The organism is Acinetobacter pecorum, from assembly GCF_014837015.1.
In the GTDB taxonomy this organism is placed as follows: domain Bacteria; phylum Pseudomonadota; class Gammaproteobacteria; order Pseudomonadales; family Moraxellaceae; genus Acinetobacter; species Acinetobacter pecorum.
The window spans coordinates 33,379-200,478 of the sequence record NZ_JACSPT010000003.1 but is presented as its reverse complement, the minus strand read 5'-3'; the positions used below and the strand labels follow the sequence as shown (position 1 = coordinate 200,478).

The 167,100-nt window shown below is 43.6% G+C and carries 151 protein-coding genes, 12 tRNA genes and 3 pseudogenes; 96 read left to right on the top strand and 70 right to left on the bottom strand.

The window, feature by feature from the left end:
• Positions 1-94 precede the first annotated feature (94 nt).
• Complete coding sequence (locus H9629_RS04015; protein ID WP_191730574.1) at positions 95-862, bottom strand: hydroxymethylpyrimidine/phosphomethylpyrimidine kinase; 768 nt, start codon at positions 860-862, stop codon at positions 95-97.
• Between the two features lie 98 nt (positions 863-960).
• Here H9629_RS04015 and H9629_RS04010 point away from each other — a divergent pair, with 98 nt between their 5' ends.
• Positions 961-1,608, top strand: a complete 648-nt coding sequence (locus tag H9629_RS04010; protein ID WP_191730571.1) for an HAD family hydrolase — start codon at positions 961-963, stop codon at positions 1,606-1,608.
• 164 nt (positions 1,609-1,772) lie between these two features.
• On the opposite strand, the gene H9629_RS04005 is transcribed toward H9629_RS04010, so the two are convergent.
• Both H9629_RS04005 and H9629_RS04000 read right to left on the bottom strand, forming a co-directional pair.
• The gene (locus H9629_RS04005; RefSeq protein WP_191730573.1) at positions 1,773-2,228 is read right to left on the bottom strand and encodes a hypothetical protein; all 456 of its coding nucleotides are present in this window, start codon (positions 2,226-2,228) and stop codon (positions 1,773-1,775) included.
• An 84-nt stretch (positions 2,229-2,312) separates the two neighbouring features.
• Entirely contained in the window at positions 2,313-2,921 is a 609-nt protein-coding gene (locus tag H9629_RS04000) for a DUF805 domain-containing protein (RefSeq protein ID WP_064097111.1), read from the bottom strand.
• A gap of 485 nt (positions 2,922-3,406) precedes the next feature.
• On the opposite strand from H9629_RS04000, the gene H9629_RS03995 reads away from it, so the two are divergent.
• From H9629_RS03995 to H9629_RS03980, 4 genes are all read left to right on the top strand, one after another.
• Positions 3,407-4,651: a carbohydrate porin gene (locus tag H9629_RS03995; RefSeq protein ID WP_064097112.1), complete on the top strand. Its 1,245-nt coding sequence runs from the start codon at positions 3,407-3,409 to the stop codon at positions 4,649-4,651.
• Positions 4,652-4,820: 169 nt separating this feature from the next.
• Positions 4,821-7,223 (top strand): glucose/quinate/shikimate family membrane-bound PQQ-dependent dehydrogenase, encoded by a 2,403-nt coding sequence (locus tag H9629_RS03990; RefSeq protein ID WP_064097113.1) that lies wholly within the window; start codon positions 4,821-4,823, stop codon positions 7,221-7,223.
• Between the two features lie 320 nt (positions 7,224-7,543).
• On the top strand, positions 7,544-9,658 hold the full coding sequence (locus tag H9629_RS03985; RefSeq protein ID WP_064097114.1) for a TonB-dependent receptor: 2,115 nt from the start codon (positions 7,544-7,546) through the stop codon (positions 9,656-9,658).
• A gap of 291 nt (positions 9,659-9,949) precedes the next feature.
• Positions 9,950-10,540: a DUF4142 domain-containing protein gene (locus H9629_RS03980; RefSeq protein ID WP_064097115.1), complete on the top strand. Its 591-nt coding sequence runs from the start codon at positions 9,950-9,952 to the stop codon at positions 10,538-10,540.
• A gap of 147 nt (positions 10,541-10,687) precedes the next feature.
• Here the strand turns inward: H9629_RS03980 and arsH are convergent, their stop codons facing one another.
• From arsH to H9629_RS03965, 3 genes are read right to left on the bottom strand one after another with little or no spacing between them, the layout of a single operon-like run.
• Positions 10,688-11,392 carry an arsenical resistance protein ArsH gene (gene arsH / locus H9629_RS03975; protein ID WP_064097116.1) on the bottom strand — a complete coding sequence of 235 codons (705 nt, stop codon included), beginning with the start codon at positions 11,390-11,392 and terminating at the stop codon, positions 10,688-10,690.
• A 4-nt stretch (positions 11,393-11,396) separates the two neighbouring features.
• Positions 11,397-12,437 (bottom strand): ACR3 family arsenite efflux transporter, encoded by a 1,041-nt coding sequence (arsB, locus tag H9629_RS03970; RefSeq protein ID WP_064097117.1) that lies wholly within the window; start codon positions 12,435-12,437, stop codon positions 11,397-11,399.
• A 10-nt stretch (positions 12,438-12,447) separates the two neighbouring features.
• A complete protein-coding gene (locus H9629_RS03965; protein WP_064097118.1) occupies positions 12,448-12,765 on the bottom strand; it encodes a metalloregulator ArsR/SmtB family transcription factor in 318 nt (105 codons plus the stop codon).
• Between the two features lie 83 nt (positions 12,766-12,848).
• Between H9629_RS03965 and arsC the strand changes: the two genes are divergently transcribed.
• Positions 12,849-13,277 (top strand): arsenate reductase (glutaredoxin), encoded by a 429-nt coding sequence (gene arsC / locus H9629_RS03960; RefSeq protein WP_064102510.1) that lies wholly within the window; start codon positions 12,849-12,851, stop codon positions 13,275-13,277.
• A gap of 108 nt (positions 13,278-13,385) precedes the next feature.
• Here arsC and H9629_RS03955 read toward each other — a convergent pair whose 3' ends face one another.
• The 4 genes from H9629_RS03955 to H9629_RS03945 all read right to left on the bottom strand — a co-directional run bounded on the left by H9629_RS03955 (position 13,386) and on the right by H9629_RS03945 (position 19,155).
• Positions 13,386-14,525, bottom strand: a complete 1,140-nt coding sequence (locus H9629_RS03955) for a Shedu immune nuclease family protein (protein ID WP_081408815.1) — start codon at positions 14,523-14,525, stop codon at positions 13,386-13,388.
• 110 nt (positions 14,526-14,635) lie between these two features.
• Entirely contained in the window at positions 14,636-15,919 is a 1,284-nt protein-coding gene (locus H9629_RS03950) for a ribonucleotide-diphosphate reductase subunit beta (protein ID WP_064096468.1), read from the bottom strand.
• A 140-nt stretch (positions 15,920-16,059) separates the two neighbouring features.
• Positions 16,060-16,188 carry a hypothetical protein gene (locus tag H9629_RS15455; protein ID WP_004645881.1) on the bottom strand — a complete coding sequence of 43 codons (129 nt, stop codon included), beginning with the start codon at positions 16,186-16,188 and terminating at the stop codon, positions 16,060-16,062.
• Between the two features lie 129 nt (positions 16,189-16,317).
• Positions 16,318-19,155, bottom strand: coding sequence for a ribonucleoside-diphosphate reductase subunit alpha (locus tag H9629_RS03945; protein WP_064096467.1), 2,838 nt, complete (start codon positions 19,153-19,155; stop codon positions 16,318-16,320).
• 567 nt (positions 19,156-19,722) lie between these two features.
• Here H9629_RS03945 and bfmR point away from each other — a divergent pair.
• Both bfmR and bfmS read left to right on the top strand, forming a co-directional pair.
• Positions 19,723-20,439 (top strand): response regulator transcription factor BfmR, encoded by a 717-nt coding sequence (gene bfmR, locus H9629_RS03940; protein ID WP_004280782.1) that lies wholly within the window; start codon positions 19,723-19,725, stop codon positions 20,437-20,439.
• Positions 20,440-20,481: 42 nt separating this feature from the next.
• Complete coding sequence (bfmS, locus tag H9629_RS03935; protein ID WP_064096466.1) at positions 20,482-22,155, top strand: sensor histidine kinase BfmS; 1,674 nt, start codon at positions 20,482-20,484, stop codon at positions 22,153-22,155.
• Positions 22,156-22,221: 66 nt separating this feature from the next.
• Here bfmS and H9629_RS03930 read toward each other — a convergent pair whose 3' ends face one another.
• On the bottom strand, positions 22,222-22,578 hold the full coding sequence (locus tag H9629_RS03930) for a hypothetical protein (protein ID WP_064096465.1): 357 nt from the start codon (positions 22,576-22,578) through the stop codon (positions 22,222-22,224).
• 571 nt (positions 22,579-23,149) lie between these two features.
• Between H9629_RS03930 and H9629_RS03925 the strand changes: the two genes are divergently transcribed.
• From H9629_RS03925 to H9629_RS03845, 17 genes are all read left to right on the top strand, one after another.
• On the top strand, positions 23,150-23,695 hold the full coding sequence (locus H9629_RS03925) for an NADH-quinone oxidoreductase subunit A (protein WP_191730570.1): 546 nt from the start codon (positions 23,150-23,152) through the stop codon (positions 23,693-23,695).
• Positions 23,696-23,701: 6 nt separating this feature from the next.
• Complete coding sequence (locus H9629_RS03920) at positions 23,702-24,382, top strand: NuoB/complex I 20 kDa subunit family protein (protein ID WP_064096463.1); 681 nt, start codon at positions 23,702-23,704, stop codon at positions 24,380-24,382.
• A 91-nt stretch (positions 24,383-24,473) separates the two neighbouring features.
• Positions 24,474-26,261 (top strand): NADH-quinone oxidoreductase subunit C/D, encoded by a 1,788-nt coding sequence (gene nuoC / locus H9629_RS03915; protein ID WP_064096462.1) that lies wholly within the window; start codon positions 24,474-24,476, stop codon positions 26,259-26,261.
• Between the two features lie 14 nt (positions 26,262-26,275).
• A complete protein-coding gene (gene nuoE, locus H9629_RS03910) occupies positions 26,276-26,785 on the top strand; it encodes an NADH-quinone oxidoreductase subunit NuoE (RefSeq protein WP_004280775.1) in 510 nt (169 codons plus the stop codon).
• Positions 26,782-28,113 (top strand): NADH-quinone oxidoreductase subunit NuoF, encoded by a 1,332-nt coding sequence (nuoF, locus tag H9629_RS03905; protein WP_191730569.1) that lies wholly within the window; start codon positions 26,782-26,784, stop codon positions 28,111-28,113. Before nuoE ends, nuoF begins: the two co-directional genes overlap by 4 nt.
• Positions 28,114-28,124: 11 nt before the next feature.
• Positions 28,125-30,803 (top strand): NADH-quinone oxidoreductase subunit NuoG, encoded by a 2,679-nt coding sequence (gene nuoG, locus H9629_RS03900; protein WP_191730568.1) that lies wholly within the window; start codon positions 28,125-28,127, stop codon positions 30,801-30,803.
• Positions 30,804-30,806: 3 nt separating this feature from the next.
• Positions 30,807-31,814: an NADH-quinone oxidoreductase subunit NuoH gene (nuoH, locus tag H9629_RS03895; protein WP_064096459.1), complete on the top strand. Its 1,008-nt coding sequence runs from the start codon at positions 30,807-30,809 to the stop codon at positions 31,812-31,814.
• Between the two features lie 16 nt (positions 31,815-31,830).
• Positions 31,831-32,373 carry an NADH-quinone oxidoreductase subunit NuoI gene (nuoI, locus tag H9629_RS03890; protein WP_064096458.1) on the top strand — a complete coding sequence of 181 codons (543 nt, stop codon included), beginning with the start codon at positions 31,831-31,833 and terminating at the stop codon, positions 32,371-32,373.
• Entirely contained in the window at positions 32,373-32,891 is a 519-nt protein-coding gene (gene nuoJ, locus H9629_RS03885; RefSeq protein ID WP_191730572.1) for an NADH-quinone oxidoreductase subunit J, read from the top strand. The genes nuoI and nuoJ overlap by 1 nt, the downstream gene beginning before the upstream one ends.
• The gene (nuoK, locus tag H9629_RS03880; protein ID WP_004280769.1) at positions 32,891-33,199 is read left to right on the top strand and encodes an NADH-quinone oxidoreductase subunit NuoK; all 309 of its coding nucleotides are present in this window, start codon (positions 32,891-32,893) and stop codon (positions 33,197-33,199) included. The genes nuoJ and nuoK overlap by 1 nt, the downstream gene beginning before the upstream one ends.
• Complete coding sequence (gene nuoL, locus H9629_RS03875) at positions 33,196-35,091, top strand: NADH-quinone oxidoreductase subunit L (RefSeq protein ID WP_064096456.1); 1,896 nt, start codon at positions 33,196-33,198, stop codon at positions 35,089-35,091. Before nuoK ends, nuoL begins: the two co-directional genes overlap by 4 nt.
• 1 nt (position 35,092) lies before the next feature.
• Positions 35,093-36,706, top strand: coding sequence for an NADH-quinone oxidoreductase subunit M (gene nuoM / locus H9629_RS03870; protein WP_064102495.1), 1,614 nt, complete (start codon positions 35,093-35,095; stop codon positions 36,704-36,706).
• Between the two features lie 3 nt (positions 36,707-36,709).
• Positions 36,710-38,254 (top strand): NADH-quinone oxidoreductase subunit NuoN, encoded by a 1,545-nt coding sequence (gene nuoN / locus H9629_RS03865; protein WP_191730567.1) that lies wholly within the window; start codon positions 36,710-36,712, stop codon positions 38,252-38,254.
• A gap of 124 nt (positions 38,255-38,378) precedes the next feature.
• Positions 38,379-39,014, top strand: coding sequence for a uracil phosphoribosyltransferase (gene upp, locus H9629_RS03860; RefSeq protein ID WP_064096453.1), 636 nt, complete (start codon positions 38,379-38,381; stop codon positions 39,012-39,014).
• 84 nt (positions 39,015-39,098) lie between these two features.
• Positions 39,099-39,392: a cold-shock protein gene (locus tag H9629_RS03855; RefSeq protein WP_064096452.1), complete on the top strand. Its 294-nt coding sequence runs from the start codon at positions 39,099-39,101 to the stop codon at positions 39,390-39,392.
• A 202-nt stretch (positions 39,393-39,594) separates the two neighbouring features.
• A complete protein-coding gene (locus H9629_RS03850) occupies positions 39,595-39,954 on the top strand; it encodes a hypothetical protein (RefSeq protein WP_191730566.1) in 360 nt (119 codons plus the stop codon).
• Between the two features lie 170 nt (positions 39,955-40,124).
• Positions 40,125-40,847: a cold shock domain-containing protein gene (locus H9629_RS03845; protein ID WP_191730565.1), complete on the top strand. Its 723-nt coding sequence runs from the start codon at positions 40,125-40,127 to the stop codon at positions 40,845-40,847.
• 42 nt (positions 40,848-40,889) lie between these two features.
• Here H9629_RS03845 and gigC read toward each other — a convergent pair whose 3' ends face one another.
• Positions 40,890-41,768 carry a LysR family transcriptional regulator GigC gene (gigC, locus tag H9629_RS03840; protein ID WP_064096449.1) on the bottom strand — a complete coding sequence of 293 codons (879 nt, stop codon included), beginning with the start codon at positions 41,766-41,768 and terminating at the stop codon, positions 40,890-40,892.
• Positions 41,769-41,853: 85 nt separating this feature from the next.
• On the opposite strand from gigC, the gene H9629_RS03835 reads away from it, so the two are divergent.
• Positions 41,854-42,615 carry a ferredoxin--NADP reductase gene (locus tag H9629_RS03835; protein ID WP_064096448.1) on the top strand — a complete coding sequence of 254 codons (762 nt, stop codon included), beginning with the start codon at positions 41,854-41,856 and terminating at the stop codon, positions 42,613-42,615.
• Positions 42,616-42,686: 71 nt separating this feature from the next.
• On the opposite strand, the gene H9629_RS03830 is transcribed toward H9629_RS03835, so the two are convergent.
• From H9629_RS03830 to H9629_RS03810, 5 genes are all read right to left on the bottom strand, one after another.
• Positions 42,687-43,412 carry an amino acid ABC transporter ATP-binding protein gene (locus H9629_RS03830; protein WP_171254964.1) on the bottom strand — a complete coding sequence of 242 codons (726 nt, stop codon included), beginning with the start codon at positions 43,410-43,412 and terminating at the stop codon, positions 42,687-42,689.
• Between the two features lie 14 nt (positions 43,413-43,426).
• The gene (locus H9629_RS03825; RefSeq protein ID WP_064096446.1) at positions 43,427-44,110 is read right to left on the bottom strand and encodes an ABC transporter permease subunit; all 684 of its coding nucleotides are present in this window, start codon (positions 44,108-44,110) and stop codon (positions 43,427-43,429) included.
• Positions 44,110-44,853 (bottom strand): amino acid ABC transporter permease, encoded by a 744-nt coding sequence (locus H9629_RS03820; protein ID WP_064096445.1) that lies wholly within the window; start codon positions 44,851-44,853, stop codon positions 44,110-44,112. Before H9629_RS03820 ends, H9629_RS03825 begins: the two co-directional genes overlap by 1 nt.
• A 62-nt stretch (positions 44,854-44,915) precedes the next feature.
• Positions 44,916-45,848 carry a transporter substrate-binding domain-containing protein gene (locus H9629_RS03815; protein ID WP_064102492.1) on the bottom strand — a complete coding sequence of 311 codons (933 nt, stop codon included), beginning with the start codon at positions 45,846-45,848 and terminating at the stop codon, positions 44,916-44,918.
• A 277-nt stretch (positions 45,849-46,125) separates the two neighbouring features.
• Positions 46,126-46,548 carry a hypothetical protein gene (locus H9629_RS03810; protein WP_064096443.1) on the bottom strand — a complete coding sequence of 141 codons (423 nt, stop codon included), beginning with the start codon at positions 46,546-46,548 and terminating at the stop codon, positions 46,126-46,128.
• 149 nt (positions 46,549-46,697) lie between these two features.
• On the opposite strand from H9629_RS03810, the gene eat reads away from it, so the two are divergent.
• The 7 genes from eat (at position 46,698) to H9629_RS03775 (ending at position 53,409) form a co-directional block, all read left to right on the top strand.
• Complete coding sequence (gene eat, locus H9629_RS03805) at positions 46,698-48,140, top strand: ethanolamine permease (protein WP_191730564.1); 1,443 nt, start codon at positions 46,698-46,700, stop codon at positions 48,138-48,140.
• 25 nt (positions 48,141-48,165) lie between these two features.
• On the top strand, positions 48,166-49,551 hold the full coding sequence (locus H9629_RS03800) for an ethanolamine ammonia-lyase subunit EutB (RefSeq protein ID WP_064096441.1): 1,386 nt from the start codon (positions 48,166-48,168) through the stop codon (positions 49,549-49,551).
• Positions 49,552-49,560: 9 nt separating this feature from the next.
• Entirely contained in the window at positions 49,561-50,376 is an 816-nt protein-coding gene (gene eutC / locus H9629_RS03795) for an ethanolamine ammonia-lyase subunit EutC (protein WP_064096440.1), read from the top strand.
• Positions 50,377-50,515: 139 nt separating this feature from the next.
• Positions 50,516-50,842 (top strand): hypothetical protein, encoded by a 327-nt coding sequence (locus tag H9629_RS03790; RefSeq protein WP_064096439.1) that lies wholly within the window; start codon positions 50,516-50,518, stop codon positions 50,840-50,842.
• 201 nt (positions 50,843-51,043) lie between these two features.
• Positions 51,044-52,891, top strand: a complete 1,848-nt coding sequence (locus tag H9629_RS03785) for a mechanosensitive ion channel (RefSeq protein WP_191730563.1) — start codon at positions 51,044-51,046, stop codon at positions 52,889-52,891.
• A 68-nt stretch (positions 52,892-52,959) separates the two neighbouring features.
• On the top strand, positions 52,960-53,127 hold the full coding sequence (locus H9629_RS03780) for a hypothetical protein (RefSeq protein WP_171255301.1): 168 nt from the start codon (positions 52,960-52,962) through the stop codon (positions 53,125-53,127).
• Between the two features lie 129 nt (positions 53,128-53,256).
• On the top strand, positions 53,257-53,409 hold the full coding sequence (locus H9629_RS03775) for a hypothetical protein (protein ID WP_171254956.1): 153 nt from the start codon (positions 53,257-53,259) through the stop codon (positions 53,407-53,409).
• 29 nt (positions 53,410-53,438) lie between these two features.
• Here the strand turns inward: H9629_RS03775 and H9629_RS03770 are convergent, their stop codons facing one another.
• A complete protein-coding gene (locus H9629_RS03770) occupies positions 53,439-54,638 on the bottom strand; it encodes a BaiN/RdsA family NAD(P)/FAD-dependent oxidoreductase (protein ID WP_064096437.1) in 1,200 nt (399 codons plus the stop codon).
• Between the two features lie 193 nt (positions 54,639-54,831).
• Between H9629_RS03770 and H9629_RS03765 the strand changes: the two genes are divergently transcribed.
• Positions 54,832-55,155, top strand: coding sequence for a DUF4870 family protein (locus H9629_RS03765; RefSeq protein WP_191730562.1), 324 nt, complete (start codon positions 54,832-54,834; stop codon positions 55,153-55,155).
• Here H9629_RS03765 and H9629_RS03760 read toward each other — a convergent pair.
• Positions 55,146-56,027 (bottom strand): 1-aminocyclopropane-1-carboxylate deaminase/D-cysteine desulfhydrase, encoded by an 882-nt coding sequence (locus tag H9629_RS03760; RefSeq protein WP_191730561.1) that lies wholly within the window; start codon positions 56,025-56,027, stop codon positions 55,146-55,148. The genes H9629_RS03765 and H9629_RS03760 overlap by 10 nt on opposite strands.
• Before the next feature lie 184 nt (positions 56,028-56,211).
• Here H9629_RS03760 and H9629_RS03755 point away from each other — a divergent pair, with 184 nt between their 5' ends.
• Positions 56,212-56,394 (top strand): NF038215 family lipoprotein, encoded by a 183-nt coding sequence (locus H9629_RS03755; protein WP_064096434.1) that lies wholly within the window; start codon positions 56,212-56,214, stop codon positions 56,392-56,394.
• Between the two features lie 102 nt (positions 56,395-56,496).
• The gene (locus H9629_RS03750) at positions 56,497-57,120 is read left to right on the top strand and encodes a LysE family translocator (protein ID WP_064096433.1); all 624 of its coding nucleotides are present in this window, start codon (positions 56,497-56,499) and stop codon (positions 57,118-57,120) included.
• Between the two features lie 70 nt (positions 57,121-57,190).
• Here the strand turns inward: H9629_RS03750 and H9629_RS03745 are convergent, their stop codons facing one another.
• Positions 57,191-58,378, bottom strand: a complete 1,188-nt coding sequence (locus H9629_RS03745; RefSeq protein ID WP_191730560.1) for an ammonium transporter — start codon at positions 58,376-58,378, stop codon at positions 57,191-57,193.
• 357 nt (positions 58,379-58,735) lie between these two features.
• Complete coding sequence (locus H9629_RS03740) at positions 58,736-59,716, bottom strand: MBL fold metallo-hydrolase (protein ID WP_191730559.1); 981 nt, start codon at positions 59,714-59,716, stop codon at positions 58,736-58,738.
• A 267-nt stretch (positions 59,717-59,983) separates the two neighbouring features.
• Here H9629_RS03740 and H9629_RS15570 point away from each other — a divergent pair, with 267 nt between their 5' ends.
• Entirely contained in the window at positions 59,984-60,100 is a 117-nt protein-coding gene (locus H9629_RS15570; protein WP_404793566.1) for a hypothetical protein, read from the top strand.
• Between the two features lie 65 nt (positions 60,101-60,165).
• On the opposite strand, the pseudogene H9629_RS15325 reads toward H9629_RS15570, so the two are convergent.
• Positions 60,166-60,347, bottom strand: a pseudogene (locus tag H9629_RS15325) (MBL fold metallo-hydrolase); the annotation flags it as partial.
• A gap of 96 nt (positions 60,348-60,443) precedes the next feature.
• On the opposite strand from H9629_RS15325, the gene H9629_RS03735 reads away from it, so the two are divergent.
• A complete protein-coding gene (locus tag H9629_RS03735) occupies positions 60,444-61,409 on the top strand; it encodes a hypothetical protein (RefSeq protein ID WP_144724013.1) in 966 nt (321 codons plus the stop codon).
• Positions 61,410-61,622: 213 nt separating this feature from the next.
• On the opposite strand, the gene H9629_RS03730 is transcribed toward H9629_RS03735, so the two are convergent.
• Together H9629_RS03730 and metG are read right to left on the bottom strand one after the other, a co-directional pair.
• Entirely contained in the window at positions 61,623-61,979 is a 357-nt protein-coding gene (locus tag H9629_RS03730; protein ID WP_074383447.1) for a hypothetical protein, read from the bottom strand.
• A 140-nt stretch (positions 61,980-62,119) separates the two neighbouring features.
• Positions 62,120-64,177, bottom strand: a complete 2,058-nt coding sequence (gene metG, locus H9629_RS03725) for a methionine--tRNA ligase (protein ID WP_191730558.1) — start codon at positions 64,175-64,177, stop codon at positions 62,120-62,122.
• Positions 64,178-64,360: 183 nt separating this feature from the next.
• On the opposite strand from metG, the gene H9629_RS03720 reads away from it, so the two are divergent.
• The 3 genes from H9629_RS03720 (at position 64,361) to apbC (ending at position 67,899) form a co-directional block, all read left to right on the top strand.
• Positions 64,361-65,164: a hypothetical protein gene (locus tag H9629_RS03720; protein WP_064096426.1), complete on the top strand. Its 804-nt coding sequence runs from the start codon at positions 64,361-64,363 to the stop codon at positions 65,162-65,164.
• A gap of 386 nt (positions 65,165-65,550) precedes the next feature.
• Positions 65,551-66,339: a putative sodium/potassium/calcium exchanger gene (locus tag H9629_RS03715; protein ID WP_064096425.1), complete on the top strand. Its 789-nt coding sequence runs from the start codon at positions 65,551-65,553 to the stop codon at positions 66,337-66,339.
• A gap of 294 nt (positions 66,340-66,633) precedes the next feature.
• Complete coding sequence (gene apbC, locus H9629_RS03710; RefSeq protein WP_191730557.1) at positions 66,634-67,899, top strand: iron-sulfur cluster carrier protein ApbC; 1,266 nt, start codon at positions 66,634-66,636, stop codon at positions 67,897-67,899.
• Between the two features lie 39 nt (positions 67,900-67,938).
• Here apbC and H9629_RS03705 read toward each other — a convergent pair whose 3' ends face one another.
• Genes H9629_RS03705 through H9629_RS03695 form a run of 3 tightly spaced genes read right to left on the bottom strand, consistent with a single transcriptional unit; the run spans position 67,939 to position 71,440 of the window.
• Positions 67,939-69,954 (bottom strand): TRAP transporter permease, encoded by a 2,016-nt coding sequence (locus H9629_RS03705; protein ID WP_064102479.1) that lies wholly within the window; start codon positions 69,952-69,954, stop codon positions 67,939-67,941.
• Positions 69,951-70,436, bottom strand: coding sequence for a DUF1850 domain-containing protein (locus H9629_RS03700; protein ID WP_064102478.1), 486 nt, complete (start codon positions 70,434-70,436; stop codon positions 69,951-69,953). Before H9629_RS03700 ends, H9629_RS03705 begins: the two co-directional genes overlap by 4 nt.
• Positions 70,436-71,440 carry a TAXI family TRAP transporter solute-binding subunit gene (locus H9629_RS03695; protein WP_064102477.1) on the bottom strand — a complete coding sequence of 335 codons (1,005 nt, stop codon included), beginning with the start codon at positions 71,438-71,440 and terminating at the stop codon, positions 70,436-70,438. Before H9629_RS03695 ends, H9629_RS03700 begins: the two co-directional genes overlap by 1 nt.
• Positions 71,441-72,072: 632 nt before the next feature.
• On the opposite strand from H9629_RS03695, the gene H9629_RS03690 reads away from it, so the two are divergent.
• The 6 genes from H9629_RS03690 to H9629_RS03665 all read left to right on the top strand — a co-directional run bounded on the left by H9629_RS03690 (position 72,073) and on the right by H9629_RS03665 (position 80,039).
• Entirely contained in the window at positions 72,073-72,666 is a 594-nt protein-coding gene (locus H9629_RS03690; RefSeq protein ID WP_064096423.1) for a LysE family translocator, read from the top strand.
• Between the two features lie 123 nt (positions 72,667-72,789).
• Positions 72,790-73,359 (top strand): dCTP deaminase, encoded by a 570-nt coding sequence (dcd, locus tag H9629_RS03685; protein WP_191730556.1) that lies wholly within the window; start codon positions 72,790-72,792, stop codon positions 73,357-73,359.
• Between the two features lie 207 nt (positions 73,360-73,566).
• A complete protein-coding gene (locus H9629_RS03680; protein ID WP_191730555.1) occupies positions 73,567-75,669 on the top strand; it encodes an ATP synthase subunit B family protein in 2,103 nt (700 codons plus the stop codon).
• An 11-nt stretch (positions 75,670-75,680) separates the two neighbouring features.
• Positions 75,681-76,403 (top strand): hypothetical protein, encoded by a 723-nt coding sequence (locus H9629_RS03675; protein WP_144724008.1) that lies wholly within the window; start codon positions 75,681-75,683, stop codon positions 76,401-76,403.
• A 33-nt stretch (positions 76,404-76,436) separates the two neighbouring features.
• Positions 76,437-78,722: a hypothetical protein gene (locus H9629_RS03670; RefSeq protein WP_191730554.1), complete on the top strand. Its 2,286-nt coding sequence runs from the start codon at positions 76,437-76,439 to the stop codon at positions 78,720-78,722.
• Between the two features lie 21 nt (positions 78,723-78,743).
• Positions 78,744-80,039, top strand: coding sequence for a hypothetical protein (locus tag H9629_RS03665; RefSeq protein ID WP_144724007.1), 1,296 nt, complete (start codon positions 78,744-78,746; stop codon positions 80,037-80,039).
• A 58-nt stretch (positions 80,040-80,097) separates the two neighbouring features.
• On the opposite strand, the gene H9629_RS03660 is transcribed toward H9629_RS03665, so the two are convergent.
• The 4 genes from H9629_RS03660 to H9629_RS03645 all read right to left on the bottom strand — a co-directional run bounded on the left by H9629_RS03660 (position 80,098) and on the right by H9629_RS03645 (position 86,871).
• On the bottom strand, positions 80,098-81,816 hold the full coding sequence (locus H9629_RS03660) for a proline--tRNA ligase (protein ID WP_064102473.1): 1,719 nt from the start codon (positions 81,814-81,816) through the stop codon (positions 80,098-80,100).
• 96 nt (positions 81,817-81,912) lie between these two features.
• Positions 81,913-85,020: an efflux RND transporter permease subunit gene (locus H9629_RS03655; protein WP_144724005.1), complete on the bottom strand. Its 3,108-nt coding sequence runs from the start codon at positions 85,018-85,020 to the stop codon at positions 81,913-81,915.
• A gap of 24 nt (positions 85,021-85,044) precedes the next feature.
• Positions 85,045-86,172, bottom strand: a complete 1,128-nt coding sequence (locus H9629_RS03650; protein WP_064102471.1) for an efflux RND transporter periplasmic adaptor subunit — start codon at positions 86,170-86,172, stop codon at positions 85,045-85,047.
• Positions 86,173-86,223: 51 nt separating this feature from the next.
• On the bottom strand, positions 86,224-86,871 hold the full coding sequence (locus H9629_RS03645; protein WP_064096415.1) for a hypothetical protein: 648 nt from the start codon (positions 86,869-86,871) through the stop codon (positions 86,224-86,226).
• A gap of 286 nt (positions 86,872-87,157) precedes the next feature.
• On the opposite strand from H9629_RS03645, the gene pilG reads away from it, so the two are divergent.
• The 6 genes from pilG to H9629_RS03615 all read left to right on the top strand — a co-directional run bounded on the left by pilG (position 87,158) and on the right by H9629_RS03615 (position 95,685).
• On the top strand, positions 87,158-87,541 hold the full coding sequence (gene pilG / locus H9629_RS03640; RefSeq protein ID WP_064096414.1) for a twitching motility response regulator PilG: 384 nt from the start codon (positions 87,158-87,160) through the stop codon (positions 87,539-87,541).
• Positions 87,542-87,568: 27 nt separating this feature from the next.
• The gene (locus H9629_RS03635; RefSeq protein WP_064096413.1) at positions 87,569-87,937 is read left to right on the top strand and encodes a response regulator; all 369 of its coding nucleotides are present in this window, start codon (positions 87,569-87,571) and stop codon (positions 87,935-87,937) included.
• Positions 87,938-87,942: 5 nt separating this feature from the next.
• On the top strand, positions 87,943-88,479 hold the full coding sequence (locus tag H9629_RS03630; protein ID WP_064096412.1) for a chemotaxis protein CheW: 537 nt from the start codon (positions 87,943-87,945) through the stop codon (positions 88,477-88,479).
• Positions 88,480-88,525: 46 nt separating this feature from the next.
• Positions 88,526-90,598, top strand: a complete 2,073-nt coding sequence (locus H9629_RS03625) for a methyl-accepting chemotaxis protein (protein ID WP_064096411.1) — start codon at positions 88,526-88,528, stop codon at positions 90,596-90,598.
• A 167-nt stretch (positions 90,599-90,765) separates the two neighbouring features.
• Complete coding sequence (locus H9629_RS03620; protein WP_191730553.1) at positions 90,766-95,223, top strand: hybrid sensor histidine kinase/response regulator; 4,458 nt, start codon at positions 90,766-90,768, stop codon at positions 95,221-95,223.
• Between the two features lie 3 nt (positions 95,224-95,226).
• Entirely contained in the window at positions 95,227-95,685 is a 459-nt protein-coding gene (locus tag H9629_RS03615; RefSeq protein WP_064096409.1) for a hypothetical protein, read from the top strand.
• A gap of 63 nt (positions 95,686-95,748) precedes the next feature.
• Here H9629_RS03615 and dapE read toward each other — a convergent pair whose 3' ends face one another.
• From dapE to H9629_RS03600, 3 genes are all read right to left on the bottom strand, one after another.
• Complete coding sequence (dapE, locus tag H9629_RS03610) at positions 95,749-96,885, bottom strand: succinyl-diaminopimelate desuccinylase (protein WP_064102467.1); 1,137 nt, start codon at positions 96,883-96,885, stop codon at positions 95,749-95,751.
• A gap of 122 nt (positions 96,886-97,007) precedes the next feature.
• The gene (locus tag H9629_RS03605; RefSeq protein WP_064096407.1) at positions 97,008-97,157 is read right to left on the bottom strand and encodes an entericidin A/B family lipoprotein; all 150 of its coding nucleotides are present in this window, start codon (positions 97,155-97,157) and stop codon (positions 97,008-97,010) included.
• A gap of 115 nt (positions 97,158-97,272) precedes the next feature.
• Complete coding sequence (locus tag H9629_RS03600) at positions 97,273-98,148, bottom strand: DUF1853 family protein (RefSeq protein WP_191730552.1); 876 nt, start codon at positions 98,146-98,148, stop codon at positions 97,273-97,275.
• Positions 98,149-98,235: 87 nt separating this feature from the next.
• Between H9629_RS03600 and H9629_RS03595 the strand changes: the two are divergent.
• From H9629_RS03595 to H9629_RS03545, 11 genes and pseudogenes are all read left to right on the top strand, one after another.
• Positions 98,236-98,589, top strand: a pseudogene (locus H9629_RS03595) (YbaN family protein); the annotation flags it as partial.
• A gap of 140 nt (positions 98,590-98,729) precedes the next feature.
• Positions 98,730-99,263: a cell wall-recycling L,D-carboxypeptidase ElsL gene (elsL, locus tag H9629_RS03590; RefSeq protein WP_064096404.1), complete on the top strand. Its 534-nt coding sequence runs from the start codon at positions 98,730-98,732 to the stop codon at positions 99,261-99,263.
• A 494-nt stretch (positions 99,264-99,757) separates the two neighbouring features.
• Positions 99,758-99,833 (top strand) — tRNA-Val (locus tag H9629_RS03585).
• Between the two features lie 28 nt (positions 99,834-99,861).
• A tRNA-Asp gene (locus H9629_RS03580) sits at positions 99,862-99,938 on the top strand.
• A gap of 48 nt (positions 99,939-99,986) precedes the next feature.
• Positions 99,987-100,063: transfer RNA gene (locus H9629_RS03575), tRNA-Asp, on the top strand.
• A gap of 21 nt (positions 100,064-100,084) precedes the next feature.
• Positions 100,085-100,160, top strand: a tRNA-Val gene (locus tag H9629_RS03570).
• Positions 100,161-100,172: 12 nt separating this feature from the next.
• A tRNA-Asp gene (locus H9629_RS03565) sits at positions 100,173-100,249 on the top strand.
• Positions 100,250-100,318: 69 nt separating this feature from the next.
• Positions 100,319-100,394 (top strand) — tRNA-Val (locus H9629_RS03560).
• A 12-nt stretch (positions 100,395-100,406) separates the two neighbouring features.
• Positions 100,407-100,483 (top strand) — tRNA-Asp (locus H9629_RS03555).
• A gap of 106 nt (positions 100,484-100,589) precedes the next feature.
• Positions 100,590-100,665 (top strand) — tRNA-Val (locus H9629_RS03550).
• A 72-nt stretch (positions 100,666-100,737) separates the two neighbouring features.
• Positions 100,738-101,199, top strand: a complete 462-nt coding sequence (locus H9629_RS03545; protein ID WP_064096403.1) for a DUF2750 domain-containing protein — start codon at positions 100,738-100,740, stop codon at positions 101,197-101,199.
• A 24-nt stretch (positions 101,200-101,223) separates the two neighbouring features.
• Here the strand turns inward: H9629_RS03545 and H9629_RS03540 are convergent, their stop codons facing one another.
• From H9629_RS03540 to yccS, 4 genes are all read right to left on the bottom strand, one after another.
• Entirely contained in the window at positions 101,224-102,018 is a 795-nt protein-coding gene (locus tag H9629_RS03540; RefSeq protein WP_064096402.1) for a YdcF family protein, read from the bottom strand.
• Between the two features lie 100 nt (positions 102,019-102,118).
• Entirely contained in the window at positions 102,119-104,755 is a 2,637-nt protein-coding gene (locus H9629_RS03535) for a PepSY domain-containing protein (protein ID WP_191730551.1), read from the bottom strand.
• Positions 104,756-104,925: 170 nt separating this feature from the next.
• Entirely contained in the window at positions 104,926-105,486 is a 561-nt protein-coding gene (locus H9629_RS03530; protein ID WP_064096401.1) for a YcxB family protein, read from the bottom strand.
• Between the two features lie 85 nt (positions 105,487-105,571).
• The gene (gene yccS / locus H9629_RS03525; protein WP_191730550.1) at positions 105,572-107,746 is read right to left on the bottom strand and encodes a YccS family putative transporter; all 2,175 of its coding nucleotides are present in this window, start codon (positions 107,744-107,746) and stop codon (positions 105,572-105,574) included.
• A 138-nt stretch (positions 107,747-107,884) separates the two neighbouring features.
• Between yccS and H9629_RS03520 the strand changes: the two genes are divergently transcribed.
• Positions 107,885-109,102: a multidrug effflux MFS transporter gene (locus H9629_RS03520; RefSeq protein ID WP_191730549.1), complete on the top strand. Its 1,218-nt coding sequence runs from the start codon at positions 107,885-107,887 to the stop codon at positions 109,100-109,102.
• Between the two features lie 77 nt (positions 109,103-109,179).
• Here H9629_RS03520 and H9629_RS03515 read toward each other — a convergent pair whose 3' ends face one another.
• Complete coding sequence (locus H9629_RS03515; protein WP_064096398.1) at positions 109,180-109,887, bottom strand: nitroreductase; 708 nt, start codon at positions 109,885-109,887, stop codon at positions 109,180-109,182.
• 899 nt (positions 109,888-110,786) lie between these two features.
• Between H9629_RS03515 and gltS the strand changes: the two genes are divergently transcribed.
• Complete coding sequence (gltS, locus tag H9629_RS03510; RefSeq protein WP_191730548.1) at positions 110,787-112,025, top strand: sodium/glutamate symporter; 1,239 nt, start codon at positions 110,787-110,789, stop codon at positions 112,023-112,025.
• A gap of 45 nt (positions 112,026-112,070) precedes the next feature.
• Positions 112,071-113,546: an alanine/glycine:cation symporter family protein gene (locus H9629_RS03505; protein WP_191730547.1), complete on the top strand. Its 1,476-nt coding sequence runs from the start codon at positions 112,071-112,073 to the stop codon at positions 113,544-113,546.
• Positions 113,547-113,600: 54 nt separating this feature from the next.
• On the opposite strand, the pseudogene chrA reads toward H9629_RS03505, so the two are convergent.
• Positions 113,601-114,808 (bottom strand): annotated as a pseudogene (gene chrA, locus H9629_RS03500) (chromate efflux transporter).
• Between the two features lie 124 nt (positions 114,809-114,932).
• Here chrA and H9629_RS03495 point away from each other — a divergent pair.
• From H9629_RS03495 to H9629_RS03465, 7 genes are all read left to right on the top strand, one after another.
• Entirely contained in the window at positions 114,933-115,937 is a 1,005-nt protein-coding gene (locus H9629_RS03495; protein WP_064102459.1) for a patatin-like phospholipase family protein, read from the top strand.
• Between the two features lie 348 nt (positions 115,938-116,285).
• The gene (locus H9629_RS03490; protein ID WP_171254955.1) at positions 116,286-116,462 is read left to right on the top strand and encodes a hypothetical protein; all 177 of its coding nucleotides are present in this window, start codon (positions 116,286-116,288) and stop codon (positions 116,460-116,462) included.
• A gap of 285 nt (positions 116,463-116,747) precedes the next feature.
• Positions 116,748-117,269, top strand: coding sequence for an acyl-CoA thioesterase (locus H9629_RS03485; RefSeq protein WP_064096393.1), 522 nt, complete (start codon positions 116,748-116,750; stop codon positions 117,267-117,269).
• A 448-nt stretch (positions 117,270-117,717) separates the two neighbouring features.
• On the top strand, positions 117,718-118,281 hold the full coding sequence (locus tag H9629_RS03480; RefSeq protein WP_064102458.1) for a TetR/AcrR family transcriptional regulator: 564 nt from the start codon (positions 117,718-117,720) through the stop codon (positions 118,279-118,281).
• Positions 118,282-118,312: 31 nt separating this feature from the next.
• Positions 118,313-119,509: an MFS transporter gene (locus H9629_RS03475; RefSeq protein WP_064102457.1), complete on the top strand. Its 1,197-nt coding sequence runs from the start codon at positions 118,313-118,315 to the stop codon at positions 119,507-119,509.
• A 4-nt stretch (positions 119,510-119,513) separates the two neighbouring features.
• A complete protein-coding gene (gene hcaR, locus H9629_RS03470; protein ID WP_064096390.1) occupies positions 119,514-120,407 on the top strand; it encodes a DNA-binding transcriptional regulator HcaR in 894 nt (297 codons plus the stop codon).
• Between the two features lie 222 nt (positions 120,408-120,629).
• Positions 120,630-121,244, top strand: a complete 615-nt coding sequence (locus H9629_RS03465) for a glutathione S-transferase family protein (protein ID WP_064102548.1) — start codon at positions 120,630-120,632, stop codon at positions 121,242-121,244.
• A 194-nt stretch (positions 121,245-121,438) separates the two neighbouring features.
• Here the strand turns inward: H9629_RS03465 and H9629_RS03460 are convergent, their stop codons facing one another.
• Both H9629_RS03460 and H9629_RS03455 read right to left on the bottom strand, forming a co-directional pair.
• Positions 121,439-123,043 carry a bifunctional 3-(3-hydroxy-phenyl)propionate/3-hydroxycinnamic acid hydroxylase gene (locus H9629_RS03460; protein WP_064102456.1) on the bottom strand — a complete coding sequence of 535 codons (1,605 nt, stop codon included), beginning with the start codon at positions 123,041-123,043 and terminating at the stop codon, positions 121,439-121,441.
• A gap of 347 nt (positions 123,044-123,390) precedes the next feature.
• On the bottom strand, positions 123,391-123,636 hold the full coding sequence (locus tag H9629_RS03455; protein WP_064102455.1) for a hypothetical protein: 246 nt from the start codon (positions 123,634-123,636) through the stop codon (positions 123,391-123,393).
• A 389-nt stretch (positions 123,637-124,025) separates the two neighbouring features.
• Here H9629_RS03455 and H9629_RS03450 point away from each other — a divergent pair, with 389 nt between their 5' ends.
• The 5 genes from H9629_RS03450 to H9629_RS03430 all read left to right on the top strand — a co-directional run bounded on the left by H9629_RS03450 (position 124,026) and on the right by H9629_RS03430 (position 128,843).
• Entirely contained in the window at positions 124,026-125,033 is a 1,008-nt protein-coding gene (locus H9629_RS03450) for a CobW family GTP-binding protein (protein WP_064102454.1), read from the top strand.
• 101 nt (positions 125,034-125,134) lie between these two features.
• Positions 125,135-125,665 (top strand): YaeQ family protein, encoded by a 531-nt coding sequence (locus H9629_RS03445; protein WP_191730546.1) that lies wholly within the window; start codon positions 125,135-125,137, stop codon positions 125,663-125,665.
• Positions 125,666-125,752: 87 nt separating this feature from the next.
• Positions 125,753-126,376 (top strand): MgtC/SapB family protein, encoded by a 624-nt coding sequence (locus tag H9629_RS03440; protein ID WP_064096385.1) that lies wholly within the window; start codon positions 125,753-125,755, stop codon positions 126,374-126,376.
• Positions 126,377-126,461: 85 nt separating this feature from the next.
• The gene (locus tag H9629_RS03435) at positions 126,462-126,800 is read left to right on the top strand and encodes an FKBP-type peptidyl-prolyl cis-trans isomerase (RefSeq protein WP_004280661.1); all 339 of its coding nucleotides are present in this window, start codon (positions 126,462-126,464) and stop codon (positions 126,798-126,800) included.
• Between the two features lie 231 nt (positions 126,801-127,031).
• Positions 127,032-128,843 (top strand): sensor domain-containing diguanylate cyclase, encoded by a 1,812-nt coding sequence (locus H9629_RS03430; RefSeq protein ID WP_064096477.1) that lies wholly within the window; start codon positions 127,032-127,034, stop codon positions 128,841-128,843.
• Here H9629_RS03430 and H9629_RS03425 read toward each other — a convergent pair.
• On the bottom strand, positions 128,840-129,307 hold the full coding sequence (locus H9629_RS03425; protein WP_171254963.1) for a GNAT family N-acetyltransferase: 468 nt from the start codon (positions 129,305-129,307) through the stop codon (positions 128,840-128,842). The two genes, H9629_RS03430 and H9629_RS03425, sit on opposite strands and share 4 nt — an antisense overlap.
• 382 nt (positions 129,308-129,689) lie before the next feature.
• Between H9629_RS03425 and H9629_RS03420 the strand changes: the two genes are divergently transcribed.
• The 3 genes from H9629_RS03420 (at position 129,690) to H9629_RS03410 (ending at position 131,345) form a co-directional block, all read left to right on the top strand.
• Positions 129,690-130,175, top strand: coding sequence for a hypothetical protein (locus H9629_RS03420; RefSeq protein ID WP_064096383.1), 486 nt, complete (start codon positions 129,690-129,692; stop codon positions 130,173-130,175).
• A gap of 246 nt (positions 130,176-130,421) precedes the next feature.
• The gene (locus tag H9629_RS03415) at positions 130,422-130,697 is read left to right on the top strand and encodes a hypothetical protein (RefSeq protein WP_064102453.1); all 276 of its coding nucleotides are present in this window, start codon (positions 130,422-130,424) and stop codon (positions 130,695-130,697) included.
• 150 nt (positions 130,698-130,847) lie between these two features.
• Complete coding sequence (locus H9629_RS03410) at positions 130,848-131,345, top strand: DUF2505 family protein (RefSeq protein ID WP_064102452.1); 498 nt, start codon at positions 130,848-130,850, stop codon at positions 131,343-131,345.
• Between the two features lie 114 nt (positions 131,346-131,459).
• Here H9629_RS03410 and H9629_RS03405 read toward each other — a convergent pair whose 3' ends face one another.
• The 9 genes from H9629_RS03405 to sdsA form a co-directional block, all read right to left on the bottom strand.
• On the bottom strand, positions 131,460-132,134 hold the full coding sequence (locus tag H9629_RS03405) for a DUF1345 domain-containing protein (RefSeq protein WP_064102451.1): 675 nt from the start codon (positions 132,132-132,134) through the stop codon (positions 131,460-131,462).
• A 218-nt stretch (positions 132,135-132,352) separates the two neighbouring features.
• Positions 132,353-132,793, bottom strand: a complete 441-nt coding sequence (locus tag H9629_RS03400; RefSeq protein WP_064102450.1) for a YbjQ family protein — start codon at positions 132,791-132,793, stop codon at positions 132,353-132,355.
• Between the two features lie 3 nt (positions 132,794-132,796).
• A complete protein-coding gene (locus H9629_RS03395; protein WP_064096378.1) occupies positions 132,797-133,153 on the bottom strand; it encodes a YbjQ family protein in 357 nt (118 codons plus the stop codon).
• A 107-nt stretch (positions 133,154-133,260) separates the two neighbouring features.
• Positions 133,261-134,733 carry a multidrug efflux RND transporter AdeIJK outer membrane channel subunit AdeK gene (adeK, locus tag H9629_RS03390; protein WP_064096377.1) on the bottom strand — a complete coding sequence of 491 codons (1,473 nt, stop codon included), beginning with the start codon at positions 134,731-134,733 and terminating at the stop codon, positions 133,261-133,263.
• A complete protein-coding gene (locus tag H9629_RS03385; RefSeq protein ID WP_064096376.1) occupies positions 134,733-137,909 on the bottom strand; it encodes an efflux RND transporter permease subunit in 3,177 nt (1,058 codons plus the stop codon). Before H9629_RS03385 ends, adeK begins: the two co-directional genes overlap by 1 nt.
• Positions 137,910-137,922: 13 nt before the next feature.
• Positions 137,923-139,185 carry an efflux RND transporter periplasmic adaptor subunit gene (locus H9629_RS03380; RefSeq protein ID WP_064096375.1) on the bottom strand — a complete coding sequence of 421 codons (1,263 nt, stop codon included), beginning with the start codon at positions 139,183-139,185 and terminating at the stop codon, positions 137,923-137,925.
• 37 nt (positions 139,186-139,222) lie between these two features.
• A complete protein-coding gene (locus H9629_RS03375; protein ID WP_081406363.1) occupies positions 139,223-139,825 on the bottom strand; it encodes a phosphatase PAP2 family protein in 603 nt (200 codons plus the stop codon).
• 158 nt (positions 139,826-139,983) lie between these two features.
• The gene (locus tag H9629_RS03370) at positions 139,984-142,026 is read right to left on the bottom strand and encodes a site-specific recombinase (RefSeq protein ID WP_064102448.1); all 2,043 of its coding nucleotides are present in this window, start codon (positions 142,024-142,026) and stop codon (positions 139,984-139,986) included.
• A 15-nt stretch (positions 142,027-142,041) separates the two neighbouring features.
• Positions 142,042-143,019: an All-trans-nonaprenyl-diphosphate synthase gene (gene sdsA / locus H9629_RS03365; RefSeq protein ID WP_064096372.1), complete on the bottom strand. Its 978-nt coding sequence runs from the start codon at positions 143,017-143,019 to the stop codon at positions 142,042-142,044.
• 444 nt (positions 143,020-143,463) lie between these two features.
• On the opposite strand from sdsA, the gene rplU reads away from it, so the two are divergent.
• From rplU to H9629_RS03325, 8 genes are all read left to right on the top strand, one after another.
• Positions 143,464-143,775, top strand: coding sequence for a 50S ribosomal protein L21 (rplU, locus tag H9629_RS03360; protein WP_004651211.1), 312 nt, complete (start codon positions 143,464-143,466; stop codon positions 143,773-143,775).
• A gap of 19 nt (positions 143,776-143,794) precedes the next feature.
• Positions 143,795-144,049: a 50S ribosomal protein L27 gene (gene rpmA, locus H9629_RS03355; RefSeq protein ID WP_004280639.1), complete on the top strand. Its 255-nt coding sequence runs from the start codon at positions 143,795-143,797 to the stop codon at positions 144,047-144,049.
• Positions 144,050-144,296: 247 nt separating this feature from the next.
• Positions 144,297-144,992 carry an outer membrane lipoprotein chaperone LolA gene (lolA, locus tag H9629_RS03350; RefSeq protein WP_064102447.1) on the top strand — a complete coding sequence of 232 codons (696 nt, stop codon included), beginning with the start codon at positions 144,297-144,299 and terminating at the stop codon, positions 144,990-144,992.
• Positions 144,993-145,158: 166 nt separating this feature from the next.
• The gene (locus H9629_RS03345) at positions 145,159-145,917 is read left to right on the top strand and encodes an RsiV family protein (RefSeq protein ID WP_064096370.1); all 759 of its coding nucleotides are present in this window, start codon (positions 145,159-145,161) and stop codon (positions 145,915-145,917) included.
• A 100-nt stretch (positions 145,918-146,017) separates the two neighbouring features.
• Entirely contained in the window at positions 146,018-147,289 is a 1,272-nt protein-coding gene (serS, locus tag H9629_RS03340; RefSeq protein ID WP_064096369.1) for a serine--tRNA ligase, read from the top strand.
• Between the two features lie 75 nt (positions 147,290-147,364).
• Positions 147,365-148,738, top strand: coding sequence for a siroheme synthase CysG (gene cysG, locus H9629_RS03335; RefSeq protein ID WP_144724351.1), 1,374 nt, complete (start codon positions 147,365-147,367; stop codon positions 148,736-148,738).
• Between the two features lie 31 nt (positions 148,739-148,769).
• Positions 148,770-149,246, top strand: coding sequence for a tRNA (cytidine(34)-2'-O)-methyltransferase (locus tag H9629_RS03330; RefSeq protein WP_064096367.1), 477 nt, complete (start codon positions 148,770-148,772; stop codon positions 149,244-149,246).
• Between the two features lie 88 nt (positions 149,247-149,334).
• Positions 149,335-149,814 (top strand): hypothetical protein, encoded by a 480-nt coding sequence (locus tag H9629_RS03325; protein ID WP_064096366.1) that lies wholly within the window; start codon positions 149,335-149,337, stop codon positions 149,812-149,814.
• Between the two features lie 69 nt (positions 149,815-149,883).
• Here the strand turns inward: H9629_RS03325 and H9629_RS03320 are convergent, their stop codons facing one another.
• The 6 genes from H9629_RS03320 to rpoD all read right to left on the bottom strand — a co-directional run bounded on the left by H9629_RS03320 (position 149,884) and on the right by rpoD (position 156,455).
• Positions 149,884-151,272 (bottom strand): APC family permease, encoded by a 1,389-nt coding sequence (locus H9629_RS03320; protein WP_064096365.1) that lies wholly within the window; start codon positions 151,270-151,272, stop codon positions 149,884-149,886.
• A gap of 264 nt (positions 151,273-151,536) precedes the next feature.
• Positions 151,537-152,721 (bottom strand): iron-containing alcohol dehydrogenase, encoded by a 1,185-nt coding sequence (locus H9629_RS03315; protein ID WP_064096364.1) that lies wholly within the window; start codon positions 152,719-152,721, stop codon positions 151,537-151,539.
• Between the two features lies 1 nt (position 152,722).
• The gene (locus H9629_RS03310; protein WP_064102445.1) at positions 152,723-153,256 is read right to left on the bottom strand and encodes a hypothetical protein; all 534 of its coding nucleotides are present in this window, start codon (positions 153,254-153,256) and stop codon (positions 152,723-152,725) included.
• A 74-nt stretch (positions 153,257-153,330) separates the two neighbouring features.
• Positions 153,331-153,990, bottom strand: a complete 660-nt coding sequence (lipB, locus tag H9629_RS03305) for a lipoyl(octanoyl) transferase LipB (protein ID WP_064096362.1) — start codon at positions 153,988-153,990, stop codon at positions 153,331-153,333.
• Positions 153,991-154,139: 149 nt separating this feature from the next.
• Positions 154,140-154,427, bottom strand: a complete 288-nt coding sequence (locus H9629_RS03300) for a YbeD family protein (RefSeq protein ID WP_064096361.1) — start codon at positions 154,425-154,427, stop codon at positions 154,140-154,142.
• Between the two features lie 114 nt (positions 154,428-154,541).
• Positions 154,542-156,455 carry an RNA polymerase sigma factor RpoD gene (gene rpoD, locus H9629_RS03295; RefSeq protein WP_264753795.1) on the bottom strand — a complete coding sequence of 638 codons (1,914 nt, stop codon included), beginning with the start codon at positions 156,453-156,455 and terminating at the stop codon, positions 154,542-154,544.
• 374 nt (positions 156,456-156,829) lie between these two features.
• Here rpoD and H9629_RS03290 point away from each other — a divergent pair, with 374 nt between their 5' ends.
• A complete protein-coding gene (locus H9629_RS03290) occupies positions 156,830-157,036 on the top strand; it encodes a PA3496 family putative envelope integrity protein (protein ID WP_064096359.1) in 207 nt (68 codons plus the stop codon).
• Positions 157,037-157,107: 71 nt separating this feature from the next.
• Positions 157,108-157,632, top strand: a complete 525-nt coding sequence (locus tag H9629_RS03285) for a YecA/YgfB family protein (protein WP_064096358.1) — start codon at positions 157,108-157,110, stop codon at positions 157,630-157,632.
• Positions 157,633-157,695: 63 nt separating this feature from the next.
• Here the strand turns inward: H9629_RS03285 and H9629_RS03280 are convergent, their stop codons facing one another.
• The 4 genes from H9629_RS03280 to trhO all read right to left on the bottom strand — a co-directional run bounded on the left by H9629_RS03280 (position 157,696) and on the right by trhO (position 160,280).
• On the bottom strand, positions 157,696-158,127 hold the full coding sequence (locus tag H9629_RS03280) for an ABZJ_00895 family protein (RefSeq protein ID WP_064096357.1): 432 nt from the start codon (positions 158,125-158,127) through the stop codon (positions 157,696-157,698).
• 29 nt (positions 158,128-158,156) lie between these two features.
• Positions 158,157-158,774 carry a DedA family protein gene (locus H9629_RS03275; RefSeq protein WP_064102442.1) on the bottom strand — a complete coding sequence of 206 codons (618 nt, stop codon included), beginning with the start codon at positions 158,772-158,774 and terminating at the stop codon, positions 158,157-158,159.
• A gap of 87 nt (positions 158,775-158,861) precedes the next feature.
• Positions 158,862-159,140: an FUSC family protein gene (locus tag H9629_RS03270; protein ID WP_191730545.1), complete on the bottom strand. Its 279-nt coding sequence runs from the start codon at positions 159,138-159,140 to the stop codon at positions 158,862-158,864.
• A 207-nt stretch (positions 159,141-159,347) separates the two neighbouring features.
• The gene (trhO, locus tag H9629_RS03265; protein WP_191730544.1) at positions 159,348-160,280 is read right to left on the bottom strand and encodes an oxygen-dependent tRNA uridine(34) hydroxylase TrhO; all 933 of its coding nucleotides are present in this window, start codon (positions 160,278-160,280) and stop codon (positions 159,348-159,350) included.
• 188 nt (positions 160,281-160,468) lie between these two features.
• Between trhO and H9629_RS03260 the strand changes: the two genes are divergently transcribed.
• From H9629_RS03260 to H9629_RS03245, 4 genes are all read left to right on the top strand, one after another.
• Positions 160,469-160,954, top strand: coding sequence for a DUF1289 domain-containing protein (locus H9629_RS03260; protein WP_064102547.1), 486 nt, complete (start codon positions 160,469-160,471; stop codon positions 160,952-160,954).
• Positions 160,955-160,999: 45 nt separating this feature from the next.
• Positions 161,000-161,611: a LysE family translocator gene (locus H9629_RS03255; protein ID WP_064102439.1), complete on the top strand. Its 612-nt coding sequence runs from the start codon at positions 161,000-161,002 to the stop codon at positions 161,609-161,611.
• A 113-nt stretch (positions 161,612-161,724) separates the two neighbouring features.
• A complete protein-coding gene (locus H9629_RS03250; protein ID WP_191730543.1) occupies positions 161,725-163,518 on the top strand; it encodes a DUF2157 domain-containing protein in 1,794 nt (597 codons plus the stop codon).
• Positions 163,515-164,081, top strand: a complete 567-nt coding sequence (locus H9629_RS03245) for a GDYXXLXY domain-containing protein (RefSeq protein ID WP_191730542.1) — start codon at positions 163,515-163,517, stop codon at positions 164,079-164,081. Before H9629_RS03250 ends, H9629_RS03245 begins: the two co-directional genes overlap by 4 nt.
• 68 nt (positions 164,082-164,149) lie before the next feature.
• Here H9629_RS03245 and panD read toward each other — a convergent pair whose 3' ends face one another.
• From panD to H9629_RS03205, 8 genes are all read right to left on the bottom strand, one after another.
• Positions 164,150-164,530, bottom strand: coding sequence for an aspartate 1-decarboxylase (panD, locus tag H9629_RS03240; RefSeq protein WP_008307603.1), 381 nt, complete (start codon positions 164,528-164,530; stop codon positions 164,150-164,152).
• 144 nt (positions 164,531-164,674) lie between these two features.
• Positions 164,675-165,256 (bottom strand): aminoacyl-tRNA hydrolase, encoded by a 582-nt coding sequence (gene pth / locus H9629_RS03235; RefSeq protein ID WP_064096351.1) that lies wholly within the window; start codon positions 165,254-165,256, stop codon positions 164,675-164,677.
• 19 nt (positions 165,257-165,275) lie between these two features.
• Positions 165,276-165,572: a 50S ribosomal protein L25 gene (gene rplY / locus H9629_RS03230; protein WP_004645781.1), complete on the bottom strand. Its 297-nt coding sequence runs from the start codon at positions 165,570-165,572 to the stop codon at positions 165,276-165,278.
• A 98-nt stretch (positions 165,573-165,670) separates the two neighbouring features.
• Entirely contained in the window at positions 165,671-166,624 is a 954-nt protein-coding gene (locus H9629_RS03225) for a ribose-phosphate pyrophosphokinase (protein ID WP_064096350.1), read from the bottom strand.
• 36 nt (positions 166,625-166,660) lie between these two features.
• A tRNA-Gln gene (locus H9629_RS03220) sits at positions 166,661-166,735 on the bottom strand.
• A 92-nt stretch (positions 166,736-166,827) separates the two neighbouring features.
• Positions 166,828-166,902, bottom strand: a tRNA-Gln gene (locus H9629_RS03215).
• A 19-nt stretch (positions 166,903-166,921) separates the two neighbouring features.
• Positions 166,922-166,996 (bottom strand) — tRNA-Gln (locus H9629_RS03210).
• A gap of 26 nt (positions 166,997-167,022) precedes the next feature.
• Positions 167,023-167,097 (bottom strand) — tRNA-Gln (locus H9629_RS03205).
• Between the last annotated feature and the right edge of the window lie 3 nt (positions 167,098-167,100).

Here is a 167,100-nt window from a genome sequence, read left to right as displayed (position 1 = left end):
GTCGGAAGCAAAATGCTAGCTCATCTTGCTTCTTTCCAATAATTTAATCTCTGTTGCACTTCATTTGAGAATCTAAGTTTTAAAACATGTGATTTTAAAAACGCTTTGGAATTCTCTGGCCATTTGGAACAGGAATCTCAGCATTTTTTAATACCCCAAATAGCCAGGTTTCAGCATGCTGTACTGCAGTTTTTAACTGATCACCCATGGCCAGACGTCCGGCTATGAAACTGGCCAGTGAACAGCCTGAACCATGATATTCACCTGGCAAACGGGGACAACGGGTTTCGTTAATCAACTCACCTGCAATATACAGGCTGTTCTGAATATAATCAGGCGTATCTTCATGGCCACCTTTGACCAAAACCGCCTTTGCACCCATTTCAAATAATTTTTGAGTGGCCAGTTTGAGGTCTTGTTCACCGGTCAAGGCACGCAGTTCAACTGTATTTGGCGTTAGGATGGTGGCCAATGGAATAAGCTGGGTAAATGCTTTGACTAACGTTGCCTGATTGCCCAGTGAACCACCACTATTGGCGACCAAAACCGGATCCAGCACATACAGATAATCTGGATGTGCAGTCAGAAATTCGGCCAGAGCCGCGATATTGTCTGTAGTGCCTAACATGCCGGATTTTACGCAACGAATGGGCAAGTCATTTACCACCGCATTGGCCTGTGCCAATAGCAATTCTCTGGAAGTGGCTTCGAAACCAAAAACCTGCTGTGAATTTTGAATGGTGAGGGCTGTGCAGGCAATTGCCGCATGTGCACCACTTTGACCAATGGCTTCAATATCTGCTTGAAGGCCGGCTCCACCTGAAGGGTCTAAACCGGAAAAGCAAAGTACGGTAGGGCGCAAAATGATGTCCTTCATTCACTAAAATTGCATTAGTATAGGCAAATTTGAATGAACTCTCGATATTAATTTATATCGGTGCCGATGAGAGGGGATAGGCGGTGATTAAGAATATTTTAATTGATCTGGATGGAACATTAACTGACCCGAAAGTGGGGATTACGACGTCTGCGCGCTATGGTCTGGAAAAGATTGGTTATCCGATTAGCGATGAGATCAATATTGACTGGATTATTGGCCCACCCTTAAAAGCCTCGCTAGCCAAAATCTTAAACGTTGAAGCCGATCATGTTCTGGCCGAGCAGGCTCTGATGGCTTATCGGGAGCGCTTTGCAGTGAAGGGTCTTTATGAAAATCATGTTTTTGAGGGTGTAGCAGAAACCCTGGCAGAACTGAAGCGCCGGGGCTATCGCTTGTTTGTCGCTACGGCAAAACCGACAGTGTATGCTAAACAAATTCTGGAGCATTTTGATCTGGCCCAGTATTTTACAGAAATTTATGGCAGTGAGCTGAATGGCGAACGAACCAATAAAGCTGAACTGATTCAATATATTCTGGAGCAGCAACAGCTGCAGGCCGATCAATGTGTGATGGTCGGGGATCGTGAATATGATATTTTTGGCGCACGTCATAATGGCATTGACTCCATTGCCGTGAATTATGGTTATGGCAGTCAGGATGAGTTAGCACTGGCACAGCCTAAATATAAAATAGATAGTTTTAATCAGTTATTAGATTATTTTAAATGAAATTTCTTGTTTGCTTAATTGATTTGAACTGATTTTTAGAGATGCTGGGATCTATCAGCGGGTGAATCTATAGAGATCAGTATATCTAGAAGATAAGCTCTTTTATTAAACGCTGACCCGATTAAAATCTCGCTCTCTGCGGGATTTTAATCTTGGACGAATACTTAAAGCGTCAAAAACCAGGTTGATGCCAGCACCACCATAATAATGATCACCAGCAAAATTTTGATGATCGTCATTCGATGTTGGGGTGGAAGTTTGGCTTTGGTCAGTGCATTTCCTGCGTGGTCGAACAGGATGACATTTTGCACACTACTTTCATAACCGAGTTCGAGCAAAGCGCGCTTTTCAACTTCAGTTAAACCATCTTCCGGCAAATCCATGATTTGCAGCAATGCTATAGGACTGAATAGCCTTTTCATGACCGGTGAGGGTAACAGCTGTTTTAGGGTCACTGCGGCTGCATCAAAGTCGGCAATAATACTCCGGGGATGGTCATAAGGTACATCCGGTAGGCGTGTATGTGTGATCGTGCCATCTATATCCATTAGCTGCATTTTGTCTTTATAAATTTGCACCCATACAGCATCTGGAAATTTTACTAATTGTTGTTGCAGCATTGGTAAGGTCTGATTTTGTTGATATTTACCCACTAAATAAGCGATAAACGTCTATAGCATCAAGACGGGATTTGTAAGGTTCGGTTATTTGGCAGGAGGACCATATTCATTGTTTTGTGGTCTGGTTTCAGTTGCCCACCACCAGATCAATACAAGAACACCAATCACGGTAAGCATCAGTAATTGCCACCAACCAGAGCGTCCAATATCATGTAAACGACGCGCGCCAACTGCCAGACTCGGGACCAGAAGTGCCAGATTAAGCAGGCTATTTACTATGGGTTCAGTGCCTAAAACTGTATCTATGACCTCAGCAATAATGCCTAAAATTACACAAAACAGCATAAAAAACCAAAATTCTTTACGGCGTGCCCGGCCAGAAAAATTTGCATAGTTGGTCAGACATTTTACAAACCAGTCAATGCTGCTGTAGTTTTCCTCGGCCTGATCCAGATTGGAATATTTACCGAGCTCACTGGAAATTTTTTCCCCGAGATAAATGGAATTGCCCAGAGCCAGATAAACATCAGAGGCTTCACCCGCGCTGTTTACGATAAAATCGACCCGATCTCCGCGTGATGGCGGACGTTCTGCACGCCAGTCTGCACCATTAAAAGTATAGTGCTGGTTATCATCCCCCGAGATCACCCCGGTATTGTTTTGGATAGAAAAATTAAGGATTGAGCCTTTCATGCTGGTTCTCGTCTATCAAGCTGGATTATTGTTTTAACGCGAGGTGATTTCTTATCAGAATAACTTTAGCATAACCTGATTTTTAAAAATTCATAGTGAAATGGCAGCAGTTTTCTCATATATTCAGAAGTGTTATAGCCTCAGTACTTCGATCTTCAATTCAGGAAAAATGGAGATACCGGATTATTAAGAATAAAGAAGGTAAAACAGTAATCCAGTTGATTTATTTGTGAAGCTTTTATCTGAAATTCAAGCTCAATTTACTCTGTAAATATCAACTTTTATATTTAGGATATGGTTTTATGTCTTAATATATAACATCATAATAAACAGTTAGTTATGGTTTTTGTGTTTACAAAAAATATATAATAATACTAATAATAACAACATTTTATTCATATTTTTAATTTATTAGTAACAATTTTTAAAACCCAACAGGCATACAATAAGAAACTTCATATTTTGTGATGAGGGTATCACATTTAATGTATATCTCCCCATTATCCAAAGCCATTTACCTTTGCTGTGCTTCTCTACTCTTGACCACTACAGTTACGCATGCCGAGACCGCTTTCAGTACAGAAAGCCTATGGATGTTTGGTGACTGGAACGGAAAACGTACCCAGTTGCAACAACAAGGTTATGATTTAAATTTTGGTTATACCGGTGAAATGGCAAGCTTGATTGATGCCCAGAGATCTTCAAGCCATAGAACTGAATATGCAGACCAGTTTGTTTTTGGGACTCATCTGGATCTGGCTAAAATTGCAGGCTGGCAAGATACCGAAGCGCAAATTACTGTCACCCAGCGTAATGGTCATTCACTTTCTCAAAGCTCTGCTGCTTTAAATGACCATTTGAGTTCAGTGCAAGAGGTCTGGGGCCGTGGTCAAACCTGGCGTTTGACTGATTTATGGATCAAGAAACAATTCCTGGAACAAAAACTGGATGTGAAAGTCGGACGCTTCGGCGAAGGTGAAGACTTCAATAGTTTTGACTGCGATTTCCAGAACCTGGCACTGTGTGGCTCGCAAGTCGGGAACTGGGTTGGTGATCAGTGGTATAATTGGCCGGTAAGCCAATGGGCAGCACGGGTCAAATACAACATTAGCCCTGAACTTTATGCCCAGGTGGGTGCTTATGAATACAACCCTGAAAATGCCAATCATCGTGGTAAAGGATTTAACCTGAGCACGGATGGTTCAAAAGGGGCAATGCTTCCTGCAGAAGTGGTCTGGACACCGAAAGTGGGCGTACAAAAATTGCCGGGTGAATACCGCGCCGGTTATTACTACAGCACAGCGGAGGCTGAAGTCATTTCCAATCCAGATCAAACCGATCATCACCATGGGGGCTGGGTGGTAGCCAAGCAGCAATTTACTGCACATGACGGAGATACTTCGCGTGGTTTGACCGGCTTTTTGAATGCAACAGTGCATGATTCCAAAACCAATAGTGTCACCGATATGCAAAATATCGGGTTGGTTTATAAGGGTGCAATGGATTCACGTCCTCAAGATGAAATCGCATTTGGTATTGCAAGGATCAATATGAATGACGATGTCATTGGTAACCATCATCAAGAAGTCGATGCAGAAATTTACTATGGTTTGCATGCCACTCCCTGGCTCACCATTCGCCCGAATGTGCAATATGTTCGTCACGTCGGTGCATATAAAGATGGTGAAAATGTCTGGGTAGGTGGAATCAAGTTCAATACATCATTCTAAAAACAGTTTTTAGTTGTAAATACACTATTGAATCTCTAAATCTTTTATTGCTTTGATGAGTAATGCCTGCTTAAGACATTGATGTATTTCTAACTAAGAATTTAACAATAAGGGTGCTTATGCCAGTCTGGTACATGAGCTTTCAAAAAAACTTTTATAGGCGTTCAATATGAATACTTCATCTTCAGGTTCGGTATTGAGAACGATTCTAGCAGTCATTGCCGCTGTTTTCGGTGTAGGACTGCTGATTGGAGGGATTTATCTTGCAGTGCTGGGTGGGTCTTGGTACTACATCATTGCAGGTATACTCTTTATTGCAACCGCAGTGCTGTTATATCGACGAAAGAGCGCTGCACTCCTGGTTTATGCCGTATTCGTTTTGGCAACGGTGGTGTGGGGGCTGTGGGAAGTCGGTTCAGATTTCTTTGCACTTGCGCCGCGTTTGGATATTTTAGGTCTGTTTGGTCTGGCTCTGCTGATTCCGGCGGTAACACGCGGTTTTGATCAAAGCAAAGGTGCGAAAATTGCCCTAGGCAGTTCACTGGCCATTACCATCGCTGTCATGATTTATTCTGTATTTAATGACCCGCAAGAAATTCGCGGTGAATTAAAATCCAAGCAGCCTGCTGCCCACCAGCCAATCCCCGGTGTGGCAGATGAAGACTGGCCTGCTTATGGCCGTACCCAGTCCGGTTTACGTTATTCACCCTTAAAGCAGATTAATACTGAAAATGTCAAAGATTTGCAGGTGGCTTGGGAATATCACACGGGCGAATTCAAGACTGAAAATGACTCGGGCGAAACCACCAATCAGGTTACTCCAATCAAGGTGGGTGACAACATGTACATCTGTACCACTCACCAGAAATTGACTGCGCTTGATCCGGCAACTGGTAAGGCGAAATGGACCTATGATCCAAAACTAAAAGCTGATCATACCTATCAGCATTTAACCTGCCGTGGTGTATCTTATTATGATGTCAACAATACGGCTGGTTTTGAAACTAGTCTCGCTTCGAAAAAAAGCAGCTCTGCTGAATGTCCACAAAAAGTCATTTTACCGGTCAATGATGGGCGTCTGGTTGCGGTAAATGCAACCACCGGTAAAGTCTGCTCTGACTTTGGTAAAAATGGTGAAGTTGATCTGCAAAAAGATATGCCATTCCCATATCCGGGCGGTTATATTCCAACCTCACCGCCTGTAGTAACCGGCACCACCATTATTATTGCGGGTTCAACCACAGATAACTATTCAACTGAAGAACCGTCAGGTGTGATCCGTGGTTATGATGTCAATACCGGTGAACTGCTTTGGGTATTTGATACAGGTGCTGAGGATCCGAATTTAATTCCTGCACCGGGTCAGAAATTTGTACATAACTCTCCAAATGCTTGGGCACCTTTGGCCTATGATGCAGAGCTGGATATCGTCTACGTGCCAACGGGTGTCGGTACCCCGGATATTTACGGTGGTCACCGTACCGAGTTAGACGAGCGTTATGCCAACTCGATGCTGGCCTTGAATGCGACGACCGGTAAGCTGGTATGGAACTTCCAGACTACCCATCACGATTTGTGGGATATGGACGTACCTTCACAGCCGACATTGACCGAGATCAAAGACAAAAACGGGAATATGATTCCGGCTATTTATGTCTTGACCAAAACCGGGAATGCTTTTGTGCTGGATCGTCGTAATGGTAAAGCCATTGTACCGATTACCGAAAAACCGGTACCACAATCTGTGAAGCGTGGCCCTCAGACCAAAGGCGAGTTCTATTCTAAAACTCAACCGTTCTCTGATTTTAATCTGGCGCCACAAGAGAAATTGACCGATAAACAGATGTGGGGTGCGACCATGTTCGACCAGTTGGTCTGCCGTGTTGCGTTCCACAAACTGAATTACGATGGCATTTATACCCCACCTTCTGAAAATGGGACGCTGGTCTTCCCGGGTAACCTGGGTGTGTTTGAATGGGGTGGTATGTCGGTGAATCCGGACCGTCAAATTGCACTGACCAATCCGATTGGCTTGCCATTTGTATCAAAACTGATTCCTCAAGATCCGAACCGTCCTAAGACGGCTAAAGGTGCAGGCACAGAAGCCGGCGTTCAACCGATGTATGGCGTGCCTTATGGCGTTGAAATCAGTGCGTTCCTGTCTCCGTTTGGGCTGCCGTGTAAACAGCCATCATGGGGCTTTGTTGCAGGTGTGGATTTAAATACTCATGAAGTGGCCTGGAAACGCCGCATCGGTACCATTCGTGACAGTATGCCGGGCATCCCATTGCCACCATTCAAAATGGGTGTGCCGATGCTGGGTGGACCTATTTCAACTGCGGGTAACGTAATGTTTGTGGGTGGAACTCAAGATAACTATATCCGTGCCATTAATGTGAACAACGGTGATGAGTTGTGGAAAGGCCGTCTACCTGCAGGTGGTCAGGCTACACCAATGACTTATGAAGCCAATGGCAAGCAGTATGTGGTCATTATGGCGGGTGGTCATGGTTCCTTTGGTACCAAAATGGGCGACTCTCTGGTGGCTTATGCCTTGCCAGACAATAAGTAACTGACTCTCTGTTGTTGTATGGAAAAGCCTGATTCGTCAGGCTTTCCCATCAGTTTTTTTATAAACCTTTAGAATATTAAAGAAAATCATGTGGGCTGCACGATATTGAATGAAGTAAACAAAGATTTTGATAAATTGCTTTGATAGGTGACTTCTATTGACCACGCAGCTTAAAACTAAAATTTCTACTTGTAATCTGATCAAGCAAACTCGATCTACTGATCATTGAAGATCAAACCGGCTTATAGAATTAATCATGTGATGTGCTTCGGCAGCTTATGAGTTTTCTAAGTCATAGAGATAACTGGAACCTACAAAATATGCAGCATCAATTTCGACATCTCCCTGTAAAAACCACATTATCCTGTTTAATCGCCTGTATGAGCCAGACGCTGTATGCTGAAAATACTGCTACAGAAGTGCAAAAACTTGCGCCTATTATTGTGCAGGCGACCCGAACTGACCGGGAGAAGTTGAGCACGCCTGCATCGGTTTATTATCTGGAGCAGGCACAACCAGAGAACAGCCTGAATGTGAACCTTTCGGAAACATTAAAAGGTGTTCCAGGACTGCAGTTAAATAACCGTGAAAACTATGCTCAGGACCTGCAAATTTCGATGCGTGGCTTTGGTGCGCGCTCCAGTTTTGGTGTACGGGGTGTACGTTTATATGTGGATGGAATCCCTGCAACAATGCCGGATGGACAGGGACAAACCTCGAATATTGATTTGAACAGTCTGGACCATATTGAAGTATTGGGTGGTGGATTTTCATCACTGTATGGCAACTCTTCCGGGGGAACGATTTTAACCACCACGCGAGAGGGGCAAGGTACCGACTCGATTGAACTGGGTCATTCTGCCGGCAGTCAAAATAAAGGGCAGACCAAGCTAGTTTTGCAAGGCGGTTCAGAAAATGCCAATGAGCCGAGCTATATGATCAGTTCGTCCTATTTTGATACCGACGGTTTCCGGGATCATAGCGGCGCGCATAAAGTCCTGAGCAATGCCAAGCTGACTTGGGACCTGGAGGACGGCTCTAAAATTAACTGGATTAATAATTACGTTAAAATTGCTGCGGATGATCCCGGTGGGTTGACTCGCGAACAGTGGCAAGCCAATCCTAAACAGGTCGCTACGAATGTCCTTTTATATAATGCGCGTAAAGAAATCGAACAGCTACAAACCGGGATGACTTGGAATAAACCGATTAATGATCAGCATGAACTCTACGGGATGGCCTATTGGGGACAGCGTGCAGTTACCCAATATCAGTCAATTCCGCGTACAGCACAAAGTGGAGTCAATCATGCCGGTGGCGTAATTGATTTTGACCGTCATTTCTACGGTGCTGACCTGCGCTGGACAGCTAAAGATATTTTGCCAAATGCTAATCTGATTGCCGGTATCGCCGTGGATACCATGACCGAAGACCGTAAAGGCTATCAAAACTTTTCAGGCAATACCTTGGGTGTAAAAGGTGAACTTCGCCGGGATGAAGACAATCGCTTGTGGAATCTTGATCCATATCTGCAAGCATCCTATGCATTCTTGCCAGACTGGACGCTGGATGCCGGCTTGCGTTATAGCAATGTGCATTTTAAGTCTGAAGATAAATTCCTTTCCAATGGCGATAATTCAGGCAAAACCGATTATCAAAAATTATTGCCATCTTTAGCATTAAGCTGGAAAATCTTACCTGAGCTGATGGCCTATGCCAGTTATGCCCAAGGCTTTGAAACCCCAACATTTACCGAAATGTCTTATCCTGCAAATACTGCTGAAAACCGCAGCTTAAGTTTAAAAGCAGCGGAAAGCGAAACCTATGAAGTCGGTTTGAAATCTGCCAGTGAGTGGGGAGATGTCACCGTAGCAGCCTTCCAGACCAGGACGAAGAATGACATTGTTTCTGCAGGGAGTGACAATGGTCGCTCTACTTTCCGTAATGCCGATAAAACTTTAAGAGAAGGTGTGGAACTCTCCTGGAACAAAAACCTGTGGCGCGATCTGACTGCACAAGCCAGCTATAGCTATATTGATGCCACTTTTGATGCAGATATTCCTGCTATAGGTACTGTTCCTGCCATTACAGACGGGAACTATATTCCAGGGATTGCCAAAAATCAGGCATTTTTAAGTCTGGGCTGGAAACCAGATAATGGTCTACACATTGGACTCGATATTCGTTATAGCGACAAGATTTATGTGAATGATTTAAATTCTGATACTGCACCAAGCTACACGGTCGCTGGCGCCAATGTGGGTTATCAATGGAAAATGCCGGATTGGTCAGTGAATACTTTTGCACGGGTCGATAACCTGTTTGATAAAGATTATTCTGGTTCGGTGATTGTCAATGAAAGCAATAGCCGTTTCTTTGAGCCGGCAGAAGGGCGGAACTGGAGCGCTGGTCTGAGTGTGACAAAAGAATTTTAATTCAGATGGTTCACTGTTCCTAAATTAAAAATAAAAAGGTCCCGTTATATCAGCGGGATTTTTTTAAATCTTGCTCACCACTAGTGCTTGTCATACTTATATGCAAGCGTCCAATAACGTAGTTTTTTGCAAATATCAAATAAATGAACTAATCACCAACAGTCTTTGCCTAACTTAATAAACACTTTATATTTTGCTTAAAAAAACAACTCAAACCTTATACTGTTTTTCAGGTAATTCACCTACTTTATAAAGGCAAATTTAATCGATAAAACGTTAAAGGGTGCCATTATGAAAGCTATTCAAATGAAGAAGATGATGAACTGTGTTGCGGTCAGTGGTGCATTAATCTTTGCTGCAGGCCAGACGATGGCAATGAACCAGCAAGCTACGCACGCTGGGAAGCAGCATTCTGCAGTATCGAGTGACAGTCGTGTAAATTTGACTGAAGGTCAGGTGATCAAGGTATTAAGCACAGCCAATAATGGTGAGATTAAGCAGGCTAAAACCGCATTGCCAAAACTGAAAACGCAAGAAGCCCGTAATTATGCACAAATGATGATTACTGATCATACAGCCAATGAGAAAAAAGCTCAGGCCCTGGCAAATCGTTTAAATCTGAAGCCACAAACAAGCAGTATCAGTACATCATTGCAAAATGACAGCGACAAGATGGTGACTATGCTGAGTCGATCAGCTACTCCGGATAAAGACTATATGACCAGTCAGGTAGAAGTTCATCGTAAAGTAGTGACCATGCTAGACAAGCAGTTGATTCCGAATGCTAAAAATGCAGAATTAAAAAATATGCTGACCCAAACCCGTACTGCGGTCGCTGCGCATCTGAAAAAGGCTGAACAGATCGTTGCCAAGATGAAATAACTTAAAACTCATCCTTTGATTGGGAAATCTGGCATTGATCATGCCAGACTTTTCCCTTAATTGTGCTTTATAAAAAATCCCGCTTTTTAAGCGGGATTTTTTAATATAGAGGTTTTTAAAAGATGAATCGAAAGAATCTGGAAAATACTAGATTGTCTGCTGATTTACCCGCTTTGATAATTCTTCGGCACTTTCCATCCGTTCAGAATATCGATCGGTGAGATAAGCAGACTGACCGCGGGTGAGTAGAGTGAACTTGTAGAGTTCCTCCATCACATCCACAATGCGGTTGTAATAAGGTGATGGTTTCATGCGACCATCTTCTTCAAATTCAAGGAAAGCTTTCGGTACAGAAGACTGATTTGGAATCGTGATCATCCGCATCCAGCGTCCTAAAACACGCAACTGATTCACTGCATTAAAGGATTGCGAACCACCACAAACCTGCATCACGGCCAGCGTCTTGCCTTGAGTCGCACGAATTGCACCGGCTGCCAGAGGAATCCAGTCAATTTGGGCTTTTAGAATCGAACTCATCGAACCATGACGTTCCGGTGAACACCAGACCATGCCTTCTGACCAGGCCAAAAGTTCATGCAGTTCTTTTACCTTAAGGTGGCTCGTATCTGCATCCTCAGGTAAGGGTAATCCTTTGGGATGGAAGATTCTGACTTCGGCGCCAAAATATTCCAGTATCCGGCCCGCTTCCTGAACAGCGAGCCGGCTGTAGGACCGTTCACGGTTTGAACCATACAGCAGCAAAATCCGGGGTGGATGATCCAGTGCTTTGGCCTGAACTTTGTCCAGCGTCGGTGTTTCTAGCAGATTCAAATTGATATTCGGGAGATCCATCGGGTTATGCCTCTTTAAACACTTTTTTTCTTAGCCATAATGAAACGCTGACCAGCGCAATCAGAACCGGAACTTCAACCAGAGGGCCAATCACGGTGGTGAATGCCACAGGGGACGCGAGACCAAAAGTGGCAATCGCAACCGCCAGCGCCAGTTCAAAATTATTACCGGCAGCGGTAAAAGAAATGGCCGCAGTTTTAGGATAATCATTGCCCATCCACTTGCTCATAAAGAAGCTGATAAAGAACATCACAATGAAATAAATGGTCAGGGGAATAGCAATTCTGAGTACATCCAGTGGCAGGCTGACCACATCACCGCCTTTAAGGCTAAACATGGCGACAATGGTAAACAGCAAAGCCAGCAGGCTGAGCGGACTGATTTTTGGAATAAACTTCGTTTGATACCATTCCAGACCTTTTTGCTTGACCAGAATCAAACGTGTCAAAAAGCCCAGCAAAAATGGAATCCCCAGATAAACCAGAACCGCGTGGGTAATCGTCCAGAAGCTGACATCAATCACCTGTGCTTCCACACCAAAATAAGGCGGCAAGAAGGTCAAAAACAGCCAAGCATAGCTACTGAAAAACAGGATCTGGAAAATACTGTTAAATGCCACCAGTCCGGCCACATACTGGTTATCGCCACAAGCCAGACCATTCCAGACCAGCACCATGGCAATACAACGCGCCAAGCCGATCAGGATGACACCCGTCATATATTCAGGATAGGATTGCAGAAAAATCAGCGCCAATGCAAACATCAGGCAGGGTGCAATCAGCCAGTTCTGAACCAGAGATAGGGTAAGTGTGCGTTTATCCTTAAATACCTGCGGCAAGGTGGCATAGTCCACTTTGGCAAGTGGTGGATACATCATGATAATCAGACCAATGGCAATCGGAATATTGACCGAATCAATACTCATCCGGTCTAAAGTAATTGAAGCTTGAGGAAAGAAAACCCCAATCCCGATCCCCAGCAGCATGGCGATAAAAATCCAGATGGTCAGATTCTTATCTAAGAATGACATTTTTGAAGCAGACATGATATTGGGCTCAGGATAATTCGCAAGGTGATGAAATGGTAGATTTTAACTTTTGAATTTCTGGATCTTGTGCGATGACTTTTAATACTTCATTTGCCCAGACCGGCAAATCAGGATTTAAACGGTAATAAACCCATTGCCCTTGGCGTTGATCTAGCAAAACGCCCAGATTTCTCAATAAGGCCAGATGACGGGAGATTTTGGGCTGGCTCAGATTTAATTGCTCTGTGAATTCACAGACGCAGACATTCTGTTTGGCCATGACCAGCTTTAAAATATCTAAACGTGTTGAATCGGCAAGACATTTGAAAAAATCGGTCTGGTGCATCACGATATCCTGATATATTTACTATTGCGAATATACGGATATCCGTATATAAAAGCAATATTGTGTATACACTGAGAAAACTCATGTCTCAAAAGATCAAGATTTATCATAATCCTGAATGTGGAACCTCTCGAAACACCTTGGCCTTGATCCGTAACACCGGTGAGGAACCACAGGTAATTGAGTATCTGAAAACACCACCAACAAAGGAAGAACTGATTCAGTTAATTCGGGATGCAGGTCTGTCAGTACGTGAAGCGATTCGTAAAAATGTAAAGCCCTATGAAGAACTTAACCTGGAAAGCAGCCATTGGATAGGTGATCAACTGATTGATTTCATGCTGCAATATCCGGTTTTGATCAATCGTCCATTTGTGGTGACTGAACTTGGTGTGAGATTGTGTCGACCATCAGAAATTGTTTTAGATATTCTTTCCGCTCCGCAGCGCGCAGCTTTTAGCAAGGAAGACGGGGAAATGATTATTGATGAAGCAGGGAAACGGTTGAAATAAATTCCAGCATTGAAGCAGATAAGTCAGATCGTAAAAAAGCCACCGCAGAGGTGGCTTTTATTTAATATATATTTTATTGAAAACTTATTCTAGATAAAGTCCCAACTATTAATGGTGATCAACAATAAACTTGGCTCGATCATAAAGTTCATCAAAAGTAATAATTTCAACATTCTTAGAATTTTGACGAAATAGCTCAAAAGTCTTCTTTTTTATTTCTTGGTTTTTGTTGTTATCCGTATCAATTTCAGACCAATTGCCAATAATTAATATTGTTTTTGAATCGTAAGAGTTCTGTGCGATTGTTTCACCATTATTATTATAGTTAACTGATCCCATTTGAAGTTTAATTTGCCCACATGCTTTATGTTCTAGTATCTGAGAATGTGCATCATATAAATCAGAAGAAAGTCTCCAGCACCCTGAGCGATTCAAACTCTTGGCAAAAAGTTGAGTATCAGGTCTTTTGATTTCAACAAAAGTAGTAAATTTTTTATCGCCAAGCAAGAAGTCTGCTAATACTGCATTTGTTTGATCTAAACAAGGCGTATTTAGATGTACTTCCCTTTGAAGAATTGCTTGAAATTTATAATCTAAGCCATATCCAAATATCCATTCATTGGTTTCAAAAAAATGTTGCCAAACTTTTTCTAAATTTGATTTTTCTAAATTATTATCCTTCTTATAAATTTGGATATACTCTTTATCATTCAAAAGTTTTTCAAATTTTTGCAATGCTAATTTACGATAGCCTGTATTTACTAAATCGCGATCTGAGATTAAACCTTCTTCTAAAAAATGTTGGATTAATTCTGCTTGATCTGTAGAAATCAAACTTTTAGTGATTAGATTGGTAATAGATGTTTTGGGGTTATTATCTGAATCTAATTTTAAAGAAATTTTACGTTGACTGAGTTCAGCAATATTGAGTGCTTTTAGTATCTCTAGAAATTCAATGATATGGCTTAAAGTAAAAGAGGAAAGGAGTATTTCACCTTTTTTCAATCCATTATTATAGGTAGTTAAAGTTAAACCTTTTACGTCATTTTTACAGTAAGCAAGTTTTAGTCGTATTCGGGGACTTATTTGAAACATTAAATCTTCTGAATTTTTTTCGGGAAAAATTATACTTAAAAGTTTACCTGGTTGATTTGTAAGATTTGCTTGATATAAGGTAAATAAATCTGAGCTATGTACATATTCATCATCAGTGGTTTTTAGTGAGCTCATAAATGGTTCATATTTCATAAATTCATCTCATTTATTTGATTTATATAAAAATATTTTTTTAATTTGAATCACAATAAAAAAGGGAGGGATAAACCCTCCCTTTTTTTAGAAATAAATCTAAAAAAACTTTACCAGCTTAACGCACCGCCAGTTTGGTAATCTGTTACGCGCGTCTCGAAGAAATTCTTCTCTTTACGCAAGTCCATCATTTCTGACATCCACTGGAACGGGTTGTTCACACCAGCGAACTGTTCAGGCAAGCCTAACTGCGCCAGACGACGGTTGGCAATGAACTTCAGGTATTCTTCCATCATGCCAGCATTCATGCCAAGTACACCGCGTGGCATGGTATCACGTGCATATTCGATTTCCAGCATTGTACCTTCAAGAATCATCTGGATGATTTCTTCCTGGAATTCAGTCGTCCATAGACCCGGGTTTTCGATCTTGATCTGGTTGATCATGTCGATACCAAAGTTCAGATGCATAGACTCGTCACGCAGGATGTACTGGAATTGCTCGGCTACACCATTCATCTTGTTACGACGACCCATAGACAGGATCTGGCTGAAACCACAGTAGAAGAAGATACCTTCAAGTACACAGTAGAACGCGATCAGGTTGCGAAGCAGGATCTGGTCGTTTTCAGGTGTACCAGTTTTAAAAGTAGGATCACTTAAAGACTGGGTATATTTCAGGCCCCACGCCGCTTTACGTGCAACACTTGGTACTTCGCGGTACATATTGAAGACTTCGCCTTCATCCATGCCTAAAGACTCGATACAGTATTGGTAAGCATGCGTGTGAATCGCTTCTTCAAATGCCTGACGCAAGATGTACTGACGGCATTCAGGGTTGGTAATGTGACGATAAATCGCCAGTACCAGATTGTTTGCAACCAGTGAATCGGCAGTCGAGAAGAAACCAAGTGAACGCATCACGATGGTACGTTCATCTTCAGTCAAGCCATTTTCAGACTTCCACAGCGCAATGTCGTGGTTCATGTTGACTTCTTGTGGCATCCAGTGGTTTGCACATCCGTCCAGATACTTCTGCCAAGCCCATTCGTATTTGAACGGTACAAGCTGGTTCAAGTCTGCACGACAGTTGATCATCGCCTTATCATCAACCTGAACACGTTGTGCACCCATTTCAAGCTCTTCAAGGCCTGGAGCAACATCAAGTTGATCTAGGGAAGCAGATGCTCTTGCCAGCGAATCGGTTGGATTTGATCCTCGGTTTTGAGTGGCTCTAAGGGGTTGTGCAGCTGCCACATCCGGCGATGCGTTGCCTGCATCAGATACCATCTGTGAATTAGTCGCTTTTTGCGGCTCGACGGGCGCAGGCTGCTGTTCAGGTGCAGCCGGTTTTTGCGAATCATCTTCGAAATCGTCCCAACTTAGGATAGACATATCAATTCTCTCTACGTTGCTTTATATCTTTTATGAGACATTCAGCTTGGCTGAGATGTCTTACTATACGCTTAATTTGTGTAAGCAAAATTAAGTTTTGTCGATGAGTGTTATGAATTTATACATAAGCACAATCCCCACTACTTATTTTGCTTACGCTGCTGGCGAACTTTGAACCAGAAATAAGCAATCGGTAAATAAAAGGTAATACCAAAGGAAATCAGCAATGCCGCAAGTCCTAACATGTAGTTATGAGTCATATGAGGCATTGAGGTTTCCTTTGTTTGTTATTTTAATCTCCCTAAATCCCTCTTTTAAAAAGAGGGACTTTCACATGTCAGATGACTGAGCTGTGATCCCCCTCCTTTTAGGAGGGGTTAGGGGAGGTCAAGCGAAGCTTATTGACAAGCTTCACAATCAGGATTGTCAATTGAACATGCCATTGGCACTGGAGCTGCTTGCGCAAAACCTTCTTCCTCTACAGAAGCCTCAGGTTTTTGTGCTTCAACGACAGGAGCTGCTGCTACAACAGGAGCCGCAACAGTTGCAGGTTTAACTGCATTCAATGCGCCAGTGTTGATTGTAGATTTCTCAGCAGAAGTCGCACCCAATGCACGAAGGTAATAAGTCGTTTTAAGACCACGTAACCATGCCATCTTGTAAGTGATGTCCAGTTTCTTACCGTTTGCACCAGCGATGTAAAGGTTAAGAGACTGCGCTTGGTCGATCCATTTTTGACGACGTGATGCAGCATCCACGATCCAGCGAGTTTCAACTTCAAACGCAGTCGCGAAGATGGCTTTAAGCTCTTCAGGAATACGGGAAATCTTTTGCACAGAACCTTCGAAGTGTTTCAGGTCGTTGACCATTACCGCATCCCAAAGACCACGTTCTTTCAACGCACGTACCAGGTACGGGTTAATCACGGTGAATTCACCAGACAGGTTTGATTTCACATACAGGTTCTGGAAGGTTGGCTCAATAGATTGAGACACGCCACAAATGTTTGAAATCGTAGCAGTCGGAGCAATTGCCATCACATTCGAGTTACGCATACCGTCTTTTTGAACTTTGGCACGTAAAGTGTCCCAGTCCAGACGTTGAGTGCGGTCGACTTCGAACATGCGTTCAGGACGAGTTTTCGCAACCAGATCAAGCGAGTCGATTGGCAGGATACCTTGATCCCACAATGAACCCTTGAATGTTTCGTATGTACCACGTTCAACAGCCAAATCGCTTGAGGTTGAAATCGCGTAGTACGAAATCACTTCCATCGATTCATCAGCAAACTCAACCGCAGCATCAGAACCATAAGCCAGGTTCATTTCGTATAACGCATCCTGGAAGCCCATGATACCCATACCGACTGGACGGTGTTTCAGGTTCGAGTTGCGCGCTTGTGGAACAGCGTAGTAGTTGATGTCGATCACGTTGTCGAGCATACGAACAGCAGTTTTAACTGTACGTGCCAGTTTTTCACGATCAAGAACACCACCTTGAACGTGTTGTACCAGATTGATCGAACCCAGGTTACATACTGCGATTTCTTCTTTGCTGGTGTTCAGCGTGATTTCTGTACACAGGTTAGAAGAGTGAACCACGCCTACGTGTTGTTGTGGTGAACGCAGGTTACATACGTCTTTGAATGTGATCCACGGGTGACCAGTTTCAAACAGCATAGACAGCATTTTGCGCCACAAATCTTTTGCACGGATTTTCTTGTGCAACATGTTTGTTTCTTTGGCAATTGCTTCGTAATGTGCATAACGCTCAGCGAATTCAGCACCAGTCAAATCATGCAGATCAGGCGTTTCAGAAGGGGTGAACAGTGTCCATTCCGCATCTTCGAATACACGTTGCATGAACAGGTCAGGAACCCAGTTCGCAGTGTTCATGTCATGGGTACGACGACGGTCATCACCGGTGTTCTTACGCAGTTCAAGGAATTCTTCGATGTCCAGGTGCCAGGTTTCCAGGTATGCACATACTGCACCTTTACGCTTGCCACCCTGGTTAACCGCAACAGCTGTATCGTTCGCTACTTTCAGGAACGGAACAACACCTTGAGACTTGCCGTTAGTACCTTTGATGTATGAGTTCAAGGCACGAACTGGTGTCCAGTCATTACCTAAACCGCCTGCCCATTTAGACAGCATTGCGTTATCACGCATCGCGCCATAAATGTCATACAGATCATCATCAATCGTGGTCAAATAACAGCTAGACAATTGTGGACGTAACGTACCTGAGTTAAACAGGGTAGGCGTCGAAGCCATGTAGTCGAAGCTAGACAACAGGTTATAGAATTCGATTGCACGTTCTTCACGGTTTTCTTCATTGAGCGACAAGCCCATAGAAACACGCATAAAGAACAATTGCGGAAGTTCGAAACGTACGCCATCTGAATGGATGAAGTAGCGGTCAAATAAGGTTTGCAGACCTAAGTAGGTGAACTGGTTAGAGCGTTCCGGTTGAATCGCAGCAGCCAGTTTGGCCAGGTCAAAGTTCAGCAATTCTGGAGAAAGCAACTCAAGCTCGATCCCTTTTTTCAGGAAAGTTTCAAGCGCATCGCCTTCATTGGTGTCTGTCGGAAGACCCAAAAACTCTAAACCGGTGGCTACTAGGTCATCACGCAACAGACGTGCAGTCACATAAGTATAGTTTGGTTCCTGTTCGATCCGGGTACGGGTCGCCATCATCATGGTGGTAGAGATATCAGACTCTTTTACACCGTTGTAGAGGTTTTTCACGGTCTCATCGATGATCGCCTGAACATCAATTCCTTCCAGACCTTGAGCAGCTTTTTCTATAGTCGCAGTCAACTCGCTGAGATCTAATGGTTTTAATTTTCCTTCAGCATCAGTGATTTGTAGCGTCGGGTGATGATTCGCACCTAACTGTTTACGCGCTTCAGAACGTTGTTCACGGTAAATAACATATGAGCGTGCAACTTTCTGTTCGCCCGTACGCATTAGCGCAAGTTCAACTTGGTCTTGAATTTCTTCAATATGAATCGTTCCGCCAGAAGGTAAACGACGTTTAAAGGTATTTAATACCATTTCCGTCAGTTGCTCGATACGATCATGAATTCGGCTCGAGTCAGCGCTTTGTTGGCCTTCAACCGCCAAAAATGCTTTACCAATTGCGACAGAAATTTTTTCTGCATCAAAAGCGGCAACATCACCGGTGCGTTTAATCACCTGAAGTTGACCAGGAGTTGAAGTGATTACGCTCATGTTAGCATAGCTCCATTGTCATCTATTTTTATGTTTATGGACCGTTTGAACCGGGCAAAATTCGTGCCACAGTATTTGAGGAATAAACACAAGACCTAGTGGTTTTAAAATTAATTGAGCACAAGATACGGGAAAATTTAGGGTAGATCAATATTGACATTCAGCTAAATATTTTTCTTTAGTTGTGCTTTAATCATTGCAAAAATATCGCTATTTTTATTGATTTTTGTATAAGCCTTATCAGGCAAGGCATAGCATAACAAAGTCCAAAGAAAGTGCTTATAGATAACATTGTGGATAACTAAAAAGCGCTCAATCAAGCAGTCATATTTTGTTCATGTAATAGTTGTGTAAGCCCCAATTCAGATCTAAGCCACTGTTTCAAGCACAACTGCCCAAAAAATGCACGATAAAATATTACAAAATGCTATCTTGATGTATCAGTTTGGTGAACGCCATCTTGTTTACAATGTAAACGTGTGTATATTGCAAGCATATTAAAAACGTATCTATTGGATTTCAAAAGGATACGCCTATAGCGTAGATCCACCATATAAGGGGCAATACATGAGCCAAGAAGAAAAGTTACCCAAGATTTTAATTGTTGAAGATGACGAGCGTCTTGCCCGTTTAACGCAAGAATACCTCATCCGTAACGGACTTGAGGTGGGGGTAGAGCCGGATGGCAACCGTGCCATTCGTCGGATTATTGCTGAACAGCCAGATATGGTGGTGCTGGATGTGATGTTGCCAGGTGCGGATGGCTTGACCATTTGCCGTGAAGTACGTCCACATTATCATCAACCGATTTTGATGTTGACGGCACGTACTGAAGACATGGATCAGGTTCTGGGCCTGGAGATGGGTGCAGATGACTACGTTGCTAAACCGGTTCAGCCGCGTGTATTGCTGGCGCGTATCCGCGCATTGCTGCGTCGTACGGACAAGGTGCCTGAAGATGAAGTGGCACAGCGTATCGAATTTGATGATCTGGTGATCGACAATGGCGGGCGTTCGGTAACCCTAAATGGCGATCTGGTTGATTTTACCAGCGCAGAATATGACCTGTTGTGGTTGCTCGCATCGAATGCGGGTCGTATCCTTTCCCGCGAAGATATTTTCGAACGTTTGCGCGGTATTGAATATGACGGTCAAGACCGTTCAATCGATGTACGTATTTCGCGTATCCGTCCAAAAATTGGTGACGATCCAGAAAATCCGAAGCGTATTAAAACAGTACGTAGTAAAGGTTATCTTTTCGTTAAAGAGACTAATGGACTTTAAGCAAATGTGGTTTTTTGCTTGAACAAGCAGGATAAATTATAGGTGTTTAAACACAGTATATTTTTGCGTATCTATGCAGGACTCGTCATCCTTGTCGTCTTGGTGGCGGTGTTCGGCTATTTGTTGGTACAGATTATCAACTATCAGCGTGCGCAAGAATATCGCGAATCCCTGACTGATGGCATGGCATATATCATCAGTGAGGGAGTTGCGCGCCAGCCAAATCTCCAGCAGAAGATGGATTGGATTTCTGATGCCTCCGATCTTCTGGAGTTACCCATTCATTATGTAGATGCCAGCAAGGTAGATATTACCCGTGCTGAAGCGAGACGTATTGCTGATCGAAAGGCTGTAGTGCGCTGGGATGCTGAGTCCGGTATCGCTTATATTGTGGTGGGACTGCGTGATGATCCGGATCATTACCTTTATATAAAGGCTGACAACATCACTGAACGCCAGATGAAGGCCTTGGCGGTCTTTATTCTGGATTATCTGGTTTATTATCCGGGTCAGGAAAAAGAATACCTTGCGCGTATTCAGGATTATTTCTCCTATCCGGTTTCCATTGAAAATGTTCAATCTCTGCCTTTGGACTCCGAGCAGATCGGACGTTTGCGTCTGGATCACAGTATTATTTTATACCGCGATAATGCTTCTATTCGTGGTACGACCATTTCAATTATTTCGCCAATTCCAGGCTCGACCTCCCAGGTCTTGGTCATGGGGCCAGTACCGTTATTTAACTGGATGCCATTCCAGTTGGCGACCGGTATTACCTTATTAAGCCTGTTTGTACTGAGTTTGGGTGTTTATGGCCTTCTGGTTCCGATGCAGCGTAAGCTGCGTGAAGTGAGCTATGCCTTAAACAAGATGAAGACGGGGAATATGTCATTGCGTCTTCCGGTGGATGGTAGTGATGAGATGTCTACACTGGCTTCCAGTTATAACAATATGTCAGACCATATCCAGCGCTTGATCGAAGCGCAGCGGGAGTTGATGCGTGCGGTTTCGCATGAATTGCGTACACCGGTGGCACGGATCCGTTTTGGTGTGGAAATGATGGCAGATGAAGATGACTACGAGTATCGTCTGCAACAGGTTGAGCAGATTGATAAGGATATTGAAGCGCTGAATACCTTGATTGATGAGATCATGACCTATGCCAAACTGGAACAGGGTATGCCATCGATTGAGTTTGAGCAGATTGATCTGTATGACGTGCTGAATCAGGTGATGGTGGAAACCCAAGCACTGAAAACCCATAAAATTATTGAATTACACCCAATGCCTGTGGCTGTGGTAGTCGAGGCGGAGCGTCGTTATCTGCATCGCGTGATTCAGAATCTGGTAGGGAATGCCATCCGTTATTGTGATAATAAGGTATTAATCAGCGGTGGTCTGGATCAGGACGGCCAAGCCTATGTGTGTGTGGAAGATGATGGTCCCGGAATTCCGGAAGTAGATCGTGCCCGTATTTTTGAAGCCTTCGCCCGTTTGGATGATAGCCGCACCCGAGCTTCAGGTGGTTATGGCTTGGGTCTATCCATTGTCAGCCGGATTGCCTACTGGTTTGGTGGTTCCATTCAGGTGGATCAAAGTCCAACCTTGGGCGGTGCGCGTTTTATCATGACCTGGCCGGCACAGCGTTATGTGAAAAAGAATAAACGCAAGTTGCTGGAAAAAAAGACTGAGGAAAGCAGTGATCATTCAGTTTAATACGATGTAAATAATGTATTGCCCATAAAAAACGATGCTGATGCATCGTTTTTTATAAGTAGTAATTTACTCTTGGATGGTGGCATCTGGTTCAATGAGTGGCTTTCCATCTCTTAAGCTTTGTAATGCTTCAGGGTTGCAATCGATCAGCAGTTGGGCATTTTTCACATCGACGTTATAGTGCTGAATCAATTTCTGGTCGCCTGATAGGGTTTCGACTTTATATTCATCAGCGATATTCATAATCCCATCCAGATTGACGCTGACAGACGCAAAATCATCCTGAAATAGTGCATTAATCTCATTTAATTCAAAAACAAGCTGGCTGGTGTTCTGGTTTTTCTGGACGTAATTTTGGATATGTCGAACGATTAATTGAGCATATAAAAAATAATTTGGTTTATGGGCATAATGCAGAGACATGCAGGGACTCCTTTATTGTTACTTTATAAAGTCATTGGGAACTAAGAAATACAAATAACATATTCTGAATCAGTCTGTTGAGTGTGTTGCAAAAAGACACAAATGCTTGTTTAACATTACGATAGAGCAGATGAACGTTAAATAGATGTTAAACCTGCATATTCAGCTAAAGAGCCTGTAAGAGAGTTAAAGCTTGGTCGGGATTTTGGAACCCTGTAATAAGTTTTAATCAGATTGGACTTGGAATTGGTTGATAAAAGGACTATATCTAAACAAATGGCTAGGAGTGCTGCAAATCGGAATGCGAGTGGTTTTGCATCCCCTTTTATAGAAAAATAAATAAAAATTTAAAATTTTATTCAATAAAACGATAAAAGCGGGTTCTGGGTGATGAAAGTGAAATTAAATGCTGAAATGCTTAAAAAATCATCCCAAAGACTAAGGCTTATAAACTAGCAAGTGAAATCATAAATCAGGTACAATTGGCGGGATTAATTTTGTGTATGGTGTATTTGAAGGCCAATACATACATTCTTTGTTAACAAATAGGCCTGCCAGGAGTTATCCCCGCATGAGTGCTATTACTCCATACGAATGGGCAATTATTGCCTTCGTGATCGGCGTTACATTTTTATGCGTCTTTATGCTGACTGTCCCGTTACTCCTTGGGGGTAAATCATGGGGCCGTGCCAAGCAGGAGCAGTTTGAGTCAGGTGTAGTTAGTGCAGGTGGAGCTCGTATCCGCTTGTCTGCAAAATTCTATTTAGTTGCAATATTCTTCGTAGTGTTTGATTTGGAAGCACTTTATCTATATGCATGGGCAGTTTCTGTTCGTGAAGTGGGTTGGATTGGTTTTGCAACTGCAGCTATCTTTATTTTAGTTTTACTTGTTGGTTTGATTTACGAATTATCGACAGGCGCACTCAATTGGGCACCTTCAGACAGACGTAAGGCAGCAGGAATTAAAGCTAAGATTGGTTCGCCAAATATGGATATTGCAGAAATTACGCGTTTCAACTCGGTTGAAGAATTGGTGATGGATCCTACGGGTCAAATCCCGGCTCAATCATCTGGTTTTGTGAAAAAGTCACAAGCTCAATTATCTGATAAGGAGTAATACGGGATGAAATATACATTAACCCGTGCGAATCCGAATGCTGATCAATATCCACTTCAGGAACGCATTGTTGTAGAAGATCCGTTGCTAGAAGAAGAAGTGAATAAAAATGTATTCATGACTCGCTTAGAGGATGTAGTACATACAGCAGTCAACTGGGGGCGTAAAAACTCAGTTTGGCCATTTAACTTTGGTACATCTTGCTGCTACGTAGAGTATGCGACGACTTTGACAGGCGTACATGACCTGTCACGTTTCGGTGCAGAGGTTATTCGTGCTTCACCGCGTCAGGCCGACTTGATGATCGTTGCCGGTACCTGCTTCGTAAAAATGGCACCAGTAATTCAACGTTTGTATGAACAAATGCTTGAACCGAAATGGGTTATTTCTATGGGTGCATGTGCCAACTCAGGTGGTATGTACGACATCTATTCGGTTGTACAAGGTGTGGATAAAATCATCCCTGTGGATGTGTATGTTCCAGGCTGCCCACCACGTCCTGAAGCTTTAATTCAGGCATTGATGCTGTTGCAAGACCAGATTCAACTAGAGCGACGTCCGCTTTCTGCGGTAATCGGTGATGATCTTAAGCCAGTGTATAAGCCAAAGATGATGCCGGAACGTGACCGTAAGAAAGACCAGCGTGTTGCTGTGAAAAACTTACGCTCTATGGATGAAATTAAATAATTTAAACGACAGGTTTTTTTGTTGTGCACCCGCTATGGGTGTAGTTGTCGTTTAGGTTGACTGAATTTGTATTAAATAGGAAGCCAAGCCAATGGCTGAAACTGACATTGCTATGCCAGAATCAACGCCTGTTGATTCACGCCCAGCATTTGCGATCATTGAAGAGCTCAAAACCAAATTTGGTGAGAACTTCTTTGTGCAAACGACTTTCGAGGATTTTCCGACAGTCTGGGTTGAGCGCGCACGTGTACAAGAAGTTTTAATGTTCTTGCGTACAGTGTCACGTCCTTACGTGATGTTGTTCGACCTGTCAGCGGTAGATGAGCGTCTGCGTACGCACCGCGACGGTTTACCTGCGTCTGACTTCACCGTGTTCTATCACCTGTTGTCGCTCGAGCGTAATACTGACATTCGTATTAAAGTTGCCTTAGCAGAAAGCGATTTGAATCTTCCAACGGCAACCAATATCTGGCCAAATGCCAACTGGTACGAACGTGAAGCTTACGATATGTTCGGGATCAATTTCGAAGGGCATCCAATGCTCCGTCGTATCTTGTTGCCAACCTATTGGGAAGGTCATCCGCTACGTAAAGAATATTCTGCGCGTGCGACTGAATATACGCCGTATCTGCAAGATAAAGCCAAACAGGACTACGAACAGGAACATCTTCGTTTCGTTCCTGAAGATTGGGGTATGAAGCGCGGCAATGCTGACGAAGACTTCATGTTCCTGAACCTGGGTCCGAACCATCCATCTGCGCATGGTGCTTTCCGTGTGATCTTGCAGCTGGACGGTGAAGAAGTTAAAGACTGTGTGCCTGACATCGGTTATCACCACCGTGGTGTGGAAAAGATGGCTGAACGTCAAACCTGGCATTCATTCATTCCATATACAGACCGTGTCGACTACCTCGGTGGCTGTGCACAGAACATGCCTTATGTGATGGGCGTGGAACAAATGGCGGGTATTACTGTACCTGACCGTGCCCAGTGTATCCGTGTCATGTTGTCGGAGTTGTTCCGTATCAATAACCACTTGCTGTTTATTGGTACCGCGATTCAGGATGCCGGCGGTATGACGCCAGTGTTCTACATGTTCGCCGACCGTCAGAAAGTCTACGATATCGTAGAAGCGATTACGGGTTATCGTATGCACCCGGCATGGTTCCGTATTGGCGGTACTGCCCACGACCTGCCAAATGGTTGGGACAAGCTGGTTCGAGATTTACTTGACTGGATGCCAAAACGTATGAATGAATACTACAAGGCTGCTTTACGCAACTCGGTATTTATGGGGCGTACCCAGGGTGTGGCGCAATACGATGCGAAATCGGCATTGGCTTGGGGTGTAACGGGTACAGGTCTGCGTGCTACAGGTATTGATTTCGACGTTCGTAAATACCGTCCATATAGCGGCTATGAAAACTACGACTTCGAAGTGCCTTTAGAGTACGAAGGCGATGCCTATGCACGTGTTATGGTGCATTTCCGTGAAATCGAAGAATCACTGAAAATTGTCAAGCAATGCTTAGACAACATGCCGTCTGGTGCATATAAAGCAGACCATCCACTGGCTGTTCCACCACCAAAAGACAAGACATTACAAGATATTGAAACCTTGATTACGCACTTCCTGAGCGTGTCTTGGGGTCCTGTAATGCCGGCAGGTGAAGCATCTGTGATGGCGGAAGTAGTGAAAGGCGCGTCGAACTACTACTTGACTTCAGACAAGTCAACCATGAGTTACCGTACCCGTATCCGTACACCAACCTTCACGCATTTACAGCAAATGCCTTCTGTGATTAACGGCAGCCTTATGTCTGACTTAATCATTTATTTAGCGACCATTGACGTCGTAATGGCTGACGTGGATCGCTAAGGGGTAAACGCATTATGATGATTTTGACTGATAAAAAGCCACGTGTGAATGTTGAAGGAATTTTGACTGCGGACGAAATTCACGATATCGAACATCATATGGGGCACTATCCATACCCACGTGCAGCGTGTCTGGATGCGCTGAAGTGTGTACAACGCCGTAATGGCTGGGTAGATGATGCGCAAATGAATGCCATCGCACAAATGCTGAGCATGAGCGTTGCAGATCTGGAAGGTGTAGCGACGTTCTATAACCGTATTTACCGTCAGCCGGTCGGTCGTCACGTAATTTTGTTATGTGACTCGATTGCGTGTTTCCTGATGGGTGCGGAAACTTTGGCAGAAGCATTCCAGCGCGAATTAGGCATTCAGTTTGGTCAAACGACTGCAGATGGTCGTTTCACTTTGCTGCCAATTTGCTGTCTGGGCAACTGTGACAAAGGTCCAACCTTAATGATTGATGAAGACACGCACGGTCTGGTTGAAGTGACTTCGGTGAAACAGCTGTTGGAGAAGTATGTATGAATACTGAACCAAAACCAATTTATGGCGACGGTAACCCGGAAACTCATCCGCTTACCTGGCGTTTAAGCAAGCAGGCCAACGTTCGTAATGCTGATGATTACGAAGCGCTGGAAGGTTATGCTGGCTTTAAAAAAGCCCTGTCTATGTCGCCTAAAGATGTATTGGAAGTGGTTAAGGCAGCGACTGTAAAAGGTCGTGGTGGTGCAGGCTTCCCGGCAGGCATCAAATGGTCATTGATGGCGCCAAATGACAACTCGGGTCCACGTTACCTGATTTGTAATGCCGATGAGATGGAACCAGGTACCTTTAAAGACCGTTTGCTGATGGAAGATCTTCCTCATCAATTGATCGAAGGTATGCTGATTGCAGGCTATACGCTGGAAGCGACCCACGGTTATATCTTTATCCGTGGCGAGTACATCGAAGCTGCAAAATACTTAAATGAAGCACTTGAGCAAGTTCGTGCCAAAGGCTACCTAGGGGACAACATCCTCGGTACCGGCTGGAACTTCGAGTTGCACGTGCATACCGGTGCGGGCCGTTATATCTGTGGTGAAGAAACTGCATTGATTAACTCGCTTGAAGGTCGCCGTGCCAACCCGCGTACCAAGCCGCCATTTCCACAGGTTGCAGGTGCTTGGGGTCGTCCTACGATTGTCAACAACGTAGAGACCTACAATAACTTGCCAGCTATTATGCTGCGCGGTCCTGAATGGTATATCAACCTGTCTGCGGGTAAGTCGAAAGATCCGGGCACCAAGATTTATGGTGCATCAGGTAAGGTGAAATTCCCGGGTTTATGGGAACTGCCATTTGGTACAACAGCGCGTGAAGTGATTGAAGAACACGCTGGTGGTATGCGCGATGGTTTGAAACTGAAAGCATGGTTACCGGGCGGTGCATCAACTGACTTCCTGGCTGCCGAGCATATTGATCTTCCTATGGATGCGGAAAGCATCATGAAAGCAGGTTCACGTTTAGGTACCTGTCTGCTCATGGTGGTTGATGAAACCCAGTGTATGGTTTCAGCGACACGTAACCTCGAAGAATTCTTTGCACGTGAATCATGTGGTTTCTGTACACCTTGTCGTGATGGCTTGCCTTGGGCTGTGAAAGCGCTAAAAGCACTCGAAGATGGTACAGGTAAGAAAGAAGATATCGATCACTTACAAGAACTAACTCGTAAGCTTTGGATTGGTAAAACTTTCTGTGCGCATGCTCCTGGTGCAATGGAGCCGCTTATGGGTGCACTCAAACATTTCCGTGGTGAATTTGAAGCGAAGGTCGTCAATGCCGCCGCTCAAGTTAGCTCCGTAGAACAAGCTTAAGGAATTCGACTATGGCTACAATTCATGTCGATGGCAAATCGTATGAAGTCAACGGCTCGGAAAACTTGCTACAAGCATGTTTGAGTCTTGGTATTGATATCCCATACTTTTGTTGGCATCCATCCTTAGGTTCTGTCGGCTCTTGCCGTCAATGTGCCGTGACCCAGTACGCGAATCCAGAAGATACGCGTGGTCGTTTGGTCATGTCATGTATGACACCTGCAGCAGACAATACCTACATCTCGATTGAAGACAAAGAAGCCAAGGATTTCCGTGCTTCGATTGTTGAATTCTTGATGACCAACCACCCGCACGACTGTCCAGTCTGTGAAGAGGGCGGTCACTGTCATTTACAAGATATGACTGTAATGACACAGCATGACCGTCGTCGCTACCGTTTCACCAAACGTACGCATTACAACCAGGAACTTGGTTCGTTTATTGCGCACGAGATGAACCGTTGTATCGCATGTTACCGTTGTGTGCGTTACTACAAAGACTACGCAGGCGGTACCGACTTTGGCGTGTATGCCAACGCATCACGCGTGTACTTCGGTCGTCCAGAATCAGGCACTTTAGAGTCTGAATTCTCGGGTAACCTGACTGAAGTGTGTCCGACTGGTGTATTCACAGATAAGACTCACTCTGAACGCTACAACCGTAAGTGGGACATGCAGTATGCGCCAAGCGTATGTCAGGGCTGTTCTTCAGGCTGTAACATTTCTCCGGGTGAACGTTATGGCGAGCTTCGTCGTGTAGAAAACCGTTTTAACGGTGAAGTGAACCAATACTTCCTATGCGACAAAGGCCGTTTCGGTACTGGTTATGTGAACCGTGCAGACCGTCCACGTCAGCCACAATTCCGTAATGGTGCTACTGTTGAAACTGTTTCAGTTGATGCAGCACTCGATACGGTTATTGCAAATATCCAGGGCAAAAAAGTACTGGGTATTGGTTCGCCGCGAGCATCTCTTGAATCGAACTACGCACTTCTTGAGCTGGTTGGTCAAGATCGCTTCTCAACCGGTCTGTCTCAAAAAGAGCAAAACCTGGTTGAACTGGCTGCTTCTATCATGCAAACCGAGGGTGTATACAACCCGAACATGCGTGAAATTGAGAGCTATGATGCGGTACTGATTCTGGGTGAAGACCTGACTCAAACTGCACCTCGTATGGCTTTATCTGTTCGCCAGGCTGCGAAAAATAAAGGCAAAGAGATGGCAGCAGAGCGCCGTACCCAAGAATGGCTGGCTGAACCGGTACAACGTATTGCCCAAGATGCCAAATCTCCGATTTACATTCTGGCAGCGACTCAAACCCGTTTGTCTGATGTTGCTGAAGGGGAAGTGGTTGCGTCTCCAAACGACATCGCGCGTTTAGGCTTTGCGATTGCGGCAGGCGTGAAAGGTGAGAGCATCCTTGGTTTAGACGATGACGCGAAAGCATTTGCACAAACGATTGCGGACACTTTAAAAGCTGCCAAGAAACCTCTGATCGTTTCGGGTACAAGCCTGCAAGATCCTGCCATTATGGAAGCTGCGGCACAAGTTGCACAGAATCTGGGTAATGCCGGTTTGACCTTGACTGTTCCTGAAGTGAACTCGATGGGTATGGCAATCTTTGGTGGTCAAAGCCTGGAGCAAGCATTTGCACAAGATTACGATACTGTCATCGTAGTTGAAAATGACCTTTACCGTCGTCTTCCTGCTGCACAGGTCGATGCTGCACTTGCAGGTAAAGAAGTGATCGTACTGGATCACTCTGAAACTGAAACAGTGAAAAAAGCCGACATCGTGCTTTCTGCTGCAAGCTTCGCGGAAGGTGATGGTACGGTTGTATCGCAAGAAGGCCGTGCACAACGTTTCTACCAAGTGTATGACCCAAGCTACTACAATCCTGAACTGGCGATTAAAGAATCTTGGCGCTGGTTACACGCTCTGGAAACAGGCGTGAAAGGCAAAGCGATTTCTTGGACTTTGCTGGATGACGTGATCGAATCAGTGGCAAAAAACATTCCAGCGCTGGAAGGCATTCTGGATGTTGCACCTGATGCGGGCTTCCGTGTACATGGTCTGAAAGTGGCACGTGAACCACGTCGTTACTCAGGCCGTACTTCGATGCGTGCGCCATTGTCTGTCCACGAGCCGAAACAGCCAACCGATATTGATTCTGCATTAACATTCTCTATGGAAGGTTATGTGGGTAATGAAACACCATCTCCACTGATTCCATTTGCCTGGTCAGCAGGCTGGAACTCTCCACAAGCCTGGAACAAGTACCAGAATGAAGTGGGTGGCCACTTGAAAGGTGGTGATTCAGGTGTTCGTCTATTCGACCGTTTACCAAAACGTCCAGCGCGCAGTTTTGTTGCACCGGCACCTGTTTTGGTGAATGCTGAGAGCTTCCGTTTGGTGCCAATGCACCATATCTTTGGTTCAGGTGAATTCACAGTAAAAACACCAGCGATGGAAACCCGTATTCCTGAACCGGTATTTGCAGTAGGTGAACAGGATGCTGCTCGCTTGAATGTTCAAGATGGTCAGCGGATTACAGTTAAAGCAGGTGAAACGTCGATTGTTCTTCCTGTACAAGTAATCGAATACTTACCAACAGGTTATATTGGTTACCCAATCGGTCTTGCACCGACGGTATCTCTTGCAGAGCCTGTTTCAGTCGCGGTAGGAGCGTAATTCATGGAACAAGAATTAATCCGTCAAACGCCGCTGTGGGCTGAAAACTGGCCAATCGCCTATTCAGTCATTCAAGCGATCGTGATCTTGCTGGTTGTGGTACTGATCGCTGCGTTGATGTCTTTTATTGAACGTCGTTTACTCGGCTTGTGGCAAGACCGTTACGGTCCGAACCGTGTTGGTCCGGGCGGTATGTTCCAGATTGTTGCCGACATGCTGAAAATCATGTTCAAGGAAGACTGGACCCCCAAATTTGCTGACAAATTGACTTTCCGGATGGCGCCAGCAGTTGCGATGGCAACTGCGGTGCTGTCGTTCATGGTTATTCCTGTTTCACCGTATCTGGGTGTTGCAGACATGAACATCGGCCTGTTGTTCTTTATGGCAATGGCAGGGATTGCAGTCTATGCAGTCCTGTTCGGTGGCTGGTCATCCAACAACAAATATGCCTTATTGGGCGGTTTGCGTTCTGCAGCTCAAACTATTTCGTATGAAGTGTTCCTAGGTATCTCGCTCATGGGTGTGGTGGCAATTGCCGGCTCATTCAACATGCGTGAAATCGTTGAAGCACAAAAAGACGTATGGTTTGTGATTCCTCAGTTCCTTGGCTTCCTGATTTTTGTGGTTGCGGGTGTGGCGGTAACGCATCGTCATCCATTTGACCAACCAGAAGCGGAACAGGAACTGGCGGAAGGTTACCATGTCGAATATGGCGGTATGAAATGGGGGATGTTCTTCGTTGCGGAATACGTTAACGTGGTACTGATCTCTGCATTGATCGTGACTCTATTCTTTGGTGGCTGGCTTGCGCCATTCAACCTTGATATTCCGTTCCTTCCAGCAGCATTCTGGTTCATTATCAAAACAGCATTCTTTGTAATGATGTTTGTACTGGCGCGTGGTTCATTAATGCGTCCACGTTATGACCAGGTAATGAACTTTGGTTGGAAAATTTGCTTGCCATTAGCTCTAGTTAACCTGTTGGTAACTGGCGCGGTTATCTTGTGGTAAGGGCAGGGAGAACAAAATGTTTAAATTTCTAGCCGGGTTTGGATCGATTGTTCGTTCGCTTTGGATGGTGTTCAGCCATGCAACGCGTAAACGTGACACTATTCTTTACCCAGAAGTACCAGCCGAAGAAATCGTGCCGCCACGTTTTCGTGGTCGTATCGTATTGACACGTGACCCTGATGGCGAAGAACGCTGCGTGGCATGTAACCTGTGTGCGGTTGCCTGTCCGGTAGGTTGTATTTCATTACAAAAAGCAGAACGTGAAGACGGTCGCTGGTATCCGGAATTTTTCCGTATTAACTTCTCGCGCTGTATTTTCTGCGGTATGTGTGAAGAAGCGTGTCCAACCACTGCGATTCAAATGACGCCTGACTTCGAGCTTGGCGAATATGTTCGTCAGGACTTGGTTTATGAAAAAGAACACCTGCTGATTTCTGGTCCTGGTAAATATCCTGACTATAACTTCTACCGTGTAGCCGGTATGGCAATTGCAGGCAAGGACAAAGGTCAGGCACAGCGTGAAAGTGCACCTGTTGATGTACGGAGTCTATTACCATGATGTGGCCATTTTATTTAATGGCCCTTGTGGCCATTGTCTCTACGGTTCGCGTGGTTACTAACGCGAATCCGGTACATGCTTTATTAAGCCTGATCGTATCCCTGCTTGCAGTCGCAGGCATGTTCCTGATTGTCGGTGCGCCTTTTGCGGGTGCACTGGAAGTCATCGTTTATGCGGGTGCGATCATGGTATTGTTCGTATTCGTCGTAATGATGCTGAACCTGGGTGAGCAGACTGTTGAACAAGAACGTAAATGGTTGACTTCATCAGCCTGGGCTTATCCGGCACTGATGAGCTTCCTGATCGGTCTGGTGCTGGTGTGGGTATTAAGTTCTGACTACACGCAAGCTTCACTGGTGATGGGTACAGAAATGGTGGGCCCGAAAGCAGTGGGTCAATCACTCTTTACGCAGTACTTGTTGTTGGTTGAAGTTGCCGCGATGTTATTGCTTGCTGCATTAGTAGCTGCATTCCATTTAGGTAAACGTGAACCAGATGCAGAAGAGGAAAAAGAATAATGGGCAACATCCCTTTAGAGCATGGTTTGATCGTTGCATCTATTCTCTTTGCACTGGGTTTTTACGGTGTAATGGTGCGACGCAACCTACTATTTATTTTAATGAGCCTTGAAATCATGATGAATGCTGCTGCTCTGGCATTCGTTTTGGCGGGCAGTGCATGGGCACAGCCAGACGGTCAGATCATGTTTATCCTGATTTTGACACTTGCTGCGGCAGAGGCTTGTATTGGTCTTGCGATCGTCCTTCAGTTCTATCATCGCTTCCATCACCTGGATGTGGATGCTGCTAGTGAGATGCGCGGATGAGTTATTTATATCTAACAATTTTATTTCCGCTCATTGGTTTTGTCCTGTTAGCGGCGGGGCGCAACAAGCTTCCGGAATCTGTTGCAGCCATTATTGGTGTCGGTGCAGTCGGTTTATCTGCGCTGTTCGCACTGATTGCAGGTATGGACTTTGTTAACAATGGTTCAACTGCAGTAGTACAACATCTCTGGACTTGGTTCAGTGTTGGTGGTTTTGCACCGGGCATCAGCTTGCAGCTAGATGGCTTGTCTTTATTGATGCTGGGTATGGTGACAGGTGTGGGTTTCTTGATTCACATCTTTGCATCATGGTACATGCGCGGTGAAGAAGACTTCGCACGTTTCTTCTCTTACTTCAACCTGTTCGTTGCTAGCATGTTGTTGCTGGTATTGGGTGACAACCTGGCGTTGTTATTCCTGGGTTGGGAAGGCGTAGGTCTGTGTTCATACCTGCTGATCGGTTATTACTACCAGAACCCTGCAAATGGTCTGGCGGCAATCAAGGCATTTACCGTGACCCGTATCGGTGACGTATTCCTGCTGATTGCCATGTTCCTGATCTTCCAGCAATTTGGTACCTTGAACATTCAGTACATCGTTGAAAATGCAGCGACTGTAATGACCCAAAGTTCATCTTTGACCATCTGGACAGCATTGTTATTGTTCTTGGGTGCGGCGGGTAAATCTGCACAGATCCCGTTACAAACATGGTTAGCCGATGCGATGGCAGGTCCGACACCTGTTTCTGCATTGATCCATGCTGCGACCATGGTAACCGCAGGTGTTTACCTGTGCTGCCGTATGTTCGCAGTATTTGAACTTGCACCAGAAGTGATGGTATTTATTTCGATCACAGGTGCGGTGACATTGCTTGTAGCTGGTTTTGCTGCACTGGTTCAAACCGACATCAAACGTATTCTGGCTTACTCAACTATGAGTCAGCTGGGTTATATGTTTATGGCTGTAGGTGCTGAAGCGTATCAGGCAGGCCTATTCCACATGCTGACACACGCATTCTTCAAGGCACTCTTGTTCTTGTCGTCTGGTGCGGTGATTCTGGCTTACCATCACGAACAAAACATCTTCAAGATGGGCGGTCTGTTCTACAAGAACAAATTCCTGTTTGCATGTTTCGCGATTGGTGGCGGTGCATTGGCAGCGATCCCATTCCTGACCATTGGTTTCTTCTCAAAAGACGCGATTCTTGCTGCAGTCTGGACGCAAAGTCATGTTGCCGGTTTGCCGGTATATAACACGCTGTACTGGGTTGGTGTTGCAGGTGCATTCTTAACGTCTATTTATACATTCCGCTTAATCTGGGTTGTATTCTTCGGCAAAGAAAACACGCCTTATCACGAAATCAAAGGTGCAACATACTGGGCGCCATTGGCGATTCTTGCTGTACTTTCTACAGGTCTTGCGATCGTTCTGAAAGCACCAGTAATGAGCATTCTGGATGCTGCACGAATTCCAGCCTTTATTATTCCTGAAGCGCTTGAAGCAGGTGCACATGGTGCTGAATACATCGCAATCGCTGTTGCTTTGACAGGACTGGTAGTCGGTGTAGTACTGTTCGCTTTTGCTTACAGTGCCGTAAAACGTTTTGCAGCTACTTCTGTGGGTGCTGGTCTGGTCAATATCTGCCGTAATGCATTAGGTTTCGATACGCTTTATGACATCATTTTCGTGAAGCCATACTTATTGTTCGCGAAGATCTTTGGTCGTGATCCGATTGATGGCCTGTGGCTGGTACTTCCTGCACTTGTTAAAGGTGGTAACAGCTTTACAAGTTCACGTCAAACCGGTTTAGTACGTGAATATGCATCTAGTATGGGGCTCGGTGTCGTTGTCCTGCTGATGATCTTGATCGTGATTCAGGTTGTGGGGAAATAAAATGGAAGCTCCAAACAATATTATTTTGCCGGCTCTGATCCTCATTCCGTTCATTGCAGGTTTCATATGCTGGTTGGTCGATAAACTCGACCAGCACTTGCCGCGTTATATCGCGTTGATCGGTATGCTGGTGACGTTGGTCTTGACTATCGTCCTTTGGCAGACTGGTACTTATAACTATGAATTGGGCGGTGCTACACCTTCGTGGGCTGCCGAATTCAAACTGCCTTGGATTCAAACCCTGGGCATTAACATTCACCTTGCAGTGGATGGTTTATCACTTCTTATGGTTGGTTTGACTGCACTTCTAGGTGTTTTGGCAGTCGGCTGTTCATGGGGTGAGATTCAAAAGAATGTGGGTTTCTTCCACCTGAACCTGTTATGGTCTTTGGGTGGTGTCATCGGTGTATTCCTTGCGATTGACCTGTTCCTGTTCTTCTTCTTCTGGGAGATGATGCTGGTGCCAATCTACTTCCTGATTGCCCTTTGGGGTCATAAAGGGGCAGAAGGCAAGTCACGCGTATATGCAGCAACCAAGTTCTTCATCTACACGCAGGTTGCAGGTCTGGTGATGCTGATTGGTATCCTGGGTCTGGTGACTGTAGGCTACACCCTGACTGGCGAAATCCGTTTCGACTACAACTATTTATTAGGTGTGGCGAATACGCTTGATGCTCAGGCTCCAGCAGTTGCTTATGCATTCATGATCTGTTTATTCATCGGTTTTGCGGTAAAACTTCCAGTTTTCCCATTACACGGCTGGTTGCCAGATGCACATGCACAAGCACCAACAGCGGGTTCTGTCGATCTTGCAGGTATCTTGATTAAGACAGCTGCATACGGTCTGCTTCGTTTTGTGATTCCATTCTTCCCGGCAGCATCTGCACAGTTTGCAGACTTCGCGATCATTCTGGGTTTAATCGGTATCTTCTACGGTGCTTGGTGTGCTTTCCAGCAAACCGACATGAAACGCTTGTTGGCTTATACCTCTATTTCACACATGGGCTTCGTTTTACTTGCGATCTACGCAGGTAACATCCTGACCTTCCAGGGTTTGATGATCATGATGTTGGCACATGGTATTTCATCTGCTGCACTGTTCATTATGTGTGGTCAGGTATACGAGCGTGTGCATACGCGTGATATGCGTTTGATGGGTGGTATGCGTGGTCAGTTCCCGTATCTTGCATTCTTCCTGATGTTCTTCGTTGCGGCATTGGTGGGTATTCCAGGTCTAGGTAACTTCATTGGCGAGTTCCTGATCCTGATGGGTGCTTATGCACAATTCCCGGCGTTTACCATTCTTGCTGCGATCAGCTTGGTGTTTGCGGGTCTGTACGGTCTGATCCTGATTCACAAAGCCCTGTTTGGTGTACCAAGTGAAGCACAAAAGCAGCACTATACAAATCCGTTAAAAGATCTAAATGCACGTGAAACTGTATTATTGCTGATCTGTGCGTTTGGTCTACTTTGGCTTGGTCTATATCCACAAAGCTTCCTTGATATTTCAAACTCAAGCATGGCGTGGTTAGCGAATAGCTACATTCCAGTTCAAGAAGTGGTTGAAGTTACTAATCAAGTAACGACTCAACTTGAAAATGTGGAGATCCAATAAGCCATGAACTTCACAATGTCTTTTTCTGAGCTTATGCCTCTAGCACCTGTGATGATCGTGTCGTTAACTGCGATCGTCGTGATGTTGCTGACCGCAATCAAGCGTAACCATAATCTGGTGGCTACAACCACAGTGATTGGTTTAAACCTTGCTGCGATTTATATCATTTTCGTTTTGTTGGCGGGCGTATTTGCACCTGCCAATGTGATGAATCTGTTCCTCGTAGATCCGTTTACGATGCTGTACCAGTTTGTGATCCTGATTGCTGCACTTGCATGTAGCACTCTGTCACATGCCTACATCGAAACTTATAAAGATAACCGTGAAGAGCTGTATATCTTGATGCTGATATCCGTTGCGGGTGCCATGCTGATGGTAGCAAGCTCGCACTATGCATCATTCTTTATCAGCCTTGAATTGATGTCGATTCCTGTATACGGCTTGTTGGCATATACACATCAACGTTCTCAATCGCTTGAAGCAGGTGTGAAATATCTGGTGCTTTCAGCAACGGCATCTGCAATGCTGTTGATGGGTATGGCCTATGTTTATGCTTATACCGGCAGCTTAAGTTTCGTTGCAGAACCGGGCAAGCTGTTTACTGCATTCAGCCAACCGGCTGTCGTGATTGGTCTGGCATTAATTGTATTTGCTGTGGCATTTAAATTATCGCTGGCACCATTCCACAAATGGACACCAGACGTATATGCGGGTGCACCAGCCCCAATCGCGACTTTCCTTGCGACAGTAGCGAAAGTGGCAATGATTGGCCTGTTTGTTCGTTATGCTTTGTCTTCAGGCCTAATCCTGGCGGACAGCTTCGTTACTATCATTTCGATTATTGCGGTTCTGTCTATCCTTGCAGGTAACTTGCTGGCGGTTCGTCAGGTGAACTTGAAACGTATCCTGGCATACTCTTCAATTGCACACTTTGGTTATTTGCTGGTTGCCATCGTTACTTCGCGTAATACCGATTTCTTGCAGGTTCAAGGTTTTGCAACTTTTGAAAGTGTAAACGTTTACGTGATTACCTATGTGTTAACGACGATTGGTGCGTTCGGTGTCGTGACACTCATGTCTAGTCCGTATAACAATACTGACGAAGCGGGTAGTCTGGCTGAATACCGTGGTCTGTTCTGGCGCCGTCCGGTATTGACTGCTGTATTAACCGTCATGATGCTGTCTCTTGCAGGTATTCCTTTAACTGCCGGTTTTATCGGTAAGTTCCTGGTGATTAAAACTGCAGTTGCAGGCGAAGCATGGTTCCTGAGTGCAATGGTTATCCTAGGCTCTGGTATCGGTTTGTATTATTACCTGCGTGTAATGGTTGTACTTTATATGACACCGCCTGAAACACCACGTCTAGATGCGGTGAATCATTGGGGTCAAAAAGTCGGCGGTATTATGGTGCTGCTTGCTGCGCTTGCGGTACTTGTGGTTGGTGTCTACCCAGATCCAGTGATTGCAGTATCTAAGTATGCGTTCTTTGCAATGTCACCTGAATTACAGCAGTTCATTTTTACTCTGGTACAAAGTGGTTTTAACTAATATCTGCAAAGATTAATGTTATTACAAAAAAAGCCTCCATGATTGGGGGCTTTTTTATTTATACAAACGAATAAATGCCTTTATAATAGCGGAAATTTATCTTTAACCTTTTAGGTGTTCTCCCGTGGCAATCCATGAAATCCGTCATCCGCTCATCCGACATAAACTTGGTTTACTCCGTCGTGCAGATATCAGTACCAAGAACTTCCGTGAGTTAGCTCAAGAAGTGACGATGCTTCTGACTTATGAAGCGACCAAAGACCTGCCAATGGTTGAACACGACATTAACGGCTGGAATGGGGCTGTAACGGTTGACCGTATTGCCGGTAAAAAAATCACGGTTGTGCCGATTCTACGGGCCGGTATTGGCATGCTCGATGGTTTCCTTAACCTGATCCCAAGCGCAAAAGTATCTGTACTTGGTTTAGAGCGTGATGAAGAAACTCTGGAAGCACGTACTTACTATAAAAAACTGGTTCCAGACGTACAAAACCGTATCGCAATGATCATTGATCCAATGTTGGCGACAGGTTCTTCTCTTGTAGCGGCAATTGACGTGCTGAAAGCCAGCGGTTGTAAAGACATTCGTGTGATGGTTCTGGTGGCTGCGCCGGAAGGGATTAAACGTGTAGAAGCTGCACACCCGGATGTCATTATGTTTACTGCATCCATTGACAGCGGTTTAAATGAAAATGGTTATATCGTTCCGGGTCTTGGCGATGCTGGCGATAAAATCTTCGGTTCAGTTCAAAAAGACTAATTTTTGAATAGAATGAAAAAAGGGGCTACTACAGCCTCTTTTTTATATAATGTAGAAAAGGCATTTTCAGAATAGGACAACAGCATGAAAGATGAATTGTATCAGGGCAAAATCAAGAAGTATGATTCTGCCAAAGGTTTCGGTTTTATTGGCTGCACTGAAGGAGATGTCTTCTTCCATATTTCAGACTTCCCTGCAGCAGAAGGGGAACCAAAACGCAATGAACGCGTGAAATTTAATGTGGTTGAAAATGGCGACAAATATAAAGCGATCAAGATTGAACGTGTCGAAGACAAATCAAAGAAAGCTAAAAAATCTAAGGTTGCTGCACATAACCAGTCAATTACTTCTGCATTATTATCAAACCTTAAGCGCTAGTCTGCGATGGGTAGGGCTAAATAAAGAGGCATTCGTGCCTCTTTATTTATATAAGAATTTGTCAGTGGCAGGTTTAAAGCAGGCTTTGTAACCTAAAGCCTGCTTTTCTTTACGCAAACAATAAAATTTCCACCAAAGCTCTACAATCCTCCCTATTTCTCCTCAATTAAAATACATTTGTTGATTAATAGAGATAAATGTCATGTTTAAGGATGGAAAAATTAAAGCTTATGATTGCGAAGGTGCTTTAGGTATTCTGGAGATCACAGGAGAAGCTCAAGAATTAGGTTTTAAGCTACAGGATTTACCTTCGCCTGAAATTGAACCACAAATCGGAGAGCGACTTAAATTTAGAGTCATTGTCGACCAAGGTCAGATGAAACTGGACAATATGGTGCGCCTTGATATTAAAGTGCAGGATGAGTTTGTGCCAGATATTGTTGCCTTACAGTCCTTGGCACCAACAGTGTCTGTTCCGCTACGCAATTCAATTTTCTTTAGTCCAACATTATGGCTGGCATTGGTATCAGCTGTTGGTTTTATGATTTTTGGTGAAGTTTAAAGTTACGCTAGAGAGTGCCTATTTTCTATTTTTAACTTGGAATTTATCTATTCTTCAATTTTAACAGGCACCTTGCGGTGCTTTTTTGTTTCAGCATCAAAAAAATCAAGAAAGCTTTATAGTCTCTTTTTCATTACAATTATTAAAAATATTAAAGATAAGAGTGAATTATGTTTCAAGAGGGGAAAATTAAAACTTTTCACGAAGAGCGTGGTTTTGGTTTTATTCAGATCGAAGGGCAATCTAAAGATTTATTTTTTCATGCCACAGACTTTCCTAATAAAAATATTCCACCAGGAATTGGGGAAAAATTAAAGTTTCTGATTGTAGAAGATAATGGAAAGTTTAAGGCAGACCATATTGTTCGACTGGATATTAAATCAAAGGTAGCTGTTGAGCAGAATGATGATCAGTATGAAGATCCTGAAATACATACTTCCCCACATTATGAAAAGGCAAAATCATCGACTACATCAAAAATAATTACACTATCAGGGCTGTTTGTTATTTTGACCCTTGCTGGTCTTGTTTATAACCAATACCAAAGCTACCAAATTCAAAAACAGCAAAAGCTGGAAGAATTGATATTAGAGCAGCAACGAATTGTCGCTGAGCAGCGAGCAGCGCAAGGCGATCTGCCTATACAAGGATTATCGGAGCAGGGCCGGAAGAACTTGGAAAATCACGGGACTGATCTACGAAGTCAAGTTAACTCCGTCAATCTGAAAACTTCAGAAATGACTTCGCCATCTGTTTCTCAATTTAAATGCGATGGTCGAGAACACTGTAGTCAGATGAGTTCTTATGAGGAGGCATTATTTTTTATTCGTAACTGCCCAAATACTAAACTGGATGGCGACGGCGATGGTATTCCATGTGAAAGTCAGTTTTAATGAGTCATAAAAAAAAGCACCTTCAGGTGCTTTTTTTTATTGTTAGCTTTCACAAAAATTCATAAAGGCTTTTAGCCCTGGGCCCTGATATTTCTGGCGATGCACCAGCATAAATAGCGGACGAGTCAACGACCAGAATGGGGTATCCAGAATCACCAATTGACCTTTTTCACGTAATGGTTCAATCGCAAGTTTGGAAATACAGGACATGCCAATTCCACCTGCTACAATTTTCAAGATGGCTTCATTATGACCGAGAGTGAGACGAATGCTGGCATCCGGCACATCTTTTAAAATGGCATTGTCAAACACTTCACGGGTACCTGAACCTTCTTCACGCAAAATCCATTCCACAGATTTGAAGTCTTCAGCGGTCAGCTCACGGTTCAATTGTGCAAGGGGATGATCCGGTGCACAGCATACGGCCAGCTCATCATCACGCCAATGGATACATTGTAACTGCGGAAGATGACAGGAGCCTTCGATCAGGGCAAGATCCAGCTGGAACTGATTTACCGCTTCAATCATTTGACGGGTATTGCCGACCTGAAGCTGTAAATGGGTTTGTGGCTGAATTTTTAGGAAATCGGCCATCAGGTCAGGAATCAGATAATCTGAAATCGTCAGAGTTGCGCCTAAACGTAAATCGATACTTTGCAGCTCGCCTTTGGCGACTTGTTCAAACGATTCACAACGACCTAAAATTTCCAGGGCTTGAGGGAGAAGAAAGCGCCCTAGATCATTCAGCTGTAAGCGTTTGCCCAGACGGTCAAATAGTGGAGCACCCAGACCATCTTCCAGATCTGCTAACGCCATACTAGCCGCACTTTGTGTAAGCTTGACGGCATCGCTAGCCTTCGTTACGGTACCCTCTTGTGCCACTGCTACAAAAACAGCCAATTGGCGTAAAGTCATGCGCATGAGTAGAGCCTTAACATTTAAAAAATATTAATAAATTATGCTGCCATGCTACCATGAGCACAGTCTTTCATGCCACGTTGAAATCATGTCAATTGAAAAATTTACCCAAGAAAAAGTTTTATCTGTACATCGTTGGACCAATACATTATTTAGTTTTACGATGACGCGCCCGGCACATTTCAAGTTTACGGCCGGACAGTTTGCGCGTATTGGCCTGCAGGTGGGAGATGAACTGGTAGTTCGTGCCTATTCAGTGGTTTCATCACCTTTTGATGAAATCCTGGAGTTTTTCTCGGTAGTCGTACCCGAAGGTAAATTTACTTCCAATTTACAGCATCTCAAAGTCGGGGATGAGCTGTTTCTGGAAAAAATTTCTTATGGCTATCTGACTCTGGCACGTTATCAGTTGCCTTTACCGAAAGACCTGTGGCTAATGGGTACTGGGACGGGTCTGGCACCATTTATCTGCATGTTGCAAGACTTTGAAACCTGGAGCAAATACGAAAAGATCAATCTGGTTTATAGTGTACGCACCCGGGATGAACTTGCTTATATAGAGCGGATTCAGGAAATTGCCCAGACCTTTGGCGAAGGGCATAGCGGTTTTAAATTTATCCCGGTGATTACCCGTGAACCTGATGCACCTTTGCACGACCGTTTGCCGGTCCTGATTGCCAATGGTGAACTGGAAAAGGTAGCGGGTTTAACGTTTAATCCGGAAACGACCCATGTCATGCTTTGCGGTAATCCGGAGATGGTGAACGACACCAAAGAAGCTTTAAAGGCCCGTGGCCTAACCATGAACCGCCGTGGTGAAGGAAATATTGCAGTAGAAAATTACTGGTAAGCAAAAAGCTTAGACTCAAAGCTCCTTCTGAAAATTGAAGGAGCTTTGAGATGAAAGATGACGAATAAAGCTTAATGCAAAATCTTGTTCAGGAATTGCTGGGCACGCTCACCACGCGGTGTATTGAAGAAATCGTCCTTACTGCAATCTTCCACAATTTTACCTTGATCCATAAAGATTACCCTATTTGCGACTTGTCGGGCAAAGCCCATTTCATGCGTAACACACATCATGGTCATACCTTCTTGGGCCAGTCCGACCATGACATCGAGCACTTCATTAATCATCTCAGGATCAAGTGCAGAAGTTGGTTCATCAAATAACATGGCAATCGGATCCATACTCAGTGCACGGGCAATCGCAACACGTTGCTGCTGTCCTCCAGAAAGTTGTGCCGGATATTTATTGGCTTGCGCACTTAGGCCGACACGATCCAAATAGGCAAGACCTTTCTGTTTGGCTTCGGCTTCAGAACGGCCTAATACCTTGATCTGGGCAATGCTCAGGTTCTCGGTAATGCTGAGATGCGGGAACAATTCAAAATGTTGGAAGACCATGCCGACGCGACTGCGTAATTTATTCAAATTGGTTTTCGGATCATTAATTTTAATCCCATCGACCAGAATATTGCCTTGCTGGATAGGTTCTAGGCCATTGACGGTTTTAATCAGGGTGGATTTTCCTGAGCCTGAAGGACCGCAGACAACGACAACTTCACCTTGCCGGATCTGCGTCGTGCAGTCAGTCAGTACTTGAAAATCTTTATACCATTTACTGACATGCTGGAGGTCAATCATGACTTTGGCTTCGTTCATACAGTTAACCTCCGCTGTAATTTTTTCACGATATACGTGGCAATCAGGCTAACGGTGAAATACACCAAGCCGGCAAAAAGAATATATTGGGTCAGTAAAGACATCAGGTCCCCCCGGACATAGCTGGTACGGAAAAAGTCCAGCAGGCCAATGGCATAGACCATGGTCGAGTCCTGAAACAGAATAATAGTCTGTTGTAATAACAGCGGTGTCATCTTGCGAAAGGCTTGAGGCAGAACAATCAGTCGCATGGACTGGCCATAACTCATCCCCAGTGCAGAGGCAGCATCGGTTTGACCCTTCGGAATGGACTGAATCCCGGCACGGACAATTTCCGAAAAATAGGCGGCTTCAAACAGCATAAAGGCGACAATACTGGATACCAGGGCTGTATCCATAGTCAGGTATTTGCCAGTCAGCCCGGTATAGATAAAGGGCACAGCAAAATAGAACCACATCAGCACCAGCAGCAGGGGAATGGAGCGAAACAGATTCACATAGCCTTTGGCAAGCCATTTCAATACCCGGATTGATGACAGCCGCATCAAAGCAAGCAAGGTACCAATCAGAATCCCGCCAACCGTGGCAAAACATACAACTTTTAAAGTGATACTGAAACCATGCCAGAGTGCTGGTGCGGAAAGCTGTAAATCCTGAAAAAATGCAGTGAACCCTTCCATTATTTCACTCCTGCAATTAGTCCAGGTACCTGAAAGCGCTTTTCCAGAAAATTCATGAAACTGATTAAGCAGACATTAATCAGGATAAAAATCAGGGTGACGTAGGTGTAAATCTCGATGGTATTCTGGGTGTATTCACTGATGGTTTTCATCTGGGAAATGATTTCTGCAACCCCGACCAATGAAGCCACCGAGGTATTCTTGACGCAGTTGGTCAGTTCAGAACTGAGCGGTGGCAAAATCAAACGGAAAGACTGCGGTAAGATCACATAGCGATATAATTGTGCAGTGCTAAAACCCATGGCATAGCCGGCATTGACCTGTCCGCTTGGAATAGCTTCAATCCCGGTACGTACCTGTTCGCAAACCCGCGCTGCGGTAAACAGCCCCAAGCCGATACTGGCAGAAATTAGTGCCGTGGTATTGGCGCCTAAATCATTGATCCACCAGTTATGAATATAGCTGGGCAGAAAGTTGGGCACCACATAAAACCAGATAAATAACTGGATCAGTAAAGGCACATTACGGAAAATGGTCACATAGGCCGTTCCAATAGCCCGAGCTGTAGGACTGGGTAAGGTCCGCATGATGCCTAAGAGGCTACCCAGCAGCATGGCAATTGACCAGGCGACAATCGCAATCACAGCCAACCAGCCGATACCCGTCATGATCCAGTTCAGATAGGTGGTATCCCCAATCCCGGTCGGTTGCAATAAGACACCCCAATTCCAGCTATAATTCATCGCAACTCCAACAAAGATCCTTAAACATATTAGGCTTAAGTAAGGTGGATAAGATTCAATGCTTATTGATCACGGTCATGCGGGTTGCTGATCAAATTTTTTAACGCATCAGACATGGCATAGTTCAAGTTGATATTCTTAGGTGGAATAGGCGACTGGAACCATTTTTTATACATATTGTTGATTTCACCGGAGCTATACGTGGCTTTAATAGCATCATCCACAACCTGCTTAAACTCGGGGTCACCCTTACGCAGCATACAGCCATAAATTTCATGAATCGGGGCAGTGCCAACAATGTGCCACTTCTCCGGATTTTTAGCCTTGGATTTTTCTCCGGCCAGCAGAATGTCATCCATCATGAAGGCTGCAGCCCGGCCATTTTGCAGCATTAAAAAGGATTCTGCATGATCTTTGGCAGAAATAATTTCACCAATACCCAGTTCTTTTTCGTGCTGGCGGATATAACGTTCAGATGTGGTGCCGGCAGTGGTGACGACCTTTTTACCTTTAAGATCGCTAAAGTCCTTGATTCCGGAATCGGTTGCGGTTAACAGGCGGGAACCCACTTCAAAGAAGCCGACTGAGAAATCGACCTGTTGCTGACGTTCTTTGTTGTTAGTTGTCGATCCACATTCCAGATCAACCGTACCATTGGAAACCAGAGGAATCCGATTCTGGCTGGTTACCAGGTTATAACGGATTTTTAGATCAGGCATGTTCAGCTTCTGTTTGACGGCTTCGACCACTTTTAGTTGCAGATCATGCGCATAGCCGACGGGTTGATTCGGGTTGTCGGCAATATAGGAAAATGGAATCGAGGAGTCGCGATAACCTAAAACAATGGTGCCGGACTGTTTGATTTTATTGAGTGTGCCGGAAGCCTTCTCGCCGCTTTGCTGAGTATTTGGCGCCTGATTATCACTACAGGCACTCAGTCCCAAGATCAGCGGGGTGGCACACAGCAAGGTAGCCAATTGAGATTTTAATTTCATCGTAAAACTCCATTTTTCCATTATTATGATCGAGCCTATTTTTGTGCTAAGACTGTATTAAGATTATTGCTATAAAGTCTAAATGCTCGTTTATATTCATCTTAGTGGATAATTCCAGCAGGACTCAAGCTGAATTTATTGCTGAAATGTTACTGACTTAAAAAGAAAACCTGGTGGATCAGGGACAAGATGCAAATAGGTATGAGGCTTAGGTTCAAAAGACGAAAAAACAATAAGTCATAAAAAACCTCCATTGCGGAGGTTTTTTGTTTCAAGCTTAATGTACAAACATATCCATGGATTCACGGATTTCCTGAATGGCGGTTTCGACATCGGAGCTGAGCCAGGTCGGTTCAAAGAATCCTGCATAGTGCTCAATACGGTCTGCAGGCACGACCAGACGCACTGGACAGTCTTCTTCCAGTAAGCGCCACGGAATAATTGGCACTTCATTATCCAGCCATGCCGTTACATCTCGAATATCGATAATCATTGCATTGACACAGTCCGGAAAAGGCATCACGGAAAATTCCTCGGTACGACGACGGAAATATTCCAGATCCTGCCAGCGAAGCAGGAAGCTTGGCTTGCTGAATTCAATAATTCCAATCAGATGCTGATCGCGGCTGTAGTGCAGCATGCATTGATGTGTGACGTCAGTATCAAGATCAAGCGATACACTTTGTTGACGATACGCCATATAACTCGGGTGTATAAATGAAAAGGTGGATAATTATAACGCATTTCATCGCTGAAAGGCAGCGTTCCGGATGTCTTCGCTGTAGCTCCCGTAACTGGTACGACTTATGCATATTTTCAGGGAACAACGATAAAAATAACGAGGTTGCTATGTCAGAATCAAAAAGTGTGATTGATACCGGTGTGACTGAAACAGCAGTACAGGAAGATTATTTTGCCTTGCGACAGCTCAAGAAAGGTGCTGTAGGCTGGTTGCTTCTTGTTGGTCTGGGGGTCGCGTATGTGATTTCCGGTGATTTTGCCGGCTGGAATTTCGGTCTGGCACAGGCGGGCTGGGGAGGTATGTTTATTGCGACCATTGTAGTGGCATTCATGTATCTGTGTATGTGCTTGGCCATGTCTGAAATGTCCACCATGCTGCCTACCGCCGGTGGGGGATACAGTTTTGCCCGGACTGCTTTTGGTCCCTTTGGCGGCTATCTGACCGGAAGTGCCATCCTGATTGAGTATGCCATCGCTCCGGCAGCAATTGCCTGTTTTATTGGCGCCTATTGCGAGGCCTTGTTTGGTATTGGCGGCTGGATCATTTATCTGGTGAGCTATCTGGTTTTTATGGGCTTGCATCTGAAAGGTGCAGGTGAAGCACTCAAAATCATGTTTGTGATCACCGCCATTGCCGCGATTGCCTTGATGGTGTTTATCTTTGGCATGTTGCCCTATTTTGATAGTGCAAACCTGTTTGATATTGCAGTCAGTACGAAAGCAGTTGGTGCAAGCAGTTTCCTGCCATTGGGTTATCTGGGTATCTGGGCAGCAGTGCCTTATGCGATCTGGTTTTTTCTGGCAGTTGAAGGGGTGCCACTGGCAGCCGAGGAGGCCAAAGAGCCAGCCAAATCCTTGCCGCGTGGCCTGATTGGTTCCATGCTGATTCTGGCATTCTTTGCCCTGAGTATTTTGCTGCTCGGTCCTGGCGCAGCAGGTGCAGATACGCTGAAAGATTCTGGTGCACCACTGGTGGATGCCTTGGTTGCAGTGTATGGCGCCAATACCTGGATAGCAAGTTTCGTGAATTTTGTCGGGCTGGCGGGTCTGATCGCCAGTTTCTTCTCGATTATCTATGCCTATTCCCGTCAAATTTTTGCACTCTCACGTGCCGGTTATTTACCGAAAAAACTGTCCTTGACCAACAGCAATCATGCACCTTATTTGGCCATTATTATTCCGGGGATTATTGGCTTCCTGTTGTCCCTTTCGGGTGAAGGTGATCTGCTGATTCTGATGGCAGTCTTTGGTGCCACTATTTCCTATGTGCTGATGATGATGGCTTATATCAAACTTAAACTGTCCCGGCCGAATCTGGCACGTCCTTATCAGGCACCAGGTGGTATTGTCACGGCATCGATTGCTTTAGTGCTTGCAGCCATTGCAGTGGTCGCAGGCTTTCTGGTTGATCCAAAAGTCTGGTTAATGGCAGCTGCCATTTACGTGGCACTGATTCTCTATTTCCTGCTGTATAGCCGTCATCATCTAGTGGCAGGTACACCGGAAGAAGAATTTGCCCGTATCGAGGCAGCAGAAAAGGAATTGAAATAAATTATCTAGCATGGAGAACACGCTTATGCTGTATCAGATCAATGTGGCCAGTCAGTATTATGTTTTTGAGGATTTAAAAACCCTGTTGGCCAAGGCTACGCCTGAACGTTCTGGTGATCAGCTGGCAGGGATTGCGGCCACTGATGCAACCGAGCGGGTCGCTGCACAAATGTGTCTGGCAGAAGTGCCGTTACAGCAGTTTTTGCAAGAAGCAGTGGTTCCTTATGAAAAGGACGAGGTCACCCGCCTGATCATGGATGAACATGATGCTGATGCCTTTTATCCGATCTCGCATTTTACTGTTGGAGATTTTCGTAACTGGCTGCTCAGTGCAGATGCCACCACAGAAAAACTTGCTGCTTTAAAAATGGGTCTGATTCCGGAAATGGTCGCGGCAGTGAGCAAGATTATGCGCAATCAGGATCTGATTCTAGTGGCAAAAAAATGTCGTGTAATCACACGTTTTAGAAATACCATTGGTCTGAAAGGGCATCTTTCCACCCGCTTGCAGCCGAACCATCCGACTGATGATTTGATGGGAATCTCAGCTTCGATTCTGGATGGACTGATGTATGGCAATGGAGATGCGGTCATCGGAATCAACCCGGCGACAGATAATCTGCAGAATTTGACTGAGCTGCTCAAACTGCTCGATCATATTATCCAGGAATATAAGATTCCGACCCAGTCTTGTGTTTTGACCCATATCACGTCCGGCATTCAGCTGGCAAATAAAAATGTTCCGATTGATTTAATGTTCCAGTCCATTGCGGGAACCGAAAAAGCCAATACCGGTTTCGGCATCAATCTGGCGCTGTTGCAGGAAGGTTATGAGGCGACCTTAAGCCTGCAACGCGGCACCGTGGGCCAAAATGTCATGTATTTTGAAACCGGACAGGGCAGTGCCTTGTCTAGCAATGGCCATCATGGCGTGGATCAACAGACTGTGGAAGCGCGTGCCTACGCCGTGGCACGTAAGTTTAATCCCTTGCTGGTCAATACTGTAGTCGGCTTTATCGGGCCGGAATATCTGTATAACGGCAAGCAGATTATCCGGGCCGGACTGGAAGACCATTTTTGTGGCAAGCTGCTCGGTGTGCCAATGGGCTGCGATATTTGCTACACCAACCATGCCGATGCCGATCAGGATGATATGGATGTACTGCTGACCTTGCTTGCCAATGCCGGACTGAATTTTATCATGGGTATTCCCGGTTCAGATGATGTGATGCTGAATTATCAGACGACCTCCTTTCATGATGCGCTCTACATCCGGCAATTACTGGGATTAAAAGCGGCCCCCGAATTTGACCACTGGCTGGAGCAGCAGGGAATTTTGGCGCAACAGTCCAATCAGCTGCACTGGCCGACCGAGCTACCGAAGCAATTTTCACGTCTAATCCTGTCTTGAGGAAGTACTATGAAACTGATTGCCGATGTGAAATTTGAGTCCCAATTACAGGATAATCCCTGGCAGAAATTGAAAGCTTTTACTGATGCACGGATTGCCTTAGGCCGAACTGGTGGCAGCTTGCCGACTCGACCAAGTCTGGAATTTCAGCTAGCACATGCCCAGGCCAAAGATGCCGTACTGAAGCCACTTGATGTTGAATCGTTAAAAGCGGGTTTGAGTAAAACAGGACTAGCCATTCTGGAAATTGACAGTCAGGCGGTAGAGAAAGATCTTTATCTTAAACGTCCCGATCTCGGGCGTGTGCTTTCACAACAATCCAAAACGATGTTGCAGCAATACCGGGCCGAACATCAGCAACATTGGGATGTAGCCATTGTGCTGGGAGATGGGCTGTCGGCGCGTGCTATTGAGGAAAATGCACCTTATTTTGTTCCAGCCTTGATAGACGCTTGCAAGGAGGGAGGCTGGAAGGTTGCGCCCATGGTAATTGCACAAGGCAGTCGGGTCGCTTTAGGGGATGAAGTCGCAGAAATCCTGAAAGCCAAAATGCTGGTTATGCTGATTGGTGAGCGGCCAGGCTTAAGCTCACCAGACAGTATGGGTATTTACTATACTTATAATGCTTTTAAAGGCTGTCATGATGCCTTGCGTAACTGTATTTCCAATGTGCGGCCTGCAGGTCTGGCATATCCAATTGCCATTCAGCGACTGGTGGCATTGATGCGTAAATCCTGCGAACTTAAGCTTTCAGGGGTGCAGTTGAAAGATGAACACCAAACCCCAGTCGATATGCAACATACCTCAGTAAAACGGCTATTTTAACCAAGGCATCAATGAGAGAATTCTGAGGGATTAGTGACTTACATCTCGTCACCATCTCACCATGTTTTGTCACAGAAGCCTTATTCACAGCTTGTTATTCTAAAAATCTACTTATGAATAACAAAGAGTGAGGATGGTTATGGTCGATGATTTCAATAAAAAACCACCTTTGAATCATCAGGCAGACGTGACGCAGAAAAAGCGTATCCCTGTTTATATCTTGATTTTGGTCGGTATTTTTTTACTTGCCCTACTGTTTTATATGTTTTCTGACATGAAGCCAGATGCAAGTGATGCGCCTGCTGGGCATCCAAATCCAAATGTGCAGCCTGCTACCCCAAATAATTCGACCCCAGTCGGTGAGCCTACACAAGGCACTGCTACCACGAATAATGGAACTGAAGCAACTGCAACTGATGGTACAGAAGCAACTGCAACCGCGACTGACGGGCAGGCCACCCAATAACTAAAAATACCTGAAAAGCTCTAGTGAACCACTGGGGCTTTTTTGCAATGGAGCATGATGTTTGAAGGTAGTGCCATCTACCTGGTGTAAGTCTGAAAACATCAAATCCAAATATGAATCCGGAAGAAGAAGGGGCTGATTGCTTCAGGGACATGCCCCGATTTCAGATAAATAGCTTAATAACAATGAGGGTAGAACAACATGAATGATTATATGAGAAGCCCGCGTGGTGGCTTCGATGCAATGTACTATTGGGATCAGTTTTATCCCATTCTTAGTGCAATTGCCATCTTAGTAATTGGCTGGATCATTGCGTTACTGGTTTCGGCAGCTGTTAAAAAGCTATTGCAGAAACTGGGAACCAATACACACTTAAATACGGCGACAGGCCATCACTCTAATGTAGAAAGCATTGTTGCCCGTGTCGTATTCTGGATTATTCTGATTATTGCCGTGATTGGTGCACTGAATGTACTGAATCTTACTGGTGTCAGTGGTCCATTCAGTAATATGATCGAGCAGTTCCTGTTATTTATCCCGCAGTTACTAGGTGCAATTGCAATTGGATTCATAGGCTGGATTGTAGCCAATCTGGTCAAGATGGGATTGCAGAAGGTCCTTGACCGAACGCAACTGGATGAAAAACTCAGTGCGGAAGTAGGTGTCAGTCCGATCAGCCAAAACATCAGTCAAATTGTTTACTGGTTAATCCTGTTGCTGTTTTTGCCAATCGTACTCTCGATTCTAGGTCTCAACGGTCTGTTGTTACCGGTTGAAAATATGCTGACTGATGTCGTAAGTTATTTACCAAATATCTTTATTGCTGCAGTGATCATTTTTGTCGGTTATATCCTGGCTAAAATTTTACGTGGTATCGTGGAAGGACTGGTAAATAGTTTTAATCTACAACAGCATGCTGAAAAAGTAGGAATTTTTAAAAACTCGAATGTCGCCCAGGTAATTGGTACATTCATCTTCGCCGTGGTCATTATTACTGCGCTCATCGTTGCATTTGAAGCACTCGGTATCGAGGCAATTTCTCAGCCTGCTACAGCCATGCTGTATGAAATCATGAATGCCATTCCAAATATCATCGCTGCTGCGTTGATTCTGATACTGGCTTATGTGGTGTCTAAACTGGTTGCTGCTCTGGTTGTTGAAGTAATCGCCGGTACAGGTGTTGATGAAGTTCCTGCCAAACTGGACCTCCAGCGCTTTTTAGGAACGACTAAACTTTCAAGTGTAGTCGGTTACCTGATCGTTTTCTTCACCATGCTATTTGCAGTATCGGAAGCAGCGAATCGCCTTGGCTTTGAACAGATCAGTGGCCTGATTGCGATGTTCATCTACTTTGGTGCCAACATCCTGCTAGGTGCGGTAATTCTGGTTATCGGTTTCTGGCTGGCCAATATCGTTGCTAATATCGTACAGCGCGGCGAATACAAGAGTTCACACTGGTTAGGGAATCTGGTTCGTGTTCTGATCATGGGACTAGTTGTAGCAATGGGTCTGCGTGCCATGGGTATTGCCGATTCAATTGTTAACCTGGCATTCGGTTTAACTCTAGGTGCTGTAGCAGTGGCATTTGCCTTGGCATTTGGTCTGGGCGGCCGTCAACCTGCTGAGCGTGTACTTACAGATCTGATTGATAAAGCCAAACGAGAAGCTAAACATCCAAATCCGGTCAAAGAAAAAGCTGAAAACAGTATATTTTCCAGCTTAGGTGGCAAAAACCGTACTACCGGAACAGGTACTAATGATTCTTCAATCACAACTCCAGGAGCAGGTATCGTGCCAAATCAAGACTCAGATAATACCCCTATAGATGACGATTTATCTCATACGACACCGGCCATCCTTACGACTGCGCCACAGGATGATGAGTCTTTGGGTATTGATCCGGTCCCGGGCGAGGATCAAGCTGTACCGGATTCAGTAAAAGTCGATCCGACTCATCCGCCAGCCAATAATCCATTTGGTTCAACCGGAGAAAAAGAGCCGAATGTTGATATTGACCGTTCTACCCAAAACAAAGATGACCTGAAATAACCTGTTATTTCTAAGAGAAATCGACCACGCTTAAGTGGTCGATTTTTTTCAGTCCTAAGGAAAATTGCATGAATACCAAGAAACCTAACAAGGTCCTGGCGCCTTTAGTCATCGCAGGAATTACCATTGGCTTTTTTACTGCCGCCTACCGATTTATTTTTGTGAAGAGCAAACAGGACGAACAGTCTGAGCGAGAGCTGGAAAAGGAACTTCCTGAAACTGATGAATTTAACTAAAAGTGAAATCCAGCTTCGTACTTAAAAATAGAATATGGTCTTTAAAATATATATAATATTCAAGTGAATACTAAAATGATTTTGGTATTCTTCTTGCATTAAAAATATAAGGACAAGGAGATCAACAATATGTGGAAAGCACTACAGCATACATTCATTGCATCTACAGCAGATGAACTGCCATTACATCTGCGAGAAGCAACGCGAAAAATGCAGCTTGCGATTAACCGTTTAGAAAGTACGGCCAATCTCAACCTGTTTAAAACAGATTATCTGGAATGAATAAAGTATTAATCCAGATCATCTATTGATTAAACATATTCCGATGCGGCATGCGCAGATGACCATGCCCATTGGAAGTTATAGCCACCTAAATGTCCGGTGACATCCAGAACTTCACCAATAAAATACAAGCCTTTCTGCTTTTTACTTTCCATGGTTTTTGAGGATATTTCAGTGGTATCTACACCACCCAAAGTCACTTCAGCAGTCCGGTAACCTTCAGTTCCGGAGGGTTTCACTTCAAAACCATGCAGACGCGCCGTAATCTGTTCCAGCTTATCATCACTGATGTTACCGATTGAAGTTTCTGCAACATCCACCCAGATCAAATTCTGCAATTCCAGAACCACACTTTTCGGTAAATATTCATTCAGTAGCGTACGTAGCACGACTTTCGGCTGGCTTTGTTTTTTGGATTTGAAAAAATCCAACAGATCAACACTTGGAAGGAAATCTACCTTAAAACTCTGACCAACATCCCAATAGTTGGAAAGCTGCAGGGAACTTGGTCCACTTAAGCCGCGATGGGTAAATAGCAGCGCTTCGGTAAAACTATTAAGCTCATTAGAAAGCGTTGCTTCTACCGCATTACCACTCAAACGCGTGGTAACTTCTTTAAATCCATCAGAGAAAGTAAAGGGGACCAGTCCGGCACGGGTTGGATAGACATGATGTCCAAACTGTTTTGCGATTTCATAACCAATTCCTGAACCGCCTAGAGTAGGAATCGATAAACCGCCCGATGCCACCACGACCGACTCAACTTCAAAATACCCCAAAGACGTTGCAACCTGGAAACCTTGATCATCTACCGCATTGACTGCTTTGACTTCACAACTGGTTTTAATTTCGACCAGACCGGTTTTATCGCATTCTGCCAATAGCATTGACAGGATATCTTTGGCACCATTTAAGGTAAACAACTGTCCATGTTTGCGTTCCTCATATTCGATGCCATATTCGCACACCAGTCCAATAAAATCCCAGTTGGTATAGCGAGTCAGGGCTGAAATGACAAAATGCGGGTTGTGTGAAATGTAATTTTCAGGTTCGACATACAGATTCGTAAAATTACATTTTCCGCCACCTGACATCAGGATTTTTTTGCCTACTTTATTGGCTTTTTCTACCACCACGACTCTACGCCCACGTTGCGCAGCCATATACGCTGTCATTAAACCTGAGGCACCGGCGCCTATGACGAGAACATCATATTGCTTGGAAGACATCACACACTCATGGGAGAACAAAAGGAGAGCATTATAGACAATTTTATTTCAGCTTTCTCTATTCCAGAAAAAACAGTCCCTGGATTGCAGATGTGCACCCGATTTTAAACATAAAATATTTGAAAGCTGCTTAAAACTCATGCATAGTTTTTTTACCAACTCCATAAAAAGCATAATAAGAAGGAAAAAGCGAATGGCAATTGCAGATGATTTAAAACAATATAATCTGATTACTTATATCCTGTATATTTTAGGATTTATTATTGGTGTTACACCATTTATCGCGATTGTGATGAATTATATCAAGCGTGATGAAATGCGCGGAACCTGGCTGGAAAGTCATGTCGATTGGCAGATTAAAACCTTCTGGATCAGTTTGCTAGGCTATATCATCGGAGGCTTGTTGACCATGATTCTGATTGGTTTCCTGATCGTGTTTGTAGTCTTTATCTGGCATATTTACCGCTTGGTCAAAGGGTTAATTGCCTTGAATAATAATCAGCCGGTTCAGGCCTGACTCGGAGCAAAGGGAACATTACGGCCTTGCAGACCACCGCTATGAATCACCAGCAGTCTTGATCCAATCGGAAAATAATTTTTCTCGATCAAATCTAAAATCCCCATTAGCATTTTGGCGGTATAGACCTGCTCCAGTGGAATTGAAAACCGGGATTCAAAGTCCTGAATAAACTGCATCAGTTCCGGTGAGGTTTTGGCATACCCCCCACAACAGTAGTCATCGAGAATATTCCAGTTGGTTTTGCTGGTGAGTCGGGCGACTTCATCTTTTAAGAATGAACCTTTGAGTGCTGAAAATCCCAAAACCTGCTGATGGGTTTGACTGGCCTCAATCAAACCTGTAATCGTTCCGCCAGTTCCTGCCGCACAGCAAATGACATCAAATTGAGTATCATCTTCTTTTAGAATTTCCTGACAACCTTGAATGGCCAATGCATTGGTTCCACCTTCAGGAATGACAAAATGCCTAGGAAATTTTTGTCCCAATTCCAATAAATAATCAGCCTCATGCTTACGTCGATATTGTTCACGACTGACAAAATGCAGTTGCATCCCGAATTTTTGGGCGGTGGCTAATGTTGGATTCAATGGTCGATCAGCCAGTTCTTCCCCTCGAATAATTCCGACAGATTTAAAGCCAAAGTGCTGCGCAGAAAATGCAGTTGCCGCAATATGATTGGAGTAAGCGCCTCCAAAACTCAGGATATGCTGATAACCTTGTCTTTGCGCTTCAAGAAAATTATATTTTAATTTAAAGAACTTATTTCCCGAGATCTGGGGATGCACCAGATCCAGACGCCGTATGGTCACAGAAATATCTCTAATAAAAATCTGTTGATCGGGGATATTTTGAGCAATCGTTTCAAACATAAAAATCAAGACAGTAGGTTGTTTTACCCGTATGACGAAGGTAATAAAAGAATTAGAGGCTTAGGATAGGTTATTTCTTATAGCTAGACATCGGTTTTGATGCAGAATGTCACAAATATTTTGCTGATTATTTGAGCAGGAATGTTAATCTAGAAATAGGAACTCCCTTGAGGAGGGTAGAATAATGAAAATATTATCCTATGCTGTTCTAGCCGGTGTACTGCTTGGTTTATCGGGCTGTGATGATGCGATGAATAAGCCTAAAACCGAAAGCCGCACAATGATCATCGGTGGTGTGCCTGTCCATGATCGGGATTATAAGATGATAGACTCCTCGGTGACCGCACGAGATCAACTGAAACAATAAGATGACCTCATGAAATATTAAGAGATTTGTGTAGAAATATTAAAGCAAAATTAATTATTTTTACTTAAAATAACGCATTCATTTTTAAGCTGGGATAGTCACGTGGAATCATTCTGGATTTTAGGTTCTATTGCTTTCGCCCTGATGTTAGGTGCGATGAGTCCAGGGCCGACTTCTATATATGTGGCAAAAAATTCAATTGCGATTTCACGTAAGCATGGCTTATTCACCGCTTTAGGTACGGGGACTGGGGCTGCCATTTTTGGTCTGTTGGCAGTGCTGGGCTTACAGGCATTTTTACTGGCTGTACCTTCCGCCTATCTGGCCTTAAAAATTTGTGGTGGTTTATATCTGCTCTGGCTGGCTTTTAAAATTATTAGACATGCCAAAGATCCGATTGAGGCAGATGCTGCCATTACCAAGCAGATGTCGTTACGCCGTGCGTTTACCACCGGCTTGATTACACAATTGTCCAATCCCAAAATTGCCATTGTATTAGCCAGTATTTTTACTGCGCTATTACCTAAAGAGATTCCAACGCATTTTTATTTTGTCTTGCCCATTTTGTGTTTTTTTATTGATGCAGGCTGGTGTTCTCTGGTGGCAGTGGCATTGTCTGCAGAAAAGCCGCGTCGTGTTTATTTGAAATTTAAGGCCATCTTTGACCGCGCAGCAGGAGCAGTGATGACCGTATTAGGTTTGAAGCTGATTTTTGGGATGAAGTAATTATTTCTTATAAGTTCAGCTTATAGATATAAAAAAAGCCCCTATTATTGGGGCTTTTTTAATTTGGTCGTTAAAAAATATTATCGTCGGAGTTAGCAGAAATCCGGTGAATAGACAAGTCTGCACCCATAAATTCATCTTCCTGACTCAGACGAATACCGATGCAAACCTTAAGCAAACCATAAACCAGGAAGCCACCTGCCAAAGCAGTAATAATCGCCAGAGCTGTACCAAATAGTTGTGAAAGAATAGAAACATCTCCGATGCCGCCTAGACATTGCTGACCGAAAATACCAACTGCAAGACCCCCAAAAGCACCACATACCCCATGCAAAGGCCAGACTCCTAATACGTCATCGATCTTGAGTTTATTTTGGGTATAGGTAAAGAGTCTTACAAAAATTATGCCGGCACTGATGCCGATGAAAAGAGCGCCAAGCGGATGTACCACATCAGAGCCTGCACAGATCGCTACTAGTCCGGCCAAGGGTCCATTATGCAGAAAGCCCGGGTCATCTTTACCTGCTATTTTGGCAGCAATAGTTCCTCCTACCATTGCCATTAAGGAATTAATTGCAACCAGTCCGGAAATTGCATCGAGGCGTTGTGCACTCATGACATTAAAACCAAACCAGCCGACAATCAGAATCCATGAACCCAAGGCCAAAAAAGGAATTGAAGAGGGTGGATGTGCAGTAATCCGGCCGTCATTTTTATAGCGGCCATGACGTGCACCGAGCAGAATTACTGCAGCCAATGCGATCCAGCCGCCCATGGCATGCACCACCACTGAACCTGCAAAATCATGAAAGCTGGCACCGAATGTATGAGCCAACCAGTCCTGAAAGCCTAAATTACCATTCCAGATCATGCCCTCAAAAAATGGATAGATCAGTGCAACCAGAAATAATGTCGCTAAAGCTTGAGCACGCATGTTGGCACGTTCTGCAATTCCTCCTGAAATGATCGCTGGAATGGCAGCAGCAAAGGTGAGCAGGAAGAAACAGTGCATCAGGTTATAGCCATGATCGGCTGCCAGCGTATGGGCATCGTGGAAGAAATGCTGACCATAGGCAATATAGTAACCCACTAAAAAATAAGCGATGGCGGAGATGGCAAAGTCAGTTAAAATTTTACTTAAGGCATTCACCTGATTCTTATGCCGAACTGTCCCTAGTTCTAAAAAAGCAAATCCTGCATGCATGGCAAGCACTAGAACTGCACCCAGAAGAAGAAATAATAAGTCTACATTTTGCATTGTGCGTTCCAATTTAGTGCGTAGAATCACAAAAAAAACCCAGTATATAGAGGCAAACTGATTCGAAAAGAGGCAGGAACAAGGGAAATTTTGATGAAGAATTTCTTGAAATTGATAAGACTCGATATAAAGCACAATACAATTTTTGTGCACCAAACTAAGCCATGGCAAAAATTCATAAAGTTGAAATTTATATTATATTTTTAGATGTTTATATTTATCGTAAGAAAAACGGTGCTAAAAAAGCGTGCTAAAGGTGCACATGAAAAGTGAAAGATTTTAAGAAAAAATTTAAAAATAAATGAAACCCTAGAAAATTAGGGTTTCATGTTTAGATCAAATTATTGAAGTATTCAATTAATCTTTAAAATGTACCGGAATCCACTGATAGCTTTTACTGTCCGTAGAATAGATATGACCAATGCCCGGGAAAGGTAAATGTGGTGCTGCAATGGTCTGGCCCTGTTTTGCATATTCAGCAAAATACTTTAAACGGGTATCTACTGCTTTTTTGGGATCTATATCAAAATCTACCGCAGTCTGTGGACGGTCAAACTGAATACTGTGCGAATGCACGATGTCCCCAATAAACACCATTTCCTGACCTTGTGATTTTAAGCTAAAACCAAAATGTCCCGGTGTATGTCCAGCCGAACTGACTACATTGAAATTCTGAATCTTGTCGCCAACTTTGAAGGTTTTTAGCTGATTCTTGCTTTGGTAGGGAGCAATGGCATTTTTAATTTTATCGACTGTGTTAGTAAAGCTTGCTCGTCTTTGCTGCGGCAAACTTTCTACGCTTTTCGGATTCATCCAGAAATCCATTTCAGGTTGGGAAATATAGATGGTCGCATTTGGAAAATTTGCCACGCCATTATTGCTAATGCCACAGACATGATCAGCATGTAAATGGGTTAATAAAATTGCCCCGACCTGTTCAGGACGATAACCTGCTGCTTTCAGATTGGTTAGAACCGAACCAAAATTGGGACCGTTACAGCTAGAGGCACCGCTATCTACCAACACAAGTGTTGAGCCGGTATTGACCAGAAAAGCATTTACAGAAGTTTGAATGCCTTTAGCCTGATCGATATAGTATTTTTTTAAAATCTGATCCGCCTGGACTGGCGGAATATCCTTAAATAAAGCTTTGGGCAGATAATTTGTGCCATCCAGCAGGGCGGTGATCTGTAAATTTCCAAATGGATATTGATAATAACCGGCCACCTGTTTCTGTTGAACAGGAGATACAGGTTCAGCAGCTTGACCGTGGATACTCACCCCTAAAACAGAAAGTGAAAATAGAGAGGTGAAGAGGGAAGTTTTTAAAATATTCATGACAATTCTTATGTTGTGGAGTCTGTTCTATGTATTAGCATGTAAACTACGGAAAAAGAATATAAAAACATTTACTTTTTTTTTAAAGAGAGATAACGAATTGAACATCTGTACTAAGCATTAAGTTGAAAACTGTATATTGATTTTTTCCCAAAAATAAAATGTTTTTATTTTAAAATATTTTTATAAATAAATTACTTAGATAAGTTTCACTTTTTTAAAAAAGCCCGTTAACATGAGATATCACGAACAGCTTTGGGTATCGATATGAGTTTTTGGAAAAGAAAAAACAATGCCAGCTTTGTATTTTTTATCATTACCTTATATGGGCTGATTGGTTTCGGACTAGGTTATGTCATCTGGGAATTTATCCTGCAAGGCTAAGTAACCCAGCAATAAAAAAGCCTCTAGAGATAGAGGCTTTTTTATGTATTGATTAAGTCTTAAAGCATAGATGGATTTAAATAGTTTGTATCATCAAGTAGTGCAGTAATTTGGGTGTTACCGATTTGGTGATGGTAGAGTAGCCAGCTACTTATTTTTGTTGGGTGATGGTGGGTTCAGCCGCTTGGGTGGTGAAGGCGGTGGTGCTAAGAGCGAGTGCGAGGAATAGGGGGCTTAAATTTTTCATAGATTTGTTATATATTTTAAAGAGATATGTAGTTTTAGCATTTGTAATTAATGAAGTGAATAGATAAATTATTTAAAACAATTATATGGAATGAAAATGACAATATTAAATAATGCAATTGATTCTATTCAGCTTGGAATTGAAGATTATGAACTAATTGGTGAAAATCCTAAAAGATTAATTTCTTGTACAAGAAATTTATTTTCTGGAATATTGCTACTATTCAAGCACCACCTTTCAGAACTAAGTGATCCTAATAGTGATGAAGTTTTAATAAAACAAAAAATTAAACCCAAATTTATAAATGGCGAATTATTTTTTGTGGGTGATGGATTAAAAACAGTCGATGTTCAAGGAATTCAAGAGAGATTTAAAAGCTTAGATATTGAAGTTAATTGGAAGGAATTAGAGAAAATACAAAAATATCGAAATAATATTGAGCATTATTTCAGTACGGATAATCCTAAGGCTATAGAGGCAATGTTGACTCATAGTTTTAATATTATTAATGATTTTGTTCGAGTATATTTGAATGAAGAACCGTCTAAACTACTAGGGCAGGATTATTGGCAGAAATTACTTGATGTCAAAAATGTTTATGATAAAGAAAAGCTAGAATGCTTACACGCGCTAGAAAAAAATACTTATTTTTCAGCTAAACAAGAAGACTTAATAAAAAATGCAATATGTTCAAATTGCGGTTCAGATTTGTTAAAGCCTATTGATACACAAGTTTCAGCTAAATATACCTCGTATGAATGTGTGGCTTGTCATGATGAGCTTTCATTTGAACAAGTAATCAATTCAGCAGTTTCAGTCGATTGTGAAAGAAACTATGGTTATTACCATTATAAAGATGGTGGTTCAGAACCTTACGCAATTTGTCCAGAATGTGGTGAAGAAACATATTCTATGGAAGAGCAAATCTGTCTATGTTGTGAGGAAAGCGCTATCCATGAGTGTGAAAGATGTCCTGCAAGTTTATCTCCAGAGGAAGTTACTTGGAATGAAGGATATTGTAGTTACTGCGTTTATCAGTGGGAAAAAATCTCAGAAGAATAGATATCAGTCTTTACTTTTGTCGGGGCAAAAGTAACAAAACCCCTTTGTTCGTTAGAGGGCACGTCCGTATGCCCCTAACGAACGAGCGACATCCATGTCGAAAATCATCTGATTAAATATTGTCGTCGAATTCTCAAAGATTCTCCCTCTCCCTTAGGGAAAGGGAAATACCCAATAAAAAAGCCCCTACAACGTAGAGGCTTTTTAAATAAATTATTTACTGCATTCTGGTTGAGAGCGGTCAATAATTTGAGTACCTTCTACGCGATAGCCAATTTGGCCAACAAGGAATGCCTGATTTAATTGAGTGATGACCACATCTGAAAGTGCTACCGTACAACGGTCTTTTTCAATAGCGCGATCTACTGCTGTTTTGAAATTAGGAATACCAAGTGGGAATAAAATTACTGGAACTTTATCTTCGCCTTTAACACGTTCGCCCTTAACAAACTGATTGGAGTTTAGGTTATAGTTTTTGGTTGAAGCCACAGTCATATCAGCCATACGAACTGAACAGCCTGTAAATACAAGTGTTGACATTGCTAAAACTGAAACTAATAATTTTTTCATGCTTACCCCGAATAATTATAAAAAATAAAAAGCGTTTCGATTCTATAGATATAATTTTAAAAAACAAGAAAATAAATTGTACAAATGGTATAAAAAAGCCCCTAAATCAATAGAGGCTTTTCTTGATTAAAATCGAAACCTTAAGAAACCTTATCACCCGGTATAGCACCAGATTCAGGTGAAATCACCCAAACACCGTCGCCATTGCCCGCAGCTAAAACCATGCCGTTAGAAATACCAAAACGCATCTTACGTGGTGCAAGGTTCGCCACCATCACCACCAATTTGCCTTTAAGGTCTTCAGGTTGGTAGAACTCACGAATACCACTGAACACGTTACGTGGTTCAGCTTCACCAACGTTTAAAGTGAGTTGAAGCAGTTTGTCAGAACCTTCAACCATTGCAGCTTCAAGAACTTCAGCCACACGCAGGTCAACTTTCATAAAGTCTTCGATGCCAATAATTTCAGCTTCGCCAACTTTAGGCTCAGGTTTTTTCTCAGCCTTCTTCTCTTTTTTCTTTTCTACTTTTGGTGCTTCAGCAGGAGCCGCTAAAGAATCTTTAGATGCATCCACCATAGCAGCAACAGCTTTTGGATCTACACGTTGCATCAACGGCTGGAACAAGGCAATTTCATGACCCACTAGAATTGTTTCACGAGAAGCAAAATCGAAGCTTTCAAGTTGCAAGAAATCTTGAACCTGTTGAGCCAGTGTCGGCAATACAGGTGCTAAATACACTGCCAATTGACGGAACAGGTTAATACCCACAGAACATACGTCATGTACTTGTTGTTCTTCGCCTTCAATCTTCGCAAGTACCCAAGGCTTTTTCTCATCAATATACTGGTTGGCTTTGTCCGCAAGTGCCATGATTTCACGAATCGCTGCCGAGAACTCACGGTCTTCGTATGCTTTTGCAATAGAATCACCCGCATCAATAAAGCTTTGAACCAGTTGAGGCTCTGCACATGTTGCACTTAATTTGTTATCAAATTTAGTATTGATGAATTTTGCACAGCGGCTGGCAATGTTGACTACTTTACCGACTAGGTCTGAATTTACTTTTTGAACGAAGTCATCCAGGTTCAAGTCCGAATCTTCAACTTTGTCTGAAAGTTTCGACGCGAAGTAATAACGTAGATATTCAGGGTTTAAATGCTCTAAATATGTTTCAGCTTTAATGAAGGTACCACGAGATTTAGACATCTTCTGACCGTTGACTGTCAGGAAGCCATTTACGAATAAGCCTGATGGCGTACGGTAATTTGCACCTTCCAGCATTGCCGGCCAGAACAGGGCGTGGAAATACACGATGTCTTTACCAATGAAGTGATAGACCTCATTTTCAGAATCTTTTTTCCAGAAGTCGTCAAAGCTTAAATCAGGACGTTTAGTCTTGATGTAATTTTCAAAACTCGACATATAGCCAATTGGCGCATCGACCCACACATAGAAGTATTTGTTTGGCGCATCAGGAATTTCAAAACCAAAGTAAGGCGCATCACGCGAGATATCCCAGTCGTTTAAACCATTATCAAACCATTCGTCCAGTTTGTTGGCAATCGATACCGGCAGGCGACCTTCGTCACGGGTCCATTTTTGCAGGTATTCACCAAAATTTGGCAATTTAAAGAAGTAATGGTCTGATGATTTCTCAACAGGTGTTGCGCCACTTAAAGTCGATTTTGGATTCAGTAGTTCAGTTGCGTTATAAGTCGTACCACACACTTCACATGAATCGCCATATTGATCTTCAGCCTTACATTTCGGACAGATACCTTTAATGAACCGGTCTGACAGAAACATGCCTTTTTCAGGATCAAATAACTGCGTTACAGGACGCACAGCAATATTGCCAGCTTCACGGTTTTTGATATAGATTTCTGAAGCACGGGCGCGGTTGGTATCACTATGCGTAGAATCATAATGATCGAAATGCACACCGAAACCGTCAAAATCACGGATATGTTCTTTTTGCACATTGGCAATTTGTGCTTCAGGTGAAATGCCATTCGCTTCGGCACGCAGCATGATCGCTGTACCATGAGCATCATCCGCACAGACATAAGTCACGTCATGACCCATCGCGCGCATGGCACGTACCCAAATATCTGCTTGGATATAGCCAAGTAAGTGACCCATATGAATCGGGCCATTGGCGTAAGGAAGGGCATTGGTGACTAAAATTTTACGCACGGATTCACTCTCTCATTCGTATTTTATGCAATGGGCGATAATTTTACATGAGATGGAGAAGACTTGCATAAGGCTTTTGGTGAATTCTTTTTCAATAACAAAGTTGCATCGAGATGAAATGCTACTTTATGGCAAAATTATCGGGGATAATAGCTCATCCGCTATTTGCTTGAGTGCTTGACCATGTATGACGATTACGACGACTATGAAGACGATCAACCCGTCACGCGGATTAAATCGAATATCAAACAACAGACTTTAGGCAAACGCATTCTTGAAGATGCTCAAAGCTATTTAGAACAAATCTCGCAAGGCGAACATACATTTTTAATCGAAACCTTGCGTGATCTGGCACAGCAAGATGAATACTTTAATGTGTGGGCAGATCAGCTCGATCAACCTGTCGGTTCAAAAGTCGCCAATGATGCCTTGAACCTGATGCACTTCTGGCAACAGAGGCATCGTCATGAAGATGTCCAAACCTTTCATTTATTTGATGTCATCAATAGCGAAGACTTTCAAAAAGAGCTGCTCACGGCTTTTGATGCGATGCAGATAGATGAAGCCCATAAAGCCTTACGCCGTCCAGTGATCATTGAAGCCTTTAAAATGTATAAATTGGGCTGTTATGCAGGTTGTGTGCCTTTGCTCTATGCACAGCTTGAAGGCTTATTGACCGATGTGCTGATTCAACAAGGCTACTTAAAACAAAATGGAACCAAGTTTGTTGATGTCTATAAAATTGTTCCCGGTTTAAAAGGCAATGAAATTAAGAGTCTGTGGCATAAATCGAAAATTGCCACGGAAATGAATCCATACTTTGCCGAACTGGCAGCCTATAAGATGGATTCAAGCTCGAATGTGACCGCAAGTCGTCATAACATTTTGCATGGCACAGATGTGGCACATTTCACCCAAGCGCGTAGTTTTATCCTGTTTATCTGGCTGTTCTCGGTATTAAGTTTTATGAGTACCGTGCGTGCTTAAGCTAAGATCTCTGGTTACCAGTAGTTTTAATCATCCTGTAAAGGTTTAATGTAGATTAACACCAAGCATCCTTTAGCTTTAACAATCAGGCTATAACAGTATTTGAATGGGCGAGCTACAGGAAATGCGATGTCAGAATGACAGAAAAATGTTTTAGCAGAAGTGTAAAGAATGAAGATGAACAGAATGTTCAAAACACAAATCACGATTTTTTGCGGCTGGCAGTGATTAAAGTTTGAGATCGTGAGGTTTGTGCTATCTGATGCAATGATCAGCAACAACATGTACAGGCTTTGTTGCAGTTTGCTTAATTCAGCTACTTCATTGCATGCTTTGTGCTAAAAAATTGTCTGATAATTTATTTATGACACCTTAGGAGGGTACTCATGACTCAGAATAACCAGACAAGTACTTCAAAGCAGAACCAAGATAAAGAACAACATGCACGTGAAATGAATGATCAGGTTTCAAAAGAGCAAAAGCAGAACGAGATCGATAAACAGCATAATCAGGAACACAAGAATGGACAAAATGCTCAGACCAATGCCGAGGAGAAGTCTGATACTCAGCATAGCAGCAAAAATGTAAATACTGAGCAAAAAGACAGTTCTAAAGAGAATGAGTCAGATCAAAAAACTGAAAGTTTCAAAATGGATGACTTAAAAGCCAAAGCAATTGCAATTGGTGAGGAGCTTTTGCAAAAAGGTGAAAAGCTTCTGAATGAGCTAAAACATGGCAAATCTGACAGCCAGAAAAATGGTGAGCAAGAGACAGATCACGCGAAAAAGGCCAAAGCCGATCATAAATCTCAAGACAAATCATCGGATAAGTCAGATAAACAGAATTCTAAAGATGATCAGAACGATCAGCAGGCCGGTATGGCAAATTTGAAAGACGAAGCCATGCATAAGTTTGAAGATACTAAACAAAAAATCACGGAATTAGTAAGTGAAGCTTCTGTTAAATTCGCCGAGCTGAAACAGATGGCGACGGATACCATGAACAAGATGAAGGATACTCAAGCTAAAGACAATGATGCTGATCAGCAGAAAGACGCGAAAGATACAGATTCAGCAAATAATTCCGAATCCAAAAAAGATGAATCAAAACAGGATCAGGATAAAAACACCAAGGAACAACAGGGCAAGTCTGAAAATAGTAAAAATCATAAGTAATTTATGATCATAGAGCCACTTTAATCACAGCAGGTTAGAGTGGCTTAAAATATAGAAACCTAATATAAAAAATAATGTTCACATCAAAAATAATATGTCTTCATTTACTTCTTTCTCATTCATTTTTCATTATTTATATGTGCCAAGATTTCATGAAACATTTTATAAAACCAAGTGAAATAGTTGGAAATTGAACATATCTGTTTCATCTTCTCCAATACAGTGCTTAACCTTCGCCTAAAACCCCGTTAAACTAGGCCATTTAGATGTCGATCTACATTTTTGGAGTAACCTATGTCGTGGCTTTCTTCGCTTAAATCGGTTTTTTCGCCTTCCAAGGAGGTGAACGAAGAAGCTGTGCAGAACGTACTGCAAAACTATATTTTGCCAAATTCCAGTAATGCCTTGAAAGATCGCATTACACAGGTCAATGTACAGGGTGAGATTCTGCAAATTACCCTGAATACCTATCCAGAAGAAAAAGAACAACTGCAACAGATTCATGATGAGCTGGCAGAAGCTTTGCAAAAATGTGGTATTCAAGAGCTGAATATGCATGTGATTCAGCAAAAAACTGGGCCTAAAAGTAAAAATTCGGGTGGTTGCGGACATAACCATGCTGAGGGAGAAAGCTGTTCAAGCCAACCTGCAGCACCACAAAAACCAGATCTTCCTCCTGTGGTGGATGCTTCGGCTCAAGCTGAAAAGGCAGAAGATGCTGATCCGAATAATCCACCGATTCAAAAAGCTGCACCACAACAGCGTGATGTCCCGAAACATCCTCGTATTCAGAATGTGATTCTGGTGTCATCTGGCAAAGGTGGGGTGGGTAAATCGACTACTACTGTCAATCTGGCTTTGGCTCTAAAAAAAATGGGCCTGCGGGTAGGTGTACTGGATGCTGATATTTATGGTCCAAGTATTCCGACCATGCTCGGCAATGCCGGTAAAACACCGATGATCGAAGCAGAGCAGTTTGTACCTCTTGATGCCTATGGAATGGCGGTATTATCGATTGGACATTTAACCGGTGATCACAATACTCCAGTGGCATGGCGTGGTCCAAAAGCTACGGGTGCATTAATGCAGCTCTTTAATCAGACTCTTTGGCCAGATCTGGATGTATTGATGATCGACATGCCGCCTGGCACGGGCGATATCCAGTTGACCTTAGCACAGCGTATTCCTGTAACAGGCGCAGTGATTGTGACAACACCACAAAACGTGGCCTTGCTGGATGCGACCAAAGGCATTGAGCTGTTTAACCGTGTACAGATTCCAGTCATGGGCGTGATTGAAAACATGTCGACCCATATCTGCTCAAATTGTGGTTTTGAGGAACAGATTTTTGGTACAGGTGGTGGCGATAAACTGTCTGAGCAATATCAAATTCCATTACTGGGCCGCTTACCTCTGGACGCTAAAATTCGTGAAAATGCTGATGCAGGAAAACCTTCCGTGATTGCAGGGGACGAGGCAGCAGATAGCTACATGGCGATTGCAGAGAAAATTGCAGTACAGTTACCAAAAGCAGAAAAAGACCATAGCCGAATTTTCTAAAGTTCCACGTTAAAAAAAGAGAGCCGAGGCTCTCTTTTTTTATGAGGTTTTGACTGAGATGGTATTTTCTTTTCTTGCCTGAATCACATTAACTCCAATAGCAATAATTACCATAATCGTTCCTGCAATATCGGTAATCATTTCAGGCACAATCATCATTAATGCGCCGACACCCAAGAAGATACGCCAGAACCAGTTCATGGCAGTTTTAAAATAGCCTTCTACCGCTGCGCCTAATGCCAGAATGCCAACAATCGACGTTACCGTAATACTTAAAATGACATTCCATGCTGGTAAAGTAAATTCTTTGGCATTGACTGCAATATCTGTGGTGTCAATCATCAGCATTGCTGGGTTATAGACAAACAGGAAAGGCACAATAAAACCAGCCAGTGATAAGCGTAAGGCCTGGAAGCCAGTCCGCATGGGGTCGCCTCCTGCAATTCCGGCTCCGGCAAAGGCGGCCAAGGCAACCGGTGGGGTGATATTGGCAAATAGTCCGAAATAGAACACAAACATATGTGCTACTAAGATTGGAATATCAAAGTTCGCCAAAGCCGGCGCTGCCATAGTGGCTGTGATGATATAGGCGGGAATCGAAGGCAGGCCCATGCCAAGAATCATCGATGCAATCATGGTAAAAAACAAGGTCAGGAACAGACTGCCTGCACCAATACTCATAATTGAAGAAGTCATTACCGAGCCAAAACTGGTCAAGCTGACCACACCGATAATAATACCCACCACCGCACAGGCAGCCATTACTGAAAGGGATTGTTTAGCGCCATCTGCTAAGGCTTCCAGAATTTCCTTCGGCCCCATACGCGTAGATTTTCTAAATGCCGCAACGACGATGGTCAATAAAATTGTATAAACTGCTGCATAGCTGACCGGCATCGACTGGAATAAGAAGACCACGAGGACAATAATTGGAAGTAATAGATGTCCGCGTTCTTTCAGTACTTCTTTGACCCGCGGCAAGTCTGATTTGGGTACGCCTTTTAGATTATCCCGACCTGCCCTAAAATGGACTTGTGCTATTACACCCAGGTAATACAGCAGGGCAGGCAATACCGCAGCTAAAGCAATCGTGCCATAACTGACACCAGTTGTTTCTGCCATGATGAACGCACTAGCCCCCATGACTGGAGGTAAAATCTGCCCACCCACAGAAGCACTGGCTTCAACCGCACCGGCAAAGTTTTTGTGATAGCCAATTTTCTTCATCAAAGGAATGGTAAATGAACCCGTTCCTACGACATTGGCAACTGCTGTACCATTGATACTGCCCATAAAGCCACTTGAAATCACCGCAACTTTGGCAGGGCCACCTTGCTTATGCCCGGCAAGTGCCATAGCCAAATCGTTGAATAATTTTCCCATTCCTGATTTTGCTAGAAATGCCCCAAACAGAATAAACAGGAAAATGAAGGTGACCGAAGCACCAATGGCTGAAGAATACAGACCTTCGGTTTTTAGATACATTTGCCCGAAGATATCACTCAACGTATAAGGGCGAGTGAGCAAGCGATCCGGCATCCAGTCAAAATGACTGACAAATGGGTAGCTCAAGAAAATCAGTCCCAAGATCGGTAGTATCCAGCCCATAACCCGCCGTGCAGCTTCGACCACCAACCCCACAGTCATAATCGAGAATACAATATCCATCGTATTTGGTATGCCTCCCCGGGTGGTCATAATTGCCTGATATTCCTTGAACAGATAAAAGAAAGAGGCAAAAGAGGCAATCACTAAAATCCAGTCAGTCCACGCAACCTTTTGTCGGCTACTGTTTTGACGCGCTGGATACAACAAGAAAATCAGTGCCAGACCAATTGAGACATGCGCTGCACGTTGAATCAATTCCGGTAAAGGGTTAAAGGTGATATACAGATGAAATAACGAGTAAGATATTGCCAGGGCAGCAATAAACCAGCGTACCGATTTATTGATCGGGTTACGGGTAACGGATTCACGATCAAATTTTTCTAATAATTCTTGTTGCTGCTGCTCATTTAGTGCTTCTGGCACATGTTTTATTTCTTGTGGATTCATAGGCAATCATTTAAACCTCTTTTTTTCCATAGGCTGTCTTTTTTTATAGAGATATGTACGGTGCTGTAGTCAGGGAAGTCCTGATAAATATTCCAGACCCGATCAGCAATCTCGATTTTTCCCTGCATCCTGCGCGAAATGACCCAGTTTAGTTCTTTCATCTTCCGGTTAATTTGCATATGGATGCTTCCATCTTTCTGCCGGGTAAGAGTACCTTGGTCGGGTGTTCCTGCACCGAATGAAACAAATTGTGTTGCTGCCAGAATTAAATCGTTTTTATCTTGAATATAGCGCTCTTTCCACGCTGTTTTTTCTACCGAATGAATCCAGCTAAGCTGAAAAGTCTTCTGGGTAATTTTGCATTGAAAATTTTGCTCTTTCACTTCGATAATAATGTAAGGAAACGTCATCCATAAACAGCTTGCAAGGAATCCAGCCAAACCAAAAAGTGCAGCAAATGCTGCACCTTGTATCCATTTCATCAGTTCGCTTTATTCTCATCGTAGAATTTTTGCGCGCCAGGATGCAAAGGAGCAACCAGACCTTTTTGCGCACCATCTAAAGTGATTTCCTTAGCGGCCTGATGCGAGTTTGCCAGTTGATCCAGACTGGAGAAGAAAGTCTTGGTCAGCTTATACACATCATCGGTAGATAGATCCGAACGAACCACGAGAGCATTCATAATTGCAGCTGTTGGAATATCTTCAGCATTGCCATACGTGCCTTTAGGAATGGTCATCGGCAGGAAATAAGCCTGATCTTTGGCAATAGCTTTCACTTTGTCAGGGTTGATACTGACCAGTTGCATATCAAAACCTTGTTGTAGTTCCATCAAAGAAGAGTTTGGAATACCACTGGTGAGGAAAGCTGCATCCAGCTTGCCCCCTTTCAAAGCATCAGCTGCTTCGGCATAGCCCAAGTAATCGACTTTTACATCCTTATAAGTAATACCAAAACCCTTCAGCAGACTACGCGCATTTACTTCTACACCTGAGTTCTGGGCGCCAACTGCAATACGTTTGCCTTTTAGATCTTCAATATTTTTGATACCAGAACCTTTAGACGTTACGATTTGCACGTAGTTCGGATAGAGAGCCGCGATCTGCTGAACATTATCAATCTTGTTGCTAAAACTGCCTTGACCATTAATGGCTTCAGTAAGACTGTCACTCATGACAAAGGCCATTTCCACTTTATTCTGTTTTAATAGGTTCAGGTTCTCAACGGAAGCACCCGTGGTCTGAGTTTTGGAATTCACGCCGTAGGTCTTGTTATAAATTTCAGCTAATCCTGTCCCAATGACATTATAAGGTCCTGAGGCACCGCCTGTGGCAATATTCACAAAGCGGGTTTGTAGTTTATCTGCAGCCACGCTTTCGCCGGATGCAGCCTGATTGGCAGATTTATTTTGTGTATTATCATTCGAGCAGGCGACTACACCGGACAGCGCTAAACTCATGGCTGAAAGCTTGATCCATTTATTCATATATAACTCCTGATATTATTCTATAGTTCTTAAAAAATATAATTAAAACAACAATATATTAAACCGTCTGGATGTGAAAAATGTGAATTATCATCTGTTGTTCTTGTACAATTTAACAGCAATTATTTTGCCTGAATACCTTTAATAGCATTTTTTTAAAAATTTACTTTATCAATATGTTCAAAAAATTGAGCAAGATAGACATTTTAACTTTGTAGCTTAAATATAATAATTTAGAGATCGATAAAAGTTAGGTCTATAAAAAACCTTCATGTATCGCCTTATAAACTTGATGCGCAGGAGTAGTGGGGGCAATTTTATTTAGTTAAAGTTGAATAAAAATACTGATTTTAAAATTATTTGCCTTCATTTGCTGAAAATAAGTATTTGGAGACTTTAAGCCTCGGTGTTAGGTTGAAAAAGTCACTTTTATAGCCTTTTTCTTATCAGCTTATAGTTTTGTAAATTGATAAAAATGACTTGAGAGTAGGGAAGCTATATTTTTAATTAACCTTATAAATTAATTGAAAAATATTTAATTATTAACTTCTATAATAGGTTCTCTTACAATTATTTTTTTGCAGCTTTGACTTAACTATTCTATGCTACGCGGATTAGAGCGAGGTCAAACTATGATTTCATGGTTTTTTATTGGTTTAGTGGCAACCATTCTTTTAACACCAGGCCCAACCAATACCTTATTGGCATCTTCAGGCATTCAGGTCGGATTTAAAAAAACATTTCGTTTAATTCCTGCTGAAGCCTTTGGTTATCTGATTGCTATTAGTTTTTGGGGCATTCTGATCGGGAAAATTTCCGTTCATCTTCCACTGTTACCGACCATTCTCAAACTTTTTAGTGCTGGCTATATTCTGTTCCTTGCTGTGAAATTATGGCGGACTGCAGAGCTGAGTGAAAATTTTGATAAGGTCTCAATTCGCGCACGTGAATTGTTTTTAGCAACCTTACTTAATCCCAAGGCACTTTTATTTGCCTCAGCCATTTTTCCTGTGATTGTCTGGAAAAGCAGCCAACATTATGTGGCTCATATGCTCGTTTTCTTGCTTTTACTGATCCCGATTGCATTCTTCTGGACTTTTTTAGGCTCAATCCTAGCCAGAAAAAACAGCCGCTGGCTCAATCAGAAAAACCTGCAGAAAACGGCTTCGCTGGTGCTAATGAGCTTTTCTATTCCTTTAAGTTATTCTGCACTTTTAAGTTTATAAGCTGATCTCGATCAGCAATTTTTGGGCAACTTGAGCTCTCAGACTTTCACTTATTTTCATTAGTGGCAATTTCAGTTAAAGTACGTCGCAATAACTTGTTCTTAAGATTTTTGGATTATATCAATGGCAATTAAGTCTGATCGTTGGATTCGCGAAATGAGCGAAAAACACGGCATGATTGAACCGTATGCAGAAAACCAGGTACGTTTGGATGAAAATGGTCACAAGCTGATTTCGTATGGCGTATCCAGCTACGGCTATGACGTGCGTTGTGCACGTGAATTTAAAGTATTCACCAATGTGCATTCTGCAATTGTCGATCCGAAGAACTTTGATGAACGCAGCTTTATTGATATCGAGTCGGATGTTTGTATCATTCCGCCGAACTCGTTTGCTTTGGCGCGTACCATCGAATATTTCCGCATTCCACGTAATGTCTTGACCGTGTGCTTGGGCAAATCGACTTATGCGCGTTGTGGCATCATTGTCAACGTGACGCCGCTTGAGCCAGAGTGGGAAGGACACGTGACTTTAGAGTTTTCAAATACTACCAATCTTCCTGCGCGTATTTATGCAGGTGAGGGTGTGGCACAGATGCTGTTTTTTGAATCTGATGAAGTCTGTGAAACCTCATATAAAGATCGTGGCGGTAAATATCAAGGTCAGACAGGTGTTACTTTACCAAAGACCTAATTGCTTTAAGCTATTGAATGACGGGACTTTATGTCCCGTTTATTTTTTTGAGATTTTCATTCATCGGAAACTGCTATTTTTCGCCTAATTGGCTTTGGCATCTGTATTAAAAATCAGCATAATGGATTCCGCATAACCATAAAAAAGACGCGGCTGGGAAGCTGAAGTATAAAGGTGCGGAGCATCGGATAAAAAGGAAAGAGCGAGATGACTCAGATAAAAGACATATTAAGATTTCGCAAAAGTTATTTGGCGATGGCCATTGGCTTAAGCCTGTTGCCTTCTGCAAATGCGATGCAGGAATTATCAGATTCTTCTCTTTCTGACACCACAGGTGAAGGTGTTGCGCTCGTACTTGATGATTTTAAAATGGTGTTTCAAGGTCCTAAAGATATCTCGGCTGGCTCTAGTTATGCTCCAGGTATTGCAAATCCTGGACAGGCAGATACTGGTTTTATCCGGATCATTCCAACGGGTGAAAACTATGAGCAGCTAGGGGAGCGTGCCTATGATAAAATTTATAAAACATCTTATGATAATAATGTTCTTCAAGGCAAAATAGATAAAGGATATAACACTTTATATACTTCTACCTACAATTCAACTTACGATACGAATTACACAAGCCTATACAGTACCTATACCCAGTCTATTCCGGATAAATTGACTGCTGAAAGAACCAAATTAGAGTCTGAAATTCCGCAACAATACTTTGAGTCGAATACGATCATTAGAAATTATTATACTCAAAGGCTCTCGGATTACATGGACGGTACTTGGGGGTATAGGGATGGCTGGCTTTGGCTGGATGGCGAAAGTTTAGCCCAAGATGGTACAACTCGTCATTCAATGCGTTCAGTTACAGCAAATACTTTGCCTGGTTCTGAAGCAAAGGCTATTGAGTACGCAACTCAAAATACTATGGAAATGATTCAGTTGCTGTTTGGTAATCGCGCAAGTGAAGTCAATAACAATTTAACAGGTTCTGCTTTTTATCGAAGTTTAGGTAATTTTACTCGTACCAATGCAGTTGCATCAGAAATTACAGCACTTGTTAATCAATTAGAAAAATATTCTAAAGAAGCAGCCGACATTCGTGCAAAATTTGAAGCGGGTCAAATTGCAGAAGCAGAAGCAAAAAAGCAGACAGAAGCTCTTTATGCAAGCATTCTGAGTGATGCGAAAACTGCTGCTTTGTTAGAGGCAAAAAACACGTCAGTTAGTTCTTTAAGAACTAAAGCCGATGTATTTATTTATGGTCTAGCATTGTCAAAAAGCGATGGCTCTCTAAGCACGCGATACAGTAACCAAGGCTTTAGTTGGGGATCAGCCGAGAATCCCTGGTTGTTTCGTGCTGGAACTGAAAATGTCAAACAGTTTAAGGATGCCGCTAAAGATGTAGGCTATATTGCCTTGGAAGCCCCATTAAGCCCCATCGCAGGCGTCGAAAGTGATAATAATATCAAGCTGGGCTTCTGGAGTGATATTTTTGCTCGCGCGCTTGACTCCTCTAATCTGGTAGATCCTATAACAGGTGGGCCAACATCAGGGCTTGATACGGATTACCGATTAAGAACCCAATTTGTTGCCAATGGTTTGAGTTTCAATGGCTCGCAAGTTCGTTTATTTCAAACCCTGGAATCTGATAATAAGGATTACAGCCAAACCTTAGGTATGACAAGTATAATCCGGCTAAATACTAATGACCGGCCAGAAACGCTCAGCAGTAGTGACGCTAATCTTAACAGTAAAGGTATTCGTCTCAGTACTGCAGCAAAAACCAATGCACTTGATGGTGATGGACCGACTCCGGCTTTGAACGGCAGTGTTGCTCCGATATTTCATGATTCTGAAGGTTTATATCTCTATAGTCCTAATATTAACTTGGTGCTCGGTAATATGTACCAGCCTTTTGTAGTCGGTTCAGAAGGTAATAATATTATTTTAGAAGTGACACGTATTCCTAAAATTCCTGCTATCTATAATCAAATCTATCAGAATTATGGAGGCGGACTGGGAACCACAGATCTAAAGGGTTCAACCTGTAATGTCTATAGTTGTGGTACACCAATTAAAAATAATGCTGCAGATACTAGCGCACTTTATCAGGGGCGCAATGCGACTCACAGTAGCATCTCGATAGGGACTACAGAGCGTGTCCCGGGGACCAATATGCTGCGAGCCAAGGATGGTGTGAATTCAACAGGAATCGTATTTAAAAATACTGATGGTGTAAGTAAGAATTTTGGATCTGCTGTCATTGATGGTGTCCTGATTCAGCATCTGAAAATTAAAACAACTGGTCTATAAAGGAGTATAAAATGTCCAAATTAACCATATTCTGTACATTATTGTGTACTTCTATGATCAGTTTTGCCGGATTGGAAACCCTTGATCAGCAAGAGTTAACCGATACAGTGGGGCAGGGTGGAGCTGACCTTAGCTGGACTTTATCCTTGAACCATATCTATGCAACAGATTTAAGTAAGGCTCAAATTTCCCGGCTTAACGGAAGTGGTAATCCGCTCGAAGTATTTTATGTTCTAGATCCCACCGCTTGTGGAGCAACAAAACAATTTTGCCGTCTGGCAATAGCGCCGAATAACCATGTTGATGCCAATGGAAATAAGAAGTGGTTAGTCTTTAAAGGCATTCAAGGCACAATTCAGATTGATAAGTTTTCAATTGATGGTACAACCATTATTAATCACCGTAATGAACCACAGACGGCGATGCAAATTACCTTTTACGATGACAAGCCTTTAAAAATCAGGAACTTGGGTTTTAATACGGTTTCGATTGAAACGGGCACAGGTGCTGGCGCCTTAGAAGGTTATGCCAATACAGGTGTTTATAGTACCTATACTGGCCGTATTTATAATGCTGATGGAACTTATACAACCGCGCCCCAAGATGTTCCTTCATTTGATAAAGGTGCTGAAAAAGGATTTATGGGGTTGAACGTGCATGGAAATCTGCATATGTCAGGCAATTTGAAAATATTTGGTTATAACTGTACAGGTGGAGCACAAAGTCGTTGTTAGTAACAACGCTAAGTACAGCATAAGGATATAGAAATGAAAAAAACAACAATAAAGTTGAAGTTGCTGACGGTATGCATGTGTCTTATACAACAAAGTTATGCACTTGAAATTATCGAAGAGCAGGAGTTGAGTGAGGTGACTGGACAAGACGGTATGGTCATTACCCATGAAATTTCTAAAGCCACTATTGCCCAAGTGAATTGGTACGATCCAAACTTAAACCCCAGTACTAAAATGGGTTTAGGTTTACATAATTTTGAAATTACTGGAAAAAATAATAAACCAATTATTAGTCAACTTGAAATAGATGTAGGTGCCACACAACAGGGAGCTGGTCTCCGGCTTGCGGCAAGTATTTCCCCATTTCAAGCCACTGCAGATTTAAAGTTGGTAAAGGTTGCCTGTACCACTAATCCATGTAGCCAATCTGCGAATAGTATTCGGACTGCTGGGGAACAATCTAATCAAAGCTTAGGTGTATTGGGAATGAGTACTTCTACACCGCTGAGTGTTCTATTACAAACCAGTGCCGGTTTATTTAATAAAGACTCAATTGCCAGTATCGATTTTCAACTTAAAAATGCCACGATTAGTCATAAATTGGGTGAAAATAGCTTAATTCTAAATGACTTTAATTTTAATTTCGCGGGTCAGGGATATTTGTATATTGACCCGGCTGAAGGTGTGGTGCTCACTACGAGAAATGGTAATCAAGATCATTATGTGGATCTTAAGCGTGCTGAAGATACAACTGATCTCGTAGCTGGTCGGGTTAATCCGACCAATCCTGGGGTCAATATAGACTTGCGTTATAACACGCCAAATAACGAACGTAAAAATATTATGCGTTTAGGTGCTTCGGGTGCCGTGACCAATGCAAGGTTATCCATGAGTGCTGATCAAACCCAGATCGGTACTTTTGATGTGAGTAATAAAGTAAATGGGGTACTGGAGCGTCAGGACAAAACTGCCACAGGATACAGTAGCCTGGTTGGGGAAGGCGGGTTGAACCTGGGATTATCTGCGGATTTTACTGGTGCTAATAGTACCGGACGTCCAGCCACTATGGCCCCAACAACATTTGAGATTGGGCATACTGGTAAGGGAAGTCATGCTGTGCAATTTTCTAATATTAGACCATTGACTACACGTAATGCTGACGGAACCTTACATGGTAAAAATGCTTATATCGACTTTGGCAATATATATATAAATACCATTACTGCAAAAAATCTCGATTTTATAATCAATGAGAATATGCAAAAGACGCTAGGCAGTAGTAGTAATGTGCTTAAACAAATACTCAGTACTACCGCGAATGGAGAAGATTTTGCCTTTATCGCCGTGCGTGGAATGGATTTTCAATCCATTGCTGCGAAAGCACGCTTTATATCAGATAACTCTTTGGCGGAAATTGGTGGGGACGGAGGTTCTTGGGGAATCGGTATTCCTATCTATAATTTGAATGCCAATGTTGCCTTGTCGGGAACGACTTATGGAGCAGACAATAAGCAGGCAATTGCTTATAACATGATGGTATCTACAGAAGGTTACGGAATTGATAAAAAAACCGGTTTGCCAAGCACAACCTCAATTATATTGATTGATGGCAAGAATGGCGATCATGGTGAGGCAGTTAACTATTATGCGGGTTTTAGGAATATCGATGCCCTGATCAAGTCGGAAGGTATTATTGGCTATGAAGATGAAGGTATTTATATTCGTGCCGATAAACTGCTGATAGGGGCTAAAGCTGAGCTTGCGATTGGTCAATTACCAGGCTCTAAATACAATTGTACCAATGCATCGGTCGCTAAGTGCGGGGGCTATGTGCCTTACGATAATTTTTCTAAACGTGATGATGTTTTGACCAATATTGCTTTTAAACTCGATGGAAATGGCGAGCTCCTCATCATTCCAGGAGTGGATCCAACCAGCGATTCACCAGATACTAATTTTTTATCTTTTGATGCAAACTTTAAATTCAGACCCCTTACTGCAGAAGAAAATGCAGACAAAAATAATCTGGGGAGCTATTTTAGTATTGCCAATGAAGATATGGATTCAACCGGTGCATTAAAAACTTCTTCAATTAACTTTAACCGGATGGAAGGTCATTTGGGTGTTAAAGGGAAAGTCCGTGTCAGTGCCGATACAGTAACTTTAGATAATCAGGTCAAACTGAATTATACAAATAATATTGCGACACCATTTAAAACCAATTTTGCGATGGCCACCAATGGCAATATGCAAAACATAGCAAATATTGCGCTGACTGGTGGGACGATTCGTAGCACGATGGGTATTACGCCACGCTAATAAGAATATAAGGACATTAAAATGAAAAAAATACTTTTAAATAGTCTGGTTGTAGCAATGTGTGCGATTACACAACAAAGTTTTGCAATGACCAGCTTAAATGATGAAGAATTATCTACGGTAGAGGGTCAGGCACTTCTTTCGATGGAAGTACAAAAAGGTTTTAAACAAATAGATAATCTTGGTAATAACTATGATCAGTCCAATATTTCTTTCTATAAATTAGGTTTAGAAGCCGAGATGGAGATCAATACCAATATTAAAAAGCTACAACTGGGTTGCGGTGGCGTGAATGGGGCGGCAGGCTGTGATATTGATATTGATAATATCGCATTAAGTGGTCTGCCCGCGAATTCGAACTATACTGCCGATGATCGCGCAAGTAGTTCAGCATTGATCACCAATCCATTTCTTCAATTTGCGATTAAAAATCCAAATCAGGCATCTACTCGTGAAGTCCTAGGCTTTCGTCTAAGCGCCGAAAAAATTCAGGGTCTTTTGACTTTGGGTGCTGAAAATAGCAATACACCTAATGGGATTAACAGTTTTAGTGGTTATATGAAGACTAAAGCAGCATCAGGTGTAGCAAACACAGCTTCTCGGGTTATGGACTATGCATCTACGGGCCAATATATTGAAGGTACTGTGAGGGGTAAATTAGGGAATTTAACCTTGCCTCTTGATTTGCATTATAAATCAAATGATTATTCCTTCACTTTGCAGGAATCAACAGCCCCATTTGCTATTCCTTCTACTATTGTTTCAGGAACACGTATGAAGGAAATTGTCTTGAAAGGAACAGGCACAGTGGAGCGTATAGATTTCAGTGGTCCATTAAAAGCGCAGTTGTTAAATGGTGCTCTGACCCTCGATAAGCAAATTACGGGCTATTTAACAGGTCTCAAGACTGATATTACAGTAAATCAAAATCTTGGCTTAATCCATGCTCTATATTTAAATAACCCGGCATCCTTATCATTACAATCACAAAAAATTCTTTGGCCAGGCGCGGCAGTCGCTGCGAATCAAGGATGGTGGCTGGCAATGGAGGATGAGGTAGATTTAGGCAGTATCTCTCCATCAGATAAAGTACAAATTACAAATGAGGTTTTACAACAAACGATTGCAGGAATTAACCATGACTTGACTAATAATGTCCGAATTTGTGGAGGCATTATCAGTGGTTGTATTGTTGGCGGTTCACTGGATGTAAGTGAAATTAAAAACCCGACTTTAATTGATTTCCCTCTAAACAATTTAAAATTACAAGGTCAAGATTTTAAGCCGAACTGCTTTGGTGGTCATAAATTCTGTTGAGGCCGAGATAACCATAAAAAATCCCGCATGAAGCGGGATTTTTTATGGTAAGAAGGAATTACTTTGCGATTTTCGCTAATAACTCTTCTTTAGAAATATTTACAGATTCAGCATCACGACGGCCTTTATACTCAAACGTACCCGCATCCAGACCTTTTTCACCAATTACAATACGGTGTGGAATACCGGTAATTTCAAGATCGGAGAACTTCACGCCTGGGCGCTCATCCCGGTCATCAAGAATGACGTCATAACCCGCTGCGGTCAATTCTGCATACAGTGCTTCAGCTGCTTCCATGGTACGTGGTGACTTATGCGCATTCATTGGCACAATCGCAACTTCAAAAGGCGCAATCGCTTCAGGCCAGATAATACCTTTCTCATCGAAGTTTTGCTCGATTGCTGAAGCCACCACACGTGTCACACCAATCCCGTAACAGCCCATGGTTACAGTAAATGGTTTGCCATCTTTACCAAGAACTTTACAGCCCAAAGCCTCAGAGTATTTCTGACCTAACTGGAAGATGTGACCCACTTCAATACCACGTTTGATCTGAAGTGTACCTTTGCCATCTGGAGAAGGGTCGCCTTCAACCACGTTACGCAGATCAAAAACTTCAGTGAACTGTGCATCACGTTCCCAGTTTACGCCAGTTGCGTGTTGATCTGCTTCGTTTGCACCGGCAACAAAATCAGACAATACAGATGCTGCACGATCCACAATGACAGTTAAACCTTTTTCTACCAAACCTTGAGGACCAACGAAACCAGCAGTTAAACCTAAAGCCTGAATTTGTTCTTCGGTTGCAAAAGTCAGTGGCACTGCAATTAAAGGATGTTTTTCAGCTTTAATTTCATTCAGTTCATGATCGCCACGAAGGAATAGCGCCACTACGGGTGCATCCTGACCTTCTTCAGCCGCAACACCTTGTACAAGCAACGCTTTTACTGAATGGGCAGGATCTGTACCTAAGAAGGCAGATACATCAGCAATGGTTTTCTGATTTGGCGTATCTACCAGTTTAAGTTCTTGTGTTGGTGCTGCACGTTCACCGACAAGCACCGCTTCAGCCATTTCAATGTTGGCGGCATAGTCAGATTCAGTCGAAAACGCGATATCATCTTCACCACTTGAAGCCAGGACGTGGAATTCATGTGAACCTGAACCGCCAATCGAGCCAGTGTCCGCTTGTACTGGGCGGAAATCTAAACCTAAGCGGGTAAAGATTTTGCAGTAGGCTTCGTACATTTTGTCGTAAGTTTCTTGCAAAGATTCCTGATCGGCATGGAAAGAATAGGCATCTTTCATGATGAATTCACGTGAACGCATTACACCAAAACGCGGACGGATTTCATCGCGGAACTTGGTTTGTACCTGGTAGAAATTGGCAGGCAATTGCTTGTAACTTTTCAACTCGTTACGTGCAAGATCAGTAATGACCTCTTCATGTGTTGGGCCAAGCACGAAATCATTGTTATGACGGTCTTTGAAACGTAGCAGTTCAGGACCATACTGTATATAACGTCCAGACTCTTCCCAAAGTGATGCCGGTTGAGTTACAGGCATCAATACTTCAAGAGAACCGGCATTGTTCATTTCTTCGCGAACGATCGCTGCAACTTTATTTAATACGCGAACGCCCATCGGCAACCAGGTGTATAAACCTGAAGCCAACTTACGAATCATACCGGCACGAAGCATGAGCTGATGCGAAATAACTTCAGCGTCGTTCGGGGTTTCTCTCAAAGTTGCAAATAAAAAGCGACTCGCGCGCATGGAAACTGTCCTAAAAAATTAAGCGTTAAAGCAGGGATTATACAATAAAAAATGAGGTGAGCATTTGGGAATGTCACCTCATTGTGTTGCATTAAATTATGCCATGATTTTACATGCCTGACGCAGCATAAAATTCTTAAAGTCATCCAGATAGGTAAAGATCACCGGGACCACCACCAAAGTCAGCAGGGTAGAGGTAATCACGCCACCAATCACGGCGTGTGCCATGGGTGCACTTTGCTCCCCCCCTTCGCCTAGTCCCAAGGCCAGCGGAACCATCCCCATCACCATGGCACTGGTGGTCATCAGAATAGGACGCAGACGGGTTTTACCTGCTTCAATAATCGCATCATAACGGTCTTCACCGCGGTCCATGGCTTTCTTGATAAAGTCGATTAGCAGAATGGCATTCTTGGTCACCAGTCCCATCAGCATGATGATCCCGATAATTGAAAACAGGTTCATGGTCGAATTAAACAGGAACAAGGCCAGAAATACCCCAATGAGCGACAATGGCAATGAAGCCATAATTGCCGCGGGGTGAATAAAGCTGTTGAACTGCGAACCGAGTACAATATAGATAAATACAATTGATAGGGTAATCGCGGTCAAGGCGTAACCTGCAGATTCTGCCATATCGGCATTAGAACCCTGAGTGTCAAAACTATAGCCCGGTGGCATATCGAAATTTTCTTGCAGGCGGCTGATATCCGTTCCGATGTCGCCTGCAGGGCGTCCAGACGTATTCGCTTCTACGAGTACTTCACGAGCCAGATCACGTCGGTTAATCTGCGAAGCGCCGAGCTTTTCTTCAAATTTGGCCACGCTTGAAAGAGGAACCAGAATTGGTTGATTGCTGGCAGTGGTTTTATTCGAGGTGATATACATATTCTGTAAATCGCTTGGCAAGCTACGCTGGTTTTCGGTCAGGCGCAGATTTACATCATAGGTTTCACCTTTTTCATCCTGCCAGGTGGTGACATCATCACCGGCAATCAGTGGACGGACCACATTGGCAATCTGATTCACCGATAAGCCTAGATCACTGGCCAGGACACGATTGATCTGGACACCAAGCGTCGGCTTGGGCTCTTTCAATGAAGTTTCCAGATCAACAATGCCATCAATTTTAGCCATCTCCGTCATAAAACGATCGGAAATTTTTTGCAGTTCATCCAGATCAGGTCCTTTGATTGAAATCATGATCGGTTTCTGACCACCTGATACGGTTTCATCAGCGGATGCCACCGAGGTAATGCTGATTCCGGCAACCGATTGCAGACGCTGGCGGAATTCATTATTCAGCTCATTCAGGGTTTTTTCACGCTCGGTACGCGGTGTCACGGTCACCCGTAAACTGACATGGTTTTTACCGCGGTCGGTTGCACCATTAATCACCCCATAGGTGGCTTTGACCTCCGGATGTTGACGAATAATCTGATCCACCTGCTGCAGTTTGGCTTGTGAATATTCAAGTGATGAATCGACCGGTGTTTCAAACTTGATCCTGATTTCGCCTTTATCCGGGACCGGTACAAATTCGGTACCAATCAGCTTGGATAACCCCAAGGCACCAAATAATGAAGCAACGGCAATCAGCAGGGTGATAAATCTAAACCGCAGTGCCAGTTTTAGCAGTTTTTCATAGACATGGCTTAAATTATCCAGTTTGCCGGAAATCCAGTTAAAAAAACGTTGTATCCGGCCTGGTTTTCTGTTCGGATCATTTTTCTTTTCTGCCCAGTGTGCAGAGAGCATCGGGTCCAAGGTAAAGCTGACAAACATTGAGATCAGCACGGCTATACTTACCGTGACCCCGAACTGGTAGAAAAAGCGGCCAATAATACCGCCCATGAAGGCCACAGGCAGGAATACGGCAACAATGGTCAGCGTGGTGGCCAGTACAGCGAGTCCAATTTCTTTGGTGCCATCGAGTGCAGCAGTCACATGATCTTTGCCCATATCGGCATGCCGGACAATATTTTCACGCACCACAATCGCATCGTCGATCAACAGACCAATACTCAAGGACAGTGCCAGCAAAGTCATCATATTGATGCTAAAGCCAAAGGCCCAGATAAAGGTCAGCGTGCCCAAGAGTGCAATGGGCAGAGTCAAACCGGTAATTACGGTTGAACGGAAAGAACCCAGGAACAGCAGGACAATCAGCACAGCCAGCACTGCACCCTCCACAATAGTGCGGGCTACATCGCCAATGGTACCACGGATACTTTTGGAGGCGTCCACCACCACCTGTAAGGTGGTGCCTTGCGGAAGCTGTGCTTCAATATTTTCTAAAGCTGCGTAGGTCTTGTCTACTACTTCAATAACGTTTGCATCTGAACTGCGCAAAATATCAATTGCAACTGCAGCTTTACCATTCAAAAAGGCAGCGGATTCCAGCTCTGCCTGACTGTCTTGAATATTGGCCACTTGTCTGAGAAAAATCGGTACGCCGTTTTTATTGGCAATGACCAGATCACCGAAGGCGAGGGGATGCAGCACTTTGGAATTGATTTCAATGACCAGTTCCGAATTCCCAGACTTGAGAGTGCCTCCCGGGACTTCAATATTTTCTGCCTTTAAGGTATTAATGACACTATCTACACCGATACCAAAAGCTTGCAGTTTTTGCGGCTCTACCTGGATCCGGATCTGGCGTTGTGCATCACCTAACAGATTGACCGTACCGACCCCTGGGATTGTACGCAGTTGTGGCACAATCCGCTGGTCCAGATATGAACTCAGTGTTTTTACGTCCATATTGTCAGATTCAAATACAATCGACATCACTGCATTTGCTGTCGGATCATAACGTTCGACAATCGGTTCCTGAATTTCATCCCGGAATTCAGCAGTCACAGAGGCGATTTTATCCCGCACGTCCTGAGCTGCTGTGGTAGAGGTCACATCCAGATTAAATTCGGTGGTGATGATGGACAGGCCTTCACTAGACTGGGAAATCACCTGTTTCAAACCGGAAATGGTATTGATCTGATCTTCGAGTTTCTTGGTGATTTCCGATTCAACCGTTTCCGGAGAAGCGCCTGGATAATTGGTATAGATCACCACAAAAGGGAAATCGACATCAGGGAATTCTTCAACGCCCATCCGCTGCCATGAAGCCAGCCCCAGCACCATTAGGCAGAACATCATCATGATGGTGAAAACCGGATACTTCACACTAATTCGGGTAAACCACATATCAATGATCCTGTATGAATGGCTTTAGTTGGCGCGAAGGGTGACAGTTTTTTGCAGATCGGCTTCGCTAAACTTAACCCGGCTGACCTGATCACCATTTTCCAGTCCTTGAACCACGGCAATGTTATCGCTATAACGCTGTTCTAGTACCTGAACATTGACCTTGATAATTTTATTCTGGCGAATCACCCAGACATAGGGTTTGTTCTGGATATCCTGAATGGTATCCAATGGAATCAGCTGTCCGGAAATCTGTTGTGAACTCAGAATGTTGCCTTCAACGAAGGAGCCGATACTTAGCGAGGGAATGGTTTCATTTGGCGTGGCAAAGAATTCGATCTGGCGACTGGCCTGATCTGCAATAGGGGAAATCCGGCTAATTACGGCAGTGAGCCGGTTTGGATTACCTTGAATAGTGTATTCGATTTTACTGCCCAGCCTTAAACCTGATTGCAGATCACTGGGTACGCGTGCCTGAATTTCCAGCCGTTTCGGATCGACGATTTCAAACAGGGTTTGTCCAATTGCAACGGTCTGGCCAGGCTCAACCTGGCGCTGGGTAATTACACCACTGATCGGGCTGGTCATGATGCCATCACGATCTGCTTTCTGGGCAATATCAACATTGGCTTGCTGGGCACGGACATTTTCCAGCTGTGCCTGATAGTCCACCTGACTTTGTTCATATTCTACTTTTGAAATAAAACCCTGATCTAGCAGGCGCTTTTTACGCTGCATCATATTGCGGGCCTGATTGGCTTGCGCTTGAGTGGAGGCCAGGTTGGCACGTGCTTGTGCCAGACGGGCTGCATTGTCCTGGTTATTCAGGCGTACCAGTACCTGTCCCTTGTTAACTGATTGACCTACCTGCGCGTTTACGCTGGTAGCAGTGGCAGAGACCTGTGCCTGTATGCTGCTTTGATTGACTGCACGGATGGTGCCGGTAAATGCGGTTTTTTGAACTGAATTGCCAGATTGAACCGCAACTAAATCCTGTGAAATGACTTCAATAGATTTTGGGGTTTCGGCTTGCACTGCAGGTTCATTTTTGTCGCAAGCCACTAAAAACATATTTAAGCAAAGTGCACTCACGATTAGCACAGAGCGCGGCGAAAGCATATTTAAATCATGAGAGTGCGGTGCAGGTTGCATATGAGTCCTTTTAGTTGGCTATGAATCAAAGCCTTGGCCAACTATTTGCATTTATTCAAGTGCTTTTAAACGGGCGATAATTTTGTCGTATTCTGCTTCCAGATTTCGATAGCGACTTTGTAAAGATTGAATATTCTCTTTTTGGGAAATGAGATTTTTCTGATTATTTTCCAGCATGGTTTTGAGGTGCGCCGGTGGAGTTTGACCTTTACGTAAATATTCCCGTTCCTGGCGAACGAACATGATCCGATCTTTTTGCAATTGCTTAATTTGCTCTTGCTGAAAATCAATCTGCTTTTTTAACTGGGTCAGGCTGTCATTCTTTTTTTGCAAGGCAGTCTGACTATTGTTATAGGCTCGCTTAAGTTTATGGTCTTCCGCAATCCGCTGCGCCTGTTGAGCACGTTGCGGGGCTTGTCTGATATCGGCTTCAGCGTTATAAGGACGGGCACGTTTAATGACCTGCATATTCTGGTCAAGTGCCTCATAACCATAACGGATATGATTGGGCGTAACATTGGTGCTGATATTGGCCACACCTTTACTGTCGTAATAACGGTACCAGGTGGCTTTTTGTGGGAGCTGGTTACTGCTCGCACAAGTTAAGCTGAGCTGCAAGAGCAACAATACAGCAACAATGAATTGACCAGTCATTTTATTTTTATCAATGACAGCAAGTTTTATTGAAAACTGACTCATCATTGGCTCCCCGAATTTAAAGTTGGCTAAATTACTTATTTTAAAGTAATAATATTGTTATATTAGACTTAAATTTATCAATAAAAAACTACCGTTAGTCAAAAAAAAACCAATAACCATAATAAAATGTGAAGCTGTTGTTAAAAATAAATGATTTTGTCTACTTGTGTAGAAAATGTTCATTGATAATACAAGTGACTTTATGTTAAAAATGTTTATCGATCGTAATAAAATAATCCTATGAGCCTTATGGCATATAGTTTCTAAAATGGGAAGGGTTAAACAAATGGACGATAAATTCCAAAATCTAAAAATTATGGTTATTGATGACTCAAAGACCATTCGTCGTACTGCAGAAACTCTTCTTCAGCGTGAAGGTTATGAAGTCATTACTGCGGTAGATGGTTTTGAGGCTTTATCAAAAATTGCCGAAGCAAATCCGGATATCGTTTTTGTAGATATTATGATGCCGCGCCTAGATGGTTATCAGACCTGCGCCTTAATCAAAAACTCTCAGAATTACCAGAATATTCCTGTGATTATGCTATCAAGTAAAGATGGCTTATTTGATCAGGCCAAAGGTCGTGTCGTGGGTTCCGATGAATACCTGACCAAACCTTTTAGTAAAGATGAATTGCTAACTGCAATCCGTAACCATATTAGTGCTTAATATATTTGATTTTTTTGGGGAATTGGCATGGCACGTATCCTAATTGTGGATGACTCACCGACAGAAACTTTTCGCTTTAGAGAGATTCTTTCTAAACATGGCTTTGATGTGATTGAAGCAGCTAATGGGGCAGATGGGGTCACCATGGCACAGGCAGAACTGCCGGATCTGGTTCTGATGGATGTAGTGATGCCGGGCGTGAATGGATTTCAGGCGACCCGCCAGATTGCACGTGGGGCAACAACCAAACACATTCCAATCGTGATTGTGAGTACCAAGGATCAGGCTACTGACCGCGTATGGGGCAAGCGTCAAGGCGCAGCGGACTATCTAACAAAACCAGTCGATGAAAAACAATTAATAGATGTAATTAAGCAGCACCTCAATGCAGGATAAGCTCTATGGCAGCAAATGGATTTATCGAATTGCTTCGCATTGCGAAACGTGGAAATAAAAACTACGTTTCCAATGGCAATGAAGTTAACCGATGGTCGGGCATTGCTTTTGAGATGATGGGGCAATATTTTGTTGCTCCGCTGGGGGAAGTATCAGAAGTGATTTATCCCCCAAAATATACGCCGGTACCCAAGACACAAGCCTGGGTATTGGGTTTGGCGAATATCCGGGGAAGACTGTTGTCTGTTTCTGATCTGACGCAATATGTATCAGGGCAAAGCAGCAAATTTTCACCGACTCAAAAAGTATTATGCATCAACCATAATGACCAGTATGTGGGTTTGGTCGTAGATCAAGTTTTGGGTATACAACATTTCAATAAGAAAAGTTTCTTTTCGAAGAAATCTGAATTGGATAAAAACTTACAAGAATATTGTCAGGGGTTTTTCCATCAGCACAACCAGCAGTGGCATGTGTTTTTATTCAGTCGTCTGTTGCAAAATCCAAAATTTATGAACGCATCTATAAAATTTATAAATTAAATGTCGCGCTCGAAAGTAAGCAAGGCGTCAACCGGGGAGAGGCTGCATGGGCTTTAAACTTAAAAAGAAAAATACAGGTGAGAGCACTGGCCGCAAGGGCGGTAATGCTTTTTTAGCTAAGATTCAAACGCAAATAGATCAGTTATCACGTGTCTTCGGTGATAGTGAGAAATCAAAACCGCTGATCTATGGAGCAGCAGGCTGTCTTTTAGCCGCACTGATCACTTTATTGTATCTTTTTTATAGTGTACCACGTACCAACGAACTCACTCAGAGTCTGGGTGACCTGCGTCTCCTCTCGCAAACCATTTCGCGCCAGGCGACTGAGGCGACCGCTTCAGGTACGCCAGAAGCTATGAAAAACCTGACTGACTCGCAAAAAGCCTTTGCTGAAAATCTTGAGACAGTTAAAAGTATTCACTCCAATAATGATGCGTTGCAGGCGGTTGATAAACAGTGGACAGAAGTTTCCAGCAGTATTGATCTGATTACCTCGCAACAAAAGATTATTAACCAGTTATACGACACCAACATCGCGATTGGTGAGGCAATTCCGGGGATTCAAGCTGAATATAACTTGATGGTTGACCAGATGGCACGTCAAGACATGCCGTCGAACCAGGTTGTTATTGCCAAAAACCAGGTATTTATTGCGGAACGTATCTTGCGTTCGATCAGTCTGGTACTGACGGGTACTGATGGTTCACGTGAATCTGCAGATGACTTCAGTGCCGATACCGAAACTTTCGGCTCATATTTAAACGCTCAGTTAAATGGTTCTGCTGAACTGGGTGTACAGCGTATTGATGATCCAACCCTGCGTGAATCTCTGGAAGGAATCAAGGCTGAATATGATGACGTACTCGAATCTGCATCAGCAATTATTCTTAAAAACTCTGCACAGATCGTCAAAGTTCGTCAGGCCGCTGCATCAATTTTTTCCCAGTCTGATGTGCTTTTAGACAACCTGAATAAATTATCAGGTAACTCAGGTCTTAAAACGGTAGTTCCAGCTGTCCTGCTGATTGCATTATTAGTCGGTTTCTTGCTGTGTGTATTCAAGTTACTTTCTCTGCGTGGCTTGTCAGATAAGCAGCGTGTAGGCCGTTTACAAGAAGAATATGACCGTAACCAGAATGCGATTTTACGTTTACTCGATGAGATCGCCGACCTTGCAGATGGTGATTTGCGTTCATATGCAACGGTATCTGAAGATTTTACCGGTGCGATTGCCGACTCGATTAACTTTGCGATCGACCAGTTACGTGACCTGGTATCGCGTATTACTGAAACTTCACAAGAAGTTGCGCAATATACCGCGACCACACAAAGCATTACCAACCAGTTAGCTGAAGCATCTGAACATCAGGCACAAGAAATTGCTGGTGCTTCTGCAGCGATTAACGAAATGGCGATGTCGATTGACCAGGTATCTGCCAATGCCGATGAATCAGCAGTGGTAGCAGAGCGTTCGGTACAAATTGCTGCAAATGGTGCTGATGTTGTACATCGCTCGATTGAGGGTATGGACACGATTCGTGAACAGATTCAGGAAACTTCGAAACGTATTAAACGTCTGGGTGAATCTTCTCAGGAAATTGGTAACATCGTAGCCCTGATTAACGATATTGCCGACCAGACCAACATCCTGGCATTAAACGCAGCGATTCAGGCCTCGATGGCGGGTGAAGCAGGTCGTGGTTTCGCGGTCGTTGCCGATGAAGTACAGCGTCTTGCGGAACGTTCTGCCTCTGCAACCAAACAGATTGAAGGTCTGGTAAAAACCATTCAGACGGATACAAACGAAGCCGTAATCTCGATGGAACAAACCACGGCTGAGGTTGTGCGTGGTGCGAACCTGTCTAAAGATGCCGGTGTGGCACTGGATGAGATTCAAACGGTATCGAATAACCTGGCAAAACTGATTGCGAACATTTCTGATGCTGCAAAACTGCAGTCGGCTTCTGCGGGTCATATTGCGACCACGATGAATGTTGTACAAGAAATTACCTCGCAAACCACCAGTGCGACCTTCGATACAGCGCGTTCGGTATCCGAACTGGCAAACATGGCCGATGCATTACGTGAATCTGTAGCTGACTTTAAACTGCCAGAATAAAGTCAGAAATGATGGGGAAATGTGTCTTGACTGCGGTTGAGACACATTCAAGAAATACAGATAAAGCCTCGACAAGATGTACTTAACTTCATACGTTAGGTATCGCGTGACGGTCACAATTAAGTTTGAGCGCCCTTCTTGGCGGCATAACGTAAGAAGCATGAGCTATGAAAGAAATATTAAAAAATTTAGTTGAAACGACAACGCTTCCTGAAGATAGTTATCTTGACCAAGATGCAGAAATTCTTGAAATTTTTGTTGAAGAAATTGAAGAAATCTTCGTTGAGTTAAATGCTTTATTTCCAGAATGGTTAAGTCATCCAGATCATCAAGAAAATCTGAAGACTATTCGTCGCCATTTTCATACCTTGAAAGGTTCGGGCCGTATGGTCGGTGCCAAATCGGCAGGAGAAATGGCCTGGGCGGTGGAAGATACCCTGAATCGGGTTTTGTCAGGTTCAATTTCACTGACACCGACCGTGCAGAAATTTGCTCAAGCAGTATTGAATGTCTATCAATATGCTTTATATCCGAAATTCAAACAAGTCCAGCCGCTTGATCTCGATCTGCGTCCAATGGTGCTGTTGGGGCAACAATTACAACAACAAATTTCACCTGAACCTGCGTTGCAGGAATTATTGATATTGGCAGATCATTTAACTGCAGAAGGTCAAATAACAGGTCTTGAATTTGCCGATAATGCAGACAATGGGTTAGGTGAAGCTGAGCCAGCTCTAGCTCAAGTAGAAATCCCTGTTCGCAGTGATATTGAAGAGACAGTGGCAATCTTTATTGAAGAAGCAGAAGAGCATCTGGATACGATTGCGACTTTCCTTCGTACTGAAGATGAAAAATCACAAGATTATAATGCCCTGATCCGTGCGATTCATACCCTGCGCGGCAGTTCATCCATGGCGCAGATTGAGCAGATTTTTGAAGCCAGCTCCAAGGTGGAACATCTGTTCAAAACTTTGCTACAGGATGAAATTGCTTCTACTTCAAAAGAAACTGCTTTACTGATTCAGTATGCGGAGTTCGTGAGTGACTATCTGCACCTGCTACGTCAGGGCAATATCGCAAAACTGGATACGGTTTATGCGACCTTTGAACGTGTCTGGCATGATTATGGCTTTGCCGTTACTGAAAATAGCATTCAGACCCAGGGTCTGGTGTCCAAACTGGTTGAACTGGATATTGATCTGTTGCTGGATGCCGAGTTTGAATTTGATAAACGCGCCCAGGTTGATTATCCGGAATATATTCAGGCACTCAGTCAGCAGGCTGCAGAATTGCTGGCCCATACAGAGAGCCGGGCAGCCCAGGGTATTCATGAATTTACCAGTGATCTGAAATCGGCTTATGATGCATTGCTTGAAAAGCCAGTGTTATTGAAGAGCAATTATGCCTATGAGCTGTTTGCACAGGCGCATCAAGAGTTTATTCATTTGTTTGATACCCTGGCCGCAGGGCAGCGTGTCATTCTGAATGAAGAAATTCAAAAAATACTCAGTGAATTGTCTGCATTTGTGCAGCAGGATCTTGAAATACCTGCTGAAGATCATGCAATTCAGCATGTTCAGGTAACGACAGAAGTTACCCAGGCAGCCGAACCTGTGGCAACAGCCAGTGTCGATTTTGCAGGCTTGAGCCAGCGTATTGCTTTGGATCGTCAGCAGCAGCAAAGTGCTGAGACCAACCGTGATTTTGATGAAGAATTATTAAGTATCTTCCTGGAAGAAGCGGATGAATTGCTTGCAGGCATTGATGAAGACCTGAATACCTGGAGCAAAAAGCAGGATGATACAGCTTCGCTGAACAACCTGATGCGTCATTTGCATACCTTAAAAGGTGGTGCAAACATGATCTCAGCTTCACATATCGGCTTGATTGCGCATGAACTGGAAAGCATTTATGAACGTGTAATCCGCCAGCAAATTGCCGTGACCCCTGCTTTAATCCAGGTTATCCGTCTGGTACAGGACAACGTTTCGGATCGGATTCAATCCATTCGTGATGAAGGCATTGACTATCCTGCAACGGAAGCGATTTCAATTCTGCAGAATATTCAGTCGCTAGTTTCCGGACAGGCTGGGACTGCTGTTGAAAGCGCAGTTGCTGCAATTGAAGTGGAAGAGATTGAAGCTACAGCAATTTCTGAACCGCAACTGGCAGAATCAGCAACGACGGAGCAACCAGTTGCTGATCTGGCTGAAACTGAAGAATTACCGGCAATTTCGCAACCTTCTGCTGATGCAATTAATGATAGTTCAGTGGAACGTTCTGAAGAAGATGAACTGAAATCCATTGTAGAAGAATCTTTCCTCGAAGAAGCCGAAGAAATTCTGGTAAATGCCGAGAAGCTGCTCAATCAATGGTTTGACCAGCGTAGTGACCGTAGTTTATTGCTGCAATTACAGCGTGCTGCCCACAGTATCAAGGGTGGCGCACGTATGGTAGATGTTGAAGAAGTGGCCAGCGTTGCCTATGAGCTGGAAACGTCTTTCGAGCAGTTTGCCGTCTATCAGTTTAACTCGAATGCCTATGATGGTCTGTTGCAGAAAACCCTGACCTGGTTAAGACAGGCGATTTTCCAGCGCGACTATAGCGGTTTTGAGCAGCTGCACAGCAGTCTGAAAAAGATCGCCTTTGTGGATGTCACGGCACAATTGCCTGAGCGTCTGGCGAAAACAGACAATCTGGTGGTCAGCGACTTTGGCTTTGTTGAAGGCGATGGTACTGAACCACCACACATGATGGGTGAATGGGCGGATAGTGGAGCCAGCGATACCAATAACGAGATGATCCGTATCTCTGCCGATCTGGTCGAGAAGATGATTGACCTGTCTGGTGAGAACTCGATTAACCGTTCACGTATCGAGATGGATCTGGGCCAGCTTGGCAATACACTGAACGAAATGGAACTGGCGATCAAGCGTCTTGCCGATCAGTTGCGTCGAATGGAAGGAGAGCTGGAATCACAGATTATTGCCAAACATGGTTCAGAGAATTCGCGCTATGCTGACTTTGACCCGCTGGAAATGGACCAGTATTCGTCGCTCAACCAGCTGTCTAAATCACTGGCAGAATCTGCATCGGATTTGGTCGACTTCAAGAGTACCTTAGCCGACAAAATTCGCGAAACTGAAGGGCTGTTATTACAACAATCCCGTATTCAGGCCGAAATTCAGGAAAGCCTGATGCGTACCCGTCTGGTTCCGTTTGACCGGATGCTGCCGCGTTTACAGCGTATCGTGCGTCAAACCTCGACCACCTTGAACCGTCCTGCAGAACTGATCGTGCAAAATACCGAAGGTGAACTGGACCGGAATATTCTGGAGCGTCTGGTCACCCCATTCGAGCATATGCTGCGTAATGCAATTGATCACGGTCTGGAAGATACTGCAGATCGTATCGCACTGAACAAGCCGGAAGTCGGTTCGATTGTCTTGAATATCAGCCGTCAGGGAACCGATGTGATCGTGTCCTTTAGTGATGATGGTAAGGGGATTGATGCAGAGAAAATTCGTGAGAAGGCCTTAAGTCAAGGCCTGATCAAAGAAGACCAGACACTGGATTCGGAAGAGCTGTTACAGTTTATTTTCCATCCGGGATTCAGTACCGCGAAAGCAGTGACCCAGATTTCCGGTCGTGGAGTCGGTCTGGACGTAGTACAAAGTGAAATCAAATTGTTGGGTGGTCATGTGTCGGTCAGTTCACAACTGGGCCAAGGCACTATCTTTACCATTCGTGTACCGACTACCGTAGCAGTCAGCGATGCCTTGATGGTGAAAGTAGGCGATCAGCAATACGCGATTTCTCTGGCTCAGATTGACCGAATTGTGCGTATTGCGCCGATCACATTGGAAACGTACTTCAACAGTAACGACGACTATTTCAAGATCGATGGCGAAAAATATAAGCTGCGTTATTTATCTGAATTTGTGGGTAACCAGCCGATTCCCCGTCTGAATAATGTTGGACATTCATTGCCGGTGCTGTTGATCAAAGGCAATAGTGGTCAAACCATTGCCTTGCTGGTCGATCAGCTGGTCGGTTCACGAGCGCAAATTGTAGTGAAACCGATTGGACATCAGTTTGCCACTATCGGTGTAGTGGCGGGTGCTACGATTCTGGGTGATGGTCAGGTTTGTCTGATTCTTGATGGACAGAATATTGCCCGTCAGATTCAGGCGACACAGCGTGTCAAACAGCTGCATGATCAGCGTGATGGATCACGTTATTCCAATGCACGCCGTCTGGTAATGATTGTCGATGACTCGGTGACTGTACGTAAGGTAACGTCGCGTCTGCTTGAACGTCAAGGCTATGATATTGTCACTGCCAAAGATGGTGTGGATGCGATCGAGCAGCTTGAAAACGTCAGACCGGATCTAATGTTGCTGGATATCGAAATGCCGCGCATGGACGGTTTTGAAGTGACCAATCTGGTCCGTCACCATGATATTCACCGTGACTTGCCGATTATCATGATTACCTCACGTACCGGTGAGAAACATCGTGAACGTGCATTTAGCCTGGGCGTAACGCACTATATGGGTAAACCGTTCCAGGAAGCGGAACTGCTGGCCAATATTCAACAACTGATTGCTGAAAAACAGGGGTAATACATGAGTCAGACCAATTCAAGCGGCAAACTGGCTGATCAGATTAGCCAGCAGGAACTTCAGCATCTGATTACGGTATCGACCGGATTTATTGATGCCTATATTATTGACTGTCATGGTAAAGAACCGATGCTGTTGCCACAAAACATTGTCCTGTCAGCCCTGGATAGCAATACCCAGGTCAAGACCGTGGAATGGCATGAGGCACAGTTGCCGGTCTATGCAGTGAATGATCCGTTACGTCAAAATGGGGTGGCATTGGTGATTGAGGGCGATGAAATCAATCAGCGCTTTGCCCTGATGTGCAATGAAATGCCGAACACCATCCGGATTCGTATTTCCGAAGTAGTCGATGTCGATCAGCAGGTAAATGATCCTGCCATCTTTCAATATGTGCGCATGGATGAGCGGCTGTTCCATATTCCAAATATGACCCATATTCAGGCTGCAATTGGACTGTAACCAAAAGCAACAACTAAAAAAGGAACTCTATAGAGTTCCTTTTTTATTACGTTATCTATTTATTTAATTCGCAAGTAAGTTGACCAGGATCTGCTCATAAATTTCAGCCAGTGGCTCTAGGTCGGCAATATTGACATGCTCATTGATCTGGTGGATCGTAGCATTTAACACGCCAAGCTCCAGTACTTGTGCACCGGTAGGCGCAATAAAGCGGCCATCAGAAGTACCACCTGAAGTGGATAGTTCGGTTTCAGTGCCTGTTACATTCAGAATAGCATTTTTAGCTGCATTCACCAGTTCGCCGACAGGAGTCAGGAAAGGCAAGCCCGATAAAGTCCAGGAAACATCATAGTCCACACCATGACGATCCAGAATTTCCAAGGTACGTGATTTGAGTTCTTCGGCAGTCACTTCGGTTGAATAGCGCCAGTTGCACAATAGGTTCATGGTACCGGGAACAACATTGGTTGCGCCTGTACCTGCATTGATATTGGAAATCTGGAAAGAGGTTGCCGGGAAATATTCATTGCCATGATCCCAGACTGTGTCACATAACTCGGCAATCGCTTTAGAGGCAGTATGAATCGGATTTACCGCCAGATGGGGATAGGCCACATGACCCTGTTTGCCTTTGACTGTGAGATTGGCATTTAACGAACCACGACGGCCATTTTTGACAATATCACCCAACGTATTGGTACTAGACGGCTCACCAACCAGACACCAGGTGATTTTTTCATTACGCGCTTCGAGTGTTTCAATCACTTTCACCGTACCATTAATCGACGGACCTTCTTCATCTGAAGTGATCAGGTAGGCAATCGAGCCTTTATGGTCTGGATGTTTTTCTACAAAACGTTCTGTTGCAACCACCATAGCTGCCAAAGCGGTCTTCATGTCGGCACTGCCACGACCATAAAGCTTGCCATCACGGATCTCAGGTAAAAATGGATCTGAGTTCCAGGCATCAAGATTCCCTGTTGGAACGACATCGGTATGGCCAGCAAAACAGAATACCGGGCCTTCTGTACCTTTGCGTGCCCAGATGTTATCTACATCTTCAAAACGCATGGATTCAATATTGAAACCAACCTTCTCTAGACGTTCAGCCATAATATTTTGGCAGTCATGATCGATAGGGGTAACGGAAGGCTGGCGTAATAGTTGCAGACTTAAATCGAGGGTAGCGGAAGAGCTCATGCAGTTTTCAACAGTCGATAATTTTCTCGGCCCTATGATAGGCGAATATGAGCTTGAATGTGAATGAATGAGATAAAAAAAACCCTATCTAAGATAGGGTTCTGTGAACGATCAGGAAAAAACTAGTTTTGACGAATTTCATCAGAAGTTTTTTCAGCAGTGTTGGTTACTGCATTCCCCGCTTTAGACACATCTTTGCCCATGCCTTTTACGGTGTTACAGCCAGTCAATACAAAAGCCATCATTAATGAAGCAGCAAGAATTTTTTTCATCATCATCTCCGTATAATCAATAATAAAATTATTATGATGTGGGACTTAGAGTAAAAAATATACGCTCTAAAAAATATGTGGTTTTCATAGTGCTTCGGTTAATAAATGTAATGCTTTATAGGGGCTTATGCGATGAGTTCAGAATCAGCACCGGTTGTCGGTACATATAAAAATCGTTGCTGTCGGCTTTTTTATAAAGTCCATTCGTCCACCAGCGCGCAGTCAAACTACTTGGCTGGGCTTGCGGATAAATCCATTCATGTCGTTGCAGACGGTAGAAACCGTGCCGGGCTGCAGGAATATACTGTCCCCATAAACCCAGACGACGTTCGGTATTGATCCACGCAGGAATCGGCTGGCCAGCACGATGTGTAGGCAGATATAACTGTCCTTTCAGGACGCAATATCGTCTTTGAATGGAATACTGCAAAGCCTCATCAAACTGGAATTGTTTTTGTGTGAAATGTTTCATTTTTCTGATCAGAGTATCGGTACGGTTCAGGCCATACCAATGTGGCAGGCTAAAATCTGCTTCGGCCAGATAATATTTTAATGCCACTTCCCAATGTTCAATCTGTCCTGTATCAGTATTTAATAACAGAAAATCCAGCTCCCCCAGGGTTTTTGCGCCTTCAATCTTTTGCAGACTATGAGCAAGCAGCTGATACGGATGATAGGCATCATCCAGTAACCAGAACCAGATCAGCATTTCAAAGCGCAGCCCTAAACGTGTACTTTTCAGTTGCTGCACAAATTCGATTAATTCTTCTGGATGCTGATCAAGAAATTCTAAACGTGGATGGTAACGGCTGAGATAGTGCTGCCAGGTCTGGCTGTCATGCAGTTCAAAGTGATGCATAAGCTCAAGTTTATCCGGAATACCGGACAAGATATTCGGACTGCCGACAGCGAATGCCAACTGACGCACCAGAGGATGTTGATAACGTTGCCATACTTCTACAAGATTTTGGTTTAAACTGGAAAAGGGCATAGTACAACCTGTGAAAAGTGCAGAAATACAACGGACAGTATCGGAAAACGCTTTATACTACCTGAATTCTGCGGTTAGGGTTGATGTATGAAAGTGTTGTTTTGGCGAAGTCTGGTGGTGCTGTTTGTGATCCTGGGCTTTATCGGTGCAATCCTGCCGGGTATGCCAACAACGGTCTTTTTGATTCTGGCCGCCTGGGCCTCATCCAAAGGCTGGCCACAAATGGATGCCTGGTTATTGAATCATCCTAAATATGGCCCGACCTTAAGAGATTGGCGTGCCCATGGTACTGTGCCGCGTAAGGCCAAATGGTTAGCCAGTATTATGATGCTGATCAGTGGAATTATCATGCTGTTTACCACGGCGCCGTTGGCAGTCAAAGCATTTACTGATATTACCATGCTCATTGTCGCGATCTGGTTATGGCGACGCCCTGAACCCAATCCGGTCATCATTCAGCAAAATGCAGTCGACCTAGAAAAGACAGATATGCCGGCAGCGCAGTCTGCAGAGAGCCAGTTAAATCCAGAAAAGTCAAACAAAGCAGAATTAAAGAAAGTAGAGTCAGAGAATAACAAGTCATGAATAACTTACAGCTGGATCAAGCCGACATCCTGATTGACCTTGCTCAACAAAAACTGTATCTGCCACGTCTAGACAGGCAATATCTGATCTCTACGGGTAAAAATGGAATTGGCGAAACTGAAAACAGTGGCCAGACTCCTCGTGGCTGGCACAAGGTCGCCGAAAAATTTGGTCAGGATGCTCCCTTAAATAGTGTATTTGTGGCACGTCAGGCGACAGGTGAAATTTATAATGCCGAATTGGCGGCAGAATTCCCGCAGCGGGACTGGATTCTGACACGCATTTTATGGCTGAGTGGCCTTGAAGCTGGTTTTAATCAAGGCCCGGGCTGTGATACCTATCAACGATATATCTATATTCATGGCACTCCAGAAACTGAAAAGATGGGGGAGCCACTGTCGCATGGCTGTATCCGCATGCGTAATCCAGAGATCGCTGAACTATTTGACCTGATCAGTGAGGATGCACTGGTTTATATTTCAGAGCAGCCATTGGATCTAAATTTGCTGGATTTTTCGAAGAGCGAATAAAATGTAGATTTTAAGATCATGTGAAAATGATTTTATTTTTATGGGTTGAATCTGCTTGTTTGAGACAGCAGAAGAAATTCATCAATCTGACCCAGCTGGTATTTTCCTCGCATGAAACGGATTAAATCATGAGTTGCAGATTAGGTTTTCTGTCATGTTCTGAATAAAAATAAATGACAGCTGAAAGATTACATGAACACAACGTCGAGTATTTTAAAGCTTTGTATAATCCTTAATCAGAATCGCAGCACATGGCATCGCTAAGACTGAAACTTCGCAGGGTAAGACACAAAATTTTGCTTCAACTTTCATTTTGAAAATTAAAAAATTTCGGTAGAGACTTAAAAAATAAACAAAAAGTGTTGTTTTTTTTAACAAACAACCTATTTTTTAATCACTCACACCTAAAAAGTGGAAAACATTCCGAAAAGCGTTTGACAGGCTGTGCAGATTCTCTATAATGCACCCATCAAACGATGATAGACGTTTAGAAAGGGCGCTTAGCTCAGTTGGTAGAGCGTCTGCCTTACAAGCAGAATGTCGGCGGTTCGATCCCGTCAGCGCCCACCAAGCTCTTTCACGTTGAGACCTTATAGTTGCAGCGGTAGTTCAGTTGGTTAGAATACCGGCCTGTCACGCCGGGGGTCGCGGGTTCGAGCCCCGTCCGCTGCGCCACTTTAAGATCTTGATTTTCGTTTGCCACATTAGCGACATTGTGTAAGTGCAGCGGTAGTTCAGTTGGTTAGAATACCGGCCTGTCACGCCGGGGGTCGCGGGTTCGAGTCCCGTCCGCTGCGCCATTTATACGATAGACCTTTTGAGGGCGCTTAGCTCAGTTGGTAGAGCGTCTGCCTTACAAGCAGAATGTCGGCGGTTCGATCCCGTCAGCGCCCACCAGATTCTTACGATGCAGCGGTAGTTCAGTTGGTTAGAATACCGGCCTGTCACGCCGGGGGTCGCGGGTTCGAGCCCCGTCCGCTGCGCCATTTCAAGAGAAATTAAATTGAGGTCCCTGAGCCTGAATTTAATAAACTAAAGATTGACAATCTTTATCAGGGCGCTTAGCTCAGTTGGTAGAGCGTCTGCCTTACAAGCAGAATGTCGGCGGTTCGATCCCGTCAGCGCCCACCAGATTCTTACGATGCAGCGGTAGTTCAGTTGGTTAGAATACCGGCCTGTCACGCCGGGGGTCGCGGGTTCGAGCCCCGTCCGCTGCGCCATCTTAAGATGAGAAGCTTGGATTCCTGAGATCTAAGTTTTCCAGATACCAAGACAACATTTCTTGTTAGTCTTGCGTCATTAAAAACAACGCTGTTGTTTTTCTCAGGGCGCTTAGCTCAGTTGGTAGAGCGTCTGCCTTACAAGCAGAATGTCGGCGGTTCGATCCCGTCAGCGCCCACCATATCTTCTTGCCTCAATTCTGTTTTTTCCTTAGAATCTGATTCTATTATAATAATATTAAGATTTCACGACCATGAGAAATCCCTATCAGCGCAAGGCAGCGTCCAAATTTCAACATACGGTATACGACCCTCAACAACTTTATAAGCAATATATTGAAGCCATTGTTGCCAATGCTGGCATTTTTGCGCTTTATCAGGATGGCTGGGCTTTGTGTGCCACGCCTACCGGACAACGTGCATTTGCCAGCTGGCACAGTAAAAGTCTGGCGCGACTGCTCATTAAAGATAATTGGGTGAATTACGATATTCAGGAAATTAGCCTCAAGGATTTTGTAGAAAAAGTCATTCCTTTTTTACGCCAGGAAAGTACCATTGTCTCGCTTGACCTGACGCCAGAAGGGCAGAATATTCTGGTGGCACCAGAAAAACTATTACTTGATATTAAGAACTATCTGTATCAGATCTATATGCAAAAGCCGGAACTGTTTAAAAATCCGGACATGCCTTTGCCCAGACAGATTCGTTTAAATTAACTTTCCTGTTTTTCAATATTTTTTTTATTGAAATAATGAATATTCATTTAGCAGCCAGCCACTAATCAAAGCAAAATATTCACGGAGCCAGGAATTGTAGCGGATATTCTGGGGAGTGCTGGCACTCAGACTGATGACGTGTTGATAACCCTGATGTCTGGCAATGGCCCGCGCGCGAGGGCTATGAAAATCGCTGGTGACAATCGCAATGGGTTCATGTTGTCCTATATTCTGTTGTTTCAAGATCACTTGAGAATATTGCAGGTTCTGTTGGGTACTTCTGCTTTGATCTTCTAAACTGATCGGATTTTTGAGCCGCGGATAGGTCCTATGAATATAATTTTGCATGACTTCAGCTTCGCTCTGTCTTTCCCAGAGATTTCGTCCACCGGTCATGATCATCAAAATATTGGGATAGCGTTCTGCATACTTTGCTGCAGTGTCCAGACGATTTTTCAGAATGGGGGAAGGCTGACCCTGGTCAATGCCACTGCCTAATACCAGAATTGCTGTAGCGGGTTGTGTTGGAATATTGGAGTTGATCGACATCTGGATATAGGCGAAGAAGGCCGCGACACTGATGATCCAACAAAAAAAACCGCCCCAGAGACAGTTCCAGAACCATGTCCTGAACCGGGAATTCTGTTTCCAGCGCTGAATAGATGAAAAAAGCAGGGTGTACAGGATAAGTGCTCCACCAATCATGAGAAACAGGGGGATGGCAAAATGCCTCTGCCCCTGGTTCATTAACCAGATACTATATATGCAGAGAACCAAGCCAGAAATCAGGCTGAGACTTCGTTTCAGTTGCTTGAGCATCTACGTTTCCTTTTTCTTATCAATATTTTTATTATTACTTCTGTATCTTCAAATAAAAACCGGGCTCAATAGCCCGGTTTTTATTATATATCAGCTTATATTAATATACATCACGGCGATAACGGCCATCCAGACGTAATTGATCTAGCACGCTTTCACCGAGAATATCAGTCAGCGCCTGATCTACATCGCTGGCCATACCATTGATGCTACCACAGACATAGATTACTGCACCTTGAGCAATCCAGGCTTTCAGTTCTTCAGCCTGTTCACGCAGTTTATGGTGTACATAAACTTTTTGCTCCTGGTCACGAGAGAAGGCCAGATCGAGACGTTTCAGAGTTCCCATTTGCAGCCAGGCCTGAATGGTTTCTTTAAAGAAGAAATCATGTTCACGCTGACGTTCACCGAAGATCAGCCAGTTCTGGGTATAGTCCTGACGGTTACGTGCACTGAGCAGACTTAATAGTCCCGCAATACCGGTACCATTACCAATACAGATAATCGGACGGTTGTCATTAATCAGGTGGAAAGAGTCATTGCTGCGAATACGTAGTGCAACGGGTGCATTCAGCGCTGCATGTTGAGTCAACCAGCCGGAGCCCAATCCCAGATTGCCCTCGGCATCGGTTTTCTGACGCACTACCAGCCGCAAAACCTGCTGGCTTGGAATGCTGGCAATCGAGTATTCGCGCGTTGGCAAGGTCGGTAATTGAATGAGAAGCTGATCCAGAGAATCAAAAGGTTCAGCCTGAGTCAGATCACGATCCCAAAGCACCTGTTCAATGCTTTGTTGCAGAGATGGGACCTGTGTACCGGCAGCAATCTGGTATTTTTGCATAAATACACGAATACGTTCCGGGCTATTTCCTGGCTGGATCTCGGCAATATCACCTGCCTGCCAGACTGCTTCATGCTCGGGAACCAGTTCGATATTGAAGGCAGGGGCACCCAGACTACCCGGATTCAGCAGTTCACGTTTGCTCAAGATCCACTGATCAAAAGTCTTATCAATATTCATTGCTTGCAGTTCAAGTCGAGTCACCCGTGCAAGTGCAGTATTCCACTGCTGAATATGCTCATTATTGGCATTATCTACTTCAATGGTCTTGAAAAGCTGGTGCGCACCATTCTGGTGTAGCCACTGGTCAATTCGAAGACCAAAGCTGCAGTAGGTGTCCGGATATTCCCGAGAGCCCAAGGCCAATACCGCATAGCTTAAATGACTAAGATCAGCTTTTGCAGACAGGATTTTTTTCTCGAAAGAAGAGGCCCGATCCGGTGCTTCACCCGTGCCATAGGTACTGGCAACAAATAATACCTGTTCGGTTTGCTGTAACTCGTCTAGTGTGAGCTGCTGCACTGGCTTGACGGTTACAGGTTGCCGCGCCTCCTGCAGGGCAGTCGCTGTACGCCAGGCCAGTTGCTCGGAAACTCCTGTTTGGGTGGCATAAGCAATGAGCCACGGTTTGGCATTTGGATCTAAAGGCTGAATTATTGTAGCTTGACGTGCAGCCAAGGTTAATTTTTTCTGCTTGCGACGTTTCAGATAGAGCATCCAGCCGGTCACAAAGAACAAGGGCATCAACAAGGCTGCGACCATGACAAAGAACTGGTAGATCGGACCAAAGAAACTACCTCGATGCACCGGTAACATGCTGCTCATGATTTTTTCATTGAGCTTTTTATCTTCGTACATTTCAACATTGGTGAATTCAGCCGTCCGGTAATTATAAGTAGCATTGTTTCGGGCGCGTTCATGCTGTACTACAGGGTCGACAAAGCTCAGCTGCATTTCGCCATCCGGTTTTTTCGGCAGGTTAAATGTCACAGTCGAGTATTTGTGAGCAAATTGAGTATTAAAACCAGCCCAGCTCAGATCCAGTGCGCGAGAGATATTTTCTGGATTCATGCCAGTTTCTTCACGTCCTTCACCACGAGCACCGCGTTCGCCACCCTGACGGCCTTCACCTCGTGCCTCACCTTCAGCACGTGGGCCACGGTCGCCACCTTGACGGCCTTCACCACGGTTATTGCCGGCATTGGTCTGCATTTCCGGTTGCGGGCGTTCCACACCTAGCACCTTAAACATGCCGTTGCGCCACCAGTCATAAGACCAGTACAGGCCGGTACAGGCCAGAATCAGGTAGAAAATCACTACCCAGGTCCCCACAACCGCGTGCAGATCCCAGATAAAATTACGGCCTTTCAGTTGAGGTTTTATAAACAACCATTGCTTGATCGAATGACGTTTCGGCCAGCGCAGATAAAGACCTGACAGTACGAAAAAGATCAGCATCAGGGTACAGGCGCCGGTAATCTGTTTACCCACCAGGCCCACTGTTAAATTACGGTGCAACTGCTGAACAAACTGGAAAAATTCCCGGCCCTTAATCTCTGGCAAGACTTCTGCGGTATATGGATTGACCATGATGTTCTGGCCACGCCGTGCACCTTCTTTAGCAACATTTACAGTACTTGAAGCACTTGGGTCTTGTGCCACGGTAATACTGTTGATCTTCATGTCAGGTGCAGTATGGTTAAAGTGCTGATATAGCTGGGCGGGCGTAAGTTTGTCACGTTGTTGAACCTGAACCGTATAACTGTCGCTGTTCATCCATTTTAATATTTGTTGTTCATAGGAATAGATTGCGCCAGTGACCCCCATTATCGAGAGGATTAAACCTGCTGTAATCCCCAGAAACCAGTGGATTTGGAAAAATGTCTTTTTAATCATGGTGGTCAGATTAAGGGTAAGCGATAAAAATAATGCCAAAATTATAACTGAAATTTAAGCCTAAATTATAGATGTTGAAGATAATATTTATTCTCATTATCATTCAATGTTGTTTGATTAAAAAAACCTCCATGCCGAGGCAGGAGGTTTTTTATGAAAGAATGAAGCGGTTAGATTTGTTTTGCCGGACCGACTTCTGCTTCAAGATGCTTGCGAATCGTGGCAAAAGAAAAGTTTTTGCTGTCCAGACGTTTAGGCAGGATGTATGCACCTTGCTGGCCTTTAACCTTGAAATTGACCAACATAAATTCTGGTGTGTTGTACCATTCATAGATGTCTTTCCAGCTAATCGCGCCAACACCTTCTTGCATACCCATTTTCTGGCGCATCACGATGCCATGCGGCTGTACGCCCAAGCGAACGCCCTTGATTTCCTGTACCGGAAATTCATTCATCTTGCGTTTAACATACCATTCCAGACCAAAGGTACGGATCAGGTAATACAACACCACACAGACAATCGCTACCCAGCAGAACACGGTAGAGTAGTTCTTCAGAAGCAGAATGCCCAGAATAGAAAGTGCAACAACAGCACCCATAATCAGCCATGCTTTCATGCCAATTTTATTGGTACTACGCCAGATCACCAGCTGAGCATGACGTTGCTCGGCTTCTGAAATTTCATAGTTCACAGGCTGGAGGGTATAAGCGTATAAATTTTTCGCGGTCATAGGGAAACTAGCAGATTTTAAACTGTAAAAAGTTTAGCATTAATTGTACCAATTCAGTGAGTATATTGTTCCAAAATCAGCCAAATTATAATGAACCCAATTCTGTTGCCTGTTCATCCCACTCATGACTTAAACTTTGTTTGAGCTGGCTTAACTGATTTAAAATGCTAAACATTAAAGACAGTTGCTGCAAAATGATCAGGGATTTCTGATCTTGCTCCCGTTCATGAGACAGACACTGCCGAATATTCACAATCATATTCTGTGTACTCGAATCGGGCATTTCATCTTGCAGCAATGCATCACGAATATTATCCAGTGCGTGGTCCAGTAGATTCAGGATGTCCTGATCTTCAATTTTTTCCCGATGCGCTCCCAGTGCAGCAATATAACTGATAAAAGTATGGTTCAGACACAGGAACTCAAAGGCCAGTGATTTTTGTACCGGATCAATATCGGGCTCTGTGGCCAGTGTTGAAATCAGTGAAGCCACCTCGGCATCGGTATTGTGGGCAGCACGGCGGACAATCCGATATTGCAGACCATTATTACGTCCCGATTTATACTGCTCGATGACTTCATTCAAATAATTGACTTCTGCCTGCAAGCTGCGTTTGATACTGCGGGGTAAACGTCGGAACTTCCAGTCCGGAAAAATAAAGCTGACACCGAACCAGGCAATCGCACAGCCAATTAAGGTGTCAATCATCCGTGGAATGGCCGCAGCAAAGCCCATACCATCCAGATTGAAGTTGATCAGCGCTAAAATTGTGATAAAGGCAGTGGCTTGTGCATACTGTTTACTGCGCAATTCAAAGAACAGAATCCCGCTCAGTACCAGAAGTAATAACTGTCCTTCGATGGAGGGCACAAAATACAGAATGGCATAACCGAGAATAATCCCGACCAAAGTACCGATAATGCGCAGACGTAAACGGCGTTTGGTGGCGTTAAAGTTTGGCTGGCTGACAAAAAGGGCGGTCAATAAAATCCAGTAACCATATTCAATATTACTGACCTGTACGAAGATATAGCTGATCAGCAGCACAATCGACAGGCGGATGGCATGCCGGAACAGCACTGATTCTGGGGTCAGATGCTGTTTAATTCGAACCTTGATGTCATCCCAGCCTTTCAGGTCATCATCTTTGAGCTGGTTTTCGATATGTTTGAAACGTTCAGACTTGATACTCTGTTCGGTTTCTAGGTTGCGTAGCTGGGCATCAATCGATTTAAGGTTCTGAAACAGCGAAAATAGGGCGTTGATCCAAGCCTGGTCATAATGCTGATCCTGACGTAATTTATCTAGCGACAGTCTCAGGTTATCGAATGCATGCTTAAAACGCTGGTTATGCACATAAGGTTTGCGCTGCAGCAAACTTTCACTCAGATCCTTACAGGCCTTGCCCTGGATTGACATGATACGCTGGAAGCGGAACAGGATATCGCTATGCTGGAAAATCTTGGCCAGTTTTTGATAGTCAATATGTGCCGAATCGGCACGTTCATGAATATCCTGCGCAACAAAATAATACTGCAAACTGCGACGGGTATCTTTTTGCCCACGGTCACCTTTCAGACGGGTCAGAAGGGCGGTTTTCATTTCGTTAAAAATGGTAATCAGCTTACCATTTTCCATCGACAGTTCAATCATGCTCTGCTGATAGCTTTTAGGAGTCATATCCACATCAAAAAGATTGGATTTGGCATATAAGAAGTCACCGAGCGCAGAATAGGAGATGGCAAGCTTGTCTTGCGCCAGTCGGGTAGGGAAGACCAGGAAACTCAGCGTTGACAGCAAGCCATACCACATTGCGCCGATCACCAGCAGGCCAGCCTGCTTATACCATTCATCAAACAGCTCCACCCCGAGCATCGAGTAAACGGAAATGACCAGACAACCATAGGAAATCGTGGCATAGCGCCTGCCAAGAGAACCCAGCAGAATCAGTGCAATACAGGACACAATCAATGCCAAGGCAAACAGGACTGGATGTGGATACAGCAGATATACCCCAACCGCCGTAATAAAGAAGCCAATATAGGTGTAGAGCAGATTTAAAATCCGCACAGAAAAGCGGTCATCAATATCGCTTAAACCGGCTGCAACCACCCCTAAAGTCAGTGGAATGGTCAATAATTGTTGTCCCATAAAATAGGGAACAAAGGCAGTACCTGCAAATGCCGTCATCATGCGCAGGTTATACATTAAGGTCGTGTTATAGGTAGTTTGCTTGAGACGAGTGAGCCAAGATTTCAAAGGTCGTCCTTTATGCTGCAGTTTTACAGCTGAATCTGAATATACTAATGAAAATAGTAGATTTATAAATCTTCATTTCAGGCTAAATCATACTATGCACTGTGTTAATTTGTCTGCATATTAGCGCTTTAAATCTTCATGCTTATGACATCGAATAAAATAGTACAACAACCTTATGCCATGTCCTGGATTGTGTTGCTGGCAGCACTGAGTGCACTCGGGCCTTTATCCATTGATATGTATCTTTCTGCCTTGCCGGCCATGGCAGCAGATTTTGGCGTCAGTACTCAAATGGTTTCCAATAGCCTGCCAGCTTATTTCTTCGGTCTGGCTGTCGGACAGTTGATCTATGGACCGATCAGTGACCGGATTGGACGTAAACCACCGCTGTATTTTGGGCTGTGTTTATACATTGGGGCAAGTTTGCTGTGTGTCTTTGCACAGGATGAATGGAGTCTGATTGCTGCCCGGGTTTTACAAGCTCTCGGTGGCTGTGTTGGCGTGGTCATGGCACGTGCTGCAATTCGTGACCGTCTGGATATGCACTCAGCAGCTCAGGCCTTTGCCAGCATGATGATTGTGACCGCTATTGCACCAATTATTGCCCCGAGTCTGGGGGCCTGGATACTCAAGTTTTATGAATGGAACACGATATTTCTGGTATTGATGGGCTGTGGTTTGCTGAGTCTGGCTTGTGTGCACTTTCTTTTTAAAGAAACCTTGGAACCAGAACGCCGTCTCAAGCTGAATTTTCAACAGGTATTAAGCCTATACCGTAGCATTTTTCAGGATCCCAGCTTTCGGCGCCCGCTTTATGCCGGCTGTTTTTCCGGTGCGGTGATGTTCTGTTATATCAGTGCTTCTTCGGCCATTTTGATGGATCATTATCATTTCACCGAGCAGCAGTTTGCCTATGCTTTTGGTGCAAATGCGGTCGGTATCATGCTTTTTTCGACATTGAATAAGCGGCTGGCCGGACGTTTCTCGATATTGCAGCGCCTGAAGATCGGCAGCTATCTGCAGTTTGCCGGTGTGTCAGCTTTAATCCTGCTGGGCTGGCTGGACGTAAACTCTGTGCTCTGGGTACTGCCAGGCATGTTTGTCATAGTGGCAGCCATCGGTTTTACTGGTCCGAATGCCATGGCTCTGGCAATGGCTGAACAGGGCGAACGGGCAGGAACCGCCAGTGCCATTATGGGAAGTATGCAATTTGTCTGTGGATTACTGGGCGGCGTATTACTGAATTTTATGCTCTGGCAGGCTTTACTGAATATGGCATTGATCATGCTGGTTTTTGTCTGTATTTCTGCTTGGACAATTTTTAAAATAAAAATGCCCAGCCTAAAAAATGCATAGATGCTGGCTGTTCTCTCAGGCAATAAAAATACTGATCCGGACAGAGGGCTAAGTCAATTAACTTAGCCCTGCCTGCCTCACTCTTCGATAAACACGGCAAATTCCTCTACGGGAACGCGCGGGGTAATAAAGCTGTTAACAATCTGCTCTGGATCGGCATAGCCCAGTGCCATACCGCAGACCAGCTCTTCATCGGCTGGAGCACCCACCAGATCAAGTACGATCGGGTGAAAATGATTCCAGGCAGCCTGCGGGCAAGTGTCCAGACCGCGGGCTTTTGCGGCCAGCATGACATTCTGGATCATCATTGAAACATCCATTTTGGAACCAATCGCCAAAGAACGATGGACAGTAAAGAACAGGCCGACAGGCGCATCAAATAGTTCAAAATTGCGTAACTGCTGACGTGCCATTTTTTCCTTTTCGCCTTTTTGAATGTTAAGCAAGCCATATAAACCCCAGCCATTTTCACGACGACGTTCAATAAATGGCGAGATCCATTGTTCAGGATAATAGGCAAAAGTTTCCTGATACTGCTGTGACAATTCCGGATTTGCATAGATTTGCATTTGTGCCTGACAGACACGTTGCACGATTTCATCGCGCTTTTTGCCAGTTACCACATACACTTTCCAGGGTTGGGTATTGGTGCCTGAAGGGGCACGGCTGGCAACGGCCAAAATCTCTTTTAAGGTGTCGGTATTCACGGGTGTATTTAAAAAAGCACGTACTGAATGACGAGAGGTAATGGTGTGATCTACCGCATGAACAAAATTTTGATCCATTGTAAAGTCCAGTCAAATATCCTTATTGAGTTGGCAATGACTATAAACTAAACAAACAGAAGGGGGGATAGGAAAAATTCATTGTTTACCGGCTGATAAAAATGATTTATCCAAAAAATGGCCAAAGAGCACTTATTTGGCCTTCCAAAATACGAGTTTAGTCCTCTAAATGATTAGAATAAAGATCGTTATGAAAATTGTCTTTAAGTGAAAAAAATAGCTTAAATCCCAAGTGTTTGAACAATTTAACAATAACAATTTCACACAGAGAACACATTTATTTTGCCTGAAAATCGAGTTAATTTAATTTCAGGATTCCGATGTTATTCTGTTTTGAGTAAGAGACTAATATTTTTTTTGAATTAAAAGATAGTTTAATCTTCATATAAAAAATGAGAACTTATAATTATTTTTTATAGTTTTATTAACTATTGCTAATAAAAAACAATATAACGTTATACAAAGAAACAGCATAATGTACGACTTTTCATCTTAATTCATGCTTTGCATGATCAAGATCTGTTTGAAATAACGCTATTCCAGATGGCTTGAACGAAGCCTTTAGGTTGAAAGCACTCATCAAGCAGTGAATGTTTTTTGAGCTTAAAACACAGTTTTTTTATTAGCATGTATGTCTGTTTGAAGATTGCCTGCAATTTTCCAAAAGACTGAGTATCGGAATAGAAATGGTGTTGCTTTTATAAATCTCTCATTTGTTGAATATGATCGTGACGATGATATTCATAAGTTTGAAAGAGATGATAAACGTTTTGTTTTCTAAAGGTCATAGATTAAATCCGGAGGTAACGGGTGCATATCTAATGAGAGAGCTAGACATATAGTCGACTCTACGACTTTTAGAATAATAAAAAATTCAGAATCATCTTGGGCAAAAAATTATGGATTTTACTTTTAACGCATTTTATACCTTGATTGCCGCAGTTATTGTTTTGTTACTCGGCCGATTCCTGGTTAATAAAATCGATTTTTTAAAGCGCTACAATATTCCTGAGCCGGTCGCGGGCGGTTTGGTTGCGGCGATCATCTCATTGCTGGTGCATTCATTGTGGGGATATAGCATCACCACCAGTGCAGAATTACAAACCAGCTTTATGCTGATTTTCTTTGCTTCGATTGGTCTGAGTGCCAACTTTTCCAAGTTGCGTGAAGGCGGGATCGGTCTGGTTATTTTCCTGTTTGCTGTTTCGGCTTTCATTATTTTGCAAAATGCAGTCGGCATGAGTCTGGCCACCTTGCTCGGTATTGACCCATTGATTGGCCTGATTGCAGGTTCAATTACCTTAACCGGTGGTCATGGTACTGCAGGTGCATGGGGCGAGATTTTTGAGGTTGAACATGGCATTCAGGGGGCGCTTGCACTGGGGATGGCCAGTGCGACTTTCGGTCTGATCATCGGCGGGATCATTGGTGGACCTTTGGCCAAGTTGCTGATCAACCGTTATAACCTGGCTACTGCACGTACCGATCAGCAGATCGAAAAGCGTGACAACACCCCAATGGATAGCACTTCAGAGGAATACGTACAATTTGAATATCCACATCGTCTGCGTCTGATCACTGCCGATAATGCTATTACCACATTGGGCCTGTTTGCAGGCTGTTTGGCTTTTGCAGAGTTTATGACAGGTTTCAGTAAAGGTACTGCTTTTGAACTGCCAACATTTGTCTGGGCATTGGGCGGCGGTGTACTCCTGCGTAATGTACTGGAAGGCATTTTCAAGGTTCAGATTTTTGATCGCGCGATTGATGTGTTTGGTAATGCGTCATTGTCACTGTATTTGGCGATGGCATTATTGTCGTTAAAGTTATGGCAATTGGCTGACCTTGCAGGACCACTCATGGTGATTCTGGGTGCGCAAACCATCACCATGGCTTTGTATGCAGCTTTCGTCACTTTCCGTATCATGGGCAAAAACTATGATGCTGCGGTACTTGCAGCGGGTCATTGTGGTTTTGGTATGGGTGCAACGCCAACAGCGGTTGCCAATATGCAGGCGATTACCAATATGTATGGTGCTTCGCATAAGGCTTTCCTGATCGTACCATTATGTGGCGCATTCTTTGTTGACTTGATCAATGCCACTGTTATTCAGATGATTTTGAAGTTTTTTGCATGATTTTTATGCTTGATACGATGAGTCATAGGCTCATAAGGACGTGACATGAATGATCAGTTAAATGAAACCTTGCTGGGCTGGATTAATGCCCTGAATGGCCCTTTATGGGACTTTTTGGTTGTGTTTCTGGTCGCAGTCGGTATTTTCTATACTGTAGCGACAGGTGCAGTTCAAATTCGCTTGTTCTGGCACAGTATGAAAGTGATGAAGGGCAGCCGTGGCAAGGTCAGAGATGCGCATGGTATTACGCCATTCCAGGCCTTTGTTACTGGCCTTGCTAGCCGGGTCGGGGTAGGTAATGTCGCGGGTGTTGCAATTGCAATTGCGATTGGCGGGCCGGGTGCCGTGTTCTGGATGTGGTTTACTGCCTTTCTGGGCATGAGTTCAGCTTTAGTTGAATCCTCACTGGCACAGCTGTTTAAAGTCAGGGATAGTAAGACCCAGCAATTCCGTGGTGGGCCTGCCTATTATATTACCCAAGGTTTGAAGCAGAAATGGCTGGGGATTGTCTTTGCGATTGCATTGATCACCACTTATGGCTTTGTATTCAATGCCGTTCAGGCCAATGCGATTATTGGGGCAACCTCTCATGCCTGGGGCTGGAATCAGGCCAATGTCATTTTACCATTGGGCGGATTTGATTTTGAAATTTCCTGGATTGGATTGGTTCTGGTCGTAATGACAGCCCTGATCATTTTTGGTGGAATCAAACGGATTGCTAAAGTCGCTGAACGCTTTGTACCGCTCATGGCGGTACTCTATCTGGCAGTGGCCCTGTATATTGCAGTAATCAATTACGATATCTTGCCATCGATTTTCCAGCTTATTTTCACTAAAGCCTTTGAGTTTGAAGCTGCTGCTGGCGGTTTCTTTGGTGCTATGGTATCTATGGCGATGATGATGGGCATTAAGCGTGGTCTGTTCTCTAACGAAGCCGGTATGGGTTCAGCACCGAATGCTGCTGCGGCATCTGATGCCAAGCATCCAGTGAATCAGGGTCTGATCCAAATGCTGGGTGTATTTGTTGATACCTTTGTGGTCTGCACATGTACCGCCATTATTATTCTGGTTTCAGGTGTATATGAAAATGCAGGCTTTGAAGGGGTGACTTTGACCCAGATGGCACTTGAAAGCCAGATTGGTGCCTGGGGTGATGATTTCCTGGCACTAATTCTGTTCCTGTTTGCCTATTCTTCGATTATTGGTAACTATGCTTATGCCGAAGGCAACGTTCAGTTCATCAATAACAATAGTTGGGTCATGTTGATTTTCCGCTTATTTGTATTGGTGATGGTGTATTTCGGTTCGATCGCGAGTGTGCCATTGATCTGGAATATGGCAGATCTGTTTATGGGCGTGATGGCAAGTATCAACCTGATCTCAATCCTGTTGCTGATGCCATTCCTGTTGATGCTTCTCAAAGACTATACCGGTCAGCTGAAGCGTGGTGTGAAGGAACCTGAATTTAAACTGGATAACCATCCTAAATTTAAAGACAAGGTTAAATCAGATATCTGGTAAGACTTGAAGCAAAAAGCCCCGAACATTCGGGGCTTTTTTATGCCAAAGTTTTATTTAGAAGAAACTTAAGTAACTTTGATAAAGCACGAAGCCGAAAATCAGGCTGAACCAGACTGGTAGTTTTGAACGTAGCAGGGCAATCATCACCGCGACAAAGACCAGATCGGAGCCATAACTAAAATAACGTTGTGAAAGATCCAGCAATAAATACAGTAACAGCCCCACCACTGCAGCATTGATGCCCATCACCGCCTGATAAATATGGCGCTGCTGTATCAGCCATGACCAGTAGGGTAAGGTGGCAAAAATCAGAAAAAATGAAGGTAAAAATATTGTACAGGTCGCTAGCACTGCATTCAGCCAGACATAGGGCGTCCAAGGCAGCAAAGCGCCAATATAACTGGCAAAACTGAATAAAGGCCCCGGCATCAGCTGGGCAAATGCATAGCCAAGATCAAAAGATTGTGCATTGACTAAACCGGTTGTGACAAAGTCCTGATATAGCAAAGGCAGAATCACATGACCACCACCAAATACCAATGAACCGGTTTGATAGAAATTGGAAAAAAATAGCAGGTCTGATTCATCCTATAATTTTCCAGCTAAGGGTAGCAGAACAAACGGCAAGATAAATGTGCCAGCAGCCAATAGGGTGCAGTGGCAGATCGAATATAAGGCGAGCTGATTGCCGTTTTGTTAATTTCTTTGGGTTTCGAATCTGATTGAGAGAAATGTCCCGCCAAGATTCCAGAGATCGCGCCCAATATAATCACCAGAATCTGGTTGAAACTCGCTGAAACCCCCATCAACAATATGACAGAAAGGATTAGGACCGCGTATTGCCAGGCCATTTTACAGAAGCTTCTCAGCATTTGCCAAAAAGCCCAGGCGATTACAGAAAATACAATTAACTGGATGGTATGAAAGCTGTTTGAGTTTAAAATATGAAAATAGCTTTGACCCAAGAGCGCTACCAAGGCCATTAGAATCATTGAGGGCAGGGTAAAACCCAGCCATGCGATCACGGCACCAATATAGCCCCGTTGCAGATAACCGATCGACAGCCCCACCTGACTGCTGCTCGGCCCGGGTAAAAGTTGTGCCAAAGCGACCAGTTGACTATATTGGGTGTCATTCAGCCATTGCAGCTGGGTCACAAATTTTCGGTGAAAAAATACCAGATGTGCAGCAGGTCCGCCAAATGAAATGCATCCCAGTTGTAGGAAAGTCAGAAAAATCTGATAAAGGGTAGGTGACTGCATGAGGATACAGGTTTAAATAGTTATAAATTATTCAAACTGTATGACAGTTTTACGAAATTCTACAGACTATTTATGCATGTGTTTATACACTATGCTGCTTTAGATTAATGAGGACATTCTCTGCATGCAGAAATATGCGTTGAGTATGGTAATACTGGGTGTACTTGGCCTAAGTGGTTGCCAAACGACCCCAATGACAGCCCAAGTGGCGACCAGTCATCTGCAACCTGCTGCACAACGTGGAGAAGCACAGGCACGTCCAAATCAAATTGATTTTCAAAAGATCAAGCAGACCCAACAACGTCCAGTGATTGCTTTGGTACTGGGCAGTGGCGGTGCGCGTGGTTATGCACATATTGGTGTGCTGGAAGTACTGGAACAAGCAGGTATTCAACCCGATTTTATTGTCGGAACCAGTGCGGGCAGTATCGTGGGCTCCCTTTATGCGAGTGGCAAGCCGGCGATTGAACTGCGCAATATTGCCTTAACGATGCGACCCAATGATGTCCGTGATATCAAACTGGCTAAAAAAGGCTTTTTTGATGGCAAAAAAGTTGAAGACTATGTCAATTTACAGGTCGATCAGACACCGCTTGAAGCCATGAAAATCCCGATGTTTGTCGTAGCCACGGCACTTAAAGAAGGTAAAAAAGTGGTCTTTAACTATGGCAATACCGGACAGGCAGTACGGGCTTCAGTCTCGATTCCAAGTATGTTTATTCCAACCGTTATTCAAGGTAAAGAATATGTAGATGGGGGGCTGGTCAGCCCGGTACCCGTAGATGTGGCGCGTGACCTGGGAGCTGATATTGTGATTGCGGTGGATATTCTGGCACAGCCTATTCATACCGAAACCAGCAATGTCTGGGGGCTGTTTAATCAGAACATTAATATTATGCAGCAACATCTGGCGCATGAAGAATTAAAGCATGCAGATGTGGTGATTCAGCCAGATCTGCGTGAAAAAGGCCATATTTTTGATGTGCGTGGCAGAGAGTTGACCATGCAGGCTGGTATTGAGGCAGCTCAATTAAAGCTGATGGAAATTTCACAGGCCTATCAAAAACACGACTATGCCCGAGGGCACCGTATTCCGCAGTTTGTGGTTAAGGATCATTACTCCCAATAAAAATCTCTTACAAGAATTTTCTGAATATTGCCATTTTCTCAAAGGAGAAGGTAGTGATATTCAGTACGAGGATTAAACATTATCAGCTTTAACAGCTTAGTAATTGTTATGAAAGATGAGATAAGTGCTGATGTCTATAAGTAGCTTTAACTTTTTATCAAATACAAAACTAATTTGAAATATAAGCTATTGAATTATAAATTTATTACTTTAAGATATAAGCTTTATTAATCCTGATTTCTAATTTTAACATTATTATTCGTATACTTAAGTTGATCAAAGATTCAAAAATTCCCCCGTTCATGCCAGAATGTAGTTAAAACAGAACACTCAGCAGATGTAGACAGCATGACACATATAGAAATTGGACATCAGGTCAAACTGGCACAATTCGAACATTATATTTTTACAGTAACAGCTGCCCATCAGGACGGTTCTTTCACTGTTGAAACCATCTTGGATGGCCAACAAATTTTGAGTTATCAAAATGTAGTTCAGGAAATGCTCAGACCACTAAAGCTTTAAATTTCTAATAATTTCCCTCTATTTTTTAAGTATTTGGTTTGATAGAGGGGGAGTATGGATTATTCAATTTTAGGCCTGTCAGCCCCCAGTTAAACAGGTATTGAATAATTTATACTTTGTTTTTAATTCACATTTTAAGCAATTAAATATATTTTTTTCTGTATGAATACATTTTCTATATCAATAATTATGATGCCCGATTTGCCGAATTGAACATTTTATTCACGTTAAAAACGCTATAATAATAAATGATAACCTTATCATTCAAAGAGTTCAAAGAAAACGATGGCCCCTTTAGATCAAATTGCAGCATTAGCAGATGACCAGTCAGAGTTAACGATGTCAGTTCTCATGACGCCAGATATGGCAAATTTTTCAGGTAATGTTCATGGTGGAACCATTCTGAAATTATTGGATCAGGTGGCGTATGCGTGTGCAAGTCGCTATTCGGGTAGTTATGTTGTGACCTTATCTGTAGACAAAGTGAATTTTAAAGAGCCAATTCATGTCGGTGAACTGGTAACATTTTTGGCCAGTGTTAACCATGTTGGTCGTACCTCAATGGAAATTGGTATTCGTGTAGAAGCACAGAATATTCAAAAGAGAACCGTGCGTCATACCAATAGCTGTTATTTCACGATGGTGGCAGTAGATGAGCATGGTAAACCCAAACAGATTCCAGCTTTAAACTTGAACAATGACTGGAAGCGTTGCCGTTTTGAGGCAGCCGAACAGCGCAAAATAGCGCGTTTACAAGAGAACCATCATCCCTCATGCAGCATTTATAAAAAGACCGCACAAAGTTAAATATAGAAATAACCTCTTAATCATTTATAGTGAATAACGTTGTTTTTCTTTTCAAATTCAATTGATGCAGTCTAGATGCTACTTTTGTTTCGGCAAAATAAAAAATGGAGCTTCGCAAGAAACCTGTCTTGCGGAGCAATACTCTTCGCTAAAAAACTGGTTTGCTAATATTCAGTTTTTTAATCTATCGTGAAAACATCTATTTTCTGATTAAATCCTGTCTCAAACACGGAAATGACATTTCCATATATCCTATTTCTATCAGCAATTAAAATAATAAAAATCAGTCAATTTGTTCTCTATTATTCCTTATTCCTTATTCCTTATTCCTTATTCCTTTGAAGCTCTTTTTTTGCATCAATTTTAGTTTATGGCTGGAGCTTTATAACATTTTATTTTAATATAAAACGATACGTATCGTTTCGTTTTAAGGCTTAAGCAGAAAAATATGAGTAATGACGAGAGAAGTTCCCGACGACAACAATGCATTTTACAGGCGGTCGCAGATGCGCTGGCAGAATGTGAATATCATCAGCTGACCATTGAAGATGTGGCTGCACGCGCCGGCGTAGGCAAGTCCACGATTTATCGCTGGTGGAAGCATAAATCGGAACTGGTATTGGATACTTTCAAGCAACAGACCGCTTCAGTATTTGAACTGGATACCTCCAAAAGCTTGAAAAGCAATCTCATTCAACAGCTCGTTTTTTTATCCGAGGCACTGAATCATCCGGTAGGGCGGGCTTTACTGGTGGTTATTGCCAATCACCGGGAACTGGCAGGTGGATTCTTTCAACAATATCTTTTACCTCGGCGGCAACAGATTCATCAACTGATTCAGCAAGCGATTGAATGCGGAGAAATCCGTGCGGATTATCCTTTTGATTTGATGCTGGATACCTTATATGGCCCGATTCATTACCAGATCATTTTTTTCAACCGCATTCCAGATGAACACTATATCCAGAATTTGGTCGAGTTGGTGCTGAATCCTGCTGCTGTTCAAGCCTGAGTTTGATCTTATTTCCTAAAAGTTGGTGAGTATGTCAGTTAATGCTGAGCGTTTATGGAATCGCTCATTTATCCTGTGTTTATTTAATAATTTTTTTCTGTTCGTTTATTACTTTGCCTTGCTGACGGTTTTACCGATTTACATCATGAAAGATCTGGGTGGCTCAGTAAAAGAAGCTGGTCTGGCACTTACGCTATTCCTGGCTTCATCGATTGCCATTCGGCCATTTTCCGGCATGATTATTGAAAAGTTCGGCAAAAAAATCACCATGCGTAGTGCAGGCATAGTTTTTGCCTTATTTGCCTTTAGCTATTTGCTGGTGGACAGCATGTGGTCGCTGTTAGTGGTGCGATTTTTACATGGCATCTGGTTCAGTATTCTGACTACGGTAGCAGTACCCGTCGCCAATGAGTTTATTCCTGAACAGCGCAAAGGTGAGGGCATGGGCTATTTCGTCATGTCGACCAATCTGGGGGTGGTGTTTGGGCCCTTACTGGCATTGACTGTTATTCAGATCACCAGTTTCAAGGTGTTATTTGGAGTTCTCGCCGTTATTATTTCTCTCGGGCTTATTTTCTGCTGGATGCTGAAAATTACAGAGTTACCTAAACGTGATGCCATAAGTAAAGAAAAGAATAGCCTGAGCTTGAAGGATATTCTGGAAGTCAAAGTTCTGGCGGTGAGTTTTGTCGCCTTGCTGACGGCTTTTGCCTACTCAGGTATCATGAGCTTTATTACCGCATTTAGTGAAACCAAGCAGCTATTGGATTATACCAGTGTATTCTTTATTGTCTTTGCTGCCTCTATGCTGCTGGTTAGACCTTGGGTCGGGAAGATTTATGATCGTAAGGGACCAAGTGCTGTTATTTATCCTTCTTTTGTGTTTTTTGCTATTGGTCTGGTGATCGTCAGTCTGATTTCCAATCAATGGATATTGTGGTTGTCGGCAGTATTTATCGGCATTGGTTACGGTTCGCTGTTCCCATGTCTGCAGACGCTAGCGATTCAGTCGGTTGATACGCAGCGTATGGGACATGCGATTTCAACTTTCTTTACCCTGTTTGATCTGGGTTTGGCGATTGGTTCAGTAGTCATCGGAATATTGATTGCCTCTTGGGGCTTTGAAACCACCTATATATTAAGTGCTGTACTCGTCATGATGACAATATGGGTATATCGTCAGTATGTTGCCAAAAAGCGACATAAGCGCCCGGCAGGCTTGGAGTGATAAGATGGAATTAAGACATTTACGCTATTTCGTGACCGTGGCACAGGAGCTGAACTTCACCCGTGCCGCAGAAAAATTAAATACGGTACAGCCTTCACTTAGCCAGCAAATCAAGGATCTGGAACGTGAGGTCGGCGTACAGTTGCTAGAGCGCAATAACCGTAAGGTCGGGCTGACTGAAGCTGGGCAGGCATTTTTGACAGAAGCCTTATTGAGTATTGAACATGCAGAGCGTGCTATACAGAGCGCCAGACAGATCGCAAATGCACAGCAGGATCAGTTAAATATCGGTTTCGTGCCGGTCGCGGAAATGAAAATCTTCCCTTATATCATGCCGAATATACGCGCACATTTCCCGAATATTAAAATTCATTTTCATAGCCTGACCGATGCCAGCCAGTTAAAGGCCTTAAAAAAAGGCGAGATTGATATTGCCTTTACCCGCTATGTCGATGAGTCTGATGAGCTGGAACATGTGCAAATTTTTAGTGAGCCGCTGGCCTTGATTATGCCTAAGGATTCACCGCTTGCTGAGCAGCGCCATGTGAGTATCAAGAGCTTTAATCATCAGGATTTTGTAATTAGTGATGAAGATGCTTCACCACAACTCCATAAAATCATCACTGACTTTTTCAAGCAATCCAAACTGAATGTGAATGTGGTCCAGCACTCCACCAATATCTTGCTCAATGTCAATCTGGTCGGGATGGGCGTGGGCTGGAGCCTGGTTCCGGCTTATGTGATCCCGTTATTGGGGGATAAAATTATCGTCAAAAATACCATTGAACCCTTGCCGATGATTAATCTGTATGCCAGTTATCGTAAAGGACAGAAAAACGAGCTGCTTGAACTCATTTTAAAAATCCTGAAAGAACAGTTTTATATGGGTTTCTTTTAAAAAAGAAAGACCTGATAGCACCGCAGGTTTTTAAACAGCAAAAAGGCTTCGGCAGATAAATCTGTCACATAATCGTTCTTCACAGGCTATCGAAGCACTTTATACTAGATTTTTTTTAACATGATATCTTTGATTTTTCTTGCATTGAGAGAAATCAAAGGCAGCCAATAAAAAAAAGTTGCATTAAAAAATTAAAATAACAGCAGAGGGTGAATAAAAATGATGAAGTTATATAGCAATCCCCAGTCCCGTGGCATGACTGTAATGCTTTTATTACAGGAGTTGGGCATTACAGACCAGGTTGAAATTATAAACGTACCTTATGAAAACATGCATCAGGCCGAATATTTAGCGATTAATCCCATGGGCAAAGTACCTTGTCTGGTCGATCAGGACGTGATAATTACTGAAGTTGCGGCCATCTTTACCTATCTGGCCGATAAATATATAGAAAAAGGTTTGGCACCGACTCTGGATGATCCCAAACGCGGCGCTTATCTGAAATGGATGTTCTTTACTCATGGCCCTTTAACGGAATTTATGGATTTAAAAGGATTGGGCGTACCGGATGAACAGATTGAGCAAAGAACACGGAGCTTGAGCTTTGGTCATGCACAGAGCCTATTAGCCTTTCTCAAAAAAGGTATGCAAGAAGCCAATCCATATCTGCTGGGTGAGAAAATTTCAGCTGCAGATGTATTTCTGGGGTACTGGCTGATTTTTGCCATTTCTTTGAAAATATTGCCCTATCTGGATGAGTTCAAGCCCTTTATTCAGTTGCTGGCGCAGCGTGACTCAATGAAAGATATACCCTGGTTACAGAAAATCAATGCCTAAGTTCAATAAAAAAAAGTGTGGTTCATATATTTTCTGACAGACATGCTCTTTTTCTTGAATAATGAGACATTGACCTTAAAGAAAGCAACTTATAAACAAGCCCTGTGCAAGAAAAAATACACATAAAAAAAGACCACGTTTTCACGTGGTCAGGTCTCTGAATGTAATTCAGTAAGTGTATTTTATGCTCGTAATTATTTTACATGCAGCTTTTTAAACAGCTGCTGGCTGATATGATCCAGTGTTTGTGGAATCGCTAGGGCTGCCACAAAACGGTCAGGTCGTAAAATAACGACTGACTCAGTGGTTTTACCGAACCAGCTGCGAATATCAGTGCCGATGTCACCAACGGTAATCACGCCTTCAAATTGCTTGCGGTTTTTATTGCCCAGTTGAACTTCGGGAATGACCTGAATAAATTTGACGCCTAATTTTTTCCAGATTTGCATGGTGGCATCCGAAATACCCCATTGCGGGTCTACACCCCAAGCAATAATTGCAAAATCATTAGCAATTACGTCATCCAGTAAAACTTTTTCACCTGACTCAAGTCTAACCTGTGGCTGGATAAACATCTTGCCGACTGGAGAGTTCTTGGCACCGTTACTCAAAAGTGCGCCGTCATGATATTTAGGCATCGGTTTAAAGCGCATTTCCAGCAGGTACTGTTTGATGGGTTTGATATAGTTCAGGGCATAGGCAATACCGTCACGGACAAAACCCTGCCATTTTTTCGGTGGTGCCAGTACATGGCCGGCCATAACGGAGAGATCAATCATGGCTTTGGCATGATCTTTCCGCTCGATCTGGTAAGAATCCAACAGTTCAGCTGTCGCTTTGCCCTGAATGACCATTGCCATTTTCCAGGCCAGGTTAAAGGCATCACGCATACCGCTGTTATAACCCTGACCCTGCCATACTGGCATGATGTGCGCAGCATCACCGGCAAGCAGAATTCGGTCGACACGGAACTTGTCGGCAATACGGGCATTATGGGTATAAACACGCTGACGGATTACTTCAATACCATCCGTGCTTGGTAAAACCTTGGACAGAAGTTTGGCAATATTTTCCGGTTTGCTCAGTTCTTCCTGGGTTTCGCCTGGCATGACCATAAATTCAAAACGTCGAATACCGTGTGGCAATGCTGCCGATACATAAGGACGTACCGGATCACAACATAAATAGATATGCGGTGTAGCGAGAGGGTCATTCTCAAGGTCGATCACGATCCATTGATTCGGTGCGGTTTCACCTTCAAATGCAATACCCAGGTTACGGCGTATATAAGAATTACCGCCATCACAGGCAATCAGATATTGAGCGCGTAAGGTTTCTGCAACGCCATCCTTATTTTGCAGATTGAGTGTCACGCCTTCAGCATCCTGACTAAAATGGGTCAATTGACGTGAGAATAGCACTTGGGTGTTTTTATATTGTTTCAAGCCCTGCAGCAGCACGTTGTCGACTTGTGGCTGAATAAAAGCATTACGGCGCGGGAAGCCAAACTCACGCGTCAAAGGCTGAATATCTGCAAAACAGCGTCCTTTCGGGGTCAAGAAACGCATTGCATGATTTGGGGTGGTATGTGGTAAAACTTGCTCGACTAAACCTAAAGACTGAATAGTACGCAAGGATTCATCATCGATTCCAATCGCACGTGGGTAATCAATCAAACTATCCAGTTGCTCGACAATCGTGACAACTACGCCTTGTTTGCTCAGATAGTTGGCAAGGGTTAAGCCTACGGGTCCGGCACCCAGGATTGCCACTTCAGTAGTGTAATTGGTATTGCTCATAGCGAATGTCCATTCAATCGACTTGCATTTAAGGCTATTAAGGAACAGCTGAACACCAGAAACAAGTTATGCGATAGTAGCTGAAGGATATGATAAATATTGAATTTGATAGATTATTTTTAGTTAATCAATTGAATTTAAAAATAAAATTAATATAAATTTGATAGCTGCTATTAATTCTGTGATTAGTTTTGACTATGGCTCTAAATAGATTCTGTGCAATAAAAATGCTGAACCAGCATCAAGCATGATTCAGCATCGAAAAATATCGGACAGCCTAGGACACAGCCTACTGGAGAAATACTGTCACGAATATCCTTATAGGGTTAAACGAGTCATCTAATAACTTAACGTGCAGCAGGTTTTGCTGGTGTTGTACTGTCTGCAGTAGCTTCAGATGCAGCTGCTTCAGAGGCAGCAGGCTGCTCTGCAGATGCACCTGCAACCGGCGCATTTGATTCAGGTAATTCTTGGGTGCTCACGACCACTTTTTCTTCAGTGGTGGTTTTTGCATCTGTGGTTTTGCTGTCTGCAAAACTGGTAGCTGCAGCAGCAGTAAGAGTCGTGGCGAGTAAGATTTGTGCATAGTTCATTTTTGGCATCCTTTTATTCAGGTTATTAATCTGCGGAATTGACCATCACATCAATTCGACAGATGCTCATCCTAAGCACTGAAATTTTACGAGGCAAACCAATTAACAAAAGCGACACGTAGGCAATAACCAAAGCAATACAAAACTGAGAAAGTTGTTTTATTTCTGTTAATTATGCAGAGTTTTATTCAATAAAAATGTGTATGAATATTTCAAAAATTATATTGGCAATAAAAGTTAACATAGCAAATTGAAGATTCTGGATGATTCCATGAATTTTGGAATCTGTAATTTCATCATGTGTTTATTAAGAAGACGCATTTTATAATCTGGCCGTGCTTTATAATGCAGAGCATTGCTATTTCTATTCAATCTCTTGAGAGCCGATTTTGAAAATTCTGTCAGCATCACAGGCTATTCCTGTCCATATCATTTCCGGATTTTTAGGTGCAGGTAAAACCACACTACTCAAACATTTACTACAGCAGAAACCGAAACAGGAAATCTGGGCAGTGCTGATGAATGAGTTTGGCCAGATTGGGGTAGACCAGCAGTTATTGCCGCAAGATCAGGGTTATGCAGTCAAAGAGCTATTGGGTGGCTGTCTATGTTGCAGTAGCCAATTGCCGATGCAAATCGCCTTATCGCGCTTGCTGTCAGAAGTAAAACTGGATCGCCTGTTTATCGAACCTACCGGGCTGGGGCACCCGGGACAATTATTGGAACAGCTGACCGAACCGCACTGGCATAGCCATTTGAACATGCAGGCTTTAGTCACCGTGGTGGATGGTTCGCGTTTGCATGACCGGGACTGGACCCAGCAAAACCTGTATGCAGACCAACTCAAGGCAGCGCAGATCGTGGTGATTTCACATGCTGATTTGATGACAGCCGAAGATAACGCAGCGCTCGCACAACTTCAGGCAGAATATCAACCTTATGCCCAACAGTGGCTGCTGACTGAGCAGGGACAGCTCAATATTGAACAGATCAGGCAGGATTATCAGGGTTCGGCCCGTAAGATCCAGCCCTTGTTAAAACAGCAACAGACGATCTCGTCCGCAGACACTTCCGTAGTCATTCAACAGATGCCTTATCATTATGTAGAAAGTGCCCAGGGATATCAGGTCGCAGGCTGGAAATTGCCAAAACGCTGGCAGTTTAATTTTTATGATCTGCTGGATCTGCTGTGTGAACAAAAAGACTGGCTTAGAATCAAGGGGATTTTCCATACCGATCAGGGCTGGAAAAGTTTTAATTTCAATCCGGAACAGTTCAATTATCAGTCGGCAGATGAAGGTATTGATAACCGGGTGGAAGTGATTTATCAACAGTCACGCGATTGGCTGGCATTTGAAACTGCCCTGATGCAATGCCGTATCGATCCAGAAAAATAACAGCACTATTTCTAGTACGCTGAATGAATCTTTGACCTAAATCTGTTCAGCAAAATTGTGCTAAATCTTATATGCTAAGCGCCAAATTTGAGGATTGTGTGATGGCGTTAAAAGCGACGATTTATAAAGTTGATTTGAATATTGCGGATATGGATACGCATCGTTATGAAGACTATCAACTGACGATGGCACTGCATCCTTCGGAAACCATTGAACGCTTGATGGTGCGTATTCTGGCCTATGCGCGCTATGCCGATGAAGCACTGGAATTTACCAAGGATCTGTTCGAAACGGATGAGCCGGCACTCTGGGAAAAGGATCTGACCGGGCAACTGGTCAAATGGATTGAAGTGGGCAGTCCGGACGAAGATAAAGTCAAAAAGGCCAGTGCGCGTTGCAAGCAGGTCGCAGTCGTGACCTATGGTTCTGCGGTAGATGAATGGTATAAGCGTAGCAGCAAGTTAAAAACCTTAAAAAATGTGGAAGTATGGAAATTATCCACTGCAACCACTGATGCATTACCACAATTGTGTACACGCACCATGCAGTTACAGTTAAATGTGATGGATGGGGAATGGACCTTGATTGGTGATCAGGGTCAAGTGATTGTAGAGTGGGAACAGTTACAATAAGAATTCACAAGGATGCAAGTTTCAACTTGTATCCTTGCCTCACTATTTCGTATATCTGGAGAGAAAAATAAGTTCTCTGGACGAAGCATGTATCATGAACTTTATGAGTTGCTATTAGCAGTCGTGATTGGTGCAATCATTGGGGCAGAACGGGAATATCACAGTAAATCTGCCGGACTGCGCACCATGATCATAGTCAGTCTGAGTTCCTGTCTGTTTACCATTATTTCTTTAAAAATCGGCGTGGACAACCCTGACCGTCTGGCAGCCAATGTTTTAACCGGTTTGGGTTTTCTGGGAGCCGGAGTAATTTTAAAAGATGATAACCGGGTTTCTGGTATTACCACTGCAACCACGATCTGGATGACAGCGGCACTGGGCATGGCAGTCGGTGCGGGTTATGAACTGTTAAGTATTTGGACAACGGTGATCGTGTTGATCGTACTGGTCCTATTGGTCTATGTGCAACGTGGTATCGAGCATCTGAATCATGAACGTAACTACGAAATTGTCTGTCCTTTCGAGCAGCATGAGCCGGAACATTATGAAAAACTGTTTAAACGATACAAATTAAAAGTGATTCATTCCAGCCAGCAAAAAATCGACCAGCAGATTACAAGCCGCTGGATCCTGATGGGGTCAGCTAAAAATCATCAGAAATTAACCCAGTATTTATTACAGGATAAGAAGATTCAGAAACTCAGCTTTTGACCTATTGAAGCTAAAGGCCAAGGAATTTAGCTCAATCCAGTTTATACTGAACTCTAAATTTAGTGCTAATCTCAGGTAAATGACGATGATAAACGAACTTGAAATTATTGATTTAAAAGTAGGTGAAGGGAAAGAAGCGGTAAAAGGCGCTTTAATTACCACGCATTACACTGGATGGCTGGAAGATGGAACCAAGTTTGATTCATCCATTGACCGAGGCAATTATTTTGAAACTGTCATTGGTACAGGGCGTGTGATTAAAGGCTGGGATCAGGGCATTCTGGGAATGAAAGTTGGTGGTAAACGTAAACTGATGGTACCTGCACATTTGGCTTATGGCGAACGTAAAATGGGGAAGGTCATTCCAGCCAATTCCAACCTGATTTTTGAAATTGAATTGTTTGATGTAAAAACACGTGATTAAAACAATATAATTAGCGAGACATAAATAGTTTTCTCTAATTAAAATATTTGAGCTTTTCCGGTGCAGTCAACCCAATACAGGTTGTACCGGACTAAATACAAAAAACATTTGAAATCATAAATATTCCTTGTAAATTATAAGAATAATAAACAATTATCTTGAGATATAACGTATTTGCATAAATTGATAAGGAATGTCTTTTTTATCGTATTTATCTGGACCTTTAGCTGGCTGACTTGCATAACTAGTCCAGCGATCGCTCAGAACGAACTCACATCGCCATCATTTCAGCAGCAATCTCAAAATGAGGTTACAGAAGTCCATTTTACCGAACATAGCAGTAGTTCTTTGCAGGGAAAATGGTGGTTCTACCCGAACCAGTTTATAGTTCAGCCCAGCTCCATACTCCAGTCAAAAACCGTTCAATTGCCAGCTTCTTTTAAAACCTTGGCAGGCTCAAATGCGGGTTATGGGACTTTCATTGGTCATTTTAAAATTCCAAAAGAGTTTCTCGGACGACGGATTGCGATCCGGATTCCAACCCAGTACGGCGCCTATCGAATGTATGTCAATGGACAGTTTATCGTTCGACTCGGAGAAATCAGTACCACACCTGAAAAACAGGTGACTGAAAAAGCACCGCGGATTGGCTATTTTGTTCCAGACACTGAATATATTACCTTAAGTATTCAGGCCTCGAATTATACCCATTTGCATGGCGGCCTCGAACGACCGATGCAGATCGGCATTGCGGCGACAATCAATCGCCAATTCCAGCAGCTCATGATGAGTATTGCCATGGTGTGCGGTGCAGTATTTGGGGTAGGGGTGTTTACCATTCTGTTTTCGATATTCAGAGGATCTCGAGAACGCAACAGTAAAAGTATCTTTGTTTTTGGCTGGTTTATTGTCTTTTTGGCCATGCATAACCTGTTTTCTGCACCTTATGCTTATTCAGTGTTTACCAATATCAACTGGTTGTGGGGAAGCCGATTAGAGTATCTGTTTACTTTTTTTGCGGCATTCTTTTTTCTCAGCTATATGCATCTGTTTAACCGGCGCTATTTGAATCCGGTGATTTATTATATTGCAGTTATATTGTTGGTCTTTAATATTATTATTACCCTTTTTTCATCTCCGGAAATATTTGAGCGTCTGGCTCTGTTTAGTGCGATCTATGCTTTAGTCATCCTTGCCAATTTTATGTACGGCTTTTATCAGACTCTACGCTATAAAGAACATTATTCGCGTTTGAATCTGATTGCGATTATTTTCCTCTGTCTGACGTTTTTGAATGATTATCTATTGCTGATCAATGTAATTAAAACGACGCATCTGTTCTTTATCTCAACCAGTATCTACGCGTTATTAATCATGTTCCGGCAGTCGAGGCATTATGCGCATCAAACTTATGAGACCGAACAGTTGAACCTGAATCTGATTGCTCTCAACAATTCACTCGATCAAAAAGTCAAAGAACGTACCCAGCAACTGCATGAACTGAATGCTAAATTAGAGCAGCAGATGAATACTGATGCACTGACAGGTGCCTTTAACCGGCGCGCTTTAAATCATGAAATCCAGCAGCAGTTTTTGCAGACCCGGCAGCAGCTGCAACATACGCTGGTTTTTGCCATGCTCGATGTCGACTATTTCAAAAACTATAATGACTATTATGGCCATTTAAAGGGGGATGACGTCCTGAAAAATCTGGTCAGGATTATCCAGCAAGCCTTGCCGCCGTCGGGTTATCTGGCACGTTATGGTGGCGAAGAGTTTGCGATTCTGCTCACAGATATACCGGTTCAAACTGCCTTGAAAAATCTGGAAAATGTATTAGAGCAGATTCGGGAACAACGTATGGAACATCTGAACCGGCCAGATGCAAAAAAATATATTACGGTCAGTATGGGGGCAGCATGGACTGCACAAACACATATATATGCAGATATTCATGAACTGATGAAAGCTGCAGATGTGCAACTCTATGCCGCCAAACAGGCAGGGCGTGATCAGTTAAAAATTAAGAAAGAGACTGATTAAAAAACATATTTATAAAGAAGGCATACCTCATCTTCTGACCCGGCAGAATGCAGATGAAAGCCACAGCGTTGATAATAACTTAAAGCAGTCTGGGTGGACTGTATTTCAATCTGATGAATTTTTTTCTTTAATAATGTGTGATGCATCTGGTGAAACAACTGGGTACCAAATCCCAGTCTCTGGTAGTTAGGGGCGATATAATGCATCCGGATTTCTCCAGTATCACTGACCAATAAGAACCCGACCACCTTGTCATGTACAAGGTAAACCCAGCAATCGTTATAAAGCATGTCGACAATCAGGCTGGCATGATCAAATTTTTCTAGCCAGGTTTGAATTTTGCTGGCTTCACGCTGATGATCCAGAACACAGGACTGAATACTGTCATGAATCACCTGAATAATCTGAGGTATATCTTCGATCTTCCCTTCCCGAATCATAATCTTATTCATTTTCTCAAATATTTATAGGAAGGGTTTATTTGATAAAAAAACACTAGGTAAAAAACAGAACAATATTGTAGTGATTTTGAGAATTTTTGCTGATATCCATACGCCTGAAGAACAGGTCTGTTATGGATTTGTCCTTTTTTATTATCTCAAGTGCCTAAGTTTCATGATGAAGCTAAAGATAAAAATCAAAGTAAATTAAATCTTAAAATAAAAATGAACTCGAGAAGGGGGTGAAAATGCTCCAGAAAAGAAGATAAATTATAAAAATAAGCCGTAAATTTGCACTGTCTAAAAAATAGACGTATTCTGGATCCACGTGGGCTATTCCAGTAAATGCTGCGCCTGCTGCGATAAAATAAAATAAAAAAGAATCAGTCACATGAGATGATCAATTATGCTGAAATTACTCCTCCTATTATGTGTTTTATTCATTTTGAATGCTGCTTGGATTGTGGGCAGGAAAATGTATAAGGCTCAGCGTCATCTGGCTCATAAGTGCCTAAAAAAACAGGTACAGATTTCGAGCATTACAGAGCAAGAAGTCATCGAGCAAGAGCAGCAGGTGTATCTAGTGGATGCATATGAGCTGGAACTGTTTGATGATGTGGCACAGCTATTCTTTCAACGGCAGGTGCATATTGGGAATCGAGCACAGGCCGAACAGTTACAGCAGGAAGTATTACAAAAGATGCCAATGCACTGTAGTACCCAGATCCGTCAGATGGATTTAGGGGAATGGTCAATTTTTTGGAATTTCTATGATCAATCACTAGAATATTATGTCGGCCGCTATGGAATATTTTACGTGCATGTTGACCGTTTTGGAGAAGAGCACCGGCAGGAAATCCGTACTGACCTTTTGCATCCAGACTGTGCCTAGGTAGACAACTTTTATTCGCTCTCTAATATTAAAGATCTCAAGCCGTGTACCTCAGTCGATTTAACTTGATGAAATCAGATGGAACTTTTTACCAGCTTTGTCTTTATCTGGGCGAGAATATCCCATATAACCCATTTCTTTTATGCCATGGTGCTAGAGAAAAAAACCGCAAAACTTTCTGTCTTTTTCATGCATAGCCGTGGCACAGTTATTTAAGAACAATCTGGGGAGTGAAGCAGGAAGTTCATGATTATTGATTTTCATCAAGCACAATTACAGAAATTTATGGCTCTGGCGATGAAAATCGAGGCTGAGCCTGAATTGTATTTGCAGTTTGAATCAGTTGCAGATTTTTATAAGGCTGACTGGTTGCAGGCTTTTCCCTCTGGTACTGAATATTTTGCTTCAGGTCTGGACGATGGTGCCGAAGAGTTTTATGCATTGATCTGTTATGGCGAAATGCAGCTACGGATCAGCTGTGTTCAGGAACAGTTCTCTGCAAAACTATGTTGCAAACATTGACCGGATTGCCGCTGTTTCCCGATAAAAGAATAATGACATCTACTGTAGAGTTGATATAAATTGCAGAGTCATCTCTGTGTTTGGTCTTTTATTCGCTGCTGTCAAAAGTAGTGTATGTAAATAACTTAATAAAAATAAGGAAAAAATAGCATGGCACATCAGTTCACCGTAAAAGCAATTATTAATGGCGTGTCCATTGATGAGTTTAAGCGTTTGGCCAATGATATCCGTTTACATGAGGCAGTTTGTCATCGAATTCCTGCTCAAAATCTGGAGATCCTGGTTTCGGAAAAGCAGGGGCATATGTATACCCTGAAACGTGCTTATAACCTGGATGTCAATATTCCGGATATGGCAAAAAAACTACTTAAAGATGCATTCCGTTTGCAGCGTACCGATGTCAGTAATCTGGATGAAATGACCTCGACGGTACAACTTGGGGCCAATTTGCCGATTGAGGCTACCTGTCAGCGTGCAGTCACTGGAGATAAAGATCAGATCCAGTTTCAGTTAAACTGGACGGTGAAAGTTAAAGTACCTTTGCTGGGTGGAATGTTAGAAAAGCATGCCGAAGGTGAGATTCGTAAATTTAGTGAAATTGAACTCAGCATTGTTGAAGATGAATTGCGTAAAAACCTGACTGCCTGAAATTATGAAGCAAGATAATTAACTTTAAAATCGGTCATGTAGAGACTAGAGAATACTAGTAGATAGAGGCAGTAGATGGCTATTTTCAGTGTGCTGCCTCTTTCAGGACACTTTTTAATTGCTGATAAAGTTTGCCGTGACGTTAATACTGATAGCCAGAATGGTGGTATTAAATCCATAAGCCAAAAGCAGATGTAGGGTATTTAACACCCGCATAGATTGGCAAGTAATGGAGACATCTGCCGTTTGCGCAGAAGTTCCGATGATATAGCTAAAATATAGAAAGTCCGGATAAGTCGGATTCGCGGTGTTGGGAAAATCCAGTCCGCCTTGTTGCTGTTTTTCCAGAGCCAAATAAAAATCATGTGCATAGTGAATGGCAAAAATCGTATGCATCAGGAACCAGGCTGAGATAATAGTGATAACAGACAGGATTAAATGGCCGGTTCTAATCAGGGGATTTTTGGGTAAATGGTTAATTTCAATAATAATTGCAATAAAACAAATGATCAGCGTAATGATCACCAGAAATAGAATGATCCATTTACCGGCATCCTGTTGCATGGCACGTTGCAGAATATGAGCGTGGTCAATGTGCCAAAGCTTTTTTATAGTAAAAAACAAATAAGCATAGATCGCGATATTCCAGCTGCTTAATAAGCAGCTGGACCAGCTTAAAGGAGTGAGGGTCTGTAAGACCAGATAAAATACCAAGATGGCTGGGAAAATAATAAAGAAATACAGATGGAATTGAAGTGTAGTTTTTATAGAGTCGAGAAACTGCATCATCTTATTTATATTTATTCTGCTGATTACTTAATATCCTAGCACAGAATAATAGGGAATAAAGATGATTCCAGCGGCTTGAAGTCGGACTCAATGACTGCCTATCGCTCTATTTCCTCTTTAAAGCGGTATGTCTATTCAGGTTTAGTCATTTGAGTACCAGAATCGTGTAGCAGGGCTGGATCAGCTCGGCAGAGTTTCTGGGTAGACATTCAGTTTGGTCAAGAAGGCTGTTTTAGTGCAGTACCATAAGCAAAGACTTCCACCATACCGCCTTGCATGCCGAGTTCAGTGGTGCTGAGACGGATTCCCATAATCTGGGTCGCCCCGATTTTTTCAGCCTCAAGTTTTAAACGTACAATTGCTTCGCGTCGTGCACGCTCTACCACGCTTTCATAGCTGGTCAGACGGCCACCCAGCATATTCTGGACACTGGCAATGGCATATTTAAAATAATCATGGGAAATAACCACATTGCTACTGATCATTTGTCCAGAATATTCAGACATGATAAAGCGACTACTGTTCATCTGAATATATGCCAGACGTTGTTCCTGTTCATCCAGATAGCGAAAATGTTTACGTTCGTTATAACGGCCAAATCCAAACCCGACACTAAACAGGATGGCAAAAATGATGACCTGGAAAATTAAACCGTCCATGCTTTAATCTGCCTGCGGAAAAGGATCGGGTAATTTTGGCATGACCGGATCAACCACTACGGCTGTACCATAAACAAAGAGCTCAGAAGCACCCTGGGCAATATTAGAAGTCGAGAAGCGAATGCCGACAACTGCATTGGCCCCCATACTGCGAGCTTTTTCAATCATACGGTTCATCGCTTCCTGACGGGATTCTTCCAGTAGTTCGGTATAGGCAGTAAGTTCACCACCCACAATATTTTTTAGCCCGGCCAGTAGGTCACGTCCGACATGCTTGCTGCGTACGGTACTTCCATAAACGACATCTATTTGCTGACGAATGGTATGTCCCGGTACAGATTCCAGATTGCTAAGTAACATGTGTATGTTTTCTAAATAAATCGCTAGCCTATGACAATAGGAAAACTGCCTTGAAAATGCAATAAAAAAAGCCCACCGAAGTGAGCTTTTCTTGATCTGTCTGGAATTTATTGCGCTTGCTGTTCGGCCGCGCGGCGTTGTTCAGACACAGACGGCGGGTTCGGCACGATGTCGGTTGTATTGACTTTTAAGCCGCCACCCAGGGTTTTATAGACTTCAACCTGATTGTTCAGATTGGCCTGTTCAAGCAATAATAAACCCTGTTCTGCAGCATAAGAAGCACGTTGTGCATCCAGTACGCTCAGATAGCTGTCAATCCCGGCACGGAAACGTGCAAGTGACAAACGATAGGTCGTATTAGTTGCTTCAACCAGACGGCGCTGAGCTGCAAGACGATCACCAATATTCTGGCGAACTGCCAGGGCATCACTGACTTCACGGAAAGCAGTTTGAATCGACTTTTCGTAATCTGACAAGGCAATTTGCTGATCAGTTTCAGAAATGCGGATATTGGCCTGACGGGTACCCCAATCAAAAATTGGAATATCCAGACTTGGGCCTACTGACCAGACAAAGCTACCAGACTTAAACAGATCACCCAGATCAGTTGACGCCAGACCTGCAGAGCCGGTCAGGCTGATGGTCGGGTACAGACGTGCGCGAGCTGCCGCAATATTGGCACCTGCTGCAGACAGACGATATTCTGCTGCACGGATATCCGGACGGTTAATCAGCAGATCACTTGGCAATCCCGCACCTAGTGCAGTATTGGAAGTAATACGGGTAACACGTTGTGCTGGTAATAAGCTGGTTGGCACTGGCTCGCCCACCAGAAGGTTTAACAGGTTTTGCGCCTGTGCCACCTGAGTCCGGTAGTTGGCAACATCGTTACGCGCTGTTTCTACTGAAATTTGTGCCTGACGTACAGGAAGCTCACTGTCGATCCCAACGTCAAAACGTTTCCTGTTCAGATTGTATGACTCAAGTTGGGTTTGCAGCGTCTGTTGCGCTAATGCCAGATTGGCATTGGCAAATGAATAGCTGAGCCATGCTTGTGCAACCTGACCAATCAGTGAGATCTGGGTCGCATCACGTGCACTCTGGGTCGCAAAGAATGTATCAAGCGCATTATCACGCAGACTACGGACACGGCCCCAGAAATCCAGTTCGTATGCGGTTACGCCTAGTCCTACGTTATAACTGGTGATAGGACCGCGGTTCTGGGCACTGTTATTTAAAGTGTCCTGACGCAGTACACTGCCACTGGCACCAATCGTAGGTAACTGGTTATTTTCGCTAATCTGATACTGCTGCTGGGCACGTTGAATATTGAGTGCTGCAGTACGCAGGTCGCGGTTATTATTCAGCGCTAAATCCAACACCTGCAGTAAACGCGGGTCAGCAAAAAACTCTTTATAACCCTGTTCTGCTACAGAAGTACCAGACGCATTGGTATAGCTGCTCGGGATATTTGCCTGCGCAACGGGTTCTGGACTGCGCATGCTTTGACAGGCAGTCAAAGCCAGCGCAAGGGCAGATACCGCAATGCTACGACCTGTAATAGACCATAGATTTTGCATTACGACTTATACTCCTGATTTTGTGTTTTTGGTTTGTATTTAAAGACACTTCGAATCCATACATAGAATACCGGGATAAAGAAGATACCTAATAAGGTCGAGCTGATAACACCACCGAGTACACCATAACCTACCGAGTGCTGGCTACCAGCACCAGCACCTGAAGACAGGGCAAGCGGTAATACACCAAAACCAAAGGCTAAAGTGGTCATGATAATCGGGCGTAAACGCATTTTTGCCGCATGCAAGGTAGCATCAAATAATTCTTCACCTTGTTCTTGCAGCTCTTTAGCGAATTCGACAATCAAGATGGCATTTTTCGCAGAAAGACCAATGACTGCAATAAGCGCTACCTGGAAGTAGATGTTATTGGACAGGTTTGGATTCTGGAACAGCATCATCCCACCAAAGGTCAGTAATAACGCACCCACAATACCTAATGGCACCACCAGCAGCACCGAGAACGGAATTGACCAGCTTTCATACAAGGCTGCCAGACACAGGAATACAATCAATAACGACAGGGCATACAGGAATGGAGCCTGATCACCAGATTCACGTTCTTCCAGCGACAAACCTGTCCATTCATAGTCGAAACCTGGCAAGCCCATTTCCGGTAACTTCGCTATAATTTCTTCCATGGCCTGCATGGCTGCACCCGAGCTGACACCTGGCGCCGGAGTACCCTGGATGTTCATAGACGATACGCCATTGTAACGTTCTAGTCGTGGCGAACCATAAGTCCATTCGCCTGTTGCAAATGCCGAGAAAGGAACCATTTCACCGCGATTATTACGGACATACCATTTATCCAGATCTTGCGGCATCATGCGCGCATCTGCTTCACCCTGTACATAGACTTTCTTGACACGACCGCGATCTACGAAATCGTTGATATACGAACCGCCCCACGCCATGCCCATGGTGGTGTTAATTTCAGCGATGCTCACGCCCATAGCACCCGCTTGTGCCTGATCGATAATCACATGGTACTGAGGTGTATCTTCCTGACCATTCGGACGTACACCCGCCAGACGTGGATCTTTTGCTGCCATGCCCAAAATTGCATTACGGGCTGCAAGAAGCTGTTCATGAGTCTGGCCACCTGCTGCCTGGAGCTGCAGGTTAAAGCCAGCGGATACACCCAGTTCTGGCATTGCAGGTAACTGTAGCGGCATGATGTAAGAAGCATCCTGCACAATCATGTTTAATGCCATACCCCGTTGAATGATGGCACCGACCTGAGCTTCCGGATTGGTACGTTCAGACCAGTCTTTCAGTTTAATGAAAGCCAGACCTGCGTTTTGACCTACGCCGGTAAAGGAGAAACCTGCCACACTAAATACGGACTGAACTGTATCTTTCTCGTTTTCCAGGAAATAGTTAGTCATGGTATTGACTACACTATCAGTTCTTTGCAGCGTTGCGTTCGGTGGTAGTTGTACCAGTGCAATTACTACACCCTGATCTTCATCCGGCAGGAACGAAGAAGGCAGTTTCTGGAAAATAAGAACAATAATACCCAGTACTACAGCGTAAATGATGCCCGAAAAGATCTTGCTGTGAGTCATGCGGTTAACTCCGCCCTGATACTTCACTGACATCTTTTCAAAGCTGCTGTTAAACCAGCGGAAGAAGCGTGCAAACACACCATTACTTTCTGGTTTGTTAGGATCATGCTGTTTCAGCAGGGTCGCACACAGGGCAGGGGTAAAGGTGAGCGCCACAATGAGCGATAAAACCATTGCAGTCACAAGAGTAATCGAGAACTGGCGATAAATAACCCCGGTCGTACCACCGAAGAATGCCATAGGCACGAATACTGCAGAAAGTACCGAAGTAATACCAATTAATGCACCAGAAATCTGTTTCATTGACTTTTCAGTTGCAGAAACCGGATCGAGGTGTTCCTCCGTCATTACCCGTTCCACGTTTTCGACCACGACAATCGCATCATCGACCAGAAGACCAATCGCCAGTACCATGGCAAACATGGTCAGGGTGTTAATCGAGAAGCCGAAGACATTAATAACAGCAAAGGTCCCCAATACCACGACTGGAACCGCCATGGTTGGAATGATGGTCGCACGCCAGTTCTGCAAGAACAGGAACATGACGATGAAGACCAGAATAATCGCTTCAATGAGGGTATGAACCACAGATTCAATCGATAACTGAATGAAAGGCGTGGTATCGAAAGCCAGTGTATCTACCATCCCTTCAGGATAGTTTGGACGTAACTGTTTTAAGCGCTCTTCAACTGCTTTTGCAGTATCCAGGGCATTGGCGCCTGTAGCCAGCTTAATGGCTACACCACCGGCCGGTTTACCATTAAATTTGGAATCAAACTGGTAGTTATCTGCACCCAGTTCTACACGTGCTACATCACCGAGGCGAACCTGTGCACCTGACGTGGTATTTTTCAGGAAAATATTGCTGAACTGTTCCGGGGTTTGTAACAGGCTTTGTGCTGTGACTGTCGCATTCAGTACTTGACCTTTTACTGCAGGTGCTCCACCGAGCTGACCTACGGCAACCTGTGCATTCTGGGTACGAATTGCGGTAGCAATATCACTTGGAGTGACTTGCAGACTTGCCATTTTGGCTGGATCCAGCCAGATACGCATGGCATATGAACCACCAAAGACCTGAACTTCACCGACACCTTCGACTCGACTTAAAGGTTCAGAAATGTTGGAGTTCACATAGTCTTTAATGTCATCTGCAGTCAGGGTGCCATCTGGCGAATAGAAAGCCAGTACCTGTAAGAAGCTGGCACCAGACTTGGTAACACGCACACCCTGACGCTGTACATCTTCAGGAAGTAGTGCGGTAGCAGACTGTAATTTGTTTTGAACCTGAACTTGCGCCAGGTCAGGGTCTATACCCTGTTCAAAGTTTACAGCAATAGACGAAGATCCATTACCCGCACTGGTGGACGAAATATAACGTAATCCGTCCATACCATTCATCTGCTGCTCAATGATCTGGGTTACTGTATTTTCAACAGTTTCAGCAGATGCACCTGGATAAGTTGCAGAAATGGTGATGGTTGGCGGAGCGATAGTCGGATATTGCGCAATCGGCATTTTGCTGATGGTTAAAATACCCGCCAGCATAATTACCAATGCGATCACCCATGCAAAAATCGGGCGATGAATAAAGAATTGAGCCATGAACCATTACTCCTTATGCATTTGCAGCAGGTTTTTGTTCAGGTTTCTCTTTAGCATCATCTGCCTTTTTCTCGCTCGCTGCAGGCTGTTTCGGTGCAGCACCTTGTGGAGCAGCAGCTTGAGGTTGATAAGGTTTAGCAATGACTTGTTGTTCAGGCTTAACTTTCGCAATACCGTCTACAATCACTCTATCACCTGGGTTTAGACCTTCTGTCACAATCCAGTCAGCGCCTTGAGTGCCGACTGTAGTCACTGGACGCGATGCCACTTTACCATCAGCACCGACCAGCATTGCCATCGCCTGACCTGTAGGGGTACGAGTGAGGGCTGCCAGAGGGATGAGGTAAGCATTCGGGATTTCACCCTGCACAATTTGTGCAGTTGCAAACATGCCAGGAAGAAGCAGGTGGTTTTTATTCGGGAATACTGCACGTAAGGTGACTGTACCTGTTTCAGGATTCACGCTGGCATCCGAGAATGCAAGACGGCCTTCTACCGGGTAGGTGCTGCCATCTTCAAGCTTTAGCTTGACTTTGGTATTGTTTGAACTGTTCAGGTCGCCTTTACTCAATTGCTGACGTAAACGCAAAAGTTCAGTACTGGACTGGTTAATATCGACATAGATCGGATCCAGACGCTGAATTGTCACTAACGGATCTGGCTGATTGGCCGTGACTAATGCGCCTGCAGTCACAGACGAACGGTTGGTCTGACCCGAGATCGGGGCACGTACCGTTGAATAACCCAGGTTGATTTCAGCATTACGCAGGCTGGCACGATTAGCATTCAACTCGGCTTCAGCTAGTTTTACCTGTGCTACGATGTCATCATATTCTTGCTTCGAAATGGCATTTGTACCGACCAGTTGACGGTAGCGTCCTTCTTTGACCCGCAATACACCCAGATTTGCTTCAGCACTGGCAATCGCTGCACGGGCGTTGTCTACTGTAGTACGGCTGGAGCTTGAATCGATTTCATACAGCGCCTGACCTTCACGTACATAACTGCCTTCAGTGAACAAGCGTTTTAGAACGACGCCACTGGCTTGCGGGCGTACTTCTGAAATTTCAAATGCAGTTGTACGACCCGAGAGCTCTACAGACTGCTCTACACTTTGCGGTTGTGCAACAAGAACACCGACTTCAGTCGGTGGCATTTTTTGTTGAGCGCCAGCTTGCTGGCCCTCTTTGGGATCTTTGCTACAACCAACAAGTGCAAGACTTGTTGCTAATGCGCAAGCAGTCAGGGCCGGTGCCCAAAGCTTTGCAGACATCATTATTCCACCTCAATTAGATTTTTATCTAAATATTTTTTTATTTGTGCGCCGTGCAATATTTGATCCACACCATATACCACAACGAAATCCAAATAAAACTGATACTCCAGCCAGAAATGACATCTGAAGGAAAATGTACGCCCAGATAAACTCTTGAAATTCCCATCATCAGCATCCATAACACTGCGCCCATCACAATAATGTAATACCGGGAATGTTGCCGATAGATATAAATTGCCAGACATCCCAGACAGGCTGCATACAGACTATGGGCACTTGGAAAAGAACTTCCAAAGCTTTCCACCAGATGGAGGGATGCTGGTGGTCTTGGTCGGGCAATCGCAAATTTCAACAGCCAAGCTAGGAGTATTCCTCCGATAATTCCGATACATATAAAAGTTATGTTTGTACGCTTTTTATACCACAGTAAATAAATACACCATAGTGTGGATAAAAATAATACAAATGGCATGCCACCTATTGCTGATAAGTATGTTGCAATCTGATTTAAAGTTCCGGTGCGATGCTCGCTCATCCACTGTACACTGAGCAAGTCAAACTGGCTCAAGACTGGAATGTTAAGAAATAAAACACTGAAAAATAAAAGCAAAATTCCGACAAAAAGCAACAAGTAAGGCATACCGAGAATCTCTGTCCCTCTCACCGATAAAGGATCGGCTCATTGTCTGAAGTGAAGTGTACTTGTCAGTACACTTTTTTTCAAGTGTGTGTATTTTATGCGAATTCCATTATCTTAGTAAGGAATTTGGAAGCAAATATGTCGAAATTATCACAGTTTTAGGACTTTGTAGATGTATGATTTTCGTCAATTTCAAGTGTTTGCTTAGGGGGCCAGAAGAAATCACTGGGGCGGGTCAGAAAGTGAGTCATGACCAGTTTTGCTAGCGGTTTCCACTGTTCAAAACGAACCCGTCGCGCACGCAATGCTACAATAATAGTCAGGCTGAAGCTGACAAAGAGGTTGGTCAGGCCAATCAGCAAGACACCGAGGAAAGATACGACAATCAAACCGACATCAGGACCATTAATATTGATCAGACCCTGAATAAAGTTAGCTGATGCAAAGGCAATGTGACGAATATCCAGTGGTAGACCCAAAATGAAACCGAGTGTCCCCATGCTTCCCAGCATAATACCAAACATAAAATTACCCGCCAGTGCCCCTAGATTACGCTCGATATAGTCAGCAAAGCGCAGCAAGCGTTGCTGCCCCATAAGCTGGGCTAAACGCACATCCGCTTTCAGGCGAGGTCCTACCTTGCGATAAACTGCCATATTGTCAAAATAACCTGCTAATAATCCGGACAGGAACAAACAGACTCCGGCAATTGCAGCATGCGGAATAGCTAAAGAAGTAAAGGGATTCAGGTCATGCAGGGTTTTGGCTGCCTTGGCATGGGTCATTAAGGGTTCATGCAGGGCATAATCCCAAGTTAAGGCAATCAGAGCGGCTACCGGAATCGCGATCGAAATATTACCTAAAATGGCAACAAACTGGGTGCGGATAATGTTCACAATCAGCGCAGCCAGCTCGGCAATCTGAGCCATTTTTGTGCCTTTGCGCTGTTGTACGGTCGCAGCCAGCGCGGCAGCCGTCATCGCCGGCTGTTTGGTCGCAACGGTAAAATGCAGGACATGAATCAGCATAAAGCCTAGCGAATAATTCATGCTGTAGCTAAAGGCCTGCATCAGGGGCGCCATAGAAACACGTGCCATTAATGTTTTTAGCGTGGCCATAATGGCAATGATTACGCCTGCACCTGCAGCCGACTTATACATGGCGAGAAAGCCCTGCTTGTCCGTACTGACATAATGCTCACCGGTCTTGCTGGCATTTTCGGTGACTTGCAAAGCTAAAAGTTCACTATTGGTTGCCAGTAAGGCACGGACACTGCGTTCACTGTAAATTGCTTCAGTGATATCCGCAATAAAAAGGCCAATGGACTTATAACGAAGGTCATCATCATCCATGACCATATTCAGCAGGATTTCGACTCGTTCCAGACACTGTTCCAGCAGAGCAAGCATATAGGTCAGACTGACACTGACTCCAATCCGTCTGGTAGAGCGGCGCACTTTGGCCGCTACATCATGACATTGTTCCAGCATCACCAGCGCTTGTGAGGCATCCGGCGGGGTAATCGAATCGACCAGTGCTACCGTGTTATAGCGTTTCTTGTATTCCTGAATAAATTCGTTGATCTCACGGTTCTGTACCAGAAACGGAGATTCATATTCCATCAGTTCAGGTTGGGCATTAATAAATTCGGGATGCAGACCGATACCGCTAATCCGGTAAGACAGAATAGTCAGGGCCTTGATCAGCTCATCCTTAATCCGGGTTTTTTCAGGCTGGTTGGAATGTCCCTGATTCAGTATCGAAAATAAACGCTGCCAGTCTGCTGCATCAAAATAATCCAGCCAGTATTTATCGGTACGATGATAAAAGACCTTACGAAACAGTTCCTGTAGCTGCTGATGGTCAGGAATAAGCGGCAAAATATGCGCGCCAATACGCTGGTTCAGCTGGTTCCAGAAACCATCCAGGGATAAAATGCCAGTATCGGAAAACAGTCCCGTCTGTTTATAACGATTAATGATCCGAAGGGTAAAGGTCTGAAGCGTCGCAACAGCATTCGGGGTAAGTAATAAAGCCCGAATAAATGCATTGAATTTTGCTTCGATCTCCTCGGTATTTCTGCTGTCTTCCGGTCTGATTCTTTCAACCAGCTCAATCAGAAGATTTTCATCCAGAACTGCCTGAGGTTGTTCAAGCTGATGCTGCATGTTTTGGAAAAGATCAAGAAAATTAATATGCATAGGCAAATTTAAAGATTACTGAATTCGGTGTAGGGCCAGTTTGGCCAGATTAATCAGGGCTTGACGGTATTCAGAGTCAGGTAAGGCCTGCAGGGCATTGATTGCGATTTCAGTTTCTTCAGTCGCACGTTGACGGCAATAATCCAGTGCACCAGATTCATTAACAATATGAATGACCTGCTCCAGATGTTCTGTGCCACCAGTTGCAATACTGCGACGGATGATTTCATGTTGCTCACCGGTGGTGTTTTTCAATGCCGCAATCAATGGCAGGGTGGGCTTGCCCTCCATCAGATCATCACCGATATTTTTGCCGAGCGTGTCCGCATCGGAGGTGTAGTCCAAAATGTCATCTATAATCTGGAAAGCATTACCGAAATGTCCGGCAAAGGTTTTTAAAGGCTGACGGAATTCACTTTTATCCGACAAAATGGCAGCCCCTTCGGTGGCCAGTTCAAACAGACGCGAGGTCTTGCCATGAATAATATTCAAATAAGTCGCTTCAGTGGTTTCCGGCTGATGCTGGGATTGCAGTTGCAGCACTTCACCCTCAGCAATTTCACAGGTACCGGTCGAGAAATCCTTGAGCAATACCATATTGTTCAGATCGACCAGCAAATCAAAAGCACGTGAAATCAGAAAGTCACCGACTAGAACAGCAGTCTGGTTATTCCAGGTCGCATTTGCAGTTGGGCGACCGCGACGCAGACCTGATTCATCGACTACATCATCATGCACCAGTGTTGCGGTATGCAGCATTTCAATGATTGCAGCCAGTTTACGGTGCGGTTCCAAATTTTCAGCACCACACGCCTTGGCAGCCAGAAGACACATAATCGGGCGCATACGTTTGCCACCGGCTTCTACCACGTGTTTGCTGACGGCCATCACCAACGCAACTTTTGAGGTAATTCCTTCATTAATGAATGTGTCCATCGCAGCAAAGTCGTTAGCAACAGGAGCGAGAATGTCTTGCTTAAAGTCGATGGTCATGTGAAAGAAAACCTCTGGTCTGGTAAATCGCTGGACGTAGTTTAACAATTTATAACATGAGTGAAACCTAAGAAATGCATAAACTCCACTAAAAATCAGCTTTTTATAGATCTTAAGAGAAATTGCTCCCTATTTCGAGCCATAAAAAATCACAAAAGGTCAGGACGCACCCCCTTCATCCGGCTGAGTATATTAATCAAATGCGCCAGATTTCTGCTGTAGTATTTTGTTGCTGAATATATCTTGAGTGCTTGATTTGATAGAAAATATTTAATAGTTAAATAATTAGCGTAAACGGGTCATTATTATTTCAGTAAAATGGCTTGTTGTTTTTTTGAATATCCCTTAAAATCCTCGCCCTTAGATATCCCCCCAGTGGCGTACGTCTTAAGTTCGATATATTCCTTTATCGGCACGACGACACGGGTTAGTTTGGAGTACATTATGTACGCAGTAATCCAAAGCGGTGGTAAACAGCACCGTGTAGTTGAGGGTGAAACCCTTAAAGTAGAATTATTGAAAGCTGAAACTGGCGCGACTATTACGTTTGATGACGTATTGATGCTTGTTAACGGTGAAAGCATTCAAATCGGTGCTCCAGTTGTTGCTGGTGCTACTGTAACTGCTGAAGTAGTTAGCCATGGTCGTCACGACAAAATCCGTATTGTTAAAATGCGTCGTCGTAAACACTACCGTAAACAACAAGGTCACCGTCAATGGTTCACTGAGTTGAAAATTACAGCTATTTCAGGCTAATTACGAGGAGTAAATAGACATGGCAACTAAAAAAGCCGGTGGTTCGACTAAGAACGGTCGTGATTCGAATCCTAAGATGTTAGGTGTTAAAGTTTACGGTGGTCAAACTGTAACTGCAGGTAACATCATCGTTCGTCAACGTGGTACTGAATTCCACGCTGGTCAAAACGTAGGTATGGGCCGTGACCATACATTATTTGCTACTGCTGATGGCGTAGTAAAATTCGAAGTGAAAGGTCAATTTGGCCGTCGCTACGTATCTGTTGACGCGTAATCCGCTGAGATAGAAAAAAAGCCCACAATTTTTGTGGGTTTTTTTATGCCTGAAAATTAATGTTCAGCTTAAGTGACATTCCATAATGTAAAAATTGTCCTGAAATCTTCATGATGATGAACAAAAAAACCGGTTTCGAATTAATAACAATACAAAAGTTCTTATTTTCTATCATTTTAGCTTTTAATTTTCGTTTAAGATGAGTTATCAAATAAATTGCGATGACGCAAAATATAAGGGTGAAATTATGAATATGCTTCGTAAAACCGTCTGTGCGATGGCGCTGGGTGCAGTGACTTTAGCTCCGGTGATGAGTACAACCGTGTTTGCTGCTCCTGTAGCAGCTTCGGAGCAGCAGGCAACTGCAAGTCTGGTGAAACAGCTTAATCATGTGCGTAGTATGACGGCAAACTTCGAACAAAGCTCCAAGGTGACTAACCCGAGAGCAACTCAGAAGAAAGGTCTGACTGCACAGCATATGAATCAAACCTTTAAAGGGGTGATGAAAGTCGAGCGTCCGGGTAAATTCTATTGGGAAACGACAGCACCATCCAAGCAGGTAATTGCAACTACGGGTAAAACTGTGTGGATTTATGATCCTGATTTGCAGCAGGCGGTTCGTCAAAGTCTAGATGAACAGGTGGCCAACACACCGGCATTATTGCTGTCAGGAAACACCAGCCAGATTATGCAGTCTTACCGGGTCACTCAGCCAAATAAGGGTAAAACCTATTACACGCTTTATCCTAAAAATACCGATGGGGTATTTGAAAGCTTGACGATCAGTTTTGGAACGAATAAAGCACCAAATTTGATGATCTTGCAGGATTCATTGGGGCAAACCACCACAATCAAATTTAACAATGTAAAAGTGAATAGCAGCATTCCTGCTTCTACTTTTAACTTCACCCCACCCAAGGGTACAGATATCATTGATCAATAAACTTTAAAATGAACCGATAAAAGCAACCTATTCAGGTTGCTTTTTTATTGCCAGAGATCAGGATAAGGTTGGACTGGATACAAGGTTTAGCTATATCTGGATGGCAGCGCATCTTAAAATAAATAAAAGTCGAGTCAATGAAATTGCAAAATTTTAGGAGCTCAGTATGAAGATCAATCGGTTTAAAATTTTCAGGGTGTATCTAGTGTTCTTGATTGGTCTGGGCATACTGGGTTGTCAGCCTCAATCCAGTTCAGTTGCTATTCCTGAAACAGACCAGAATGTGCAGATTGAAACTGAAGCAGTTCCACTCAAGGGGGCGGCCAAAGTGGTGTGTGAAATAGAGGGGTGTATACGCTTTGATTTGCAGACGGTAGACACCAATATTGACTGGATTAATCAATATTTTGTTGAGCGCATTCAGCATACCGAACCTGTTGCATTCATTAAAGTTATCCAGAAAAATCCTAAAAAAGCCCATGAAACGCATTATCTGGATCAGCGGACGATCAAGGTGGAATTTATGGCTCAGCGCGCTCATCTGGCGACTTTTGCCTTAAAAAGTTCCAATTTACCTCGGAATCATGCTCAACCGATGACTCATACTGAATATATCAATTTTGATTTACAGCAGAAAAAACGTCTGGCTTTACATCAATTTTTGTTCAATGGCAGCGAACAGAAACTGCTTGAGGTGATGTATCGTGCCAATGCCCCATGGTTGAATAAACAAGGGATTCAACTGCAACAGTTAAAGCTGAGTGATAACTATTATTTTGACAGCTCTGGTCTGGTGATAGTGTATCCGGCGGGTGAGTTGGCTCCGACAGCTGCAGGCATGCCTGAATTAAAAGTACCCTATGCAGATTTAAAAAAAGTGATTCGGCCAGAATATTGGGCCATTTTGCAGCAGACAACTTCCTAAATATTGTGCTAATAGGACGAAGCTTGGGTTCTGGTCGCTGTATTTTTTGACGTTAAGAGCTTACACTATAGCCAGTTTTTTTCTTAACAAAAGATTGGCTATGATCGACCCGAAATTACTCAGAAATAATATTGAGGCTGTAAATTTAGCCTTGGCAAAACGTGGTGTTCAACTGAATGTCGAAGAGTGGGCTGCACTTGAAGCTCGCCGCAAAGAAATTCAATCCAAAACTGAATCGCTACAAGCTGAGCGTAATGCGGGTGCGAAACAAGTTGGTCAAATTAAAAAAGCCGGCGGTGACGCATCTGAAATCATGGCACGTATGTCAGCGATTGGTGATGAAATCAAAGCTGCTGAAGCTGCACTGGCTGAACTGCAAGCTGAGCTTGAAGAAAAATCATTGTCTATTCCAAACTTGCCAGACGAATCTGTACCGGCAGGTAAAGATGAAAGCGATAACGTGGAAATCCTGAAATGGGGTACGCCACGTGAATTTGATTTCGAAATCAAAGACCATACTGATCTTGGCGAAATGATGGGCGGTCTGGAATTTGAAACCGCTACCAAATTGACCGGTTCACGTTTTAGCGTACTGAAAGGTCCATTGGCACGTTTACAGCGTGCTCTTACCCAGTTCATGCTGAATACACACACAGACCAAAATGGCTATACCGAAGCCTATGTGCCTTATCTGGTCAATGCAGATTCATTGCGTGGGACTGGTCAGCTGCCAAAATTTGAAGAAGATCTGTTTAAACTGCAGGGCGAAAAAGAATTTTATCTGATTCCGACTGCTGAAGTGCCAGTAACGAATTTTGTGCGTGATGAAATTATTGATGCAGACCGTCTGCCACTGAAATATGCGGCGCATACGCCATGTTTCCGCAGTGAAGCTGGTTCTTATGGTCGTGATACGCGTGGTTTAATCCGTCAGCATCAATTTGACAAAGTGGAAATGGTTCAGATTGTAAAACCTGAAACCTCGATGCAGGCACTAGAAGAATTAACTGGTCATGCAGAAGGTATTTTGCAGGCATTAGGTCTTCCATACCGTAAGATCATCCTGTGTGGTGGTGATATGGGCTTTGGCGCGACCAAGACTTATGACCTAGAAGTTTGGGTACCAAGCCAAAGTACCTATCGTGAAATTTCTTCATGCTCAAACATGGGGGACTTCCAGGCGCGTCGCATGAAAGCGCGTTACCGTGCTGATCAGAAGAAAACTGAATTTGTGCATACCTTGAATGGTTCAGGTCTGGCCGTGGGTCGTACTTTACTTGCAGTGATGGAAAACTATCAGCGCGCCGATGGCTCGATTGAGATTCCTGAAGTATTACGTCCATATATGGGTGGTGCGACTTATATCGACTAATTGTCGATCTTTGCATCCCTATAAATGTGCATGAAAATTGCATAGACAGTCAGATTTAAAATTTTGAGGTAGTTCGTGGATATTTTTCCAATCTCGTTAAAGTTGCAGCAGCAACCTTGTCTGATTGTCGGTGGTGGGCATATTGCATACCGTAAAGCACTTTTACTTCAAAAAGCAGGTGCGATCATTCATGTGATTGCACCTGAAATCGAAGAGAGTCTGCTGCGAATTGTGCAAAATAGCCAAGGACACTATGTGCAGGCAGCTTTTTATCCTGAAGTTGCATTACGCCAATATCGACTGGTGATTGCGGCGACTGATGATGCCGAGACCAATCGTCAGGTCTTTGAACTGTGTGAAGCGGAAAATGTCCTAGTCAATAGCGTCGATGATCCACCGCATTGCCGGTTTATGGTGCCAGCGATTATTGACCGTTCACCTTTGGTAATTTCAGTCGCATCGAATGGTACGTCGCCCGTGTTATCGCGGCAGATCCGTACTCAACTGGAAACCACTATTCCGCATGAAATGGGCAAGCTAGCCGAGTTTTCAGGAAAATGGCGCAGTGCGGTTAAGGCTAAAATTGTCAATCCGGATGAACGCCGTATTTTTTGGGAAGACTTATATGCCAGTCCACTGAAAGAACAGGTGTTTAACGACAATATTGCAGAAGCAGATCGCCTGATCGAGCAAGCATTACAGGAATGGCAACAACCAAAAGGTGAAGTCTATCTGGTGGGCGCCGGTCCTGGTGATCCAGAACTGCTGACCTTAAAAGCCTTACGTTTGATGCAGCAAGCCGATGTGGTGATTTACGACCGTCTGGTTTCAGCACCCATCATGGATCTATGTCGTCGTGATGCGGAAAAGATCTATGTTGGTAAGGCGCGTTCCAACCATGCGGTGCCGCAGGATGGGATTAATGCTTTATTGGTCAAATATGCCAGTGAAGGAAAGCGGGTTTGCCGTCTGAAAGGTGGTGATCCCTTTATCTTCGGGCGTGGTGGTGAAGAGATTGAAGAACTGTTCGCTGCAGGCATTACTTTTCAGGTGGTTCCAGGGATTACTGCAGCTTCAGGCTGTTCAGCCTATGCCGGTATTCCCTTGACCCATCGTGATTATGCACAAAGTGTACGTTTCCTGACCGGTCACTTAAAAGAAGGTTCGCCTGAACTGCCTTGGAGTGAACTGGTCTATGAAAACCAGACCTTGGTGCTGTATATGGGCTTGGTGGGACTGGAAAAAATCTGTGCGCAGTTGATTGCTCATGGTCAACGCACCGATATGCCGGTAGCGCTAATTTCTAAAGGTACGACCCCTGAGCAAAAAGTCGTAGTGGGCACCCTGACGGACATTGCATCCAAGGTGGCCGAACATCAGATTCAAGCTCCGACTTTGACCATTATTGGTGAAGTTGTGCGTTTGCGTGAACAATTAAAGTGGCAATAAGCTGTCACTTAAACCCAAGTAGAGAAATTCTGTGATCCACGTTGTTTTATATGAGCCTGAAATTCCTGCAAATACAGGCAATATCATTCGTCTGTGTGCCAATACCGGAGCGCAGTTGCATCTGGTCAAGCCGCTGGGTTTTGAACTGGATGACAAAAAGCTGAAACGTGCCGGCCTTGATTATCACGAATATGCCAATATGCAGATTTGGGAAAATATCGAAGACTGTCTGGCTGATCTGGCAAGTAAAGGCATTGGTCCGGATGCAGTCTATCCACTCACTACTAAAGGTTCTGCAACGCCACATACCTCGGACTTAAACCGTCCTGTGGCCTTGTTAATGGGGCCGGAAACTCGTGGCCTACCGGAGCAGGTGCGTATGCTGTTCCCGCAAAAGCAATGGATTCGTTTACCCATGGCAGAGAACTCGCGCAGTCTGAACCTTTCAAATGCGACTGCAGTGATTGTGTATGAGGCTTGGCGTCAACAGGGTTTTAAAGCGCTTTAACTGAAATCTACAATAATTTAAAAAGCCACCTTCGGGTGGCTTTTTTATTTTGTGTAACAAATAGATAAAAGGTTTTGCACTTCATTGTATGCTTAGGTTTGAAACGTCATCAAATATAGCAAAAGGTACTGCCTTGAAGCCTCTAGTAAAACTTGTCATCACATGTTGCTTTAGCATCATTGCTGCTTCTGTGAGTGCGGAAGACGGTAGTGCTGCAACCCTGACAACTGAAAATCGGCCTATTACTCAAGCGGAAATCCAGCAGAGCCTTCGCGACATGCAGAAACGCCTGGATGCCCGTATTGAAAAATGGGGACAGAGCCTGGATGCAGATGATTTTCAATGGACCTGGCAGGGACGTAAACTAAAACAGGCCAAGCGCCAAGAAGTTTGTGATATCTTCCAGGGTGTTGTGGATGAAATGTATCAACTGGCTGTCCAGAATAAAGCCCGTTTAGCTCCGGAAGAGCAGAAGATGTTGTCTAACCGTCGCCTGTTTATTGAAAAACTGGGCTACAAAAATAATCGGGTCGATACTCAAATGGGTTTTGATTGCCTTCTAAATTAGTCAGCTTGAAAAAAGCAAAAAAATAAAAAAGGCGCATGAAGCGCCTTTTTTAAGGATGAACAATACCGATTATTCAAATTCGTTATGTTGTGGAGCAGGGTGCTTAAAGCCCTTGGTTTTGTAGCCCAAGTACAGAATACCGAACATCGCCCACCATAAACCGTATTTCAGCGCAGTTTCTTCAATTTCCAGCCACATTGCAAAGATACTGAAAAAACCAAGCATTGGAATGACCACGAAGCTGAAAATGTCTTTCGCAGTTTTAGTGCGGCCATCTCGCAGTGCATAACGTGAAATCACCGACAGGTTAACGAAAGTAAACGCTGTCAAGGCACCGAAGCTGATCATTGAAATGACGATATCCAGATCCATGAAGCCTGCCGTTAAGGCCACAGCACCGACAATCAGAATATTGTAGTTTGGCGTGTAGCTTTTCGGGCTAATATGACCAAAGATCTTCTTATTGATCACGCCATCACGACCCATTACATACATCAGACGAGATACACCTGCATGTGCTGAGATCCCTGATGCCATTACTGTAATGATTGCAAAAGTCAGAACATAAGACTGGAACAATGAACCGCCTACGAGTAATAGGATTTCTGGCTGAGTTTCAGCAATATTCTTAAAATAAGAACCTGGATTAGAAGGGAAGTACAGCTGCATGAAATACGTGCTAATAATGAAAATAATCCCGGCGATTAAAGCAGTCAGGAAAATTGCTTTAGGCAAAGTTTTTTCAGTGTCTTTGGTTTCTTCTGCCAGAGAACTTAAAGAGTCAAAACCAGTGAATGAGAAGCATAGTAAAGTTGCACCGGTAATCAGTGCACCGACTGATGTCAGTTCATTCCAGAAAGGCTCGAGACTCCAAAGCTGGTAACGCTGTTCAGCCGTGATCGGACCATCGGCATTGAAGCCTGCCTGCAGTTTGGTAAACACCATCCAGGTAAAGATGCCGATAACCAGTAACTGTACCAGTACGATCAGACTGTTAAAGTTGGCCACGAAGCGTGCACCGCGCAAGTTTACCCCGGTCATGAAGGCAGTCAATACGACGACCCAGACCCAGTGGTTGACATCCGGGAACAAAGCCTCAAGATAGATCACCGCCAAGATAATGTTGACCATTGGTGATAACAGATAATCAAGCCATGAAGACCATCCCACCATAAAGCCAATATTCGGGTGAATCGATTTTTGCGCATAGGTATAGGCCGAACCCGAAGAAGGATAGCGACGAATCATGTGACCATAGCTGATCGATGTAAACAAAATTGCAATGAGGGCAATGATGTAAGAAGTAGGAACATGCAAATGACTTTCTTCAGATACCAAACCAAAGGTATCAAATAAGGTCATGGGTTGAATGTAAGCTAAACCAATAATAATGATGTGCCAGAGTCCTAGCGTTTTTTGCAGTTTAGCTGCCGATTGAGTCCCAGAGAAATTTGTCAACGGCGTTATCCTCTTAATCGTTGATCAAGGATCAGTCATATTTAATAAGGATCGTTTGAGACGAACGATCCCCCCTACAATTTTCTATAAAAGCGCGCCAATCTACTTTAAAATTACGGCTTTTGCTAGCTATTTTTTAAATTTAGATTTGCACGAAGTGTGCCATTCGTAGCAAAAAACGGCTATTTCCTGCAAGATAAAAGCCCGATGTCTAAAAAAACATCAGGCTTTAAATTTTTGCTATATTGGCTTATTTTTCAGTAATTACCAAGCCTTTTTTAAGATTGATTTTAAATCTTCCAAGTTGGCTTCTTTCGGGTTGTAAATGATGGAACCATCATTTAGTGCTTTTTCAGCAACTTCATCGAGCTGGGCTTCAGAAATCTTACCGGTTTCACGTAATGTACGTGGTAATTTGGTCAGACTGTAAATCCGGTCACGCATGGTCATAATCGTTGCAATGGTTTTGTCAGCACGTAGATGCGCCGGTGTTTGTGCATAAATATCTGCACCAGCCAAAGGTAAGAGTAGATCTGCAATTTTGTCACCATTGACATCTTTGTTGTATTCCAGCACATAAGGCAGGAATAGGTTCATGCATAAACCATGCGGCAAGTGAGCCACTGCACCTAATGAGTGACCGAGAGAATGTACAATGCCCACCATTGAGTTGGAAAATGCAATGCCCGCCATGGTCGATGCCTGAGCCAGTTCCAGACGGCCTTGTGCATCGGTAGGATTGTCCAATACATTAAATAGGTGGGTGCTGATCTTCTTGACGGCAGCGGTCGCATAGGCATCCGAAATCGGATTGGCTGCCATACAAGTATAAGCTTCGACTGCATGGGTCATGGCGTCCATCGCAGTCATGGCAGTTAAATGCGGCGGCAAGGTCTGGGTCATGCGTGGATCTAGAATCGCGGCATGCGGCATCAGATAATAAGAAGCGAACGGCATTTTGACATTCTTTTCAGTATCCGACACGACAGCGACCATGGTCACTTCTGAACCTGTACCTGAAGTGGTTGGAATTACAAAGAACGGTTTCAGCGGTTTGGGCAGGTTATGTGCACCTGAGTATTTCAGCAGATCATCACCCCCTTCAGAGACCAGAATATTGGTCGCTTTGGAGGTGTCAATAACTGAACCACCGCCCACGGCAATGATCGCATCACAGTAATTTTCACGGTATAGCTTTGCCGCACTGCGAACTGTACCCAAACTGGAGTCGGGTGGTACATCATCAAAAATGGCGACAATTGCAGCATCTGCCATTTCAAATGCAGCTTCAATCGGTGCCAGCAGATTGTTGGCGCGCACACCTTTATCAGTAATGATCAGCGGACGTTTTGCTCCCAAGGTTGCAAGTTCAAACGGAATATGTTCTAACGCGGCATGGCCGGCAATTATTTTGACCGGACAGAAAAATTCATAATAAGGTTTAGCCATGTTATACACTCCGTTTCAAATAGGATTGAGCGATTTTCAGATAAATGCTGCTCGCTTCACTTAGTTTTTCTTTTAGGCTCAGATTGTTTGGATATTCTTTAACAGCCAGTTGAGCCACCATTTTCGGCAAAATCAGGGCTTCCATTTTATTCAGGCAGCGAACTAGACGAATGGCATTGGAAATATCGCCATCAGCAATCATGCGGTCATTGGCAAAAGCTTGAGAGGTACTTTCCTGAAAAGAAAATACTAAAAAGGCATGGTGCAGGTGCTTAAAGGTAATGGTCAGATCGGGCGCTTTTTCCAGATTTTTCACCAGTTCCAGTTGTTTATCCTGAGTGACCCGCGCCACAAAGGCCGGGCCGTGCGGAAAAACTTTCATGGAAAGACTAAAATTCACTGGAAAATTAGACACTTCCTGTTTTATTTCTTCATCCACCTGACTTGCCATGACCAGACCTCGGCCAATCACATCCATCATGAGTTTGACATAGGCAAGCTGCAAAGCGGGTTTTACGGATTTAGTTGCAATCACGTGATGATCCCTATCTCAATATTATTGGTTTAGAGTAAATACTCTAATTTATTTAAGGGTGAAATGCAAAGGCTTTATCTTTGCTCGACAGTTACCTGATTAAAGTAACCGCTGTGGTGCAAAGTTTCAATAATTTCAGTGCACAACTGATTGAATTGGGGCGGCTGGTCTAGGAGGTCACTCATGCGTACCATTTCTAGTCCTGCATATCCACAAGGATTAATGGTATTGAATCCGCTCAGGTCACAATCCAGATTCAAGGAAAGACCATGATAACTGCGGCCTTTACGAATTTTAAAACCGAGAGAACCTATTTTGCGCTCAGCCACATATACCCCGGGTGCATCTGGTTTGGCATAGGCATCGATGCCATATTTTTTTAGTAGATCAATCATCAGGTTTTCAGCATAAGACACTAGTGTGCGCACATTCCAGCCCAGGCGATTCAGGTCAAACATGAAATAAGCCACCAACTGGCCTGGACCATGCCAAGTGACCTGACCACCACGATCGGTCTGAATTACCGGAATACTGCTAGGTATTAGAATATGTTCTGGTTTACCTGCCTGACCCTGGGTAAGGACATCATGATGTTGCAGAATCCACAATTGATCAGGGCTATTTTCGTCACGCGTTTCCGTAAATGCTTTCATTTCCAGAAAACGATCTTCATACAGGGTAAGATCATGATATTGACGAATGATCAGCTCGGGCTTTTGCAGCGCATCAGTCACAGGGAGGGTCCTTGATAATGAAAAATACTGCCAATAATTATAATGATTTCGGCATGAAATAGGGGTGAGATCAACAATATTTAAGCCATAGCTCAGCTTTGAATGGGCATAAATAAACACGCCCGGAAGCGTGTCTTTTGTGTTTTTGATTAAAGTGCTGTTTTAATCAACGGACATGCTGCCAAGTCAGCATATACTGCATGAACCTGTTCTAGTTCCAGGAAGCGCAGCTGGGCAGTGATCGAATGATATTTACCAGTACGTGAAGGCGTCACAGTCATTTGGCTGCCATCAAAGTCAGGAAAATGCTTTACAAAAATATCATTCACGGCCTGATGGAGTTCTTCGCCAGCCAAACCAATTAATTTAATTGGATAGTCCATTGGGAACACCCAAAGATGTTCTTGAAGTTCGCGAGATGGTGTACGGTCTAACATGGTAGTCCCCCTGATTTGAAACGCCTGCAATGATGCAGGCGTTTGGGTCTGTCTTAGCTACTTAAAATGGAGACTGATGATTAAATTTCAAGTCTCCACATCAAGCATCAAATCTTAATCATTCTCAAGGAATGAACGTAAGTGTTCAGAACGCGATGGATGACGAAGCTTGCGTAACGCCTTCGCTTCAATCTGACGAATACGTTCACGTGTCACGTCAAACTGTTTACCTACCTCTTCCAAAGTATGGTCGGTCGGCATGTCGATACCAAAACGCATTTTCAGGACTTTGGCTTCACGTTCAGTGAGGTTTTCCAGAACTTCACGTGTTGCTTCTTTCAGGCCTTCAGATGTTGCCGCATCAATCGGTGAAGTGATATTGCTGTCTTCAATGAAGTCACCCAGATGCGAATCTTCATCATCACCGATTGGGGTTTCCATCGAAATTGGTTCTTTCGCAATCTTCAGAACTTTACGTACTTTGACCTCGTCCATTTCCAGACGTTCACCCAGTTCTTCAGGAGTCGGTTCACGTCCCATTTCCTGTAGAAGCTGACGAGATACACGGTTGATCTTGTTAATCGTTTCGATCATATGGACCGGAATACGAATGGTACGTGCCTGATCCGCAATCGAACGGGTAATTGCCTGACGAATCCACCAAGTGGCATAGGTCGAGAACTTATAACCACGACGGTATTCAAACTTGTCTACCGCTTTCATCAGACCGATGTTACCTTCCTGAATCAGATCCAGGAACTGCAAACCACGGTTGGTGTATTTCTTGGCAATCGAAATTACCAGACGCAAGTTTGCTTCAACCATTTCCTTCTTGGCACGACGTGCTTTTGCTTCCCCCACAGCCATGCGTTTGGCAATGTCTTTAATGCCTTTCACATCAAGACCTAGCTCTTTCTCGATATCGGCAATCTTTTGCTGAAAGGCCAATACGTCTGGACGTACTTTTTCCAGATAGGCTCTCTGGTCTGCTGGTGTTTTCGCGATCTGTTCGTCTAACCAGGCCGGATTCGATTCCTGACCAGGGAAGCTGGTACGGAACTGGGTACGGTCCATGCGGCCACGGCGTACCGCATAACGCATCACTTCACGTTCTGCACCACGAATCTGGTCATGCGTGCCACGAATCATTTCAGAAATGATATCAAATAGACGCGGAGTGAATTTGAACATCATAAATACGGTGGCAAGGGCCTGCAAGGCTTCTTCAGCCTGTTTGCTGTCACGACCATATTTTTCAATGGCTGATTTGGTATTCAGCCACGCATTTTCGAGTTCAGTGAAACGCGCTTTGGCAATTTCAGGATCTGGTCCAGAATCTGCTTCTGATTCGTCATCTGACTCAGCTTCTTCTTCCTCTTCATCATCGTCCAGTTTTACGTCTTTGGTTGATTTGGTCGAGTCAGTCTCATCAGCAATAACGGCTTCTTCTTCTAGAACTTCAGGAATTTCTTCATCTGACTCGGGATCTAAATAACCGGATAAAAGGTCAGCAAGACGGCGTTCACCCGCTTCATAATCTTTGTATTCTTGCAGTACTACTTCAACCGCATTTGGCCAGTAAGCAATTGAATGCAAAACATCACGAATACCTTCTTCGATGCGTTTTGCAATGCTAATTTCGCCTTCACGTGTTAAAAGCTCTACGGTACCCATTTCACGCATATACATACGCACTGGGTCAGTTGTACGACCTGGCTCATTTTCTACAGATGCAAGTACTGCTGCAGCTTCTTCCTCCGCAACTTCATCGGCAGCTTCTGCAGTGTCCTCGAACATCGTATCATCAGATTCAGGCGCGCGATCATGTACAGGAATACCCACATCATTCAGCATCTGAATAATGTCTTCAATCTGCTCGCTTTCTGTGATGGAGTCCGGCAGATGATCGTTAACCTCAGCGAAGGTTAAGTAACCTTGTTCTTTGCCTCGGCTAATCAGAGCCGCTACTTGAGAAGTAGGGGAAGTCATATCGCTCATCTTTTGCTTACTCTTCGTTGAATCTGTGATAGTAAAAAAATCGTACAACTATGTATGCACGATTTAAGCTCATTAAATTTAGTGAATAGCCTACTTATTTCATCAGGGTAATTAGCATTAAAGCTCACTGATAAAATATTTAAAATGAAATTCAGTAATTTAAGGTGGGGATGAATTTGTTATTTTCAAGTCCAACCCATGCATATGTATATTTGACCAAAAAAATGTGTAGTCAAAAAACATAAGGACGCAGGGTGGATTATATCATGCCACACAATGGAGCTAGAAAAAAAGCCCTATTTACAATTTTAACATAGGAAAATTTAAATAAAACTTGACTTGTGATTATAGGCAAGATAAATAGCGCTAAAACCATTTACATTTTTCACTATGAGGAAGTTTTAGTGTCTTCTACAGATTTTGAACTAGATGATAACTTCGGTGAGGATGATGTTAATTTCGATGAGGCTTCCAGTAAGCTGAGTGCCAAAGAGTCGTTGGAAAAACGTCGTCTGATTGATGATTTACTTTCACAGCGTCGCTTGGAACGCGAACTCAAAGATTTTGACTACGACTTCGACGATGACGATGACTTTGATGACGAAGATTAACGAATTCGGATTTAGCATCGCCTGAATAAATGCTATGCTAAACCTTTCGGTTTTCTAAGTTTGGATGTTAGATGAGTGCTTTAGATTTAGACCTGTTGAGTGAGTATCTAGATGGTGACCAGAATGAACACGGTCTAGATTTCGCAGCAACCCATGGTTTCTTATGTGCTATTGCAGTAGGCCCAAAATTTGACAAATGGTTAGACGAACTTTTTGATAACAATCAAAAGAAAGTGCCTGCAGAAATCATCAGTCAGGTGAAAGCATGGTTAGAGTCTATTCGTCAAAGCTTAGCCAATGAAGAAGGGATTACATTCCCATTTGAAATTGAAGAAGCAGATACCGAATCAAGCTTGGGTGACTGGAGCGTGGGCTTTGTAGATGCCATGTTCCTGAACGAAGAGGCTTGGTTTACTGAAGAGTTTGAAGAACAACTGGTTGATTTAACCTTGCCAATCATGGTCTTCAGCGGCATCGATGATGAAGATCCACAAATGGAAACTTTCCGTCGCAACGGCCAGTTAATGGATGAGCTTGCAGAAGAAATTCCAGAAAACCTGAATGAATTGTATCTGATGTACCACACGCCAGAATAATTCATAAAAAAAGCACCGTACGGTGCTTTTTTTAGCTTTGGACTTTTACATGGGCAAAGATATTCAATCCCGGTTTTTCTCCAGGCCTGCGCGTTTGGACAAACTATAGCGGGCATAACCATTGTAGGCGATATGGAACAGCAAGGCATGTAAGGCAATGCTGACAGCCACCAGAAATGAATTGGGTCCTCTTCCTGTATAGGCGATGGTTCTATAAATTTCATCTGTCTGAGGGGACATCCAGATCAGCACAAATAAAAATATAAACTCAAAGGTCATGGCAATAATCGTAGAACCCCAGATGAGTGGTTTTTTCTCCTTCTGGGTTGGCAAGCGGTGTTGGTGTTTAACGAAGTACCTGGCACTGAGAAAGGCCGAAGCAATCAGTGCAGGAATCAGGAGAATAGCGCCCAGACCAAATAAATAGACGAATAGGCCCACCAATAGAACCAAGATCAGATAAACGGTGGCAAAATATTTCAGATAATGCGACATCGTTTTGACCTCCTTATGCTGAGGTGTATTCAGGATGGACGATTTTTACGCTGCTGTCTACGATAGAAAGCCCAGGCAATAATTACGATAACAATCGCAATAATCACATAACTGACTTTACTGAAAATCTGATGCATCAACTGCTGGTTTTCGCCAAAATAAAACCCGACACAGGCCAGAAATGTGGTCCAGATGATGGTTCCAAGTGCGCTATAGAACATGAATTTCCAGAAAGGCATATGACTCATACCTGCAGGAATACTGATCAAGGAGCGAACAGCAGGAATCATGCGGCCAAAAAACACAATCCGGTGACCGTACTGCTCAAACCAACTCAATGATTTTTTTACATCTTCTGATTTAATAAATAAATATTTGCCATAACGATCGACAAATTTAAAAATAGAGTCATGGTTGAATTTATAGCCAATCCAGTACAGCAAAGCAGCTGCTAGTAAGGAGCCGATACAGCCAGCTATGATTACTCCAACCAGTACCAGCTCACCTTGAGAGGCTGAATAGCCCGCAGAAGGCATAATGATTTCAGACGGGATGGGCGGGAAGACATTGTCCAGGAACATGAGCAGGGCGATGCCCCAGTAGCCCAGTTGCTCCATGATGGAAATAATCCATTCGGTCAGATTCATATGATTGGCAAAATAAAAAATACTGCCTGTATCCTAAGCAGTATTTTTGGTGCGGTAAAGTCTTGGAATATAAATGCTCAGACAGAATCAGCTATGCGTCAGCGTATAAATATAAACTTTACGTAAGAAATAGGCCAAGCACACCGGCAAAATACTCAGCAGGATAAAATGTATGATACCGGTATTGATATGGTAACCAATGAACAGCGCCAAAATCGCGCCAATAACCGTTCCCAGAATAACGACAAATAAATGTGACTGATGTTCAAGCTCCTCAGTAATTTGATGAAGTCGTTGCAGCTTTATATTTTCTTGAGGTTGGAAATGAACCATATTTTCTGAATTTTGAGCAAGTGAGCCTGGCATTTTATATTCCTTTTCATTTAAAAATTTCAGTTAATAATGAAAGACTTAGCATGTAAATCACCGTATCATTAGACTAACAATCTTGTTTGAAAAAAAATGAGGTTCTTGGTAAAGGATTGGTAAGAGTTTTATTACAGTTGTAATTTTTATGTAAACAAAAAACCCTCCGAAGAGGGTTTTTATATGATTTTATTACAAAAGATAGAATTAAAGACGTTTACGTTTCGCCGCTAAAATTTGTGACTGACGCATACGGAAACTCTCTTTTTGTTTCTCTGTGGTCTTATCAATACAGTACACACAAGAGACGCCATGTTCATAACTTGGTAAGGCCACTTCTTCTGGAAGTAAAGGCCAGCCACAAGCATGACATTTGGTATTTTGACCTTCTTCAACACCATGTGTTACAGCAGTACGCCCGTCAAAAACGAAGCATTCACCTTCCCACATGCTTTCTTCAGCCGGGGTTTCTTCCAGGTATTTTAGAATGCCACCTTTCAGGTGATACACTTCTGTAAAGCCTTCTTGCAGTAGAAGTGAAGTAGATTTTTCACAACGAATACCACCAGTACAGAACATGGCAATTTTCTTGTCTTTGTGCTGTTCCAGATTATTTTTCACATATTCAGGGAATTCGCGGAAGCTTTCAGTTTTCGGATCAATCGCACCTTTGAAAGTCCCTGCCTTGTATTCGTAATCGTTACGGGTATCAACTAGAATCACGTCATCACGTGCAATCAGCTCATTCCATTCTTTCGGATCAAGATAGTGGCCGACTAAATCACGCGGTTTCACTTCCACACCCAAAGTCACGATTTCTTTTTTTAATTTAATTTTCATTTTACGGAATGGCTTTTCAGAACTGTCAGATTCTTTGTATTCCATTCCGTTAAAACCTTCATTTAGAAGGAACTGGTGAATTTGATCAATCGATGCACGGTCACCTGCAACTGTACCGTTGATGCCTTCACCTGCCACAATTAGAGTACCGCAAAGGTTGATGGATTTTACCAGGTCCAAAAGACGTTGCTGAAGATCGGCAGGATCTTGAACTTCTTTGAATTGATAAAGTGCGGCAACAACCCAACCAGTCGTCGCTTGCTGTTCTACAGGTGCAAGCTGTTCTACAGTAGCGTTCATGGAATACTCCAACGTAGCATGATATTTGAAAGGCGCACATTTTAGCTTGATTCGAGTGAATAAGCGAGTAAAACACGAGGCTTTTAACAGTCTTCAATTCAGGGAGGAGAGCGTGTATAGTCATGCCCGACCTAGGATTTTGTGCAGTAATGCAGATACTGAAAGTTGCAGTATCTTTGGAGTATGTTTTGAGTTCAGATCGTCGTATTGCGTCATTAACCCCATGTGCAGGGCGTTGCTCGACCGTATTTGGTGATGCGGTATGTCGTGGTTGCCGCCGTTTTAATCATGAAGTAATTCACTGGAATACGTATAGTGCCGAGCAGCATCGTGCCGTGTGGCAGCGTCTGGATGCGCAACTGGACCAGATTCTGGTACCACTGTTGCCGCATGCCGATCTTGCCAGGGTACAGGCTTTTGTGCTCTCAAAACGGGTACGTTTGCGTAATGATGCTTCCAAAGGGCGCAAGCTGTATCACGCGTTAAAGCTGTGTGAGAAAAACCGGCATTTTACTGACGATAGTGGATTGGGTATTCATTATAAGCAGGTGCGCCCACTTTGGGATGAGTTCGAACGCCGTATTTTGGCCTTGGCTACCGCCAGCTATGACCTGGCTTTTCTACGGGCAGACGGCATCAGGCAACATCTGATGCATATGCAAGAGGAGGACTAAGTCCTCTTTTTTATGCAGCAAAATAATAACAGCTGAGGGAATGGCGTGAATATCAGTGAATATATCCTGTATTGTCTGGCCGTCGTCCTGATGATTGCCACACCGGGACCGGTGATGCTGCTGGTTGCTAGCACAGGATTAAAAGGTGGCTATGCTGCGGCTTTAAGAACCATTTTCGGCACCAATTTCGCCTCTCTGGTTTTAATTGCTTTATCTATATTAAGTTTGAAAGGTTTGCTGGTTATCAATGCGCATTGGCTAGATGCCATCAAGCTGCTGGGTTGTCTCTATATCGGCTATCTGGGGCTGCAGATATTCCGGGAGGTTTTCTTTGAGCAAGCAGAGTCAATTCAAGAAAAGTTATCTCCGGTACGTGGCGGCTTTCAGCAAGGTTTTCTGGTCGGAATTTCTAATCCGAAAGACATTATTTTCTTTGCGGCTTTTTTCCCCCAGTTTATCGGGATTACGCCCACTCTGGATTTAAGTTTAATAATGCTAACCCTGAGCTGGATCGTACTGGATTTTCTGACTTTATCTTTGGTTTATTTGGGCTTTAACCGTTTGCGTCATTCTCGTCTATATCCACACTTGCTGGCATTGTGCGGTATGGTCCTGGTCATTATTGCCATTTATGGGATATATCAGGTTCTTATTTAATTAAAAAAATTAAGATTGATACACTGAATGATAAGACAGGTTCTATGGCCTAGGCTGGAATTACGGCCAAAAATCATGTTAAGGTAAAATCAAATAAAAGTGCACAGATTAGAATGTCTAAAATATTGCATAAGTCAGACAATCCATTTTCACCGTTGTTATTCATTCAACCTGTTGTCATTCAATACCTGCAGATCATTGGCATTGCGCTAATCGCCATCAGTATCATATATCTGCTGGCAGCAAACTGGTGGATGTTGCCGAAATTTGTGCAGCTGTTTATTCCTCAGATTTTACTGCTTGCTTCAGCGATACTGAGCATACGCTTGGATACCCAGGCTGCCTTGCGGCAAAGTCTGGATGCTGTTTCTGCTCTGATGCTGGGGCTGAGTCTGGCTGTCATTGGACAGATTTATCAGACGGGTGCTGACAGCTATCAGTTATTTCTACTTTGGGCTGTGTTGCTATTGCCTTGGCTGTATCGGCCTAATATTGGTGTATTTGTCTTATTTTGTCTGGTAAGCCAGCTGGCGCTGTATTTTTATTTCAAACAAAGCTTTTGGCTGATACGTGCTGAAACAGCTTATTTTTTGATGTTGAATATTTTTACAGGATTAAGCTTTCTCTTTGCTCTGCGCTATTATCCGGTCTTACGTTATCTGTTTATTCTGCTTATTGTATTCATTTCAATATTGAGTATGTTTCGATTTATCGACTCGAACTCGATCTGGTATTTAGGTTCGGTATTGATCCTGCCAATTTTATTCAGTCGCTATTTTTATGCTCGCCAGCAACAGCTTGAAACCAGTTTGCTGGTCGCAGGTGTGGCACTGAGTTTTAGTGTGCTGATTTTTGATCTGACCCAGCAATACCTGCAAGAGTCGGCCTTGAGTTTACTTGTGCTGGCGATTCTCATTTTCGGCTGGTTTGCAGGAATCAGTACTGTGCTGATGAAACTGTTACCTAAGAGCAAATTTTCTGTCATCCCAATGGCATTAGGTGCCTGGATTGCCGGTATGATCCTGGCAGTTCTACTGCTGACTTATTGGGAAAGTTTTTCCATTTTTATGGGGATTATCTTCATTGGGGTTGCATGGTGGCTGATTCGTGTCAAAAGTTCTATTTTTCTGGGCCAGTTTGCATATTGTCTATGGGTATGTGGCCAGGCGGCTATCCTAATTCATAGCGAATTACTAACCGAAAGTTGGCCGCTGATCTGGCTGATTCAGCTGGGAATTATGTTAGTCACGATCTTAAGCCGCATGCACTGGTGGATCGTCTTTCTGCAATTACTATTGACACATGTGCTGACCATTATAGCTTTATATTCAGCGCTTCATAATGATCATCTGATGACCATTGCCATGTCGATCAACTGGCTGGTTCTGATCGTGGTTTTGGTCGCTGCCGGGTATTGGTTGCAGTCTCACTATAGCCGAAGTATCCAGTTATGGAGCATTTGCGTACTGGCAGCCATGGCAGTGTTTCAAACTCTATTCCACTTGGATCATCGGCAGATAACTGAACATGGTGCTGAAAATGTCATGGTCTTCTATATTCTGCCAATAATCTGGTTATTCAGCTTTATACTTGTGCAGCGACATCAATTTACTCGGCATGATTTATGGCTGATTCCAGTCTTGGGCACAATCCTGATCTGGCTCGGCTATTTTGAGATTCTGGTTATTTTGATGTTGATGGCTTGGGCAATTGCCTATCGGCAGTCTTTGATTCAGGCCTTATCCATCTTGCTGCTGATCTTCTGGTTATGGATACTGTATTATAATCTGGGTTTAAGTTTCCTGTTTAAAAGCATCAGCATTTTTGCCTCAGGAATATTAGTCTTGGGGCTGGCCCATATTTTAAAACAGCCAAAATCACAACATGCTCAAGGAGAGACAATATGAAAAAGTTTCTTCCTTTGCATTTGGCTATTTTTAGCATCGCCTTATTTTGTGGGTTGATTCTGCAACATGAATGGCATTTAAGGCATAGCCAGAGTATTTATGTAGAGCTGGCTCCTGTGGATCCGCGATCAATTCTGCAGGGGGATTATATGGCTTTGAACTATAATCTGCACTTTAGTGCGACAGCACCTGAAGATGCTACACAACAGCCTGTACCTGAGATCAGTATCAATGATTTTAACAATCAATCGCATGTGATGAGCTATGTACAGCTGAATCGGCAGCGCAGAGTTATTAAAACCAGTTTTAATCGAACTGAGCTGGATCAGTCTAAAACTTTAGCCCGATTAGTTCTGAAAAATCCGCGCAATACATTTGACGGGCTTTATCCGGCTGCCAACAGTTTTATGTTCGCCGAAGGCCTTGAGCCTTGTTATCGCAATGCCAAATTTGCCGAATTAAAAGTACAAGATGATGGCAAGGCTTTGCTGGCAGATCTGGTTGATGATCAGCTTAAATCCTTAACTTGTGAAAGCCGTAAAAACTGGTGGCAGGGGAGTTAATTCTATTTTTATTCATCCATAAAAAAAAGTCCGCTTTTCGCGGACTTTTTAGAATCTTATCTAAAACCTCAGGCAACTTGTACCGGAATGCAGTTTGCTGTGTGATTCACGGTATTGTCTGGATTGGCATAGACTAAGCGTGGCTTGTGAGCATTTGCTTCAGCTTCAGTGAAATCACCGAATGTAGCAATAATTACGATATCACCAACATCAGCCTGATGCGCAGCACCACCATTCACAGAAATAATCCCTGAATTGTCTTCGCCACGAATTGCATAAGTTGCAAAACGTTTACCATTGGTCACGTTCCACACATGAATTTCTTCGTATTCACGAATGCCAGCCAAATCCATCAAAACGCCATCAATTGCACATGAACCTTCATAGTGTAGTTCTGCATGTGTAACGTGAGCGCGGTGAATTTTGCATTTTAATAAACGAGATAGCATGGCTAGCGTCCCCTGAGTTGACCTAAGAGTTTGATCATTTGGTTAAATCAATCTTGCTTGCTGTATGGTGAACAATCGAGCAAACGCATTTTGCGCTTAAATAAACTTTCTGGCAAGCGGAATTGTCCAGCAATTTTTGAATGTTCAGTTCGGCTTATATGCGTTGATTTGATTCATGGCTTGCTGTACTTCACCGTTCACCAGCATTTTTGTGCGGGCGAGGGCATGGGAAATCGCATCATCCATTAAACGCTGTTCGCTGCTAGGCGCTTTACTGAGCACATGGCCGGAAACACGGTCTTTGGCACCTGGATGACCAATGCCAATGCGAAGGCGATGGAAGTTTGGACCGATATGCGGCACGATATCGCGTAGACCATTATGACCCCCGTGACCACCGCCAGTTTTCAGGCGAATGATGCCAGGATTCATATCCAGTTCATCATGGGCAATCAGGATTGATTCAGGTGCGATATTGTAGAATTTGGCGAAAGGAACAACACTTTTACCGGAAAGATTCATAAAAGTTGTTGGGAGAAGGAGACGGACGTCTTGACCTTCAATATTGCCACGACCGCTAAATCCGTTGAATTTTGGGTCTTTTTTAAGATTAATGCCATATTGGTCTGCAAGGCGTTCTACGAACCAGAAGCCTGCATTATGGCGGGTTTGGGCATACTCAGAACCTGGGTTACCCAAACCTACAATCAGTGAAATATTTGACACTAATTTACACCATTAACACTTATGCGCGTTTGAAGTCAGCGTGCATTGGTGTGTTTTTAGCTGGGTGACGTTGTAACGCTTGGATTTTCACGCTTTCAACTTTACCGTCTACATCAATTTCGATAACTTCTTCAAAGAATGAATTGTTTTCTAAGAATTTAACAAGCTGACGAAGCTCAACAGTAATTGCTACAGGAGCAGCTTCACCACCGTAGATGATTGCAGGAACTTTAGCTTGAAGACGAAGGCGGCGGCTCGCACCTTTCCCTTGAACTGCTTCTTCACGTGCTGCTGCGTTTAATACGAAGTTTGCCATGATAGACATCCTATTTAAGTTAAATGAACCAGACTTGCGACCAGTCTGGTGAGTAAAAGCCCTACCAAATGGCAGGGCTTTGAAAATTCAGCGCTCTATTATAGATAAGAATCGAACATTGCGCTAATAGATTCTTCGTTGTTGATACGACGAATTGTTTCGGCAACCATGCTGGCTACTGAAACCTGGCGAATCTTACCCAGTGCTAAAGCTTCATCTGAAAGAGGAATGGTATCAGTCACAACCAGTTCATCAATTACAGAATTCTTTAAGTTTTCAAGTGCTTTACCAGAAAGTACTGGATGTGTTGCATATGCAACCACCTTGCGAGCACCGAAGGTTTTCAATGCATCAGCAGCTTTGCATAGCGTACCAGCCGTATCTACCATGTCATCAACAATGACACAATCACGATCTTTAACATCACCAATCAAATGCATCACTTGTGATTCATTCGCTTTTTGACGACGTTTATCGATGATTGCAAGATCGATATCACCCATTTGTTTCGCAACAGCACGTGCGCGCACTACACCACCCACGTCAGGTGAAACCACCATCAGGTTGTGATGCGATTGCTGACGAAGATCAGCTAAAAGCGCAGGAGTACCGTAGATGTTGTCTACAGGGATATCGAAGAAGCCTTGGATCTGGTCAGCGTGCAAGTCGATCATCACAACGCGGTCAATCCCGACAGTAGTCAGCATGTCTGCAACGACTTTAGCGGTAATTGGCACACGGCTTGAACGTGGACGACGGTCTTGACGAGCATAACCAAAATAAGGAATCACGGCAGTAATACGACCAGCACTTGCACGACGCAAAGCATCAGCCATCACCAGGATTTCCATCAGGTTATCATTGGTTGGGGCACAAGTAGGCTGTACGATAAATACGTCTTTACCACGAACGTTTTCAGTAATCTCGACAGCAATTTCACCGTCAGAGAACTGACCTACAGAGGCAGCGCCTAGAGGAATATGTAAGTGACTTACGACTTTTTGAGCGAATTGTGGATGCGCAGATCCACTAAAAACGACAAGATTGGGCATGAAGCACCCTTGGCGGTTGGGATATATGGGAATAGATGGCAGGGGTAGCTGGATTCGAACCAACGGATGCCGAGATCAAAACCCGGTGCCTTACCACTTGGCGATACCCCTAATGCGGCAGAACTTTAATATTTTTGCGGTAAAGTGTCAAGGTAAATTAACAGTCTTACAGCAAATGAGTGCTCTGTCTTTTTTCGAGAAAATGGCAGGGGCGGCTGGATTCGAACCAACGGATGCCGAGATCAAAACCCGGTGCCTTACCACTTGGCGACGCCCCTAAATTGATGAACTGTAAGATGGCAGGGGTAGCTGGATTCGAACCAACGGATGCCGAGATCAAAACCCGGTGCCTTACCACTTGGCGATACCCCTAATACAGTACATCTACAGGTGAAGAATGGCAGGGGTAGCTGGATTCGAACCAACGGATGCCGAGATCAAAACCCGGTGCCTTACCACTTGGCGATACCCCTAAT

What these genes read in the sequence shown, in the direction of transcription:
- H9629_RS04005 (WP_191730573.1), bottom strand. Translation starts at nt 2,228, where the DNA reads ATGCTGCAACAACAATTAGTAAAATTTCCAGATGCTGTATGGGTGCAA.
- H9629_RS04000 (WP_064097111.1), bottom strand. Translation starts at nt 2,921, where the DNA reads ATGAAAGGCTCAATCCTTAATTTTTCTATCCAAAACAATACCGGGGTG.
- H9629_RS03995 (WP_064097112.1), top strand. Translation starts at nt 3,407, where the DNA reads ATGTATATCTCCCCATTATCCAAAGCCATTTACCTTTGCTGTGCTTCT.
- H9629_RS03990 (WP_064097113.1), top strand. Translation starts at nt 4,821, where the DNA reads ATGAATACTTCATCTTCAGGTTCGGTATTGAGAACGATTCTAGCAGTC.
- H9629_RS03985 (WP_064097114.1), top strand. Translation starts at nt 7,544, where the DNA reads ATGCAGCATCAATTTCGACATCTCCCTGTAAAAACCACATTATCCTGT.
- H9629_RS03980 (WP_064097115.1), top strand. Translation starts at nt 9,950, where the DNA reads ATGAAAGCTATTCAAATGAAGAAGATGATGAACTGTGTTGCGGTCAGT.
- arsH (WP_064097116.1), bottom strand. Translation starts at nt 11,392, where the DNA reads ATGGATCTCCCGAATATCAATTTGAATCTGCTAGAAACACCGACGCTG.
- arsB (WP_064097117.1), bottom strand. Translation starts at nt 12,437, where the DNA reads ATGTCTGCTTCAAAAATGTCATTCTTAGATAAGAATCTGACCATCTGG.
- H9629_RS03965 (WP_064097118.1), bottom strand. Translation starts at nt 12,765, where the DNA reads ATGCACCAGACCGATTTTTTCAAATGTCTTGCCGATTCAACACGTTTA.
- arsC (WP_064102510.1), top strand. Translation starts at nt 12,849, where the DNA reads ATGTCTCAAAAGATCAAGATTTATCATAATCCTGAATGTGGAACCTCT.
- H9629_RS03955 (WP_081408815.1), bottom strand. Translation starts at nt 14,525, where the DNA reads ATGAAATATGAACCATTTATGAGCTCACTAAAAACCACTGATGATGAA.
- H9629_RS03950 (WP_064096468.1), bottom strand. Translation starts at nt 15,919, where the DNA reads ATGTCTATCCTAAGTTGGGACGATTTCGAAGATGATTCGCAAAAACCG.
- H9629_RS15455 (WP_004645881.1), bottom strand. Translation starts at nt 16,188, where the DNA reads ATGCCTCATATGACTCATAACTACATGTTAGGACTTGCGGCATTGCTG.
- H9629_RS03945 (WP_064096467.1), bottom strand. Translation starts at nt 19,155, where the DNA reads ATGAGCGTAATCACTTCAACTCCTGGTCAACTTCAGGTGATTAAACGC.
- bfmR (WP_004280782.1), top strand. Translation starts at nt 19,723, where the DNA reads ATGAGCCAAGAAGAAAAGTTACCCAAGATTTTAATTGTTGAAGATGAC.
- H9629_RS03930 (WP_064096465.1), bottom strand. Translation starts at nt 22,578, where the DNA reads ATGTCTCTGCATTATGCCCATAAACCAAATTATTTTTTATATGCTCAA.
- H9629_RS03925 (WP_191730570.1), top strand. Translation starts at nt 23,150, where the DNA reads ATGAGTGCTATTACTCCATACGAATGGGCAATTATTGCCTTCGTGATC.
- H9629_RS03920 (WP_064096463.1), top strand. Translation starts at nt 23,702, where the DNA reads ATGAAATATACATTAACCCGTGCGAATCCGAATGCTGATCAATATCCA.
- nuoC (WP_064096462.1), top strand. Translation starts at nt 24,474, where the DNA reads ATGGCTGAAACTGACATTGCTATGCCAGAATCAACGCCTGTTGATTCA.
- nuoE (WP_004280775.1), top strand. Translation starts at nt 26,276, where the DNA reads ATGATGATTTTGACTGATAAAAAGCCACGTGTGAATGTTGAAGGAATT.
- nuoF (WP_191730569.1), top strand. Translation starts at nt 26,782, where the DNA reads ATGAATACTGAACCAAAACCAATTTATGGCGACGGTAACCCGGAAACT.
- nuoG (WP_191730568.1), top strand. Translation starts at nt 28,125, where the DNA reads ATGGCTACAATTCATGTCGATGGCAAATCGTATGAAGTCAACGGCTCG.
- nuoH (WP_064096459.1), top strand. Translation starts at nt 30,807, where the DNA reads ATGGAACAAGAATTAATCCGTCAAACGCCGCTGTGGGCTGAAAACTGG.
- nuoI (WP_064096458.1), top strand. Translation starts at nt 31,831, where the DNA reads ATGTTTAAATTTCTAGCCGGGTTTGGATCGATTGTTCGTTCGCTTTGG.
- nuoJ (WP_191730572.1), top strand. Translation starts at nt 32,373, where the DNA reads ATGTGGCCATTTTATTTAATGGCCCTTGTGGCCATTGTCTCTACGGTT.
- nuoK (WP_004280769.1), top strand. Translation starts at nt 32,891, where the DNA reads ATGGGCAACATCCCTTTAGAGCATGGTTTGATCGTTGCATCTATTCTC.
- nuoL (WP_064096456.1), top strand. Translation starts at nt 33,196, where the DNA reads ATGAGTTATTTATATCTAACAATTTTATTTCCGCTCATTGGTTTTGTC.
- nuoM (WP_064102495.1), top strand. Translation starts at nt 35,093, where the DNA reads ATGGAAGCTCCAAACAATATTATTTTGCCGGCTCTGATCCTCATTCCG.
- nuoN (WP_191730567.1), top strand. Translation starts at nt 36,710, where the DNA reads ATGAACTTCACAATGTCTTTTTCTGAGCTTATGCCTCTAGCACCTGTG.
- H9629_RS03855 (WP_064096452.1), top strand. Translation starts at nt 39,099, where the DNA reads ATGAAAGATGAATTGTATCAGGGCAAAATCAAGAAGTATGATTCTGCC.
- H9629_RS03850 (WP_191730566.1), top strand. Translation starts at nt 39,595, where the DNA reads ATGTTTAAGGATGGAAAAATTAAAGCTTATGATTGCGAAGGTGCTTTA.
- H9629_RS03845 (WP_191730565.1), top strand. Translation starts at nt 40,125, where the DNA reads ATGTTTCAAGAGGGGAAAATTAAAACTTTTCACGAAGAGCGTGGTTTT.
- gigC (WP_064096449.1), bottom strand. Translation starts at nt 41,768, where the DNA reads ATGCGCATGACTTTACGCCAATTGGCTGTTTTTGTAGCAGTGGCACAA.
- H9629_RS03835 (WP_064096448.1), top strand. Translation starts at nt 41,854, where the DNA reads ATGTCAATTGAAAAATTTACCCAAGAAAAAGTTTTATCTGTACATCGT.
- H9629_RS03830 (WP_171254964.1), bottom strand. Translation starts at nt 43,412, where the DNA reads ATGATTGACCTCCAGCATGTCAGTAAATGGTATAAAGATTTTCAAGTA.
- H9629_RS03825 (WP_064096446.1), bottom strand. Translation starts at nt 44,110, where the DNA reads ATGGAAGGGTTCACTGCATTTTTTCAGGATTTACAGCTTTCCGCACCA.
- H9629_RS03820 (WP_064096445.1), bottom strand. Translation starts at nt 44,853, where the DNA reads ATGAATTATAGCTGGAATTGGGGTGTCTTATTGCAACCGACCGGGATT.
- H9629_RS03815 (WP_064102492.1), bottom strand. Translation starts at nt 45,848, where the DNA reads ATGAAATTAAAATCTCAATTGGCTACCTTGCTGTGTGCCACCCCGCTG.
- H9629_RS03810 (WP_064096443.1), bottom strand. Translation starts at nt 46,548, where the DNA reads ATGGCGTATCGTCAACAAAGTGTATCGCTTGATCTTGATACTGACGTC.
- eat (WP_191730564.1), top strand. Translation starts at nt 46,698, where the DNA reads ATGTCAGAATCAAAAAGTGTGATTGATACCGGTGTGACTGAAACAGCA.
- H9629_RS03800 (WP_064096441.1), top strand. Translation starts at nt 48,166, where the DNA reads ATGCTGTATCAGATCAATGTGGCCAGTCAGTATTATGTTTTTGAGGAT.
- eutC (WP_064096440.1), top strand. Translation starts at nt 49,561, where the DNA reads ATGAAACTGATTGCCGATGTGAAATTTGAGTCCCAATTACAGGATAAT.
- H9629_RS03790 (WP_064096439.1), top strand. Translation starts at nt 50,516, where the DNA reads ATGGTCGATGATTTCAATAAAAAACCACCTTTGAATCATCAGGCAGAC.
- H9629_RS03785 (WP_191730563.1), top strand. Translation starts at nt 51,044, where the DNA reads ATGAATGATTATATGAGAAGCCCGCGTGGTGGCTTCGATGCAATGTAC.
- H9629_RS03780 (WP_171255301.1), top strand. Translation starts at nt 52,960, where the DNA reads ATGAATACCAAGAAACCTAACAAGGTCCTGGCGCCTTTAGTCATCGCA.
- H9629_RS03775 (WP_171254956.1), top strand. Translation starts at nt 53,257, where the DNA reads ATGTGGAAAGCACTACAGCATACATTCATTGCATCTACAGCAGATGAA.
- H9629_RS03770 (WP_064096437.1), bottom strand. Translation starts at nt 54,638, where the DNA reads ATGTCTTCCAAGCAATATGATGTTCTCGTCATAGGCGCCGGTGCCTCA.
- H9629_RS03765 (WP_191730562.1), top strand. Translation starts at nt 54,832, where the DNA reads ATGGCAATTGCAGATGATTTAAAACAATATAATCTGATTACTTATATC.
- H9629_RS03760 (WP_191730561.1), bottom strand. Translation starts at nt 56,027, where the DNA reads ATGTTTGAAACGATTGCTCAAAATATCCCCGATCAACAGATTTTTATT.
- H9629_RS03755 (WP_064096434.1), top strand. Translation starts at nt 56,212, where the DNA reads ATGAAAATATTATCCTATGCTGTTCTAGCCGGTGTACTGCTTGGTTTA.
- H9629_RS03745 (WP_191730560.1), bottom strand. Translation starts at nt 58,378, where the DNA reads ATGCAAAATGTAGACTTATTATTTCTTCTTCTGGGTGCAGTTCTAGTG.
- H9629_RS03740 (WP_191730559.1), bottom strand. Translation starts at nt 59,716, where the DNA reads ATGAATATTTTAAAAACTTCCCTCTTCACCTCTCTATTTTCACTTTCT.
- H9629_RS15570 (WP_404793566.1), top strand. Translation starts at nt 59,984, where the DNA reads ATGAGTTTTTGGAAAAGAAAAAACAATGCCAGCTTTGTATTTTTTATC.
- H9629_RS03735 (WP_144724013.1), top strand. Translation starts at nt 60,444, where the DNA reads ATGACAATATTAAATAATGCAATTGATTCTATTCAGCTTGGAATTGAA.
- H9629_RS03730 (WP_074383447.1), bottom strand. Translation starts at nt 61,979, where the DNA reads ATGAAAAAATTATTAGTTTCAGTTTTAGCAATGTCAACACTTGTATTT.
- H9629_RS03720 (WP_064096426.1), top strand. Translation starts at nt 64,361, where the DNA reads ATGTATGACGATTACGACGACTATGAAGACGATCAACCCGTCACGCGG.
- H9629_RS03715 (WP_064096425.1), top strand. Translation starts at nt 65,551, where the DNA reads ATGACTCAGAATAACCAGACAAGTACTTCAAAGCAGAACCAAGATAAA.
- apbC (WP_191730557.1), top strand. Translation starts at nt 66,634, where the DNA reads ATGTCGTGGCTTTCTTCGCTTAAATCGGTTTTTTCGCCTTCCAAGGAG.
- H9629_RS03705 (WP_064102479.1), bottom strand. Translation starts at nt 69,954, where the DNA reads ATGAATCCACAAGAAATAAAACATGTGCCAGAAGCACTAAATGAGCAG.
- H9629_RS03700 (WP_064102478.1), bottom strand. Translation starts at nt 70,436, where the DNA reads ATGAAATGGATACAAGGTGCAGCATTTGCTGCACTTTTTGGTTTGGCT.
- H9629_RS03695 (WP_064102477.1), bottom strand. Translation starts at nt 71,440, where the DNA reads ATGAATAAATGGATCAAGCTTTCAGCCATGAGTTTAGCGCTGTCCGGT.
- H9629_RS03690 (WP_064096423.1), top strand. Translation starts at nt 72,073, where the DNA reads ATGATTTCATGGTTTTTTATTGGTTTAGTGGCAACCATTCTTTTAACA.
- dcd (WP_191730556.1), top strand. Translation starts at nt 72,790, where the DNA reads ATGGCAATTAAGTCTGATCGTTGGATTCGCGAAATGAGCGAAAAACAC.
- H9629_RS03680 (WP_191730555.1), top strand. Translation starts at nt 73,567, where the DNA reads ATGACTCAGATAAAAGACATATTAAGATTTCGCAAAAGTTATTTGGCG.
- H9629_RS03675 (WP_144724008.1), top strand. Translation starts at nt 75,681, where the DNA reads ATGTCCAAATTAACCATATTCTGTACATTATTGTGTACTTCTATGATC.
- H9629_RS03670 (WP_191730554.1), top strand. Translation starts at nt 76,437, where the DNA reads ATGAAAAAAACAACAATAAAGTTGAAGTTGCTGACGGTATGCATGTGT.
- H9629_RS03665 (WP_144724007.1), top strand. Translation starts at nt 78,744, where the DNA reads ATGAAAAAAATACTTTTAAATAGTCTGGTTGTAGCAATGTGTGCGATT.
- H9629_RS03660 (WP_064102473.1), bottom strand. Translation starts at nt 81,816, where the DNA reads ATGCGCGCGAGTCGCTTTTTATTTGCAACTTTGAGAGAAACCCCGAAC.
- H9629_RS03655 (WP_144724005.1), bottom strand. Translation starts at nt 85,020, where the DNA reads ATGTGGTTTACCCGAATTAGTGTGAAGTATCCGGTTTTCACCATCATG.
- H9629_RS03650 (WP_064102471.1), bottom strand. Translation starts at nt 86,172, where the DNA reads ATGCAACCTGCACCGCACTCTCATGATTTAAATATGCTTTCGCCGCGC.
- H9629_RS03645 (WP_064096415.1), bottom strand. Translation starts at nt 86,871, where the DNA reads ATGAGTCAGTTTTCAATAAAACTTGCTGTCATTGATAAAAATAAAATG.
- pilG (WP_064096414.1), top strand. Translation starts at nt 87,158, where the DNA reads ATGGACGATAAATTCCAAAATCTAAAAATTATGGTTATTGATGACTCA.
- H9629_RS03635 (WP_064096413.1), top strand. Translation starts at nt 87,569, where the DNA reads ATGGCACGTATCCTAATTGTGGATGACTCACCGACAGAAACTTTTCGC.
- H9629_RS03630 (WP_064096412.1), top strand. Translation starts at nt 87,943, where the DNA reads ATGGCAGCAAATGGATTTATCGAATTGCTTCGCATTGCGAAACGTGGA.
- H9629_RS03625 (WP_064096411.1), top strand. Translation starts at nt 88,526, where the DNA reads ATGGGCTTTAAACTTAAAAAGAAAAATACAGGTGAGAGCACTGGCCGC.
- H9629_RS03620 (WP_191730553.1), top strand. Translation starts at nt 90,766, where the DNA reads ATGAAAGAAATATTAAAAAATTTAGTTGAAACGACAACGCTTCCTGAA.
- H9629_RS03615 (WP_064096409.1), top strand. Translation starts at nt 95,227, where the DNA reads ATGAGTCAGACCAATTCAAGCGGCAAACTGGCTGATCAGATTAGCCAG.
- dapE (WP_064102467.1), bottom strand. Translation starts at nt 96,885, where the DNA reads ATGAGCTCTTCCGCTACCCTCGATTTAAGTCTGCAACTATTACGCCAG.
- H9629_RS03605 (WP_064096407.1), bottom strand. Translation starts at nt 97,157, where the DNA reads ATGAAAAAAATTCTTGCTGCTTCATTAATGATGGCTTTTGTATTGACT.
- H9629_RS03600 (WP_191730552.1), bottom strand. Translation starts at nt 98,148, where the DNA reads ATGCCCTTTTCCAGTTTAAACCAAAATCTTGTAGAAGTATGGCAACGT.
- elsL (WP_064096404.1), top strand. Translation starts at nt 98,730, where the DNA reads ATGAATAACTTACAGCTGGATCAAGCCGACATCCTGATTGACCTTGCT.
- H9629_RS03545 (WP_064096403.1), top strand. Translation starts at nt 100,738, where the DNA reads ATGAGAAATCCCTATCAGCGCAAGGCAGCGTCCAAATTTCAACATACG.
- H9629_RS03540 (WP_064096402.1), bottom strand. Translation starts at nt 102,018, where the DNA reads ATGCTCAAGCAACTGAAACGAAGTCTCAGCCTGATTTCTGGCTTGGTT.
- H9629_RS03535 (WP_191730551.1), bottom strand. Translation starts at nt 104,755, where the DNA reads ATGATTAAAAAGACATTTTTCCAAATCCACTGGTTTCTGGGGATTACA.
- H9629_RS03530 (WP_064096401.1), bottom strand. Translation starts at nt 105,486, where the DNA reads ATGACCGCGAAAAATTTATACGCTTATACCCTCCAGCCTGTGAACTAT.
- H9629_RS03520 (WP_191730549.1), top strand. Translation starts at nt 107,885, where the DNA reads ATGCTTATGACATCGAATAAAATAGTACAACAACCTTATGCCATGTCC.
- H9629_RS03515 (WP_064096398.1), bottom strand. Translation starts at nt 109,887, where the DNA reads ATGGATCAAAATTTTGTTCATGCGGTAGATCACACCATTACCTCTCGT.
- gltS (WP_191730548.1), top strand. Translation starts at nt 110,787, where the DNA reads ATGGATTTTACTTTTAACGCATTTTATACCTTGATTGCCGCAGTTATT.
- H9629_RS03505 (WP_191730547.1), top strand. Translation starts at nt 112,071, where the DNA reads ATGAATGATCAGTTAAATGAAACCTTGCTGGGCTGGATTAATGCCCTG.
- H9629_RS03495 (WP_064102459.1), top strand. Translation starts at nt 114,933, where the DNA reads ATGCAGAAATATGCGTTGAGTATGGTAATACTGGGTGTACTTGGCCTA.
- H9629_RS03490 (WP_171254955.1), top strand. Translation starts at nt 116,286, where the DNA reads ATGACACATATAGAAATTGGACATCAGGTCAAACTGGCACAATTCGAA.
- H9629_RS03485 (WP_064096393.1), top strand. Translation starts at nt 116,748, where the DNA reads ATGGCCCCTTTAGATCAAATTGCAGCATTAGCAGATGACCAGTCAGAG.
- H9629_RS03480 (WP_064102458.1), top strand. Translation starts at nt 117,718, where the DNA reads ATGAGTAATGACGAGAGAAGTTCCCGACGACAACAATGCATTTTACAG.
- H9629_RS03475 (WP_064102457.1), top strand. Translation starts at nt 118,313, where the DNA reads ATGTCAGTTAATGCTGAGCGTTTATGGAATCGCTCATTTATCCTGTGT.
- hcaR (WP_064096390.1), top strand. Translation starts at nt 119,514, where the DNA reads ATGGAATTAAGACATTTACGCTATTTCGTGACCGTGGCACAGGAGCTG.
- H9629_RS03465 (WP_064102548.1), top strand. Translation starts at nt 120,630, where the DNA reads ATGAAGTTATATAGCAATCCCCAGTCCCGTGGCATGACTGTAATGCTT.
- H9629_RS03460 (WP_064102456.1), bottom strand. Translation starts at nt 123,043, where the DNA reads ATGAGCAATACCAATTACACTACTGAAGTGGCAATCCTGGGTGCCGGA.
- H9629_RS03455 (WP_064102455.1), bottom strand. Translation starts at nt 123,636, where the DNA reads ATGAACTATGCACAAATCTTACTCGCCACGACTCTTACTGCTGCTGCA.
- H9629_RS03445 (WP_191730546.1), top strand. Translation starts at nt 125,135, where the DNA reads ATGGCGTTAAAAGCGACGATTTATAAAGTTGATTTGAATATTGCGGAT.
- H9629_RS03440 (WP_064096385.1), top strand. Translation starts at nt 125,753, where the DNA reads ATGTATCATGAACTTTATGAGTTGCTATTAGCAGTCGTGATTGGTGCA.
- H9629_RS03435 (WP_004280661.1), top strand. Translation starts at nt 126,462, where the DNA reads ATGATAAACGAACTTGAAATTATTGATTTAAAAGTAGGTGAAGGGAAA.
- H9629_RS03420 (WP_064096383.1), top strand. Translation starts at nt 129,690, where the DNA reads ATGCTGAAATTACTCCTCCTATTATGTGTTTTATTCATTTTGAATGCT.
- H9629_RS03415 (WP_064102453.1), top strand. Translation starts at nt 130,422, where the DNA reads ATGATTATTGATTTTCATCAAGCACAATTACAGAAATTTATGGCTCTG.
- H9629_RS03410 (WP_064102452.1), top strand. Translation starts at nt 130,848, where the DNA reads ATGGCACATCAGTTCACCGTAAAAGCAATTATTAATGGCGTGTCCATT.
- H9629_RS03405 (WP_064102451.1), bottom strand. Translation starts at nt 132,134, where the DNA reads ATGATGCAGTTTCTCGACTCTATAAAAACTACACTTCAATTCCATCTG.
- H9629_RS03400 (WP_064102450.1), bottom strand. Translation starts at nt 132,793, where the DNA reads ATGGACGGTTTAATTTTCCAGGTCATCATTTTTGCCATCCTGTTTAGT.
- H9629_RS03395 (WP_064096378.1), bottom strand. Translation starts at nt 133,153, where the DNA reads ATGTTACTTAGCAATCTGGAATCTGTACCGGGACATACCATTCGTCAG.
- adeK (WP_064096377.1), bottom strand. Translation starts at nt 134,733, where the DNA reads ATGCAAAATCTATGGTCTATTACAGGTCGTAGCATTGCGGTATCTGCC.
- H9629_RS03385 (WP_064096376.1), bottom strand. Translation starts at nt 137,909, where the DNA reads ATGGCTCAATTCTTTATTCATCGCCCGATTTTTGCATGGGTGATCGCA.
- H9629_RS03380 (WP_064096375.1), bottom strand. Translation starts at nt 139,185, where the DNA reads ATGATGTCTGCAAAGCTTTGGGCACCGGCCCTGACTGCTTGCGCATTA.
- H9629_RS03375 (WP_081406363.1), bottom strand. Translation starts at nt 139,825, where the DNA reads ATGCCTTACTTGTTGCTTTTTGTCGGAATTTTGCTTTTATTTTTCAGT.
- H9629_RS03370 (WP_064102448.1), bottom strand. Translation starts at nt 142,026, where the DNA reads ATGCATATTAATTTTCTTGATCTTTTCCAAAACATGCAGCATCAGCTT.
- sdsA (WP_064096372.1), bottom strand. Translation starts at nt 143,019, where the DNA reads ATGACCATCGACTTTAAGCAAGACATTCTCGCTCCTGTTGCTAACGAC.
- rplU (WP_004651211.1), top strand. Translation starts at nt 143,464, where the DNA reads ATGTACGCAGTAATCCAAAGCGGTGGTAAACAGCACCGTGTAGTTGAG.
- rpmA (WP_004280639.1), top strand. Translation starts at nt 143,795, where the DNA reads ATGGCAACTAAAAAAGCCGGTGGTTCGACTAAGAACGGTCGTGATTCG.
- lolA (WP_064102447.1), top strand. Translation starts at nt 144,297, where the DNA reads ATGAATATGCTTCGTAAAACCGTCTGTGCGATGGCGCTGGGTGCAGTG.
- H9629_RS03345 (WP_064096370.1), top strand. Translation starts at nt 145,159, where the DNA reads ATGAAGATCAATCGGTTTAAAATTTTCAGGGTGTATCTAGTGTTCTTG.
- serS (WP_064096369.1), top strand. Translation starts at nt 146,018, where the DNA reads ATGATCGACCCGAAATTACTCAGAAATAATATTGAGGCTGTAAATTTA.
- H9629_RS03325 (WP_064096366.1), top strand. Translation starts at nt 149,335, where the DNA reads ATGCTTAGGTTTGAAACGTCATCAAATATAGCAAAAGGTACTGCCTTG.
- H9629_RS03315 (WP_064096364.1), bottom strand. Translation starts at nt 152,721, where the DNA reads ATGGCTAAACCTTATTATGAATTTTTCTGTCCGGTCAAAATAATTGCC.
- H9629_RS03300 (WP_064096361.1), bottom strand. Translation starts at nt 154,427, where the DNA reads ATGTTAGACCGTACACCATCTCGCGAACTTCAAGAACATCTTTGGGTG.
- H9629_RS03285 (WP_064096358.1), top strand. Translation starts at nt 157,108, where the DNA reads ATGAGTGCTTTAGATTTAGACCTGTTGAGTGAGTATCTAGATGGTGAC.
- H9629_RS03280 (WP_064096357.1), bottom strand. Translation starts at nt 158,127, where the DNA reads ATGTCGCATTATCTGAAATATTTTGCCACCGTTTATCTGATCTTGGTT.
- H9629_RS03275 (WP_064102442.1), bottom strand. Translation starts at nt 158,774, where the DNA reads ATGAATCTGACCGAATGGATTATTTCCATCATGGAGCAACTGGGCTAC.
- H9629_RS03270 (WP_191730545.1), bottom strand. Translation starts at nt 159,140, where the DNA reads ATGCCAGGCTCACTTGCTCAAAATTCAGAAAATATGGTTCATTTCCAA.
- trhO (WP_191730544.1), bottom strand. Translation starts at nt 160,280, where the DNA reads ATGAACGCTACTGTAGAACAGCTTGCACCTGTAGAACAGCAAGCGACG.
- H9629_RS03250 (WP_191730543.1), top strand. Translation starts at nt 161,725, where the DNA reads ATGTCTAAAATATTGCATAAGTCAGACAATCCATTTTCACCGTTGTTA.
- H9629_RS03245 (WP_191730542.1), top strand. Translation starts at nt 163,515, where the DNA reads ATGAAAAAGTTTCTTCCTTTGCATTTGGCTATTTTTAGCATCGCCTTA.
- panD (WP_008307603.1), bottom strand. Translation starts at nt 164,530, where the DNA reads ATGCTATCTCGTTTATTAAAATGCAAAATTCACCGCGCTCACGTTACA.
- rplY (WP_004645781.1), bottom strand. Translation starts at nt 165,572, where the DNA reads ATGGCAAACTTCGTATTAAACGCAGCAGCACGTGAAGAAGCAGTTCAA.
- H9629_RS03225 (WP_064096350.1), bottom strand. Translation starts at nt 166,624, where the DNA reads ATGCCCAATCTTGTCGTTTTTAGTGGATCTGCGCATCCACAATTCGCT.